General features: G+C 59.5%; 165 protein-coding genes and 2 pseudogenes (1 of these 167 running past the window's edge). 58 read left to right on the forward strand and 109 right to left on the reverse strand.

The features are described from left to right. The 4 genes in view from ASE80_RS02465 to pdeM are tightly spaced (at most 57 nt apart) and all read left to right on the forward strand, a layout consistent with a single transcriptional unit that may run on beyond the window. Nucleotides 1-766 carry the 3' portion of a succinylglutamate desuccinylase/aspartoacylase family protein gene (locus ASE80_RS02465; protein ID WP_056857516.1) on the forward strand. Its footprint begins 353 nt before the window's first position, so the window shows 766 of its 1,119 coding nt (coding positions 354-1,119); the start codon falls outside the window, past its left edge; the stop codon is at nt 764-766. Nucleotides 767-779: 13 nt separating this feature from the next. Continuing rightward, complete coding sequence (locus tag ASE80_RS02470) at nt 780-1,544, forward strand: ABC transporter ATP-binding protein (RefSeq protein ID WP_056857517.1); 765 nt, start codon at nt 780-782, stop codon at nt 1,542-1,544. Nucleotides 1,545-1,601: 57 nt separating this feature from the next. Then, the gene (locus ASE80_RS02475; protein WP_056857518.1) at nt 1,602-4,082 is read left to right on the forward strand and encodes a ligase-associated DNA damage response DEXH box helicase; all 2,481 of its coding nucleotides are present in this window, start codon (nt 1,602-1,604) and stop codon (nt 4,080-4,082) included. Beyond that, complete coding sequence (gene pdeM, locus ASE80_RS02480) at nt 4,082-4,732, forward strand: ligase-associated DNA damage response endonuclease PdeM (protein ID WP_056857519.1); 651 nt, start codon at nt 4,082-4,084, stop codon at nt 4,730-4,732. Before ASE80_RS02475 ends, pdeM begins: the two co-directional genes overlap by 1 nt. A 25-nt stretch (nt 4,733-4,757) precedes the next feature. Here pdeM and ASE80_RS02485 read toward each other — a convergent pair whose 3' ends face one another. Next, nucleotides 4,758-4,958, reverse strand: a complete 201-nt coding sequence (locus ASE80_RS02485; protein ID WP_017137167.1) for a hypothetical protein — start codon at nt 4,956-4,958, stop codon at nt 4,758-4,760. A gap of 107 nt (nt 4,959-5,065) precedes the next feature. After that, nucleotides 5,066-5,632, reverse strand: coding sequence for a dCTP deaminase (gene dcd, locus ASE80_RS02490; RefSeq protein WP_017137166.1), 567 nt, complete (start codon nt 5,630-5,632; stop codon nt 5,066-5,068). Nucleotides 5,633-6,021: 389 nt separating this feature from the next. Here dcd and ASE80_RS02495 point away from each other — a divergent pair, with 389 nt between their 5' ends. After that, nucleotides 6,022-6,231, forward strand: coding sequence for a cold-shock protein (locus tag ASE80_RS02495; protein ID WP_002554837.1), 210 nt, complete (start codon nt 6,022-6,024; stop codon nt 6,229-6,231). Between the two features lie 260 nt (nt 6,232-6,491). Here the strand turns inward: ASE80_RS02495 and rpoS are convergent, their stop codons facing one another. From rpoS to ASE80_RS02535, 8 genes are all read right to left on the reverse strand, one after another. Beyond that, on the reverse strand, nt 6,492-7,502 hold the full coding sequence (rpoS, locus tag ASE80_RS02500; protein ID WP_056857520.1) for an RNA polymerase sigma factor RpoS: 1,011 nt from the start codon (nt 7,500-7,502) through the stop codon (nt 6,492-6,494). 106 nt (nt 7,503-7,608) lie between these two features. Continuing rightward, the gene (locus ASE80_RS29715; RefSeq protein ID WP_065928988.1) at nt 7,609-8,451 is read right to left on the reverse strand and encodes a peptidoglycan DD-metalloendopeptidase family protein; all 843 of its coding nucleotides are present in this window, start codon (nt 8,449-8,451) and stop codon (nt 7,609-7,611) included. Between the two features lie 209 nt (nt 8,452-8,660). Then, nucleotides 8,661-9,296 carry a protein-L-isoaspartate(D-aspartate) O-methyltransferase gene (locus ASE80_RS02510; protein WP_169850588.1) on the reverse strand — a complete coding sequence of 212 codons (636 nt, stop codon included), beginning with the start codon at nt 9,294-9,296 and terminating at the stop codon, nt 8,661-8,663. Between the two features lie 41 nt (nt 9,297-9,337). After that, on the reverse strand, nt 9,338-10,087 hold the full coding sequence (surE, locus tag ASE80_RS02515; protein ID WP_056857522.1) for a 5'/3'-nucleotidase SurE: 750 nt from the start codon (nt 10,085-10,087) through the stop codon (nt 9,338-9,340). Continuing rightward, entirely contained in the window at nt 10,075-11,133 is a 1,059-nt protein-coding gene (gene truD, locus ASE80_RS02520; RefSeq protein ID WP_056857523.1) for a tRNA pseudouridine(13) synthase TruD, read from the reverse strand. Before truD ends, surE begins: the two co-directional genes overlap by 13 nt. Next, on the reverse strand, nt 11,130-11,603 hold the full coding sequence (gene ispF, locus ASE80_RS02525; protein ID WP_012722614.1) for a 2-C-methyl-D-erythritol 2,4-cyclodiphosphate synthase: 474 nt from the start codon (nt 11,601-11,603) through the stop codon (nt 11,130-11,132). Before ispF ends, truD begins: the two co-directional genes overlap by 4 nt. Before the next feature lie 54 nt (nt 11,604-11,657). Then, the gene (fghA, locus tag ASE80_RS02530; protein ID WP_017137161.1) at nt 11,658-12,503 is read right to left on the reverse strand and encodes an S-formylglutathione hydrolase; all 846 of its coding nucleotides are present in this window, start codon (nt 12,501-12,503) and stop codon (nt 11,658-11,660) included. A gap of 8 nt (nt 12,504-12,511) precedes the next feature. Continuing rightward, the gene (locus tag ASE80_RS02535) at nt 12,512-13,624 is read right to left on the reverse strand and encodes an S-(hydroxymethyl)glutathione dehydrogenase/class III alcohol dehydrogenase (protein WP_017137160.1); all 1,113 of its coding nucleotides are present in this window, start codon (nt 13,622-13,624) and stop codon (nt 12,512-12,514) included. A gap of 109 nt (nt 13,625-13,733) precedes the next feature. Here ASE80_RS02535 and ASE80_RS02540 point away from each other — a divergent pair, with 109 nt between their 5' ends. Then, entirely contained in the window at nt 13,734-14,630 is an 897-nt protein-coding gene (locus ASE80_RS02540; RefSeq protein ID WP_056857524.1) for a LysR substrate-binding domain-containing protein, read from the forward strand. 195 nt (nt 14,631-14,825) lie between these two features. Here the strand turns inward: ASE80_RS02540 and ispD are convergent, their stop codons facing one another. From ispD to rpsB, 23 genes are all read right to left on the reverse strand, one after another. After that, a complete protein-coding gene (ispD, locus tag ASE80_RS02545) occupies nt 14,826-15,533 on the reverse strand; it encodes a 2-C-methyl-D-erythritol 4-phosphate cytidylyltransferase (RefSeq protein WP_056857525.1) in 708 nt (235 codons plus the stop codon). Next, nucleotides 15,530-15,808 carry a cell division protein FtsB gene (gene ftsB, locus ASE80_RS02550; protein ID WP_017137157.1) on the reverse strand — a complete coding sequence of 93 codons (279 nt, stop codon included), beginning with the start codon at nt 15,806-15,808 and terminating at the stop codon, nt 15,530-15,532. Before ftsB ends, ispD begins: the two co-directional genes overlap by 4 nt. 170 nt (nt 15,809-15,978) lie before the next feature. Next, on the reverse strand, nt 15,979-17,268 hold the full coding sequence (gene eno, locus ASE80_RS02555) for a phosphopyruvate hydratase (protein ID WP_017137156.1): 1,290 nt from the start codon (nt 17,266-17,268) through the stop codon (nt 15,979-15,981). Between the two features lie 157 nt (nt 17,269-17,425). Then, on the reverse strand, nt 17,426-18,271 hold the full coding sequence (gene kdsA, locus ASE80_RS02560) for a 3-deoxy-8-phosphooctulonate synthase (protein WP_010212442.1): 846 nt from the start codon (nt 18,269-18,271) through the stop codon (nt 17,426-17,428). A 5-nt stretch (nt 18,272-18,276) separates the two neighbouring features. Then, entirely contained in the window at nt 18,277-19,908 is a 1,632-nt protein-coding gene (locus ASE80_RS02565) for a CTP synthase (RefSeq protein WP_056857526.1), read from the reverse strand. Nucleotides 19,909-20,181: 273 nt separating this feature from the next. Beyond that, entirely contained in the window at nt 20,182-21,501 is a 1,320-nt protein-coding gene (gene tilS / locus ASE80_RS02570) for a tRNA lysidine(34) synthetase TilS (RefSeq protein WP_056857527.1), read from the reverse strand. Nucleotides 21,502-21,691: 190 nt separating this feature from the next. Next, nucleotides 21,692-22,639: an acetyl-CoA carboxylase carboxyltransferase subunit alpha gene (locus ASE80_RS02575; protein ID WP_017137153.1), complete on the reverse strand. Its 948-nt coding sequence runs from the start codon at nt 22,637-22,639 to the stop codon at nt 21,692-21,694. Nucleotides 22,640-22,768: 129 nt separating this feature from the next. After that, nucleotides 22,769-26,290 carry a DNA polymerase III subunit alpha gene (gene dnaE, locus ASE80_RS02580; RefSeq protein ID WP_056857528.1) on the reverse strand — a complete coding sequence of 1,174 codons (3,522 nt, stop codon included), beginning with the start codon at nt 26,288-26,290 and terminating at the stop codon, nt 22,769-22,771. A gap of 76 nt (nt 26,291-26,366) precedes the next feature. Continuing rightward, a complete protein-coding gene (gene rnhB / locus ASE80_RS02585; RefSeq protein ID WP_056857529.1) occupies nt 26,367-26,999 on the reverse strand; it encodes a ribonuclease HII in 633 nt (210 codons plus the stop codon). Further along, entirely contained in the window at nt 26,996-28,135 is a 1,140-nt protein-coding gene (lpxB, locus tag ASE80_RS02590; protein WP_056857530.1) for a lipid-A-disaccharide synthase, read from the reverse strand. The genes rnhB and lpxB overlap by 4 nt, the downstream gene beginning before the upstream one ends. Before the next feature lie 2 nt (nt 28,136-28,137). Then, on the reverse strand, nt 28,138-28,914 hold the full coding sequence (gene lpxA / locus ASE80_RS02595) for an acyl-ACP--UDP-N-acetylglucosamine O-acyltransferase (protein WP_056857531.1): 777 nt from the start codon (nt 28,912-28,914) through the stop codon (nt 28,138-28,140). Further along, the gene (gene fabZ / locus ASE80_RS02600; protein ID WP_003172281.1) at nt 28,911-29,351 is read right to left on the reverse strand and encodes a 3-hydroxyacyl-ACP dehydratase FabZ; all 441 of its coding nucleotides are present in this window, start codon (nt 29,349-29,351) and stop codon (nt 28,911-28,913) included. The genes lpxA and fabZ overlap by 4 nt, the downstream gene beginning before the upstream one ends. Nucleotides 29,352-29,462: 111 nt before the next feature. Then, entirely contained in the window at nt 29,463-30,518 is a 1,056-nt protein-coding gene (lpxD, locus tag ASE80_RS02605) for a UDP-3-O-(3-hydroxymyristoyl)glucosamine N-acyltransferase (protein WP_056857532.1), read from the reverse strand. A 3-nt stretch (nt 30,519-30,521) separates the two neighbouring features. Further along, nucleotides 30,522-31,025 carry an OmpH family outer membrane protein gene (locus ASE80_RS02610; RefSeq protein WP_003189173.1) on the reverse strand — a complete coding sequence of 168 codons (504 nt, stop codon included), beginning with the start codon at nt 31,023-31,025 and terminating at the stop codon, nt 30,522-30,524. A 45-nt stretch (nt 31,026-31,070) separates the two neighbouring features. Continuing rightward, entirely contained in the window at nt 31,071-33,461 is a 2,391-nt protein-coding gene (gene bamA / locus ASE80_RS02615; protein ID WP_056857533.1) for an outer membrane protein assembly factor BamA, read from the reverse strand. 74 nt (nt 33,462-33,535) lie between these two features. Continuing rightward, nucleotides 33,536-34,888, reverse strand: coding sequence for a sigma E protease regulator RseP (gene rseP, locus ASE80_RS02620; RefSeq protein ID WP_056857534.1), 1,353 nt, complete (start codon nt 34,886-34,888; stop codon nt 33,536-33,538). Nucleotides 34,889-34,941: 53 nt separating this feature from the next. After that, nucleotides 34,942-36,132 carry a 1-deoxy-D-xylulose-5-phosphate reductoisomerase gene (gene ispC / locus ASE80_RS02625; RefSeq protein ID WP_056857535.1) on the reverse strand — a complete coding sequence of 397 codons (1,191 nt, stop codon included), beginning with the start codon at nt 36,130-36,132 and terminating at the stop codon, nt 34,942-34,944. After that, the gene (locus ASE80_RS02630; RefSeq protein WP_056857536.1) at nt 36,129-36,938 is read right to left on the reverse strand and encodes a phosphatidate cytidylyltransferase; all 810 of its coding nucleotides are present in this window, start codon (nt 36,936-36,938) and stop codon (nt 36,129-36,131) included. Before ASE80_RS02630 ends, ispC begins: the two co-directional genes overlap by 4 nt. Continuing rightward, nucleotides 36,939-37,694, reverse strand: coding sequence for a polyprenyl diphosphate synthase (gene uppS / locus ASE80_RS02635; RefSeq protein ID WP_056857537.1), 756 nt, complete (start codon nt 37,692-37,694; stop codon nt 36,939-36,941). 17 nt (nt 37,695-37,711) lie between these two features. Next, nucleotides 37,712-38,269, reverse strand: a complete 558-nt coding sequence (gene frr, locus ASE80_RS02640) for a ribosome recycling factor (protein ID WP_056857538.1) — start codon at nt 38,267-38,269, stop codon at nt 37,712-37,714. Beyond that, on the reverse strand, nt 38,266-39,009 hold the full coding sequence (gene pyrH, locus ASE80_RS02645) for a UMP kinase (RefSeq protein WP_003172271.1): 744 nt from the start codon (nt 39,007-39,009) through the stop codon (nt 38,266-38,268). Before pyrH ends, frr begins: the two co-directional genes overlap by 4 nt. Before the next feature lie 210 nt (nt 39,010-39,219). Then, the gene (tsf, locus tag ASE80_RS02650; RefSeq protein ID WP_053254736.1) at nt 39,220-40,083 is read right to left on the reverse strand and encodes a translation elongation factor Ts; all 864 of its coding nucleotides are present in this window, start codon (nt 40,081-40,083) and stop codon (nt 39,220-39,222) included. A gap of 191 nt (nt 40,084-40,274) precedes the next feature. Further along, the gene (rpsB, locus tag ASE80_RS02655) at nt 40,275-41,012 is read right to left on the reverse strand and encodes a 30S ribosomal protein S2 (RefSeq protein ID WP_003219330.1); all 738 of its coding nucleotides are present in this window, start codon (nt 41,010-41,012) and stop codon (nt 40,275-40,277) included. 387 nt (nt 41,013-41,399) lie between these two features. Between rpsB and map the strand changes: the two genes are divergently transcribed. The 4 genes from map (at nt 41,400) to ASE80_RS02675 (ending at nt 47,165) form a co-directional block, all read left to right on the forward strand. Then, entirely contained in the window at nt 41,400-42,182 is a 783-nt protein-coding gene (map, locus tag ASE80_RS02660) for a type I methionyl aminopeptidase (protein WP_032877377.1), read from the forward strand. 66 nt (nt 42,183-42,248) lie between these two features. Then, entirely contained in the window at nt 42,249-44,951 is a 2,703-nt protein-coding gene (locus ASE80_RS02665) for a [protein-PII] uridylyltransferase (RefSeq protein ID WP_056857539.1), read from the forward strand. 139 nt (nt 44,952-45,090) lie between these two features. Further along, nucleotides 45,091-46,287, forward strand: a complete 1,197-nt coding sequence (dapC, locus tag ASE80_RS02670) for a succinyldiaminopimelate transaminase (RefSeq protein ID WP_056857540.1) — start codon at nt 45,091-45,093, stop codon at nt 46,285-46,287. A gap of 167 nt (nt 46,288-46,454) precedes the next feature. Further along, nucleotides 46,455-47,165 (forward strand): M12 family metallopeptidase, encoded by a 711-nt coding sequence (locus tag ASE80_RS02675; RefSeq protein ID WP_056857541.1) that lies wholly within the window; start codon nt 46,455-46,457, stop codon nt 47,163-47,165. A 19-nt stretch (nt 47,166-47,184) separates the two neighbouring features. Here the strand turns inward: ASE80_RS02675 and ASE80_RS02680 are convergent, their stop codons facing one another. Continuing rightward, a complete protein-coding gene (locus ASE80_RS02680) occupies nt 47,185-48,822 on the reverse strand; it encodes a Na+/H+ antiporter (RefSeq protein WP_056857542.1) in 1,638 nt (545 codons plus the stop codon). A 278-nt stretch (nt 48,823-49,100) separates the two neighbouring features. Between ASE80_RS02680 and ASE80_RS02685 the strand changes: the two genes are divergently transcribed. The 4 genes from ASE80_RS02685 (at nt 49,101) to ASE80_RS02700 (ending at nt 52,154) form a co-directional block, all read left to right on the forward strand. Continuing rightward, nucleotides 49,101-49,409: an arsenate reductase gene (locus ASE80_RS02685; protein WP_231982825.1), complete on the forward strand. Its 309-nt coding sequence runs from the start codon at nt 49,101-49,103 to the stop codon at nt 49,407-49,409. Nucleotides 49,410-49,440: 31 nt separating this feature from the next. Continuing rightward, nucleotides 49,441-50,475 (forward strand): 2,3,4,5-tetrahydropyridine-2,6-dicarboxylate N-succinyltransferase, encoded by a 1,035-nt coding sequence (dapD, locus tag ASE80_RS02690; RefSeq protein ID WP_056857543.1) that lies wholly within the window; start codon nt 49,441-49,443, stop codon nt 50,473-50,475. 63 nt (nt 50,476-50,538) lie between these two features. Next, nucleotides 50,539-51,744 (forward strand): aminotransferase class V-fold PLP-dependent enzyme, encoded by a 1,206-nt coding sequence (locus ASE80_RS02695; RefSeq protein WP_056857544.1) that lies wholly within the window; start codon nt 50,539-50,541, stop codon nt 51,742-51,744. Then, entirely contained in the window at nt 51,741-52,154 is a 414-nt protein-coding gene (locus ASE80_RS02700) for a SufE family protein (protein ID WP_056857545.1), read from the forward strand. Before ASE80_RS02695 ends, ASE80_RS02700 begins: the two co-directional genes overlap by 4 nt. Before the next feature lie 123 nt (nt 52,155-52,277). Here ASE80_RS02700 and tcdA read toward each other — a convergent pair whose 3' ends face one another. Beyond that, a complete protein-coding gene (gene tcdA, locus ASE80_RS02705) occupies nt 52,278-53,093 on the reverse strand; it encodes a tRNA cyclic N6-threonylcarbamoyladenosine(37) synthase TcdA (RefSeq protein WP_017137131.1) in 816 nt (271 codons plus the stop codon). Between the two features lie 217 nt (nt 53,094-53,310). On the opposite strand from tcdA, the gene ASE80_RS02710 reads away from it, so the two are divergent. From ASE80_RS02710 to ASE80_RS02725, 4 genes are all read left to right on the forward strand, one after another. Further along, entirely contained in the window at nt 53,311-55,902 is a 2,592-nt protein-coding gene (locus ASE80_RS02710) for a glycosyltransferase (protein ID WP_056857546.1), read from the forward strand. Between the two features lie 182 nt (nt 55,903-56,084). Then, complete coding sequence (gene dapE, locus ASE80_RS02715; protein WP_056857547.1) at nt 56,085-57,236, forward strand: succinyl-diaminopimelate desuccinylase; 1,152 nt, start codon at nt 56,085-56,087, stop codon at nt 57,234-57,236. Then, nucleotides 57,236-58,045 carry a putative RNA methyltransferase gene (locus ASE80_RS02720; protein ID WP_056857548.1) on the forward strand — a complete coding sequence of 270 codons (810 nt, stop codon included), beginning with the start codon at nt 57,236-57,238 and terminating at the stop codon, nt 58,043-58,045. Before dapE ends, ASE80_RS02720 begins: the two co-directional genes overlap by 1 nt. A 54-nt stretch (nt 58,046-58,099) precedes the next feature. Then, entirely contained in the window at nt 58,100-58,477 is a 378-nt protein-coding gene (locus ASE80_RS02725) for a hypothetical protein (protein WP_056857549.1), read from the forward strand. Nucleotides 58,478-58,614: 137 nt separating this feature from the next. On the opposite strand, the gene ASE80_RS02730 is transcribed toward ASE80_RS02725, so the two are convergent. Beyond that, nucleotides 58,615-58,824: a cold-shock protein gene (locus tag ASE80_RS02730; RefSeq protein WP_003219353.1), complete on the reverse strand. Its 210-nt coding sequence runs from the start codon at nt 58,822-58,824 to the stop codon at nt 58,615-58,617. 182 nt (nt 58,825-59,006) lie between these two features. On the opposite strand from ASE80_RS02730, the gene plsB reads away from it, so the two are divergent. Genes plsB through ASE80_RS02745 form a run of 3 tightly spaced genes read left to right on the forward strand, consistent with a single transcriptional unit; the run spans nt 59,007 to nt 62,693 of the window. Then, nucleotides 59,007-61,511, forward strand: a complete 2,505-nt coding sequence (gene plsB, locus ASE80_RS02735) for a glycerol-3-phosphate 1-O-acyltransferase PlsB (RefSeq protein ID WP_056857550.1) — start codon at nt 59,007-59,009, stop codon at nt 61,509-61,511. Nucleotides 61,512-61,562: 51 nt separating this feature from the next. Then, complete coding sequence (locus ASE80_RS02740) at nt 61,563-61,964, forward strand: YbaY family lipoprotein (RefSeq protein WP_056857551.1); 402 nt, start codon at nt 61,563-61,565, stop codon at nt 61,962-61,964. A 39-nt stretch (nt 61,965-62,003) separates the two neighbouring features. Next, nucleotides 62,004-62,693 (forward strand): DUF4197 domain-containing protein, encoded by a 690-nt coding sequence (locus ASE80_RS02745; protein ID WP_056857552.1) that lies wholly within the window; start codon nt 62,004-62,006, stop codon nt 62,691-62,693. Nucleotides 62,694-62,771: 78 nt separating this feature from the next. On the opposite strand, the gene ASE80_RS30590 is transcribed toward ASE80_RS02745, so the two are convergent. The 4 genes from ASE80_RS30590 to ASE80_RS02760 form a co-directional block, all read right to left on the reverse strand. Next, entirely contained in the window at nt 62,772-63,059 is a 288-nt protein-coding gene (locus tag ASE80_RS30590) for a hypothetical protein (protein WP_133257295.1), read from the reverse strand. 145 nt (nt 63,060-63,204) lie between these two features. Beyond that, nucleotides 63,205-63,687 (reverse strand): threonine transporter RhtB, encoded by a 483-nt coding sequence (locus ASE80_RS02750; protein WP_330219926.1) that lies wholly within the window; start codon nt 63,685-63,687, stop codon nt 63,205-63,207. A 113-nt stretch (nt 63,688-63,800) separates the two neighbouring features. Next, nucleotides 63,801-66,866 carry an efflux RND transporter permease subunit gene (locus ASE80_RS02755; protein ID WP_056857554.1) on the reverse strand — a complete coding sequence of 1,022 codons (3,066 nt, stop codon included), beginning with the start codon at nt 66,864-66,866 and terminating at the stop codon, nt 63,801-63,803. A gap of 6 nt (nt 66,867-66,872) precedes the next feature. Then, a complete protein-coding gene (locus tag ASE80_RS02760) occupies nt 66,873-67,973 on the reverse strand; it encodes an efflux RND transporter periplasmic adaptor subunit (protein ID WP_056857555.1) in 1,101 nt (366 codons plus the stop codon). A gap of 93 nt (nt 67,974-68,066) precedes the next feature. On the opposite strand from ASE80_RS02760, the gene ASE80_RS02765 reads away from it, so the two are divergent. Continuing rightward, nucleotides 68,067-68,702, forward strand: coding sequence for a TetR/AcrR family transcriptional regulator (locus ASE80_RS02765; RefSeq protein WP_017137119.1), 636 nt, complete (start codon nt 68,067-68,069; stop codon nt 68,700-68,702). A 122-nt stretch (nt 68,703-68,824) separates the two neighbouring features. Here ASE80_RS02765 and ASE80_RS02770 read toward each other — a convergent pair whose 3' ends face one another. Next, on the reverse strand, nt 68,825-69,607 hold the full coding sequence (locus ASE80_RS02770) for a class I SAM-dependent methyltransferase (RefSeq protein WP_056857556.1): 783 nt from the start codon (nt 69,605-69,607) through the stop codon (nt 68,825-68,827). A 96-nt stretch (nt 69,608-69,703) separates the two neighbouring features. On the opposite strand from ASE80_RS02770, the gene ASE80_RS02775 reads away from it, so the two are divergent. Then, a complete protein-coding gene (locus tag ASE80_RS02775; protein ID WP_056857557.1) occupies nt 69,704-70,324 on the forward strand; it encodes a hypothetical protein in 621 nt (206 codons plus the stop codon). Between the two features lies 1 nt (nt 70,325). Here ASE80_RS02775 and ASE80_RS02780 read toward each other — a convergent pair whose 3' ends face one another. From ASE80_RS02780 to ppc, 6 genes are all read right to left on the reverse strand, one after another. Beyond that, complete coding sequence (locus ASE80_RS02780; RefSeq protein WP_056857558.1) at nt 70,326-71,153, reverse strand: isocitrate lyase/PEP mutase family protein; 828 nt, start codon at nt 71,151-71,153, stop codon at nt 70,326-70,328. A gap of 27 nt (nt 71,154-71,180) precedes the next feature. Continuing rightward, the gene (locus ASE80_RS02785; protein ID WP_056857559.1) at nt 71,181-72,041 is read right to left on the reverse strand and encodes a DUF72 domain-containing protein; all 861 of its coding nucleotides are present in this window, start codon (nt 72,039-72,041) and stop codon (nt 71,181-71,183) included. Beyond that, nucleotides 72,041-72,343: a hypothetical protein gene (locus ASE80_RS02790; protein ID WP_017137114.1), complete on the reverse strand. Its 303-nt coding sequence runs from the start codon at nt 72,341-72,343 to the stop codon at nt 72,041-72,043. The genes ASE80_RS02785 and ASE80_RS02790 overlap by 1 nt, the downstream gene beginning before the upstream one ends. Nucleotides 72,344-72,503: 160 nt before the next feature. Then, nucleotides 72,504-73,190, reverse strand: a complete 687-nt coding sequence (gene tsaB / locus ASE80_RS02795) for a tRNA (adenosine(37)-N6)-threonylcarbamoyltransferase complex dimerization subunit type 1 TsaB (RefSeq protein WP_056857560.1) — start codon at nt 73,188-73,190, stop codon at nt 72,504-72,506. Between the two features lie 89 nt (nt 73,191-73,279). Continuing rightward, the gene (gene adk / locus ASE80_RS02800; protein ID WP_056857561.1) at nt 73,280-73,927 is read right to left on the reverse strand and encodes an adenylate kinase; all 648 of its coding nucleotides are present in this window, start codon (nt 73,925-73,927) and stop codon (nt 73,280-73,282) included. 280 nt (nt 73,928-74,207) lie between these two features. Further along, nucleotides 74,208-76,835: a phosphoenolpyruvate carboxylase gene (ppc, locus tag ASE80_RS02805; protein ID WP_056857562.1), complete on the reverse strand. Its 2,628-nt coding sequence runs from the start codon at nt 76,833-76,835 to the stop codon at nt 74,208-74,210. Between the two features lie 184 nt (nt 76,836-77,019). Here ppc and ASE80_RS02810 point away from each other — a divergent pair, with 184 nt between their 5' ends. The 3 genes from ASE80_RS02810 to ASE80_RS02820 all read left to right on the forward strand — a co-directional run bounded on the left by ASE80_RS02810 (nt 77,020) and on the right by ASE80_RS02820 (nt 78,904). Continuing rightward, the gene (locus ASE80_RS02810; protein WP_056857563.1) at nt 77,020-77,364 is read left to right on the forward strand and encodes a hypothetical protein; all 345 of its coding nucleotides are present in this window, start codon (nt 77,020-77,022) and stop codon (nt 77,362-77,364) included. Between the two features lie 273 nt (nt 77,365-77,637). Then, a complete protein-coding gene (locus tag ASE80_RS02815; RefSeq protein WP_017137109.1) occupies nt 77,638-78,063 on the forward strand; it encodes a DUF4398 domain-containing protein in 426 nt (141 codons plus the stop codon). Nucleotides 78,064-78,118: 55 nt separating this feature from the next. Further along, nucleotides 78,119-78,904 (forward strand): OmpA family protein, encoded by a 786-nt coding sequence (locus ASE80_RS02820; RefSeq protein ID WP_056857564.1) that lies wholly within the window; start codon nt 78,119-78,121, stop codon nt 78,902-78,904. A gap of 50 nt (nt 78,905-78,954) precedes the next feature. On the opposite strand, the gene ASE80_RS02825 is transcribed toward ASE80_RS02820, so the two are convergent. The 16 genes from ASE80_RS02825 to ASE80_RS02905 form a co-directional block, all read right to left on the reverse strand. Continuing rightward, complete coding sequence (locus ASE80_RS02825; protein WP_156376406.1) at nt 78,955-79,128, reverse strand: hypothetical protein; 174 nt, start codon at nt 79,126-79,128, stop codon at nt 78,955-78,957. Nucleotides 79,129-79,228: 100 nt separating this feature from the next. Beyond that, complete coding sequence (locus ASE80_RS02830; RefSeq protein ID WP_056857566.1) at nt 79,229-79,555, reverse strand: hypothetical protein; 327 nt, start codon at nt 79,553-79,555, stop codon at nt 79,229-79,231. Further along, on the reverse strand, nt 79,552-80,457 hold the full coding sequence (locus ASE80_RS02835; RefSeq protein WP_056857567.1) for an alpha/beta hydrolase: 906 nt from the start codon (nt 80,455-80,457) through the stop codon (nt 79,552-79,554). The genes ASE80_RS02830 and ASE80_RS02835 overlap by 4 nt, the downstream gene beginning before the upstream one ends. A gap of 144 nt (nt 80,458-80,601) precedes the next feature. After that, nucleotides 80,602-81,879, reverse strand: a complete 1,278-nt coding sequence (locus ASE80_RS02840) for a flavohemoglobin expression-modulating QEGLA motif protein (RefSeq protein ID WP_017137104.1) — start codon at nt 81,877-81,879, stop codon at nt 80,602-80,604. A gap of 21 nt (nt 81,880-81,900) precedes the next feature. Continuing rightward, on the reverse strand, nt 81,901-82,461 hold the full coding sequence (locus tag ASE80_RS02845) for a hypothetical protein (protein ID WP_056857568.1): 561 nt from the start codon (nt 82,459-82,461) through the stop codon (nt 81,901-81,903). Nucleotides 82,462-82,518: 57 nt separating this feature from the next. Then, nucleotides 82,519-83,235: a TetR/AcrR family transcriptional regulator gene (locus tag ASE80_RS02850; RefSeq protein ID WP_026013712.1), complete on the reverse strand. Its 717-nt coding sequence runs from the start codon at nt 83,233-83,235 to the stop codon at nt 82,519-82,521. Nucleotides 83,236-83,331: 96 nt separating this feature from the next. After that, nucleotides 83,332-84,834, reverse strand: a complete 1,503-nt coding sequence (gene lysS, locus ASE80_RS02855; protein ID WP_017137101.1) for a lysine--tRNA ligase — start codon at nt 84,832-84,834, stop codon at nt 83,332-83,334. Between the two features lie 83 nt (nt 84,835-84,917). Continuing rightward, nucleotides 84,918-86,013, reverse strand: a protein-coding gene (gene prfB / locus ASE80_RS02860) for a peptide chain release factor 2 (protein WP_096236834.1) whose coding sequence is annotated in 2 segments (ribosomal slippage) — nt 84,918-85,940 and nt 85,942-86,013 — 1,095 coding nt in all. Because the reading frame shifts where the segments join, the coding sequence is not laid out codon by codon here. Between the two features lie 234 nt (nt 86,014-86,247). After that, complete coding sequence (locus tag ASE80_RS02870) at nt 86,248-87,249, reverse strand: response regulator (protein WP_056857569.1); 1,002 nt, start codon at nt 87,247-87,249, stop codon at nt 86,248-86,250. A 52-nt stretch (nt 87,250-87,301) separates the two neighbouring features. Next, nucleotides 87,302-88,312 carry a chemotaxis response regulator protein-glutamate methylesterase gene (locus tag ASE80_RS02875; protein WP_056857570.1) on the reverse strand — a complete coding sequence of 337 codons (1,011 nt, stop codon included), beginning with the start codon at nt 88,310-88,312 and terminating at the stop codon, nt 87,302-87,304. Then, a complete protein-coding gene (locus ASE80_RS02880; protein WP_056857571.1) occupies nt 88,309-90,594 on the reverse strand; it encodes a hybrid sensor histidine kinase/response regulator in 2,286 nt (761 codons plus the stop codon). Before ASE80_RS02880 ends, ASE80_RS02875 begins: the two co-directional genes overlap by 4 nt. Continuing rightward, entirely contained in the window at nt 90,591-91,292 is a 702-nt protein-coding gene (locus ASE80_RS02885) for a chemotaxis protein CheW (RefSeq protein WP_056857572.1), read from the reverse strand. The genes ASE80_RS02880 and ASE80_RS02885 overlap by 4 nt, the downstream gene beginning before the upstream one ends. Beyond that, complete coding sequence (locus ASE80_RS02890; protein ID WP_056857573.1) at nt 91,289-92,542, reverse strand: CheR family methyltransferase; 1,254 nt, start codon at nt 92,540-92,542, stop codon at nt 91,289-91,291. The genes ASE80_RS02885 and ASE80_RS02890 overlap by 4 nt, the downstream gene beginning before the upstream one ends. Further along, nucleotides 92,539-93,051 (reverse strand): chemotaxis protein CheW, encoded by a 513-nt coding sequence (locus ASE80_RS02895; protein WP_056857574.1) that lies wholly within the window; start codon nt 93,049-93,051, stop codon nt 92,539-92,541. Before ASE80_RS02895 ends, ASE80_RS02890 begins: the two co-directional genes overlap by 4 nt. Further along, a complete protein-coding gene (locus ASE80_RS02900; protein ID WP_244972715.1) occupies nt 93,051-94,613 on the reverse strand; it encodes a methyl-accepting chemotaxis protein in 1,563 nt (520 codons plus the stop codon). Before ASE80_RS02900 ends, ASE80_RS02895 begins: the two co-directional genes overlap by 1 nt. Nucleotides 94,614-94,847: 234 nt before the next feature. Beyond that, nucleotides 94,848-95,555 carry a tellurite resistance TerB family protein gene (locus ASE80_RS02905; protein WP_056857576.1) on the reverse strand — a complete coding sequence of 236 codons (708 nt, stop codon included), beginning with the start codon at nt 95,553-95,555 and terminating at the stop codon, nt 94,848-94,850. 304 nt (nt 95,556-95,859) lie between these two features. On the opposite strand from ASE80_RS02905, the gene ASE80_RS02910 reads away from it, so the two are divergent. Further along, nucleotides 95,860-97,485: a glucan biosynthesis protein D gene (locus ASE80_RS02910; RefSeq protein WP_056857577.1), complete on the forward strand. Its 1,626-nt coding sequence runs from the start codon at nt 95,860-95,862 to the stop codon at nt 97,483-97,485. 51 nt (nt 97,486-97,536) lie between these two features. Here ASE80_RS02910 and ASE80_RS02915 read toward each other — a convergent pair whose 3' ends face one another. From ASE80_RS02915 to ASE80_RS02925, 3 genes are all read right to left on the reverse strand, one after another. Then, entirely contained in the window at nt 97,537-97,722 is a 186-nt protein-coding gene (locus ASE80_RS02915; protein ID WP_056857578.1) for a hypothetical protein, read from the reverse strand. 336 nt (nt 97,723-98,058) lie between these two features. Further along, on the reverse strand, nt 98,059-99,165 hold the full coding sequence (locus tag ASE80_RS02920; protein ID WP_056857579.1) for an NADH:flavin oxidoreductase/NADH oxidase: 1,107 nt from the start codon (nt 99,163-99,165) through the stop codon (nt 98,059-98,061). Between the two features lie 127 nt (nt 99,166-99,292). Then, nucleotides 99,293-101,194, reverse strand: a complete 1,902-nt coding sequence (locus tag ASE80_RS02925; protein ID WP_056857580.1) for a potassium transporter Kup — start codon at nt 101,192-101,194, stop codon at nt 99,293-99,295. A gap of 379 nt (nt 101,195-101,573) precedes the next feature. Here ASE80_RS02925 and ASE80_RS31290 point away from each other — a divergent pair. From ASE80_RS31290 to ASE80_RS02945, 6 genes and pseudogenes are all read left to right on the forward strand, one after another. Then, a pseudogene (locus ASE80_RS31290) lies at nt 101,574-101,684 on the forward strand (type II toxin-antitoxin system RelE/ParE family toxin); the annotation flags it as partial. Then, complete coding sequence (locus tag ASE80_RS02930; RefSeq protein ID WP_236708793.1) at nt 101,654-102,016, forward strand: addiction module antidote protein; 363 nt, start codon at nt 101,654-101,656, stop codon at nt 102,014-102,016. The pseudogene ASE80_RS31290 and the gene ASE80_RS02930, both read left to right, overlap by 31 nt. A 327-nt stretch (nt 102,017-102,343) precedes the next feature. Continuing rightward, on the forward strand, nt 102,344-103,216 hold the full coding sequence (locus ASE80_RS29720) for a hypothetical protein (RefSeq protein ID WP_082463549.1): 873 nt from the start codon (nt 102,344-102,346) through the stop codon (nt 103,214-103,216). A gap of 157 nt (nt 103,217-103,373) precedes the next feature. Next, on the forward strand, nt 103,374-104,165 hold the full coding sequence (locus ASE80_RS02935; RefSeq protein WP_133257293.1) for a DUF5677 domain-containing protein: 792 nt from the start codon (nt 103,374-103,376) through the stop codon (nt 104,163-104,165). Nucleotides 104,166-104,986: 821 nt separating this feature from the next. After that, nucleotides 104,987-105,283, forward strand: a complete 297-nt coding sequence (locus tag ASE80_RS31295; protein WP_082463550.1) for a hypothetical protein — start codon at nt 104,987-104,989, stop codon at nt 105,281-105,283. Nucleotides 105,284-105,355: 72 nt separating this feature from the next. After that, nucleotides 105,356-106,279 carry a hypothetical protein gene (locus ASE80_RS02945; protein ID WP_056857584.1) on the forward strand — a complete coding sequence of 308 codons (924 nt, stop codon included), beginning with the start codon at nt 105,356-105,358 and terminating at the stop codon, nt 106,277-106,279. A 74-nt stretch (nt 106,280-106,353) separates the two neighbouring features. On the opposite strand, the gene ASE80_RS02950 is transcribed toward ASE80_RS02945, so the two are convergent. Beyond that, nucleotides 106,354-107,325, reverse strand: coding sequence for a hypothetical protein (locus tag ASE80_RS02950; protein ID WP_056857585.1), 972 nt, complete (start codon nt 107,323-107,325; stop codon nt 106,354-106,356). Further along, nucleotides 107,298-107,777 (reverse strand): annotated as a pseudogene (locus ASE80_RS02955) (hypothetical protein); the annotation flags it as partial. The pseudogene ASE80_RS02955 and the gene ASE80_RS02950, both read right to left, overlap by 28 nt. Nucleotides 107,778-107,946: 169 nt before the next feature. Between ASE80_RS02955 and rimO the strand changes: the two are divergent. The 5 genes from rimO (at nt 107,947) to tsaA (ending at nt 112,101) form a co-directional block, all read left to right on the forward strand. Further along, nucleotides 107,947-109,287, forward strand: coding sequence for a 30S ribosomal protein S12 methylthiotransferase RimO (rimO, locus tag ASE80_RS02960; RefSeq protein WP_056857586.1), 1,341 nt, complete (start codon nt 107,947-107,949; stop codon nt 109,285-109,287). A gap of 158 nt (nt 109,288-109,445) precedes the next feature. Next, a complete protein-coding gene (locus ASE80_RS02965; RefSeq protein ID WP_056857587.1) occupies nt 109,446-109,913 on the forward strand; it encodes a GNAT family N-acetyltransferase in 468 nt (155 codons plus the stop codon). 247 nt (nt 109,914-110,160) lie between these two features. Beyond that, nucleotides 110,161-110,871 (forward strand): rRNA pseudouridine synthase, encoded by a 711-nt coding sequence (locus tag ASE80_RS02970; protein ID WP_056857588.1) that lies wholly within the window; start codon nt 110,161-110,163, stop codon nt 110,869-110,871. A 69-nt stretch (nt 110,872-110,940) separates the two neighbouring features. Continuing rightward, a complete protein-coding gene (locus ASE80_RS02975) occupies nt 110,941-111,402 on the forward strand; it encodes a DUF1456 family protein (protein ID WP_056857589.1) in 462 nt (153 codons plus the stop codon). A gap of 3 nt (nt 111,403-111,405) precedes the next feature. Next, the gene (gene tsaA, locus ASE80_RS02980) at nt 111,406-112,101 is read left to right on the forward strand and encodes a tRNA (N6-threonylcarbamoyladenosine(37)-N6)-methyltransferase TrmO (protein ID WP_056857590.1); all 696 of its coding nucleotides are present in this window, start codon (nt 111,406-111,408) and stop codon (nt 112,099-112,101) included. A 149-nt stretch (nt 112,102-112,250) separates the two neighbouring features. Here the strand turns inward: tsaA and fpr are convergent, their stop codons facing one another. Further along, nucleotides 112,251-113,030 carry a ferredoxin-NADP reductase gene (fpr, locus tag ASE80_RS02985; RefSeq protein ID WP_003189055.1) on the reverse strand — a complete coding sequence of 260 codons (780 nt, stop codon included), beginning with the start codon at nt 113,028-113,030 and terminating at the stop codon, nt 112,251-112,253. Nucleotides 113,031-113,154: 124 nt separating this feature from the next. On the opposite strand from fpr, the gene ASE80_RS02990 reads away from it, so the two are divergent. After that, nucleotides 113,155-114,081 carry a LysR family transcriptional regulator gene (locus tag ASE80_RS02990; protein ID WP_056857591.1) on the forward strand — a complete coding sequence of 309 codons (927 nt, stop codon included), beginning with the start codon at nt 113,155-113,157 and terminating at the stop codon, nt 114,079-114,081. A gap of 3 nt (nt 114,082-114,084) precedes the next feature. Here the strand turns inward: ASE80_RS02990 and ASE80_RS02995 are convergent, their stop codons facing one another. The 3 genes from ASE80_RS02995 to ASE80_RS03005 form a co-directional block, all read right to left on the reverse strand. Then, a complete protein-coding gene (locus tag ASE80_RS02995; protein ID WP_017137081.1) occupies nt 114,085-114,447 on the reverse strand; it encodes a diacylglycerol kinase in 363 nt (120 codons plus the stop codon). 75 nt (nt 114,448-114,522) lie between these two features. Beyond that, nucleotides 114,523-115,173, reverse strand: a complete 651-nt coding sequence (gene erdR, locus ASE80_RS03000) for a response regulator transcription factor ErdR (protein ID WP_056857592.1) — start codon at nt 115,171-115,173, stop codon at nt 114,523-114,525. Nucleotides 115,174-115,425: 252 nt separating this feature from the next. Beyond that, entirely contained in the window at nt 115,426-116,145 is a 720-nt protein-coding gene (locus tag ASE80_RS03005; RefSeq protein WP_056857593.1) for a tRNA-uridine aminocarboxypropyltransferase, read from the reverse strand. A gap of 178 nt (nt 116,146-116,323) precedes the next feature. Here ASE80_RS03005 and ASE80_RS03010 point away from each other — a divergent pair, with 178 nt between their 5' ends. Together ASE80_RS03010 and ASE80_RS03015 are read left to right on the forward strand one after the other, a co-directional pair. Next, complete coding sequence (locus ASE80_RS03010) at nt 116,324-116,764, forward strand: PA3611 family quorum-sensing-regulated virulence factor (RefSeq protein WP_017137078.1); 441 nt, start codon at nt 116,324-116,326, stop codon at nt 116,762-116,764. Between the two features lie 380 nt (nt 116,765-117,144). Further along, nucleotides 117,145-118,257 (forward strand): TIGR00730 family Rossman fold protein, encoded by a 1,113-nt coding sequence (locus ASE80_RS03015; protein ID WP_056857594.1) that lies wholly within the window; start codon nt 117,145-117,147, stop codon nt 118,255-118,257. 203 nt (nt 118,258-118,460) lie between these two features. Here the strand turns inward: ASE80_RS03015 and recX are convergent, their stop codons facing one another. The 29 genes from recX to ASE80_RS29745 form a co-directional block, all read right to left on the reverse strand. Then, entirely contained in the window at nt 118,461-118,928 is a 468-nt protein-coding gene (recX, locus tag ASE80_RS03020; RefSeq protein WP_056857595.1) for a recombination regulator RecX, read from the reverse strand. A gap of 8 nt (nt 118,929-118,936) precedes the next feature. Continuing rightward, nucleotides 118,937-119,995 (reverse strand): recombinase RecA, encoded by a 1,059-nt coding sequence (gene recA, locus ASE80_RS03025; protein ID WP_017137075.1) that lies wholly within the window; start codon nt 119,993-119,995, stop codon nt 118,937-118,939. Between the two features lie 83 nt (nt 119,996-120,078). Further along, nucleotides 120,079-120,579, reverse strand: a complete 501-nt coding sequence (locus ASE80_RS03030; protein ID WP_056857596.1) for a CinA family protein — start codon at nt 120,577-120,579, stop codon at nt 120,079-120,081. Nucleotides 120,580-120,687: 108 nt separating this feature from the next. Continuing rightward, on the reverse strand, nt 120,688-121,245 hold the full coding sequence (locus tag ASE80_RS03035) for a glycoside hydrolase family 19 protein (protein WP_056857597.1): 558 nt from the start codon (nt 121,243-121,245) through the stop codon (nt 120,688-120,690). Nucleotides 121,246-121,299: 54 nt separating this feature from the next. Further along, nucleotides 121,300-122,061 carry an N-acetylmuramoyl-L-alanine amidase gene (locus tag ASE80_RS03040; RefSeq protein WP_056857598.1) on the reverse strand — a complete coding sequence of 254 codons (762 nt, stop codon included), beginning with the start codon at nt 122,059-122,061 and terminating at the stop codon, nt 121,300-121,302. 132 nt (nt 122,062-122,193) lie between these two features. Beyond that, a complete protein-coding gene (locus ASE80_RS29735; RefSeq protein WP_081321510.1) occupies nt 122,194-122,385 on the reverse strand; it encodes a Com family DNA-binding transcriptional regulator in 192 nt (63 codons plus the stop codon). A gap of 77 nt (nt 122,386-122,462) precedes the next feature. Further along, nucleotides 122,463-122,660 (reverse strand): hypothetical protein, encoded by a 198-nt coding sequence (locus ASE80_RS03045; RefSeq protein ID WP_056857599.1) that lies wholly within the window; start codon nt 122,658-122,660, stop codon nt 122,463-122,465. Nucleotides 122,661-122,975: 315 nt separating this feature from the next. After that, on the reverse strand, nt 122,976-123,938 hold the full coding sequence (locus ASE80_RS03050) for a hypothetical protein (RefSeq protein ID WP_056857600.1): 963 nt from the start codon (nt 123,936-123,938) through the stop codon (nt 122,976-122,978). Between the two features lie 39 nt (nt 123,939-123,977). Continuing rightward, nucleotides 123,978-124,136, reverse strand: a complete 159-nt coding sequence (locus ASE80_RS29740; RefSeq protein WP_074854399.1) for a Com family DNA-binding transcriptional regulator — start codon at nt 124,134-124,136, stop codon at nt 123,978-123,980. Between the two features lie 47 nt (nt 124,137-124,183). Further along, complete coding sequence (locus ASE80_RS03055) at nt 124,184-125,194, reverse strand: contractile injection system protein, VgrG/Pvc8 family (protein ID WP_056857601.1); 1,011 nt, start codon at nt 125,192-125,194, stop codon at nt 124,184-124,186. 9 nt (nt 125,195-125,203) lie between these two features. After that, on the reverse strand, nt 125,204-125,416 hold the full coding sequence (locus tag ASE80_RS03060; RefSeq protein ID WP_056857602.1) for a tail protein X: 213 nt from the start codon (nt 125,414-125,416) through the stop codon (nt 125,204-125,206). After that, the gene (locus ASE80_RS03065) at nt 125,409-125,792 is read right to left on the reverse strand and encodes a phage tail protein (RefSeq protein ID WP_056857603.1); all 384 of its coding nucleotides are present in this window, start codon (nt 125,790-125,792) and stop codon (nt 125,409-125,411) included. Before ASE80_RS03065 ends, ASE80_RS03060 begins: the two co-directional genes overlap by 8 nt. Next, nucleotides 125,792-127,270 (reverse strand): hypothetical protein, encoded by a 1,479-nt coding sequence (locus ASE80_RS03070; RefSeq protein WP_056857604.1) that lies wholly within the window; start codon nt 127,268-127,270, stop codon nt 125,792-125,794. The genes ASE80_RS03065 and ASE80_RS03070 overlap by 1 nt, the downstream gene beginning before the upstream one ends. Nucleotides 127,271-127,397: 127 nt before the next feature. Then, nucleotides 127,398-127,970 carry a phage tail assembly protein gene (locus ASE80_RS03075; protein ID WP_056857605.1) on the reverse strand — a complete coding sequence of 191 codons (573 nt, stop codon included), beginning with the start codon at nt 127,968-127,970 and terminating at the stop codon, nt 127,398-127,400. A gap of 153 nt (nt 127,971-128,123) precedes the next feature. Further along, on the reverse strand, nt 128,124-128,630 hold the full coding sequence (locus tag ASE80_RS03080; protein WP_056857606.1) for a phage major tail tube protein: 507 nt from the start codon (nt 128,628-128,630) through the stop codon (nt 128,124-128,126). Continuing rightward, on the reverse strand, nt 128,630-129,796 hold the full coding sequence (locus ASE80_RS03085) for a hypothetical protein (protein WP_056857607.1): 1,167 nt from the start codon (nt 129,794-129,796) through the stop codon (nt 128,630-128,632). The genes ASE80_RS03080 and ASE80_RS03085 overlap by 1 nt, the downstream gene beginning before the upstream one ends. 2 nt (nt 129,797-129,798) lie before the next feature. After that, on the reverse strand, nt 129,799-129,972 hold the full coding sequence (locus ASE80_RS31085; protein ID WP_163005422.1) for a hypothetical protein: 174 nt from the start codon (nt 129,970-129,972) through the stop codon (nt 129,799-129,801). An 84-nt stretch (nt 129,973-130,056) separates the two neighbouring features. Then, on the reverse strand, nt 130,057-130,380 hold the full coding sequence (locus tag ASE80_RS03090; RefSeq protein WP_236708794.1) for a tail fiber assembly protein: 324 nt from the start codon (nt 130,378-130,380) through the stop codon (nt 130,057-130,059). A gap of 11 nt (nt 130,381-130,391) precedes the next feature. Continuing rightward, complete coding sequence (locus ASE80_RS03095; RefSeq protein WP_056857608.1) at nt 130,392-131,234, reverse strand: hypothetical protein; 843 nt, start codon at nt 131,232-131,234, stop codon at nt 130,392-130,394. Nucleotides 131,235-131,257: 23 nt separating this feature from the next. Then, complete coding sequence (locus tag ASE80_RS03100) at nt 131,258-131,788, reverse strand: hypothetical protein (RefSeq protein ID WP_056857609.1); 531 nt, start codon at nt 131,786-131,788, stop codon at nt 131,258-131,260. Then, complete coding sequence (locus ASE80_RS03105; RefSeq protein ID WP_056857610.1) at nt 131,785-132,423, reverse strand: phage tail protein I; 639 nt, start codon at nt 132,421-132,423, stop codon at nt 131,785-131,787. Before ASE80_RS03105 ends, ASE80_RS03100 begins: the two co-directional genes overlap by 4 nt. Further along, entirely contained in the window at nt 132,420-133,415 is a 996-nt protein-coding gene (locus tag ASE80_RS03110; RefSeq protein WP_056857611.1) for a baseplate J/gp47 family protein, read from the reverse strand. The genes ASE80_RS03105 and ASE80_RS03110 overlap by 4 nt, the downstream gene beginning before the upstream one ends. Next, on the reverse strand, nt 133,412-133,744 hold the full coding sequence (locus ASE80_RS03115) for a hypothetical protein (protein WP_053254663.1): 333 nt from the start codon (nt 133,742-133,744) through the stop codon (nt 133,412-133,414). The genes ASE80_RS03110 and ASE80_RS03115 overlap by 4 nt, the downstream gene beginning before the upstream one ends. 9 nt (nt 133,745-133,753) lie before the next feature. After that, nucleotides 133,754-134,365 (reverse strand): phage baseplate assembly protein V, encoded by a 612-nt coding sequence (locus tag ASE80_RS03120; protein ID WP_056857612.1) that lies wholly within the window; start codon nt 134,363-134,365, stop codon nt 133,754-133,756. A 3-nt stretch (nt 134,366-134,368) separates the two neighbouring features. Continuing rightward, nucleotides 134,369-134,884: a hypothetical protein gene (locus ASE80_RS03125; protein WP_056857613.1), complete on the reverse strand. Its 516-nt coding sequence runs from the start codon at nt 134,882-134,884 to the stop codon at nt 134,369-134,371. A 23-nt stretch (nt 134,885-134,907) separates the two neighbouring features. Continuing rightward, nucleotides 134,908-135,246, reverse strand: coding sequence for a phage holin family protein (locus ASE80_RS03130; protein WP_053254660.1), 339 nt, complete (start codon nt 135,244-135,246; stop codon nt 134,908-134,910). Between the two features lie 284 nt (nt 135,247-135,530). Continuing rightward, nucleotides 135,531-135,689: a hypothetical protein gene (locus tag ASE80_RS30595; protein WP_017137056.1), complete on the reverse strand. Its 159-nt coding sequence runs from the start codon at nt 135,687-135,689 to the stop codon at nt 135,531-135,533. A 149-nt stretch (nt 135,690-135,838) separates the two neighbouring features. After that, a complete protein-coding gene (locus ASE80_RS03135; RefSeq protein ID WP_082463551.1) occupies nt 135,839-136,573 on the reverse strand; it encodes a LexA family transcriptional regulator in 735 nt (244 codons plus the stop codon). Nucleotides 136,574-136,948: 375 nt separating this feature from the next. After that, on the reverse strand, nt 136,949-137,560 hold the full coding sequence (locus tag ASE80_RS29745; RefSeq protein WP_236708795.1) for a type VI secretion system-associated protein TagO: 612 nt from the start codon (nt 137,558-137,560) through the stop codon (nt 136,949-136,951). 410 nt (nt 137,561-137,970) lie between these two features. Here ASE80_RS29745 and ASE80_RS03140 point away from each other — a divergent pair, with 410 nt between their 5' ends. The 3 genes from ASE80_RS03140 to fdxA all read left to right on the forward strand — a co-directional run bounded on the left by ASE80_RS03140 (nt 137,971) and on the right by fdxA (nt 141,679). Further along, entirely contained in the window at nt 137,971-138,246 is a 276-nt protein-coding gene (locus ASE80_RS03140) for a DUF3077 domain-containing protein (RefSeq protein ID WP_056857615.1), read from the forward strand. A 375-nt stretch (nt 138,247-138,621) separates the two neighbouring features. Beyond that, nucleotides 138,622-141,213, forward strand: a complete 2,592-nt coding sequence (gene mutS / locus ASE80_RS03145; RefSeq protein ID WP_056857616.1) for a DNA mismatch repair protein MutS — start codon at nt 138,622-138,624, stop codon at nt 141,211-141,213. 142 nt (nt 141,214-141,355) lie between these two features. Then, a complete protein-coding gene (gene fdxA, locus ASE80_RS03150; protein WP_056857617.1) occupies nt 141,356-141,679 on the forward strand; it encodes a ferredoxin FdxA in 324 nt (107 codons plus the stop codon). Nucleotides 141,680-142,173: 494 nt separating this feature from the next. On the opposite strand, the gene apbC is transcribed toward fdxA, so the two are convergent. Then, nucleotides 142,174-143,268: an iron-sulfur cluster carrier protein ApbC gene (gene apbC / locus ASE80_RS03155; protein WP_056857618.1), complete on the reverse strand. Its 1,095-nt coding sequence runs from the start codon at nt 143,266-143,268 to the stop codon at nt 142,174-142,176. 172 nt (nt 143,269-143,440) lie between these two features. Here apbC and metG point away from each other — a divergent pair, with 172 nt between their 5' ends. The 4 genes from metG (at nt 143,441) to ASE80_RS03175 (ending at nt 147,742) form a co-directional block, all read left to right on the forward strand. Further along, entirely contained in the window at nt 143,441-145,492 is a 2,052-nt protein-coding gene (gene metG, locus ASE80_RS03160) for a methionine--tRNA ligase (protein WP_056857619.1), read from the forward strand. A gap of 283 nt (nt 145,493-145,775) precedes the next feature. Beyond that, the gene (gene rsxB / locus ASE80_RS03165) at nt 145,776-146,744 is read left to right on the forward strand and encodes an electron transport complex subunit RsxB (protein ID WP_056857620.1); all 969 of its coding nucleotides are present in this window, start codon (nt 145,776-145,778) and stop codon (nt 146,742-146,744) included. A gap of 69 nt (nt 146,745-146,813) precedes the next feature. After that, the gene (gene nth, locus ASE80_RS03170) at nt 146,814-147,452 is read left to right on the forward strand and encodes an endonuclease III (RefSeq protein WP_056857621.1); all 639 of its coding nucleotides are present in this window, start codon (nt 146,814-146,816) and stop codon (nt 147,450-147,452) included. Between the two features lie 107 nt (nt 147,453-147,559). Next, complete coding sequence (locus ASE80_RS03175) at nt 147,560-147,742, forward strand: PA3496 family putative envelope integrity protein (RefSeq protein ID WP_056857622.1); 183 nt, start codon at nt 147,560-147,562, stop codon at nt 147,740-147,742. Between the two features lie 85 nt (nt 147,743-147,827). Here the strand turns inward: ASE80_RS03175 and ASE80_RS03180 are convergent, their stop codons facing one another. From ASE80_RS03180 to ASE80_RS03190, 3 genes are all read right to left on the reverse strand, one after another. Continuing rightward, nucleotides 147,828-148,460 carry a response regulator transcription factor gene (locus tag ASE80_RS03180; protein ID WP_056857623.1) on the reverse strand — a complete coding sequence of 211 codons (633 nt, stop codon included), beginning with the start codon at nt 148,458-148,460 and terminating at the stop codon, nt 147,828-147,830. Between the two features lie 635 nt (nt 148,461-149,095). Further along, entirely contained in the window at nt 149,096-150,313 is a 1,218-nt protein-coding gene (locus ASE80_RS03185; RefSeq protein ID WP_003208700.1) for an argininosuccinate synthase, read from the reverse strand. Nucleotides 150,314-150,442: 129 nt separating this feature from the next. After that, entirely contained in the window at nt 150,443-151,351 is a 909-nt protein-coding gene (locus ASE80_RS03190) for a flagellar protein MotY (protein WP_056857624.1), read from the reverse strand. 156 nt (nt 151,352-151,507) lie between these two features. Here ASE80_RS03190 and pyrC point away from each other — a divergent pair, with 156 nt between their 5' ends. Then, entirely contained in the window at nt 151,508-152,554 is a 1,047-nt protein-coding gene (gene pyrC / locus ASE80_RS03195; RefSeq protein ID WP_017137042.1) for a dihydroorotase, read from the forward strand. After that, nucleotides 152,551-153,222 carry a ribonuclease T gene (gene rnt, locus ASE80_RS03200; protein ID WP_017137041.1) on the forward strand — a complete coding sequence of 224 codons (672 nt, stop codon included), beginning with the start codon at nt 152,551-152,553 and terminating at the stop codon, nt 153,220-153,222. Before pyrC ends, rnt begins: the two co-directional genes overlap by 4 nt. A gap of 64 nt (nt 153,223-153,286) precedes the next feature. On the opposite strand, the gene ASE80_RS03205 is transcribed toward rnt, so the two are convergent. Then, on the reverse strand, nt 153,287-153,889 hold the full coding sequence (locus tag ASE80_RS03205; RefSeq protein ID WP_003172097.1) for a peroxiredoxin: 603 nt from the start codon (nt 153,887-153,889) through the stop codon (nt 153,287-153,289). A 243-nt stretch (nt 153,890-154,132) separates the two neighbouring features. On the opposite strand from ASE80_RS03205, the gene ASE80_RS03210 reads away from it, so the two are divergent. Further along, nucleotides 154,133-154,351 (forward strand): bacterioferritin-associated ferredoxin, encoded by a 219-nt coding sequence (locus tag ASE80_RS03210; protein ID WP_010564137.1) that lies wholly within the window; start codon nt 154,133-154,135, stop codon nt 154,349-154,351. A 201-nt stretch (nt 154,352-154,552) separates the two neighbouring features. Continuing rightward, complete coding sequence (gene bfr, locus ASE80_RS03215) at nt 154,553-155,023, forward strand: bacterioferritin (protein WP_017137040.1); 471 nt, start codon at nt 154,553-154,555, stop codon at nt 155,021-155,023. A gap of 132 nt (nt 155,024-155,155) precedes the next feature. On the opposite strand, the gene grxD is transcribed toward bfr, so the two are convergent. Together grxD and ASE80_RS03225 are read right to left on the reverse strand one after the other, a co-directional pair. Beyond that, entirely contained in the window at nt 155,156-155,494 is a 339-nt protein-coding gene (gene grxD, locus ASE80_RS03220) for a Grx4 family monothiol glutaredoxin (protein WP_056857625.1), read from the reverse strand. Between the two features lie 84 nt (nt 155,495-155,578). Continuing rightward, complete coding sequence (locus tag ASE80_RS03225) at nt 155,579-157,687, reverse strand: molybdopterin oxidoreductase family protein (protein WP_056857626.1); 2,109 nt, start codon at nt 157,685-157,687, stop codon at nt 155,579-155,581. A 422-nt stretch (nt 157,688-158,109) separates the two neighbouring features. On the opposite strand from ASE80_RS03225, the gene argF reads away from it, so the two are divergent. Beyond that, entirely contained in the window at nt 158,110-159,030 is a 921-nt protein-coding gene (gene argF / locus ASE80_RS03230) for an ornithine carbamoyltransferase (protein WP_056857627.1), read from the forward strand. Continuing rightward, on the forward strand, nt 159,027-160,136 hold the full coding sequence (locus ASE80_RS03235) for an ABC transporter ATP-binding protein (protein WP_056857628.1): 1,110 nt from the start codon (nt 159,027-159,029) through the stop codon (nt 160,134-160,136). The genes argF and ASE80_RS03235 overlap by 4 nt, the downstream gene beginning before the upstream one ends. 142 nt (nt 160,137-160,278) lie before the next feature. Here the strand turns inward: ASE80_RS03235 and ybaK are convergent, their stop codons facing one another. Further along, nucleotides 160,279-160,749, reverse strand: coding sequence for a Cys-tRNA(Pro) deacylase (ybaK, locus tag ASE80_RS03240; RefSeq protein WP_056857629.1), 471 nt, complete (start codon nt 160,747-160,749; stop codon nt 160,279-160,281). 325 nt (nt 160,750-161,074) lie between these two features. Between ybaK and ASE80_RS03245 the strand changes: the two genes are divergently transcribed. The 4 genes from ASE80_RS03245 to ASE80_RS03260 all read left to right on the forward strand — a co-directional run bounded on the left by ASE80_RS03245 (nt 161,075) and on the right by ASE80_RS03260 (nt 165,622). Next, entirely contained in the window at nt 161,075-161,932 is an 858-nt protein-coding gene (locus ASE80_RS03245; RefSeq protein WP_056857650.1) for an MIP/aquaporin family protein, read from the forward strand. 77 nt (nt 161,933-162,009) lie between these two features. Next, complete coding sequence (gene glpK, locus ASE80_RS03250) at nt 162,010-163,515, forward strand: glycerol kinase GlpK (RefSeq protein WP_017137034.1); 1,506 nt, start codon at nt 162,010-162,012, stop codon at nt 163,513-163,515. A 95-nt stretch (nt 163,516-163,610) separates the two neighbouring features. After that, complete coding sequence (locus ASE80_RS03255; RefSeq protein WP_010212755.1) at nt 163,611-164,366, forward strand: DeoR/GlpR family transcriptional regulator; 756 nt, start codon at nt 163,611-163,613, stop codon at nt 164,364-164,366. Between the two features lie 338 nt (nt 164,367-164,704). Next, nucleotides 164,705-165,622 carry an IS110 family transposase gene (locus ASE80_RS03260; RefSeq protein ID WP_056857630.1) on the forward strand — a complete coding sequence of 306 codons (918 nt, stop codon included), beginning with the start codon at nt 164,705-164,707 and terminating at the stop codon, nt 165,620-165,622. Nucleotides 165,623-165,652: the final 30 nt, after the last annotated feature.

A 165,652-nucleotide genomic window follows, 5' to 3' on the forward strand; every position in this document is an offset into this window, starting at 1 on the left:
GTTGCTGGGCGACGACCCCGTGCACAACGTCGAGCTTATTCGCGACGCCCTGAGCCTGGCCCTTGCGGCGCAAACGCCCGCGACCCAGCTGCAATCCCAGCGCCTGGTGCTGCAACGCCTGGCCTGTGATGCCGACATGGTGCTGGACCTGCATTGCGACTTTGAAGCCGTGGCGCACCTGTACACCACGCCCGAGGCGTGGCCGCAGGTGGAACCGCTGGCGCGCTATATCGGCTCGGAGGCCAACTTGCTGGCGACCGACTCCGGCGGGCAGTCGTTCGACGAGTGTTTCACGCTGGTGTGGTGGCAGTTGCAGCAACGCTTCGGCGAGCGCTTCCCGATCCCGATGGGCAGCTTTTCGGTGACCGTCGAACTGCGCGGCCAAGGCGACGTCAACCACGGCCTGGCGGCGCTGGATTGCCAGGCGATCATCGATTACCTGACTCACTTCGGTGCCATTACCGGTGACGCGCCGCCACTGCCCGAACTGCCCTACCCGGCCACGCCGCTGGCGGGCGTGGAACCGGTGACCACGCCGGTCGGCGGCTTGCTGGTGTTCTGCGCCCTGCCCGGTGAATACGTGGAAGCCGGGCAACTGCTCGCCGAAATCATCGACCCCATTACTGACCGCGTAACGCCTGTGCACTGCCAACATGCCGGCCTGCTTTACGCCCGTTCGCTGCGGCGCATGGCAACTGCCGGCATGGTGATCAGCCATGTTGCCGGCACGCAAGCCTACCGCAGCGGCTACCTACTTTCGCCTTGAGGATGCACGCCCCATGTACAAATTGACCGTTGAAGGCCTGCATAAAAGCTATGGCGACAATGAAGTGCTCAAAGGTGTTTCGCTCAAGGCCAAGACCGGTGACGTGATCAGCCTGATCGGCGCCAGCGGCTCAGGCAAAAGTACCTTTTTGCGCTGCATCAACTTTCTGGAAACGCCCAACGACGGCGCCATGACCCTTGATGGCCAGCAGATCCGCATGGTCAGCGACCGCCATGGCATGCGCGTGGCCGATGACGCCGAATTGCAACGCCTGCGCACGCGGCTGGCGATGGTGTTCCAGCATTTCAACCTGTGGAGCCATATGAGCGTGCTGGAAAACATCACCATGGCGCCGCGCCGGGTACTGGGTTGCAGCAAGAAGGACGCCGAAGACCGTGCCCGTCGCTACCTGGATAAGGTCGGGCTGCCGGCACGCGTGGCCGATCAATACCCGGCGTTCCTCTCTGGTGGCCAACAGCAACGGGTGGCCATCGCCCGCGCCCTGGCCATGGAGCCGGAGGTGATGCTGTTTGACGAACCCACCTCGGCCCTCGACCCGGAACTGGTCGGCGAAGTGTTGAAAGTAATCCAGGGTTTGGCCGAGGAAGGCCGCACCATGATCATGGTCACCCACGAGATGAGTTTTGCGCGCAAGGTGTCGAACCAGGTGCTGTTCCTGCACAAGGGCCTGGTGGAAGAGCAAGGCACGCCCGAAGATGTGTTGGGCAATCCGAAGAGCGAGCGCCTGCAGCAATTTCTGAGCGGTAACTTGAAGTAAACCTTTGCCACGCCTGGAGGGTCTCTGACATAGAGCCTCCAGAGCGTCAGCCGCCGAATGGCAAAACCCCTCGATTTCGCCAAAACATGGTTTGCCGCCAAGGGCTGGAAGCCGTTCGCCTTTCAAAAAGCCGTATGGGCGGCCGTTAAAGAAGGCCAGTCAGGCCTGCTGCACGCCAGCACCGGCGCGGGTAAGACCTATGCGCTGTGGTTCGCCGCCCTTAACCGCTTCGCCGTCACTCGCCCGCCCGCTACCGGTAAACGCAAAGCGCCCGCAGAGCCGCTGACGGTGTTGTGGATCACGCCTATGCGCGCCTTGGCCGCTGACACGGCACGCGCCCTGGAGGCGCCACTGGCGGCACTGGAGATTCCCTGGAGCATCGGCCTGCGCACGGGGGATACCAGCAGCAGCGAACGCGCGCGCCAGACCCGCCGCCAGCCCACCGCGCTGGTGACCACCCCGGAAAGCCTGACACTGATGCTCGCACGTGCCGACAGTGAGACGAGTCTTACGCACCTGCGCATGGTGATCGTGGATGAGTGGCACGAACTGATCGGCAATAAGCGTGGCGTGCAGTTGCAATTGGCGTTGGCGCGCTTGCGGCGCTGGCATCCGGATTTGATGGTGTGGGGGATTTCCGCGACGCTGGGCAACCAGTCCCACGCCCTTGAGGTTCTGGTCCCACAAGGCGGCGGGATCAATGTGCAGGGGCAGACGGCTAAAGAACTGAAGGTCGACACCTTGTTGCCGCCCACTGTCGAGCGTTTTCCCTGGGCCGGGCATATCGGCTTGAAGATGCTCCCGCAGGTGGTGACCGAAGTGGAGGCCAGCAGCAGTTGCCTGGTGTTTACCAATACGCGCGCGCAGTCGGAGATCTGGTACCAGGCGCTGCTGGAGGCGCGCCCGGATTGGGCGGGTTTGATTGCCCTGCACCATGGCTCGCTGTCGCGTGAAACCCGCGACTGGGTGGAGCGCGCCCTGAAAGACGGCCAGCTCAAAGCGGTGGTGTGTACCTCAAGCCTGGACCTGGGTGTGGATTTCCTGCCGGTGGAGCGCGTGCTGCAAATCGGCTCGGCCAAAGGCGTGGCGCGCCTGATGCAACGCGCCGGGCGCTCTGGCCATGCGCCAGGCAGGCCATCACGGGTGACGTTGGTGCCGACCCATAGCCTGGAACTGGTGGAAGCCGCCGCCGCCCAGGACGCGATAGCGCAGCGGCGCATCGAAGCTCGCGAATCGCCCTACAAGCCTTTGGATGTGCTCGTACAACACCTGGTGAGCATGGCCCTGGGCGGTGGTTTTACCCCGGATGCACTGTTGACGGAGGTGCGTGGTGCCTGGGCTTATCGTGACCTTACTGACGCCGACTGGGCCTGGGCGCTGGGGTTTGTGCGCCATGGCGGCCTGTCGTTGACGGCCTATCCGGATTACCGCCGTGTGGAGCCCGATGAGCATGGCGTGTGGCGCGTGCCGGATGCACGCCTGGCGCGACGCCATCGCATGAGCGTGGGCACGATCGTCAGCGATGCGAGTATCCAGCTCAAATTCTGGAGCAAGGGCGGCGGCGGCAAGAATCTGGGCAGTGTCGAAGAAGGCTTTATCGCCCGGCTCAAGCCTGGCGACGGTTTTTTGTTTGCAGGGCGTTTGCTGGAGTTGGTGCGCGTGGAAAACATGACGGCGTATGTACGCCGCAGCACCGCGAAAAAGGCGGCCGTGCCGCGCTGGAATGGCGGGCGCATGCCGCTATCCAATGAATTGGCGCAAGCGGTGGTCGAGCGCTTTGATGCAGCCGCCCACGGGCACTTCGACGGCCCGGAGATGCACGCGGTGCAACCTCTGTTACAAACCCAGTTGCGCTGGTCAGGTCTGCCGACGCGTGCACGCTTGCTGGCGGAAGCCCTGAAGTCACGGGAGGGCTGGCACCTGTTCCTCTACCCGTTCGCCGGGCGCCAGGTGCATCTGGGGCTGGCGAGCCTGCTGGCGTGGCGGGTCAGCCAAGGCCAGCCGGTGACCTTTTCGATTGCGGTGAATGATTACGGCCTGGAACTGTTGAGCGCCACCCCGGTGGACTGGCCGGTGTTGTTGAACGAAGCGCTGCTGAGCCCGGCCAACCTGCTGGTGGATGTAGCCGCCAGCCTGAACGCAGGGGAACTGGCGCTGCGCCGCTTCCGCGAAATCGCCCGCATCGCCGGGCTGGTGTTTGCCGGTTACCCCGGCGCGCCGAAAAGCACGCGGCAGGTGCAAGCTTCCAGCGGCTTGTTCTTTGAGGTGTTCAAACAATATGACCCAGAGAACCTTTTACTGACCCAGGCCGGGGAAGAAGTCCTGCGTGATGAGTTGGATATTCGTCGGCTCGAAGAGACACTAAGCCATCTGTCGGCACTGAAACTCGACCTGCATCTAATCGAACGGCCGACGCCGCTGGCTTTTCCCCTGCTGGTGGAACGAATGCGCGAGAGCATGAGTTCGGAGAAGCTGTCCGAGCGCATTGCACGCATGGTCAAGGACCTGGAAAAAGTCGCGGATAACGGGAAACGCTGATGCATCATTTGCTGACGCTTGAGGGTGAGGAGTTGTGGCTGCTGGCGGAGAAGGCGATTTACTGGCCCGCGCGCCAGTGCCTGTTGATCGCCGATGCGCATTTTGGCAAGGCCTCGGCGTATCGCAGCCTCGGGCAACCGGTGCCGCAGGGCACCACCACCGAAAACCTGCAGCGCCTGGACCGTCTGTTATCGGCACTGCCGTGCACGTGGGTGATCTTTCTCGGCGACTTCCTGCATGGCCCTGGCTCACACGCCAGCGGCACCCTGAGCGCCTTGAGAGCCTGGCGCGCGCGCAATCACCAACTGAACCTGACCTTGATTCGCGGCAATCACGATAAACGCGCTGGCGACCCGCCTGCCGACCTGAGGATTGAAGTGGTGGCCGAGCCGATGTTGATGGGGCCGTTCGCGCTGCAGCATGAACCGGATGCCCACCCCAGCCATCATGTGCTGGCCGGGCATGTACATCCGGTGTACCGGCTGCGCGGCAAAGGCCGTCAGAGCTTGCGACTGCCGTGCTTTCAGATCGGCTCGCGGATCAGCTTGCTGCCGGCGTTCGGGGCTTTTACCGGCGGTTATTCCGTGGAGAAAAGCGATGATCGGCGGTTATTTGTGATCGGCGATCAAGACGTATGGCCGGTGCACTGAAGCGCCAGCCATGTCTTTTGATAAATCAGGCGACAGGCGCGGGAGGCGGCTCATCGGGAAGGACTGGCTCACCGGGTTCGGTGGGCTGCTGTGGCCAATCTTCGTCAGGTTGACCAGGGATGCCGCCCGCATATGCAGGGTCGGCCATCAGGGACCAGGCCAAAACACCAATCTGGTTGGGTTCAAGCCGGGCGAGTTCGGCGCTGATTCGCGGGTCGATCTTCATAAAGTACTCCTCAAGCGTGGCTCGGCGCGTTTTGCACGCGCCGAGGCAGTACACCCAATAGAGTCACTTCACGCAGACTAATTCCCTTTACGTGTAAGACCTTTCGATCAAGCGCGTGGGAGAGTGACGCCGCGCTGGCCCTGGTACTTGCCGGCGCGGTCTTTATAAGACACTTCACAGGCTTCGTCGGACTGCAGGAACAGCATCTGCGCCACGCCTTCGTTGGCGTAGATCTTGGCCGGCAAGGTGGTGGTGTTGGAGAACTCCAGGGTCACGTGGCCTTCCCACTCCGGCTCAAGCGGCGTCACGTTAACGATGATGCCGCAGCGTGCGTAGGTGCTTTTACCCAGGCAGATGGTCAGCACATCACGGGGAATCCGAAAGAATTCCACGGTGCGCGCCAGGGCAAAGGAGTTTGGCGGAATGATGCACACGTCGCTCTTGACGTCGACGAAGCTCTTTTCGTCGAAGTTTTTCGGGTCGACGATCGCCGAGTTGATGTTGGTGAACACCTTGAATTCATCGGCGCAGCGCACGTCGTAGCCGTAGCTGGACACACCGTAGGAAATCACGGGAGCCGCGCCTTCGCCACGGATCTGGCGCTCAACGAAGGGTTCGATCATGCCGTGTTCTTGCGCCATGCGGCGAATCCACTTGTCCGATTTGATGCTCATGGCGGGTGTCCTGAATAGCGAGGTGGAAAAATTCTGTTGGGCATCTTACCGGGGCCGGCCTTGGGGTTCAAAGGGCGCGGGGCATTTGTTGATGAATGTGCTGCCTGCCATAAGCGGCGGCCACTGTGGCCGGGGCCGACGCAGCAGCGCCAGGCGACTGTAAATACCACCGCCAGTCACGAAAATAGAGAAACCTTCGGAAATACCATTGGCACGTTCGGTAAAAACGGTTAAGGTGACGTCACTGTGTTGCTTGTGTCACTGAGAATCTCTACACGATATGTTGAATTTCGATCCAACCATCTCCAAGAATTTTTCCTGCTCTTTGCACTCAGTCTCGGCCAGGGCTTTTCCTGAGTCGCAGTTAACTTTGTTCAAGGAGTTACACCATGTCTAATCGCCAAACTGGTACCGTTAAGTGGTTCAACGATGAAAAAGGCTTCGGCTTCATCACTCCACAATCCGGTGACGACCTGTTCGTTCACTTCAAAGCTATCCAATCCGACGGCTTCAAAAGCCTGAAAGAAGGCCAACAGGTTTCTTTCATCGCTACCCGCGGTCAGAAAGGCATGCAAGCTGAAGAAGTTCAAGTTATCTAACTTGTACTGACTTAGTCGAAAAAACCCCGCCCTTAAAAGCGGGGTTTTTTTATGCCTGATCGTTCCCACGCTCTGCGTGGGAATGCCTCTTGTGACGCTCTGCGTCACGCTTGGGGACGCTCTGCGTCCTGGGCTGCATTCCCACGCAGAGCGTGGGAACGATCAGGGTAGGTACAAAAAAATGTGGGAGCAGACTTTATGCGGGAGCTGGCTTGCCAGCTTCCACATAAAGTCTGCTCCCACATTTTGTTCAGCGTCGCTTATTGGAACAACGACTCACTCGACAAGCCGTTCTTCTCGAGGATCTCACGCAAGCGCTTGAGACCCTCTACCTGGATCTGCCGCACCCGCTCACGGGTCAGGCCGATTTCCAGGCCCACATCCTCCAGGGTGCTGCTCTCATGGCCGCGCAGGCCGAAGCGGCGAATCACCACCTCGCGCTGCTTGTCCGTGAGCTCCGACAACCACTGGTCAATGCTTTGGGAAAGATCATCGTCCTGCAACAGCTCACAAGGATCTGTCGGGCGATCATCCGTCAGGGTGTCCAGCAGGGTTTTATCCGAATCCGGACCCAGCGAGACATCGACCGAAGACACGCGCTCATTCAAGCCGAGCATGCGCTTGACCTCTCCCACCGGTTTTTCCAGCAGGTTGGCGATTTCTTCAGGCGAAGGTTCATGATCGAGTTTTTGTGTCAGCTCACGCGCCGCCCGCAGGTAGACGTTGAGCTCCTTGACCACATGGATCGGCAACCGGATCGTGCGGGTCTGATTCATGATCGCCCGTTCGATGGTCTGGCGGATCCACCAGGTGGCATAAGTAGAAAAGCGGAAGCCCCGCTCAGGGTCGAACTTCTCCACCGCCCGGATCAAGCCCAGGTTGCCCTCCTCGATCAGGTCCAACAGCGACAGGCCACGATTGACGTAGCGTCGGGCGATTTTCACCACCAGCCGCAGGTTGCTTTCAATCATGCGCTTGCGCCCAGCCGGATCGCCCTTTTGCGACAAGCGCGCAAAATGGACTTCTTCTTCGGGAGTCAGCAAAGGGGAAAAGCCGATTTCATTGAGATACAGCTGCGTGGCGTCGAGCGCCCGCGTGTAGTCAATGTACTTGTGTTGCTTTAACGCGGTGGAGTTCTTGGATTTGGTGCGAACTGAAGGAGTTGGAGACCCTTCATCATTCGACATCGATTCCTTTTCGGTGAGTATCTCCATTTCAAGGAGAACCTCATCGTCGATGTCAAACTCCGGCGCTTCTTTACTGAGAGCCATTGTTATAGTCCTTTGGTGAGTTCGACCTCAAGCTCAAGCGACGCCTTTATCCTTGGCAACGCTGGAGCCTGTTCCTTCTACGTGAGGGAACAGGCTGTGCAACACATCAACGACGGGGTAGGAATTGCAGCGGATCTACAGGTTTCCCTTGGCGGCGAATCTCAAAGTGCAGTTTCACCCGGTCTGTACCAGTTGACCCCATTTCGGCAATTGTCTGTCCGACTTTGACCTGCTGCCCCTCCCGAACCAACAGCCTGCGGTTATGACCGTAGGCACTGACGTAGGTATCGCTGTGTTTGATGATGACCAGCTCGCCGTAGCCCCGTAAACCACTCCCGGCGTAAACCACTGTCCCATCAGACGCAGCTAAAACAGGCTGTCCCAAATCCCCGGCGATATCAATGCCTTTATTCAAACTACCGTTTGAAGAGAATTTTCCAATCAGCACCCCGTTTGAAGGCCATCCCCAACCGGTCGGCGCCGGCCCGGCAGGTGGCAACGGCGCAGCTGCCGGCTTGCTCGCAACCGCAGGCGCGGCGGTGCCTGCAGGCCTGGTGATGATCGTGGTTTTGCTTGAAGACGAGGCCGAAGATCCGGACTTTGTCACAACTGCCGTCGAGGCCGAACCGGTCCGCCCATCGAAACGGATGGTTTGCCCCGGATGTATCGTATAGGGCACAGGAATATTGTTACGAGCTGCGAGCGCCTTGTAATCCCAGCCGTAACGGAAGGCGATCGAGAACATCGTGTCCCCCTTTCGCACTACATATTGCCCGGTGGTGACCGTCGGTTTTTGCGGCACGGCGCTGGCACCGCTTCGGTCGACAACCCGAGCGCCACTGGACGGAGAGCTTGAGCAACCCACCAATAAGGAACTCAAGACGAGGCCAAGCACCAGTCGCTGAAAACTTGTTTTACTCATACGCTGCGCAAGACCTGTGAGACTCACCCGCCGCTCCCTTTGTGCTGGCCGAACATGAATGCCTGTATCAGGCTTGAAATATGTCGCAAGTATAACTGGGCATTGGCTTTTTACCGGCACACGACTGAAACGAAAAATTCATCATGTTTAAACCCGGCGTCCAATCATGTTGACTCAATAAGCCCCGCCGTAAGACACATCCCCATCAACAGAATTCACTGTTTACAAAGAAATGATCAGGCCAGCGGGCCATTGAGCAGCGGAACGAAGCGCACGGCACCCAGTACATGCCGGGAAAAACCTTCGTCCTCTCGGATAATGAGCATCAATTGTTGCACTTCGCCAGAGCCCACCGGGATGACCAGGCGCCCGCCAGGTGCGAGCTGATCGAGCAACGCCTGGGGCACATCGGTGGCGACCGCCGTGACGATAATGCCGTTATATGGCGCCAGCGCCGGCCAGCCTTCCCAACCGTCGCCCCAACGGAACACCACGTTGCGCAGGTTGAGTTCCACCAGGCGCTCCTTGGCGCGGTCCTGCAGGACCTTGATGCGCTCCACCGAGAACACCCGCTCCACCAGTTGCGAGAGCACGGCGGTCTGGTAACCCGAGCCGGTGCCGATCTCCAGCACCTTGTCCAACGGCCCCGCCGCCAGCAGCAGTTCACTCATGCGTGCAACCATATAAGGCTGCGAGATGGTCTGGTTGTGGCCAATCGGCAACGCAGTGTCTTCATAGGCGCGATGCGCCAGCGCCTCATCCACGAACAGATGCCGAGGCGTGCGCCGGATGACTTCCAGCACCTGCGCGTTGGACAGGCCTTCTTCATACAGACGCTGGATCAAACGCTCGCGGGTACGCTGGGAGGTCATCCCGATGCCACGACGCAACAGGTCGTCTTGTTCACGCGCCATTAACGCAGCCCCTCAAGCCAACCATCCAGACTACTGAAGGCATCACTGAAGGTGCGATCGAGCTGCAACGGGGTAATCGAAACATAACCTTGCATCACCGCATGAAAGTCGGTGCCGGGGCCGCCATCTTCGGCATCGCCGGCGGCAGCAATCCAGTAACCTTCCTTGCCACGCGGGTCGACCACCTTCAACGGCGCTGCCGCACGGGCGCGATGGCCCAGGCGGGTCAGCTGAATGCCGCGGATATGGTCGAGGGGCAAATTGGGAATATTGACGTTGAGCACCGTGCGCGGCGGCAAGTCCAACGAGCCGTGGGCCTCCACCAGCTTGCGGGCGAAATACGCCGCCGTCGCCAGGTTATCCAGTTGCCGTGAGGCAAACGAAAAAGCGAATGAAGTGCGCCCCAGGAAACGCCCTTCAAGGGCCGCCGCCACGGTGCCGGAATACAGCACGTCATCGCCCAGGTTGGCGCCCAGGTTGATGCCCGACACCACCAGATCCGGCTCCTGTTTCAACAAGCTGTTGATTGCCAGGTGCACGCAGTCGGTGGGGGTGCCGTTCACGCTGATAAAGCCATTGGCCAGAACCTGCGGGTGCAGTGGACGGTCGAGCGTCAGCGAACTGCTGGCGCCGCTCTTGTCCTGGTCCGGGGCAACCACCACGCACTCGGCGTAATCCTGCAGCGCAGCATAAAGCGCGGCAAGACCGGGTGCGGTGGCACCGTCATCGTTTGATATCAGAATACGCATGGGTTGTCCGTCGGCCCCACCGGCACCAGATCAACAAGCTCGCGCACCAACACAGTGGCGAAGCATCCGGCCGGCAGGACGAATTCCAATTGCAGAATGTCAGGACCGGGATAATGCCACGTCAACCCGCCAATGGGCAGTCGCAGAATGCGACGTTCCTGGCTCATGCCGGCGTTCACCAGCCAATCGCGCAGCTCTGGCTCGCTGGCGGCAATGGTTTGCTCAAGCGTGTGGGTCGCGCCGCCGGCCGGTGAATCACCCTCGCCCCACTGTGGGCCGGTGGGGTGCAGGTCCAGAATCGCCAGGCGCGGGTCGCTGCATTCAGCCTCGCCCGCCGGGAAAAAACTGCGACTGTCGGTAAACGCCAACAGGTCACCGACCTGGGCACGCTGCCAGGAGCCGTCCGCAACCCGCGCCGCCAACACTTTGTTAAACAGAAAGCTGCGCGCGGTCGACAGCAGCCGCGAACGCACATTGCGCTGTTCCGGCAACGCCTTGCGCGCCGCCCAATCGCGGGCATCCACGACGTTGCCGCCGTTATGGCCGAAACGCTGGGCGCCGAAGTAGTTCGGGATGCCGTGCTGAGCGATCAGCTGCAAGCGTGCGTCAATGGCGGCGGTATCGCCGGCCAATTGCGTCAGGCGCAGGGTAAAGCCGTTGGCCGAATGCGCGCCGCGTTGCAGCTTGCGCCTGTGGCGGCCCATCTTAAGAATCTTGAGGGTGTCGTTTTCGGCGCCGCTCATGTCCGGGTCGGCCTTGCCTGGCAGTTGCACGCTGAACCACTGACGGGTCAGCGCCTGACGGTCCTTGAGCCCGGCGTAGCTGACGGTGCGCAAGGGCACGCCGGCAGCCTTGGCGATACGGCGCGCAGCCTCTTCGGTATTCAGGCCGCGCTTTTCGACCCACAGCCACAGGTGCTCACCGTCGCCGCTCAGGGGGATGTCCAGCACTTCGTCGACCTGGAAATCTTCAGCCGTCGCTTTCAACACCGCGCTGCCCAAAGCCTCGCCATAGGCACGCGGGCCCAGCAATTGCAGATCATTCATGCGCGCAGCAACAAGGCGACGGAGTGCACCGCGATGCCCTCTTCCCGGCCGGTAAACCCGAGCTTTTCGGTGGTGGTGGCTTTCACGTTGACTTGATCCAATTCAATTTGCAGGTCGGCGGCAATCAGCGCTCGCATCGACTCGATATGCGGGGCCATTTTCGGTGCCTGGGCCACGATGGTGTTGTCGACGTTGCCGACCTTCCAGCCCTTGGCGTGGATCAGGCCGACCACATGGCGCAACAACACACGGCTGTCCGCGCCCTTGAAGGTCGGGTCGGTGTCTGGAAAGTGCTTGCCGATATCGCCCAACGCGGCCGCGCCGAGCAAGGCATCGCTCAAGGCATGCAGCACAACGTCGCCGTCGGAATGAGCCAGCAACCCATGGTGGTGTGCAATGCGCACGCCGCCCAAGGTGATGAAATCGCCTTCAGCGAAACGGTGCACATCGTAGCCGTGGCCAATACGCATAAAAAAACGCCCCGATTTAATTCAGGGCGTGATTCTACCTACTTTTGCCTCACATTAACCGAGCAAAGCACGACCATGATGTCGCAAATGGTCTTCGATGAAGCTGGCGATAAAGAAGTAGCTGTGGTCGTAGCCCGGCTGCAGGCGCAGTTCCAACGGGTGGTTGGCGGCCTTGGCCGCTTGCTGCAACGCCTCAGGCTTGAGCTGCACGGCAAGGAAATCGTCGCGATCACCCTGGTCCACCAGCAACGGCAGTTTTTCCGAGGCTTCGCTGATCAGCACGCAGGCATCCCACTCGCGCCATTTGGAGCGTTCCTCACCCAGGTAACGGGAGAAGGCCTTTTGGCCCCACGGGCAATCCATCGGGTTGTTGATCGGCGAAAACGCCGACACCGATTGGTAACGCCCCGGGTTGCGCAAGGCACACACCAGCGCACCGTGACCGCCCATGGAGTGGCCGCTGATACCGCGCTTGTCTGAAGCCGGGAAATGCGCTTCAACCAATGCAGGCAATTCCTGCACGACATAGTCATGCATCCGATAGTGCTTGGCCCACGGTTCCTGCGTGGCATTCAGGTAGAAGCCGGCGCCGAGGCCAAAGTCCCAAGCGTTGTCCGGATCGCCCGGCACACCCGGCCCGCGCGGGCTGGTGTCGGGTGCGACGATGATCAACCCAAGCTCGGCGGCCATGCGCTGGGCGCCGGCTTTTTGCATGAAGTTCTCATCGGTGCAGGTAAGCCCCGACAGCCAGTACAGCACTGGCAACTTGCCGCCCTGCTCCGCCTGCGGCGGCAAGTAGACGGCGAACGTCATGTCGCAACCGAGCACATCGGAATGATGCTTGTAGCGTTTATGCCAGCCGCCGAAGCTCTTCTGGCACGACAGGTTTTCCAGGTTCATGGCCGACCTCAGAAGTGGATGACGGTACGAATGCTCTTGCCTTCATGCATCAGGTCAAACGCTTTGTTTATGTCTTCCAGGCCCATGGTGTGGGTGATAAAGGTGTCCAGCGGAATCTCGCCGGTCTGGGCCATTTCCACATAGCTTGGCAATTCGGTACGGCCGCGCACGCCGCCGAACGCCGACCCGCGCCAGACGCGACCGGTGACCAGCTGGAATGGGCGGGTGGAAATTTCCTGGCCGGCACCGGCCACACCGATGATCACCGACTCGCCCCAGCCTTTGTGGCAGCACTCAAGTGCGGCGCGCATCAGTTGTACGTTGCCGATGCACTCGAAGGAGAAGTCCACGCCGCCGTCGGTCAAGTCGACGATCACGTCCTGGATGGGGCGGTCGTAGTCTTTCGGGTTAATGCAGTCGGTGGCGCCCAGTTGCTTGGCGATTTCGAACTTGGCTGGGTTGATATCGATGGCAATGATGCGACCAGCCTTGGCCTTGACCGCGCCGATCACCGCCGACAGGCCGATGCCGCCCAGGCCGAAGATGGCCACGGTGTCGCCCGGCTTGACCTTGGCCGTATTGATCACTGCACCGATGCCGGTGGTGACGCCACAGCCCAGCAGGCAGACTTTTTCCAGCGGTGCTTCTTTAGGGATCTTGGCCACGGAGATTTCCGGCAACACGGTGTACTCGGAGAAGGTCGAGGTGCCCATGTAGTGGAAAATCGGCTGGCCCTTGTAGGAGAAACGCGTAGTGCCGTCAGGCATCAGGCCTTTGCCCTGGGTGGAGCGGATGGCCTGGCACAGGTTGGTCTTGCCCGACAGGCAGAATTTGCACTTGCCGCATTCCGGGGTGTACAGCGGGATCACGTGGTCGCCCACCGCGACCGAGGTCACGCCCTCGCCGATCGCTTCGACCACCGCACCGCCCTCGTGACCGAGGATCGACGGAAAAATGCCTTCCGGGTCGGCGCCCGACAAGGTGTAGGCGTCGGTATGGCACACGCCGGACGCAACCACACGCAACAGCACCTCGCCGGCCTTGGGCATGGCGACATCCACTTCAACGATCTCAAGGGGCTTTTTAGCTTCAAAGGCTACGGCGGCGCGGGACTTGATCATCCGGGTTTCTCCAGGGAGTTAAAAACTGAGGCAGTGAGTGTAAAACATGGCTCAGTGATGAATAATCCAGGCAAAAGCAAAACATTATTGCCATACAGGGATAATCAACATGCTGGAAAACCGCTGGGAAGGCATCGATGAGTTCGTTGCTGTAGCCGAGTGCAGCCAGTTCACGGCGGCGGCCGAACGGCTTGGGGTTTCTTCATCGCATATCAGCCGGCAGGTGGCGCGCCTGGAAGAACGGCTGCAAACGCGCTTGCTCTACCGCAGTACACGCAAGGTGACCCTGACCGAAGCCGGCCAGACCTTTCTGCAACATTGCCAGCGCTTGCAGGATGGTCGTGAAGAAGCCTTGCGCGCAGTGGGCGACCTCACCAGCGAGCCCAAGGGCATGTTGCGCATGACCTGTGCGGTGGCGTATGGCGAGCGCTTTATCGTGCCGTTGGTCACGCGGTTCATGGGCCTGTTCCCGCAGCTGCGCGTGGATATCGAATTGAGTAATCGCCAGTTGGACCTGGTGCACGAGGGGCTGGACCTGGCGATTCGCCTGGGGCGCTTGCAAGACTCACGCATGGTCGCCAGCCGACTGGCACCTCGGCGCATGTACCTGTGCGCGTCGCCGTCCTACCTGGCGCGGTATGGTCGCCCACATAGTTTGTCGGAATTGAGTCGGCATAACTGCCTGATCGGCAGCTCGGATATCTGGCAACTGGCCCAGGATGGGCGGGAATTTTCCCAACGGGTGCAGGGAAACTGGCGCTGCAACAGTGGGCAGGCGGTGCTGGATGCGGCGCTGCAAGGGGTTGGGTTGTGCCAACTGCCGGATTATTACGTGCTGGAGCATTTGCACAGTGGCGCGCTGGTGTCGTTGCTGGAGGCGCATCAGCCGCCGAATACGGCGGTGTGGGCGCTGTATCCGCAGCAGCGGCATTTGTCGCCGAAGGTCAGGAAGCTGGTGGACTTTTTGAAGGCTGGGTTGGCTGAAAGGCCGGAGTACTGTGGCTGATTATTCGGCGCCTGTACCGGCCTCATCGCGGGCAAGCCCGACTCCCACAGGGGAATGCATTTCAAAGGTGGAACTGGCTTGCCTCCCAAAGGGGAATGCCTTTCAAAGGTGGGAGCTGGCTTGCCTCACAAAAGGGAATGCATTTCAAAGGTGGGAGCTGGCTTGCCTGCGATGAAGTCGACACGGTTTAACTGACTACCTGCGGTTAGCCCACCGCAACCGGAGCCATTCAAGATCCTCTGGCCGGGTCACCTTGATGTTGTCCGATCGCCCCTCGATCAAGCGCGGCGCTTGACCGGACCATTCCATGGCCGAGGCTTCATCGGTGATCACCGCATCGGCCACCAGGCTGTCAGCCAAGGCGCGGTGCAAGGCGCCCAGACGGAACATCTGCGGCGTATACGCCTGCCAGATCAAGCTGCGGTCGACGGTTTCGACCACACGGCCATGCTTGTCGACGCGTTTGAGCGTGTCGCGAGCCGGCACGGCCAGCAGGCCGCCAACGGGATCATCGGCCAGTTCAGCCAGGAGTTTGTCGAGGTCATCCCGGCTCAGGTTCGGCCGCGCTGCATCATGCACCAGCACCCAGTCATCATCACTGGCGCCCAGGGCGTTGAGTTGCAACAACGCATTGAGCACCGAGCCCGAGCGCTCGTCGCCGCCGTCCGCACGCACGATGCGTGGGTCGTTGGCACACGGCAGGTTTGGCCAGTAAGGATCATCGACAGCAAGACTGACCACCAGCCCTTTGAGGCCTGGATGGTCGAGAAAACAGCCTAGGCTGTGTTCCAGAATAGTGCGCCCGCCCAGTTGCAGATACTGCTTGGGACGGTCCGCAGCCATACGGGCACCCACGCCCGCGGCAGGAATCACGGCCCAGAAGGCCGGTAAAGACTCAATCATTGGGCCAACTGGTAGAGGGTTTCACCCTCCTTGACCATGCCCAACTCATGGCGAGCCCGCTCTTCAACGGTCTCCGTACCTTTTTTCAGCTCAAGCACTTCGGCGTCGAGGACGCGGTTACGCTCCAGCAGACGTTCGTTTTCGGCATGCTGGTCGGCAATCTGCTGGGTCAACTCTTTTACCTGCGCAAAGCTGCCATTACCCACCCATAGGCGGTATTGCAGGCCAGCCAGCAACAAGAGCAAGACGAGGAACAACCAATTGGGACTGCGCATCGAAATCCGGGTATCCAGTAAAAAAAGACAGCCATGTAAAACTTTTACAGCAACTGATAGCACGAAGCCTGGAAGACCCAGGCTTGTGCTTGATAGCCATCAGATTAGCGCCGAAATACACACTGTCGTGAATTTTCCGACACAATCCTTAGACTTTTACCACTTAACAATCAGCCGCGAAACTCGCTGCGACCGTTGTACTTGGCTTTACCTGCCAGTTGCTCTTCGATACGCAGCAATTGGTTGTACTTGGACACACGATCGGAACGGCACAGCGAACCGGTCTTGATCTGGCCTGCCGAAGTGCCCACAGCCAGGTCGGCAATGGTCGAATCTTCGGTTTCGCCGGAGCGGTGCGAGATCACAGCAGTGTAGCCCGCAGCCTTGGCCATCTGGATGGCTTCCAGGGTTTCGGTCAGGGTGCCGATCTGGTTGAACTTGATCAGGATCGAGTTGGCGATCTTTTTGTCGATGCCTTCTTTCAGGATCTTGGTGTTGGTGACGAACAGGTCGTCGCCCACCAGCTGGATCTTCTCGCCGATCTTGTCGGTGAGGACTTTCCAGCCATCCCAGTCGGACTCGTCCAGGCCGTCTTCGATCGAGATGATCGGGTAGCGCTCGGTCAGGCCTTTGAGGTAGTCGGCAAAACCTTCCGACGTGAACACGTGGCCTTCGCCGGACAGGTTGTACTTGCCGTCTTCGTAGAATTCGCTGGCCGCGCAGTCCAGGGCCAGGGTCACGTCGGTGCCCAGCTTGTAGCCGGCGTTGGCCACAGCTTCGGAGATGACTTTGAGTGCATCTTCGTTGGACGCCAGGTTCGGTGCAAAACCACCTTCGTCACCGACCGCAGTGCTCAGGCCACGGGCCTTCAGCACAGCCTTGAGGTGATGGAAAATCTCGGTACCCATGCGCAGGCCTTCGGAGAAGGTCTTGGCGCCCACCGGCTGCACCATGAATTCCTGGATGTCGACGTTGTTATCGGCGTGCTCGCCACCGTTGATGATGTTCATCATCGGCACCGGCATCGAGTAAACACCCGGGGTGCCGTTCAGGTTGGCGATGTGCGCGTACAGCGGCAGGTCCTGGTCCTGTGCAGCAGCCTTGGCAGCGGCCAGGGACACGGCGAGGATGGCGTTGGCGCCCAGGCTGCCTTTGTTGTCGGTGCCGTCGAGCTTGATCATCGCGTGGTCCAGGGCTTTCTGGTCCAGCGGGTCTTTGCCCAGCAACAGGTCACGGATCGGGCCGTTGATGTTGGCTACAGCTTTGAGTACACCTTTGCCCAGGTAACGGCTCTTGTCGCCATCACGCAGTTCCAGCGCTTCGCGCGAACCGGTAGACGCACCGGACGGCGCGCAGGCGCTGCCGATGATGCCGTTATCGAGAAGCACGTCGGCTTCGACGGTGGGGTTGCCACGGGAGTCGAGAACTTCACGACCTTTGATGTCGACGATTTTTGCCATTGTTGTAAACACTCCAAAGTTGACGAAAACGACGCAGCTGTAGGAAATCTTTTGACCGACCGCAAGGGTGGAACAACAGGGCAGGCTTGCAGGCGACAAGGCTCAGGCCCGCGGGCCTGAGCGTTTAGCGTGGGATACTTTACCGGAGAAACGCGACTTACGCGGTCTCTACCGTCGGAAAACTCTTGACCAGCTCGTCCAACTGCTTCAACTGGGCCAAAAACGGCTCCAGCTTGTCCAGGCGCAGGGCGCAAGGGCCGTCGCACTTGGCGTTGTCCGGGTCCGGGTGAGCTTCCAGGAACAGGCCCGCCAGCGACTGGCTGATGCCCGCCTTGGCCAGGTCCAGCACCTGGGCACGTCGCCCGCCAGCGGAATCGGCGCGACCACCAGGCATTTGCAGCGCGTGGGTCACATCGAAGAACACCGGGTATTCGAACTGTTTCATGATGCCGAAACCGAGCATGTCCACCACGAGGTTGTTGTAGCCGAAGCTCGAACCGCGCTCGCAGAGGATCAACTGGTCGTTACCCGCTTCCACGCACTTGTTCAGGATGTGTTTCATTTCCTGGGGCGCGAGAAACTGGGCTTTTTTGATATTGATCACAGCGCCGGTCTTGGCCATCGCCACGACCAGATCGGTCTGGCGCGACAGGAAGGCCGGCAACTGGATGATGTCGCACACCTCGGCGACCACGGCAGCCTGTTCAGGCTCGTGGACGTCGGTGATGATCGGCACGCCGAAGGCTTGCTTGATGTCCTGGAAGATCCGCATGCCTTCTTCAAGGCCAGGGCCGCGATAGGAGGTCACGGACGAACGGTTGGCCTTGTCGAAGCTGGCCTTGAACACGTAAGGGATACCGAGCTTCTCGGTCACTTTTACGTACTCTTCACAGACCTGCATCGCCATGTCGCGGCTTTCCAGCACGTTCATGCCGCCGAACAGCACCATGGGCTTGTCGTTGGCAATCTCGATGTCGCCTACGCGAATGATCTTCTGGGCCATCAGGTTTACGCCTTCTTCTGATGTTGCGTCAGTGCTGCTTTAACGAAACCGCTGAACAACGGGTGACCGTCACGCGGCGTCGAGGTGAACTCAGGGTGGAACTGGCAGGCCACGAACCACGGATGATCCGGCGCCTCGACCACTTCAACCAGCTTGCCATCACCGGAGCGACCGGAGATTTTCAGGCCGGCTTCTTTGATCTGCGGCAGCAGGTTGTTGTTCACTTCGTAGCGGTGACGGTGACGCTCAACGATCACGTCCTTGCCGTAGCAGTCGTGAACCAGCGAACCCGGCTCCAGCAGGCAGTCCTGTGCGCCAAGGCGCATGGTGCCGCCCAGGTCGGAGGTTTCGGTACGGGTTTCAACGGCGCCGGTGGCGTCTTCCCACTCGGTGATCAAGCCTACGACCGGGTGGCCGCTGGTGTGATCGAACTCGGTGGAGTTGGCGTCTTTCCAGCCCAGCACGTTACGCGCGAACTCGATAACGGCCACTTGCATGCCCAGGCAGATACCCAGGTATGGCACTTTGTTTTCACGGGCGTATTGAACCGCGGTGATCTTGCCTTCCACGCCACGCAGGCCGAAACCGCCGGGTACGAGGATCGCGTCAACACCTTCGAGCAGCGCAGTGCCCTGGTTCTCGATGTCTTCGGAATCGATGTAGCGCAGGTTGACCTTGGTACGGTTGCTGATACCGGCGTGGCTCATCGCTTCGATCAGCGACTTGTACGCGTCCAGCAGTTCCATGTATTTGCCGACCATGGCGATGGTGACTTCGTGCTCAGGGTTGAGCTTGGCGTCAACCACCGCTTCCCATTCGGAGAGGTCGGCACTGCCGCACTGCAGGCCGAAGCGCTCGACCACAAAATCATCCAGGCCTTGCGCATGCAGGATGCCCGGGATCTTGTAGATGGTGTCGGCGTCTTCCAGGCCAATCACCGCACGTTCTTCAACGTTGGTGAATTGTGCAATCTTGCGACGCGAGGAAATGTCGATCGGGTGATCGGAGCGGCAGATCAGTACGTCCGGCTGCAGGCCGATGGAACGCAGTTCCTTGACGGAATGCTGGGTCGGCTTGGTTTTGGTCTCACCGGCGGTGGCGATGTACGGCACCAGGGTAAGGTGCATCAGCATCGCGCGCTTGGCGCCGATTTCGAAACGCAGCTGACGGATGGCTTCGAGGAACGGTTGGGATTCGATGTCACCTACGGTGCCACCGATCTCGACCATTGCCACGTCGGCATCGCCTGCACCCTTGATGATGCGGCGCTTGATTTCGTCGGTGATGTGCGGGATCACCTGGATGGTTGCACCCAGGTAGTCACCACGACGCTCCTTGCGCAGCACGTGCTCGTAGACACGGCCGGTGGTGAAGTTGTTGTTCTGGGTCATGGTCGTGCGGATGAACCGCTCGTAGTGGCCCAGGTCCAGGTCGGTTTCGGCGCCGTCGTGGGTGACGAACACTTCACCGTGCTGGAACGGGCTCATGGTGCCCGGGTCAACGTTGATGTACGGGTCCAGCTTGAGCATGGTGACCTTAAGTCCCCGCGCCTCCAGGATGGCCGCCAATGAAGCGGAGGCAATGCCTTTCCCCAATGAAGAAACAACACCGCCCGTGACGAATATGTAGCGCGTCATGAAAAACCCTAGAAGTCTGCGTTAAAGCGGTCCGAGCCGCCGGGGAAAGCGAAGGAAGGCCGAAGCCCCCGATCACCTGCATTAATCACAGTGCACCTTTCAAAAAAACCGCCGCGTGGTGACAGACCAGCAATGAAACACCGGTACGTTGATCGCTACACATTTTTTGGAATCGCCCAGCAAAGACTGCTTGGTAATCGGCAACTGCTGCGATTCAGTTGAATCCACAGAAGTTGTATCAAGAAGGGAGCGTAGTCTACCGGAAAGCCTCTATCAGCTCAAACCTTGATCGCACGTCTGTGGCATCCAATGTAATTGCCACTTGCCAGCCGAGCAGGCCCATGGCCCCGCAAGGGTTGGGACAGCCAGCAATTGCTCGCCCTGATAGAGCAGCGGCAATCTGCCACGGATGAAACCTGGCAAGCCACTTTCATTCAGCAGGCGCTTCAAGTCCCGCCGGCCTCGACCAGGCACATCGATGATTTCGCCGCCTTGGCGATATCGAATCACCAACGGGCCTGCGGGCGCGTCGCCGATAAATTCAAGCTGACCGTTACCGGGTAACTCTAGTGGGTTTTGCGGATGGGGCCAGCTCACCGGCGTGTCGGAAAACTCTGAGTAGGTGGAAGGCAACCACCACACGCGCTCGCCGCAGCGGTGCAACTGACCATCGGCCAGGCGCCACAGCGGTTGCGCATCCCCCCTGGCATCCCGCAAGGCATACCACCCGGCCCAGTGGTCGCTGTCGGGTAAACGCGTCAGCGGCGTCAGCCAATGGCGCAGGGCATTGCGCTGGCGAGCGTCGGAAAGCCCGCGCAAGGGAGCCAGGGCCAATGACGGCAAGGCCAGCCAGGGGAACGGCGAAGGTGGGTCGGCGGCTTGCAGGTCAATGACGGCCAATTCGTCGAGCAAGCCCTGGGCTTCGCTCAAATGCTCGGCAGTGCGGGCCAGGCTGGCGACAGCTTGGGGCCAACGCTCGGTCAGCAGCGGGAACACACGATGGCGCAGGTAATTGCGTGCAAACCGGGAATCGGCGTTGGAAGGGTCTTCGATCCATTGCAAATGATGTGCGCGGGCATAGGCCTCCAACTCAACACGCGATACATCCAGCAGCGGCCGCACCAAGTGCCCTCCCGCCAATGGTCGATGCACCGGCATGGCCGCCAAGCCTCGCACCCCCGCACCGCGCAACAGGCGAAACAGCAGGGTTTCGGCTTGGTCGTCACGATGCTGGCCGGTGAGCATCACCTGCCCTGCCCCGGTCACTTCGGTAAACGCCCGGTAGCGCGCCTCACGCGCTGCCCGCTCAAGGCTGGCACCCAACTGGACTTGCACGCGCATCACCTGCAAGGGCACGCCCAGCTCGTCACATACGGCCTGGCAATGATCTGGCCAGGCATCGGCGGCAGCTTGCAGGCCATGGTGGATATGGATTGCGCTGAGGGGCGGCAGGGTTTCGGTGTTTGCCAGGGAGGCCAGGAGGTGCAGCAGGACGGTGGAATCAAGGCCGCCAGAAAAGGCGATATGCCAGGCCGAGGCGTTGCGCCAGGGGGCGAGGTTTTGCAGAAGTTTGGCGGGTAAAGTAGGGCTCATCAAAAATACCGGCGCAGAACTGGAATACGGCAGCCAAGCATACACAAAGCAAATGTGGGAGCGGGCTTGTGTGGGAGCCGGGCTTGCCCGCGATGCAGACAACTCGGTTCATCTGTTACACCGAGTTGATGCTATCGCTGGCAAGCCAGCGCCCACATAAGCCAGCTCCCACATTGGGTACTGCGTCGACTTAGAGGCCGTAGCTCATCAGGCGCTCATAACGGCGCTTGAGCAGCGCTTCGTTGTCCAGCTTCTTGAGCATCGCCAGTTGCGAACCCAGCTCGGCACGGATAGTCGCAGCCGCGGCAGCCGGGTCGCGATGGGCGCCGCCCAACGGCTCGGCGATAACCTTGTCAACAATGCCCAGGCCTTTGAGGCGATCGGCGGTGATGCCCATGGCTTCGGCAGCGTCCGGCGCTTTTTCGGCGGTTTTCCACAGGATCGAGGCGCAACCTTCCGGCGAAATAACCGCGTAGGTCGAATATTGCAGCATGTTCAGTTGGTCGCACACACCAATGGCCAGCGCACCGCCGGAACCACCTTCACCAATCACGGTGGCGATGATCGGGGTTTTCAAGCGGGACATGACGCGCAGGTTCCAGGCGATCGCTTCGCTCTGGTTGCGCTCTTCGGCGTCGATACCCGGGTAGGCACCCGGAGTGTCGATGAAGGTCAGGATCGGCATCTTGAAGCGTTCGGCCATTTCCATCAGACGGCAGGCCTTGCGGTAGCCTTCCGGGCGCGGCATGCCGAAGTTGCGGCGCACCTTTTCACGCACTTCACGGCCTTTCTGGTGACCGATCACCATCACTGGCTGGTCGTCCAGGCGAGCGATACCGCCCACGATGGCTGCGTCGTCAGAGAAGTGGCGGTCGCCATGCAGCTCGTCGAACTCGGTGAAAATATGCTGAATGTAGTCCAGGGTGTACGGACGGCGCGGGTGGCGGGCCAGGCGCGCGATCTGCCAGCTGGTCAGCTTGCCGAAGATGTCTTCGGTAAGCGTGCTGCTCTTGTCTTGCAGGCGAGCGATCTCATCGCCGATATTCAGCGAATTGTCATTGCCGACCAGGCGCAGTTCTTCAATCTTGGCTTGCAGGTCAGCGATCGGCTGTTCGAAATCAAGAAAATTCGGGTTCATAAGCGTCCGTCTTGGGTCGACGGCCAGGGAGTGCCTGGCCAGCCGGTTGTCTATTCGCGCCCTACCTTAAGGGAGAGGCGCGTTTAGGTCGAGATTAAATGTTCAGCCGAGATCAGAGTTATCTGACCGTCAGCGGTATTGGAGGAAGACGTTGTCTCGCCCGAACTGGTCACGCAAAGCTTGAATCAAGCCATCAGCGGGATCAATTCGCCATGTCTCGCCAAACTGCAACATCGCCTTGGCGTCATTACCGGTGTACTCCATGGTCACCGGGCACGCGCCACGGTGACGTTTGAGCAGGTCACCCAACCAGCGTAGCTGATCGCCTTTGAGGGCTTCGGTCTTGACCTTCAGGCGCAGGCTTTCGGCCAGGTTGGTGCGCGCATCTTCCATGCTCATCACCCGCTTGATCCGCAGGCGCAGGCCGCCGGAGAAGTCATCGTTGCTGACCTCACCTTCCACCACCACCATGGCATCGGTCTGAAGCAGCGACTGCGCGGAGTGGAACGCATCGGCAAACAGCGACGCCTCGATGCGGCCCGAGCGGTCATCAAGGGTGATAAAGCCCATTTTGTCGCCCTTCTTATTTTTCATCACCCGCAGGGCGATGATCATGCCGGCGACGGTCTGGGTATCGCGCGCCGGCTTCAGGTCGATAATGCGCTGGCGGGCGAAACGACGTATTTCACCTTCGTACTCGTCTATCGGGTGACCGGTCAGGTACAGGCCCAGGGTGTCTTTCTCACCCTTGAGACGCTCCTTGAGGGTCAGCTCCTTGGCCTTGCGATGGTTGGCATAAACATCGGCATCTTCCTCGACAAACAGCCCGCCAAACAGGTCGGCGTGGCCACTGTCATGGGTGCGGGCGGTCTGTTCGGCGGCCTTGATCGCTTCTTCCATGGCGGTGAGCAGCACCGCACGGTTGCGGTCGATATTCGCCTGGTAAGCCTTGGGCTCATCATGGAAATACGGGCCGAGACGGTCAAGCGCGCCACTGCGGATCAAACCATCGAGGGTGCGCTTGTTGATACGCTTGAGGTCAACCCGTGCGCAGAAGTCGAACAGATCCTCGAACGGCCCATGCTGACGCGCCTCGGTGATCGCCTCGACCGGGCCTTCGCCCACGCCCTTGATGGCGCCCAGGCCATAGATGATGCGGCCTTCGTCGTTCACCGTGAACTTGAACTCCGAGGCGTTCACGTCCGGCGCGTCGAGGCGCAGTTTCATGGTGCGCACTTCCTCGATCAAGGTCACGACCTTGTCGGTGTTGTGCATATCCGCCGAGAGTACCGCCGCCATGAACGGCGCCGGGTAGTGGGCTTTCAGCCAGGCGGTCTGGTACGACACCAGGCCGTAGGCGGCGGAGTGGGATTTGTTGAAGCCGTAACCGGCGAACTTCTCTACCAGGTCGAAAATGTTACCGGCCAGGTCCGCGTCGATATTGTTGGTGGCGCAACCCTCAATGAAACCGCCGCGTTGCTTGGCCATTTCCTCGGGTTTTTTCTTACCCATGGCCCGACGCAGCATGTCTGCGCCGCCGAGGGTGTAACCCGCCATCACCTGGGCAATCTGCATCACCTGTTCTTGATACAGGATGATGCCGTAGGTCGGTGCCAGTACCGGCTTGAGGCCTTCATACTGGTAATCGGAGTGCGGATACGCCAGTTCGGCGCGACCGTGCTTACGGTTGATAAAGTCATCCACCATGCCCGATTGCAGCGGGCCAGGACGGAACAGGGCCACCAGTGCGATCAAGTCTTCCAGGCAGTCGGGCTTGAGCTTTTTGATCAGCTCTTTCATGCCGCGCGACTCAAGCTGGAACACCGCCGTGGTTTCGGCTTTTTGCAGCAGTTGGTAAGTCGGCTTGTCGTCCAGCGGGATGAACGCGATATCCAGCGGCTCTTCGTCGACCTTGGCGCGTTCGCGGTTGATGGTCTTGAGCGCCCAGTCGATGATCGTCAGGGTTCGCAGGCCGAGGAAGTCGAACTTCACCAGGCCAGCCGCCTCCACGTCATCCTTGTCGAACTGGGTTACCAGGCCATCGCCTTCTTCGTCGCAATAAATGGGCGAAAAGTCCGTGAGCTTGGTCGGCGCGATCACCACACCGCCGGCGTGTTTACCGACGTTACGCACCACACCTTCGAGTTTGCGCGCCATGTCCCAGATTTCGGCGGCTTCTTCATCGACCTTGATGAAGTCGCGCAGGATTTCTTCCTGCTCATAAGCCTTCTCAAGGGTCATGCCGACTTCAAACGGAATCATCTTCGACAGACGGTCCGCCAGGCCGTAGGACTTGCCTTGCACCCGCGCCACGTCACGGATTACGGCCTTGGCCGCCATGGAGCCGAAGGTGATGATCTGGCTCACGGCGTTGCGGCCGTATTTCTCGGCCACGTACTCGATCACACGGTCGCGACCGTCCATGCAGAAGTCGACGTCGAAGTCGGGCATGGAAACCCGTTCCGGGTTCAGGAACCGTTCGAACAGCAGGTCGTATTCCAGCGGGTCAAGGTCGGTGATCTTCTGCACATAGGCCACCAGCGACCCGGCACCCGATCCACGGCCTGGGCCTACGGGCACGCCGTTGCTCTTGGCCCACTGGATAAAGTCCATCACGATCAGGAAGTAACCCGGGAACCCCATCTGGATAATGATATCCAGCTCGAAATTCAGCCGGTCAACGTAGACCTGGCGCTTGGCGTCGTAGTCTTCGGTGGTGTCCTTGGGCAGCAGAACGCTTAAGCGCTCTTCCAGGCCATCGAACGACACCTTGCGGAAATACTCGTCGATGGTCATACCATCGGGAATCGGGAAGTTGGGCAGGAAGTGCTTGCCCAGCTTCACTTCGATATTGCAGCGCTTGGCGATTTCGACCGAGTTTTCCAGCGCCTCAGGCAGGTCGCTGAACAGCTCGGCCATTTCATCGGCGCTTTTGAGGTACTGCTCTTCGCTGTAGTTCTTGGAGCGACGCGGGTCATCCAGGGCCCGGCCTTCGCCGATGCACACGCGGGTTTCGTGGGCCTCGAAATCTTCCTTCTTGATAAAGCGCACATCGTTGGTCGCAACCAGCGGCGCGCCCAGCTTGTCGGCCAGGGCCACGGCGGCGTGCAGGTGCTCTTCATCGTTGGGGCGGTTGGTGCGCTGGACTTCCAGGTAGAAGCGATCGGGAAACACGTCCATCCACTCGCGGGCCAGCACTTCGGCTTCCTGGGGGTTGCCGCCCAGCAGCGCGATACCGATCTCACCTTCCTTGGCCGCCGAGAGCATGATCACGCCCTCGCTCGCTTCAGCCACCCACTCACGCTCAATGATGATCGAGCCGTTGCGCTGGCCGTCAATAAACCCGCGGGAGATCAATTCGGTGAGGTTGCGATAACCCACGCCATTCATCGCCAACAGGCTGATGCGGCTCAGTGGGTTATCCGGGTCTTTGTTCGACAGCCACAGGTCGACGCCACAGATCGGCTTGATGCCGGCGCCCATGGCGTTTTTGTAGAATTTGACCAGGGAACACATGTTGTTTTGATCGGTAACCGCCACCGCAGGCATGTTCATGCCCACCAGGGTTTTGACCAGCGGTTTGATCCGTACCAGGCCGTCGACCAGGGAGTATTCAGTGTGCAGGCGCAGGTGAACGAATGAAGCCGGCATAGTGATCCTGTTCTAATACATGGAGACAACAAGGCCCGGATTGTACCGGGCCTTGAGCAAAACATCAGCCTCGCGACTAAACCTCGATGAGGCTCTCGCGCGCCTCGTAAGCCTGGCGGACCGGGGCGAACGAGCGACGATGGATCGGCGTCGGGCCCAGGCGAGCCAGGGCTTCCAGATGAACGGGCGTCGGGTAACCTTTATGACCACCGATGCCGTAGCCCGGATAGATCAATTCAAACGCCGCCATTTCGCGGTCGCGGCTGACCTTGGCCAGGATCGAGGCGGCGGCAATCGCCGGAACCTTGCTATCCCCCTTGACCACGGCTTCTGAAGGCATCGCCAGTTTGGGGCAGCGGTTGCCGTCGATCATCGCCATTTTCGGTGTGATGTGCAGCCCTTCAACGGCGCGCTGCATGGCCAGCATGGTGGCGTGAAGAATGTTCAGCTCATCGATCTCTTCGACTTCAGCCCGGGCGATATGCCAGCTCAACGCTTTTTCGCAAATCTCGTCGTAGAGCTTTTCACGGCGCGCTTCGGTGAGTTTTTTCGAGTCATTGAGACCGAGGATCGGGCGATTTGGGTCGAGAATCACCGCCGCCGTCACCACCGCGCCACACAACGGGCCACGCCCCACTTCATCCACACCGGCGACCAGTGCGTCGACGTGCGCGACCAGACTGAAATCCAGGCCCATTTGCGTGGTCATAAAGCGTCCTGTTTTTGCCCGATCAAGGTTAATACGGCATCGGCCGCCTGGTTCGATGCATCACGCCGCAGGGTGCGGTGGATGTCGTCAAAACCACGGGTCTGCTCTTCGCCGCCGTCGATCAAGGGTAGTAGGGTTTGTGCCAGGGCTTCGGGCGTTGCATCGTCCTGCAACAACTCCGGCACCAGCAGGCGTTGGGCCAGCAGGTTAGGCAAGGAGATGTAAGGGCTCTTGACCATGCGCTTGAGAATCCAGAACGTCAGCGGCGCCAGGCGATAAGCCACCACCATTGGGCGCTTGTACAGCAGCGCTTCCAGGGTCGCGGTGCCCGAGGCGATGAGCACCGCATCACAGGCGGCAAGCGCCAGGTGCGACTGGCCGTCGAGCAAGGTCAACGGCAGAGTGCGGCCTTCGAGCAACGTCTCGATTTGTGCACGCCGTTGCGGGCTGGCGCAGGGCAATACGAAACGCACGCCAGGCTTTAAAGCTTGCAGGCGTTCGGCAGCCTCGAAAAACACACTGGCCAGACGCCCGACTTCACCGCCACGACTGCCCGGCATCAATGCCACCAGCGGACCGTCGGGCAAGCCCAGTTCGGCGCGCGCGGCGGCGCGATCAGCTTGCAGTGGGATAGTGTCGGCCAAGGTATGCCCGACAAACCGCACCGGCACGCCCTTCTCTTCGTAAAACCTGGCTTCGAACGGCAGCAAGGTCAGCATCAAGTCGCAACCCTCACGGATCTTCAGCACGCGCTTTTGCCGCCACGCCCATACGGACGGGCTGACGTAATGCACGGTCTTGATGCCGGCCTGACGCAACTTGAGTTCGATATTGAGGGTGAAGTCCGGCGCATCGATGCCAATAAAGACGTCGGGCTTTTCTTCGATCAGGGTCTGAATCAGCAGCTTGCGGCGTGCCAGCAACTCACGCAGGCGGCCCAGCACTTCCACCAGCCCCATGACCGACAGGCGCTCCATGGGAAAGTAGGAGGTCAGACCTTCGGCCTGCATAAGCGGGCCGCCCACACCGATAAACTCCACTGCAGGATGCTGGGCCTTGAGTGCCCGCATCAGGCCAGCGCCCAGAATATCGCCGGAAGCTTCACCGGCCACCAGCGCAATTCGCAGGTTAGCCATGATCAGCGGGTGATGCCGCGGGTCGATGCCTGGATAGAGTCACGGAACACCGCGACTTCCGGGAACAACGCTGCCGGCTCGGTCAGTTCAGTCAGGGCCTGTTCAACCGTGAGCCCCTGACGGTAAACCGTCTTATAGGCGCGGCGCAGGGCGTGAATCGCATCTTCGCTGAAACCACGACGGCGCATGCCTTCGAAGTTCATGCTGCGGGCTTCGGCGGGGTTGCCGAACACCGTGACAAATGCAGGAACATCCTTGCCGATCGCGGTGCCCATGCCGGAAAAGCTGTGGGCGCCGATATGGCAATACTGGTGAACCAGTGTGAAGCCGGACAGGATCGCCCAATCGTCAACGTGCACATGGCCGGCCAGCGCCGTGTTGTTGACCAGGATGCAATGGTTGCCGATCACACTGTCATGGCCGATATGTGCATAGGCCATGATCAAATTGTGGTCACCCAAGGTGGTTTCGGCACGATCCTGCACAGTGCCCCGGTGAATGGTCACACCTTCACGGATGATGTTGTGATCACCGATTACCAGGCGTGTCTCTTCACCCTTGTACTTCATGTCCGGGGTGTCTTCGCCTACCGAGGAAAACTGGTAGATGCGATTGTGTTTGCCAATGCGGGTCGGACCTTTGAGGATCACGTGTGGCCCGATGACAGTCCCCTCGCCGATTTCAACACCTGCGCCGACGATCGACCAAGGGCCGACCTCAACGTCGGCGGCCAGAACGGCCGACGGATCGATGATTGCGCGAGGGTCAATCAAACTCATAGTTTGCGTTCCGCGCAGATGATCTCGGCGGAGCACACCGGCTTGCCGTCCACCGAAGCCTGGCATTCGAACTTCCAGATCTGGCGCTTGCAGCTGATGAACTTGGCTTCCAGGATCAACTGGTCACCAGGGGTGACCGGGTTGCGAAAGCGCAATTTGTCGGAACCCACGAAATAGTAAAGCGTGCCGTCGGCAGGCTTGAGGTCGAGCATTTTGAAACCAAGGATACCGGCAGCCTGGGCCATCGCCTCAATGATCAGCACGCCCGGCATGATGGGATGCGCAGGGAAGTGACCATTGAAGAACGGTTCGTTGATGCTGACATTCTTGTAGGCACGAATGCGCTTTTCCTCGACGTTGAGGTCCACTACTCGGTCCACCAGCAGGAACGGGTAACGGTGAGGCAGGTATTCGCGAATCTCGTTGATGTCCATCATTTCGGGGGGAAGCCTGTAATAAAGATTGGGGGCGGGCGAACTAAACGCACGCCCCGCTAGCAAATCAAGGAGGCAGTCTAGCGGCTGTGCACACTTGATATGGAAATGGTATCAGCCTTCTGATGAAGCATTACCGCCAGGGGTCACGTCCTCGACACGCTTTTCGACCTGCTTGAGGCGTCGGGCCATGTCGTCGATCTTGCGCAAACGTGCCGCACTTTTGCGCCATTCAGCCGCCGGCTGCATGGCCGTACCGGAAGAATAGGAACCCGGCTCGGTAATCGAGTGGGTCACCATGGTCATGCCGGTGATGAAGACGTTGTCGCAAACTTCAATATGACCCACCAGGCCTACGCCACCGGCGAGCATGCAATGCTTGCCGATCTTGGTACTGCCGGAGATGCCTACGCACGCCGCCATGGCGGTGTGATCGCCAATCTGCACGTTGTGGGCGATCTGGATCTGGTTGTCGAGCTTCACACCGTTACCGAGCACGGTATCGGCCAAGGCCCCGCGATCCACAGCGGTGTTGACACCGATTTCCACGTCATCGCCGATCAATACGCCGCCGACCTGGGCAATTTTGTGCCAGATGCCTTTGGCGTTGGCAAAACCGAAACCTTCGCCACCGATCACGGCGCCCGACTGAATGACCACCCGCGCACCAATACGCACGTCGTGGTACAGGGTAACGCGCGGTGCCAGCCAACCATCGGCGCCGATTTCACAGCGCGCACCGATAAAGCAATGAGCCCCCACCGTGACGCCGGCAGCAATGCGCGCACCACTCTCGATCACCGCAAACGCACCAATGCTGGCCGCAGGGTCAACCTGGGCATCATCGGCAATCACGGCCGACGGATGAATACCAGCCGCCGCCTTGGGTTTTGGATCGAACAGGTGCGACGCCCGGGCATACGCCAGGTAAGGGTCGGCAACCACCAGCGCATCCCCGGCAAACCCTTCGGCGTCAGCGGCCTTCAGCAATACGGCTGCGGCTTGGCTGTCGACCAGGTATTTACGGTATTGGGGATTTGCGAGGAAGCTCAACTGAGCTGGGCCAGCCTCCTGCAAGGTGGCTAGCCCAGTGATTTCTTTCTCCTTGGAGCCACGCAAGGTGGCCCCCAGGAACTCGGCCAACTCGCCGAGCTTGATAGTCGCGGTCATGGCTTACTTCAGCTGGTTCATGCGCTCGATCACCTGGCGGGTGATGTCGTATTGAGGCTTGACGTCAATCACGGCGCCGCGCTCGAACACCAGGTCAAAGGCACCTTTCTTGATGACTTCTTCCACAGCGCTGTCGAGCTTAGGCTTGAGCTGCTTGAGCATTTCACGGTCAGCAACGGCTTTGGCTTCGTTCAGTTCCTTGGACTGGAACTGGTAGTCGCGGGCCTTTTGCTTGAACTCAAGCTCCAGACGCTCACGCTCGCCTTGCTGCATTTTGTCGCCACCGGCTACCAGACGATCCTGGATACCCTTGGCACTGCTTTCCAGCGTCTTGAGCTTGGTCAGTTGCGGACCGAACTTCTTCTCGGCATCCACGGCGTAACGCTTGGCCGCGTCGGATTCCAGCAGGGCCATCTGATAGTTCAGGACGGCGATTTTCATTTCGGCGAAGGCCGGGGTGGTTACCAGCACAGTGGCCAGCAGAACCAATTGAGTCAACTTACGCACGATGTACTCCTACAGAATCCGTTGTCGTTATCTTGGGTCAGACGCTTAGAACGTCTGGCCGAGGGAGAATTGGAAAATCTGGGTTTCAGCGTTATCCGGTTTCTTGATCGGCATGGCCAAAGCAAAGCTCAATGGGCCAAGTGCAGTCACCCACGTCACACCCACACCTACGGAGCTGGCGAGGTTGCTCAGGCTGACGTCGTTGCACTGTGTTTGGGACACAGAACCAGGAGCCGGGTTGTTGACCTGCTGGCACTTGGAGTCGAACACGTTACCCACGTCCCAGAAGACCGAAGTACGCAGCGAACGCTGATCCTTGACGAATGGCAGCGGGAACAGAAGTTCAGCACCACCCTGGATCAGTACGTTACCACCGAATGCCAGAGCGTCATTGTTGGAATCAGCAAGCGTGCCTTGGTTACCGGTTACCGCTTGACCACGACTCGGCGTACCACGCGGGCCCAAGGTGCTGTCCTTGAAGCCACGAACCGAGTTGAAGCCACCTGCATAGTAGTTCTCATAGAACGGCAGACCACTGGTCGAACCATAACCGTCGCCATAACCCAGTTCGGTGTGCAGGCGCACGGTGTAGTTGTCGCTCAGGGGCTGGAACAACTGGCCACGGTAGTCGAGCTTGAAGAACGACAGGTCGCTGCCCGGCGTGGTGGCTTCAGCAGTCAGGCTTTGGGAATGACCACGAGTCGCCAGTACACCTTTGTTCAGGGTCGATTCCGACCAGCCAACCGACGCCTTGAAGTTCAGGAACTGGTCACCTTCACGGCGCACGAAGTCGAAAATCTCGTCCGTGGTGTACACACCGGTCTTGATTTTGTCCTGTTGCGCAGTAAAACCGAAGGTCAGACGCGAAGTCTCGCTGATCGGGTAACCGATGTTGACACCGGCGCCGAGGCTGTCGATCGCGTAGCTGGCAACGTCTACGTTAAGGTCTTTGTAGTCGGTGGTGCGGTAGAAGGCGTTGTAGCCCAGGCTCACACCGTCAGCAGTCCAGTAGGGGTCGACATAACCGAAGTTATAGCGGCTCTGGTATTCGCTTCGGGTCAGGCCGATGGAGACCTTGTTACCGGTACCGAGGAAGTTGTTCTGGGTGATCGAACCACCGAGGATCAGGCCGGCGCTCTGTGCGAAACCGACGCTGGCGGTGATCGAGCCCGACGCCTGTTCTTCAACGGCGTAGTTCACGTCAACCTGGTCATCCACACCCGGTACGGCCGGGGTTTCGACGTTGACTTCCTTAAAGAAGCCCAGGCGCTCAAGACGGGTCTTTGACTGGTCGATCAGGTAAGTCGACGCCCAGCCACCTTCCATCTGACGCATCTCGCGACGCAGCACTTCGTCCGCAGACTTGGTGTTGCCACGGAAGTTGATGCGGTTCACGTAGGCACGCTTGCCTGGGTCGACAACGAAGGTGATGTCCACAGTGTGGTCTTCATCGTGCGGGGTCGGCACGCCGTTGACGTTGGCAAAGGTATAGCCTTCGTTACCCAGACGACGGGTGATCAGTTCGGACGTGGTGGTCATCAGCTTGCGCGAGAACACCTGGTCTTTCTGCACCAGCAACAGCGACTTCACCTGGTCTTCAGGGACTTTCAGGTCGCCGCTGAGCTTGACGTCACGCACGGTGTATTTCTCACCTTCGTTGACGTTGACGGTGATGTATACGTGTTTTTTGTCCGGAGTGATGGACACCTGGGTCGAAGCGATATCCATGTTGATATAGCCACGGTCCAGGTAGTAGGAACGCAGACGTTCCAGGTCACCGGACAGTTTTTCACGGGCGTACTTGTCATCGTTCTTGAAGAACGACAGCCAGTTGGTGGTCTTGAGTTCGAACAGGTCGATCAGGTCGTCATCAGCAAACTTGGTGTTACCCACCACGTTGATGTGCTGGATGGCCGCCACGGTGCCTTCGTTGATCTTGACCTTGAGGCCAACACGGTTACGAGGCTGCGGGATCACTTCGGTTTCCACGGACGCGGAGTAGCGACCCTGGGCAACGTACTGACGTTGCAGTTCGTTACGCACACCCTCGAGGGTGGCGCGCTGGAAGATCTCGCCTTCGGCCAGGCCGGATTGCTTGAGACCCTTCATCAAGTCTTCAGTGGAGATCGCCTTGTTACCCTCGATCTCGATACTGGCGACGGAAGGTCGCTCAACGACGGTGATGACCAGGACGTTACCTTCGCGACCCAGCTGGATATCTTGAAAGAACCCGGTTTTGAACAGCGCACGAGTGGATTCCACCAGGCGACGATCATCCGCCTGTTCCCCGACGTTCAACGGCAAGGCACCAAAGACGCTACCGGCGGAAACCCGCTGGAGGCCGTTGACGCGAATATCGGAGATAGTGAAGGACTCGGCGTGAACTTCGGCGATCATCAATACGGTGAGAACCGCAGTTAGCAGCAGACGTTTCATGAAGTCCTTTCTTATTCCAACTGGCAATAAACAAACTGCCGCAAAATGCGGCAGATTCGCAATTCAGCGAAGCGTTACAGTCGTCCCAGATCGTTGACCAGAGCTAACAACATCACTCCGACCACCAAACTGATACCGATCTGTATCCCCCAACCCTGCACCCGATCCGACAAGGGGCGACCACGCACCCACTCGACCAGATAAAACAACAGATGCCCCCCATCCAATACTGGAATGGGCAGCAAATTCAGAACTCCAAGGCTAATACTCAGATAAGCCAGGAAATTCAGGAAATCCGCGACACCCGACTGGGCAGAAGCGCCCGCCACTTTAGCAATGGTTATCGGTCCACTCAAGTTTTTTACCGAGAGCTCGCCGAACAACATTTTCTTGAGCGATTCGAGGGTCAGCACACTCATGGTCCAAGTGCGTTTTGCACCCTCGCCAATTGCGGCCAACGGCCCGAAGCTGACCTCCCGTACCATCGAAGGTGGCCAGTCGACACCTTTTACCCCGGCACCCAGGTAACCCCCGGCTGCCTTGGCTTCCCCACGTACCGCCAGGGTCACAGGGACGTCGATTTGAGCACCATCGCGCTCAACTTTCAGCACAATTTTGGTATCAGGACGTACACGCACCAGGTCGACCACTTGCTGCCAGTCGCCCAGCGCCTGACCATCAAGGGCCAACAAGCGGTCACCGGTTTTCAGACCTGCGGCTTGCGCCGGGCCTTTCGGGTCCAGCTCGGCCAGCACCGGCGGCAAGGCCGGGCGCCAAGGACGAATCCCCAGCGATTTGATCGGATCAGGCTCATCCGCCCCCTTGAGCCAATGGTCCAGGGCCAGGGCGCGAGGCGTCTCGGCAGTGGAATCGGGTTCGCGCACCAGCACATTAATGGTGCCGCTTTCACCCATGCGGCGTACCAGTTGCAAATTGACCGCGCCCCAACCCGTGGTCGGCTCGCCATCAATGGAAACAATTTCTTGCCCTGCGACCAGGCCGGCCTTGGCCGCCATGCTGTCCGCTTCGACCGCGCCGATGACCGGGCGCACCTGCTGGCTGCCCATCATGGCCAGGACCCAGAAGAACACCATCGCCAACAGGAAGTTGGCGATCGGACCGGCAGCCACAATCGCGATACGCTGACGAACGGTCTTGCGATTGAAGGACTGGTCCAACTGATCGGCGGGCACTTCGCCTTCACGCTCGTCGAGCATCTTGACGTAGCCACCCAGCGGAATGGCCGCAATCACGAATTCGGTGCCACGCCGATCATGCCAACGCAGCAACGGCATGCCGAAACCGACGGAAAAGCGCAGTACCTTGACGCCGCAACGACGCGCCACCCAAAAGTGGCCGAATTCGTGGAAGGTAACCAGCACACCCAGAGCAACCAGGGTGCCGACAATCATGTAGAGCGCACTCATCTAATTTCTCCGCATTCCAATCCAGTGCCTGAGGGCTCAAACCCGCCCACAGACTAACGCGCGTTGCGGTTCAACCATTGCTCGGCGAGGGTACGGGCCTTTGCATCGGCCTCGAACACTGCACCTAAATCATCCACTGCCACAACGGGCTCAAGGCTCAAAACTTCCTCGATGATACTCGGGATCTGTGGGAAGCGAATACGCCCGTCCAGAAACGCCGCCACAGCCACCTCGTTTGCCGCATTGAGCATCGCCGGCGCGCTGTTGCCCGCCTCTGCCGCTTGCCGCGCCAAACGCAGGCAGGGGAAGCGTTGCTCGTCCGGCGCCTCGAAGTCCAGGCGCGCAACCGCGAACAGGTCCAACGGCGCGACACCCGAGTCAATTCGCTCCGGCCAGGCCAAAGCATTGGCGATCGGCGTGCGCATGTCCGGGTTACCCAACTGCGCCAACACCGAACCGTCCACATAGTCGACCAGGGAATGAATCACACTTTGCGGGTGGATCACCACTTCCACCTGATCGGGCCGAGCGTCGAACAACCAACACGCTTCGATCAACTCCAGGCCTTTGTTCATCATGCTCGCCGAGTCCACGGAAATCTTGCGCCCCATGGACCAGTTCGGGTGTGCACAGGCCTGATCCGGCGACACGTGCTCCAGATCAGCCAGTGGAGTTTGCCGGAACGGGCCACCGGATGCCGTAAGAAGAATCCGCCGCACACCCACCTGGCTCAAGCCGCGGGCAAAATCGCCGGGCATGCACTGGAAGATTGCGTTGTGCTCACTGTCGAGGGGCAGCAACACCGCGCCGCTCTTGCGTACCGCCTGCATAAAGAGCGTGCCGGACATCACCAGCGCCTCTTTATTGGCCAGCAGGATCTTCTTGCCGGCATCCACCGCCGCCAGGGTCGGGCGCAAACCCGCCGCGCCGACAATGGCCGCCACCACAGTGTCCACCTCGGCATCCGCCGACACCTGGCACAAACCTTCCTCACCGACCAGCACTTGCGTGACCAGCCCGGCAGCCTGCAGTTGTTGCTGCAAGCCACGGGCTGCCGCCACTTCAGGCACTACGGCAAAGCGCGGCGTGTGACGCACGCACAGGGCCAGCAGCTCGGCCAAACGGGTGAAGCCGGTCAAGGCAAACACCTGATAACGATCCGGGTGGCGAGCAATCACATCCAGGGTGCTAAGCCCGATCGAGCCGGTTGCACCCAGCACGGTCACCTGTTGCAAGCGGCTCACGAAGCCGTCATCCACAGCAGTACGGCAAAGATCGGAATCGCAGCGGTAAGGCTGTCGATACGATCCAGCACGCCGCCATGACCCGGCAGCAGGTTGCTGCTGTCCTTGATTCCGGCCTGGCGCTTGAACATGCTTTCAGTCAGGTCGCCCACCACCGAGATGAACACCACGACGGCCGTACCCAGCAGGGCCAGGAGTATTTCCTTCACCGACCAGTCGCGCACCACACCCACCACCAGCGTGATCAGCAAGGTCAACGCCAAGCCGCCGTAGACGCCTTCCCAGCTTTTGCCGGGGCTGACAGCCGGGGCCAGCTTGCGCTTGCCGAAGGCGCGGCCGGAGAAGTAGGCGCCAATATCCGCGCCCCACACCAGCACCATCACCGCCATGATCAACCAGTTGCCCATGGGCGCATTCTTGATTTCCACCAGGCCTTGCCAGGCCGGCAGCAAAATCAGCAAGCCAATCACCAATTTACTGGCGACACTGGACCAATGGCCGCTGGTGCGTGGAAAGGTCAGCACCAGGAAGGTCGCGAGCGCCCACCACAGCACTGCAGCGCCCAATACCCAAGGCACCACGATGCTCGACAGGGTATGCATCAGAAACAGCAACAGCGCCACGACAGCGGCGTAGACCACGCGCGGCAATTGCGCAGTAAAGCCCGCCAGACGCGCCCACTCCCAGGCACCCAGGGTCACGACCACGCCGATAAACAGCGCAAAGCCGGAACCGTCGAGCAGGAAGAACCCACACAAGGCAATCGGCAGCAGGATCAGTGCGGTGATGATTCGTTGTTTAAGCATTTAAACCCGGGCTCCAGCTTCGATCTGCTCGCTCGTTTTACCGAAGCGGCGCTGACGGGAAGCGAAATCGGCCAGCGCATTACGCATGGCATCGTGTTTGAAGTCCGGCCAGAACAGGTCGGAGAAGTACAGCTCGGTGTAGGCTAGCTGCCACAACAGGAAATTGCTGATGCGGTGCTCGCCACCGGTACGGATGCACAGGTCGGGCAACGGCAGGTCGCCGGTCACCAGGCAGGTTTGCAGCAATTCGGGCGTGATGTCGTCGGGCCGCAGGTGCCCGGCCTGTACTTCGCGGGCCAGGCGCTGCGCGGCCTGGGCGATATCCCACTGGCCGCCATAGTTGGCCGCGATCTGCAGTACAAAGCGGTCGCTGCCAGCGGTGATGGCTTCAGCTTCGCGCATGGCCGCCTGCAGCTCCGGATGAAACCGCGAACGGTCACCGATGATACGCAGGCTGATGTTGTTGTCGTTGAGGCGCTTGGCCTCACGACGCAAAGCCTTGAAGAACAGGTCCATCAAGGCGCTGACTTCTTCGGCCGGCCGTTGCCAGTTCTCACTGGAGAAGGCAAACAAGGTCAACACTTCGACCTTGGCCTCGGCACACACCTCAATCACGGCGCGCACTGCATCGACACCCGCTTTATGCCCGGCGACACCCGGCATAAAGCGTTTCTTCGCCCAGCGATTATTCCCATCCATGATGATCGCGACATGGCGCGGCACCACAGAGGGCACAGTCTGCTTGGTCTTTTCCATGAAGGCGTCCTGACCCCTTATACGGCCATCAGGTCCTTTTCTTTATCGTCCGTGGCCTTGGTGATCTGGGCCTCGGCATCTTTGGTCAGCTTGTCGATTTCAGCAACGGCGCGACGCTCTTCGTCTTCGCTGATTTCCTTGTCCTTGACCAGCTTCTTCAGGTCACCCAGCGCATCACGACGGATGTTACGCACTGCAACCCGTGCATCTTCAGCTGCGCTGCGCGCCTGCTTGGTGAAGCCCTTACGGGTTTCCTCGGTCAAGGCCGGCATGGAGATCAGCAACAACTCGCCCAGGTTGGTCGGGTTGAGGTTCAAGCCGGCGCTCTGGATGGCCTTGTCGACAGCGCCGAGCATGTTGCGCTCAAAAGCCACGACTTGCAGGGTGCGCGAGTCTTTTACGGTGATGTTGGCTACCTGGGTGATGGAGGTATCTGTGCCGTAGTACGGCACCATCACGCTACCCAGGATACTTGGGTGCGCCTTGCCGGTACGAATCTGGCCAAATGCATGGGCCAGAGACTCCAGGGATTTTTGCATACGCTCTTGAGCGTCTTTCTTGATTTCGTTGATCATTGTTGGCCTTCCTCGATCAGAGTCCCTTCCGCGCCGCCGTGTACGATATTCAGCAGGGCACCGGGCTTGTTCATGTTAAATACGCGCAGCGGCATCTTGTGGTCGCGGCACAGGCAAATAGCCGTCAGGTCCATCACACCCAGCTTGCGATCCAGCACTTCATCGTAGGTCAGATGATCGAACTTCTCGGCATGCGGGTCTTTGAATGGGTCGGCAGTGTAGACGCCATCCACCTTGGTGGCCTTGAGCACCACGTCGGCATCGATTTCGATGGCGCGCAGGCAAGCAGCCGAGTCTGTGGTGAAGAACGGGTTGCCGGTACCGGCAGCAAAGATCACCACTTCTTTGGCGTTCAGGTGGCGCATGGCTTTGCGACGATCATAGTGATCAGTCACGCCAACCATGGAAATAGCCGACATCACGATGGCCGAGATATTGGCGCGCTCCAGGGCGTCGCGCATGGCCAGGGCGTTCATCACAGTGGCCAGCATGCCCATGTGGTCGCCAGTGACACGGTCCATACCGGCAGCACTCAGTGCCGCGCCACGGAACAGGTTACCGCCGCCAATCACCAGGCCGACTTGTACGCCGATGCCGACCAGTTGGCCGACTTCGAGCGCCATGCGGTCGAGCACCTTGGGATCGATCCCGAACTCTTCCGAGCCCATCAGGGCCTCGCCGCTGAGCTTGAGTAGAATGCGTTTATAGCGAGCCTGATAACCACTGCCCTGCTGAGCCATTGCGAATCTCTCCTGCGGCGTATTTTTTAAAAATTCTTGGCGAGCCGTTTACGGCTTGCGTTCACTCTAGCTGGACGCTGTCACAGCGCCATCGGAACACGGCTTTGTAAGCCAGTTCCGACAGGAAACCAAATAAAATTGGCCTTCCCATTTGAAAAGAGGCTGCGCGCGTGAGCGGGCAGCCTCTTTCGGCGACAGTTGAAAACTGTCTTATTGCTTGGCGGCAGCCAGCTGGGCAGCAACTTCTTCAGCGAAGTTGTCGACCGGCTTCTCGATGCCCTCGCCTACTTTGTAGTAGGTGAAGGAAACGATTTCAGCACCGGCCTTCTTGGCCAGTTCGCCAACCTTGATTTCAGGGTTCTTGACGAACGCCTGCTCAACCAGGCTCGCTTCAGCCAGGAACTTGCTGATACGGCCTTTGATCATGTTTTCAACGATGTTTTCCGGCTTGCCGGCGATCTTGTCAGCGTTGAGGCTCAGGAACACGGCTTTTTCGCGTTCGATTGCGTCAGCGGAGACTTCCGATGGCAGCAGGAATTCAGGGTTGCTGGCCGCTACGTGCATAGCGATGTCTTTTGCCAGCTCAACGTCGCCGCCTTTCAGGGCAACCACAACGCCGATTTTGTTGCCGTGCAGGTAACCACCAACCACATCACCTTCGATGCGAGCCAGGCGACGGATGTTGACGTTTTCGCCAACCTTGCCGACCAGTACCAGGCGATCAGCTTCTTGCGCTTCGATCAACGGCTCAACGGTAGTGAGCTTGTCGTCGAATGCCTTCTTGACGCTGGCAGCAACGAATGCCTTGAAGTCGTCCTGCAGAGCCAGGAAGTCTGTCTGGGAGTTCACTTCCAGCAGAACGGCAGCCTTGCCGTCTTCAACCAGAGCGATAGCGCCTTCAGCAGCAACGTTGCCTGCTTTCTTGGCAGCCTTGATAGCGCCGGAAGCACGCATGTCGTCGATGGCTTTTTCGATGTCGCCGCCAGCCTTGGTCAAGGCCTTTTTGCAATCCATCATGCCTTCGCCGGTACGCTCACGCAGTTCTTTAACCAACGCTGCAGTAATCTCTGCCATTTCAAAATCCTCTTGGATAGGTTTTCAACCATTCCACCCGATCAAACGGGCGATCAATTCTTCCCGAATCACCCTTGTAGGCCGCTGCACGTTACAGAAGTTGTAGCTGCGCTGCCGACAAATGGTTTTCGAGGTGGCAAAAAGGGGGCCAAGCCCCCTTTTTGCTTACTGAGTTAACGCCAGGGCGCTAATTACTCAGCGGCAGCTACCGGAGCTTCTTCAACGAACTGCTCGGTACCACCAGCAACGTGGTTGCGACCACGGATTACAGCGTCAGCCATCGAACCCATGTACAGCTGGATAGCGCGGATTGCGTCATCGTTGCCTGGGATGATGTAGTCAACGCCTTCCGGGCTGCTGTTGGTATCGACTACGCCGATAACCGGGATGCCCAGCTTGTTGGCTTCGGTGATCGCGATGCGCTCGTGATCAACGTCGATAACGAACAGTGCGTCAGGCAGACCGCCCATGTCCTTGATACCACCCAGGGAACGATCGAGCTTCTCAAGATCGCGAGTGCGCATCAGCGCTTCTTTCTTGGTCAGCTTGGCGAAAGTACCGTCTTCGGCTTGCACTTCAAGGTCACGCAGACGCTTGATGGAAGCACGGATGGTTTTGAAGTTGGTCAGCATGCCGCCCAACCAGCGGTGATCGACGTACGGCGAACCGCAACGTGCTGCTTCTTCAGCAACGATCTTGCCAGCGGAACGCTTGGTGCCGACAAACAGGATCTTGTTTTTGCCCTGGGCCAGACGCTCTACGAAAGTCAGCGCTTCGTTGAACATTGGCAGGGTTTTTTCAAGGTTGATAATGTGGATCTTGTTACGCGCGCCGAAAATGTATTTACCCATTTTCGGGTTCCAGTAACGGGTCTGGTGACCGAAGTGCACACCGGCCTTCAGCATATCGCGCATGTTGACTTGGGACATGATAGTTCCTTAATAAGTCGGGTTTGGCCTCCACGTATCCCAATGACCAACCAGCGGCATCAAGGCCTCCGGCACCCAGGTCATCGTGTCGACACGTGTGTGGATTTAAGCTTTGCGGGGTATCCCCGGAAAGCGGCGCATTTTATACCACACGAAGGACGAAAACGAAACCCGCAATCACATTTGCCGGCCACCGCGTTCGCGTAACCCCTTGAATAGAGCCAACATACCCCTACTCTATAGAGAGAAGCGATCATCAGAGGCTCATGATTTGACGCCAGCGTCTGTTAGAATCGCGTTTTTTGAGGCTTGTGCGAATTTCGTAACCATTTGTCGCACGCCCGTAAACCGTATTGATTTCAGCGCGTCGCGCTAGAGAGAGCCTGTATGACCGTTAGTTTGAAAACCGCCGAAGACATCGCCGGCATGCGCATTGCCGGCAAACTGGCTGCCGACGTGCTGGAAATGATTGCCGAGCATGTCAAGCCAGGCGTCACCACCGAAACCCTGAACCAGATCTGCCACGACTATATAGTCAACGTGCAGAAGGCCATCCCTGCCCCCCTGAACTACAAGGGCTTCCCCAAGTCGATCTGCACCTCGGTCAACCACGTGGTCTGCCACGGGATTCCAGGCGACAAGCCGTTGAAGGACGGCGACACCCTGAACATCGACGTTACCGTGATCAAGGACCGCTATTTTGGCGATACCAGCCGTATGTTCCACGTCGGCAACGTGCCGGTCTGGGCTGAGCGCCTGTCCCAGGTCACCCAGGAATGCATGTACAAGGCGATCGAGATCGTAAAACCTGGCTGCCGCCTGGGCGACATCGGTGAAGTGATCCAGAAGCACGCAGAGAAGAACGGCTTTTCGGTGGTGCGCGAATTCTGTGGCCACGGTATCGGCACCGTATTCCACGAAGAACCGCAGATTCTGCACTACGGCCGCGCCGGCACCGGCATGGAACTCAAGGCAGGCATGACCTTCACCATCGAGCCGATGATCAACCAGGGCAAGGCCGACACCAAGGTGCTGGGCGACGGCTGGACCGCCATCACCAAGGACCGCAAGCTCTCGGCCCAATGGGAACACACCCTGCTCGTCACCGAAACCGGCTACGAGATCTTCACCCTGCGCGCAGACGACACGATCCCTCGCGTCTCGGCGTAATGGTTGCCTCGGTTTTCCAGCGACACCGTTGTGACTGACTCCATAGACAGATAGGAAAGCCGATCGATGCCCCAGGTGGATCCCGAACTCTTCGACCGTGGCCAGTTCCAGGCCGAACTGGCCCTGAAGGCAAGCCCCATCGCCGCCTTCAAGAAGGCTATCCGCCAGGCCCGCGAGGTGCTCGATGCGCGCTTTCGCAGCGGCCGCGACATTCGTCGTCTGATCGAGGACCGCGCCTGGTTCGTCGACAACATCCTGCAAAAGGCCTGGGAACAGTTCAGTTGGAGTGAAGACGCCGACATCGCCCTGGTGGCGGTGGGCGGCTACGGTCGCGGCGAGCTGCACCCCTACTCCGACATCGACCTGCTGATCCTGCTGGACAGTGCCGACCATGAGATCTTTCGCGATTCCATCGAGCGTTTTCTGACGCTGTTGTGGGACATCGGCCTGGAAGTCGGCCAGAGCGTGCGCTCGGTGGACGAGTGCGCCGAAGAGGCGCGCGCCGACCTTACCGTGATCACCAACCTGATGGAAAGCCGCACCATCGCCGGCCCCGAACGCCTGCGCCAGCGCATGCTGGAGGTCACCAGCACTGCGCATATGTGGCCGAGCAAGGAGTTCTTCCTGGCCAAGCGTGCCGAGCAAAAAGCCCGGCATCACAAGTACAACGACACCGAATACAACCTGGAGCCCAACGTCAAAGGCTCACCGGGCGGGCTGCGCGACATCCAGACCATCCTGTGGGTGGCTCGTCGCCAATACGGCACCCTCAACCTGCGCGCCCTGGCTGGCGAAGGCTTTCTGGTCGAGAGCGAAAATGCCCTGCTGGCCTCGTCCCAGGAGTTCCTGTGGAAGGTGCGTTACGCCCTGCACATGCTCGCCGGGCGCTCCGAAGACCGTCTGCTGTTCGACCATCAGCGCTCCATCGCCACCCTGCTGGGGTTTGAAGGCGAAGACGCCAAAACTAGCATCGAAAGCTTCATGCAGCAGTATTACCGCGTGGTCATGAGCATTGCCCAGCTCAGCGACCTGATCATCCAGCACTTTGAAGAAGTGATTCTGGCCCCGGAGGACGAAGCCCCACCGCTGCCTATCAACTCGCGCTTCCAACTGCACGACGGCTATATCGAGGCGCGCAACGACAATGTGTTCCGCCGCACACCGTTCGCCATGCTGGAAATCTTCGTGCTGATGGCCCAGCAGCCGGAAATCAAAGGCGTGCGCGCCGACACCATCCGCCTGCTGCGGGAAAACCGTCACCTGATCGACGACGAATTTCGCAACGATATCCGCAACACCAGCCTGTTTATCGAACTGTTCAAGTGCAAGATCGGCATCCACCGCAACCTGCGGCGCATGAACCGTTACGGCATCCTCGGCCGCTACCTGCCGGAGTTCGGCTTTATCGTCGGGCAGATGCAACACGACCTGTTCCACATCTATACCGTGGACGCCCACACGCTCAATTTGATCAAACACCTGCGCAAGTTGCAGTACACCCAGGTGTCGGAGAAATTCCCGCTGGCCAGCAAGCTCATGGCCAAGTTGCCCAAGCCCGAGCTGATCTACCTGGCCGGCCTGTACCACGACATCGGCAAAGGCCGGCATGGCGACCACTCCGAAGTGGGCGCGGTCGATGCTGAAGCCTTCTGCCAGCGCCACCAGCTGCCGCTGTGGGACAGCCGCCTGATCGTCTGGCTGGTGCAGAACCACCTGGTGATGTCGACCACCGCCCAGCGCAAAGACTTGTCCGACCCGCAGGTGATTCATGACTTTGCCGGGATCGTCGGCGATGAAACCCGCCTCGACTACCTCTACGTGCTGACCGTCTCCGACATCAACGCCACCAACCCGACACTGTGGAACTCCTGGCGCGCCAGCCTGTTGCGCCAGCTCTACACCGAGACCAAGCGCGCGCTGCGCCGTGGCCTGGAAAACCCGGTAGATCGCGAAGAGCAGATCCGCCGCACCCAAAGCGCGGCCCTGGATATCCTCGTTCGCGGCGGTAACGACCCGGATGACGTCGAACAGCTGTGGTCGCAACTGGGCGATGATTACTTCCTGCGCCACACCGCCGGCGACGTGGCCTGGCACAGTGACGCAATCCTGCAGCAGCCGGCCGACGGCGGGCCACTGGTGCTGATCAAGGAAACCACCCAGCGTGAATTCGAGGGCGGCACGCAGATCTTCATCTACGCGCCGGACCAGCACGACTTCTTCGCCGTAACCGTGGCCGCCATGGACCAGCTCAACCTGAACATCCATGACGCGCGGGTTATCACGTCCAGCAGCCAGTTCACCCTCGACACCTATATCGTGCTCGACACCGAAGGCGACTCGATCGGCGACAACCCCGCACGCGTGAAAAAGATCCGTGAAGGCCTTACCGAGGCTTTGCGCAACCCGGACGACTACCCGACCATCATCCAGCGTCGGGTACCGCGCCAGCTCAAGCACTTTGCGTTTGCGCCCCAGGTGACCATTTCCAATGACGCCCAGCGCCCGGTCACAGTGCTGGAACTCAGCGCACCCGACCGCCCAGGCTTGCTGGCGCGCATCGGCGGGATCTTCCTGGAATTCGACCTGTCGTTGCAAAACGCCAAGATTGCGACCCTGGGAGAGCGCGTGGAAGACGTGTTTTTCATTACCGACGCCGACAACCAACCGCTGTCCGACCCGCAGCTGTGCCTGCGCTTGCAGGAAGCCATCGTGCAACAGTTGAGCGTGACCCAGGAACCGGGTGTCGAGCTGACCAGACTGACCATTTGATTTTAACTTTGTGGACACGATTCATGTGGGAGCTGGCTTGCCTGCGATGCAGACACCTTGGTCTATCAGGCAGACCACAGTGATGCCATCGCAGGCAAGCCAGCTCCCACAGAGTGCGTGCTGACCGTAAGAGGCTTACATGAACAACGCCCTGAACCAGCTCCAGCCCTACCCGTTCGAGAAACTGCGCGCCCTGCTCGGCAGCGTCACGCCTAACCCGGACAAACGCCCGATCGCGCTGTCCATCGGCGAGCCGAAGCACAAATCCCCAGCCTTCGTAGCCAGGGCCCTGGCGGATAACCTCGACCAGATGGCGGTGTACCCGACCACTCTGGGCATCCCGGCCCTGCGCGAGGCTATCGGCGCCTGGTGCGAGCGGCGCTTCAACGTGCCCACAGGCTGGCTGGACCCGGCGCGCAACATCCTGCCGGTCAACGGTACCCGCGAGGCGCTGTTTGCCTTCACCCAAACCGTGGTCAACCGCGCTGACGATGCACTGGTGGTCAGCCCCAACCCGTTCTATCAGATCTACGAAGGCGCGGCCTTCCTGGCCGGGGCCAAGCCGCATTACCTGCCGTGCCTGGACAGCGATGGTTTCAACCCGGATTTCGACGCCGTCTCGCCAGACATCTGGAAACGCTGCCAGATCCTGTTCCTGTGCTCACCCGGCAACCCGACCGGTGCGCTGATCCCGGTCGAGACCCTGAAAAAGCTCATCGCCCTGGCCGACGAATATGACTTCGTGATCGCCGCCGACGAGTGCTACAGCGAGCTGTACTTCGACGAACAAACCCCGCCGCCAGGCCTGCTCAGCGCCTGCGTGGAACTGGGCCGCCAGGACTTCAAGCGTTGCGTGGTGTTCCACAGCCTGTCCAAGCGCTCCAACCTGCCGGGCCTGCGCTCGGGTTTCGTGGCTGGCGATGCCGATATCCTCAAGGCCTTCCTGCTGTACCGCACCTATCACGGTTGCGCGATGCCGGTGCAAACCCAGCTGGCCAGCATTGCTGCCTGGCAGGATGAAGCTCACGTATTGGCCAACCGTGACCTGTATCGGGAGAAATTCGACGCCGTGCTGGCCATTCTCAAGCCCGTGCTGGATGTACAGGCCCCAGACGGCGGCTTCTATCTGTGGCCGAACGTGAAGGGCGACGATGCCGCGTTCTGCCGTGACTTGTTTGTGGAAGAACACGTGACCGTAGTGCCGGGCTCATACCTGTCGCGCGAAGTCGACGGCTTCAACCCGGGTGCCGGGCGCGTACGCCTGGCGCTGGTGGCGCCGTTGGCGGAGTGTGTGGAAGCGGCAGAACGGATTCGCGACTTCATAAGCCGTCGCTGAACATCCCTGCGCTGCCCGCACTGTAAATAAAGTGCGGGCAGCGCCATAGGAACGACACTGCGCTGCATAAGTAGCTGTTTGCGTAAAAATGATAAACGGTGGAATCCTATCAGCCACAAGTACCACTCAATGTTCATTAACGTTTTGAACAATGTGGACATGGCACGATGACAAACCTGAGCACAGCAACTCTCGGTTTCACCTCCATACGCACTCACGACAGTGATATATATCAAACGTCCCCGGATAAATCCCACTCAAGAAAAACCCGCGCCGTTTCAGCACCTGAAAAATACTGGCCGCAAAATTCCACGCTGAAGATCGCTGTCTATGATGCCGACGAAAAAGCACTGGCGCAGATAAAAAAAGCTGCGAATCTTTGGCTACCGCATATCAACCTGACCTTTGAATTTGTTTCAGGGGAAGAGGGAGATATACGCATCGCGCTGGACTATGGGGAGACTCAATCAGGCAGCTCTGCACTTGGCACCAACGCGCAACAGGTGCCCCTCTACCTGCCGACCATGGTGCTGCCAAACCCTTACGACAACCCCAGGTTCGAAGCGATTGCAGCCCATGAATTCGGGCATGCCCTAGGGTTGCATCATGAACATTTACACCCCGATAGAACGATTGATTTTAATACGCCGGCCGTCTACAGACACTTCAAAGGCCATGGGTCGGATGAAGCCATCCATAAAGACATTCTCCAGCGCCTTGCCGGAAAAAATGTCGCTGCCTCCGAATACGATAAAAACTCAATCATGCATTACGGCTTCAGCAGCGACGTACTATGGAAGCAGCCGGCAATCCCCTGGCCCACCCGTTTGACAGAACTGGATAAGTCGTTCATCGCCTCGCAATACCCCAAGCCTTAAGGCACCGCGGTGCGCACAACTACTTCATCACCCCCAGATTCGCCTCACTCATATCCAGATCCGCCAAGACTTCGCGCAACACGTCATCACCAATCTGGTGATGACGGCTCAGGCTGTACAACTCCAAGCGCTGCGCGCGCAGGGCCTTGAGGCGCAATTTGCGTTCAAGCAAGTCCATCTGGTGCGCCAGCGCCTGAGCTTCGGCTGAATCGTTGAATACTTCCAACTGATGACGATATTCCGACATCAGCCGCGCCTTTAGCTCGGTCGCGAGTGCTGCCTGCGCGGCGTCTGGGGTTTCGGCAGGCTCGTCCGCTTCCAGCGCGTGGATGGCGGCTACGGCGGTCTTTTTCCACGCCTCGCGCACTTCGTTATGGCGTTTTTCATCGGGGCTTTGCTCGATACCGCGCAGCAGCAACGGCAACGCAATGCAGGCGGCCACCAGCGACAGCAGGATTACCCCAGCGGCGATGAAGATCAGCAGGTCACGTTGAGGAAAATCCTGGCCAGGCGCCAGCAGCAAAGGCACCGACATCACACCCGCCAACGTGACCGCACCGCGCACACCACCCACGGTCAACAGCCAGCAGGAGCGCGCCGTGGGCACGAGTGTCAATTCGCTTTTCCCACGTAGCCGCCGCAACAGGCCCGACAGCCGCCAGATGCTCTGCACCCAGACAAACCGCAACACCACCAGCACCAGGAAAATCGCAACCACATCCAGGCAGCGGTACAGCAAGGTTGGCCACAGTGTCGGCTCATGGCTGACCACGGCCTTGATGATGTCGGGCAGTTGCAGGCCAAGCAGCAGGAAGATCAGGCCATTAAACGCAAACTCCAGCAGCGACCACACACTGCGGTTGAGCAAACGCGTGCTGGTCTGGCGTGGCAGCAAGTCGAGCCAGCTTTGCATCATGCCCGCCGCCACCGCCGAAAGAATCCCCGAGGCACCCAGGCGCTCGGCCAGCACGTAGGCCGCAAACGGCAGCAACAACATAAACACCACGTGGGTGGCCGGGTCGTCCCAGCCCCGCGCGATCATCCAGGCGCGTAAACGGCCGACCAGCCAGCTCAGCGCCACGCCTACCGCGAGGCCGCCGACGGCGACCAACACAAAAGTCAGGCTGGCGTCCGCCAGGGAAAATACACCGGTCAACGCGGCAGCCAGGGCGAACTTGAAAGTCACCAGGCCCGAGGCATCATTCATCAATGCCTCGCCTTGCAGCATATGCATCAGAGGTTTTGGCAGGCGATTCTGGGAAATGGCCGACACCGCCACGGCATCGGTCGGGGACAATACGGCCGCCAGGGCGAAGGCCACCGGCAACGGGATCGTAGGCAATAGCCAATGGATGAAGTAACCGGCACCGACCACGGTAAATAGCACCAGCCCCACCGCCAGCGTAAGGATCGGGCCTCTGAGCCGCCACAATTCGCGCTTGGGCATGCGCCAGCCATCGGAGAACAGCAACGGCGGCAGGAACAGAAACAGGAACAGCTCCGGGTCCAGCGCTACGTGCAGCCCGAGCGTCGGCCAGGCCAGCAAGGCCCCGGCGGCGATCTGCACCAAAGGCAGCGGCAGGGGAATAATGCGCCCGACAAGGCGCGAAACGCTGACCAGCATCAGCAGGATAAGAACGGTGTAGGCGGTTTGCATAACGCGGGTTTCCCGGACAATCGACTTGCTATGACACCGATCAGGCAACAACTGGCCGTTGAAGTGCCATATTAACCGGCTATGTTACCCCCATGGCTGCGCAACGGCTTTTGCACATAAGTCGCACTGAATCATCGGCAAGTATGACGAGCGGCACCCAAACCCGCTGGTCGTGGCATAATCCGTGACCTTTAACTTTCATACGTCCAAAGGGGGGCAATTCCTTGACCGCTTCAAGCAAAACCTTGCACCTTTTCGGCATCAAAGCCTGCGACACCATGAAAAAGGCGCGCACCTGGCTCGATGAGCACGCTGTGAGCTATGAGTTCCACGACTACAAAACGGCCGGTATCGACCGCGAACACTTGACCCAATGGTGCAACGAGCACGGTTGGCAGGTGGTTTTGAACCGTGCGGGCACCACCTTTCGCAAACTCGAAGACGAACGCAAAGCCGATCTCGATCAGTCGAAAGCCATTGAATTGATGCTCGCACAACCCTCGATGATCAAGCGCCCGGTGCTCGATCTCGGTGACAGAACCCTGATTGGCTTCAAGCCAGATAGTTATTCGGCGGCCCTCAAGTAGGCCAGCCTTCCATTTTTGTAGAGGTAACAGCATGTCCAATTCCCTGTTCAGCCTGGGCTTCGGCGTCGGCACTCAGAACCGCCAAGGTGCTTGGCTGGAAGTGTTTTACGCACAACCGCTGCTCAACCCGTCGGCGGAGATCGTGGCCGCCATCGCGCCGATCCTCGGTTACACCGAAGGCAACCAGGCTATTACCTTCACCGTGAGCCAGGCGCTGCAACTGGCTGACGCGCTCAAAGGTGTCGACACGGCCCAGGCCGCACTGCTCAGCCGTCTGGCTGAAAGCCACACCCCGCTGGTCGCCACCCTGTTGGCCGAAGACGCCGCACTGACCTCCACGCCTGAGGCCTACCTCAAGCTGCACCTGCTGTCCCACCGCCTGGTCAAGCCCCACGGCCTGAGCCTGGCCGGTGTGTTCCCGCAGTTGCCGAACGTGGCGTGGACCAGCCAGGGCGCAATCGACATCAACGAACTGGCCGAACGCCAACTGGAAGCACGCCTGCGTGGCGAGCTGCTGGAAGTATTCTCGGTGGACAAGTTCCCGAAAATGACCGACTACGTAGTGCCAGCCGGCGTGCGTATCGCTGATGCCGCGCGCATCCGCCTGGGTGCCTACGTGGGCGAAGGCACCACCGTGATGCACGAAGGTTTCGTCAACTTCAACGGCGGCACCGAAGGCCCGGGCATGGTCGAAGGCCGTGTATCGGCAGGTGTGTTCGTCGGCAAGGGTTCGGACCTGGGCGGCGGTTGCTCCACCATGGGCACCCTGTCGGGCGGCGGCAACATCGTGATCAAGGTGGGCGAAGGCTGCCTGATCGGCGCCAACGCCGGTATCGGCATCCCGTTGGGCGACCGCAATACCGTGGAATCGGGCCTGTACGTGACTGCCGGCACCAAGGTTGCCCTGCTCGACGAGCACAACCAACTGGTCAAAGTGGTCAAGGCGCGCGAACTGGCCGGCCAGCCGGACCTGCTGTTCCGTCGCAATTCCCAGACCGGTGCCGTGGAGTGCAAAACCCACAAATCGGCGATCGAACTGAACGAAGCGCTGCACGCTCACAACTAAGCAGCCACTCGATGCCACTAGCGGGCCCCAAACCTGGGGCTCGCTTATACGAGTCTTAAGACCATGCTTGTGCCCTCCCCCTGGCGCGCCGATTTCCCGGCCATCGCCACCCTGCAACGGCAAGACCAGACCTACCTGGACAACGCCGCCACCACACAAAAACCCCAAGCCCTGTTGGACGCTATCAGCCATTACTACGCCAATGGCGCAGCCAATGTGCACCGCGCCCAGCATTTGCCGGGGGCTCACGCGACCCAGGCGTTTGAAGACAGTCGCAGCAAGGTCGCGCAGTGGTTGAACGCAGGTGACAGCGGGCAGATCGTGTTTACCCACGGCGCGACGTCTGCGCTGAACCTCTTGGCCTATGGCCTTGAGCACTTATTCAATGCGGGCGATGAGATTGTCATCAGCGCCCTGGAACACCACGCCAACCTGCTGCCCTGGCAGCAACTGGCCAAGCGTCGCGCGCTGACGCTGGTGGTCTTGCCCCTTGGCGATGATGGCGTGATTGACCTGCAAGCCGCCGCCGAATTGATCGGCCCGCGCACGCGCTTGCTGGCAGTGAGCCAGCTATCCAACGTGCTCGGCACCTGGCAACCCCTGGAGGCCTTGCTGCCCATGGCCAAGGCCCACGGCGCCTTGACCGTGGTCGACGGTGCCCAAGGCATTGTCCATGGTCGCCACGATGCACAGGCGCTGGGTTGCGACTTCTATGTATTCTCCAGCCATAAGCTCTACGGCCCGGACGGCGTCGGCGTGCTGTATGGCCGTAATGAAGCGCTGCATCACCTGCGCCACTGGCAGTTCGGCGGCGAGATGGTGCAGCAGGCCGAGTATCAAAGTGCGAGTTTTCGCCCTGCGCCGCTGGGTTTCGAGGCGGGCACGCCGCCGATTGCGAGTGTAATCGGTCTGGGCGCCACGCTGGATTACCTGAATTCACTGGACCCGCCGGCCGTGGTCGCCCATGAAGCGGCCCTGCATGACTACCTGCTGCGCGGGCTGAAAGCGCGCAATGGCGTGCGCGTACTCGGCTCCCCACAAGTGGCACTCGCCAGTTTCGTGGTGGAGGGCGTGCACAACGCCGACCTGGCTCACCTGCTCACCGAGCAAGGCATTGCCGTGCGGGCCGGGCATCACTGCGCAATGCCGTTGCTCAAGGCCATGCACTTGTCCGGGGCGATCCGTGTGTCCCTGGCGCTTTATAACGACTCCGATGACCTGGAGCGCTTTTTTGAAGCGCTGGACCAGGCGCTGGATATGTTGCGATGAGCCTGCCAGTGGATGCCGTCAGTGCACTTGAGTCGTTTCAGGCAGTAGGCAGTTGGGAACAACGCGCGCGCATGCTGATGCAATGGGGCGAGCGGTTGCCGGCGTTGGCGGATGACGACAAGGTCGAGGCCAACCTCGTGCAGGGCTGTGAAAGCCTGGTGTGGTTGGTCGGCCGTTTGCACGATGGTCATTGGCAATTTGCCGCCAGCAGCGACGCGCGCATGATTCGTGGGCTGGTGGCGTTGCTGCTGGCACGGGTCAATGGGTTGTCGGCAAGTGAGTTGCAGGCCGTTGACCTGCCGGGCTGGTTCAATCAACTGGGGCTTTCGCGCCAGCTGTCGCCATCGCGCAGCAATGGGCTTAATGCTGTCCTGCAGCGCATGCAAGAGCTGACCTGTACGCAAAACTAATGTGGGAGCTGGCTTGTGTGGGAGCTGGCTTGCCTGCGATGCAGGCACCTCGGTCTATCAGTCAGACTACGGTGAAGCTATCGCAGGCAAGCCAGCTCCCACATTTTGTTTTGTGCAGGACAGCTAGATCTGGGTAGGCTTGACCCGCTCCGACGGCCTGCGCACCCCGGCCACAATCTTGTCCACCGCCTTGGTCGCCGCCACCATGCCGAACGTGGCCGTGACCATCATCACCGCGCCAAACCCACCGGCGCAGTCCAGCTTCACGCCGTCACCGACAAAACTCTTCTGCAAGCAGATGCTGCCGTCCGGCTTGGGATAGCGCAGTTGTTCGGTAGAGAACACACACGGCACACTGTAATGGCGGGTCACGGTGCGCGAAAAGCCGTAGTCGCGGCGTAGTGTGGAGCGCACTTTCGAGGCCAGCGGGTCATTGAAGGTGCGGTTCAGGTCGCAGACCTGGATCAGCGTCGGGTCGATCTGCCCGCCGGCGCCGCCGGTGGTGATGATCTGGATCTTGCGGCGCTTGCACCAGGCAATCAGTGCGGCCTTGGCGTTGACCGCGTCGATGCAGTCGATCACGCAATCGATATTCGGCGTGATGTACTCGGCCATGGTGTCGCGCGTGACGAAGTCCGCCACCGCGTGCACAGTGCAGTCCGGGTTGATGCCGCGCAGGCGTTCGGCCATCACCTCGACCTTGGGCTTGCCCACGGTGCTGTCCAGGGCGTGCAACTGACGGTTGCTGTTGCTGACGCAGACATCGTCCAGGTCAAACAGCGAGATTTCGCCCACACCGCAACGGGCCATGGCTTCCGCCGCCCAGGAGCCCACGCCGCCGACGCCGACGATCGCCACATGGGCCGCTTTCAAGCGTTCCAGGCCTTCAATGCCATACAAGCGGGCGACGCCTGCAAACCGTGGATCTTCTGTGCTCATGACCATTACCCCAAAAACCGGCGCGCATTATGGACTACGCAGCGACAAGTTCGAAGCTTCCAGCTACAAGTAAAGAACTTAGAGGGTCTTTCGCTGACTAACGTCCGGCTTTTCTCTGTCTGCTGTACGCTCAGTTGAAGGCCGGTGTAGGATGCGCGCCGTTCGGCGTAGGCCGACACCTCTTTTCGTTCCACACCCTTTGGAACCCGAAATAGCCATGTCATCGCGTAAATTTGGACTCAACCTGGTGGTAGTGCTGGCAATTGCCGCGCTGTTTACCGGCTTCTGGGCGCTGATCAACCGCCCGGTCACCACCCCCAACTGGCCTGAACAGATCTCCGGGTTCTCCTACTCGCCGTTCCAACAAGGCCAGTTCCCGCAGAAAGACCAGTACCCCACTGACGACCAGATGCGCCAGGACCTGGCGATCATGAGCAAGCTGACGGACAACATCCGTACTTACTCGGTGGACGGCACATTGGGCGATATCCCCAAACTGGCCGAAGAGTTCGGCTTGCGCGTGACCCTGGGGATCTGGATCAGCCCGGACCTGGAGCGCAACGAGCGTGAAATCCAGCGCGCCATCGAGATCGCCAACACCTCGCGCAGCGTTGTGCGCGTGGTGGTCGGTAACGAGGCATTGTTCCGCGAAGAAATCACCCCAGAGGCGCTGATCGTGCTGCTGGACCGGGTGCGCGCCGCCGTGAAAGTGCCGGTGACCACCTCCGAGCAATGGCACATCTGGGAAAAGAACCCGCAACTGGCCAAGCACGTCGACCTGATCGCCGCGCACATCCTGCCGTTCTGGGAATTCATCCCCATGGACAAGGCCGGCCAGTACGTCCTCGACCGTGCCCGCGACCTGAAAAAGCTGTTCCCGAAAAAGCCGCTGCTGCTCTCGGAAGTGGGCTGGCCGAGCAACGGCCGTATGCGCGGTGGCAATGAAAGCTCGCCGGCCGACCAGGCGATTTACCTGCGCACGCTGGTCAACAAGCTCAACCGCCAGGGTTACAACTACTTCGTGATCGAAGCCTTCGATCAGCCGTGGAAAGTCAGTGACGAAGGTTCAGCCGGTGCTTATTGGGGCGTGTACAACGCCGCGCGCCAGCAGAAATTCAACTTTGAAGGCCCGGTCGTCGCCATCCCGCAATGGCGCGTGCTGGCCATCGGCTCGGTGGTGCTGGCACTGCTGTCGCTGACCCTGCTGATGATCGACGGCTCGGCCCTGCGCCAGCGTGGCCGTACCTTCCTGACCTTTATCGCCTTCCTCTGTGGTTCGGTATTGGTGTGGATCGGCTACGACTACAGCCAGCAATACAGCACCTGGTTCAGTGTCACCGTCGGCATCTTGCTGGCCCTCGGCGCCCTGGGCGTGTTTATCGTATTGCTCACCGAAGCCCACGAACTGGCGGAAGCGGTGTGGACCCACAAGCGCCGGCGTGAATTCCTGCCGGTGGAAGGCGATTCGGACTACCGCCCGAAAGTCTCGATCCATGTGCCGTGCTACAACGAGCCGCCGGAGATGGTCAAACAGACCCTCGACGCCCTGGCCGCCCTCGATTACCCGGACTTCGAAGTCCTGATCATCGATAACAACACCAAGGACCCGGCCGTCTGGGAGCCGGTGCGTGACTACTGCGAAACCCTCGGCCCGCGCTTCAAGTTCTTCCACGTCGCGCCCCTGGCCGGTTTCAAGGGCGGCGCGCTGAACTACCTGATTCCGCACACCGCCAAGGATGCCGAAGTGATCGCGGTGATCGACTCGGACTACTGTGTGTCGCCCAACTGGCTCAAGCACATGGTGCCGCACTTCGCCGACCCGAAAATCGCCGTGGTGCAGTCGCCGCAGGACTACCGCGACCAGAACGAAAGCACCTTCAAGAAGCTCTGCTACGCCGAATACAAAGGTTTCTTCCATATCGGCATGGTCACCCGCAACGACCGCGACGCGATCATCCAGCACGGCACCATGACCATGACCCGCCGTTCGGTGCTCGAGGAACTCGGCTGGGCCGACTGGTGCATCTGTGAAGACGCCGAACTCGGCCTGCGGGTATTCGAGAAAGGCCTGTCGGCGGCGTATTACCACGACAGTTACGGCAAGGGCTTGATGCCGGATACCTTTATCGACTTCAAGAAGCAGCGTTTCCGCTGGGCCTACGGCGCGATCCAGATCATCAAGCGCCACACCGCCAGCCTGTTGCGCGGCAAAGGCACCGAGCTGACCCGTGGCCAGCGTTACCACTTCCTCGCGGGCTGGTTGCCGTGGGTGGCGGATGGCATGAACATCTTCTTCACCGTCGGCGCCCTGTTGTGGTCGGCGGCGATGATCATCGTGCCGACCCGTGTTGACCCGCCGCTGCTGATTTTCGCGATCCCGCCGTTGGCGTTGTTTGTGTTCAAGGTCGGCAAGATCATCTTCCTCTACCGCCGTGCGGTGGGTGTGAACTTGAAAGATGCGTTTTGCGCGGCACTGGCCGGGCTGGCGTTGTCGCACACCATCGCCAAGGCGGTGCTGTATGGCTTCTTCACCACCAGTATTCCGTTCTTTCGCACACCGAAAAACGCCGATAACCACGGCTTCTGGGTCGCGATTTCCGAAGCCCGCGAAGAGATGTTCATCATGTTGCTGTTGTGGGGCGCCGCACTGGGGATTTACCTGGTGCAGGGCCTGCCGAGCAATGACATACGCTTCTGGGTGGTGATGCTGCTGGTGCAATCGCTGCCGTATGTGGCGGCGCTGATCATGGCGTTCCTGTCATCGCTGCCAAAACCTGCACCTAAGGTTGAGCCGGCAACCGCCGAGTAAAAACTTGCGCAATGCACTAAACGGCGGCCTCTGGCCGCCGTTTTGCTATAAGATAACGGCCGTTTTACGAGACTTGGCCAGGCCCTGCTTTCTGTGGGAGCTGGCTTGCCTGCTCCCACATCGAACCCTGTTTTATCCACATTCGTCCTGCGCGCCCATTACACGCTTCCCGGAGTTTCCCCATGACGGCCCATGCCGACCTTTCGCCGACCCTTCAACTTGCCATCGACTTGATCCGTCGCCCCTCGGTGACGCCGATTGATGCCGACTGCCAGAAGCTGATGATGCAGCGCCTGGGCGACGCCGGTTTTGCACTTGAGCCGATGCGTATCGAAGACGTTGACAACTTCTGGGCCACCCATGGCAAACACGAAGGCCCGGTACTGTGCTTTGCCGGTCACACCGACGTGGTGCCAACCGGCCCGGTGCAGGCGTGGCAGAACGACCCGTTCGACGCGTTGATCGACGAACACGGCATGCTCTGCGGGCGTGGCGCGGCGGACATGAAAGGCAGCCTGGCGGCAATGCTGGTGGCCTCGGAGCGTTTTGTGACCGACTACCCGGACCACAAGGGCTCTGTGGCTTTTCTGATCACCAGCGATGAAGAAGGCCCGGCGCACCACGGCACCAAAGCGGTCATCGAGCGCCTGGCGGCCCGCAAGGAGCGCCTGGACTGGTGCATCGTCGGTGAACCGTCGAGCACTACGCTGGTGGGCGATGTGGTCAAAAATGGTCGTCGCGGCTCCCTCGGTGCCACCCTGACCGTGCGCGGTGTACAGGGCCACGTGGCGTACCCGCACCTGGCGAAGAACCCGATCCACCTGGCCGCACCGGCGCTGGCGGAACTGGCGGCCGAGCACTGGGACGATGGCAATACCTTCTTCCCGCCGACCAGCTTCCAGATTTCCAACCTCAATTCCGGTACCGGCGCCACCAACGTGATTCCGGGCGACCTGACGGCAGTGTTCAACTTCCGGTTCTCCACCGAATCCACCGTCGAGGGCCTGCAACAGCGCGTGGCAGCGATTCTGGATAAACACGGCCTGGACTGGCACGTTGAATGGGCCTTGTCGGGCCTGCCATTCCTCACCGAGCCGGGCGCGTTGCTGGATGCTGTTTCGGCCAGCATCAAGGCGATTACCGGCCGCGAGACCAAGGCGTCCACCAGCGGCGGCACGTCCGATGGGCGCTTCATTGCCACCCTCGGTACTCAGGTCGTGGAGCTGGGCCCGGTCAACGCGACGATCCATCAGGTCAACGAACGCATCCTGGCCAGCGACCTCGATGTGCTGACCGAAATCTACTACCAAACCCTGATCAAGTTGCTCGCCTGATGCTCGCCTGCCCCCTTTGCAGCGAACCGCTCAACCCTGTGGATAACGGCGTGGCGTGCCCGACCGGGCACCGTTTCGACCGTGCGCGCCAGGGTTACCTGAACCTGTTGCCGGTGCAGCACAAGAACAGCCGCGACCCAGGCGACAACCTCGCCATGGTCGAGGCACGCCGCGACTTTCTCAATGCCGGGCACTATGCGCCAGTGGCCAAGCGCCTGGCCGAACTGGCCGCCGAGCGCGCGCCGCAGCGTTGGGTGGACATCGGATGTGGCGAGGGTTACTACACCGCGCAAATCGCCGACGCCCTGCCCCACGCTGACGGCTATGCGCTGGATATCTCCAAGGAAGCGGTGAAACGCGCGTGCAAACGCAACCCGGCGCTGACCTGGTTGATCGCCAGCATGGCCCGCGTGCCGTTGGCGTCGGGCAGTTGCCAGTTTCTCGCCAGCGTGTTCAGCCCTCTGGACTGGGACGAAGCCAAGCGCCTGCTCAGCCCTGGCGGCGGTTTGATGAAGGTCGGCCCGACTGCCGGCCACCTGATGGAACTGCGCGAACGCCTGTACGACGAAGTGCGTGAATACACCGACGACAAGCATTTGGCGTTGGTGCCCGAAGGCATGAGCCTGGCGCACAGTGAAACGCTGGAGTTCACCCTGAGCCTGATCGAGCCCCGGGACCGCGCCAACCTGCTGGCAATGACGCCCCATGGCTGGCGCGCGAGTGCCGAGCGCCGTGCTGAAGTGATCGAGGCCGCCGACCCGCTGCTGGTCACCGTATCGATGCGCTACGATTATTTCGTGCTTCAATAACCGACTTTTAAGTATCCGCGAATGGATTTTCGAATCCCGCAACGAGGAACATCCATGCGCCAACCTGATATCGAGATTTACCTGAAAGACGCCGAGGTCGACTACAAGGCCATCGCCGCCTGGCTGGGCACTGCCCTCGGCCCGTGCACCGACTGGGTCCAGAAAGGCCAGACCTACAAGTGCAAGGCCGGCACTGTGCCGGTTACCTGGCTGCCAAAAGCCGTGGGCAAGTGGAACAGCCTGTACCTGGAAAGCGACCAGACGCCGTGGGATGACGACATCGCCTGCGCCCGCGCCGCCTTTGCCGCGCTGAACGTCGAAGTGCGCTGCGCGCCGGGTACCTGGGTTGAGGAGGAAGGTGAGGAAAGCGCTGATACCTGGATTCGCATCAGTGCCGACGGTGAAGAGCAGATCACCTGGAAAACTGCCTGATCCAAACCGGACAACCCAATCAATGTGGGAGCTGGCTTGCCTGCAATAGCATCACCGCGGTCCGACTGATAGACCGAGGTGTCTGCATCGCAGGCAAGCCAGCTCCCACAGTTGATTGGGTTGGCAGGACAAGGGTGTTACAGACCCACCACATCCTCAGCCTGCAAGCCCTTCTCGCCGGTCACCACGGCGTATTCCACCTGCTGGCCCTCGGCCAGTGAACGGTGGCCTTCACCGCGAATGGCGCGGTAGTGCACAAACACATCCTTGCCGTCTTCACGCTGGATAAAGCCATAGCCCTTTGCATCGTTGAACCACTTTACATTGCCGGTTTCACGCGTTGCCATCTGTCTTACTCCCACATGCATTTTTATTGTTGAGTCGCTCGCATTGAACTGCCGAGTATAAGACAGGCTCAAAAACGCTCAACTCAAGTTTACATCGCTGCTTTTTTGCCGATTTTCGGCGAATACGGCACACTACCCGCCCGAGCGCCTGCTCGGTTTTTTCCACTTGAAGCAGCACGCCTATGACCCGCTCCCCGTTCCGCCGTCTGGTGTTTGGCACCTTGCGCCGACTGTTGTACCTCTGGGTTCGCTCGGAGACGATCAATCAGTCGTCCCTAACCCTTAACCTGGACCGCAGCCGGCCGGTGTTTTACGTCCTGCAATCGCCTTCTCTCACCGAATTGGCGGTGGTCGACAAGGAATGCACCAAGGCCAGCCTGCCGCGCCCGGTGCTGCCGGTATCGGTGGGCCCGCTGATGGAACCGGCGGCGTTCTTCTACCTCACGCCGGAACCCGACTGGCTCGGCCGCCAGGACAAGCGCGGCGCGCCGCCGCCCCTGACCCGCCTGGTCAACACCCTGACCGAGCACGCCGAAGAGAATGCACAAATCATTCCGGTCAGCGTGTTCTGGGGGCAGTCGCCCGAAAGCGAGTCCAGCCCATGGAAACTGCTGTTTGCCGACAGCTGGGCGGTCACCGGCCGCCTGCGCCGCTTGCTGAGCATCCTGATCCTGGGTCGCAAGACCCGTGTGCAATTCTCCGCGCCTATCAACCTGCGTGAATTGATCGAGCACAATAAAGGCCACGAACGCACCGTGCGCATGGCCCAGCGCATCTTGCGTGTGCACTTTCGTAACCTGAAGACTGCGGTCATCGGCCCCGACCTGTCCCACCGCCGTAACCTGGTCAAAGGCCTGGTCAACATGCCGCTGGTGCGCCAGGCGATTGCGGATGAGGCCGAACGCGAAAAAATCACCCCGGAAAAAGCCAAGGCCCAGGCCCTGCGCTACGGCAACGAGATCGCGTCGGACTACACCTACACCGCGATTCGCTTTCTGGAAGTGGTCTTGAGCTGGTTCTGGAACAAGATCTACGACGGCATCAAGGTCAACAATATCGAAGGCGTGCAAAAGGTTGCCCAGGGTTACGAGGTGATCTACGTGCCTTGCCACCGCAGCCATATCGACTACCTGCTGCTCTCGTACCTGCTGTTCAAAAACGGCCTGACCCCACCGCACATTGCCGCCGGCATCAACCTGAACATGCCGGTGATCGGCAGCCTGTTGCGCCGTGGCGGTGCGTTTTTCATGCGCCGCACCTTCAAGGGCAACCCGCTGTACACCTCGGTGTTCAATGAATACCTGCACACCCTGTTCACCAAGGGCTTCCCGGTGGAGTACTTCGTCGAAGGCGGGCGCTCGCGCACCGGGCGCATGCTGCAACCGAAAACCGGGATGCTGGCGATCACACTGCGCAGCTTCTTGCGCTCCTCACGTATGCCGATCGTGTTCGTGCCGGTGTATATCGGCTATGAACGCGTGCTCGAAGGCCGTACTTACCTGGGCGAGTTGCGCGGGGCGAGCAAGAAGAAAGAATCGATCTTCGATATTTTCAAAGTGGTCGGCGCGCTCAAGCAGCGCTTTGGCCAGGTCGCGGTCAACTTCGGCGAGCCGATCAAGCTGGCCGAGTTCCTCGACGCCGAGCAGCCGGGCTGGCGTGTCCAGGAGCTGGGCCCGAACTACAAACCGGCGTGGCTCAACGAAACCACCAACCGCCTCGGCGAGCAGGTGGCACGCCACCTCAACGAAGCCGCAGCCGTCAACCCGGTGAACCTGGTGGCCCTGGCCCTGCTTTCCACCACGCGCCTGGCCCTGGATGAACAGGCCATGGCCCGCCAGCTGGACCTGTACCTGGCACTGCTGCGCCGCGTGCCCTACTCACCGCACACCACCTTGCCGGAAGGCGATGGGCTGGCGCTGATCAAGCACGTCAAGGACATGAACCTGCTCTCGGAGCAGAGTGATGCCCTGGGCAAGATTGTGTATCTGGATGAGCAGAACGCCGTCCTGATGACCTATTACCGCAACAACGTGCTGCACATTTTCGCCCTGCCGGCGCTGCTGGCGAGTTTCTTCCAAAGCAGCTCACGCATGAGTCGCGAGCAGATCCTGCGCTTTACCCGCGCGCTCTACCCGTACCTGCAATCGGAACTGTTTATTCGTTGGTCGCTGGAGGATTTGGATGCGGTCGTCGACCAATGGCTGGAAGCCTTTGTCGAGCAAGGCCTGCTGCGTTTTGAGAACAACGTGTACCTGCGTCCGGCCCCGAGTTCGCGGCACTTTGTGCTGCTGACGCTGCTGTCCAAGAGCATCGCCCAGACCCTGCAACGCTTCTACATGGCGATCTCGCTGCTGCTTAACAGCGGCCAGAACAGCATCAGCGCCGAAGAGCTGGAAGACCTGTGCACGATCATGGCCCAGCGCCTGTCGATCCTGCATGGCCTGAACGCGCCGGAGTTCTTCGACAAGAGTCTTTTCCGACATTTTATCCAGACATTGCTGGAGCAAGATGTGCTGCGCCGCGACGAGGCCGGCAAATTGAGTTACCACGACCTGCTGGGTGAACTGGCGGAAGGCGCGGCGAAACGCGTGTTGCCTGCCGAGATTCGCCTATCGATTCGCCAAGTGGCCTTGCATCGCGTCGACGGCGCCGCTGAAGCGCCTGTGGAACCGGCAGAAAGCCGCTAGATTGACTGAGGCGCCGGGCTGTTTCCGGCGCCGTTGAAAAGGAGCTGTACCATGAAAAAGATCATCCTCCTGGGCCTTACCGCCCTGCTCGGAGCCTGCCAATCCATGACTCCAGCCCCCAAGGCCAGCCTCGACGGCGAAGTGTTCTACCTGCAACGCATCGCCCTGTCGCCCGCCGCCACCTTGAGCGTCAGCCTGCAGGACGTGTCGCTGATGGACGCGCCGGCAGTGACCTTGGCCGAACAGAAAGGCCCGGTCAAAGGCCAGGTGCCGCTGCCGTTTCACCTGAGCTACGACCCGGCGCAGGTCAAGCCCGGCCACACTTACTCGGTAAGCGCTCGCATCGAGCTGGACGGCAAGCTACTGTTTATTACCACCGAACGCCACGCGGTGCAGCTCGACGGCAAGGACCAACAACCCCTGCGCCTGCGCGTTGATGCTGTTGCACACTGACCTTTTCCAGACCATAAGCCCGAACATAAGGAAGCGCTCATGCTCCGTCACTCTCTTCGCCTCACTGCCCTGTGTGCCGGCTTGCTGCTCGGTGCCAACGCCATGGCCCTGGACCTTGGCAGCCTGTCCCAGGGCGACGCCTCCGGCGGTCTCAAGGACGCCCTGACCCAAGGCGCTCAGATCGCCGTGAAGCAACTGGGTGCGCCCGGTGGTTTCAGCAACAACCCCGAAGTGAAGATCGGCTTGCCAGGCAAGCTGGGCAAAGTCGCCGACAAGCTGAAGATGTTCGGCATGGGTGACCAGGTCACGCAGCTGGAAACCAGCATGAACAAGGCCGCCGAAACGGCCGTGACCCAGGCGCAACCGATCCTGGTCAATGCGGTTAAAAACATGAGCGTGACCGACGCCAAGGGCATTCTCAGCGGCGGCCAGGACTCGGCGACGCAGTACCTGAATAAGAGCAGCCGTGAGCAGATCCGCGCCAAGTTCCTGCCGATCGTCAAAGCGGCTACCGACAAGGTTGGGGTTGCTCAGCAGTACAACGCTCTGGCCGGCAAGGCGGCAGCATTCGGTGCAGTGGATGCCAAAAGTGCCAACGTTGAAAACTACGTGACCGAACAGGCGCTGGACGGCTTGTTCAAGATGATCGCGCAGCAGGAAGAAACCATTCGCAAAAACCCGGCGGCCGCGGCCACCAGCCTGGCGAAGAAGGTGTTTGGCGCGCTGTAAGCCGCTCAAACATGTTGGATCTACTGCGCCAAGGCCGCTTACCACGGGCCTTGGCGCAGTTGTTTCAGGCCAGGCCCATTAACGGTTCAGCGTAAAAGTCGGATACGTAGGATAAGTAGGTCTGTAGGGTGAAGGCTGCACGCAGATCGTGGGTTGCTGCGTATGCGGCTTGCCAGTATTCGTCTGGTAGGGATAGGTATTGCCCGCATGCGGCCGAACTGTATGGGGGCGGTGGTGATGGTGGGTAACGTTTGTTTGCGACCACGACCGATACCCGTTTCCAAAATCATTGCGCGGTACATTATTGCCCAGCAGGGCTCCGAGCAGCGCACCTTTGAAAGCAATTACAGCATCAAAAAAAGCCATGTAAATCTCCATAAACTCATTGAATAGGCCGGACTGCCACATCAGGGAAGTCCAAACCAGTGCCTGTCCATCAGGCAATTCTGAGTGGAGTGAAAAAACACAAACGTTCCACAGGCGCACACGTCTGTTTGCATCAGCATGTGAATCAGTGAATCACCGCCCCTGCCAACCGCCCCATCATGATCGTGGCAAAACAACCAATGGCCACGGAGGCGATGCGGTTGATCTTCAAGGGGGTTAACCAGGCTTTCTGAACCCCTTCAAACCGGCTGCCCAGTACGATCCAGGCGGTGCCTACCGGTAGCACCACCAACGCCAGCAGGGTCATGAACCCGACATAGCCTGGCAGCGACGTGAAGGTGCCGAGCGGCGCGATAAACGAAACAATCAGCAAGCCTTTGGGGTTCATCACCGTGAGCCAGAAAAAATGCAGGCTGGAAAATCGATCGTGGCTTGAGTCGGCGATGCTGGTGTGGCGTTGCCACAGCGTGAATGAGACATGCAACAGGTAGCAAGCCGCTGCCAGTTGTACGGCCATCAACGCCCACAGCGAGTAGTCCACCAGATAGTGCAGTGCAACGCCCCACACGGAAACCTGCAACAGGTAAGCCAGGCACTCGATAAACACCAGCCTCCATGAAGCCTTGAACCCGAATAACACCCCAGCCCGCAAAAGCAGGGTGTTGGTCGGACCTGGGGCAAGTAGTAGCAACATCAAGGCTAAAACAGTAGACACCATGATTACACGACGCCCTTCCTCACTCGAAACCACGCAGCATACAGGGCCGGCAAGAACAATAACGTCAACGCCGTCGCCACAATCAACCCGCCCATGATTGCCACCGCCATCGGCCCGAAGAACACGCTGCGCGACAGTGGAATCATCGCCAATACCGCCGCAAGCGCCGTCAGCACAATCGGGCGGAAGCGTCGGACGGTGGCTTCGATGATGGCTTGCCAGGGCGTGAGCCCGGCCTTGATGTCTTGTTCGATCTGGTCCACCAGGATCACCGAGTTACGCATGATCATGCCCGACAGCGCGATGGTGCCGAGCATGGCGACAAAGCCGAAGGGCTGGCGGAACACCAGCAGGAACAAGGTCACACCGATCAAGCCCAGCGGCGCCGTCAGAAACACCATCGCTGTGCGTGAGAAACTGCGCAGTTGCACCATCAGCAAGGTCAGCACCACCACGATAAACAGCGGCACGCCGGCCTTGACCGAGTTCTGGCCACGGGCCGAGTCCTCGACGGTGCCGCCCACTTCGAGCAGGTAACCGTCCGGCAGTTCGGCGCGCACATCTTCCAGGGTCGGCAGGATCTGCTGGACCAGGGTCGCCGGCTGTTCCTTGCCGTAGATGTCGGCACGCACGGTCACCGTCGGCAGGCGATTGCGGTGCCAGATGATGCCTTCTTCAAAGCCATACTCAAGGGTCGCAATCTGCGACAGCGCTACGCTTTTGCCATTGTCGGTCGGCACCGCCAGGCTCGGCAGCAGCGACAGTTCGGTACGCTCATGCACGGTGCCGCGCAGCAGGATCTCGATCAACTCATTGTCCTCGCGGTACTGGCTGACGGTGGAGCCGGTCAAGGAGCTTTGCAGGAACTTCGACAGGTTGGCAGTGCTGACGCCCAGCGCACGGGCACGGTCCTGGTCGATATTCAGGTAGACGATCTTGCTCGGCTCTTCCCAGTCCAGGTGCACGTTGACCACGTGGGTATTTTCGCGAACCTTGGTCGCGACCTTGCGCGCCAGGGCTCGGACTTCTTCGATGTGCTCGCCGGTCACGCGAAACTGCAGCGGGTAGCCCACGGGCGGGCCGTTTTCCAGGCGCGTGACGCGTGAACGCAGGTCGGGGAATTGTTCGTTAAGGGTCTCGATCAGCCAGGTGCGCAGGCTCTCGCGTTCTTCAATGGTGTTGGCCAGCACCACAAATTGCGCAAAACTGGCGGCCGGCAGTTGCTGGTCCAGCGGCAGATAGAAACGCGGCGAACCGGTGCCCACATAGGCCACATAGTTGTCGATGCCGGCATGTTCCTTGAGCAAGGCTTCCAGGTGCTTGACCTGGTCGGCGGTGTTGCTCAGCGAGGCACCTTCAGCCAGTTTCAGGTCGACCATCAGCTCCAGGCGACCGGAGGCCGGAAAGAACTGCTGAGGCACAAAACGGAACAGCGCCACCGAGCCGATAAACAACAACAAGGTCAAAACGATCACGGTTTTGCGCCGACGCACACACCATTCGACCAAGCGTCTTACACGCTGATAGAAAGGCGTGCCGTAGGGATCCGGCCCATCCGTGCCGTGCTTGGCCGCATGAATCTTCGCCAGGTCCGGCAGGAGTTTTTCCCCCAGGTACGGCACAAATACCACCGCCGCGACCCACGAGGCCAGCAGGGCAATGGTCACCACCTGGAAAATCGAACGGGTGTATTCGCCGGTGCTCGATTGCGCAGTGGCAATCGGCAGGAAACCTGCGGCGGTGATCAATGTGCCGGTGAGCATCGGGAACGCGGTGCTGGTCCAGGCAAAACTGGCGGCCTTGAGCCGGTCGTAGCCCTGTTCCATTTTGATCGCCATCATTTCCACGGCGATGATTGCATCGTCCACCAGCAAGCCCAGGGCCAACACCAAGGCACCGAGGGAGATTTTATGCAGGCCGATGCCCAGGTAATACATGGTCGCAAAGGTCATCGCCAACACCAGCGGAATCGCCAGGGCCACCACCATGCCGGTGCGTACGCCAAGGGAGAAGAAGCTCACCAGCAGCACGATAGCCAAGGCTTCAGCCAGTACCTGGACGAATTCGCCGACACTGGTTTTCACCGCCGCCGGTTGGTCCGAGACCTTGCGCAGCTCCATGCCTGCCGGAAGGTTCTTCTGCAGGCGTGCGAATTCGCCTTCGAGCGCTTTGCCCAGTACCAGAATATCGCCGCCGTCACGCATCGCCACGGCCAGGCCGATGGCATCCGCGCCCATGTAGCGCATGCGCGGCGCCGGTGGGTCGTTGAAGCCGCGATGGATTTCAGCCACGTCACCGATGCGCAAAGTGCGGTCACCGACGCGGATCGGGAAGTTACGGATCTCATCAACCGTTTTGAAGTTACCCGAGACGCGCAGTTGCACGCGTTCCGTCGGGGTTTCAAAGAATCCGGCGGTGGAGACGGCGTTCTGTTCTTGCAGTGCCTGCTGCACCGCAGCCAATGGCAGGCCGAGGGTGGCGAGCTTGAGGTTGGACAGCTCGATCCAGATCTTCTCGTCCTGCAGGCCCAGCAACTCGACCTTGCCCACATCCGGCACGCGTTGCAGCTGAATCTGGATACGGTCGGCGTAGTCCTTGAGCACCGCATAGTCGAAACCGTCACCGGTCAGGGCGTAGATATTGCCGAACGTGGTGCCGAATTCATCGTTGAAAAACGGCCCCTGGATATCCGGCGGCAAGGTCTGGCGAATATCGCTGATCTTCTTGCGCACCTGGTACCACAGCTCCGGGATTTGCGCCGAGTGCATCGAATCGCGGGCTATGAAGGTAACCTGGGATTCACCGGGCCGCGAGAACGAGACAATGCGCTCGTACTCGCCCGTTTCCATCAGCTTTTTCTCGATGCGTTCAGTGACCTGCCGCGAGACTTCCTGGGCCGTGGCGCCCGGCCAGTTGGTCTTGATGACCATGGCCTTGAAGGTAAACGGCGGGTCTTCACTTTGCCCCAGCTTGGTGTAGGACAAGGTGCCGACCACGGCCAGCAGGATCATCAGGAACAGTACGATCTGGCGATTACGCAACGCCCATTCGGAAAGATTGAAACCCATCGGGGACTACTCCTTGGCCGCCAGATTCACAACGCGGTTGGCGCGATCCACCGGGCGCACTTGCTGGCCCTCATGCAGCACATGCACACCCGCCGCGATCACCCAATCGCTGGGGGCCAGGCCTTCGAGCACCGGCACGGTTTTTTCACCGAAAGCGCCGATGCGCACCGGGGTTCGTTTGAGGGTGTTGTCCGGCTGTACCCGCCAGACGTAGGACGAACCGTTCTCCGCACTCAGGGCCGACAGCGGCACGGACAGTGGGACGACGCCATCGGCCTGGATAAAGACGCGAGCGCTCTGGCCCAGATCGGCGGGGACTTTGCCGCCGGTGAAGGCGACGCGCGCAGCGAAGGTGCGGGATTTGGGGTCGGCGGCCGGTGAGAGTTCACGAATGCGCCCGGCGAAACGCTGGTCGGGCTGGCTCCACAATTCCACCGACACCGGCTGGCCGATCTTGAAGCGGCCAAAACCTTGCTCGGGCAGGCTGATCGACACTTCGCGCTCGCCATCGGTGGCCAGGGTAAACACCGTTTGGCCAGCGGACACCACTTGGCCAACTTCCACCGCTCGCTTGGCGACCACGCCATCTTGAGGCGCGCGCAACACGGCGTAGCCGGCCTGGTTGCTCGATACGTCGAACTCGGCCTTGATCTGCTTAAGACGCGCAACACCTGCTCGGTAGAGGTTTTCGGAATTGTCGTACTGCGAGCGGCTGACCATCTGACGGTCCATCAGGGTCTTGTAGCGGTCGCGTTCGGCGCGCACCAGGCTCAGGTTGGCTTCGGCGGCGGCAACCTGTGCGCGGGTGGCTTCCAGTTGCAGGCGCACGTCCTGGGGGTCGAGCTCTGCCAATGGCTGGTTGGCCTTGACCCGCTCGCCCTCCTCCACCAGGCGCTTACTGACTTTGCCGCCGATGCGAAAGGCCAGGTCCGGCTCATAACGGGCGCGTACTTCCCCCGGAAAACTGTCCATCGCCAGTGCCGAAGGCTGCGGTTGCACCACCATGGCCGGGCGGATGGTGGTTTGGGCCGCTTCTTCATGGCCGCAGGCGGCCAACAGGAAGATCAGGCTGACAGGCAACGCAAGGGGCAGGAAAGTACTGCGCATGCTGAAGGACCTTTCGCAAATGGAGCTAGGAATAATTATACTGGCCGGTATGTTATTAATACCAAACTCACCAGTCCAGTATTAAAGGTGAAAATGTCCGACAATCCTGTAAACACCAATAGCCCCGGGCGTCCCAAGGACATGGCAAAACGCCAGGCAATCCTCGAAGCAGCGAAGATCCTGTTTTTGAGCAATGGCTACGCCAGCACCAGCATGGATGCCGTGGCCCTTGAGGCCGGCGTGTCAAAACTGACGGTCTACAGCCACTTCACCGATAAAGAGACCTTGTTCACCGCCGCCGTCGTGGCCAAGTGCGAGGAACAGTTGCCGGTGATGTATTTCGAGTTGCCCGAGGGCATGCCGGTGCACACCGTGCTGCTGAACATCGCGCGCGGCTTTCATCGGCTGATCAACAGCGAAGAATCGGTGAACCTGCACCGCCTGATGATGACCACCGGCAACCAGGACGTGAAACTCTCGCAGATCTTCTTTGAAGCCGGGCCGATGCGCATGCTGCAAGGCATGGAACGGTTGCTCAGCCGTATCGACCAGAGTGGCGCCTTGAGCATCGACAAACCGTTTACGGCGGCCGAGCACTTCTTTTGCCTGCTCAAGGGCACGGCGAATTTCTGCTTGTTGTATGGCTGTGGCGGGCAGTTGAGTGAAGAAGCCGCCGAAGCGCATGTGCAGGAGGTGGTAGGGTTGTTTATGCGGGCGTATCGGCCTTGAACGGATGTGTTGCCTGATCGGGCGCTATCGCAGGCAAGCCAGCTCCCACCTTTGACTGTGTTTGCAAATCAAAAGGTGGGAGCTGGCTTGCCTGCGATGAGGCCCGAAAGAGCAACAATGATTCAGGACTTGAGCGCTTTCTTTGGATAGATGTCATACCGGCTGGACTTGCCATCCAACGCATGGCTCGGTTTCGGCCCGTCAATGCACGGCGCCTTGCGCGGGCGCTTGACCACCACGCGGTGGCTGGCCAGGGCCAGGGCCGCAGCGAGTAAGGCTGGAGCATCCGGATCATCGCCCACCAATGGGCGGAACAGGCGCATTTCCTTCTTCACCAGCGCCGTTTTCTCACGGTGCGGGAACATCGGGTCCAGGTAGATCACCTGCGGCGGCTCGCCCTGCCAGTTGCGCATCACCTCGATCGAGTTGCTCTTGAGCAACTGCATGCGCGCCACAATCGGCGCCACTTCAAAGTCATCTGCGCCGCGGGCCAGGCCGTCTTCGAGCAAGGCGCCGATCAACGGCTGCCGCTCGATCAGGCTCATCTCGCAGCCAAGGCTGGCGAGCACGAACGCGTCCTTGCCCAAGCCGGCCGTGGCGTCGAGCACCCGTGGGCGCACGCCTTGGGCCACGCCGACCGCCTTGGCGATCATCTGCCCGCTCCCACCGCCGTATAACCGCCGATGCGCCGCGCCGCCTTCGACAAAATCCACGCGTACCGGCCCCGGCGCGTCAGGCCCGAGCTGTTGCAATTGCAGGCCGTGTTCCCCGACTTGCAGGGAAAAGTCCGCCTCATCCAACTGCAAAGGCAGGCCAAGCTGGGCGGCCCAGTGCTCGGCACGGGCCTTGAAACCGTCGGCCAAAGCCTCGACCCGAATGCGGCTGGCCGCTGGTTGTTCGCTCATCAATCGCTACGCTCAAAAATATTAAGGATCGGCAAACGACGGCCGATAAAAACAACAGTCAGGTATTTTGCCAGAGCTGAGCGTCGACCGAGAAAAATGTCAGACATTCTTCCCCTAACCATCGGTGTACTGCCGACCCACAACCACTACGGCCTGCGCAATACTCAAGCGCTGGCCGGGGTGAGCCATGTGTGGCAGGACTTCTTCGCCCGTGCGTTGGCCGAGCAGCTTGGCGATACGCCGGGCGCGCTGGCGGCCAAAGCCCCGGCGCCGAGGGACCCGGCGGTAGAACCCAGCGAAGGCGCCGACCTGTTGTCGCAGATCCTCACCCAGCGTGAGTGCGACGTGCACGACACCGAAATCGCCCCGCCGGAGCCGTTGTTCCTGCCCATCGCCGAATTTGACACCGAGCTGCTGCCGCCGCCTGCCACGCCGTTCCCGGCAGAAGAAATCATCGCCCAGCAGCGCCAGCAAAACTTCGAAAGCGGCTGGGTCCGCCCGATTGTGCTCAATGCCGGCAACCCGCCGCCTGAGCCTGGCCCAGCGCCGCAGCCCCAGCCGTTGCACCTGCCGATTGCCGAATTCGAACTGGACCTGCTGCCACCGCCCGCCACGCCTTACCCGGCCGAAGAGCTGGTGGCGCAACAGAAGGCGCTGGACTTCGATTATCACTGGGCGCGCCCGCTGATCCTCAACAACCTGCGCCTGGCGGCCTGATTCAGCCTTTGAAAAAACCGTTGGCCTGGCTGAACGGCATCTTGCGTTCAGTGAAGGCAAAGGTGCCCAGTTCATACACCTCCTGCGCCGCCCGATAGAACTCGCCATACGCCGCCAGCGCCATGGCCGAGCCGACGCTGATACGGCGCACGCCCATCTCGCTCAACTGCGCCACACTCAGGTTCAAGCCGCCGGACATCAGCACATTCACGGGTTTGGGCGCCACCGCCTTGACCACTGCGAGCACTTCTTCGGCACTGCGCAGGGCGGGGGCGTAGAGCACGTCTGCACCGGCTTCGGCGTAGGCTTGCAGGCGGCGGATGGTGTCAGGCAAATCCAGGCGACCATGCAGGAGGTTTTCCGCACGGGCGGTGAGCGTGAAGGCAAATGGCAAGCTGCGGGCAGCGGCGACGGCGGCTTCCACGCGCTCCACCGACAGGTCAAACGGATAGATCGGGTCGACCGCGATGCCCGTGGCGTCTTCGATAGAGCCACCCACAATGCCGCTGGCCGCGGCGCGCAGGATGGTCTGGGCGCAGCCTTCGGGGGTGTCGCTGAAGCCGTTTTCCAGATCAGCCGCTACCGGCAGCGCAGTGGCCTGCACAATCGCCGAGGCATTGACCAAGGTGTCTTCAAGGGATAATGCGCCTTCCGCATCCGGGCGCCCGAGGCTGAACGCATAGCCCGCACTGGTGGTGGCCAACGCTTCGAAACCCAGGCTGGCGAGCATGATGGCGGAGCCGGCGTCCCACGGGTTGGGCATCACGAACGCGCGATCACGCTCATGCAAGGCCTTGAAGGTTTCGGCACGAAGGGTTTGGGCATCCATGGCTGACTCCTGTCGGAAAAAGGAGCCCTAGAGTAACCCCAGTTGCTCCGCTGCGGGTTCCCGATACAAGGTCGGCAGCGCCGGCAAACCCGGCAAGCGCAGCATCAACTGTTGGTGAAAACGCAGCGCCAGTTGCGCGGCGAGGCGGTTATCCGAGGTGTGCAGGAACACATAAGGCGTGCGCCCCTCTTCGATCCAGCCAGCAATTTTTTCCACCCACGGAATCAGGAAGGGGTCATTGGCCTCCAGTTCCGGATGACCGATAAAGCGCACCTGGGGAAACTGAGTCAACGCCGCCGGCCGTGTTGGCACCTTGGGCTTTTTCGATTGGGCGTGCAACACGGCCGCAGAGGTTGAAGTGCAACTGAACAGCGCCCGCGGATCCAGGCAAATACGCTCGACGCCACGGTCGCGCAACAGGCGGTTGAGCCTGCGCTCGGCATCGCCCTTGGCGAAGAACTCCGGGTGGCGCACTTCCACGGCCAGCGGGCGCTCCAGGCCGTCAATAAAACCTGCCAGTTCGCCCAGGCGTTGCGGCGAAAAGCTCGCTGACAATTGCAACCACAGTGGCGAAACCCGTTCACCCAAAGGGCTCATCAAGCCGACAAAGCTTTCTGCTGCCGGCAATTGCTCGCGCAGGTCGCCGCCGTGGCTGATGTCTCCGGGGAATTTGGCGGTGAAGCGAAAATCCTCAGGCATGATTTCAGCCCAGCGCTGCACCGTGGCGGCCGAGGGGCGGGCATAAAAGGTGGTATTGCCTTCGACGGCGTTGAAGACCTGGGAATACAAAGCGAGGTAGTCGCCGGAACGGGCATCGGCCGGGTACAGGTACTCGCGCCAGGCGTTTTCACTCCAGGACGGGCAGCCGATGTAGTAAGGCAGGCGCATCAGATGTGGATGTCGAGACCCAGCACTTCCATATCCCATTCGACAAAGCCGGCAGTGGTCAGGTAGCTGGCCAGCGCGGTGGCGACGCTTTTGCTCATGGAACGGGGGAAGACCATGTCTTGCTGACGGGCAGGAAGGCCACTGATGCGTGCAGCGCCAGAACCTTGGGCACTGGGTTGCGACTCTGACTGAACCTCGATGAAGTCCGGCGAATCTTCGACGGACTCGTCTACCGTGACGTTCGCCTTGCGCGGCTTACGCTTGAGTGGGTAGGACTGTGAGGAAAAGCCGTCTATACGCATACATGCAGACTCGGTATCAATGATGGCAATTTAGCGGCACTTTCCGTAGCGCGCAAATGCTCTGGTGATAACTAGAACACATAATTTGTAAAAGGTTTACAAACCGGGGCAAATTCTGACGATTGGGGATTTTTGCGTCAAAATGCCAGCATTTTTGACGTCAAATAATCCCGCGTTCAGCCTTGGTTTGCGCAACTTTATCGCGCAGATAAACCGGTGCAGCCTGGTCGGCCACAATCGCTTCACCGCGCTCGAAAGCGAAACGTGCAAGGGTCAGCAAGTCTTCGGCGTGGGGCAACATGGCAGCGTCCTGCCCCGCCAACTGCACAGGGATGCGCTCGCCATAACCCCAGCCAGTGCCGGCACCGAACCAATCGCCGCTGGCATCAGCAGGCAACTCCGATGATTGCGGAGCCTGTACGGCTTCCACGCCCACCAGACGCATTTCGCCAGCAGTTTCGCGGTAGCAGCCCCAATACACTTCATCCATGCGCGCATCAATCGCCGCCGCCACCTGCGTCGCGCCGTGTTCACGCAACGCCCGCTGGGCCAATACCGCGAGGTTGGACACCGGCAGTACCGGGCGCTCCAGCGCAAAGGCCAGGCCCTGCACCACACCGATGGCGATACGCACCCCCGTAAAGGCGCCTGGGCCACGGCCAAAAGCAATCGCGTCCACGGCCGACAGCGTGGTGCCCGCCTCTTCCAGCAGTTGCTTGATCATTGGCAACAGCTTCTGCGCATGCAGACGCGGGATCACCTCGTAGTGGCTCGTTACCTTGCCATCGTGCAGCAAGGCGACGGAGCAAGCTTCAGTCGCGGTGTCCAGGGCCAGCAGGGTGCTCATCGGTGTAGGTGTCCAAGTCGAAAAAAGTGCGCCAGTATAAACAACAACGGCCCGCAAGCGGGCCGTTGTACGCAAAGCCGATCGAAGGATCAGCTCAGTGCTTCAAGCACCTTGGCAGTGATGGACTCTACCGAACCCACGCCAGGGATGTGGCTGTACTTCGGCTTGCCTTGGGCAGCCGAAAGCTTCTGGTAGAAATCCACCAGCGGCTTGGTCTGTGAATGATAGACCGACAGGCGATGACGCACGGTTTCTTCGGTGTCGTCCTTGCGCTGCACCAGGTCTTCCCCGGTCACGTCGTCTTTGCCTTCAACCTTTGGCGGGTTGTAGACGATGTGGTACACGCGGCCCGAGCCTTCGTGAACGCGACGGCCCGCAATACGCTGAACGATTTCTTCGTCTTCAACTGCGATTTCAACCACGGCATCCAGCTCGACGCCGGCTTTCACCAAGGCTTCCGCTTGGGGAATGGTGCGCGGGAAACCGTCGAACAGGAAACCGTTCTTGCAGTCTTCCTGGCTGATGCGTTCCTTGACCAGGTTGATGATCAGGTCATCGGAAACCAGGCCGCCGCTGTCCATCACGCTCTTGGCGATCAGGCCCAGCTCGGTGCCGGCCTTGACGGCAGCACGCAGCATGTCGCCGGTGGAGATTTGTGGAATGCCGAATTTTTCAGTGATGAACTTTGCCTGAGTACCTTTACCGGCCCCGGGAGCTCCCAGCAGAATGACGCGCATCGATGTGCTCCTCAATTTTTTATAGAGATGACGCTCGGATTCGCCGCGTGGGGCCAATCTCGTAAAAATGTGGGTCCTGGCCGATCAAACGGCCAAAGGCTGATCAAGATACACAGCGGGCTCTATCCATACAAGCCGCCAAAAGTCGCAAGAACCGCGCCCGGCATGCAGTCATAGGTAGGGTGTGCCTGAGTGCAACCCCGCCCCATAAACGCCGACCGCCCGTTTCCGGGCGGCCGTCGTTGTTTATCCGCAAGCCTTTGAGAACACGCAGAAAACCTCAGCCAGTGTTGCGCAAACCGGCGGCAATACCGGCCACAGACACCAGCAGCGCCTGTTCCAGAGGGCTGTCCTGCGCCGCCTCTTGCTGGCGCGAGCGCGCGAGTAATTCGGCCTGCAACAGGTGCAGCGGGTCGAGGTAAGTGTTGCGCAGGCGAATGAACTCAAGCGTGTCCGGGCTATGGGCCAGCAGTTGCGACTGGCCGGTCAGGCCAAGCACCACGTTGCATGCCTGCGACAATAGGTCGCGTAAGTGCGCACCCAATGGCAGCAGGTCCGGCTGCACCAAACGCTCGTCATACAGCCGTGCGATGTCGGCATCGGCCTTGGCCAGCACCATCTCCAGCATATCGATACGGGTGCGGAAGAACGGCCATTGCTCGCGCATCTGCCCCAGCAACTCGCCTTCGCCACGCTCCAGCGCCTTGCTTAATGCCGCTTCCCAGCCTAGCCAGGCGGGCAGCATCAGGCGGGTTTGGGTCCAGCCGAAGATCCATGGAATCGCGCGCAGGCTCTCGATACCGCCCGCACGACGCTTGGCCGGGCGACTGCCCAATGGCAAGCGGCCCAGCTCCTGCTCGGGCGTGGACTGGCGGAAGTATTCGACGAACTGCGGATTTTCCCGCACCACGGCGCGGTAAGCACTGACACCGTCTGCCGCCAATTCATCCATCAGATGGCGCCAGGCCGGCTCAGGCGGCGGCGGTGGCAGCAACGTGGCTTCCAGCACGGCCGCCAGATAAAGGTTGAGGTTCTGCTCGGCAATGTCCGGCAGGCCGAACTTGAAGCGGATCATCTCGCCTTGTTCGGTCGTACGGAAACGCCCCGCCACCGAGCCTGGCGGCTGCGACAGGATCGCCGCATGCGCCGGGCCGCCGCCACGGCCAACGGTGCCGCCGCGACCGTGGAACAACAGCAACTCCACCTGTTGTTCGCGGCAGATATCCACCAGCCGTTCCTGCGCGCGGTACTGTGCCCAAGCGGCCGCCGTGGTGCCGGCGTCCTTGGCCGAGTCCGAATAGCCGATCATCACTTCCTGCGGGCCTTGCAAGCGCGCGCGATAACCCGGCAATTGCAGCAGGCGCTCCATCACCGGCCCGGCGTTATCCAGGTCGGCCAGGGTTTCAAACAGTGGCACCACGCGCATCGGCCGTTGCACACCCGACTCTTTAAGCAGCAGTTGCACGGCCAGCACGTCCGACGCGGCACCCGCCATGGAGATCACATAAGAACCGAGCGATGCAGCCGGTGCGGCGGCGATTTCCTTGCAGGTGTTCAACACTTCGGCGGTGTCTGCCGACGGCTTGAAATAACCTGGCAGCAGCGGCCGGCGATTGGTCAGTTCTTTGCTCAGGAAGCTGATCCGTGCTTCTTCGTCCCAGTCTTCATAACGGCCCAGGCCCAGGTAATCGGTGATTTCGGTCATGGCCGCCGAGTGCCGGCTGGAATCCTGACGCACATCCAGGCGCACCAGGAACAAGCCGAAGGTCACGGCGCGGCGCAAGCAATCGAGCAACGGGCCATCGGCGATCACGCCCATGCCGCACTCATGCAGCGACTGATAGCACAGCTCCAGCGGGTCAAGCAGGTCGCGGTTGTTTTGCAGCACCTCGGCTGGCGCCGGCGTGCTGGCCGTGAGCGCGGTATGCGCCCATTGGCGCGTGGCGCGCAGGCGTTCGCGCAGTTGCTTGAGCAAGGCACGGTAAGGTTCGACGCTATCCCCAACCTTGGCCTGCAACGCGGGGCTGGCCTGTTGCATCGACAGCTCGGACGCCAAGTGATCGACATCGCGCAAATACAAGTCCGCCGCCATCCAGCGCGCCAGCAGCAACACTTCGCGGGTGACCGGCGCGGTGACATTGGGGTTGCCGTCACGGTCGCCGCCCATCCACGAGGCAAAGCGAATCGGCGCCGCCTCAAGTGGCAGGCGCAGGCCGGTGGCGGCGTGCAAAGCCTGGTCGGCCTTGCGCAAATAATTGGGAATGGCGTGCCACAGCGAATGCTCGATCACCGCAAAGCCCCACTTGGCTTCGTCCACGGGCGTGGGCCGGATGCGGCGGATCTCTTCGGTGTGCCAGGCTTCGGCGATCAGCCGCTGCAAGCGTTGGCGAATCTGCTCGCGCTCGGCGCCGGTGAGGTCGCGGTGATCCTGCAACGCCAGTTGTGCGGCAATCGCATCGTATTTCTGGATCAGGGTGCGACGCGCCACTTCGGTCGGGTGGGCGGTGAGCACCAGCTCGATCTCCAGGCGCGCCAGCTGGCGGGCCAGGGACTCATTGCTGTGCCCTTCGCTTTGCAGGCGGGCCAGCAACTCCGGTAACACGCGGGACTCGAAGGGCGCAGGCTGCGATTCATCGCGCCGATGAATCAATTGGTACTGCTCGGCGATGTTGGCCAGGTTGAGGAACTGATTGAACGCGCGTGCCACGGGCAGCAGTTCGTCTTCCTGCAACTGATTGAGGCGGGTGCTCAACTCATCGCCGGCACCGCGTCTGTCAGCCTTGGCGCCTTTACGGATCTGCTCGATCTTGTCGAGAAAAGCATCGCCGTACTGCTCTCGAATGGTGTTGCCCAGCAGCTCACCCAGCAGGTGAACATCCTCACGCAAGCGTGCATCGATATCACTCATCAACCAATCTCCAGCCAGAAATCCGGGACGCGCAGGCCTTCCAGAGTGCCGCCCGCGTCAGTTTCTGACAAGACACTTTAAACCTTGCGACTTGCAGCTAGTCTCAACAGTGAGTCGTCGCGTTACCCGCGCAGGCGGCTGGACACCCATCACCGCCTGCCATCGCGGGCTTATTGAGGTTGCCATGAAAATTCGAGAACTGGCCCAGCACTGGGAAGAGAACGCCAAGGGTCGCCTGACCAAAACCGAGTACGCGATCCACTTGGACGTCGAGTCGGCTGCGCGCCTGGCTGCTATCGCCGAGATGTACCCCAAGCGCAGCACCGAAGAATTGCTCGGCGAGCTGATCGGCGCGGCCCTTGAAGAGCTGGAAGCGAGCTTCCCCTATATCAAGGGCCAGCATGTGGTCGCCACCGATGAAGAGGGTGACCCTTTGTATGAGGACGTCGGCCCTACACCGCGCTTTCTGACCTTGTCACGCCGCTATCTGCATGATTTGTCTGCCGCCGCCGACAAACAGCAACACTGATAAACATTCGATAAACCCCGGTATTCCGGGCCTCACAGAGGCTCGGCGTACCGCTGCGCAACGTAAAAGTTCAAACTTTTAAACGCTGACCAAACAGTCAGATATTTTTTTAGGCAAATCGCCATCTCCGCTGAACTTTTGAAAAAAGGCTCCGGTCACAACCAGTAAGCCATCACTTGGAACGGCCGTTTGAAAAGGGCATTTGGTGCTTTACCGCCGGGCCTGCAACCGCCAACCAATGAAGTGGATTTTGATTTTTTCAGGAGTTATCCAATGGAGTTGAAGACGATGAAGACCAGCACTGCCAAATCCTCGTTTAACCATCTGCGCGGGCTGAAATTGGCCGCGCTGGCAATCGGCACCAGCTTCGTTCTGGCGGGCTGCGCCGGCAACCCGCCGACCGAGCAATACGCCGTGACCCAGTCCGCCGTAAACAGCGCAGTCAGCGCCGGCGGCACCGAGTACGCAGCGGTAGAAATGAAGTCGGCTCAGGACAAGCTCAAAGCTGCTGAACTGGCCATGCATGACAAGAACTACGACAAAGCGCGTCAACTGGCTGAACAAGCCGAGTGGGATGCCCGTGTCGCAGAGCGCAAAGCCCAGGCTGCCAAGGCTGACCAGGCTGTGAAGGATTCCCAGAAAGCTGTGCAGGAACTGCGTCAGGAAGGCATGCGCCCGGCTGTGATCAAACAGCAATAAGCCGCCGCCACTGATTGCATTGCACCCGATATCGAATTGAAAGGACGACACGACTATGCGTAAACAATTGATGATCCCTGCCCTGCTGGCGATGAGCGTTGCTCTGGCGGCCTGCTCCACCCCACCGAACCAGAACCTGGAAAACGCGCGGACCAACTTCTCGGCCCTGCAATCCAACCCGCAAGCCACCAAGGTAGCGGCGCTGGAAACCAAGGACGCGCAGGATTGGCTGGACAAGGCTGACAAGGCCTACCGCGACAAGGAAGACGAGAAGAAGGTCGACCAACTGGCCTACCTGACCAACCAGCGCGTTGAAGTGGCCAAAGACACCATTTCGCTGCGTGAGTCCGAAGCCAAGCTGAAAAACGCCGGTGACGAACGTGCCAAGGCGCTGCTGCAAGCCCGTGATGCACAGATCAAGCAACTGCAAGACAGCTTGAACGCCAAGCAGACTGATCGCGGCACCCTGGTGACTTTCGGTGACGTACTGTTCGCCACCAACAAGTCCGACCTGAAATCCAGCGGCCTGGTGAACATCACCAAACTGGCTCAGTTCCTGCGCGACAACCCGGACCGTAAAGTGATCGTCGAAGGCTACACCGACAGCACCGGTTCCGACTCGTACAACCAGAGCCTGTCCGAGCGTCGCGCAGCTTCCGTGCAACGTGCACTGGCTCAACAAGGCGTGGATATCTCGCGCATCGTGACCCAGGGTTACGGCAAGGAATACCCGGTTGCCGACAACGGCAGCGTTTCGGGCCGCGCCATGAACCGCCGCGTTGAAGTAACCATTTCCAACGACAACCAGCCAGTCAAGCCACGCTCTTCCGTTGCTAACTGATTGATTGACGCAGGATGAAAAAACCACCGGAAACGGTGGTTTTTTTTGCTTCAGAATTGGATCTGACGATTGCTGTCGTCGCCGCCCGCCAGCTCGAACTCCGTGCGCCGCCGGGTTTCGTCCTGCTCCTTTTGGGAAGGCTCGGCGTCCCACGCGCTGAGCTCATCCAGGCTTTGCTGCGCCCGGAGCATATCCATCATCCTGTCTATCGCACCAATTTTCACCGTGACTCTCCCTTGACTGGCCATTCATAAGTTATCCATCAGCAACGCTGACAAGCCCTTAAGTGGCGTCTTACGGAATACGGTTCCAGATATTTCAATATCACTCCTGAAGCTGCGGCGTTTCCTGGCCCATGCAACGCACGGCTTGTTTCTTGTTGTTCACCAGCACGCCGCTCAAGCCTTTTTGCTCGGTATCGAACATCACCAATACGCCATCAATGCATTGCGCGACTTGTGCGGCCGGGGTCAGCGAGACCTTGTAGTCCTCGCCCGGCACGGTCTTGAGCAGGGTGAAGTCACTGAGCAACAAGGCGTCCTCCGGCTTGGCGAAGTGCAGGTAGCCGTAGTACCACAGGCAGCCGACGGTACCGATGATGGTGCCGATGCCGGTGAGGATCAGCGGGATCATGTTGCGTTCTTCGCTCATTGCGGGCTCTCTGATGAATCAACTTTAGGAATAGGGTAATTCGGAATTTCGCCCAGGCGGCGCAGGCCATTGTAGTGCTGCGGGTCGTCCAGATAGCGCAGCATCACGGTTTGCCAGGTTTTGTCGGCAAAGGTCTGCACATGGCCGCCACGGGTCAACTGCAACACCCGCGGTGGCGGCGCGGCCTGATACAGGCGAATGCCGTTGGCCACCGGCACGATCGGGTCATCCAGGCTGTGGAACAGCAGCTTGGGCACGCCGGTAAGCTGGGGCATGGCATTGATCGCACTGTCGGCGTCGGGCACCAGCCACGACAGCGGCACCTGAAACGGCCATGTTAACCAGGAGGTGCTGAGGGCGAATTGTCCTACGTCACGATAACTGGCGGGCACGCCGTCCAGCACCAGCGCCTTGAGCTGGGTTTGACGCTGCGGGTGTGCCGCCAGGTAATGCACCGCCAGCGCCCCACCCAGGCTCTGGCCCAACACGATCAGCGGCTGGCCCTGGGTTTCAGGGGCCTTGTCGATCCAGCCAAACGCGGCATCGATGTCCCGATACACCGCCGGCAAGGACGGCTTGCCCTCAGACAGGCCATAACCGCGATAGTCCAGCAACAGCACTTGATAGCCCTGCTCAGGCAACCACCAACTGCCACCCAGGTGCCAGGCCAGGTTGCCGCCGTTGCCGTGCAGGTGCAGCACCGTGCCTTTGAGCGGCACACCGGGTTTGGCCGGCAGCCACCAGGCATGGAGCCTTACCCCATCGGCGGTGGTGAGGGTGACGTCGCGGTATTGCAGGTGGGCTTTTTCCGGCGTGAACGGCAGGCCGGGTTCAGGGTAGAACAGCAGTGAGCTGCAGCCGCTTAATGTGAGTAGCAGGCAAAGAATGCCGAGGATTCTCATCCGTTGAAGCCTCCAGATGCTCGTTCCCACGCTCTGCGTGGGAATGCATAAACAGGACGCTCTGCGTCCGCTTTTGTGACGCAGAGCGTCACCTGCTGCATTCCCACGCGGAGCGTGGGAACGATCAATCAAACGATCAAATCCCTAGAGGATATTCGAGTAATCCGCCTCGATCCGGTCCAGGCTCAGGTGGTTGAGGAAGTTGGAGAAGCACATCCACGCCGCCAGTGCGTTCATGTCGCGGAACTGTTCGGGCAAGTACTTGGGCGGCACCACCAGGCCTTCGTCGACCAGTTGGCGCAAGGTGCGCATGTCTTCCAGGGTGGTCTTGCCGCAGAACAGCAGCGGCACTTGCTCCAGTTTGCCTTTGCGCACGGCCAACTGGATGTAGTTGTAGACCATGATAAAGCCCTTGAGATAGGACAAATCCTTGGTAAACGGCAGGCCCGTCGGCGTCGAACCTCGGAACACGCGGCTGGCGTTGCCGTAGCTTTCGGCCATTTCAAAGCCTTGCTCGCGGAAGAACTCGAACACCTGCAGGAAGTCGGCGCCCTCCTCGACCATATGGATGGCGCGGGTGCGGTTGGTCAGTTTGCGCAGGCGGCTGGGGTAGGAGGCAAAGGTGATGATCTCCATCAGAATCGCCAGGCCTTCCTGGGTCACCGTGGACGAGGGCGGCCCTTTGGACAGGAAGGTGCAGATCGGCTGGTTCTGGCCATTGAGCGTGGTGCCGACGTGCACCAGGCCTTCGTGCACTTCCAGCGCGCGCACATCGCGCTCGTTGAACATCGCGTCGGCGCGGATCTTGATGTAGTCGGCGCCCGCCGCCGCGTCGGCCACGATCCCGTCGGACTCGAACACGCGGATGGTCTCTTCGGCCTCACCAAACACCTTGTTCAAACGGGTTTGCAGCAAGGCCACCGCATGCTTGGCCGTGAGCGTCTTGGCTTCGTCCTTGAGGTCGCCCCGCCCGTCGATCTGGTTCAGGTAATCGGACATCATCAGGCCCAGGTCGGCCAGCGTCGGGTCACCGGCGTGGAACGCGTCCGAGGCGGCGCCGTAGAGTTCCTGGGAAATCAGGCCGAAGTCCTCGGTACCCCGCGCTTCAAGCATGCGCACCACCATGCGGTACTCGCGACACATGCGGCGCATGATCTGCCCCACCGGGCTGAACTGGCCGAGACGGCGGGTGATGTCGCGCTCGATGTTCTGGAACTCCAGCTTCACCGCGCTGGAGTCGAACGACAGCGGCCGGCCCAGGTAGTAATCGCGGTCCACGGCCGGCATGGCCTTGCCCTTGGCCTTGAGAAAGCCCTGGCGAATGTTCTCGTCCCACTTCACGGCGTCGAGGACGCGAATCGGTGTTTGTGCCAGCACAATGCGATCGGACAAGGTGCGTATCGTCTGCTGGTAATCGTCCACCCGGTGCTTCCTCTTTAAACGTTATTTGCCCGCGCGCCGGTAGCGCACGGCTTCAACGAACACATCGGCATTGGCCGGGTCATCCAGGTAGGCAAATACCTGGTCCATCGGGCTGTCGACCCGCACGCCGTCACCCTCGACGGTTTGCACGGTGCTGCCGTGCAAGGCGTTTTGACCTATGGCTTGATGGATCTGCTCAAGGTCGAGGTTGTAGACCACCAATTCACGCGTTTTGTCGCCCTCGCCTTCAAAGTCGAAGCCGGCCAGGAAGTAATTGCCACCGAAGGCCGCCGGCAGCGGCGCCGACAGGTACCAGCGGTTGCCATGGCGCGACACCGTAAACAGGTATTCATCGCGCTGGCCCGGTTTGGCTTTAGGGTAGCTTACGGCCTTGTAATGCTGCTGATCGACACGGGTGATCTGCAGATTCAACGGTTCGCCCCAGGCGTTTTTACTCGACCAGCGGCCGAGCAAGGCGTCGGGCGCGGCTTCACGGGCCGGCAGCGGGTCCTTGAAGGTGACCAGGCAACCGCCGAGCAGCAGGAACGACAAGGCGATTGCAATGACACGCCAGGCTTTCATTGGGCACCCCATCAAGTGTGGGAGCTGGCTCCCACATAAAGCAGATTGCGCACGGGGCTAGACCGAGGCCAACACCAAATGCATGTAACGCTTGAGAATCTCAAGCATCTCTTCACCCGTCAGAGGCTCAGGGCCGCCGAGCAGGCCCTGATATTCCATCCGACCGATTATCGCCGTCAACACTCTGGCATCCTGTTGCGGCTCGCGGGAACCCAATACCTGGAAAAACTGCCCGGTGCCCTGCAACAGAATCTGCTGGTGCGAGCGCACCAGCTCAGCCAGGCGCGGGTTAAGCAAGGCTTCCTGGCGAAAGGCCTGTTCGGCCATCAAGTGTTCGCGGCGATTGGTCAGTTGGCGCATCACGTAGTCGGCGGTCAGCCGTGCAATGTCATCGGCCAGTTGTGAGCGTGACTGCGGGCTGCCATCGCCATAGGCGACCATCTCGCGCAGCAGGCCTTCATTGCGCACCCACAGCTTGCCCATGAAGGCAGCGCTGCGCTCCACGTATTGGGCGAAGGTATCGGTGAGCAGGTCATCAATGTCCTTGAAGTAATAGGTGGTGGCCGACAACGGCACGCCGGCCTCTGCTGCCACCGCGCGATGGCGCACACCGCGTACCCCATCACGCACGACGATGCGCATGGCCGCATCGAGAATGTCTTGCCGGCGTTGCTCGCTGCCTCGACGGCTGGCCTTGCGGCCCTGGTACTGGACACTATCAGCCACGGCAGCAGCAATGCCGGCGGCGCCTTCTTGAGCCATTACGCGGTTCACGACAGATCTTCCTTTAAAGGGCGCCGTTCTGTTGACGGCTGAATTCGCCACACAAAAAAGCCGCCTTATAAAAGGCGGCTTCGGATTTCGCTACGGTTACGCTTGTGGCCGCATGTGCGGGAACAAGATCACATCGCGGATCGACGGCGAGTTGGTCAACAACATCACCAACCGGTCGATGCCGATACCTTCACCGGCGGTTGGCGGCATGCCGTATTCCAGGGCACGCACGAAGTCGGCGTCGTAGTGCATCGCCTCGTCGTCGCCGGCGTCCTTGTCGGCCACCTGGGCCATGAAGCGCTCGGCCTGGTCTTCTGCGTCGTTAAGCTCGGAGTAGGCGTTGGCGATTTCGCGGCCGCCGATAAACAACTCGAAACGGTCGGTGACGTTCGGGTTGTCATCGTTGCGACGGGCCAGCGGCGATACTTCGAACGGGTACTGGGTAATGAAGTGCGGCTGTTCCAGCTTGTGCTCCACCAATTCTTCGAAAATCATCACCTGCAATTTGCCCAGGCCTTCGAAGCCCAGCACCTTGGCGCCGGCTTTCTTGGCGATGGCTCGGGCCTTGTCGATGTCGGTCAGGTCGTCAGCGGTCAACTCAGGGTTGTACTTGAGGATCGAGTCGAACACCGAAAGACGCACGAACGGTTCGCCGAAGTGGAACACCTTGTCGCCGTACGGCACGTCAGTGCTGCCCAGCACCAGCTGCGCCAGCTCGCGGAACAGTTCTTCGGTGAGGTCCATGTTGTCTTCGTAGTCGGCGTAGGCCTGATAGAACTCCAACATGGTGAATTCCGGGTTGTGCCGGGTCGAGACACCTTCGTTACGGAAGTTGCGGTTGATCTCGAACACCTTCTCGAAGCCGCCGACCACCAGGCGCTTGAGGTACAGCTCCGGCGCGATACGCAGGAACATTTCCAGGTCCAGCGCGTTGTGGTGGGTTTCGAATGGTTTGGCTGCGGCACCACCGGGGATGGTTTGCAGCATCGGCGTTTCCACTTCGAGGAAGTCACGCGCCATCAGGAAGCTGCGGATGTGCGCAATCACTTGCGAACGCACGCGGAAGGTCTGGCGCACGTCTTCGTTGACGATCAGGTCAACGTAGCGCTGACGATAGCGCTGCTCGGTGTCGGTCAGGCCGTGGTGCTTGTCCGGCAGCGGGCGCAGCGACTTGGTCAGCAGGCGCACGCTGGTCATTTCAACGTACAGGTCGCCCTTGCCGGAACGCGCCAGGGTGCCTTCGGCCGCAATGATGTCGCCCATGTCCCAGGTTTTCACCGAGGCCAGGGTTTCTTCAGGCAGGGTTTTACGGTTGACGTACACCTGAATGCGACCGGTCATGTCCTGGATCACCATGAACGAGCCACGGTTAAGCATGATGCGACCCGCCACCTTGACCGGGATTGCAGCCTCGGCCAACTCTTCCTTGGTCTTGTCCGCGTACTGCTTCTGCAAGGCATCGCAGTAGTTGTCACGGCGGAAGTCGTTCGGGAAGGCATTGCCCTTGGCGCGCTCGGCAGCAAGCTTTTCCTTGCGCAGGGCGATCAGGGAGTTTTCTTCCTGTTGCAGGGCTTGCGGGTCGAGTTGTTGGTCGCTCATGTCTTTAAATTTTCCATCACAGGTTCGTTGCCCCCAGGCCTTCGACCTGGGGATCGCGGGCAAGCCCGCTCCCACAGAGGGTGTTACAAGCCGGATTTCAGGCTGGCTTCCAGGTATTCGTCGATATCACCGTCGAGCACCTTGTCGCAGTCGCTGCGTTCGATGTTAGTGCGCAGATCCTTGATCCGCGACGCGTCAAGCACATACGAACGGATCTGGTGGCCCCAGCCGATATCCGACTTGGTGTCTTCCAGCGCCTGGGAAGCCGCGTTGCGCTTCTGCATTTCCTGCTCGTACAACTTGGCCCGCAGCATTTTCATGGCGGTGTCCTTGTTGGCGTGCTGGGAACGTTCGTTCTGGCAGCTGACCACGGTGTTGGTCGGTACGTGGGTGATACGTACGGCCGAGTCGGTGGTGTTTACGTGCTGGCCACCGGCACCGGAGGAGCGGTAGGTGTCGATGCGCAGGTCGGCCGGGTTGATCTCGATTTCCACCTTGTCGTCGATCTCTGGCGAGACGAAAACGGCGGAGAACGAGGTATGGCGACGGTTGCCGGAGTCGAACGGGCTCTTGCGCACCAGGCGGTGTACGCCGATCTCGGTCCGCAACCAGCCAAAGGCGTATTCGCCCTTGATGTGCACGGTCGCGCCTTTGATACCGGCGACTTCACCGGCCGACAGTTCCATGATGGTGGCGTCGAAACCGCGTTTATCCGCCCAGCGCAGGTACATGCGCAGCAGGATGTTGGCCCAGTCCTGGGCCTCGGTGCCGCCGGAACCGGCCTGGATGTCCAGGTAGGCGTTGTTCGGGTCCATTTCGTGGCTGAACATGCGGCGGAATTCAAGCTTGGCGAGGTTTTCCTCGAGACGGGCCAGCTCGGCGACGACATCGCCCACTGCGCCTTCGTCGTTTTCTTCGACGGCCATGTCCAGCAGGTCGCGGCAATCGCCCAGACCGGTGTTCAACTCGTCGAGGGTGTCGACGATCTGCGCCAGCGCAGCGCGCTCGCGGCCCAGTTCCTGGGCGTATTCAGGTTTGTTCCAGACAGCCGGATCTTCAAGCTCGCGATTGACTTCGGTCAGACGCTCATGCTTTTGATCGTAGTCAAAGATACCCCCGAATAGTTTCGGAGCGCTCGGACAGGTCCTTGATGGTGTTAAGGATCGGGTTGATTTCCATGGCGGGCAGCACTCGTTGGCGAACTTTTGAAAGCCGACGAGTATAACGACAAACCGGGGCAAACGGCAGCCCGCTTGGCGAAAAGGCGGGGTTTGTACACAACTTCCAGGAGAACAGAGATCAACTGTGGGAGCTGGCTTGCCTGCGATAGCGGTGTATCAGGTACGGATGTGGTCACTGACAGGCCGCTATCGCAGTCAAGCCAGCTCCCACAAGGGTTCGGCGCTGTTCTGCCTACTCGATACCCACCTGATTACGCCCATTATGCTTGGCCGTGTACAACCCCTTGTCCGCCGCCATGATCAACTGCCGGCAATCCGTGCCCTGCACCGGCGTCATGGTCGACAGGCCGATGCTGATAGTCAGGCTCGCCCCTTCTGCCGGGGCAATGTGCGGGATCTTCAGTCCGGCAACCGCCATGCGCAGTTTCTCGGCCACCAGGCGCGCGCCGCCCGGCGAGGTATTGGGCAATACCAGCGCAAACTCTTCACCGCCGTAACGCGCCGGCAAGTCCGAAGGCCGGCTACTGGCCTCACGGATGCTCGCGGCGACTTTGCGCAGGGCTTCATCCCCTTCCACGTGGCCAAAGCTGTCGTTGTAGGTCTTGAAGAAGTCCACGTCGATCATCAATAACGACAGCTGGGTCTGGTCACGCATGGCACGGCGCCATTCCAGCTCCAGGTATTCGTCAAAATGGCGGCGGTTGGACAGCCCGGTGAGACCATCGGAGTTCATCAGCCGTTGCAGCACCAGGTTGGTGTCCAGCAACTGCTGCTGGCTCACCCGCAGCGCGCGGTACGCCGCATCCCGTTGCAATAACGTCATGTACGAGCGTGAGTGATAGCGAATGCGCGCCACCAGCTCGATGTTATCCGGCAGCTTGACCAGGTAATCATTGGCCCCGGCCGAAAACGCCGCGCTCTTGATCAGCGGGTCTTCCTTGGTCGAAAGCACGATGATCGGGATATTCGCCGTGGCCGGGTGGTTGCGGTATTCGCGCACCAGTGTCAGGCCATCAAGGCCGGGCATCACCAGGTCTTGCAGGATCACCGTCGGTTTGATGCGGATCGCCTGGGCGATCGCCTGATGCGGGTCGGCGCAAAAGTGAAAATCGATGTTTTCTTCGTGGGCCAGGCCACGCCGCACGGCTTCGCCGATCATGGCCTGGTCGTCGACCAGCAACACCATGGCAGCGTTTTCGTCGGTCTTGATGTCGTCGATCTGTAAATCATTCATGTGCAGTCACCTGAATTACTGTCCTGCAAGCCGGCACCGCGAGAGGTCTTGATCATTTTGCAAATACCTCCAGCAATCGGGGCGCAATTCTGTCCAGTGGGCGAATTTCAACAGCAGCATCAATGGCCGCCGCCGCTTTGGGCATGCCATACACCGCACAGCTCTGCTGATCCTGGGCGATGGTCAAATAGCCTTGTTCACGCAATATCTTGAGGCCCTGGGCCCCGTCGCGCCCCATACCGGTCAGGAGTACGCCGACGGCGTCACCGTTCCAGTGGCTGGCGACGCTCTCGAAAAACACGTCGATGGACGGCCGGTAAATCTCGTTCACCGGCTCCGCGGTATAGGCTAGCGTGCCATTTTTCAACAGGCGAATATGGTGGTTGGTACCGGCCAGCAGCACCACGCCGCTTTGTGGCGGTTCGCCCTCTCGCGCCAGACGCACCGGCAGCCCGGAGGCGCTGCTCAACCATTCGGCCATGCCGGCGGCGAACACCTGGTCCACATGCTGCACCAGCACAATCGCGGCCGGAAAATCGCGGGGCAAGCCCTTGAGCAGGATTTCCAGGGCGGCCGGGCCGCCCGCCGACGACCCAATCGCCACCAGGCTCTGACGTTTGCCGGACGCACGCGCAGGCGCGGTGTCGGCGCGTACGCGGCTGCCCCGCTGGCCGATCAGCCAGCCAATATTGAGGATTTTGCGCAGCAACGGCGCCGCCGCATCCTTGGGGTTGCCCACGCCCAGCGCCGGGGTGTCCACCACATCGAGGGCGCCATGGCCCATGGCTTCGAACACGCGACTCATATTCGCCTGGCGGTCGACGGTCACCAGCAGAATAGCGCATGGGGTCTCGGCCATGATCTGCCGCGTGGCCTCCACGCCATCCATCACCGGCATGATCAGGTCCATAAGGATCAAGTCCGGGGTCAACTCGGCGCAGCGTTGTACGGCCTCCAGGCCATTGTTGGCCACCCACACCACCTGGTGCGCCGGTTCGAGACTCAAGGCACGGCGCAGCGCCTCTACCGCCAGGGGCATGTCATTGACAATCGCAATCCTCATGCCCGGGCGCCCCCGATCAGCTCCATCACGGCATCCAGCAAGGCGTCGTCGTGGAAACTGGCTTTAGCCAGATAATAGTCGGCGCCGGCGTCCAGTCCACGGCGCCGGTCTTCTTCGCGATCCTTGTACGACACCACCATCACCGGCAACGATTGCAGGCGACTATCACGGCGCAAGAGTGTGACCAATTCGATCCCGTCCATACGAGGCATATCAATGTCAGTGATCAGCAGGTCGAAGTCTTCGGAGCGCAGTGCGTTCCAGCCATCCATGCCATCGACGGCGACCGCCACTTCATAACCACGATTAAGTAACAATTTACGTTGCAGCTCACGCACGGTGAGTGAGTCATCCACCACCAGCACGCGCTTGCGCGGTGCTTCGGTGGCCTGCTGGCTGCGCCGGGCGATACGCTCCAGGCGGCCAGTGTTGAGCAATTTATCCACCGAACGCAGCATGTCTTCGACGTCGACGATCAACACCACCGAGCCGTCATCCAGCAAAGCACCGGCGGAAATATCCTGGACCTTGCCCAAGCGGTCATCCAGCGGCAACACCACCAGGGTGCGTTCGCCGATAAAACGTTCCACCGCAATGCCATACACCGCATCACGCTCGCGGATCACCACCACCTTGAGGGTTTCGTCATTGCTCTGCCCCGGCGGGCGCTGCAATAACTGGCTGGCGGCCACCAGGCCGACATGCCGGCCTTCGTGCCAGAAATGCTGGCGGCCTTCCAGTTGCACGATGTCATCCGGCGCCAGGTCGCACATCCGTTCGATATGCGCCAGCGGGAAGGCATAGGCTTCCTCGCCGACTTCCACCACCAGGCTGCGCACCACCGACAAGGTCAACGGCACTTCCAGATGGAAACGGCTGCCCTGCCCCGCCGTCTGTTCCAGCACCACCGCGCCGCGCAGTTGGCGAACCATGTGCTGCACCGCATCCAGGCCGACGCCGCGCCCGGACACCTCGGTGACCTTGTCGCGCAGGCTGAAGCCCGGCAGGAACAGGAAGGTCAGCAGCTCTTCTTCACTCAAGCGCAGCGCGGTTTCCAGCGGTGACAGGTGCCGGTCGACGATGGTGCCGCGCAGGCGCTCCAGGTCGACGCCATTACCGTCGTCGCTTAACTCCAGCACCAGCAAACCGGCCTGGTGCGAGGCGCGCAGACGGATCAACCCTTCGGCGGGTTTGCCCGCCAACACCCGCTGCTCGGGCATTTCAATGCCGTGGTCGACGGCATTGCGCAATAAATGCGTGAGCGGCGCTTCGAGTTTTTCCAATACGTCGCGGTCGACCTGGGTCTTTTCCCCCTCGATCTCCAGGCGCACCTGCTTGCCGAGGCTGCGGCCAAGGTCGCGCACCATGCGCACCTGGCCGGCGAGCACATCAGCAAACGGCCGCATGCGGCAGGCCAGCGCGGTGTCATAAAGCACTTGGGCGCGCTGCCCGGCCTGCCAGCCGAACTCATCCAGCTCGGCGGTTTTATCCGCCAGCAATGCCTGGGCTTCACTCAACAGGCGGCGGGTGTCGGCCAGGGCTTCCTGGGCTTCCAGGCTCAAGTCCATCGCCTTGAGCTGGCCATCGAGCGTGTCCAGGGCGCGCGCGCTGTTGCTTTGAATACGCTTGAGGCGTTGCAGGCTCACCAGGTAAGGCTTGAGCCGCTGGGTCTCGACCAAGGACTTGCTCGACAAGTCGAGCAGGCTGTTCAAGCGCTCGGCGGTGACGCGCAGCACGCGCTCGCCGCCTTCGGTCATGCGTTTGTTCGGGCGCGGCAGGTCAGTGCTGACAGGCGGCGCGGGCTCAGGCTCCGGCGGCAGCGGGTCAATCACCGGCGCAGGCGCAGGTTCCGGAGTGGCGAAGCCGACCGGTGTGGCCTGGACGATCGGCTGCGACGGATCCAGCAGGCGTTCCATCAGCGCCACATACCCTTCGATATCCGCCGGGCCTACGTTATTGCCCGGCGTGGCGATGCGCATCAGCAGGTCGGTGCCCTGCAGCAAGGCGTCAATATGCTCGGGTTGCAGATACAGACGGTTTTCCTGGGCGCTGACCAGGCAGTCCTCCATCACGTGGGCCACGCTGACCCCGGCGTCCACGCCGACAATCCGCGCCGCGCCTTTAAGCGAGTGCGCGGCGCGCATGCACGCCTCAAGCTGGTCGGCCTGGGTGGGGTTGCGCTCCAGGGCCAGCAGGCCCGCGCTCAATACCTGGGTCTGCGCATCGGCTTCCAGGCTGAACAGTTCCAGCAGCGAGGCATCGCGCATCTGGTCGGGGGTCATGTGAGGCTCCGGGTCACGGCAGACAACAATTGCGCCTCGTCCAGCCAACGCAGGCTGCGGCCTTTCCACTGCAACACGCCTTGGGTAAAGCGCGCGCTGGCCTGGGTGCCGGAAGCCGACGCGGCCTTCAAGGTGCGCTCATCGATGGCATGGATGCCGTCGACTTCATCTACCGGTACCACCACCGGGCCGTCCTGGGCAGCAATAATCAACATGCGCGGCATCACTCGCGCGCCGGTAGCGCCTGTGCTGGCCGGGTCCAGCCCCAGCAGCTCCGCGAGTGACAGGCACGCCACCAGCGCACCGCGCACATTCGCAACGCCCAGTAATGCGCGGGAACGCTGGTGCGGCAACGAATGAATCGGCTGCAGTGGCGCCACTTCCACCAGGCATCGGGTGGCAATGCCCAGCCACTCTTCACCCAGACGGAACATCAGAATCGAACGGGTGACGATGTCTTCGTCAACCTCCGCGACGGCATACGCCTGCCGGTCGCCCTGCTGCAACGCGTACCGGTCAAGCAGGCGCGTGGCGGCGGCGGAATACACCGAGCAGTTGCGGCAGTGGATATGCTCGACGAGCAACGGGCAGGACTTGTCACCATGGATGCCGATGCGGTTCCAGCAGTCGTCGATGGCTTGGGTGTCGGCCAGGGTCAGGTCCAGGCCTGCGGTGTCGAGCGCATCAAGGTTATTCATCGTTTGGACTCACTGTCTGCCCGCTCACTGCGCGCGGCCCGCGCCTGCAAGCGGCGCGCGCCCGCGCTGTCGCCCTGGGACTCGAGCAATGCGGCCAGGTGCATCAAGGCCTGCGGGTGCTGCGGTTCCAGGTACAAGGCTTTGCGGTAATAACCCTGGGCTTCCAGGGCGCTGCCGGCCACGTCGCTGAGCAGCCCCAGCCAGTAAAACACCTGGGCGGCCGGCGGGTGGTTACTCAAATACTGTTCACACGCGGCGCGAGCCTCGGCACTTTTGCCTTCGTTGGCCAGCGTGGCGATGCGGCTGAGCAGGTCGCCCGCATCGCTGTGCGGCGCCTTGATCGGCACCACCTGGGCGCTCACTGTGCTGAACGGGCGCGGCTTGGCCGGAATCGGCGCCGCGCTGCGCGGGGGGATGGGCAGGGGCACAAACACCGGTTCAGGCTTGACCGGCTCGGCATGCCGGCTGAATGCAAAGGATTGCGGCACGCCAATCGAACGCATGCCATGGCGCCCCAACAGGCTGCCCTCGGCGGGGCCGATAAACAGCACGCCGTCTTCGTGGGTCAGGCTCTTGAGCACATCGAACACTTGCTTCTGGGTGGGCTGGTCGAAGTAGATCAGCAGGTTGCGGCAAAATACAAAATCGTAGCTGGGCTCATTCGCCAGCAACGCCGGGTCGAGCAAGTTGCCGACGTGCAGGCGCACTTGTTCGCGCACCCGCTCGGCGATATGGAAACCATCGGGCTGTTCGCTGAAGTGACGCTCGCGAAATTCGATATCACCGCCGCGAAAGGAGTTCTTGCCGTACACGCCACGCTTGGCGCGCTCCACCGACAGCGGGCTGACATCCAGCCCCAGTACTTTGAACTGGTGCGGCGCCAGCCCGGCATCGAGCAAGGCCATGGCAATCGAATAAGGCTCTTCGCCCGTGGAGCATGGCAGGCTGAGAATACGCAGGGCGCGCATCTGCTTGATCGCCGCCAGGCGCTCCTTGGCCAAACGCGCCAAGGTAACAAAGGACTCGGGGTAGCGGAAAAACCAGGTCTCGGGGACGATCACCGCTTCGATCAGCGCCTGCTGCTCATCATGGGAACTCTGCAAATGCTGCCAGTACTCTTGTGCGGTCTGCGCCTGCACGGTTTGGCTGCGCTGGCGTACGGCTCGCTCGATGATCGCCTCGCCCACCGAGGCGACGTCCAGGCCAATTCGGTCCTTCAAGAAGGCAAAGAAGCGTGGGTCGTTACTCATAGGCTTAGCTCACTGGCAAACAGCAAGGCGCGCACATCATCGGTGAGCAGGTCGGCGACGCCGATCCATTGCATCAAGCCCAAGGCATCTTCACGCACCGGCCCCAGGTACGGCGCCTCGCGGTTAGCCAGGCCATAAGGCTGGAATTCGGCCGGGTCGCAACGCAGGGTGTCGGTGGCCTGCTCCAGGATCAGCCCCAGCCAGCGCGCCTCAAGCCAGGGTTGCGGCTGGTAATTGACCAGCACCAGCCGGGTGCTGGTGCGCGCCTGGGCCGCTGTGCCGAAGGTCAACGCACACAGGTCGACGACGGGCACCAGTGCGCCACGGTGAGCAAAGATCCCCGCCACCCACAATGGTGCATGGGCGATGGGTTTGAGCGGCAGGCGCGGCAACACCTCGGCCACTTCCGTGGCCTTGAGGGCATAACGTTCGCCGCCGATGTGGAACACCAGGAACAACGCCTTTTTCGCTGCCGGGACGGCGCCGCGTTTAGCCGCGAGGTCGCTCATCAGACTTTGAAACGCGATACGCCGCTGCGCAGACCGACCGCAACCTGGCTCAGTTCATCAATGGCAAAGCTGGCTTGGCGCAGGGACTCCACGGTCTGGCTGCTGGCATCGCCCAGTTGCACCAGCGCGTGGTTGATCTGCTCGGCGCCAGTGGCCTGGGCCTGCATGCCTTCGTTGACCATCAACACCCGCGGCGCCAGGGCCTGTACCTGATGGATGATCTGCGACAGCTGCTCGCCCACTTGCTGCACTTCGAACATGCCGCGGCGCACCTCTTCGGAGAACTTGTCCATGCCCATCACGCCCGCCGACACCGCCGACTGGATCTCGCGCACCATCTGCTCGATGTCGTAGGTGGCCACGGCGGTCTGGTCGGCCAGGCGCCGCACTTCGGTGGCCACCACGGCAAACCCGCGCCCGTACTCGCCGGCCTTCTCGGCTTCGATGGCGGCGTTGAGCGACAGCAGGTTGGTCTGGTCGGCCACCTTGACGATGGTCACCACCACTTGGTTGATGTTGCCGGCCTTCTCATTGAGGATCGCCAGCTTGGCATTCACAAGGTCGGCGGCGCCCATCACCGAGTGCATGGTTTCTTCCATGCGCGCCAGGCCTTGCTGGCCGGAACCGGCGGCGACCGAGGCCTGGTCGGCGGCGGTGGACACTTCGGTCATGGTGCGCACCAGGTCTTTGGACGTGGCGGCAATTTCCCGTGAGGTCGCGCCGATCTCGGTGGTGGTGGCCGCTGTTTCGGTGGCCGTGGCCTGTTGTTGCTTGGAGGTGGCGGCAATCTCGGTCACCGAGGTGGTCACCTGCACCGACGAACGCTGGGCCTGGGAGACCAGAGCGGTCAGCTCGGTCATCATGTCATTGAAGCCGGTTTCGACAGCGCCGAATTCGTCCTTGCGCTCAAGGTTCAAACGCTTGCTCAGGTCGCCCGTGCGCATGGTTTCGAGAATTTCGACGATGCGGTTCATCGGCGCCATGATCGCGCGCATCAGCAGCAGGCCGCACAGGCCGGCAGCGAGGATGGCCACGGCCAGCGACACGAACATACTGATTTTAGCGGCGGATACTGCGTCATCGATCGCGTTGGTTGCGCGGTCGGCGACATTCTTGTTATCGGTGATGATGTCGTTGAGCTTCATGCGGCCCGCGGTCCAGGTCGGCGTCAACTGGGTGTCGAATTCCTTGCGCGCGCCAGCCAGATCGCCCCGTTGCAGGCTGTCGAGCACGACGGCCAGGCTCTTGTTATAGGCCTGGTGCAGCGCCTCGAACCGGTCGAACTGACTGCGATCCTCGTCGCCGCGGATGGTTTGTGCGTAATTGGCCATCTGCTGCACGACGCGGGCTTCGAAGGATTTGAAGTCGGCCTTGTCGGCGTCCGTCAACCCTTTGTCGTCGCGCAGGCCGATCAATTGCAGAGTATCGAGGTAACTGTCGACCCAGGCGCTGCGAATCATCGAGCTGAGGTACACCCCAGGCACCGCGTCATCCCGAACCGAGTTCTCACCCTCCTCGATTTTCAGCAACCGTGAATAAGAGACCACAACCATTAACAGCATGATGGCGATAATGACCGCAAAGCTTGCCAAGATCCGTTGGCGCAAGGTCCAGTTCTTCACAGTAATTCCTCGAAGGGCCGATCAAATGCCGAGGAGTATAGCTGAGCGGGTGCCCGCATTAATCAACAGGTTTTGATGTAGCGCTCACAGAACGCAAAAACACTGTGCAGGTGGCGCAGAGCGTCACGGGCTGCGCTCCCACGCAGCGCGTGGGAGCGATCATTGAGCCGGGACTTATTGGTTAAGCCGTACCTGTTTTTCCAGCTCGGCCTTTAAGCCGGGCTCAAGTTTGAGTTGGCGGGCCAGCTCGTCCAGGTAGGCTTTTTCCATGAAGTTTTCTTCGTCCACCAGCATCACGCTGGCGATGTACATCTCGGCGGCCATTTCCGGGGTGCTCGCTGCGCGCGCCACATCTGCGGGATCCAGAGGCTTGTTCAGCTCGGCGTGCAGCCAGCTTTGCAGTTCACGGTCGTTATCGAGCTTGGTGAATTCGCCTTCGATCAGGGCACGCTCACGCTCATCTACATGCCCGTCGGCTTTGGCGGCAGCGACCAGTGCCTTGAGAATGCCCTGGCTGTGTTGTTCGACCTGGGCCGGCGGCAGGCGGTCGATGGTTTGCGGCTCGCCTTGGGGCGCGCCGGCCTGCTGCGCCTGCCAGTTGCCGTAGGCCTTGTAGGCGATCACGCCAAGTGCCGCCAGCCCGCCATAGGTGAGCGCCTTGCCGCCGAACTTGCGCGCCTTCTTGTTACCCAGCAACAGCCCCATCGCACCCGCCGCCAGGGCGCCGCCGCCCGCACCGCCGAGCAAACTGCCGAGCCCGCCGCCACCGAGCAAGCCGCCGAGGGCGCTTTTGTCGTCCGATTTGCGTTGCCCGCCGGCTTTGTTTTGCAACATGTCCTGGCCGGATTTAAGCAACTGATCGAGCAATCCACGGGTATTCATGCGTAGCCTCCAGACACTTGGGTTCGTAGGACCAATAGGCCTCCAGCGTAAAACTAAGTGCCAAAAAGCCGCGATCTAGAGTGCTTCCAGATGTAACGCCGACAGCACAAGCTGGAAACGTCTTGTTTCACATGCAACGCCATCACCCCGCCATCAATCAATTTTCCTTCTGCATCGAACCGCTTAAGCTATCCGGCGTCTGTTTATTGTCCGTTGCGTTTGGTCGAAGGCATGTCCGAACCGTTATTTCTGATCCGTTACGTGCCAGGAACGGCGCGGGATTTGCTCACGACAGGTTGTCTCTATGCACCGCAGGAATTTGCTTAAAGCGTCCATGGCCATTGCGGCTTACACCGGTTTGTCGGCCAGCGGCCTGCTGGCCGCGCAGGCCTGGGCCGGGAACCGTGCCGCCGATGGCAAGGCCGTGGCGTTCGACTTCGAAACGCTCAAGGCCCAGGCCAAGCAGCTCGCCGCCACCGCGTATAAAGACACCAAACAGGTGCTGCCGCCGACGCTGGCAACCATGACCCCACAGAATTTCAATGCCATTGGCTACGACGGCAACCATTCGCTGTGGAAGGAGCTGAACGGCCAGCTTGACGTGCAATTCTTCCACGTCGGCATGGGCTTCAAGACGCCGGTGCGCATGCACAGCGTCGACCCCAAGACCCGCGAAGCCCGCGAGGTGCATTTCCGCCCTTCGCTGTTCAACTATGCCAAGACCACGGTGGACACCAAACAGCTGACCGGCGACCTGGGGTTCTCCGGCTTCAAGCTGTTCAAGGCGCCGGAACTGGATCGCCATGACGTGCTGTCGTTTCTCGGCGCCAGCTACTTCCGTGCGGTGGACGCATCCGGCCAGTACGGCCTTTCCGCACGCGGCCTGGCGATCGATACCTACGCGAAAAAACGCGAAGAGTTCCCCGATTTCACACAGTTCTGGTTCGAAACCCCAAGCAAGGACGCCACGCGCTTTGTGGTTTACGCCCTGCTCGACTCACCGAGCGCCACTGGCGCCTACCGTTTTGACATCGACTGCCAGGCCAGCCAGGTGGTCATGGCCATCGACGCGCACATCAATGCGCGCACCGCCATCGAACAACTGGGCATCGCGCCCATGACCAGCATGTTCAGCTGCGGCACCCATGAACGGCGGATGTGCGACACCATCCACCCGCAAATCCACGACTCGGACCGCCTGGCCATGTGGCGTGGCAACGGCGAGTGGATCTGCCGCCCGCTGAACAACCCGGCCAAGCTGCAATTCAACGCCTTTGCCGACACCGACCCGAAAGGCTTCGGCCTGGTGCAGACCGACCATGAGTTCGCCAGCTACCAGGACACCGTGGACTGGTACAGCAAGCGCCCTAGCCTGTGGGTGGAACCCACCACCGCCTGGGGCGAAGGCTCGATCGACTTGCTGGAAATCCCCACCACCGGCGAAACCCTGGACAACATCGTGGCCTTCTGGACCCCGAAAAAGCCCGTGGCCGCCGGCGAATCACTCAACTATGGCTACAAGCTGTACTGGAGCGCGCTGCCGCCGGTAAGCACACCGCTGGCGCAAGTGGATGCCACCCGTTCCGGCATGGGCGGCTTTACCGAAGGCTGGGCACCGGGTGAGCATTACCCCGAGGTGTGGGCGCGCCGCTTTGCCGTGGATTTCAAGGGTGGCGGCCTGGATCGTCTGCCGGCCGGCACCGGGATCGAGCCGGTGGTGACCTGCTCCCACGGTGAAGTCAAAGACTTCAGCGTGCTGGTGCTGGACAACATCAAGGGCTATCGCATTCTGTTCGACTGGTACCCGACCAGCGACAGCGTAGAGCCGGTGGAACTGCGGCTGTTTATCCGCACCCAGGACCGCACCTTGAGTGAAACCTGGCTGTATCAGTACTTCCCGCCGGCACCGGACCAGCGCAAGTACAGCTGATACGCGCCAACAGAGCGTTCCCACGCGAGCGTGGGAACGAGCTTATGCCGGTTAAAACCGCGACACGCTCTTCATTGCGCCGATCAAGTAGCGCATCGCCACCTGATCGTTTTCGGTGAGGGCGCGATACTGCGCCAGCAACTCCACCTCATCCGAACTCAACCTTCGCCCCCGCAAGGACATCCGGCGACTCAAAAAAGACGCCACCGCACCCGCTACGCCATAAGACCTGGTCATGGACCGTTACTCCTGATATCAGTCAATTACTCCTGGTGCCCATTCCCAACACTCATGAAGCGCAATGGCTTCAAGGGCAATCAGCCTGACTCCCTGGGCCAGAAATCACACTTACCTTAAGCGTAGAAACAATCTCGTGACGTGTGGGATTTTTTTAGAGTATTCACTTAAAAAATTACTTCGGTAACAAATACCTACATCCCTTTCTCACGCAATGGCCGCTAAAGGTGGATATCGTGGGGCTCTAGCGCATACAGCTGCGGGTCAGGCTTGCGTTAAACGCGGGCAACAAAAAACCCACCGGGTTGGGTGGGTTTGTTGAACACAGGCGCGGGCTCAATCCCTCAGGTCAGACTCGTGAATCGGCTGATCACGGTGAGTCGCCCGCTGGTACTGCGCAGGCCAAATGGCTTTGCGCCCGCCCAGGTCATCGTCGGCGTGCAGCGGCCAGTAAGGGTCACGCAACAGCTCACGGGCAAGGAAGATGATGTCGGCCTGGCAGGTGCGCAGGATATGTTCGGCCTGGGCAGGTTCAGTGATCATGCCCACCGTGCCGGTGGCGATACCCGACTCTTTGCGCACGCGCTCGGCAAACCGCGTCTGGTAGCCGGGGCCGGTGGGAATCTCGGCGTTCGCGGCGGTGCCACCGGAGGACACGTCAATCAGGTCCACGCCCAGGTCTTTGAGGCGGCGCGCCAGCTCCACGGTTTCATCGGGGTTCCAGCCGTCTTCGACCCAATCAGTGGCCGATACCCGCACAAACAGCGGCAGCTCCTCGGGCCAGACGGCGCGCACGGCTTTGGTCACTTCAAGCACCAGGCGGATACGGTTTTCAAACGAGCCGCCGTAGTGGTCCTGACGCTGGTTGCTGATCGGCGAAAGGAATTGATGCAACAGGTAACCGTGAGCGGCGTGGATTTCCACCACTTCGAAACCGGCGGTCAGCGCACGCTTGGCGGCGGCGACAAAATCGGCAATCACCTGCTGGATCTGCCCTTCATCGAGTGGCTTGGGTTGCGTGTGGTTCGGGTCAAAGGCAATCGGCGAGGGGCCCACCGGCACCCAGCCGCCATCTTCCGGCTTGACGCTGCCGTGCTTGCCGATCCACGGACGGTGAGTGCTGGCCTTGCGTCCGGCATGCGCCAGCTGGATGCCCGCCACCGCGCCTTGGGCGGCAATAAAGCGGGTGATGCGTTGCAGCGGTTCGATCTGCGCGTCGTTCCACAGGCCCAGGTCCTGGGCGGTGATGCGGCCATCGGCGGTGACGGCGGTGGCTTCGGTAAAAATCAGCCCGGCGCCACCGACGGCGCGGCTGCCCAGGTGCACGAGGTGCCAGTCATTAGCCAGACCATCGTCGGACGAGTATTGGCACATCGGCGAGACGGCGATGCGGTTAAGCAGGGTCAATTGACGGAGGGTGTAGGGTTCGAGCAGCTGACTCATGGCGCACCTCTTCTGGGTTCTGTGGGCACTCTTCAAACAGTGCTTAGAGCCTAGTCGACAACGCTGGATTGCACAGGGTTCAGAAAGGAAAGCGGGAGCCGAGTGCCGGCTCCCGTGTTGCAAGAGATTACATCTCGACCTGGGTGCCCAGCTCGATCACCCGGTTTACCGGGAGTTTGAAGAAGCGAAGGTTGCCGTTGGCGTTTTTCAACATGAACGCAAACAGCGCTTCGCGCCAGCGCGCCATGCCTTTGATGCGCGAGGCGATCACGGTTTCGCGGCTGAGGAAGTAGGTGGTGCGCATCGGGCTGAAGTCCAGCTCGTCCAGATGGCACAGCTTCAGGGCTTCGGGCACGTCCGGCTCATCGGCAAACCCGAAATGCAGGATGACCCGGAAGAAGCCTTCGCCGTAGGCATCGACCTCGAAACGCCGCGTGACCGGCACGCGGGGAATGTCCTCGTAGACCACCGTCAACAGCACCACCTGCTCGTGCAATACCTGGTTATGCAGCAGGTTGTGCAACAGCGCGTGGGGCACGGCGTCCGGCCGCGCGGTGAGGAACACCGCCGTGCCCTGCACGCGGTGAGGCGGCTGCACGCGGATGCTGCTGATAAAGATCGGCAACGGCAGCCCGCCTTCGTCGAGGCGCTCGACCAGCAACTGCTTGCCGCGCTTCCAGGTGGTCATCAACACGAACAGCACAATCCCCGCCAACACCGGGAAGGCGCCGCCCTGGATGATCTTCGGCACGTTGGCGGCAAAATACAGGCCGTCCACCAACAGGCAGCAGACCAGCACCGGCACCGCCAGGATCGGTGGCCACTTCCATAGCAGCAGCATCACTGCCGACACCAGAATGGTGGTCATCAGCATGGTCCCGGTCACCGCCACGCCGTAGGCCGAGGCCAGTGCGTTGGAGGACTCGAAGCCAAGCACCAGCAGGATCACGCCGACCATCAGCGACCAGTTCACCGCGCCGATGTAGATCTGGCCCTGCTCGGCGCTGGAGGTGTGCTGGATGTGCATGCGTGGGATGTAACCCAGCTGGATCGCCTGGCGCGTCAACGAGAACGCGCCGGAAATCACCGCCTGGGAGGCAATCACCGTGGCCAGGGTGGACAACACCACCAGCGGGATCAGCGCCCAGCTCGGCGCCAGCAGGTAGAACGGGTTGCGCGCAGCTTCCGGGTCGCCGAGCAACATGGCGCCCTGGCCGAAATAATTGAGCACCAGCGCCGGCAACACCAGGATAAACCAGGCGCGGGCAATGGGTTTGCGGCCGAAGTGGCCCATGTCGGCATACAGCGCCTCGGCGCCGGTCAGTGCCAGCACCACGGCGCCGAGGATCGCCACGCCAATGCCTGGGTGGGCCTCGAAGAACCGCACGGCCCACATCGGGTTCATCGCGCTGAGCACTTCAGGGTGCAAGGTGATGCCATAGATACCAAGGCCGCCCAGCACCAGGAACCAGGTGACCATCACCGGCCCGAACAGCTTGCCGATGCGGTCGGTGCCGTGTTTCTGGATCAGGAACAGCGCCACCAGCACCACCAGTGCAATCGGCACGACCCATTTTTCCAGGCCATCGAACGCCAATTCCAGGCCTTCAATGGCCGACAACACCGAAATTGCCGGGGTGATCATGCTGTCGCCGTAGAACAGCGCCGCACCGCACAGCCCGCACACCACCAGAAAACTGCGCAGGCGCTTGCGCGTGCCTGCCGCCCGCCTGGCCAGTGCCGTCAGCGCCATGATGCCGCCCTCGCCCTGGTTGTCGGCGCGCAGCACGAACAGCATGTATTTGATCGATACGACCCAAATCAGCGACCAGAAGATCAGCGCCAGGATACCCAGCACGCCATCATGGTTGACCTGCACACCGTAACCACCGGTAAACACTTCTTTAAGGGTATAGAGCGGGCTGGTACCGATATCGCCGTAAACCACCCCGACCGCCGCCACCAGCATGCCAATCGGCTTTGCATTGGAATGCTCGGCACCTGCCGCCTGACTATTTGCCTGACCCATCAACCACTCCTGCCCTTTGACCTGAGGTCTTTTATAAACAACGCGCCTAAGCTGACCCTAGCATGCGCTGTTTTACTTCTCGTAACAGACGTTTTATTGACCCCGGGGTTTCACCCGTGCGCAACGGCGCGAAGCATAGCGCAGCGCTCGTCGCATTTCCCCGTTCAAGTGCTTTAGGCATCGCTTTGGGCAGTCAGCGTTGGAATGGCAGGGCACTTTGGAGCCTTTTGGCCTGCATTGATCACATTTAAGGCTGACCGTATATTTTCGGCACTACTTCAGTAGGGCTGCCTCAGCGGTGTCAACGGGAAGTTCCTGCCTGGCTCACCGGTTCTAAAAATCGTGCCCCCACCCTGCATGGCGCGCGCAGTCGAAATAAAAAGATCGAACAATCATTTTTCTGCTGGGAGGGGGCTCAAAAGCGAGGCAGCAGAACGACATTGATCAGGCCAAGGCCCTATGGAAATCTTACAAGGTTTATCAAAAATGACCATTCGCACGCGCGCTCATGAAGATAGCGTCCTTGAAATGCTCCGGAACGACGAAGCATTTGCCCTCCACTACCTATCTGTAGCACTTGAGGAGATCGACGAAGCAGGTGGGGAGGACGCTTTCCTCGTCGCTATCCGTCGAGTGGCGGAGGCTCGCGGCGGAATGCTCAGCTTGTCGCAGAACACCGGGCTCAATAGAGCGAACCTCTACAGATCCCTTGCAGTCGGCGGCGACCCCAAACTGTCCACTCTCCTGAAGGTGCTTCAGGCATTAGGTGTAGGCCTCTCTAAAGTTGTAACGCATGGCACAGTGCAAGACGCACACGCTTGAGAGGGTAGCCAAGGGCGCTACAAATCACCCAGCGCCGCACTCGTCGCATTTCCCCGCATAAAAATAGTCAAGCGCGCTGCCCGCCGATAGAATTGCGCACTTTTTGATCAGAGGCGCACCAAGCGCCCGTCTACCGCCGTGTCGTGCCCGACTGGCGGCGTCATAAATCTATACACAATTTTTCTACGTACAATCTCCTCGGAACGCAGAAGAGCTGGAGGCCGATGCGTGAGAAAACCGCCCCTCTTACAAGATCAGGGTAGACAAGGACATAAAAAATGATATTAATTTGACATTCAAACCTCCTTTTTCCGTTGGGCAAATCGAATGACCGCCAGCGCTCCTGAATCAGCCATTGAACCAGATCAACAAACATTTGCAGAGTTTTTAGAGTCTTCCCCACCGAATCAAAACATTCTTATTTCGGATCTAATTACGCTAAAAAATTCAACAAGTAAACTTTCGGCTTATTTTTTAAAGACTCCCGAAATACAGCTTCACTGTTCTAACGAACCCTGCAATGGTATTCGCTTTTTTCGATGCGTTATGGGTGGAGCCGGTCAGTTAACCTACGATGAATCCAAAGACTTCTTTCTTACATACAAATGCGCAAACTGCCAGAAATCTACAAAAGTATTTGCAATTACGGCCAAAAGAACCGAAGACTCTAATTCTGGCTCTTTGTACAAGTTTGGAGAAACACCGATCTTCGGCCCACCGACACCCGCACGCCTACTAAAACTAATCGGACCAGACAGAGACCTCTTTCTGAAAGGGCGACGCTGTGAAAATCAGGGATTAGGAGTTGGAGCGTTTGTATATTACCGAAGAGTCGTTGAAAATCAAAAAAGCAGAATTTTAAAAGAAATCAAGAAGGTTCTTGAAAACCTCAGTGCTCCGGAGGAAAAACTTCAGATATTGGATACAGCAATTGCGGAAACGCAATTCACAAAAGCGTTAGAAATAGCAAAGTCTGCCCTTCCTGAAAGCTTGTTAATTAATGGTCACAACCCATTAAAGCTACTACACGGAGCATTAAGCGAAGGGATCCACAACATGTCGGACGAAGAGTGCCTCGGATATGCGTCTAGCGTTCGAATTGTTCTTGGGGAACTGTCTGAAAGATTGTCACAAGCGTTGAAGAATGAAGTGGAACTGACACATGCCATTTCCAGATTACTCGCACCTAAAAGCAAGTAACTTCGATTGACTCCTCCCAGAGCATGGGAAATCACCAATAATCATCTTTTCATTTTATGCCTAGAACGATCTGTAAGATTCGATAGCCCCCCAAAGAAGAGGATCTCTAAGGTAATGTGCAAGCAGCCGACCAGGATCAATCATTTGTGAGTTTATTATGAACTGGAAAGTACCACCCGCTGGTTTTTTGGGAAATGAACTCGATTCCGCTTGTGAAACGATTGTAGAAGCTAATGCTGATTGGTTTTCTTTGGCTAGAATTACAAATTTGCTAACTATGAGAATTGTGCAAGAAGCCTTGGACAAGATTCATGCAAACTCGTGGTCTGCGGAAGCAATCGCCGTTCGCTTGCTCCTTCCTGCAGCGGGGGTCTATCAAGGCGCCCTCCTGATGGCGCAGAGAGGAATGCACGTGGAGGGGCGAATCATGGCACGGTCCCTTCTTGAGGTGAGTTTCAGCGTGGGCGCACTAACCTCTGCTCAGTCAAAATACATTCAAATGCTCAGAGACGACCATCTCAAAAGTCGCAGGAACCGCATCCAAACACTTCTAAATCAAGATCATGCGAAAACTCCGGCGGAGCGAAAAGTTCTACAAGAAGCATTAGAAAGTCTAAGTAAATCACTCGAACTGATAAGTCCAAAAATATTAGCGTCAATGAGCCCGTTGGAATTTCAGTATTACTCCTACCAATGCCTTTCGGATGAATCGAGCCATGTTTCAGCTTCGTCTCTTGAACATCATGTCAATGCCTACGAAGAAAGAGTTTACTGGGAATATAAAATCGGTGCAGGCCCACCAGCCGAAATCGCGAAGACGCTCTTCTACGTTCTCTACGCTATGCATCCCATCCTGATCGGCGTAGCGGAGGTACTTAAATTCGAAAAATACAATGATAAATTTAATAAAATCCTTACCGATTTTGACGCTTTACCAAAGAGTTATTGATAATCAGCACTCGCACTAAACAACTTTCGAGGCGGGCCGGACGTAATATCCACGACACTATTAGCAATGTTGTGAAATGCCCAAAACCCTCCCAAGCCAGCTTGAATGGGCAGTGAAATCAATTTAGCTGTTCTCGGTAGACAGCCAATTTCTGTCTAAAAAGATAGCTAAGGTTTTCGAAAAACCACGCGTTCGAACCGTTTCAAAAGCTCGGACCCAATGAAACCGGAGCCTTCAGACCTGCCCTGTTCATGACAGCCTGCTGCACCGCTGTGCAACTGCACTGCACTTCTCTTCCAAACTTTGCAATCTGTGAAACTGCCGATCGCCCACAGGGCCCCCGGCCCTGCTGCGCTACAGGTTCGTTTGCATTGCATCCAGGTTTGCACAAAAAAACGACGCATACCCCGTCGGCGGGAGGGGGATAAGTGCTTTTCCGGAAAGATTTTTCTTCCCGCTGGATTTTTCCAACCATTTCCTGCGTAGCACTTCGTCGGATGCGCGCCCACCCGGAGAAAGGTGACAATATACTGGCTGCATATACAGTTAACTTCAGAGGTGAACTCCCATGAGCGTAACGAGTTTCCCACCGGCTAATGGCATCAGTCATTGGAGCCTGCTGCTCCAAGACCACGCGGGACTTATGAGGCGTCCAGGTGCACACCATCGTTTGCTGGTCAATGAAGCCCATGCGCTGCATCGACAGCATTTGATCGGCAGGGATGAGCTCAGCGACTTATTGGAGCTAGCAGATGGTGCCCTGGCTTACGCCGTGGAAGCGCTCCTGGACGAGCGCCAAAGCGATTAGGTAGGGCCGACTTATGCATATGCTGGTAACCCAAATGCGCTGTAAAGGGAGAGCTCTACCGCCGCACGAACGCCGGCGCTACAGCGCGATCAAGGGCAACGTGCTGGTCACTTCTCAAATAAGTATGGAGCTTGGGCGTAGCACCAATGTGGCGAGGCTGCGTAAGGGGCTCCCGCTTGAGCCGGATGCTTTGCCTCAACTACAGGACGCCACGCTCGCCGGAATGGCACCGACGGGGTTTGTACTGAGTGGAATTGAGTATATCGACGGATGCGCTTATGCACAGTCTTGGTGGTGCCGAGAAGGATAAAAAATCTTTACGTCCAACTGAGTTCTGGTCGAATATGTACTCGATCAAAATAAACAACATGGATAAGTCGATATGGATATGCAGGGTAAATATTTTTTAGGGGCGTCTCTGCATGAGATGTCTCCAAAGATAGAAATCTCAGAAAAAGATTACACAGGACTTGTTCAAGCGCGAAAGACGCTGACTGCTGCGCTGAACATTGAAGAAACTTATGATTTGGTTCTTGGGAATTTTTTAGACTTTGAAAAGGAAGTTTTACTGCTTACTTTAAACAAAATAGTAGACCATAGATTTGATTACAAAAAAGCATACGACGTTATTTCTTCCATAAATAGGAAGTTTACAAACTTTGTGTTATCTGCAAAAAACTACACCGAACTTATTGATAGCATGGCTTCAAAAGCTACAAACAATAAAGAGGGTGTAAAGGACACAGTAAAAACGATCAGAGAAAAACACTATGATGAAAATTTAGATTATCGCTTCATGGAAAAGCTGAGAAATCATCTAAGCCACTTCGGTGGAGCGGTTCACTCAGTGCACAACCCAGACAAATGGATATTGGATGATAGCAAACAAGCTAAAAACTTTGTTTACAACATTGGCGTGCATGCACTTAAATCCAGTCTTGCTGCTAATGACGCGTTCAATAAAACTGTACTGAAAGAGCTTCCTGATAAAATCGATCTAAAAAAAGCTGCTAGATCTTATATGGGGGCAGTGAGTAGCATCCAAGTGCAAGTGCGAAATCTGACAAAGACGACAGTTGAAGAAGCAAGGTCTTTGATAGAGGCTAAACTGGAGAGCTATGGGAGTGAAAATGACGGGGATGTTTTTTTAGTTGGTGCTTATAGTAACAAGGCATACGAGAATGACGAAGAGCCAATCATGCTATTTCTTGAATGGGATGACGTAAGAGTAGAATTGATTAAAATAAATCAATCCATCACTAACATGGAAAAACGGCACATCACGAGTGCTATCGATACCGATTAGCTCAATCGTCGAGCCTTGGAATGCAAGGCTCGACATCAAAGTCACTAGAGTTGATGCATTGACCTTGGTAATGCTCAGCCAGTTATAGGTTTGACCTTTCCGCTTAACACAGCAGCTTTATTAGCGTTAGAGGAGAAGTCTGTAGCATTCCCAGGCGGCGGTGTTGGGCCATGAGTATGGCCGGCTAGCTGGACGTTCATTTGCTGTACCAGATCGAGCAAATCGCACAGCACCTGCAGCACGTTCACCCCTTCGGATCCCAACCAGGTCTTGGGTGCGACCAGCCGCTGGCTCACCTCCGCCACGCTCTGGCGCAGCCCTTGAATCCTTTCTTCCATATCGCCACCCACCGTGGCGTTGTATTTTTTCCCCACCACCAAATTTAGATCTCGTCCGGTCGCCTGGTGCAAGTCGTCCACCGCTGCCAGGCTCGCAGATCCGCCCGACAGCAGCTTGAGCGCGCCCAGGGCTTCAAGGGTCTTAATGCCCCCTACCGATTCGGTTGAGTGGTCGTCCACGGTCCTGTTGTGGCTCTGGTAGCGCTCAGTGTTGCCCATCGCCTCCACTTCCCGCTCGATCGCCTTGTCCAGGATCTTGCCGTCAGTCTGGCGCAGCCAATTGCCGTCCGCGTCGACACGCTGCTGACATGCCTCGCTGTGCTGCCACACCTGGTCACCCTTCGGGACGCTGGGCATGCTCAGGCCGTGGGGCAAAATGGTTTGGATATAGGGCTTGTGCGGCAGGCCGTAGGCAAAGCACACCACAACCTGGGTGCCTTTCTCGGGGAACGCGTAGATGCCCATTTCCTCACCACCGGTGGGCAGCGGCAACGGCACACCGGCCAGGATCGGCAGCTTGGCGTCTGGCTCGCCATCGGGTCCCATGACCTCGATGTCGACCGCGTAGCGTGGCCGAAAGTCGTCACAGATCCCGGCGCCGGCGGGCGCGTCGGCCACGGCGACGACCCGGGCAAAGCGCGGCAGGTGGTAACCACCGGTGAGTTCGGGGAATTGTCGTTCTACGCTGCGGCGGATTGCGTCGTCCATCGGATGGCCATCTGGTTGTCGATGAGCGCCACACTGGTGATGCGCTCGCCGTGGTTGATCGTTGCACCTGGTCGCAATCCTGGAAGGGCTGCAATCATCGCGCTCTGGTTGCCCTGGTAGTCGTCGAACAGCTCCACCGGCAGCTGCAGCGGCGAGCGAACGCCAAAGAAGCTGTCAGCCCAACTGCCCACAAACACTTCCCCGTCACCCTGCTGCTGCCAGATGAAGTCGGGAATGGTGAAAACCCGGGCCAGGCTGTCCATCGCTTGATAGCCGGCGGCCAGGCTGTAGAAAAAAGGCGCCTTGACGCTGGCATACGGCTGTTCCGGGACGCGGAAGCGCAAGCCGGTGTGCTGGCCGATCTCGACCAGGACGGCGCGCAGGTCGACATGGCGTAGGTTCAGCGGCAGCGGATTGGTCAGGATTGCAGCCAGCTCCCGGCAAACACCAACTGAGGGCAACTGATAACCACGCCGCACTCGTCGCATTTCCCCGCATAAAGCTGGTCAAGCGCGCTGCCCGCCGATAGAATTGCGCACTTTTTGATCAGAGGCGCACCAAGCGCCCGTCTACCGCCGTGTCGTGCCCGACTGGCGGCGTCATTCAATACCGAGGTTAGACATGTCCACCACCATCGCAAAAGCCAACCCCAAGGTCGGCTTTGTATCCCTGGGTTGCCCGAAGGCTCTCGTTGACTCCGAGCGCATCCTCACGCAACTGCGTATGGAAGGCTATGACGTCGTGTCCACTTATCAGGACGCCGACGTGGTGGTGGTCAACACCTGCGGCTTCATCGACTCGGCCAAGGCTGAATCGCTGGAAGTGATTGGCGAAGCCATCAAGGAAAACGGCAAGGTCATCGTCACCGGCTGCATGGGCGTGGAAGAAGGCAATATCCGCAACGTGCACCCAAGCGTGCTGGCCGTGACCGGCCCGCAGCAGTACGAGCAGGTGGTCAACGCCGTGCACCAAGTGGTGCCGCCACGTCAGGACCACAATCCGCTGATCGACCTGGTGCCGCCGCAAGGCATCAAGCTGACGCCGCGTCACTACGCGTATCTGAAGATTTCCGAAGGCTGCAACCACAGCTGCAGCTTCTGCATCATCCCGTCGATGCGCGGCAAGCTGGTCAGCCGCCCGGTGGGCGATGTACTTGACGAGGCCCAGCGCCTGGTCAAATCCGGCGTGAAAGAGCTGTTGGTGATCTCCCAGGACACCAGCGCCTATGGCGTCGACGTGAAATACCGCACCGGTTTCTGGAACGGCGCGCCGGTCAAAACCCGCATGACCGAACTGTGCGAAGCCTTGAGCAGCCTGGGCGTGTGGGTGCGCCTGCACTACGTTTACCCGTACCCGCACGTCGACGAGCTGATCCCGTTGATGGCCGCCGGCAAGATCCTGCCGTACCTGGACATCCCGTTCCAGCACGCCAGCCCGAAAGTCCTCAAGGCCATGAAACGCCCGGCCTTTGAAGACAAGACCCTGACGCGCATCAAGAACTGGCGCGAGATCTGCCCGGAGCTGATCATCCGTTCGACCTTTATCGTCGGCTTCCCTGGCGAAACCGAAGAAGACTTCCAGTACCTGCTGGACTGGCTGACCGAAGCGCAGCTGGATCGCGTCGGTTGCTTCCAGTACTCGCCGGTGGAAGGCGCTCCGGCCAACCTGCTGGATGCGGCCATCGTGCCGGACGACGTCAAGCAGGAGCGTTGGGAGCGTTTCATGGCGCACCAACAGGCCATCAGCTCGGCGCGCCTGCAACTGCGTATCGGCAAGGAAATCGAAGTGCTGATCGACGAAGTCGACGAGCAAGGCGCAGTAGGCCGTTGCTTCTTCGACGCGCCGGAAATCGACGGTAACGTGTTTATCGACGATGCCAGCGGTTTGAAGCCGGGTGACAAGGTCTGGTGCACCGTGACGGATGCCGACGAGTACGACTTGTGGGCCGAAAAGCGCGACTAGCTCTGCGAACGCAAAGCGTCCGGCGAGGCGTTCCCACGCAGAGCGTGGGAACGATCGGCGTGAAAAATTGAAAAAGCCTCGTGTCTGAACAAGATGCGGGGCTTTTTTAGGTCTATCGTTTGCCCATCGGCGCCGATCATCGGCAAGGGGCAGCGGGCATGCGTCAGCATTCGGTTATCCACACACCTAAAACCAGCGACTACGCGCAATTGGTGCAAATCTGGGAAGACTCCGTGCGAGCGACCCACGACTTCCTGCCGGACAGCTACATCGTAGTGCTCAAGGAGCTGGTGCTGACGCGCTACCTGGACGCGGTGATGCTGATCTGCACCAAGGACGCGCGCCAGCGCATCACCGGGTTCGCCGGGGTGGCAGCGGGCAAGGTCGAGATGCTGTTTATCGACCCGCTACACCGTGGCCAGGGCTTGGGTCGGCAATTGCTGGGTTATGCGATCGAGCACCTGAATGCCGATGCGCTGGACGTTAATGAGCAAAACCCGCAGGCCCTGGGGTTTTACTTCAAACTGGGTTTCGAGGTGGTCGGACGTGCCGAGCATGATGGACTTGGCCAGCCGTACCCGCTGCTGCATATGCGCTTGCGCCAACAGCAACGGCGCAGTGGCTGACAGCGCCAATGTGGGAGCGGGCTTGTGTGGGAGCTGGCTTGCCTGCGATGGCATCACCTCGATTCCAAATGCACGACCGAGGTGTCTGCATCGCGGGCAAGCCCGACTCCCACACAAGCCAGCTCCCACACAAGCCCGGCTCCCACACAGGCCAGCGCCCACAAAAAGCCACCGTGCTGAAATGGGTCCGGGATTAACCGCGCCCACACAGGTACAATAGCCGCCCCCTTTTGCTACGGCCCTTGTCATGACTGACCCCATACGCCTCTCCAAACGCCTTATCGAACTGGTCGGTTGCTCCCGTCGGGAGGCTGAGCTGTTTATCGAAGGCGGCTGGGTCTCGGTGGACGGTGAAGTGATCGACGAACCGCAATTCAAGGTCACCACCCAGAAGGTCGAGCTGGACCCAGAGGCTAAAGCCACTGTGCCGGAACCCGTGACCATCCTGCTGCACGCCCCGGTGGGCGCGGATGTGGAAACGGCGATGGCTTCGATCAGCGCCGAGACGCTGTCCGAAGAACACCGTTTCAGCAAACGCCCGCTCAAGGGCCACTTCCTGCGCCTGACCGCCAGCGCCGACCTGCAGGCCAAGGCCAGCGGCCTGCTGGTGTTTACCCAGGACTGGAAGATTCTGCGCAAGTTGACCGCCGATGCCGCCAAGATCGAGCAGGAATACGTGGTGGAGGTCGAGGGCGACATGGTTGCCCACGGCCTCAACCGCCTGAACCACGGCCTGACCTACAAAGGCAAAGAGCTGCCGGCCGTCAAAGCCAGCTGGCAGAACGAAAACCGCCTGCGCTTTGCGCTGAAAAACCCGCAGCCGGGCGTAATCGCCCTGTTTTGCGAAGCGGTCGGCCTGAAAGTCATCGCCATCCGTCGCATCCGCATTGGCGGCGTGTCCATCGGCAAAGTGCCGGTCGGCCAATGGCGTTACCTGTCCGGCAAAGAAAAGTTCTAAGCCGCTCCCCTTTTCCCGGCACCGGCAACTTTGCGCGGTGCCCTCAGTTGAATACCAGGATTGCCCACCATGATTCACAACGACGTATTGCGCAGCGTGCGCTACATGCTCGACATCAGCGACAACAAGATGGTCGAGATCATCAAGCTCGGCGGCATGGACGTCACCAAGGAAGACCTGCTGACCTACCTCAAGAAAGACGAGGAAGAAGGTTTTGTGTTCTGCCCGGACGACGTCATGGCGCACTTCCTTGATGGCCTGGTGATCTTCAAGCGTGGCAAGGACGACAGCCGTCCGCCACAGCCGATCGAAACTCCGGTGACCAACAACATCATCCTCAAGAAGCTGCGCGTGGCCTTCGAACTCAAGGAAGACGACATGCACGCCATCCTCAAGGCGGCTGAGTTCCCGGTGTCCAAGCCTGAGCTGAGCGCGCTGTTCCGCAAGTTCGGCCACACCAACTACCGCACCTGTGGCGACCAGTTGCTGCGCAACTTCCTCAAGGGCCTGACCCTGCGAGTTCGTGCGTAAGCCATGAGCTACTCGGTCTCGCCTGTCGGCTTCGTGCGCTCCTGTTTCAAGGAGAAGTTCGCCATCCCGCGCCAGCCGCAGTTGGCGCCGGCCGCCCGTGGCGTGCTGGAGTTGGTGGCGCCGTTCGACCAGGGCGAGGCGGTGCAGGGCCTGGAGCAGGTCAGCCATGTGTGGCTGCTGTTTTTGTTCCACCAGGCCCTGGAAGACAAGCCGCGCCTCAAGGTGCGGCCGCCGCGCCTGGGCGGCAACGCCTCCATGGGCGTGTTCGCCACCCGCGCGACACACCGGCCCAATGGCATTGGCCAGTCGGTGGTGAAGCTGGATAAGGTCGAGCCAGGCCGCTTGTGGGTGTCCGGGATCGATTTGCTCGATGGCACGCCGGTGTTGGATATCAAGCCCTACGTGCCGTACGCGGACATCATTGACACCGCCACCAATGATATTGCCAGCAGTGCGCCGCAGTTGATTCCCGTGCAGTGGCTAAAGGCCGCCCTGTTGCAGGCGCAAGGCCATGCGCAGCGCCTTGATGAGCCGCTGGTGGCGTTGATCGAGCAGTGTTTGGCCCAGGACCCACGGCCGGCGTATCAGACGCCAGGGCCTGAGCGCGAATACGGCGCGCAGTTCTGGGATGTGGATGTGCGCTGGCACTATCCAGAGGCGGGTGTCATCTGTGTGCTGGAAGTGGTACCGGCCAAGTAAACGCCGAAAACAACTGTGGGAGCCGCTCATGTGGGAGCTGGCTTGCCTGCGATACAGACACCTCGGTCGTTCAGTTGAACTGAGGTGATGCTTTCGCAGGCAAGCCAGCTCCCACACAAGCCGGCTCCCACAGTTTTTTTGAGCAGTGTTTACTTCTCGACGAACGCGCGCTCGATCAGGTAATCACCCGGCTCACGCATACGTGGCGAAACTTTCAGGCCGAAGCTGTTCAGCACTTCGCTGGTCTCGTCCAACATACTCGGGCTGCCGCACAGCATGGCGCGGTCGTCCTCGGGGTTGATCGGCGGCAGGCCGATGTCGCTGAACAGCTTGCCGCTGCGCATCAGGTCAGTCAGGCGGCCTTCGTTTTCGAACGGCTCGCGGGTCACGGTCGGGTAGTAGATCAACTTGTCACGCAGCGCCTCGCCGAAGAATTCGTTCTGCGGCAGGTGCTCGGTGATGAATTCGCGGTAAGCGACTTCGTTGACGTAACGCACGCCGTGGCACAGGATCACTTTTTCGAAGCGCTCGTAGGTTTCCGGGTCCTGGATCACGCTCATGAACGGCGCCAGACCGGTACCGGTGCTGAGCAGGTACAGGTGTTTGCCCGGCTTCAAATCGTCAAGCACCAGGGTGCCTGTCGGTTTTTTGCTGATGATGATCTCGTCGCCTTCCTTCAAGTGCTGCAATTGGGAAGTCAGCGGGCCATCGGGCACCTTGATGCTGAAGAACTCCAGATGCTCTTCCCAGTTCGGGCTGGCAATGGAGTAAGCGCGCATGAGTGGGCGGCCGTTGGGCTGTTGCAGGCCGATCATCACGAACTGACCGTTCTCGAAGCGCAGGCCCGGATCGCGGGTGCACTTGAAGCTGAACAGCGTGTCGTTCCAGTGATGAACACTGAGGACACGTTCGTGGTTCATGTTGCTCATGTACGGGGAACTCCTGGAAATGGGTCTGCGCCAAAGGTGAGATGCGCAATTGCACAGCATTCTAATGGCGGCGACAATATCTGTTAACTGGATTATTAAGATAAGGGTTATCGGTTATATCGATATGCGATTTACTCTACGTCAACTGCAAGTCTTCGTCGCCGTCGCCCAGCAGGAAAGCGTCTCACGCGCTGCTGGCCTTCTGGCCTTATCTCAATCCGCCGCCAGCACCTCGATCACCGAGCTGGAGCGTCAATCCAGCTGTCAATTATTCGACCGCGCGGGCAAACGCCTGAGCCTCAACGCCCTCGGCCATCAGCTATTGCCCCAGGCCGTGGCCCTGCTCGACCAGGCCAAGGAGATCGAAGATTTGCTCAACGGCAAGTCCGGCTTTGGCTCCCTGGCGGTCGGCGCCACCCTGACCATCGGCAATTACCTGGCGACCCTGCTGATCGGCAGTTTCATGCAGCAGCACCCCGAAAGCCAGGTGAAGCTGCATGTGCAGAATACTGCCAATATCGTGCACCAAGTGGCGCATTACGAAATTGACCTGGGTCTAATCGAAGGCGACTGCAGCCACCCGGACATCGAGGTACAAACCTGGGTCGAGGACGAGTTGGTGGTGTTCTGTGCGCCGCAGCATCACTTGGCCAAGCGCGGTGTGGCGAGCATGGAAGAGTTGACGCATGAAGCATGGATCCTGCGCGAACAGGGCTCAGGCACGCGCCTGACCTTTGACCAGGCCATGCGCCATCACCGCAGCGCGCTGAATATCCGCCTGGAGCTGGAACACACCGAGGCGATCAAGCGTGCAGTGGAGTCAGGGTTGGGGATTGGCTGTATTTCCCGGCTGGCACTACGCGATGCGTTCCGGCGTGGCAGTTTGGTGCCGGTGGAAACCCCGGACCTGGACCTGGCCAGGCAGTTTTACTTCATCTGGCATAAACAGAAGTACCAGACCTCGGCGATGCGCGAGTTTCTGGAACTGTGCCGCGCCTTCACCGCCGGGGTTCAGCGCAGCGACGAGATCGTGCTGCCAAACATTGCCTGAGGCTTAGATCAGGATCACGGCCCACACCAGGGTGATCATGGTCAGCGCTACGAATTGCGCGGCGCTACCCATGTCCTTGGCGTTTTTCGACAGCGGGTGGCGGTCGAGGGAAATCCGGTCGATAGCCGCTTCCACTGCCGAGTTGAGCAACTCAACGATCAAGGCCAGCAGGCAGACCGCGATGAGCAAGGCGCGCTCGACCCGACTGACGTGCAGGAAGAAGCTCAGCGGGATCAGGATCACGTTAAGCAACACCAACTGACGGAATGCCGCCTCGCCGGTGAATGCTGCGCGCAGGCCATCCAGGGAATAGCCCCCTGCGTTGAAGATACGTTTGATACCGGTTTGACCCTTGAAAGGCGACATAGATGTAGGCAACTGAACCAAAGAAGTGGGGAAACTAGATCACGCAAAGTCAAAAAAGCGTGAATCGGGTACAGCTTAATGCTGCGAAATTGACTCAAGTTGTTGCAGAAGCAGCGCCGCCTGAGTGCGTGTGCGCACGCCGAGCTTGCGGAAGATCGCCGTCACGTGGGCCTTGATGGTCGCTTCCGACACACTCAGTTCATAGGCAATCTGCTTGTTCAACAAGCCTTCGCAGACCATGGTCAACACCCGAAATTGCTGAGGCGTCAGGCTGGCAAGGCCATCACGGGCCGCTTTGGCTTCGTCGGACACGTTGATTTCTTCAAACGCTTGCGGCGGCCACGACACATCGCCGTCCAGCACCTTGCGCACGGCGTTCTGGATATCTTCCATGGCGCTCGACTTGGGAATGAACCCACTGGCACCAAACTCCTTGGAGCGCACCACCACATCGGCGTCTTCCTGGGCCGAGACCATGACTACCGGGATCTGCGGGTACTGCCCGCGCAACAGCACCAGCCCCGAGAAACCATAGGCACCCGGCATGTTCAGGTCGAGCAGCACCAGGTCCCAGTCGGATTTTTCGTTAAGGCGGGCTTCCAGTTCGGCAATGCTGGCCACTTCGACCAGGTTCACGTCAGGGCCAAGGCCCAAGGTAACGGCCTGATGCAGCGCACTGCGAAACAGCGGATGGTCATCGGCTATCAGGATTTCGTATGTGGCCATTGATTAAATGATCCTGTTTTTTATGGGAGCCCTGATGGGTTCAGGGGTCGCCAGTACACAAGGCAACGGCCAGGCAGCCATCGCCACAGGGCACACTCAGCATCAAAAACACCTGAAACGACACTGAAAAGTCACGGTTACGCCCCAATCGGCGCCCAGCATGCCCAGCGTAGCCTGGGGGGTCAAGCACTACGCCCGTGGGCATTTTAGCCGGTTGCGGGTTTACGGTGCCATCATGCAAACGTCGTCTGGTTATACCGCGGGGATATAAGGCGCAAGTCGCGTGTGCACGCTGTCCGCAGGGTCCACCGGCAATTGGAATTTAGCGGCCAGGTAATGCGTGCTGAACACATCGAGGTAGGCATCCAGCACTTCGCCGGCTGCTGCGTCGCCGGCCAGTTCAAGGCACAGCGCGGCCACTTCGGCGGTACAGAAGTGATCATCGCGCCTGGACCGGCGCAGCTTGTAGCGTGACAGCTGCTCAGGCGCCAGGCTCAACACCGGCAAGTGTTCCAGGTAAGGGCTTTTGCGGAACATCTTGCGCGCCTCGCTCCAGGTGCCATCCAGCAGAATGAACAGCGGGCGCTTGCCGTCTTGCACCCTCACCTCGCTGCACACTCGCTCAGGCGCAACGAATTCGCCCGGAAACACGATATACGGTTGCCACTGCGGGTCGGCCAACAGGGTCAGCAACTCGGGGTCCACTTCTGTGCGCGACCAGGCGAACGCGGTGGTGTCGTCGATCACATCGGCGATCAGCCAGCCGGTGTTGCTGGGCTTCATCGGTTCCACGTCATGCATCAACAGGCACATGGCCGAGCGGGCCTGCACTGTTGGGCGCCAGGCGCACAGGCAGTACTCGGGAATCACCCGGCAACCAGGGCAACGTTCGGCCCGCGAACCCCGGTTGAGAAACGGCCGCACGGCACGCGCCAGGCGCTGGGTACGCAAGCGGGAGACGGCGTGGCTCATCGGGCGCACCGCGAGCAGAGGTCAATCGACACAGAAAAAACTCGAACAAGACTAAGTGGCCGCAGTTTACCAGCGATACGCCTGGCTGTAGTGGCAAGCGGTCCCCTATAATTGCGTGCCACTGAACGCACAGCGCAGTGGCTGGTCTATGCACCAGTAACCGAATCAGGAGAGTTTCATGCTGCGTTCCATGCTGCGCCTTGTTGCCCCATCCGTCGCCCTTGCGCTGGTCCTGCCCATGGGCGCCCACGCGGCGTCGCTGCTGGAGGCCCAAATGAACAGGAAGCTGCAAAGCGTCGCGGCCGAGAGCAACAAAGACCTGCCCCGGGAAATCGATGCAAAGACCCTGGAAGTGGCCTACACCGTTGAAGGCATGCAACTGATTGATCACCTCAGTGTGCTACCTGACCGTGCCGAACAGATGCGCGCCAACCCCAAGGCAGTGTATTTCCAGCTGGGTCAAAGCGTATGCCTGAACAAAGGCTATCGCGAGTTGATGGCCAAGGGCGCCGTGATGCGTTATGAAATCACCGAGAACAAGACCAACCGCCCGGTAGCATCGGTCAAGTTTGTGGAAGCCGATTGCCCGGCACCGGCGGCTGCCAAGAAGAAAAAGTAAACCGCTGCTCGATCTCTGTGCGCGACTGTCCAGTGGCGCACACCTCCCCCGCTGCATTTGCCCGGCAACGACTAAACTGCGTGATGAGTGACCAATAAGCGGTTGCCAGCCATGGGTTTTTCGGCTCATGATCAAGCCATCCCGGCAGCCCATCTACTGCGTTTTTCACGCCGTTCTGTAACATTCTCAGGGCAAAAGAGGGTTGCCCTCCTGCGACTTGCAGTGCAAAGGTTTCCAAATCACAAGGAACATACAGAGCCCGTTTTGCCGCCTGGCGAACACCGTGCACCGCCTGGGGCGTGCAGCGACACATGCAAGTGTCGTGGCCGCGGACGAATCTCTCGCCGATGGCCCAGGTTCTGTGAAGAAGGAGAAGTTGAATGCCTTACGAACCGAATGACCGCCTGCTCCGGCATTTTGAAGCAAACGGCGCTGACCTCACCCAGCAGGTCGATGCACAACTCCAGTTGGTCGCTGCCAACAGCCCGAACATCCCCCTTTATCGCGATATGATCCTCACCGTGCTGCGCATGGCGCAGGACGACCGCAACCGCTGGAACGCCAAAATCACCTTGCAGGCGATCCGCGAGTTGGAGAATGCCTTCCGCGTACTGGAACAGTTCAAGGGCCGCCGTAAGGTGACCGTATTCGGCTCGGCACGCACGCCGCTCGAAAGCCCGTTGTACGCCCTGGCCCGGGAAGTCGGCGCACTGCTGGCACAATCGGACCTGATGGTGATCACCGGCGGCGGCGGCGGCATCATGGCTGCCGCCCACGAAGGGGCTGGCCTGGAGCACAGCCTGGGTTTCAACATCACCCTGCCATTTGAACAGCACGCCAACCCGACCATTGATGGCACCGACAACCTGCTGTCTTTCCACTTTTTCTTTACTCGCAAACTGTTCTTCGTCAAGGAAGCCGACGCGCTGGTGCTGTGCCCAGGCGGTTTCGGCACCCTGGATGAAGCACTGGAAGTCCTGACCCTGATCCAGACCGGCAAGAGCCCGCTGGTGCCGGTGGTGCTGCTGGATGCCCCCGGTGGCGGTTTCTGGCAAGGCGCGCTGGACTTTATCCGCAACCAGCTCGAGGCCAATCGCTATATCCTGCCCACTGACCTCAAGCTGGTTCGCCTGGTCTACAGCGCTGAAGAAGCGGTGGCGGAGATCAACCAGTTCTATGCCAACTTCCACTCCACGCGCTGGTTGAAGCGTGAGTTTGTGGTGCGCATGAACCACAAGCTCAGTGAACGGGCCTTGGCCCACTTGCAGACAGAGTTTGCCAGCCTGCGCCTGAGTGGTGAGTTTCAGCAGCTTGCTTACACAGGCGAGGAACACGATGAGCCCAGGTTCAGCCATTTGACCCGCCTGGTGTTCAACTTCAATGGCCGTGATCAGGGCCGCCTGCGGGAATTGGTGGATTACATCAATTTGCCAGAGAACTGGGCTCAGGCTCAGGGGAAGACACAGCAACGGGTGACGCCAGAGCCGGCGTGATTTTTCAGGCAAAAAAAAAGGCCCACTACTGTCGTAGTGGGCCTTTTGTTTTACCGAGGTCTGGCATCTCAGCAGCCAACACAATCCGATGTGGGAACTGGCTCGCCTGCGATAGCGGTTTGCAAGCTAGCTTATAGGTTGCTGACCCACTGCTATCGCAGGCAAGCCAGCTCCCACATTTGGATGTTCATCAGCCTGAAGACTCAATCGTCCATGTCGCGACCGCTGAGTAGCCGACTGATCATGTCCATCGAAAACCCGCGATAACTCAGGAAGCGACCTTGCTTTGCACGCTCACGGGCATCAATCGGCAGATGGCCGGCAAACTTGCGCCGCCAGGTATCTTCCAACTGCGACTGCCAACTGATACCGCACTCACGCAGGGCAAGGTCGATATCGGCACGTTGCAGGCCACGCTGGCTCAGTTCTTCACGAATTCGCGCTGGGCCGTAGCCGGAGCGCGCACGGTAGGAGACAAAGCTTTCAAGGTAACGGGCTTCGGAAAGCAGCCCCTCTTCCGTCAAACGGTCGAGGGCTGCTTCGATCATCTCGGGCTCTGCACCGCGCTGACGCAGTTTACGCGTCAGCTCGACTCGACCATGCTCGCGGCGAGCGAGCAGGTCCATCGCAGTGCGCCGAACGGCGACGAGTGTATCCAGTACCACAGTCATCGTTTGCTTCAGATGTCAGTGTCGACTTCTTCTACTTCTTCAACCGGCTCGCGGTTGGCAGCAGCTTTCACGTCTGGCGCTGGGGTCAGCAGCTTGTCGCGAATCTGCTTCTCAAGCGTGGCAGCGATATCCGGGTTGTCCGCCAGGAACTTGGCCGAGTTGGCCTTGCCCTGACCGATCTTGCTGCCGTTGTAGGCATACCAGGCACCGGACTTCTCGACGAAACCGTGCAGTACGCCCAGGTCGATCATCTCACCGTTCAGGTAGATACCCTTGCCGTAGAGAATCTGGAACTCAGCCTGACGGAATGGCGGAGCCACCTTGTTCTTCACGACTTTAACGCGGGTTTCGCTACCAACAACCTCGTCACCTTCCTTCACCGCGCCGGTACGGCGGATGTCCAGACGGACCGAAGCGTAGAACTTCAGCGCGTTACCACCGGTGGTGGTTTCCGGGCTGCCGAACATCACGCCGATCTTCATGCGGATCTGGTTGATGAAGATCACCAGGCAGTTGGCGTTCTTGATGTTACCGGTGATTTTACGCAGCGCCTGGGACATCAGGCGGGCTTGCAGGCCCACGTGCATGTCGCCCATTTCGCCTTCGATTTCAGCTTTCGGTACCAGGGCCGCCACGGAGTCGACCACGATCACGTCGATGGCGTTGGAGCGCACCAGCATGTCGGTGATTTCCAGGGCTTGCTCACCGGTGTCCGGCTGGGAAACCAGCAGGTCGTCAACGTTGACGCCCAGCTTGCCGGCGTATTCCGGGTCCAGGGCGTGCTCGGCGTCGACGAACGCACAGGTGGCGCCCATTTTTTGCGCCTGGGCAATCACCGACAGGGTCAGGGTGGTTTTACCGGAAGATTCAGGACCGTAGATTTCAACGATACGGCCTTTTGGCAGGCCGCCAATGCCGAGTGCGATGTCCAGACCCAGAGAGCCAGTGGAAATAGCCGGGATCGCCTGACGGTCGTGATCGCCCATACGCATTACGGCACCCTTGCCGAATTGACGTTCGATCTGACCCAGGGCCGCAGCCAAGGCTTTCTTCTTGTTGTCGTCCATTAAAGTCCTCACGTAATCAATAAGGCCTGACGGCCAACACCTGTATAAGTAGACAGTATTGTTCCACAAAGATCCGGGATCGCCTACCCCTGATTTTCGATTTCTGCTGCAGCTCGTCGCAACAAGCCCTCCAGCGCGGCCTTTACCGTTTGTCGACGGACCTCGTCGCGGTTGCCGGGGAAGTGCACCAGCTCGGCCGTCACCTCATCGCCCACGCCGAACGCCAGCCATACGGTGCCCACCGGTTTGTCCGGCGAACCGCCGTCCGGCCCCGCGACACCGCTGACCGCCACGGCAAAGCGCGACAGGCTTTTTTCCTGCGCGCCGCGCACCATCGCCTCCACCACCTCCTGGCTGACCGCGCCGACCTTGGCGAACAAGGCCTCCGGCACGCCTAGCTGGCGGGTCTTCTGCCGGTTGGAGTAAGTGACATACCCGGCCTCAAACCACGCCGAACTGCCCGGAATACGCGTGATGGCTTCGGCGATACCGCCACCGGTACAGGACTCGGCAGTGGTGACGTGGGCATTGAGCACCTGCAAACGGCGACCCAGTTCAGCGGCCAGTTGAGTGATTTCCTTCACGGTCGTCTCCAGGAATGGGCGGGGGTTTGCCTACCCTACAGGAGCCTATCGGCCATGCAAGTTGCAGAGTGCATCAAGACGCTAACGGCCGACGACGCGCACGCCACCTCAGGAAACGCCCAGCACCGCCTTCGCCCGCGCCCATAGTTGCAAACGCTCGTCCAGCCCGTTCAGCCCGCCATTGATGCGCCGGGTAATGGTGGTGAACTGGTCTTTGTCGGCGAGTTCATTCAAACCATTGCTCTGCCAGAACCAGGCAGCGGACTCACACGCCCATTGCGGCCGCTCCAGCAGTTGCGGTTGCTGCAACAGGCGGTCGTCGCCAAACAACGCTTGGCTGCAGGCGAGGTAATTGCGCCGCCCCGTGATCTGGATAAGCCCCCTGCCCCGGTACTTCTGGCCATCGCCGTCGGCCGCGGGGGTGTTGCCCAAACGCGCCGCCAGGGTGCCGGTGTCGTATTTGCTCAGGTATTGATCGCTGCCCAGTTCTCGCACATAGAGCAACTGGCCGGATTCGTGGCCGACCTGGGCAAGAAATGCGGCCATGCGCTCAGGTGTGATGATTTGGTGGTGTGACATGGCCGCGTTTAACGCAGAAATGAAAACGCCGGCTTTAAGCCGTGAGCGTGGTAAGACTTTAACTAACTGTTGCTCGGACAGGACCATGTTGCCCTCCTCGGCGCTTCGAAATGAAGATCGAGCTTTGAGTACCGCACGAACTCAGGCGTATTTTTCATTCAGTGCATACAAGATCGCGCAGGTTTCGCAATCCAGCACGCCATCATGGTTTTCAGGCCGAAAGTGCAGTTGAAAAGCCCGTACCAGCGCACTGAAAAAACCATCAGAAATGGGCGTTTCAATGCCATAGCCATAGCGGGAGAACGCCTGAACCACTTGGTCACGCTCAGGAATTTCGCCACTGAATTGCTGGAGGTATTTGTCTTTGACTGAATCCTCGTACCAGGCGCCGATACCTGCCTGCGCAAGGTCTTTCCAGGGAAGCTTGGGGCCGGGGTCTGATTTGCGACCGACCGCAATATCGGAATGGCCTACCACGTTTTTCGGCGACATGTCCGGGTAACGTTGCAGGATGTTCCTCGCCAATTGCTTGAGGGCTCTGATTTGCGAAGCCTGGTAGTCAGGGAACGTGAAAACGCCGTCGACATCCGTGGCCTGGTTAACAATCTCGATACCGATAGAGGTGTCGTTCAACCCTGAACGACCGGCCCACTGGCTGACACCTGCGTGCCACGCACGGTCCTCTTCCGCCACCAGACTGAAAATCTTCTGCCCTTTGAAGCCTGCCGCAATGTAGCTCGGATCGATTGGATCCGGGATCAGATAATGCGCACTTGCAGCCCCGGTTGTCAGCGATTTGACCGAGCCAGAAAAGTCCAACGCGGTGTAGTGCAACACCAGGAAACGTACACGTTTGCCGTAAGGTTTAAGCGTGCGATAAGTGTTGTAGTCAATCGTAAACATAGAGCCTCCCTTTTTCCTATCCATCCTTTAGCTATTACGCAGCACACACGCCTTGAATTAACCGCACGCAAATGCTGCGACCTGGCGCTCTCAGAGACGATGAAGTTCAATATAGTGTTCATGTGTATTCACCTATGGAGTCGAATGACTTGTCGCGGAAGATTCCGCTTTCATGTCGCTCAAAGGCGATTGCTCGAGGCTCGCGGGCTTCACATGCTTCAACGTCCCGCATCGGGAACATTTGATTTGGAGCTCTGTAAACCCACCCGTGCGGGTGAGAAGTCTTTTGCAGTTACCGCATCTGAATTCTTTCAACACCTGCAAATTCCTTTTGCTGAATTACCCTTTCCGTGGGCAATAAAAAACCCGACACAATCGCCGGGTTTGTTAGCTGATTTTACTCAGTTGTCAGGATGCTCGCTCGCTACTGAATCAGCGGCGTCCACATCCGACATATCCTCTTCGAGAGGTGCATCGTCGTCAGGCGGCAGCGGGATCTTGTCCTCATCACGCCTTGGGTCATGCCCTGTCTCGTTATCAGTGCCGCGTGTGACTTCCTGCTGAGAAATATTGCCTGGCGCATTCTTATCGATGTCCATGCTGACTCTCCGTTTTTATGCTCGGGATATCCGCGCTTGAACATGAGAGGCTGGCAGGTCATGGTCAGTGCCAATCAATGGACGAACGGCTTAGGGCAAACGTCCCCGTTCAATGGCGAGGCCTGGAATTAACGATTGATAGGTCCGAAGGTGAGCCCTTTCAGGAACCAGCGCTGCTCTGGTGTAATCGAGTCGGCCTGTTTTGCATTTTCGATTTCGGTAGCACCGATCTGCGCGTAGTAGGCGCATGGGGAAAATCAGGCAATAAAAAGCCCAGCGCGACGGCTGGGCTCTATTACGCAAGGAGCTAGAAGATCATGGAGTCCAGTAAGCAATCTTGCCGCCTGCACCAACAGCGATAAAATTGCCGTTGCCGTAGGCGACGCTCCGGATATCGGTTCCTGCGAAAGTGTTGGCTTGCTGAACCCAGCCGATCCCATCCTCGGAAACGGCTGTCTTGCCGCCGTCGCCGACAGCTACATACTTGCCATTACCGTAAGCAATGTCGCGGATGATGGTTCCACCGAAACTGGTATCTGCAACAGCAGTCCAGTTAAGCCCATCGGGTGAATATGCCATCTTGCCATCCGCACCAACGATAAACATTTTCCCGTTGCAAAGCTTCATGGAAAGGATGGTGCTAGTGCCGAAGGTGCTGGTTACGGTCGAGAATGATTGCGGATTACCCGTCGCCATCTTCACAGCGCTAAGCAGCTTCCCATTCGATCCCGCAACCAACACAAAAACGCCAATGACGTTGACGCAGTACACAGTCTCGTCAGAAGTGAAGGTCGTTGTGCGCTCCACCTGGCCTGACCAATCGCCATAGCGGGAAAAGACTTTACCGTTAGACCCAACCAGTATCCAGGTCGCGTCGCTGCCGGAAATTGGCTGATAATACACAATGCCTTGCAAGTCTCCGGACGCGCGAACAGTTGCCGTAATGTTTGTCCAAGCCCTTTCAGGGCGTGCTGTGCTGCCGTAGGCCACATTGCCGGATTGAGAAACGGCTTGAAGCTGTGTCCCAAGACCGTTCCAGTACAGGTCATTGAGGACCTTTGCGCTATCAGAGGTGACGACGTCCTTAAGCTTGGTCCACGCTGTACCAGTCGCGCCTCCGCTGACAAGCTGAGTGGTTGTGGGAAGACCGTTGCCACCAGCCGCATAAAACTTGCCGTCCCCAAAAACCACGCGCCTAAGCATGCCGGTGTTATCCACCGGTTGCACTTGGGTCCAAAGATCTTGCAAGGTTTGAGACGCTGAGTTTGCGTTTTCCATTTTAAAACTCCGTTACTGAGCTGATTTAAGTTCAGGCCTCTATATTGGGCGTATGGCGCTCATGGGCGATGGCTCGAGGCGCGTGGCCTTCACATGGTTCAACGTCCCGCAACGGGAACATTTGATCTGGAGTTCTGTAACCTCACCTATTCGAGCAAGGAGTTTTTTGCAGTTTCCGCATCGAAGCTCTCTCAACATAAGTTCCTCCAACATCAGTGAACTGCTGCTGCGAATGACTTACCTGTTCACGCCGACAACCCATTCGCTGTAATCGAACTGCGATACCCCGTCACCGGATCGCCAACATGCACCACCTGTTTCATCGACCACTGGCCCTGCATATACGAAGGCCAGGTTTCATCCAGCACCAGCAAACCCTCAGCGGCCAGCAGCGGGTTGCCAGGGCAATCGATCACCAGTTTCAAGCCTTCGCGTCCCACACGACGCAGTTCGCCTTCAGCCACGGCACGCGCCTCGGCTTGGTTCTGGCAGCGCTGACGCAAGGTTTTGAACGGTGCCACCCCCACCTCGACTACCTGCTGTTTGCCACCTGCGGCATCCCACCAGGTCACGCGACTGCCCATGTATTTGGAGCGAGACGTTTCGTCGAGCTTGGCAGTGATGAAGGCCTGGTCACCGGGGCGGTTGTCCTGGGTCACGGACAGCTTCACCTGCGGTAATAGTTGCCCGGTAAGTGATTTGACCTGCCCCGCCTCGGCCAGCACGTACAGCTCGTTGATTGGTTTGGTGACCGCGCTGTAGCGCTTGGCAAGGCGGGTGATGAACGCCATGTCGCTTTCATTGGACTGGTCGATATGGGCAATCGCAATGCCTTCCAGCGCAGGAGCCACACGCGGTGAAAACCCGTGGCGACTGACCAGTTGGCGAAACAGTGCGCCCAACGTGGTTGGCCCGTAACTGGCCGACCGTCGCTGACGATAACCGCTGGCGTCGAGCATGCTGAAAGGTGCGGCAGTCGCCACGATCATCAAGCGCATGGGAAACAGCACGGGCGTGCGCTGCGTGATCACAAACTCGCCTTTTTCCACCAGCGCCGACTCCTGATAACCCACGCGCAAACCGATCTTGCCGCTCAGGCTGGGCAAACCTTCCAGTCCCTCGATATTGAGGGTCAACTCCAGCCGGTCAGACTCGATACCTGCAGCGTCGGTATGGCTCCAACGCATCAAGCGTTGATTGAGCAGCGCGGCATTAGCGCCATAAAACTCCACGATCGGCGTAAATCCCTGTGCCATGTCGCCTCCTTAATCCCACGCCAGAACAGGCCGCACAGCCGCCGGCCGCGTTTGCATTTCCGGCACGATGACCCACACACCGGCGGGCAGTACCGGCCCGTACTCGGCAAGCTCGGGGTTCAGACGCCAAAGGGTTTCTTCCGCCGCGTCATCGCAACGGCCCAATTCGCGGTAGAGCAACAGGTTGACCGAATCACCGGCAATACTTCGCACTCTACGCATTGACGAATTCCTCCAGTTCCATAGTCCAGGCCATGACCATGGCAGTGCCGTCATCGATCACGTTGCTCTGGGTTTCCATTACCGAATTGATCCGCCACAGGCCCCAGTTACGGCCGATACCATCGACCAACGGCAAGGGTGCTCGCGCATTTTGCAGCGCACGCAGTTCATCCAGGCGCTGCATGCCGATGGCGCACATCGCTGTGCCGGTGAACGTGAGCTTCTCCAGCTTCTGCCCGCTTTGCCGCGACTGGGGTTTGCTGGCAATAATCGCCAGGTCACTCCAGCCGCCGTCAGTGGTACGCACCAGCCCGGAATAGGCAAAGCCTCGGGACAAACCAAAAATAAAGTCGCCCAGGACCATTTGTTGTCGCATCAATCACCTCCTGAAGGGTCAGCCAGAGCCACGTTGCGCCGAATGCCCAGAGCGTCGGTGACCATTGGCATGCACTGAAACTGCAGGGCCTGGATCACCTGATTGACGACTTGCTGGGCATCGGCCGGGTTGACGCCGGTGATCTGGATGCTCGGGGCGAGGGAGACTTGCACGTTGTCCGTGCGCGCGGCATTGAGCTCTTTGCTCACCGCACCAGGCGCGGGCAGGCGATCATTTGTGCTGAACAATTTCTCGCCAAGCCAGGTGCCCGCCTCACTGCCGAGCAGGCCGCCAATTGCGCCACCGACGGCGGTGCCGACACCGGGAAAAATCAGCGTGCCGATGGCGGCACCGGCGGAGGCGCCGGCCCAGGCGCCACCGGCCGTGGTGAGGCCTGCACCGACAGCTTTGGCGTCACCGTTACGTACGCCCTGTACCACGTCCATAGCAGTGTCGACGTACTTCAGTGGGCCGAGGCGGCGGGCGGCGGACGACTCCAGCTTTGCCAACGCTCCCGACAACCCGGCCGTCAGGCCTTTGGACGTGCCACGCGCCACGGTCCGGTTTGCCGCAGGCGCCGCATAGGCAGTAAACGAACTCACCGGAGACTGGGTAGAGGCTTGCGACGCTCGCTTGCTGTCGAACGCAAGCAGTGGTTGACCCATGACATTGACCGGGAGCGAGACCTTGGCAGCAGGGGCGGAACCTTGCGATTTGATATCGGCCGACGTTCTGACCAGGCTGGTTTTAACCTCGCGTGATCTGGATTGACGGGTCTTTTTGCTCTTGCCGCGTGGCTTGCTTGCAGTGCCCTTGGGCCGCGCTTTGTCTTTCTTTCTGGTGGTCTCGCCGACGCTTTCAGGCATCTGCGCGGCGGCTGTTTCAAGTGGGCCACGAATATCCGCTGGCAGCGCTCCCGTGCAGCAGCACTCCTTGCCTTTGCCCGCATCCTTGTCTTTGCCTTTGTCTTCTTTAAGCCACTTGGCGGCGGTCGGATAACGGTCGGCCACCGCATCCAGCGCGCGGCCGGAAATCCTGTCCTTGGCCTTGTCCCACAAACCGCTGAGCACTTCCTTACCGACGAACTTGGCGGCATCCGCGCCTAACTCAAGGCCTTGGTCGGTCAAGGAGCGGGGAACAGGCTCAGGCTTCACCGGCTCGCCCGTGGCGATTGCGGTGCTGGCATGGGCGGACTGGGTTGCCAGCGAATTTCCGGTAATAAACAGTGTGCTGGTGAGCGTCTCCAACGCCTCGCGCAAACGGACCTGCTCTTGTGTCAGCATGTTGATGTCCACACTGACGGTAACCAACGCCGAGGTCAGCTCATGCTGCGGCGCAGGCTGGGGCACCGAATCCAGGCTGACAGGCGCTGCGAGGTCTGCACTAAAAGGTGCCAGCACACTGCCAAGGTCCGCGTCGCCAAGCAGCCACAGCTTGTCTTCCTGGGCGAGCCGCGTTCCAAATTGACTCTGTTGCATCCCGCTTACTCCTGTTTAACGCCAAGGCGAGTGATCGCAATGTCGTAGCGGCGCAATGCTTTGCCGGCGTCCCAGTCGAGGATCTCCGCCTCATTGACCGAGTAAATCAGCGGCACCACATCGAGGATTACTTCGATGTCGCGCTGCGAAAGAAGTCCGCCGGTTGATTTAAAAAATCGTCGATGCGCTCCTGCAGTTGCGTCCAGTCGGGCACGGTGAGGCCGGCGAGATCGGGGATCATCAAACCGGTGCAATGCGCGGTGATGAACTCGGCGCGTTCTTTGTTGGTGGCGAGTTTTTTCATCACCTTGGTGGCGCGCAGGGCGGGCATTTCCAGAGACAGTTCGGTCAGGCTGTGACCGGCCGCATCGAGCGCCAGCAACAGCTGGACCGGTTGGTCGTGGCTCCCCTCGTCAGGCTGATCGAGGAAGAACGACGCAGGGCGTGTCGACATGTCATGTACGTACTGAGCGATGCTCACGTAGTCCGGGCGCTTGAGCTGATCGAGTTCTTTTTCCGACAGGCCGGTGGCGAGTTTCGCCAGTTCAAAGAACTGGTCGTCCTCGTCATCACCAGCCCGGGCCAGCGCGTCTTTTTGCGCAGCGTAAAACAACGGCTTGAGTTGAATCTGCTGGATCGTCGCGCCAGTGTCGGCGGTGATCGGAGACAGCAGGATGTGCAGCGGTGGCATCCAGGCCATGGGGCAACTCCTTGTTAAGCTTTTTTGAGGTTCAGCGCAGTCAATGTGGGAGCCGGGCTTGCCCGCGATGCAGACGACTCGGTATGTCGGGTGCACCGAGGTGATGCTATCGCAGGCAAGCCAGCTCCCACATTGACCGTGCCCGCTTCGCCTTTAAGGCATCAGCACCGCGCGGCGTGCATCGCCGAGAATGTCGACGCCGTTGAGCACGAACTTCTGGGTGCGCACGTCGATGTCGATCACCGAAATGCCGTTTTCCAGACGGTTGTAGGTACGGCAGGACAGCTCCAGGGTGGTGGTAACCTTGTCTCCCATCTTCAGCTTCGCCTCGGCCAGGGATTTCAATTTGCCGCCGACGGTGTGGTAGGTGAAGTAGGTTTTGCCGTCCTGGTCTTGTCCGGCTTCACGCACGTTGAGCAGGATGTCGTCACCCAGGCGCACGCCCAGGGCCAACATGATTTCCGGGCCGGCACCTTGCAGCACCAACGTGGCACCGAGCACCTTGCCGCTCTTGGCCATTTCTTCGGCGATGAAGCGCCCGCCGGACATGGGCTCCATGTCGAACTCGATCTTCGGCGGGGTGAATTCCTCCACCGTCGCGGACAACGGCAGGCCTTGAAGGGTGGCGGCAATGGCCTGTCTTACACGGTTGGTAAACATTAGAGAACGTCCTCCAGGAATTGCTCGATGATTTCATCGCGGGCATTGAGTTGATAAATCATGTGTTCGTTCGGCGCGTAGCGGCCGTAGTCGATGACGATGAACCAGGTGCCGTTCTTGTACTTCTCGACACTGTTCAATTCCGGATGCAGGTACACGCTGCCGCCGGGGATGGTTTCATCGGCGACCAGGGTTTGCAGCCAGTCGTTGATGCGCTTGACCTCCTGGTCCATGAACGACTTGGTGAGGTTCTTGGCCATGGCTTTCTGGCCGGCCTTGACCAGCTTGCGGCTGATGGCATCTTCCAGGCCGACGTAGCTGATGAACTTGCCGGTGATGGAGCGGTTACCCAGCAGCGAAAAACCGCCGAGGATAGTGCGCGCGTAGTAGCTCACGCCGTAACGGTTGAGCAGGTCGCCTTCGGTGGAGGTGTCGAGGATGTTGTACTCGACCACGCGGGAAACATCCTCGGCGAACGTCACCTGGTTACCAGGGCTTTCCCATTGCTTGACCTTGGCCAACGCGGCGATGGCCAACGAGGATGGCGCCAGGAACACGTTTTTCTTGGCTGCCTTGGAATACACCGACGGCAGGTTGTGCACCAGCAGGCAACGGTCGAAGCCGAGGTCGGCACCGCCCAGTTCGCCGCTGTAGGTCACCTGGTCAGCGACCGAGACGTCCTTGCCGTCCAGCACCACACGGGCCTTGACTCGCTTGCCAAAGGAGGCGAACTCACCGGCCACGGCCTTGGTGCCGGTGAAGCCTGGCGCGCCGATGATGGTCAGGTCTTCCGGGACGCTGCTCAAAGCCGCCAGGCCCAGCTTGCGGCCGGTGGTTGGCTCGTTGCCGCCGATCACATTGTTGATCGTGTCAGCCGGGGTTGCGCCCTCCTCCACGATCACCACATAGACCGGCACTTTCACCACTTTGAGGATCTGGTACACCGCCTGAAACAACGTGCCCGACTCGGCACCGGTAGGGTCCAGCAGCGCCTGAGTAGTGAAGCTGTTGATGCGAAACGGCGCGTTTTTCGGAATCGACGCGTGGGCATTCGGCGCGGTGCCGACCAGGCCGATAACGTTGTCGCCCAGGCCACCCATGGCCTCGGGGGATTCGGTGGCATTCACAGTGATGCCGTTGTGCTCGAAGTTCAAAACCTCAGCCATGATCAGTCAGCCTTCTTGGGGGTGGAGTTAAGGACGCTGGTCAGTTCCAGGCGGCCGGCGGTGCGCAGGGCGGATGCTTCGACGTCGAGCAGTTCCAGCTCTTCGCCGGCGGTGGACCAGTGGCCACCTCCGGTGGGGAATGGGATGAGGACGGTGTAGGTTTGGCGGTTGGCCATGGGTAAGTTTCTCCAGACGCAAAAATGCCTTCTGAACAAGAAAATTCAGTGGGCGAAAAAAAACCGCTTTCGCGGTCGTGTCAGTCACTGGGTTGGCGCTACAGGCCAATCGATTGAGGATGGGAAACCTGCCTGCTTGTCGAGGCGGTTCAGTTCGACTCGATACAGCCTCCAGGCTTGCAGCCGTGCCAACTCGTCATCGGTTGCCTTCCCCAACTCTTGTGCATCCAACAGCGGTGCGATGCGTATCGCCGCGACTTGCAGTAGCTCGTCTCGACGTTGCAGCGTTTCACTGCTAACCAGCAGTGCCATAACCTCAGCCGCATCGTCAGACGACAAACCGATATGCTGAAGACTCTCTGCGTCTGGATTGACGTAGATCGAGCCCTTGTAAGTAACTGTTCTCACTTAAAAACTCCTTATGCAGAAATAGTTGTATAAACCTGCCTGGCGGTGTAGGAACCTGGCGCCAAAGTAAGCAGATTATCCAGCGTTGCCCCAGCGCCGAAACCAACAATAGACACGCTACTGATATCAACCATTTTGGGCACACCGACATTCACGATTGTGCTCTGTGTCCCACCTTTACTGATTGTCGTCTGCGCAAGGCTAAGTTGAATAAATCCGTAATACGTGCTGAACAGCGGCACGTCTTGAACAACGACCTCACACTTATGAAAGAAGAGCTTAAAACTCACGCTCTCACCCAGACCGCCGTCGCGAGAAAACAAACCTCCGTAATCGGGGCCATATTGAGACACGCCATTAGCCAGCCCAGTTTCGATTCGGCAGTCCGTAAATTTGATAGACATCTCAGTGAAGGCAGAGAACCCACCACACACATAAGTATTGGAGTCAGAAAAGCGCACCAATGCCCCGCGCACAATTGGCTTAGAGGCTTCCGTACCGTAGGGAACAAATAGAATCGACATGTTATCAACGTTGGTGCCGCCCAGGCCCCGACCGACTTCATAAACCTTACCGCGTCGCAAAAAAATAGTAGCGGAACCGCACAACATCACTCTGTTAACTGCCGCCGCAATAGTTTTAAGCGGCTTATCGGGGGTCAAGCCACTGTTGGTGTCCACACCACTGGAAGAGTCCACATATAACATCTTGTTAACTTCTGCGCGAACAGCAGCTGGAACCTGTTCAGTTGCCGCAGCGACGCGCTGATCTATCAATGAAATCTTTTTATTGACCGTGTCCGTCAACGCATTGCATGCCGACACCAAGCCGGCGATTACCGTTTCCAAACTCATCGTTTAAACTCCCTGTAAAATATCTATTTGGTTTCCATACTCATGACGCGAAACAAAACCCCCACATGCCTCGCCATGTTGTCAACGCTGGCTGCCGCCAGTTGAGCGAATTCTTCGGTCAATAAGACATTGAGGTTTTCACTGCCCACTACCACCGTCACACTGTCTGTTGGCAACGGCGAAATATCCAGCGTGAACTTTTGCAGCACCCGTGCCGTCGACGCTTTATAGGTCAGCAACTTCCCCGCTACGGAATACACCGCCAGCAAGGTCCCACTGGCGAGGTAAAAACCGAACTCGCCAATTTCATACTCGGCCTCGCCATCAAACAGCGCGGCCATCCTGAGTTGCCGCTCACCCAGGTCCTCGTAATCCACAATGGCGACGCGCTGGCGCTCGTCGCGCAAGGCCACTTCGGTGCCGTCGGGGTTGTAGCGGCCAGTACCGGCGCCGACGTGGGTGATTTCGCCTTTCAAACCCTGGTTCTTTGCCTGCAGCACTTCATCCAAACCCTTGGAGGTGAAGCGCACCAGGCGCGTAATGTCATCTGTCATGGCTGCGCCCTGAGGTCGTAGTCGTTAATGGTGTAGTGCTGGGCAACCCCAGCGCTGTTAAGCCGGGCAACCAGCGCAACGTCCGGCAGCGCTCCTTCCAGGTACAACTCGCCGTCACTTAACGGCGCATGGAGGACCTGAGTGAGCGCAAGCCGCCCTTGGGTTTCATGCACGATGGTGATGGTCGCCTGGTCCCGCTCGCTCTTGGCCGCGTTGATACGGCGAATCAAACGATTGTGATCACCGCTGGACCAACTGCGCCCGATGATGGCCTGCACGTCGAAGGTGTAGGGCATATCCCTAGGCCGCTGCTGATACCAGGCGCTGATGTTGGGGGTGAACCCCAGCGATTCCACCGCATGACTCAACGCCTTGGGCGTGCCTGCCTGACGCTGGATCTGCCAGGACAGGGCCACGGTCAGGCGCTTTTCGGTTTCGCTGGCGTCGGCGTCCCATTCACTGACGCCGCGGTCGGCGGCCAGGTAAGGCAGAAATTCGCCCGGGGTTTGCAGTGGGTTCATCAACGCCGGAAACGGTGGCGAGACCCGGTCGAGCAATTGCCCGAATCCCACGTCCAGAGCCTTTTCCAACGGTGAGCTGTTGGCGGGCAACAAACTCGCTTTGTGCTCACTCATAACGTGCGCACCTCCACCTCGACACCCGTGCAATACGGGGCCTGGAAGGCGTTGCTGATAATGGGTTCGAGCGGTTCAACGATTTGTAACTGCGCGGCACCGGCGCTGTGAATCGCGTAGTCGATCCAACTGGGATCCACCCGCCCTTCGAGGCGATGACAGGACTCTGCGTAATCTTGCAGCAGTTTCTGCGCCGCTACCTGAGTGAGGCCCGAATCCGGACCGGCGTTGATCTTGGCGACCACACGGATTTTGTAACGCAGGATTTGCGCAGCTTGCACGCTGACCAGATCTGTCTCCGGCCTTACATCCGGCCGTGCGAAATGGCGGCGAACACCGTCAAGCAAATCCGCAGAGGGCGTGCCGTCGCCTTCGCGAGAAAGCACCGTGACCATCACTTCGCCGGGCGCTATTCGACGCGCGTTGCCGTCCTTGACCTGCGCGGCATAACCGTCGGGATCAAAGGTGTAGCTGACCGTCACCACGCCCGGCGTCGCGCTTTGCACCTTCACCGACGGCCGTTCACCCAGGGTAAAAACCTCACGCCGATACTGCATGCGCGAGCCGGCTGCTGGGGCATGGGGTGCCAGGTAATAACGCAAGCGAGCGTCGTCGTCACTTTCCAATGTCGGCGGCACCGGCGGAAACGCCGCCGGGTCGCCGGGGTCGAGCACTTGGCGTTCCAGGCCCATATCCGCCAGGCGTGCATCCAGGTTGCTGCCAGTGGCCCACCACGCCAGCATCTGCTTGATACGGGCATTGTATTTGCGTTCGTGGGTTTGCAGCCTTACACAGAAGGCTTCCAGGGCCAGGGTCAGCAACTCGCTTTCGTTGTCGAGGCTGACCTTGAGTTTGGCCGCGCTTTGCGGTGCTCGGGTGGCGACGTAATCGACCACAAACGCCTTGAATTCGGCCAATAGCGGCTCGAACTCATCCACCGCAATGATGGCCGGTTCCGCCAGTTGGTTCTGGCCGGGGATCAGCATGCTCATGTCACGACCTCGAAGGTTTGTTGGCGGTTTTTCCAGGTGCCGGCGAAGCGCAACAGCAGGCCGGCGCCTTGGCGGGTGGCGACGATGACCTGAGGTTGAAAATCGCCGATGCCGTTGTGGCTGTTGTAGAACGCCTGCGCGGCGTGGCTTTGGGCGAGGATCAGCAGGTCGTCGCCGAGGTTCTGGCCAAGCAGTTGCGGGATCAGCGAGCCGTACAGCGGGCGTTTCTGCCGAGTGCCCACCGGGGTGGTGAGCGCTCGGGTGGCGCGCTGCACGAATTGCAGCCAGTCATCGACGGCTGCCCCGGTGTTTCGATCGATGCCGAGCATGGGATGTCCTTATCGTGGGCTGATGACGCGACCTTGGTGGTCCACCAGCGGGCCGCTGAAGTGCGCGCCGCCAGCGTCCAGTACCAGGCGGGTGCCGCCGATTTGCAGGGTGATGTTCTGGGCGCTCATGACCAAGCTGGCGGCGCCGACTTTGACGTCTACCTGTTCGCGCGAACCGCTGAACGTGGTGGGGCCGTTGACCCAATTGAAGGTGTGACTGGCGTCGTCGTAGTCGCTTTGTGTGCCGTCCTGATGGCGCCGTCGGGTCAATGTGGCAACGCTGGAGACGGGTGGAAACTGACTACTGTTGAGGCCGAACAAAGCCACCGACTGCCCCCCGCCTTCGCCGCCGCCGTAGTTGAGCAACAGGCATTGTTCGCCCACGGACGGGATGCGCGTTTCGGTTTGCGAACCCGCGCTGGGGTTGAAAAAGCGGATCGCCGGCGTGACTAAATCACCGTGGCTGACCTTGCAGGTATTGCTGGCGGCGTCGACCGACTGACACGTGCCAATCCGACAAAAACTTTCGGCGCGTCGATACAGGTCTTCAAGCTGGGCTTCCATCTCTGCCAGACGCTCGACAATCGGCCCCAGTTGCATGCGTAACAGCGCGTCGAACATGGGCTACTCCGCCAGTGGTTTGTATTGGTCGGGATCGTCGATATCCGCCACTTCCCAGGTGCGGGCAAACAGCGGCTGGCCGGTAGGATCTGTGAGTAACACCGGCCCGATGTAGACGGTCTGGGTGAAGGAAACAGTCCAGGTGTCGTAGTCCGTTTCTGCTGTTGTTGCAGCAACCGGAGCGGCGACGATGTTTATCGGCAAATCGCACTGGGCCAAGGGCAGGCCCCAACGGTTATCCAGCACTTGGTCCATAAGCTGGCTGGCCAGGTCGCAGGCATCAAACGGCAACGCCCCCGGCGCCACCATGGCCCGGAGCGAAATCGTCAGTGCGTGCGCCTTGCGCCCTTCACGAGAGCGAATACCCGGGCCATTGCCTTCGACCGTGATCAACACGCCGGTTTTATCCAAGGAGCCCTGAAAATCCTGGTGATTGCCAACCTTCAAGGCAGGGAAGGCCGCATGCAGCGCCGCGCTAATGGCAAGGGGCAGTTGGGAGGGTTTTTCGATAAGGGTCATAGTAAGTAGCGTCCTTGCAACGGTTACTGCGGGTCTTGGCCGGAGCCTTGGTTGACCCCGATGCGCTTAGCCGCCCAGCGTTCATAAAGGCCGATGGCGACGTCGGCACCGGCCATTGCGGTGAGGCAACCAATGGCGCCGGCGGTCCAGATCGACATGCCGGCGGCGTAGCACAGCATCAAGGCTGAAACGCCGCAGACCATGCAGGCGCCGGAGCGCAGGGCCAGGCGACGGATCAGCGACCAGCCACGTGCGCCCTCCTTGTCGGCGCGCCACATTTCGCCGGACACCCCGCCGATCACTGCCAATACGATGACCAGCCAGATAGGCATTTCCGCTAACGCTTGTTGTTCATTTGTCATGTCACGCCTCCTGGCTGAGCACTCAATAGTCCATTTTTCATTCACACATGCTTCGATAGGTCGGCATTCCAAAAAGCCCGGTCGCCCGGGCTTTTCAGTAATGATGTCCTCGAACGTTCGGCGCTACTGGCGCGGTACGGTTCTTTCCTCAATGTTTTTCCGACCACGATCCCTGTCTGCCGGATAACTGCTTCTGGTGCTTTACGCTGCACACCCGGGTCAGTTGCCAACCCTCTGAACCGTTAAGGCCGGTTCATCGCTGCCTGTTTTTTAAAGCGGTGTAACTAAAGAGCGTCGGCATCCTTGCCGGTGTTGCCTGGCATCCCTGCCATCGCTTCGATGGCGTCCTTGCCGATGTTGCGTGCCTTCCTTGTCACTTTCCTTGGCAGCATCCTTGCCGCCTCCACCACCTTGTTGGCTGGCTTGAGATGAAGAATATGCATGTATGCATATACAGTCAATGCACAAATGCATTTATTTTTGCTATCGGAATGCACCAGCGCATTTCGAACCTTATGGGCCAGGGGTTTACCGGTTTTCTACGGACGAAAAAAAGCCCGCACATGGGCGGGCTTTGTCTTACGCAAGGAGGTTAACGGGCGTACATGCCCCACCAGAACACATGGCCGAGGATGCTGATTTGCTCATCTTGGATATCCTGGAAGCTGTAGTCCTCATCCGGGTGCTCATCGCGATTGAAACTGCGCAGGCGAATCCCGGAAGGCAGGCGGTAGAGCTGTTTCACCCGCAATTGGCCATTGTGATTGATGGCATACAAGTCGCCATCGACGATGTCACCAATGCCGCTCTTGCCCGCATTCACCCCAACCGTCGCGCCGTCGCGCAGCACCGGCAACATACTGTTGCCACGCACCGTCACGCATTTGGCCTGATCGAACTGCACCCCGTTGTGGCGAAGGCTGCGCTTGCCGAACCGCAGGCTGGCCTTCTCGCTTTCCTCGATGACGAATCTTCCTGATCCAGCAGCCAATTCAACCTCGCGCAGAAAGGGGATCGACACCTCGTCATCATTAACGGGCGTGTCGTCGTCCCACAGGCTTATGTCCTTGAGTTCCGAATGCATCGGGTCGCGCCCGTCATCGCGCCCAGCGCCCAACGCCGCGCGCCCGCGCAGGTGGTCGGTGCTGACGCGGAAATACTCGGCGATGCGCGAGATGTGCTTGTCCGACGGATCAACGATCTTGCCGCTGAGGATCCGGGAGAGTGTGGATTGAGGCACGCCGGTACGCCGGTGAAGCTCCGTGGGGGAGATCCGGTCGCGGTCCAGCAGCTCTCTTAAGACGGTTGAAACGTTGCGTTTTTGCATAACGGCGATAGTGCCGGGAGTTTTTGGGGTTGGCAAATGCTAAATTGCATATTTTATGCAGAAACAAGGATGTGTTGAGTGAAGTTTCGGCCCGTCGCGATGTTTTAACCGAGTGATAGTCTTTGATACGCCGCTGGGGCAAGTGGGGATGTTTTTGATGGAAAAGGCCGCATTTCACGACACAGAAGCAAAAAAGGGACTGATTTATTTTCCGGATAATCAAATAAATCTGTCCCCTTTTTGCTGGTGTATGCAGCGCTTTGAGCGGGTTGAGGGTGGAGTTCGTGGTGCCTGGAATGTGCCAACCGATTAGCTAGCGGATTTATTTTTCTTAAAATAAATCTGTCCCTTTCTTATTGCTAATTTTTCTTGTGGTCACCACTTGCACGCAGCGCGGATTTCTTTCAGCGCTTCACTTGCACCAGAGGTATCAAACGTTGCCGTAACAGGGCTTTCGCTATAAGGGGTCACATTCGCTACAAAACTTTCCGCTTCAATCAGAGCTTTAAGGGAAGGTACCGGTGACCCTGGAAAAAACGAGGACTTATGATCCGTAGATACCTGCCAAGACGACTTCACCGCTTTAGCCCTACCAATACGGTGTGTTACAGAGATTCTGTCAGTGCCAAGGAATGAGGCCCAATTGATGTAAAAGTCTGTCTCGCCTTTTGCGCAACGAACAACCAAGTCAATGCCGTCCCCATAGCGACCTCTTCCACTGGAGGCATCGAGCATCGCCACGTAAACAGATTTGTCGGTCAACGGATCAGTGGATGTGCTCGTGGACCATTTACCTTTGCCGACGGTAGTGGTGGAGACAGTCTTGGGAGCAAGATTGTTTTGGTCAGCAATGCTGTCGTAGCAAGCAAGGCGCTCAACAGAACCGCTCATTGATGCACACAAAGCCACTTGCTTATCTTCGATTGCCGCGCTAGTCACAAGAGGGGTTAGCATCAGCATTGCAGCTAAAATTCTATGCGTTTTCATCTCACTACCCTGTGATGGCAAATGGAAATCATATCATTGAGCTCGAACTACGCCCACTCACGCAGTTGCACTCCCCATACCATCACGCTAACCTCCCCCGGTCGCTGCAAATTCAGCGACCGGGTGTGAGAACCCGAGCAAATCAAGGCGCAAAGCGCCCAAGAACCCTATCGCGGCGTTTTTTTTCGTCTGCGGTATCGTTTTATGGCGGCTGTGCGTGGGAGACCTTCGGGTCTACCGGTTGCCTTGATTGCCGGTTTCTCACCCTGCGCACAGCTGCCACCCAAACCCGTGAGAAGGTTCGTGGCAGTTCCTCAAATCAAGGAGCTTTCACTTATGTGCTGCTACGTTTATTGCATCAAAAGGTGTCACCTTTCTCGGCTCATTTCCTCCGTCCTAGGAGGTGTTTTATGAGCACTGCGCAAGATCTAACCACCCTAGGCGTCACCCCCTTCTCCTTCCATTCCGACCAACCGCTATTTCGCGTCAACAGCGGCGTCTCCCTGCACGAAGCTTTAAACCACGCCTCCGACCTCCTCCACGTCGCCAAGCAACTCGCCGAAGATGCGGCGATGACCAAGGAGACGGACCGGTACGCCTGGGCGTCGCATTACTTGCAGGAGATGGTCAAGGCGGTGGTGGATGATGTGGTGAAGGTGTTGGATTCGCCCGGCAACCTTCAGTAAATCGGGCGACAGTAAAAAAGGGTGGCGCTTATATAAAGGCGCTGCCCTTTTTGTGTTTTACCTGGCCGTTTGCGACCTGCGAAGGGCCGACTTCACGTGTTAACCTTGCGCCCATCGCAACAAATGCTGGGCCAAGCGCCCAATGCCGATCAGTTAAGCGACTACGATTGGGCACGATGTTGAGCTTTAGAACTTCAGCGATGCGGGGGCTGCGGCCTGCAGGTACAGCGCGGCGATCCCTTCGCAGCCTCGCTAAGGCTCGACAGCTCCCACATTCGGCCTGCGTCGTTTGGAAGTCCGCGCTCCGCAACTGATCGACACTGGACCAAGCGTGCCCTTTGCCCCATCACTTTCAACGAATTTGCTAACTATCTGATGAGTAAAAACAGCTCCGATCTGTCTTCCCACACCCCGATGATGCAGCAGTACTGGCGTCTGAAAAACCAGCACCCTGATCAGTTGATGTTCTATCGCATGGGCGACTTCTACGAGATCTTCTACGAAGACGCGAAGAAGGCCGCCAAGCTGCTGGACATCACCCTGACCGCGCGCGGGCAGTCGGCGGGGCAGTCGATTCCGATGTGTGGAATTCCTTACCATTCGTTGGAAGGTTACCTGGTCAAGCTGGTGAAGCTGGGCGAGTCGGTGGTGATCTGTGAGCAGATCGGCGACCCGGCCACCAGCAAAGGGCCGGTGGAACGTCAGGTGGTGCGCATTATTACGCCGGGCACGGTGAGTGATGAGGCGTTGCTGGATGAGCGTCGTGACAACCTGATCGCGGCGGTGTTGGGCGATGAGCGTTTGTTCGGCCTGTCGGTGCTGGATATCACCAGCGGCAATTTCAGCGTGCTGGAGATCAAGGGTTGGGAGAACCTGCTGGCGGAGCTGGAGCGCATCAACCCGGTGGAGTTGTTGATTCCGGATGACTGGCCCAAGGATCTACCGGCGGAAAAACGCCGTGGGACCAAGCGTCGTGCGCCGTGGGACTTTGAGCGCGACACGGCGCTGAAAAGTCTGTGCCAGCAGTTCTCGGTGCAGGACCTTAAAGGCTTCGGCTGCGAGACCCTGACCCTGGCCATCGGCGCCGCCGGTTGCTTGCTCAGCTACGCGAAAGAAACCCAGCGCACCGCCCTGCCGCATTTGCGCAGCCTGCGCCATGAGCGTCTGGATGACACCGTGGTGCTCGATGGCGCCAGCCGTCGCAACCTGGAGCTGGATACCAACCTGGCCGGTGGCCGTGACAACACGCTGCAGTCGGTGGTCGACCGTTGCCAGACGGCCATGGGCAGTCGTTTGCTGACCCGTTGGTTGAACCGTCCGCTGCGCGACCTGACCGTGCTGCAAGCGCGCCAGACATCTATTACTTGCCTGCTGGATCGCTATCGCTTTGAGAACCTGCAGCCGCAGCTGAAAGAAATCGGCGATATCGAGCGCATCCTGGCGCGAATTGGCCTGCGCAATGCGCGGCCACGTGACCTGGCGCGCCTGCGCGATGCCTTGAGCGCGCTGCCGCAGCTGCAAGTGGCCATGACCGAGCTGGACACGCCGCACCTGCAACAACTCGCCGTCACGGCCGGTACTTACCCGGACCTCGCGGCGCTACTGGAAAAAGCCATTATCGACAACCCGCCGGCGATCATTCGTGACGGCGGCGTGCTTAAAACCGGTTACGACAGCGAGCTGGACGAGCTGCAATCCCTGAGCGAAAACGCCGGGCAGTTCCTGATTGACCTGGAAGCCCGCGAAAAAGCCCGCACCGGCCTGGCCAACTTGAAGGTCGGCTACAACCGTGTACACGGCTACTTTATTGAGTTGCCGAGCAAACAGGCCGAGTCGGCGCCGATCGATTACCAGCGCCGCCAAACCCTTAAAGGCGCCGAGCGTTTCATTACGCCGGAGCTCAAAGAGTTCGAAGACAAGGCCCTGTCGGCCAAAAGCCGTGCCCTGGCGCGCGAAAAGATGCTGTATGAGGCGTTGCTTGAGGACTTGATCAGCCGCCTGGCGCCGCTGCAAGACACCGCCGCCGCCCTGGCGGAACTGGATGTGCTGAGCAACCTGGCCGAGCGGGCGCTGAACCTTGACTTGAACTGCCCGCGTTTTGTCAGTGAGCCGTGCATGCGTATCGTGCAGGGGCGCCACCCGGTGGTGGAGCAGGTGTTGACCACGCCGTTTGTGGCCAACGACCTGTCGCTGGATGACGACACGCGCATGCTGGTGATCACCGGTCCCAACATGGGTGGTAAATCCACCTACATGCGCCAGACCGCCTTGATCGTGTTGCTGGCGCACATCGGCAGCTTTGTGCCGGCGGCCAGTTGCGAGTTGTCGCTGGTGGACCGCATCTTCACGCGGATCGGTTCCAGTGATGACCTGGCTGGCGGCCGTTCGACCTTTATGGTGGAGATGAGCGAAACCGCCAACATCCTGCACAACGCCACCGAATGCAGTTTGGTGCTGATGGACGAAGTGGGGCGCGGCACCAGCACCTTCGATGGCCTGTCGCTGGCGTGGGCGGCGGCCGAACGTTTGGCGCATTTGCGCGCCTATACGCTGTTCGCCACGCACTATTTCGAGCTGACAGTGTTGCCGGAAAGCGAGCCGCTGGTGGCCAACGTGCATCTCAATGCCACCGAGCACAACGAGCGCATCGTGTTCCTGCACCACGTGCTGCCGGGGCCGGCGAGCCAGAGTTACGGCTTGGCCGTGGCGCAGTTGGCGGGGGTTCCCGCACAAGTCATCGCCCGCGCCCGCGAACACTTGAGCCGCCTGGAAGAAACCGCCCTGCCCCACGAGATTCCCGTGGCGAGCCCGGCCAAAACCAGCAGCAAACCCAGCGCGCCGCACCAGAGTGATATGTTCGCCAGCCTGCCCCATCCGGTGCTGGATGAGTTGGCAAAGCTTGACCTGGACGGCTTGACGCCGCGTAAAGCGCTCGAAATGTTATATGCACTGCAAGTTCGGATATAACGCACAGGCTTGCAAGCTGGTAGACTCTCGCGCGGTTTGGGATGCTGCGGGTTATTAGCCTGGCCTGCAGACTATCGCTCCCGAACCTCGCGAGCCCTGCCACACAGGGTTTCGCTGCCGCCGCCTGAGGAGAAAATTAGAAATGACCTTCGTCGTTACCGACAACTGCATCAAGTGCAAGTACACCGACTGCGTCGAAGTGTGTCCGGTGGACTGCTTCTACGAAGGCCCGAACTTCCTGGTTATCCACCCGGATGAGTGCATCGACTGCGCCCTGTGTGAACCAGAGTGCCCGGCCAATGCGATCTTCTCCGAAGATGAAATCCCGGCGGGTATGGAAAACTTTATCCAATTGAACCAGGAGTTGGCTGACATTTGGCCAAACATCACAGAGCGTAAAGATGCGCTGCCAGACGCTAAAGAGTGGGATGGCAAGCCAGGCAAGATCGCCGATCTGGAACGCTGATCAACTTGCTGCATCGAAAAGGCCCCTTGCGGGCCTTTTTGCATTTGCGGGTGGTCGGTTTCACTTTTCTGCAGGCAAAAAAAAGGGGCGGTATGACCCGCCCACATTTTTTCCCTAGTCCCTGTATTCCTTTTCATCATCCTGATGAATCGCTTCCTGCGACGTTCCTTCAACCATCGTTCCTTGATGGCTGTGCCAATCCGTGGACACAGGGCTGATCTTAGAGAGTTCCGAGGGAAGTTCAACGGGATCCAAGTGATCGGCTGACAGACTTGAACGCTCATTCAAGTATAAATATTTGTTATTTTTCAAAAGGATAGAAAATTCTTTCGTAGTTTCGAGATGGACATGCCTGGTAAAAAAACCAAACACTTACGAAAAAGTAAGCAAATGCTTACACGCGCAATTGCGTAAACGCATGATTCGGAACCGTTGACTGATCGGCAGGCATAAAAAAGCCCCGACAACGCCGAGGCTGTTTTCCTTCAGCAGACTCAGTCGTCGCTGACAGTGATGGTCGGCATCGCCGGTGCCGCCGCTTCCTGCAGGACGATCCGCGCGCCCACATGACGGGCCAGTTCCTGATACACCATAGCGATCGGCCCATCGGGCTCTGCAGCCACGGTCGGCTTGCCGCCATCGGCCTGCTCACGAATTTCCATCGCCAGCGGTAACGACGCCAGCAATTCAACCCCGTACTGGGTCGCCAGCTTCTCGCCGCCACCTTCACCAAACAAATGTTCGGCGTGGCCGCAGTTGGAGCAGATGTGTACCGCCATGTTTTCCACGACGCCCAGCACCGGGATGTTGACCTTGCGGAACATCTCCACGCCTTTTCTGGCATCCAGCAGCGCCAGGTCCTGAGGCGTGGTCACGATCACCGAACCGGCCACCGGCACCTTTTGCGCCAGGGTCAGCTGGATATCGCCGGTACCTGGCGGCATGTCGATCACCAGGTAATCGAGGTCGCCCCAGGCGGTCTGGGTGACCAGTTGCAGCAAGGCGCCGGAGACCATCGGCCCGCGCCAGACCATCGGCGTGTTGTCGTCGGTGAGGAAGGCCATGGACATGACTTCCACGCCCAGCGACTCAATCGGTACAAACCACTTCTGGTCCTTGACCTTGGGCCGTGTGCCTTCGGCGATGCCGAACATCACGCCCTGGCTCGGGCCGTAGATATCGGCGTCGAGGATGCCCACGCGCGCGCCTTCGCGGGCCAGCGCCAGGGCCAGGTTGGCGGCGGTGGTGGATTTACCCACGCCGCCCTTGCCGGAGGCCACGGCGATAACATTCTTGACGTTGGCAAGGCCCGGGATCTGCGCCTGGGCCTTGTGCGCGGCGATCACGCACTGGATGTCGACCTTGGCCGAACGCACGCCGTCCAGGCCTTCGATGGCCATTTGCAGCATCTGCGCCCAACCGCTCTTGAACAAACCGGCGGCATAGCCCAGTTCCAACTGGACCGACACCTGGTCGCCCTGGACTTCAATGGCACGTACACAGCCGGCGCTGACCGGGTCCTGGTTCAAATAGGGGTCGGTGTACTGGCGAAGAACGGCTTCCACCGCTGCGCGATTGACGGCGCTCATGGGCTACTCCCGAAAAAAGACTGACTGAAACAGGCGGCTATCCTAACCGTTCCGGCCGCCCAGCGGCATGCTTTCGAGGCCTGGGAAGATTCAGAAACAGCACCACGGGGTGAAATATATTTCCCGGCGCTTTATAGTGGCCGACCTCCGTTTCATCAAGTAGCCGAGCCCCATGTCCGAGCCACGCAAGATCCTCGTCACCAGCGCCCTGCCCTATGCCAATGGTTCCATCCATCTTGGCCATATGCTTGAGTACATCCAGACCGATATGTGGGTGCGCTTCCAGAAGCATCGCGGCAACCAATGCATTTATGTCTGCGCGGACGACGCCCACGGTTCGGCCATCATGTTGCGCGCCGAGAAGGAAGGCATCACCCCGGAACAACTGATCGCCAATGTGCAGGCTGAACACAGCGCCGACTTTGCCGAGTTCCTGGTGGACTTCGACAACTTCCACTCGACCCACTCCGAAGAAAACCGCGAGCTGTCGAGCCAGATCTACCTGCGCCTGAAAGAAGCCGGGCACATCGACCAGCGTTCGGTGACCCAGTATTTCGACCCGGAAAAGAAAATGTTCCTGGCCGACCGCTTCATCAAGGGCACTTGCCCTAAATGCGGCACCGAAGACCAGTACGGCGACAACTGCGAAAAATGTGGTGCGACCTATGCACCGACTGACTTGAAGAACCCGAAGTCGGCAATCTCCGGCGCCACTCCGGTGCTCAAGGATTCCCAGCACTTCTTCTTCAAGCTCCCGGATTTCCAGCAGATGCTGCAAACCTGGACCCGCAGCGGCACCTTGCAGGACGCCGTGGCCAATAAACTCTCCGAATGGCTCGACAGCGGCCTGCAGCAGTGGGACATCTCCCGCGATGCGCCGTACTTCGGCTTCGAGATCCCGGGCGAGCCGGGCAAGTACTTCTATGTGTGGCTGGACGCGCCGATTGGCTACATGGCCAGCTTCAAGAACCTCTGCGACCGCACGCCGGAGCTGGACTTCGATGCGTACTGGGCCAAGGATTCCACCGCCGAGCTGTACCACTTCATCGGCAAGGACATCGTCAACTTCCACGCGCTGTTCTGGCCGGCCATGCTCGAAGGCTCGGGCTATCGCAAGCCGACCGGTATCGCCGTGCACGGCTACCTGACGGTCAATGGCCAGAAAATGTCCAAGTCCCGTGGCACCTTTATCAAGGCGCGCACCTACCTGGACCACCTGTCGCCGGAATACCTGCGCTACTACTACGCCGCCAAGCTCGGCCGTGGCGTCGACGACCTGGACCTGAACCTGGAAGACTTCGTACAGAAGGTCAACTCGGACCTGGTCGGCAAAGTCGTCAACATCGCCAGCCGTTGCGCCGGGTTTATCCACAAGGGCAATGCCGGCGTGCTGGTGGCTGAAAACGCTGCACCGGAGCTGACCGAAGCCTTCCTGGCCGCCGCGCCGAGCATTGCCGATGCCTATGAAGCCCGTGACTTTGCCCGCGCCATGCGCGAGATCATGGGCCTGGCCGACCGCGCCAACGCCTGGATCGCCGACAAGGCGCCGTGGTCGCTGAACAAGCAGGAAGGCAAGCAGGCGGAGGTCCAGGCGATCTGCGCCACGGGCGTCAACCTGTTCCGTCAGTTGGTGATTTTCCTCAAGCCGGTGCTGCCATTGCTGGCCGCTGATGCCGAGGCGTTCCTCAACGTCGCGCCGCTGACCTGGAACGACCACGCCACCCTGCTCAGCAATCATCAGTTGAACGAGTTCAAGCCGTTGATGACGCGTATCGACCCGGTAAAAGTCCAGGCCATGACCGACGCTTCGAAAGAAGACCTGGTCGCCAGCCAGACCGACACCGGTTCAACTGCGCCCGCCGGTAACGGTGAGTTGGCCAAGGATCCGATTTCGGCGGAAATCGACTTCGACGCGTTTGCCGCCGTCGACCTGCGCGTTGCGCTGATCGTCAAGGCCGAGGCCGTCGAAGGTGCCGACAAGCTGCTGCGCCTGACCCTGGACCTGGGTGGCGAGCAACGTAACGTGTTCTCCGGCATCAAGAGCGCCTACCCGGACCCGTCCAAGCTCGATGGCCGCCTGACCATGATGATCGCCAACCTCAAGCCACGCAAAATGAAGTTCGGTATCTCCGAAGGCATGGTAATGGCAGCGGGCCCTGGCGGCGAAGAGATCTACCTGTTGAGCCCCGACAGCGGCGCCAAGCCGGGCCAACGTATCAAGTAAGCCTGCAAAGCCCGTTTGCGGTACGCGGGCCTGGCGTGGCAAACGGGCTTTCTGTGGCAAACGGGCATACCGTGGCAAACGGGCTTTTTGTGGCGAGCGGGCTTGCCCCGCGTTGGGCTGCGCAGCAGCCCCAATAAAGGCGCCGCATTTTGCCTGTTAAACCGAGTGTCTGTACCAAGGGCCGCTCCGCGCCCCAACGCGGGGCAAGCCCGCTCGCCACAACAGACTCACTAGCCACGCCAACAGGCCCTGTTTGTTCAACCGGCATACCAATGATCACCCCATGAACTTGATTCAACGTATCGACGCGCTGCTGCCGCAGACCCAATGCGGCAAATGCGGGCATCCGGGTTGCAAGCCTTACGCCGAGGGCATCGCCCAAGGCGAGGCGATCAACAAGTGCCCGCCCGGTGGGCAGGAAACCATTGCGGGCCTGGCCCACCTGTTGCGCGTGCCGGTGTTGGAACTGGACACCAGTCGTGGCGAAGCTCCGGCCCAGGTGGCCTACATTCGCGAAGCCGAGTGCATTGGCTGCACCAAGTGCATCCAGGCGTGCCCGGTGGATGCGATTGTCGGCGCGGCCAAGTTGATGCACACCGTGATCATGGATGAATGCACCGGCTGCGACCTGTGTGTTGCGCCCTGCCCTGTGGATTGCATTGAAATGCGCCCTGCGACCGCTGTGCTGGCGATTGTCGGCGGCCTGGCCAGCAATGAGCTGCAGTATCAGGCACGCGCCCTCAAGCGCGACCGTGCGCGGCGGCGCTTCGAACAACGCAATGCGCGGCTGCAACGCGAGGAGGCGCATAAACTCGCGGAACGCCTGGCACGGGCTAAACGTTCGGCACCGCCGGCTGCCCCCGTAGCAGCCGATGACACTCAAGCGGCCCGGGATACAGCGGTCAAGAAAGCCAGGATCGCCGTCGCCATGAGCCGTGCCCAACTGCATAAATCACTCAAGGCATTTGGACATCCACCGACCTTTGAGCAGCAGTCGCAGTTGATCCTGCTGCAACAGCAGTTCGAAGCGGCGGAGCAGGCGCTGGCCGCCCTGGAAGTAAATGACATACCGGCGCCAGCAGTTGCGCCCAGTAACAGCGCCGATCTCAAGCGCGCTAAAATCCAGCTGGCCATGCGTCGCGCAGAATTGCACAAAGCCCAGAATCAAAACGCCGCCCCAGAGCAACTGGCCGAGGCGCAAAGCAAACTCGATGACGCACAACGCCACGTGGATGCTCATAACAGCGCTTAAACCGAAAATAAACCCTGCTGTGTGTATTGCTACAATCCCGCTGATCGCCTGCAAGGAACCACCCGCCCCATGAATGCCGCAAAACGCCTGGAAATTTTCCGCAGGTTTCACGAAGACAATCCGGAACCCAAGACCGAGCTGGCCTACTCGTCGCCGTTCGAGTTGCTGATTGCGGTGATCCTGTCGGCACAATCCACCGACGTTGGCGTCAATAAGGCTACGGCCAAACTGTACCCGGTGGCCAATACGCCAGCCGCCATTTACGCTTTGGGTGTGGACGGTTTGTCGGAATACATCAAGACCATCGGCCTGTACAACAGCAAGGCCAAGAACGTCATTGAGACCTGCCGCCTGTTGGTTGAATTGCACGGCAGTGAAGTGCCGCAAACCCGCGAAGCCCTGGAAGCACTGCCAGGCGTAGGCCGCAAAACCGCTAACGTGGTGCTCAATACCGCGTTCCGGCAACTGACCATGGCAGTGGACACGCATATTTTCCGCGTCAGTAACCGAACCGGCATCGCGCGCGGCAAGAACGTGGTCGAGGTCGAAAAGCAGTTGATGAAGTTTGTACCCAAGCCCTATTTGCTCGACTCCCACCACTGGCTGATCCTGCACGGGCGCTACGTATGCCAGGCCCGCAAGCCTCGCTGCGGAAGCTGCCGCATCGAAGACCTGTGCGAATACAAGGACAAAACCTCGGATGATTGAGGGTTCATTGGTTTTCTCGATCAGTCGATTGAAAAAATCTTTTTTACCCGTTCGTGGATTATCGTTATAAGGAGCGCCAACGGCAGTCTTAGCCCGGAGTTAACCTTATGAGCACTGGCAAAGAACAACTGGATGTAGAAGACGATCTCGTTGAAGTGGCGGATGACGAAGGGGACGCCCCTGTGGCAGAGGTGGCCAAGACCAATTTGAGCAAACGCCGCACTATCGACAACCTGCTGGAAGAGCGACGCTTGCAAAAACAACTGGCCGATTACGACTTCGACCTCTGATCGATGCGCTGACGGCCGGAAGCCTCCCTGACGGAGGCTTTTTTTTGCCGGTTATTCGGGTTTTAGTGCGCAACCGCACCCGCGTCTACACGAGGCCGTTGCGCTGGGCCAGCTCGATCAGGTCTACGAGGGAGCGTGCATTGAGCTTGAGTAACAGCCGGGTCTTGTAGGTGCTGACGGTTTTGTTGCTCAGGAACATGCCATCGGCGATTTCCTTGTTGGTTTTGCCTCGGGCCAGTTGCTGCAACACCATCATCTCGCGACCCGACAGGCGTTCAACCATGTCCGCCTCGCTGGCATTGCCCATGGTCGAGCGTACCGAGTTGAGCGCCTGGTTGGGGAAATAGCTGTAGCCGGAGAGCACCGCCTTGATGGCGCTCAACAGCTCGGTCAGGTCCTGTTGCTTGCACACGTAGCCCGCCGCCCCCGCCTGCATGCAGCGCATGGAAAAATGGCCGGGCGCCTGGGACGTCAGCACCAGCACCTTGACGGGCGCGGACTGCTTGGTAGACGCCAGCCGACAGATAACTTCCAGGCCATCGAGCTTGGGTATCCCGATATCCAGTATGACAATGTCCGGCATATGTTCCCGTGCAAGTTGCAACGCATCGACGCCGTTATCAGTCTCGGCAACGACTTCATAACCATGACGTTCCATTAGCATGCGCACAGCAAGACGAATGACGGGATGATCATCCACGATCAGCACTTTATTCATGAGAAAGTCCAATTTCGCTGTTCGAATTATTTAGAGCAAGCACAATAGCCTAGTCGTTTCCTAGTTGGCATAGCGCTCCCCCCCAAGCAACAGCAAGCAGAGACCCAACCCACAACGATATAGGAATTAACCTACAAAAAAACACAAACTCAGGTGCATCCGGTTTTATGGAGCCCTTCAGAACTTTCCGGGTCCGTACATATTTTGAGTGAAATATGCACCACAGAATGGGTGCAAGGTAAATGTACCGCACATGACTTTCAGGAAATACCCCTTGCTTGTGGCAGCAAGGCCAGTGAGCACCGGCAAAAAAATCAACTGATTTAGTTCCATTCAACATAGCGGTTTACATCCTTATTTCCTACAGAAGTTTCAGCGCCCTACATACTCGCCTTACTTAGGTAGTGAATTTTCCGTCAGATATAGTTCCTATGCAGGTGTAAAAAATTCATTCGACCGTACAGAAATAAACACACCGGCGCGGAAAAGGCCGTGTTCAACTTCACTATTCAACAAACCTTAAACAGCCACGCACCGTTTAAACATCAGCGCGCATTTAAAGTCGTCTATCTTTATAGGCAGGCAAAAAAATGGCCCCTTGAACAAGGGGCCAATTTTTACAACGAAGGCAGCACTCAGAACAGCTTGCGACCCTTGTTGGCGGCGATGCGCATACGCAACGCGTTCAGCTTGATGAAGCCTGCCGCGTCGGCCTGGTTGTAAGCACCGCCGTCTTCTTCGAAGGTGGCGATGTTGGCGTCGAACAGCGACTCATCAGACTTGCGACCGGTGACGATCACGTTGCCCTTGTACAGCTTCAGGCGCACAACGCCGTTCACGTGGACCTGGGAGGCGTCGATCATCTGTTGCAGCATCAGACGCTCCGGGCTCCACCAGTAACCGGTGTAGATCAGGCTGGCGTACTTGGGCATCAGCTCGTCTTTGAGGTGAGCCACTTCGCGGTCCAGGGTGATGGACTCAATGGCGCGGTGAGCGCGCAGCATGATGGTGCCGCCTGGGGTTTCGTAGCAGCCACGGGACTTCATGCCCACGTAACGGTTCTCGACGATGTCGAGACGGCCGATACCGTGTTCGCCACCGATACGGTTCAGGGTCGCCAGCACGGTGGCCGGGGTCATTTCGACGCCGTCCAGTGCCACGATGTCGCCGTTGCGGTAGGTCAGTTCCAGGTACTGGGCCTTGTCTGGAGCGTTCTCCGGGGAGACGGTCCATTTCCACATGTCTTCTTCGTGCTCGGTCCAGGTGTCTTCCAGCACGCCGCCTTCATAGGAGATGTGCAGCAAGTTGGCGTCCATCGAGTACGGGGACTTCTTCTTGCCGTGACGCTCGATCGGGATTGCATGCTTTTCAGCGTAATCCATCAGCTTTTCACGGGACAACAGGTCCCATTCACGCCACGGTGCAATCACTTTCACGCCTGGCTTGAGAGCGTAGGCACCCAGCTCGAAACGCACCTGGTCGTTGCCCTTGCCGGTAGCGCCATGGGAAATGGCGTCGGCGCCGGTTTCGTTGGCGATTTCGATCAGGCGTTTGGCGATCAGCGGGCGCGCGATGGAAGTACCCAGCAGGTACTCGCCTTCGTAGACGGTGTTGGCGCGAAACATCGGGAAGACGAAATCGCGGACGAATTCTTCGCGCAGGTCGTCAATGTAGATCTCTTTCACGCCCATGGCTTGCGCCTTGGCACGTGCAGGTTCGACCTCTTCGCCCTGACCCAGGTCAGCGGTGAAGGTCACCACTTCACAGTTATAAGTATCCTGCAGCCACTTGAGGATCACCGAAGTGTCCAGGCCGCCGGAATACGCGAGAACGACCTTGTTTACGTCGGCCATGCCATCACTCCACGGGGTTGTACGGAAAGCCGTCGATTCTACCGACCAAAACCGTGAATTTACAGAGGCGCGACAGCAAATGAAGATAAAGCGACAGATTATGTCGAGCGGGCGACCGATGGTCGCACCTTATGAGGTGTGTGCCGCGCTGCTCGGGCCAGTGGCCTGGGGCGCCGGTTTCTCGGGGGCAGCCACGCGTTCGAGCTGAATATTCACGCGGCGATTGCGGGCGCGGTTGGCGGCATTGGTATTGGGCGCCAGTGGGTAACTTTCACCGTGAAAACGCATCGTGATCTGCCCTTCCTGAATGCCATTGGCCTTGAGGTAGTCCATCACCGCCAGGGCTCGACGGCGCGAGACGTCACGGTTGGTCAGGCGGTTGCCGCTGTTGTCGGAATGCCCATTGAGCTCGACGTGATTGACCGTCGGGTCGGCTTTCATGAACGCGAGAATCACATCCAGCTTCTTTTTGGCAGCGGCGTCCAGCTCGATACCGCCGCCGGGGAAGCCGACTTCCGTCTGTTTGACCTGGTCGTAATTCATCGGCAACAGCTTGGTGGTGCACAGTTGATAGTCGTTGAAGGCCTTGTTGAATTTCACCGGCAACAGGCGGACTTCCGAGTAGCCGCCCTCACGCCCGTAATGCCGCACGGTGGGGCTGCGCCCTTCGAGCAAGCCGGTGAACAAACGTCCGGCCTGGGCCTGGGAGCTGTTGAACAGCACATCACCACTGCCGACACGCACCGCACCGAGGTTGATATCGCCACGGCCCGGCTGCCACGGAGCAGCCGCCGCCAACAAGGTCGCCGAGCCCGCACCGAGCGCACCGTTGTAGGCTTTCAGGCGAAATGTCGCCTGCTCACCGGCCCGGCGCACGAACTCACCTGAACCGAAATCGGTGATCGGCTGGGTCAGGCGGCACTCGAACTGGTCGCCTTCCACCTTCCACTCAATGTTCTCCAGACGTGTCTGGAATGTGAGTGCCATCGCAGGCAGGCTGGCGAACACACTGAGCAGGGCTAGATAATGCTGGCGCACGGGAGGCTCCACTGGTTTCTACAACACTTCAAAGCGTCATACGTCGTTAAGGCATACCCAGGGATATCGGACACGTGCGGCAAAACTTGATAGCGAGTGCCTGCAAGAGTCTTTTCCGGTAGCATTCCCACCAGATTGACCCGCCTGGAATCCCCAATGTCCGACCGCCTGACCCTGCTGCGTCCCGACGACTGGCATATTCATCTTCGCGATGGTGCTGCGTTACCCCAAACCGTGGCCGATGTAGCGCGCACGTTTGGCCGCGCGATTATCATGCCTAACCTGGTACCTCCGGTGCGTAATGCCGAGCAAGCCGATGCCTACCGCCAGCGTATCCTCGCTGCGCGCCCGGCCGGCAGCCGCTTCGAACCGTTGATGGTGCTCTACCTCACCGACCGCACCCAGCCTGCCGAAATCCGCGAGGCCAAGGCCAGCGGTTTCGTGTACGCCGCCAAGCTGTACCCGGCGGGCGCGACCACCAACTCCGACTCCGGCGTGACCAGTATCGACAAGATCCTGCCGGCGATCGAAGCCATGGCCGAAGTCGGCATGCCGCTGCTGATCCACGGGGAAGTCACCCGTGGCGATGTGGATGTGTTTGATCGTGAAAAGATCTTCATCGACGAGCATATGCGCCGTGTGGTCGAGCTGTTCCCGACCCTCAAGGTCGTGTTCGAACACATCACCACCGCCGACGCCGTGCAGTTCGTCAACGAGGCTTCGGCCAACGTCGGCGCGACCATCACCGCGCATCACCTGCTCTACAACCGCAACCACATGCTGGTGGGCGGGATTCGGCCGCACTTCTATTGCCTGCCGATCCTCAAGCGCAACACCCACCAGGTGGCCCTGCTGGACGCCGCCACCAGCGGCAGCCCTAAGTTCTTCCTCGGCACCGACTCGGCGCCACACGCCCAGCATGCCAAAGAAGCGGCATGCGGCTGCGCCGGTTGCTACACCGCATATGCCGCCATCGAGTTGTATGCCGAAGCGTTTGAACAGCGCAACGCCCTGGACAAGCTCGAGGCGTTCGCCAGCCTCAACGGCCCGCGCTTCTACGGCCTGCCGGCGAATACCGACCGCATTACCCTGGTTCGTGAAGACTGGACCGCCCCTGCCAGCCTGCCGTTTGGCGAGCTGACTGTTATCCCGCTGCGCGCCGGTGAAACACTGCGCTGGCGCCTGCTGGAGGAAAGCAAGTGAGTGAAGACCATTACGACGACGAACACGAGCACAGTGGTGGCGGCTCCCGCCACCCGATGGCCGAGCGGTTTCGCGGCTATCTGCCGGTTGTCATCGACGTAGAAACCGGTGGTTTCAACTGCGCCACCGACGCGTTGCTGGAAATCGCCGCTACCACCATCGGCATGGACGAGCAGGGTTTTGTGTTCCCGGAACACACCCACTTCTTCCGTGTGGAGCCGTTTGAAGGCGCGAATATCGAAGCTGCAGCCCTGGAATTCACCGGGATCAAGCTCGATCACCCGCTGCGCATGGCTGTAAGTGAAGAAGCGGCGCTCACCGATATCTTCCGTGGTGTGCGCAAAGCGTTGAAGGCCAATGGCTGCAAACGCGCGATCCTGGTGGGCCACAACAGCAGCTTCGACCTGGGCTTCCTGAATGCTGCCGTGACGCGCTTGGACATGAAGCGCAACCCGTTTCACCCTTTCTCCAGCTTCGACACCGCCACGCTTGCGGGCCTGGCTTACGGCCAGACCGTGCTGGCGAAGGCCTGCCAGGCAGCCGGTATCGACTTTGACGGTCGTGAGGCCCACTCGGCCCGCTACGACACCGAAAAAACCGCCGAGCTGTTCTGCGGCATCGTCAACCGCTGGAAACAGATGGGCGGCTGGGAAGACTTCAACGACTGAAGTTGAACCCCGCGCATAAAAAAACCGGCCTTCTCAGGCCGGTTTTTTTTGCTTCGAACCTGGCTTACAGCTTGCCGGCGTTCTCGGTCAGGTAAGCCGCAACGCCTTCTGGCGAAGCGTTCATGCCTTTGTCGCCTTTTTTCCAGTTGGCAGGGCAGACTTCGCCGTGCTCTTCGTGGAATTGCAGGGCGTCAACCAGACGGATCAGCTCTTCCATGTTACGGCCCAGCGGCAGGTCGTTGATGATCTGCGAGCGCACAACGCCCTTGTCGTCGATCAGGAACGCGCCACGGAACGCCACGCCGCCTTCGGACTCAACGTCGTAGGCCTTGGCAATGTCGTGCTTCATGTCGGCAGCCATGGTGTATTTGACTTTGCCGATGCCGCCATCATTGATGGCGGTGTTGCGCCAGGCGTTGTGGGTGAAATGGGAGTCGATGGAAACGGCCACCACTTCAACGTTGCGCGCCTTGAAATCGTCCATGCGGTGGTCCAGAGCAATCAGCTCCGACGGGCACACGAAGGTGAAGTCCAGCGGGTAGAAAAACACCAGGCCGTATTTGCCTTTGATGGCTTCAGACAGTTTAAAGCTGTCAACGATTTCGCCATTGCCGAGGACGGCAGGTACGTCGAAATCCGGGGCTTGTTTGCCGACGAGTACGCTCATTGGGTATCTCCTGATGTAAGGGTGACGATTGAAGTAAAAGGACCAGCCCAAGTCTGGCGCAGTTAAGCGACAGGCCTGTGACGCGGTCACGCTTCGTGAAGACCGACCATCATACACTGAAAAAACCGTTCGTCAGCGCGCCGCAGGGACCTGGCAAAACCCTGCGAATCTACTTTGACAATCATTCTCGTTAACATTAAGATCCATCGCACTTAAGCCTTAAACCCGCGATGGTTCTCCCTTATGTATGTCTGCCTCTGCACTGGCGTCACCGACGGACAAATCCGCGAAGCAATCTATGAAGGTTGCTGCAGCTACAAGGAAGTACGTGAAACCACCGGCGTTGCCAGCCAGTGCGGCAAATGTGCTTGCCTCGCCAAGCAAGTGGTACGGGAAACCCTGACGCAGCTGCAAACAGCCCAGGCCGCGCTCCCCTACTCAGCAGAATTTACACACGCTTAAATAAGCGTGTTTTGAAGAACCGGACTTAGTGTCCGGTTTTTTTATGCCCGTAATTCAATTAGTTAGCGCCAAGACGCGGAACACAAACATTCTTATTCCGATTAATTTTCATTTATTATTCAATAACTTAGGTTTGACACTAGGGATTTCGCCGCTCAAACTCCGCCTTATACACAGCTATTACAGGGCAGGACCCCAGTCATGAAAGGCGACATCTCAGTCATCCAGCAACTCAACAAAATCCTTGCCAATGAACTGGTCGCGATCAATCAGTACTTTCTGCATGCGCGCATGTATGACGATTGGGGCCTGGAAAAGCTCGGCAAGCGTGAGTACAAAGAATCGATCAAGGCCATGAAGGACGCAGACGCGCTGATCAAGCGCATCCTGTTCCTGGAAGGCCTGCCGAACGTACAGGACCTGGGCAAGCTGAACATCGGCGAGCACACCCAGGAAATGATCAGCAGCGACCTGAAGTTCGAGCAGAAGAGCCACAGCGACCTCAAGGCCGCCATCGCTCACTGCGAAACCAAAGGCGACTTCGGCAGCCGTGAGCTGCTGGAAGATATCCTGGAAGATCAGGAAGAACATATCGACTGGCTGGAAACCCAGCTGGGCTTGATCGTTAAAGTCAGCCTGGAAAACTACCTGCAATCGCAGATGGGTGAATAAGCGCTGAAGATCGTTCCCACTTGAGCATGGTGACGCAGAGCGTCACAGGATGCATTCCCACGCGAAGCGTGGGAACGATCACAAAAAAGCCCCGCTCTCTTTCGAGAAGCGGGGCTTTTTATTGCGTTCGGATCAAGCGTCAGTCTTGGCTGCCGCGTTTGCCGCTGCTTCTTTGATCAACGCTTGCAACGAACCATCAGCTGCCATTTCTGTGATGATATCGCTACCGCCGACCAGTTCACCGGCTACCCACAATTGCGGGAAAGTTGGCCAGTTGGCGTACTTCGGCAGGTTGGCGCGGATTTCCGGGTTTTGCAGGATATCCACGTAAGCGAATTTCTCGCCGCACGCCATGATGGCCTGGGAAGCCTTCGCGGAGAAACCGCACTGAGGAGCGTTCGGGGCGCCCTTCATGTAAAGCAGAATGGTGTTATTGGCAATCTGCTCTTTGATCGTTTCGATGATATCCATGGAACACCTCGGCTGGAACTTTGCGACTCACAGGTCGGCACGGTGGCGCATTGTAACGCAAAATTCCAGCGCGGTGCTCGGGCCTTATGCGGCGGCCACCTGCACCGGCACGCCATTGAGCGCGGCGTTTCCAGACAATTCGTCCAATTGCCGCTCGTCGGTCAGGTCATTGGCACTGGCCCCGGGCTGGCTGCTGGCGATGCTCATGCGCACGCCTGGCCGACCGTGCCCCCAGCCGTGAGGCAGGCTGACCACGCCGGGCATTATGTCCAGGCTCGCCACCACTTCCACTTCAATCTCGCCAATGCGTGAGCTGACGCGCACCCACTGCCCATCGCTCAATTGTCGGCTGGCCAGGTCGTCGGGGTGCATATGCAGTTGATGACGCGGCTTGCCCTTCACCAGGCGGTGATAGTTATGCATCCAGGAATTGTTGCTGCGCACATGCCGACGGCCGATCAGTAACAATTCATTGACCATCGGCACCGGCTGCGCGGCAAACCGCGCCAGGTCCGCCAGGATCACCGCAGGCGCGGCCTGCACGTGGCCGTCGGCGGTTTTCAAGCGGGCGGCCAGGTTAGGCTTGAGCGGCCCCAGGTCCACCCCATGGGGATGATCGGCGAGCATGGCCACCGACAGTTTGTGCTCGGACGCATCGCCATAGACCCCGGCGCGCAAGCCAAAGTCGATCATCTGTGCCGGTGCCATGGTCGGCTTGAGCGCAACACCTGTGTGCGCAGCGAAGGCCTTGGCCAAACCGACAAAGATCTCCCAATCATGCAACGCGCCGGCAGGCTTGGGCAGAATCGCGCGATTGAAGCGGGTGACGTTACGCACCGCAAACATATTGAACGTGGTGTCGTAGTGATCGTTTTCCAGCGCCGAGGTGGACGGCAGGATCAGATCGGCATAGCGCGTGGTTTCGTTGATATACAGGTCGACGCTGACCATGAACTCCAAGCCGTCCAGGGCCTTCTCCAGTTGGCGACCGTTAGGCGTGGACAGCACCGGGTTTCCGGCCACCGTCACCAGGGCGCGGATCTGCCCTTCGCCTTCGGTGAGCATTTCTTCGGCCAGGGCCGAAACGGGCAACTCACCACCGTACTCCGGACGCCCGGACACCCGGCTTTGCCAGCGATTGAAGTGCCCACCGCCCGTGGAGGCCACCAGGTCCACCGCCGGCGTAGTGCACAGGGCGCCGCCGACACGGTCGAGGTTGCCCGTGACCAGGTTGATCAATTGCACCAGCCAATGGCACAGCGTGCCGAATGCCTGGGTCGATACGCCCATGCGCCCGTAGCAAACGGCCTTGTCCGCCGCCGCAAAGTCTCGCGCCAACTGGCGGATCTGCTCGGCAGGCACCGCACATTGGCGGCTCATGGCTTCGGCGGTAAACCCGGCAATCGCCTGGCGCACGTCCTCCAGGCCAGCAATCGGCAAATGGCTGTCGCGGGTCAGGTTTTCGCTGAACAGGGTGTTGAGCAGCCCGAACAGCAACGCGGCGTCGCCGCCGGGCCGTACGAACACATGTTGGTCGGCAATCGCCGCCGTCTCGCTGCGCCGGGGGTCAACCACCACTACTTTGCCGCCGCGGGCCTGGATGGCCTTGAGGCGTTTTTCCACATCGGGCACGGTCATGATGCTGCCGTTGGACGCCAGCGGGTTGCCGCCCAGGATCAGCATGAAGTCGGTGTGGTCGATGTCCGGAATCGGCAACAACAAGCCATGGCCGTACATCAGGTGGCTGGTGAGGTGATGGGGCAACTGGTCCACCGAGGTGGCGGAAAACCGATTGCGTGTCTTCAGCAGGCCAAGGAAGTAGTTGCTGTGGGTCATCAACCCATAGTTATGCACGCTGGGGTTGCCCTGATACACCGCCACCGCATTCTGCCCGTGCCGGGCCTGAATGCCTGCGAGGCGTTCGGCTACCAGTGCAAAGGCTTCGTCCCACGGGATCGGCTGCCAGTCGCTGCCCACGCGCAGCATGGGCTGGTGCAGGCGGTCGGGGTCGTTCTGGATGTCCTGCAGCGCCACGGCTTTCGGGCAAATGTGTCCGCGGCTGAACGTGTCCAGCGGGTCGCCCTTGATGGAAGTGATCGCCAGGCTGCCGTCGTCCGCCTGGGTGGTTTCCAGGGTCAGACCACAGATGGCTTCACACAGATGGCAGGCACGGTGGTGGAGAGTCTTGGTCATGGCCAGTCTCTTTATTGGGCTTTGGCCCAACTATGGCCCGGCAACCGGACGCGCACCAGCAACGTTCGTCCTGTGAATCGAGGGGCATCAGGCCAGACCATGGGCAAGTGTTTCAAATCTTTGCATAGGCGCTCCGAAACCGACACAACCCGCTCCAGGCCCGCCCCACACATTGCAAAAGGTCTTGGCGCCAGTGTACAAATGGGTCGCTGCTGTCAGGAATCAGTCTTCAAAAGCGCTCCGGCGCCCCTCTTGAACACCCTTAATAACCGTAGCCCTATTGGTAAGACGCGACATTTAATTATAAGATCGCGCCTTCCCCTATTTCGTCGCCCCGTGCGGCTTTCGCCGCAGGTCTCGCCCGTTGTCACAATAAACAAGGCTTTGAGTATCTGCGGTCTGTTGCAAAAAGGTAGTTAATGATGAGCGCAAGGCACTTTCTCTCCCTGATGGATTGCACGCCCGAAGAGCTGGTCAGCGTGATCCGTCGAGGCATTGAGCTTAAAGACCTGCGTAACCGCGGCGTACTGTTCGAGCCTTTGAAAAACCGTGTGCTCGGGATGATTTTCGAGAAGTCGTCGACCCGCACCCGCGTGTCGTTCGAAGCCGGCATGATCCAGCTGGGTGGCCAAGCCATCTTCCTGTCCTCGCGTGACACCCAACTGGGCCGTGGCGAGCCGATTGCCGACGCCGCCCGCGTGATGTCGCGCATGCTCGATGCGGTGATGATCCGTACTTTTGCCCACAGCACCGTGACCGAATTTTCCGCCAACTCGCGCGTACCGGTGATCAACGGCCTGTCCGATGACCTGCACCCGTGCCAGTTGCTGGCCGACATGCAAACCTTCCTTGAACACCGGGGTTCGATCCAGGGCAAAACCGTGGCCTGGATCGGGGACGGCAACAACATGTGCAACAGCTATATAGAAGCGGCGATCCAGTTCGACTTCCAACTGCGCGTTGCCTGCCCCGAAGGCTACGAGCCCGATGCACGTTTCCTGGCCCAGGCCGGCGATCGCGTGACCCTGGTGCGCGACCCGCGTGACGCGGTCATCGGCGCACACCTGGTGAGCACCGACGTGTGGACCTCCATGGGCCAGGAAGAAGAGACCGCCAAGCGCCTGGCGCTGTTCGCGCCGTTCCAGGTGACCCGCGCCCTGCTCGACCTGGCCGCGCCGGACGTGCTTTTCATGCACTGCCTGCCCGCACACCGTGGCGAAGAAATCAGCCTCGACCTGCTCGACGATGAACGTTCTGTGGCATGGGACCAGGCCGAGAACCGCCTGCATGCGCAAAAGGCGCTGCTCGAATTCCTCGTCCCGCCGTCGTACCACCACGCATGAGCCAGCCATTACTGCTGAACCTGCGCAATCTGGCATGCGGCTATCAAGATCAACGTGTGGTGCAGAACCTCAACCTGCACCTCAATGCCGGCGACATCGGCTGCCTGCTGGGTTCCTCGGGTTGCGGCAAAACCACGACCTTGCGGGCGATTGCCGGGTTTGAGCCGGTGCATGAAGGTGAGATCAGCCTGGCCGGTGAAGTAATCTCCAGCGCCGGGTTCACCCTGGCGCCGGAGAAACGCCGCATTGGCATGGTGTTCCAGGACTACGCACTGTTTCCGCATTTGAGCGTGGCCGACAACATCGCCTTCGGCATTCGCAAGCACCCGCAAAAAGACCGTGTGGTTGCCGAACTGCTGGAACTGGTCAACCTGAAAAACCTCGGCAAGCGCTTCCCCCACGAGCTTTCCGGCGGCCAGCAACAACGCGTCGCCCTCGCCCGCGCGCTGGCGCCGGAACCGCAACTGTTGCTGCTCGACGAACCCTTCTCCAACCTCGACGGCGAACTGCGGCGCAAGCTCAGCCATGAGGTGCGCGACATTCTCAAGGCCCGTGGCACCAGTGCGATTCTGGTGACCCATGATCAGGAAGAAGCCTTCGCCGTGAGTGATCAGGTGGGGGTATTCAAGGAAGGCCGCCTTGAGCAGTGGGACACGCCCTACAACCTCTACCACGAACCGCAGACGCCTTATGTCGCCAGCTTTATCGGCCAGGGTTACTTCATTCGCGGGCAGTTGAGTTCGCCGGAATCGGTGAGTACCGAACTGGGTGACTTGCGTGGCAATCGTGCCTATACCTGGCCAACCGGTGGCGCGGTGGATGTTCTGCTACGCCCGGATGACATTGTTTATGCGCCGGACAGCGCGTTGAAAGCGCGAATTGTCGGCAAAACGTTCCTTGGCGCTTCGACCTTGTACCGCCTGCAACTGCCGACCGGCGCACAGCTGGAGTCGATTTTCCCCAGCCATGCAGATCATCAGGTCGGTGCGCAGGTGGGGATTCGGGTGGCGGCGGAGCATCTGGTGTTGTTTCAGGCATCGGGCAGCACGGCGGCGCAGATTCCTCAGGTGGAATCCGGCGTGCGACGTTACAGCCCGGCGCACTGACCAACTGACAAAAACCGGGTAAACATGTGGGAGCTGGCTTGCCTGCGATGGCATCACTGTGGTCTGTCTGATAGACCGAGGTGTCTGCATCGCAGGCAAGCCAGCTCCCACATTAGATTTTCAGCGCATTCAGAAGTGAATTTCAGCCTCGCCCAATCGGCGCAAACCTGGCCTGGGTATGCTCGGCCAGCACCGCTGCGGCCAATTCCACTTCCAATCCCCTTCTACCTGCACTCACATGAATCGTCGCAAACTGTTGCGCGGTCTCATCGATAAAGGTGCGCAAACGCTTCTTCTGCCCTAAAGGGCTGATGCCACCCAACAGGTAACCGGTAGAGCGCTGCGCCGCGACCGGATCGGCCATCTCGGCTTTTTTAACGCCGGCCGCATGGGCCAGCGCCTTCAGGTCCAGACTTCCGACGACCGGCACCACCGCCACCAACAATTCACCTTTCTCACTGCTGGCCAGCAAGGTCTTGAACACCTGCGCCGGGTCGAGCCCCAATTTTTCCGCGGCCTCCAGGCCGTAAGACGCGGCCTTGGGGTCGTGCTCGTAACTGTGGATGCGATGTTCGGCGCGAACTTTTTTCAACAGGTCCAGTGCGGGGGTCATGTCTACTCCTGGCGCAGCAAAAAGATCGACAATTCTAGGCCAAGCCCGCGCAAAACGCTCTAGTGCGACCCTCCTGCTGTGAACACTTGCAGCCTCACCCGTGATCATTCACCAGACCAATAGTTCGAAAATGACCAATGGTTCACTTTCGACCTTTGACAGCGGTCATTCTTGTCTATATTTTTTCGTTTCCGAATACTGTAGGAATAGTACTCCAGTGTTCCAGCGGGAAGCTGCAGTCAGGATGGGGATCCTGATTACGGTGAAAATCGCGCAATGGCCCGTTGAGGCTATGCGCCAACAAGAACAACAATCGAGGTTTGCCATGACTACTGCTCTTCAACAGCCTTCACTTTCGAGCCAATGCATGGCCGAGTTCCTGGGGACTGCGCTTCTGATCTTCTTCGGTACAGGATGTGTCGCTGCGCTCAAGGTCGCGGGTGCCAGCTTCGGGCTGTGGGAAATCAGTATTATCTGGGGCATCGGCGTGAGCATGGCGATCTACCTCACAGCCGGTATTTCCGGGGCGCACCTCAACCCGGCGGTGAGTATCGCCTTGTGCATCTTTGCCGATTTCGAAAAACGCAAACTGCCTTTCTATATCCTCGCGCAAATCGCTGGCGCCTTCTGCTCGGCGGCGTTGGTTTACACGCTGTACAGCAACCTCTTTTTCGATTACGAACAAACTCACCATATGGTGCGCGGCTCCCAGGCCAGCCTGGAATTGGCATCGGTATTCTCCACCTACCCGCATGCCTTGCTGAGCACGGCCCAGGCATTCCTGGTGGAAATGGTCATCACCGCCATCCTGATGGGTGTGATCATGGCCCTGACCGACGATAACAACGGCCTGCCCCGTGGCCCATTGGCCCCACTGCTGATCGGCCTGCTGATTGCCGTAATCGGCAGCGCCATGGGCCCGCTGACCGGTTTTGCGATGAACCCGGCGCGGGATTTCGGCCCCAAGCTGATGACCTTTTTCGCCGGCTGGGGTGAAATGGCCTTTACTGGCGGCCGCGATATTCCTTACTTCCTGGTACCGATTTTCGCGCCGATTGTCGGCGCCTGCCTCGGCGCAGCGGCTTACCGCGGGCTGATTGCCCGCCACCTGCCAAGCGCCGCACCTGCTATAGCTGAAGAAACACCTGACACGGCTGTCAACGGCAAGACTCGTATTTCCTGAAAGCGCCGGCCTGGTGCCCCTGCCCTTCGCGGCCCAGGCTGATTTCCGACTTCCTTATTTCGTCCAAGGCAATTGACATGACCGACATTCAGAATAAGAACTACATCATTGCCCTCGATCAGGGCACCACCAGTTCGCGGGCGATCATCTTCGATCGTGACGCCAACGTGGTCTGCACCGCCCAGCGTGAATTCGCTCAGCATTACCCGCAAGCCGGCTGGGTCGAACATGACCCGATGGAAATCTTCGCCACCCAGAGCGCGGTGATGGTCGAGGCCCTGGCACAAGCCGGCCTGCACCATGACCAAGTCGCCGCCATCGGTATCACCAACCAGCGTGAAACCACCGTAGTCTGGGACAAGATCACCGGCCGCCCGATCTACAACGCGATCGTGTGGCAGTGCCGCCGCAGCACCGAGATCTGCCAGCAGCTCAAGCGCGACGGCCACGAGCAATACATCAGCGACACCACCGGCCTGGTCACCGACCCGTACTTCTCCGGCACCAAGCTCAAGTGGATCCTCGACAACGTCGAAGGCAGCCGCGAACGTGCGCGCAACGGCGAACTGCTGTTCGGTACCGTCGACAGCTGGCTGATCTGGAAATTTACCGGCGGCAAGACCCACGTCACCGACTACACCAACGCCTCGCGCACCATGCTCTTCAACATCCACACCCTGGAGTGGGATGCGAAGATGCTGGAGATCCTCGACGTACCGCGCGAAATGCTGCCGGAAGTGAAGTCCTCCTCGGAAATCTACGGCCGCACCAAAAGCGGCATCGCCATCGGCGGGATTGCCGGTGACCAGCAAGCGGCGCTGTTCGGCCAGATGTGCGTGGAAGCCGGCCAGGCCAAGAACACTTACGGCACCGGTTGCTTCCTGCTGATGAACACCGGCGACAAAGCCGTGAAATCCAAGCACGGCATGCTCACCACCATCGCTTGCGGCCCACGTGGCGAAGTGGCTTACGCCCTCGAAGGCGCGGTCTTCAACGGTGGCTCTACCGTGCAATGGCTGCGTGACGAGCTGAAAATCATCGCCGACGCCACCGACACCGAATACTTCGCCGGCAAGGTCAAGGACAGTAACGGCGTGTACCTGGTGCCCGCCTTCACCGGCCTGGGCGCCCCGTACTGGGACCCGTATGCCCGTGGCGCGCTGTTCGGCCTGACCCGTGGCGTGCGCGTGGATCACATTATTCGTGCCGCCCTGGAGTCGATTGCCTACCAGACCCGTGACGTGCTGGACGCCATGCAACAGGACTCGGGCGAACGCCTCAAAGCCCTGCGCGTGGACGGCGGCGCGGTGGCCAACAACTTCCTGATGCAGTTCCAGGCCGACATCCTCGGCACCCAGGTGGAGCGCCCGCAAATGCGTGAGACCACGGCACTCGGCGCCGCTTACCTGGCAGGCCTGGCCTGTGGTTTCTGGGGCAGCCTGGACGAGTTGCGTGGCAAGGCCGTGATCGAGCGCGAATTCGAACCACAGCTTGATGAAGCCGCCAAAGAGAAGCTCTACGCCGGCTGGCAAAAAGCAGTCAGCCGCACCCGCGACTGGGAACCGCACGAAGGCGCTGAATAAGCCAACCGCCGGACCCATATCGGGTTGTAACTGGCGGGGAGTCGATTGCTGCGGCATCATGGGCCACTTTTGTATGGCAGCCCAAAGGACGCCCCATGAATCTGCCTCCCCGCCAACAACAAATCCTCGAACTGGTACGCGAACGCGGCTACGTCAGTATCGAGGAGATGGCGCAGCTATTCGTTGTCACCCCGCAAACCATCCGCCGCGATATCAACCAGCTGGCGGACGCCAATCTGCTGCGCCGCTACCACGGCGGCGCGGCCTATGACTCCAGTGTCGAGAACACCGCGTACGCTATGCGTGCCGACCAGATGCGTGACGAAAAACAACGCATCGGCGAAGCCATTGCCGCGCAAATTCCTGATCACGCCTCGCTGTTTATCAATATCGGCACCACCACCGAATCCATCGCGCGTGCGCTGCTCAATCACAACCACCTGAAAATCATCACCAACAACCTCAACGTTGCCACCATGCTCAGTGCCAAGGACGACTTCGACGTGCTGTTGACCGGCGGCAACGTACGCCGTGACGGCGGTGTGGTGGGCCAGGCGAGTGTCGACTTTATCAACCAGTTCAAGGTCGACTTTGCCTTGGTGGGCATCAGCGGCATTGATGAAGATGGCAGCCTGCTGGACTTCGATTATCAGGAAGTCAGGGTTTCCCAGGCGATCATCGCCAATGCGCGCCAGGTGATTCTGGCGGCGGACTCAAGCAAATTCGGGCGCAATGCCATGATTCGCTTGGGGCCGATCAGTCTGGTGGACTGCCTGGTGACGGATCAGCAGCCGGTGCCGGCGCTGGTGCAATTGTTGAATCAGCACAAAGTCAGGCTGGAAGTGGTTTAGCGCCTGGACTGGCGCCATCGCGRGCAAGCCCGCTTGTGTCTTGATCTGGGAATAAACTCTGTGGTGAGAGGGGTGGATGGCAAGCTGTGAGTCCGCGGTGCTAGAAGCACGAGTGGGAGCAAAGCYGGCTTGTGTCTTGATCTGGGAATAAACTCTGTGGTGAGAGGGGTGGATGGCAAGCTGTGAGTCCGCGGTGCTAGAAGCACGAGTGGGAGCAAAGCTGCCATCCACCTTTCCACTCTGGCCGATAAGCCCGAACAGTTGGACGAGCGCCACTCGAATCACAAGCGTGGGCAGAGCCAGAGCACTCTCACTCCTGAGTGTAAGAGGGTTTTGCCATGATTTCCTGGGTCGGYATCGATATCTCTAAATCAAACCTTGTTGTCTGGGTTCAACCTCAGAAAGAAGGCTTCGAGATTCCAAACACATCTGAAGGCTTTGTTGAACTGATCAAACGATTGAGCTGCTATGAGGTTGGCCGGGTATTGCTGGAGGCCACGGGAGGCTACGAGCGCCAGGTCATGGCGGCACTGCAACAGGCGAATCTCCAAGTGCTCCGAATCAATCCTCGTCGGGCCAGAGCTTTCGCGGTGGCCATGGGCAAAAATGCCAAGACCGACCCGATTGATGCGGCAGTTCTGGCTGATTTTGCCGAGGTGCTGCATGGTTCTCACGAAAAGGTCATTTCTCCTGAGCGCGAAGCTCTGCGCGAACTGATCCAATTACGCGAGCACTTCGTTCAGCAGCGCGACGACAATAAGCGTCGACTTCAGCAGGCTCAGTTGCCAACCGTTGTCAGCGCTACCAAAGATCATATTCGCTACCTGCAAGCGCAGATCAAAGCCTTGGAAAAACACCTCGTTCAGAGCATGTTTGATTTGGACGCAGAAAAGTCCAGGCGACTCATGTCTGTGAAGGGGATTGGCAAAGTCGCGGCCGCCAGTTTGCTGGTTTACTTGCCGGAGTTGGGCGAGTTGGATCGCAGAGAAGTGGCGGCGTTAGCGGGCATAGCCCCTTACAACGACGACAGCGGAAACCACAATGGAAAACGGCAGATATACGGAGGAAGAACCCGTGTCAGGCATGCGTTATACATGTCGAGTTGGGTTGTTATCCGCTTTCAAGCAGACTTTAAAACGCGCTACGAGGCTCTAAGGGAGCGAGGCAAGAGCGCGAAAGTCGCGCTCATCGCCTGCATGCGGATACTACTGATCAGACTAAATGCCATGCTGCGAGACGGTACAGAATGGCGCTGACGGACGGTAGGTTAAGACAGTTGCTCCCAC

It is taken from the genome of Pseudomonas sp. Leaf15 (assembly GCF_001421425.1).
GTDB classification, from domain to species: Bacteria; Pseudomonadota; Gammaproteobacteria; order Pseudomonadales; family Pseudomonadaceae; genus Aquipseudomonas; species Aquipseudomonas salomonii.

Excerpts from the sequence above, each read along its gene's own strand:
- ASE80_RS02470 (WP_056857517.1), top strand. The coding sequence starts at position 780 with ATGTACAAATTGACCGTTGAAGGCCTGCATAAAAGCTATGGCGACAAT.
- ASE80_RS02475 (WP_056857518.1), top strand. The coding sequence starts at position 1,602 with ATGGCAAAACCCCTCGATTTCGCCAAAACATGGTTTGCCGCCAAGGGC.
- pdeM (WP_056857519.1), top strand. The coding sequence starts at position 4,082 with ATGCATCATTTGCTGACGCTTGAGGGTGAGGAGTTGTGGCTGCTGGCG.
- ASE80_RS02485 (WP_017137167.1), bottom strand. The coding sequence starts at position 4,958 with ATGAAGATCGACCCGCGAATCAGCGCCGAACTCGCCCGGCTTGAACCC.
- dcd (WP_017137166.1), bottom strand. The coding sequence starts at position 5,632 with ATGAGCATCAAATCGGACAAGTGGATTCGCCGCATGGCGCAAGAACAC.
- ASE80_RS02495 (WP_002554837.1), top strand. The coding sequence starts at position 6,022 with ATGTCTAATCGCCAAACTGGTACCGTTAAGTGGTTCAACGATGAAAAA.
- rpoS (WP_056857520.1), bottom strand. The coding sequence starts at position 7,502 with ATGGCTCTCAGTAAAGAAGCGCCGGAGTTTGACATCGACGATGAGGTT.
- ASE80_RS02510 (WP_169850588.1), bottom strand. The coding sequence starts at position 9,296 with ATGACCTCCCAGCGTACCCGCGAGCGTTTGATCCAGCGTCTGTATGAA.
- surE (WP_056857522.1), bottom strand. The coding sequence starts at position 10,087 with ATGCGTATTCTGATATCAAACGATGACGGTGCCACCGCACCCGGTCTT.
- truD (WP_056857523.1), bottom strand. The coding sequence starts at position 11,133 with ATGAATGATCTGCAATTGCTGGGCCCGCGTGCCTATGGCGAGGCTTTG.
- ispF (WP_012722614.1), bottom strand. The coding sequence starts at position 11,603 with ATGCGTATTGGCCACGGCTACGATGTGCACCGTTTCGCTGAAGGCGAT.
- fghA (WP_017137161.1), bottom strand. The coding sequence starts at position 12,503 with ATGAACCTGGAAAACCTGTCGTGCCAGAAGAGCTTCGGCGGCTGGCAT.
- ASE80_RS02535 (WP_017137160.1), bottom strand. The coding sequence starts at position 13,624 with ATGATCAAGTCCCGCGCCGCCGTAGCCTTTGAAGCTAAAAAGCCCCTT.
- ASE80_RS02540 (WP_056857524.1), top strand. The coding sequence starts at position 13,734 with ATGCTGGAAAACCGCTGGGAAGGCATCGATGAGTTCGTTGCTGTAGCC.
- ispD (WP_056857525.1), bottom strand. The coding sequence starts at position 15,533 with ATGATTGAGTCTTTACCGGCCTTCTGGGCCGTGATTCCTGCCGCGGGC.
- ftsB (WP_017137157.1), bottom strand. The coding sequence starts at position 15,808 with ATGCGCAGTCCCAATTGGTTGTTCCTCGTCTTGCTCTTGTTGCTGGCT.
- eno (WP_017137156.1), bottom strand. The coding sequence starts at position 17,268 with ATGGCAAAAATCGTCGACATCAAAGGTCGTGAAGTTCTCGACTCCCGT.
- kdsA (WP_010212442.1), bottom strand. The coding sequence starts at position 18,271 with ATGGCCCAGAAGATCATTCGCGTAGGCGACATCGAGATTGCCAACGAC.
- ASE80_RS02565 (WP_056857526.1), bottom strand. The coding sequence starts at position 19,908 with ATGACGCGCTACATATTCGTCACGGGCGGTGTTGTTTCTTCATTGGGG.
- tilS (WP_056857527.1), bottom strand. The coding sequence starts at position 21,501 with ATGAGCCCTACTTTACCCGCCAAACTTCTGCAAAACCTCGCCCCCTGG.
- ASE80_RS02575 (WP_017137153.1), bottom strand. The coding sequence starts at position 22,639 with ATGAACCCGAATTTTCTTGATTTCGAACAGCCGATCGCTGACCTGCAA.
- dnaE (WP_056857528.1), bottom strand. The coding sequence starts at position 26,290 with ATGCCGGCTTCATTCGTTCACCTGCGCCTGCACACTGAATACTCCCTG.
- rnhB (WP_056857529.1), bottom strand. The coding sequence starts at position 26,999 with ATGACCACGCAAATGGGCCTGGATTTCAGTCTGGTCGCGCACGTCGAC.
- lpxB (WP_056857530.1), bottom strand. The coding sequence starts at position 28,135 with ATGGCTAACCTGCGAATTGCGCTGGTGGCCGGTGAAGCTTCCGGCGAT.
- lpxA (WP_056857531.1), bottom strand. The coding sequence starts at position 28,914 with ATGAGTTTGATTGACCCTCGCGCAATCATCGATCCGTCGGCCGTTCTG.
- fabZ (WP_003172281.1), bottom strand. The coding sequence starts at position 29,351 with ATGATGGACATCAACGAGATTCGCGAATACCTGCCTCACCGTTACCCG.
- lpxD (WP_056857532.1), bottom strand. The coding sequence starts at position 30,518 with ATGACCGCGACTATCAAGCTCGGCGAGTTGGCCGAGTTCCTGGGGGCC.
- bamA (WP_056857533.1), bottom strand. The coding sequence starts at position 33,461 with ATGAAACGTCTGCTGCTAACTGCGGTTCTCACCGTATTGATGATCGCC.
- rseP (WP_056857534.1), bottom strand. The coding sequence starts at position 34,888 with ATGAGTGCGCTCTACATGATTGTCGGCACCCTGGTTGCTCTGGGTGTG.
- ASE80_RS02630 (WP_056857536.1), bottom strand. The coding sequence starts at position 36,938 with ATGCTTAAACAACGAATCATCACCGCACTGATCCTGCTGCCGATTGCC.
- uppS (WP_056857537.1), bottom strand. The coding sequence starts at position 37,694 with ATGGAAAAGACCAAGCAGACTGTGCCCTCTGTGGTGCCGCGCCATGTC.
- frr (WP_056857538.1), bottom strand. The coding sequence starts at position 38,269 with ATGATCAACGAAATCAAGAAAGACGCTCAAGAGCGTATGCAAAAATCC.
- pyrH (WP_003172271.1), bottom strand. The coding sequence starts at position 39,009 with ATGGCTCAGCAGGGCAGTGGTTATCAGGCTCGCTATAAACGCATTCTA.
- tsf (WP_053254736.1), bottom strand. The coding sequence starts at position 40,083 with ATGGCAGAGATTACTGCAGCGTTGGTTAAAGAACTGCGTGAGCGTACC.
- rpsB (WP_003219330.1), bottom strand. The coding sequence starts at position 41,012 with ATGTCCCAAGTCAACATGCGCGATATGCTGAAGGCCGGTGTGCACTTC.
- map (WP_032877377.1), top strand. The coding sequence starts at position 41,400 with ATGACCGTTAGTTTGAAAACCGCCGAAGACATCGCCGGCATGCGCATT.
- ASE80_RS02665 (WP_056857539.1), top strand. The coding sequence starts at position 42,249 with ATGCCCCAGGTGGATCCCGAACTCTTCGACCGTGGCCAGTTCCAGGCC.
- dapC (WP_056857540.1), top strand. The coding sequence starts at position 45,091 with ATGAACAACGCCCTGAACCAGCTCCAGCCCTACCCGTTCGAGAAACTG.
- ASE80_RS02675 (WP_056857541.1), top strand. The coding sequence starts at position 46,455 with ATGACAAACCTGAGCACAGCAACTCTCGGTTTCACCTCCATACGCACT.
- ASE80_RS02680 (WP_056857542.1), bottom strand. The coding sequence starts at position 48,822 with ATGCAAACCGCCTACACCGTTCTTATCCTGCTGATGCTGGTCAGCGTT.
- ASE80_RS02685 (WP_231982825.1), top strand. The coding sequence starts at position 49,101 with ATGAAAAAGGCGCGCACCTGGCTCGATGAGCACGCTGTGAGCTATGAG.
- dapD (WP_056857543.1), top strand. The coding sequence starts at position 49,441 with ATGTCCAATTCCCTGTTCAGCCTGGGCTTCGGCGTCGGCACTCAGAAC.
- ASE80_RS02695 (WP_056857544.1), top strand. The coding sequence starts at position 50,539 with ATGCTTGTGCCCTCCCCCTGGCGCGCCGATTTCCCGGCCATCGCCACC.
- ASE80_RS02700 (WP_056857545.1), top strand. The coding sequence starts at position 51,741 with ATGAGCCTGCCAGTGGATGCCGTCAGTGCACTTGAGTCGTTTCAGGCA.
- tcdA (WP_017137131.1), bottom strand. The coding sequence starts at position 53,093 with ATGAGCACAGAAGATCCACGGTTTGCAGGCGTCGCCCGCTTGTATGGC.
- ASE80_RS02710 (WP_056857546.1), top strand. The coding sequence starts at position 53,311 with ATGTCATCGCGTAAATTTGGACTCAACCTGGTGGTAGTGCTGGCAATT.
- dapE (WP_056857547.1), top strand. The coding sequence starts at position 56,085 with ATGACGGCCCATGCCGACCTTTCGCCGACCCTTCAACTTGCCATCGAC.
- ASE80_RS02720 (WP_056857548.1), top strand. The coding sequence starts at position 57,236 with ATGCTCGCCTGCCCCCTTTGCAGCGAACCGCTCAACCCTGTGGATAAC.
- ASE80_RS02725 (WP_056857549.1), top strand. The coding sequence starts at position 58,100 with ATGCGCCAACCTGATATCGAGATTTACCTGAAAGACGCCGAGGTCGAC.
- ASE80_RS02730 (WP_003219353.1), bottom strand. The coding sequence starts at position 58,824 with ATGGCAACGCGTGAAACCGGCAATGTAAAGTGGTTCAACGATGCAAAG.
- plsB (WP_056857550.1), top strand. The coding sequence starts at position 59,007 with ATGACCCGCTCCCCGTTCCGCCGTCTGGTGTTTGGCACCTTGCGCCGA.
- ASE80_RS02740 (WP_056857551.1), top strand. The coding sequence starts at position 61,563 with ATGAAAAAGATCATCCTCCTGGGCCTTACCGCCCTGCTCGGAGCCTGC.
- ASE80_RS02745 (WP_056857552.1), top strand. The coding sequence starts at position 62,004 with ATGCTCCGTCACTCTCTTCGCCTCACTGCCCTGTGTGCCGGCTTGCTG.
- ASE80_RS30590 (WP_133257295.1), bottom strand. The coding sequence starts at position 63,059 with ATGGCTTTTTTTGATGCTGTAATTGCTTTCAAAGGTGCGCTGCTCGGA.
- ASE80_RS02755 (WP_056857554.1), bottom strand. The coding sequence starts at position 66,866 with ATGGGTTTCAATCTTTCCGAATGGGCGTTGCGTAATCGCCAGATCGTA.
- ASE80_RS02760 (WP_056857555.1), bottom strand. The coding sequence starts at position 67,973 with ATGCGCAGTACTTTCCTGCCCCTTGCGTTGCCTGTCAGCCTGATCTTC.
- ASE80_RS02765 (WP_017137119.1), top strand. The coding sequence starts at position 68,067 with ATGTCCGACAATCCTGTAAACACCAATAGCCCCGGGCGTCCCAAGGAC.
- ASE80_RS02770 (WP_056857556.1), bottom strand. The coding sequence starts at position 69,607 with ATGAGCGAACAACCAGCGGCCAGCCGCATTCGGGTCGAGGCTTTGGCC.
- ASE80_RS02775 (WP_056857557.1), top strand. The coding sequence starts at position 69,704 with ATGTCAGACATTCTTCCCCTAACCATCGGTGTACTGCCGACCCACAAC.
- ASE80_RS02780 (WP_056857558.1), bottom strand. The coding sequence starts at position 71,153 with ATGGATGCCCAAACCCTTCGTGCCGAAACCTTCAAGGCCTTGCATGAG.
- ASE80_RS02785 (WP_056857559.1), bottom strand. The coding sequence starts at position 72,041 with ATGCGCCTGCCTTACTACATCGGCTGCCCGTCCTGGAGTGAAAACGCC.
- ASE80_RS02790 (WP_017137114.1), bottom strand. The coding sequence starts at position 72,343 with ATGCGTATAGACGGCTTTTCCTCACAGTCCTACCCACTCAAGCGTAAG.
- tsaB (WP_056857560.1), bottom strand. The coding sequence starts at position 73,190 with ATGAGCACCCTGCTGGCCCTGGACACCGCGACTGAAGCTTGCTCCGTC.
- adk (WP_056857561.1), bottom strand. The coding sequence starts at position 73,927 with ATGCGCGTCATTCTGCTGGGAGCTCCCGGGGCCGGTAAAGGTACTCAG.
- ppc (WP_056857562.1), bottom strand. The coding sequence starts at position 76,835 with ATGAGTGATATCGATGCACGCTTGCGTGAGGATGTTCACCTGCTGGGT.
- ASE80_RS02810 (WP_056857563.1), top strand. The coding sequence starts at position 77,020 with ATGAAAATTCGAGAACTGGCCCAGCACTGGGAAGAGAACGCCAAGGGT.
- ASE80_RS02815 (WP_017137109.1), top strand. The coding sequence starts at position 77,638 with ATGGAGTTGAAGACGATGAAGACCAGCACTGCCAAATCCTCGTTTAAC.
- ASE80_RS02820 (WP_056857564.1), top strand. The coding sequence starts at position 78,119 with ATGCGTAAACAATTGATGATCCCTGCCCTGCTGGCGATGAGCGTTGCT.
- ASE80_RS02830 (WP_056857566.1), bottom strand. The coding sequence starts at position 79,555 with ATGAGCGAAGAACGCAACATGATCCCGCTGATCCTCACCGGCATCGGC.
- ASE80_RS02835 (WP_056857567.1), bottom strand. The coding sequence starts at position 80,457 with ATGAGAATCCTCGGCATTCTTTGCCTGCTACTCACATTAAGCGGCTGC.
- ASE80_RS02845 (WP_056857568.1), bottom strand. The coding sequence starts at position 82,461 with ATGAAAGCCTGGCGTGTCATTGCAATCGCCTTGTCGTTCCTGCTGCTC.
- lysS (WP_017137101.1), bottom strand. The coding sequence starts at position 84,834 with ATGAGCGACCAACAACTCGACCCGCAAGCCCTGCAACAGGAAGAAAAC.
- ASE80_RS02870 (WP_056857569.1), bottom strand. The coding sequence starts at position 87,249 with ATGAATGATTTACAGATCGACGACATCAAGACCGACGAAAACGCTGCC.
- ASE80_RS02875 (WP_056857570.1), bottom strand. The coding sequence starts at position 88,312 with ATGAGGATTGCGATTGTCAATGACATGCCCCTGGCGGTAGAGGCGCTG.
- ASE80_RS02880 (WP_056857571.1), bottom strand. The coding sequence starts at position 90,594 with ATGACCCCCGACCAGATGCGCGATGCCTCGCTGCTGGAACTGTTCAGC.
- ASE80_RS02885 (WP_056857572.1), bottom strand. The coding sequence starts at position 91,292 with ATGAATAACCTTGATGCGCTCGACACCGCAGGCCTGGACCTGACCCTG.
- ASE80_RS02890 (WP_056857573.1), bottom strand. The coding sequence starts at position 92,542 with ATGAGTAACGACCCACGCTTCTTTGCCTTCTTGAAGGACCGAATTGGC.
- ASE80_RS02895 (WP_056857574.1), bottom strand. The coding sequence starts at position 93,051 with ATGAGCGACCTCGCGGCTAAACGCGGCGCCGTCCCGGCAGCGAAAAAG.
- ASE80_RS02900 (WP_244972715.1), bottom strand. The coding sequence starts at position 94,613 with ATGCTGTTAATGGTTGTGGTCTCTTATTCACGGTTGCTGAAAATCGAG.
- ASE80_RS02905 (WP_056857576.1), bottom strand. The coding sequence starts at position 95,555 with ATGAATACCCGTGGATTGCTCGATCAGTTGCTTAAATCCGGCCAGGAC.
- ASE80_RS02910 (WP_056857577.1), top strand. The coding sequence starts at position 95,860 with ATGCACCGCAGGAATTTGCTTAAAGCGTCCATGGCCATTGCGGCTTAC.
- ASE80_RS02915 (WP_056857578.1), bottom strand. The coding sequence starts at position 97,722 with ATGACCAGGTCTTATGGCGTAGCGGGTGCGGTGGCGTCTTTTTTGAGT.
- ASE80_RS02920 (WP_056857579.1), bottom strand. The coding sequence starts at position 99,165 with ATGAGTCAGCTGCTCGAACCCTACACCCTCCGTCAATTGACCCTGCTT.
- ASE80_RS02925 (WP_056857580.1), bottom strand. The coding sequence starts at position 101,194 with ATGGGTCAGGCAAATAGTCAGGCGGCAGGTGCCGAGCATTCCAATGCA.
- ASE80_RS02930 (WP_236708793.1), top strand. The coding sequence starts at position 101,654 with ATGGAAATCTTACAAGGTTTATCAAAAATGACCATTCGCACGCGCGCT.
- ASE80_RS29720 (WP_082463549.1), top strand. The coding sequence starts at position 102,344 with ATGACCGCCAGCGCTCCTGAATCAGCCATTGAACCAGATCAACAAACA.
- ASE80_RS02935 (WP_133257293.1), top strand. The coding sequence starts at position 103,374 with ATGAACTGGAAAGTACCACCCGCTGGTTTTTTGGGAAATGAACTCGAT.
- ASE80_RS31295 (WP_082463550.1), top strand. The coding sequence starts at position 104,987 with ATGCATATGCTGGTAACCCAAATGCGCTGTAAAGGGAGAGCTCTACCG.
- ASE80_RS02945 (WP_056857584.1), top strand. The coding sequence starts at position 105,356 with ATGGATATGCAGGGTAAATATTTTTTAGGGGCGTCTCTGCATGAGATG.
- ASE80_RS02950 (WP_056857585.1), bottom strand. The coding sequence starts at position 107,325 with ATGGACGACGCAATCCGCCGCAGCGTAGAACGACAATTCCCCGAACTC.
- rimO (WP_056857586.1), top strand. The coding sequence starts at position 107,947 with ATGTCCACCACCATCGCAAAAGCCAACCCCAAGGTCGGCTTTGTATCC.
- ASE80_RS02965 (WP_056857587.1), top strand. The coding sequence starts at position 109,446 with ATGCGTCAGCATTCGGTTATCCACACACCTAAAACCAGCGACTACGCG.
- ASE80_RS02970 (WP_056857588.1), top strand. The coding sequence starts at position 110,161 with ATGACTGACCCCATACGCCTCTCCAAACGCCTTATCGAACTGGTCGGT.
- ASE80_RS02975 (WP_056857589.1), top strand. The coding sequence starts at position 110,941 with ATGATTCACAACGACGTATTGCGCAGCGTGCGCTACATGCTCGACATC.
- tsaA (WP_056857590.1), top strand. The coding sequence starts at position 111,406 with ATGAGCTACTCGGTCTCGCCTGTCGGCTTCGTGCGCTCCTGTTTCAAG.
- fpr (WP_003189055.1), bottom strand. The coding sequence starts at position 113,030 with ATGAGCAACATGAACCACGAACGTGTCCTCAGTGTTCATCACTGGAAC.
- ASE80_RS02990 (WP_056857591.1), top strand. The coding sequence starts at position 113,155 with ATGCGATTTACTCTACGTCAACTGCAAGTCTTCGTCGCCGTCGCCCAG.
- ASE80_RS02995 (WP_017137081.1), bottom strand. The coding sequence starts at position 114,447 with ATGTCGCCTTTCAAGGGTCAAACCGGTATCAAACGTATCTTCAACGCA.
- erdR (WP_056857592.1), bottom strand. The coding sequence starts at position 115,173 with ATGGCCACATACGAAATCCTGATAGCCGATGACCATCCGCTGTTTCGC.
- ASE80_RS03005 (WP_056857593.1), bottom strand. The coding sequence starts at position 116,145 with ATGAGCCACGCCGTCTCCCGCTTGCGTACCCAGCGCCTGGCGCGTGCC.
- ASE80_RS03010 (WP_017137078.1), top strand. The coding sequence starts at position 116,324 with ATGCTGCGTTCCATGCTGCGCCTTGTTGCCCCATCCGTCGCCCTTGCG.
- ASE80_RS03015 (WP_056857594.1), top strand. The coding sequence starts at position 117,145 with ATGCCTTACGAACCGAATGACCGCCTGCTCCGGCATTTTGAAGCAAAC.
- recX (WP_056857595.1), bottom strand. The coding sequence starts at position 118,928 with ATGACTGTGGTACTGGATACACTCGTCGCCGTTCGGCGCACTGCGATG.
- recA (WP_017137075.1), bottom strand. The coding sequence starts at position 119,995 with ATGGACGACAACAAGAAGAAAGCCTTGGCTGCGGCCCTGGGTCAGATC.
- ASE80_RS03035 (WP_056857597.1), bottom strand. The coding sequence starts at position 121,245 with ATGGTCCTGTCCGAGCAACAGTTAGTTAAAGTCTTACCACGCTCACGG.
- ASE80_RS03040 (WP_056857598.1), bottom strand. The coding sequence starts at position 122,061 with ATGTTTACGATTGACTACAACACTTATCGCACGCTTAAACCTTACGGC.
- ASE80_RS03045 (WP_056857599.1), bottom strand. The coding sequence starts at position 122,660 with ATGGACATCGATAAGAATGCGCCAGGCAATATTTCTCAGCAGGAAGTC.
- ASE80_RS03050 (WP_056857600.1), bottom strand. The coding sequence starts at position 123,938 with ATGGAAAACGCAAACTCAGCGTCTCAAACCTTGCAAGATCTTTGGACC.
- ASE80_RS29740 (WP_074854399.1), bottom strand. The coding sequence starts at position 124,136 with ATGTTGAGAGAGCTTCGATGCGGAAACTGCAAAAAACTCCTTGCTCGA.
- ASE80_RS03055 (WP_056857601.1), bottom strand. The coding sequence starts at position 125,194 with ATGGCACAGGGATTTACGCCGATCGTGGAGTTTTATGGCGCTAATGCC.
- ASE80_RS03060 (WP_056857602.1), bottom strand. The coding sequence starts at position 125,416 with ATGCGTAGAGTGCGAAGTATTGCCGGTGATTCGGTCAACCTGTTGCTC.
- ASE80_RS03065 (WP_056857603.1), bottom strand. The coding sequence starts at position 125,792 with ATGCGACAACAAATGGTCCTGGGCGACTTTATTTTTGGTTTGTCCCGA.
- ASE80_RS03070 (WP_056857604.1), bottom strand. The coding sequence starts at position 127,270 with ATGCAACAGAGTCAATTTGGAACGCGGCTCGCCCAGGAAGACAAGCTG.
- ASE80_RS03075 (WP_056857605.1), bottom strand. The coding sequence starts at position 127,970 with ATGGCCTGGATGCCACCGCTGCACATCCTGCTGTCTCCGATCACCGCC.
- ASE80_RS03080 (WP_056857606.1), bottom strand. The coding sequence starts at position 128,630 with ATGTTTACCAACCGTGTAAGACAGGCCATTGCCGCCACCCTTCAAGGC.
- ASE80_RS03085 (WP_056857607.1), bottom strand. The coding sequence starts at position 129,796 with ATGGCTGAGGTTTTGAACTTCGAGCACAACGGCATCACTGTGAATGCC.
- ASE80_RS31085 (WP_163005422.1), bottom strand. The coding sequence starts at position 129,972 with ATGGCCAACCGCCAAACCTACACCGTCCTCATCCCATTCCCCACCGGA.
- ASE80_RS03095 (WP_056857608.1), bottom strand. The coding sequence starts at position 131,234 with ATGAGTTTGGAAACGGTAATCGCCGGCTTGGTGTCGGCATGCAATGCG.
- ASE80_RS03100 (WP_056857609.1), bottom strand. The coding sequence starts at position 131,788 with ATGACAGATGACATTACGCGCCTGGTGCGCTTCACCTCCAAGGGTTTG.
- ASE80_RS03105 (WP_056857610.1), bottom strand. The coding sequence starts at position 132,423 with ATGAGTGAGCACAAAGCGAGTTTGTTGCCCGCCAACAGCTCACCGTTG.
- ASE80_RS03110 (WP_056857611.1), bottom strand. The coding sequence starts at position 133,415 with ATGAGCATGCTGATCCCCGGCCAGAACCAACTGGCGGAACCGGCCATC.
- ASE80_RS03115 (WP_053254663.1), bottom strand. The coding sequence starts at position 133,744 with ATGCTCGGCATCGATCGAAACACCGGGGCAGCCGTCGATGACTGGCTG.
- ASE80_RS03120 (WP_056857612.1), bottom strand. The coding sequence starts at position 134,365 with ATGTTCGACGCGCTGTTACGCATGCAACTGGGGCCGATTGTCGAGCGT.
- ASE80_RS03125 (WP_056857613.1), bottom strand. The coding sequence starts at position 134,884 with ATGACCCTTATCGAAAAACCCTCCCAACTGCCCCTTGCCATTAGCGCG.
- ASE80_RS03130 (WP_053254660.1), bottom strand. The coding sequence starts at position 135,246 with ATGACAAATGAACAACAAGCGTTAGCGGAAATGCCTATCTGGCTGGTC.
- ASE80_RS30595 (WP_017137056.1), bottom strand. The coding sequence starts at position 135,689 with ATGCATATTCTTCATCTCAAGCCAGCCAACAAGGTGGTGGAGGCGGCA.
- ASE80_RS03135 (WP_082463551.1), bottom strand. The coding sequence starts at position 136,573 with ATGCAAAAACGCAACGTTTCAACCGTCTTAAGAGAGCTGCTGGACCGC.
- ASE80_RS29745 (WP_236708795.1), bottom strand. The coding sequence starts at position 137,560 with ATGAAAACGCATAGAATTTTAGCTGCAATGCTGATGCTAACCCCTCTT.
- ASE80_RS03140 (WP_056857615.1), top strand. The coding sequence starts at position 137,971 with ATGAGCACTGCGCAAGATCTAACCACCCTAGGCGTCACCCCCTTCTCC.
- mutS (WP_056857616.1), top strand. The coding sequence starts at position 138,622 with ATGAGTAAAAACAGCTCCGATCTGTCTTCCCACACCCCGATGATGCAG.
- fdxA (WP_056857617.1), top strand. The coding sequence starts at position 141,356 with ATGACCTTCGTCGTTACCGACAACTGCATCAAGTGCAAGTACACCGAC.
- apbC (WP_056857618.1), bottom strand. The coding sequence starts at position 143,268 with ATGAGCGCCGTCAATCGCGCAGCGGTGGAAGCCGTTCTTCGCCAGTAC.
- metG (WP_056857619.1), top strand. The coding sequence starts at position 143,441 with ATGTCCGAGCCACGCAAGATCCTCGTCACCAGCGCCCTGCCCTATGCC.
- rsxB (WP_056857620.1), top strand. The coding sequence starts at position 145,776 with ATGAACTTGATTCAACGTATCGACGCGCTGCTGCCGCAGACCCAATGC.
- nth (WP_056857621.1), top strand. The coding sequence starts at position 146,814 with ATGAATGCCGCAAAACGCCTGGAAATTTTCCGCAGGTTTCACGAAGAC.
- ASE80_RS03175 (WP_056857622.1), top strand. The coding sequence starts at position 147,560 with ATGAGCACTGGCAAAGAACAACTGGATGTAGAAGACGATCTCGTTGAA.
- ASE80_RS03180 (WP_056857623.1), bottom strand. The coding sequence starts at position 148,460 with ATGAATAAAGTGCTGATCGTGGATGATCATCCCGTCATTCGTCTTGCT.
- ASE80_RS03185 (WP_003208700.1), bottom strand. The coding sequence starts at position 150,313 with ATGGCCGACGTAAACAAGGTCGTTCTCGCGTATTCCGGCGGCCTGGAC.
- pyrC (WP_017137042.1), top strand. The coding sequence starts at position 151,508 with ATGTCCGACCGCCTGACCCTGCTGCGTCCCGACGACTGGCATATTCAT.
- ASE80_RS03205 (WP_003172097.1), bottom strand. The coding sequence starts at position 153,889 with ATGAGCGTACTCGTCGGCAAACAAGCCCCGGATTTCGACGTACCTGCC.
- ASE80_RS03210 (WP_010564137.1), top strand. The coding sequence starts at position 154,133 with ATGTATGTCTGCCTCTGCACTGGCGTCACCGACGGACAAATCCGCGAA.
- bfr (WP_017137040.1), top strand. The coding sequence starts at position 154,553 with ATGAAAGGCGACATCTCAGTCATCCAGCAACTCAACAAAATCCTTGCC.
- grxD (WP_056857625.1), bottom strand. The coding sequence starts at position 155,494 with ATGGATATCATCGAAACGATCAAAGAGCAGATTGCCAATAACACCATT.
- ASE80_RS03225 (WP_056857626.1), bottom strand. The coding sequence starts at position 157,687 with ATGACCAAGACTCTCCACCACCGTGCCTGCCATCTGTGTGAAGCCATC.
- argF (WP_056857627.1), top strand. The coding sequence starts at position 158,110 with ATGAGCGCAAGGCACTTTCTCTCCCTGATGGATTGCACGCCCGAAGAG.
- ASE80_RS03235 (WP_056857628.1), top strand. The coding sequence starts at position 159,027 with ATGAGCCAGCCATTACTGCTGAACCTGCGCAATCTGGCATGCGGCTAT.
- ybaK (WP_056857629.1), bottom strand. The coding sequence starts at position 160,749 with ATGACCCCCGCACTGGACCTGTTGAAAAAAGTTCGCGCCGAACATCGC.
- ASE80_RS03245 (WP_056857650.1), top strand. The coding sequence starts at position 161,075 with ATGACTACTGCTCTTCAACAGCCTTCACTTTCGAGCCAATGCATGGCC.
- glpK (WP_017137034.1), top strand. The coding sequence starts at position 162,010 with ATGACCGACATTCAGAATAAGAACTACATCATTGCCCTCGATCAGGGC.
- ASE80_RS03255 (WP_010212755.1), top strand. The coding sequence starts at position 163,611 with ATGAATCTGCCTCCCCGCCAACAACAAATCCTCGAACTGGTACGCGAA.